The sequence below is a fragment of the Desulfovibrio desulfuricans DSM 642 genome, assembly GCF_000420465.1.
GTDB classification, from domain to species: Bacteria; Desulfobacterota; Desulfovibrionia; order Desulfovibrionales; family Desulfovibrionaceae; genus Desulfovibrio; species Desulfovibrio desulfuricans.
In genome coordinates this window covers 115,344-340,453 of record NZ_ATUZ01000011.1, presented here as the reverse complement: position 1 = coordinate 340,453, position 225,110 = coordinate 115,344, and the positions used below count along the sequence as shown (strand labels likewise).

At 58.9% G+C, this 225,110-nt stretch carries 221 protein-coding genes, 3 tRNA genes and 1 pseudogene (2 of these 225 cut by a window edge); 126 read left to right on the top strand and 99 right to left on the bottom strand.

What is annotated here, in order from left to right; translation table 11 throughout:
- The 3 genes from G449_RS0103200 to G449_RS17665 form a co-directional block, all read left to right on the top strand.
- A protein-coding gene (locus tag G449_RS0103200) for an RICIN domain-containing protein (protein WP_022657865.1) crosses the window boundary here: on the top strand, window positions 1–196 show its end. 419 nt of this gene lie to the left of the window's left edge; only the last 196 of its 615 coding nucleotides appear in the window; its start codon lies beyond the left edge, outside the window; it ends in the stop codon at window positions 194–196.
- A gap of 79 nt (window positions 197–275) precedes the next feature.
- Window positions 276–1,220 carry an SPL family radical SAM protein gene (locus G449_RS0103195; RefSeq protein WP_245170824.1) on the top strand — a complete coding sequence of 315 codons (945 nt, stop codon included), beginning with the start codon at window positions 276–278 and terminating at the stop codon, window positions 1,218–1,220.
- 548 nt (window positions 1,221–1,768) lie between these two features.
- Window positions 1,769–2,698 (top strand): class I SAM-dependent methyltransferase, encoded by a 930-nt coding sequence (locus G449_RS17665; RefSeq protein ID WP_051135364.1) that lies wholly within the window; start codon window positions 1,769–1,771, stop codon window positions 2,696–2,698.
- Window positions 2,699–3,192: 494 nt separating this feature from the next.
- On the opposite strand, the gene G449_RS15765 is transcribed toward G449_RS17665, so the two are convergent.
- From G449_RS15765 to G449_RS0103180, 3 genes are all read right to left on the bottom strand, one after another.
- Window positions 3,193–4,317 (bottom strand): tyrosine-type recombinase/integrase, encoded by a 1,125-nt coding sequence (locus G449_RS15765; RefSeq protein ID WP_081640468.1) that lies wholly within the window; start codon window positions 4,315–4,317, stop codon window positions 3,193–3,195.
- Window positions 4,314–4,556, bottom strand: coding sequence for a helix-turn-helix domain-containing protein (locus G449_RS18365; protein ID WP_159060421.1), 243 nt, complete (start codon window positions 4,554–4,556; stop codon window positions 4,314–4,316). The genes G449_RS15765 and G449_RS18365 overlap by 4 nt, the downstream gene beginning before the upstream one ends.
- 62 nt (window positions 4,557–4,618) lie before the next feature.
- Window positions 4,619–4,882 carry a hypothetical protein gene (locus G449_RS0103180; RefSeq protein ID WP_022657862.1) on the bottom strand — a complete coding sequence of 88 codons (264 nt, stop codon included), beginning with the start codon at window positions 4,880–4,882 and terminating at the stop codon, window positions 4,619–4,621.
- A gap of 86 nt (window positions 4,883–4,968) precedes the next feature.
- On the opposite strand from G449_RS0103180, the gene G449_RS0103175 reads away from it, so the two are divergent.
- From G449_RS0103175 to G449_RS0103105, 16 genes are all read left to right on the top strand, one after another.
- Entirely contained in the window at window positions 4,969–5,238 is a 270-nt protein-coding gene (locus G449_RS0103175; RefSeq protein ID WP_159060420.1) for a hypothetical protein, read from the top strand.
- A 51-nt stretch (window positions 5,239–5,289) separates the two neighbouring features.
- Window positions 5,290–5,751, top strand: a complete 462-nt coding sequence (locus tag G449_RS0103170; RefSeq protein WP_022657860.1) for a phage regulatory CII family protein — start codon at window positions 5,290–5,292, stop codon at window positions 5,749–5,751.
- Complete coding sequence (locus tag G449_RS0103165; protein ID WP_022657859.1) at window positions 5,744–8,527, top strand: toprim domain-containing protein; 2,784 nt, start codon at window positions 5,744–5,746, stop codon at window positions 8,525–8,527. Before G449_RS0103170 ends, G449_RS0103165 begins: the two co-directional genes overlap by 8 nt.
- On the top strand, window positions 8,524–8,946 hold the full coding sequence (locus G449_RS17660) for a hypothetical protein (RefSeq protein WP_022657858.1): 423 nt from the start codon (window positions 8,524–8,526) through the stop codon (window positions 8,944–8,946). The genes G449_RS0103165 and G449_RS17660 overlap by 4 nt, the downstream gene beginning before the upstream one ends.
- Window positions 8,947–9,136: 190 nt before the next feature.
- Window positions 9,137–9,676 carry a hypothetical protein gene (locus G449_RS0103155; protein ID WP_022657857.1) on the top strand — a complete coding sequence of 180 codons (540 nt, stop codon included), beginning with the start codon at window positions 9,137–9,139 and terminating at the stop codon, window positions 9,674–9,676.
- 404 nt (window positions 9,677–10,080) lie between these two features.
- On the top strand, window positions 10,081–11,085 hold the full coding sequence (locus tag G449_RS17655) for a hypothetical protein (protein WP_022657856.1): 1,005 nt from the start codon (window positions 10,081–10,083) through the stop codon (window positions 11,083–11,085).
- A gap of 125 nt (window positions 11,086–11,210) precedes the next feature.
- Window positions 11,211–11,390, top strand: coding sequence for a hypothetical protein (locus G449_RS0103145; protein ID WP_022657855.1), 180 nt, complete (start codon window positions 11,211–11,213; stop codon window positions 11,388–11,390).
- A gap of 2 nt (window positions 11,391–11,392) precedes the next feature.
- Entirely contained in the window at window positions 11,393–11,989 is a 597-nt protein-coding gene (locus tag G449_RS17650) for a hypothetical protein (RefSeq protein WP_022657854.1), read from the top strand.
- A 252-nt stretch (window positions 11,990–12,241) separates the two neighbouring features.
- The gene (locus G449_RS0103135; RefSeq protein ID WP_022657853.1) at window positions 12,242–12,625 is read left to right on the top strand and encodes a hypothetical protein; all 384 of its coding nucleotides are present in this window, start codon (window positions 12,242–12,244) and stop codon (window positions 12,623–12,625) included.
- 77 nt (window positions 12,626–12,702) lie between these two features.
- A complete protein-coding gene (locus G449_RS0103130) occupies window positions 12,703–13,608 on the top strand; it encodes a DUF2971 domain-containing protein (protein ID WP_022657852.1) in 906 nt (301 codons plus the stop codon).
- 10 nt (window positions 13,609–13,618) lie between these two features.
- The gene (locus G449_RS0103125) at window positions 13,619–14,248 is read left to right on the top strand and encodes a hypothetical protein (protein ID WP_159060419.1); all 630 of its coding nucleotides are present in this window, start codon (window positions 13,619–13,621) and stop codon (window positions 14,246–14,248) included.
- 223 nt (window positions 14,249–14,471) lie between these two features.
- Window positions 14,472–14,690, top strand: a complete 219-nt coding sequence (locus tag G449_RS0103120; protein ID WP_022657850.1) for a hypothetical protein — start codon at window positions 14,472–14,474, stop codon at window positions 14,688–14,690.
- Window positions 14,687–15,160 (top strand): hypothetical protein, encoded by a 474-nt coding sequence (locus G449_RS0103115; protein WP_022657849.1) that lies wholly within the window; start codon window positions 14,687–14,689, stop codon window positions 15,158–15,160. Before G449_RS0103120 ends, G449_RS0103115 begins: the two co-directional genes overlap by 4 nt.
- Window positions 15,157–15,618 carry a hypothetical protein gene (locus G449_RS0103110; protein ID WP_022657848.1) on the top strand — a complete coding sequence of 154 codons (462 nt, stop codon included), beginning with the start codon at window positions 15,157–15,159 and terminating at the stop codon, window positions 15,616–15,618. Before G449_RS0103115 ends, G449_RS0103110 begins: the two co-directional genes overlap by 4 nt.
- Before the next feature lie 92 nt (window positions 15,619–15,710).
- Complete coding sequence (locus G449_RS18035) at window positions 15,711–15,893, top strand: type II toxin-antitoxin system HicA family toxin (RefSeq protein ID WP_081640441.1); 183 nt, start codon at window positions 15,711–15,713, stop codon at window positions 15,891–15,893.
- A 149-nt stretch (window positions 15,894–16,042) separates the two neighbouring features.
- On the top strand, window positions 16,043–16,474 hold the full coding sequence (locus tag G449_RS0103105; RefSeq protein WP_022657847.1) for a type II toxin-antitoxin system HicB family antitoxin: 432 nt from the start codon (window positions 16,043–16,045) through the stop codon (window positions 16,472–16,474).
- Between the two features lie 59 nt (window positions 16,475–16,533).
- Here the strand turns inward: G449_RS0103105 and G449_RS18360 are convergent, their stop codons facing one another.
- The 4 genes from G449_RS18360 to G449_RS0103090 are packed head-to-tail and all read right to left on the bottom strand — an operon-like array spanning window position 16,534 to window position 19,923.
- Window positions 16,534–16,722, bottom strand: a complete 189-nt coding sequence (locus tag G449_RS18360; RefSeq protein WP_159060418.1) for a hypothetical protein — start codon at window positions 16,720–16,722, stop codon at window positions 16,534–16,536.
- A gap of 10 nt (window positions 16,723–16,732) precedes the next feature.
- Entirely contained in the window at window positions 16,733–16,975 is a 243-nt protein-coding gene (locus tag G449_RS0103100) for an Ogr/Delta-like zinc finger protein (RefSeq protein ID WP_022657846.1), read from the bottom strand.
- Between the two features lie 45 nt (window positions 16,976–17,020).
- The gene (locus G449_RS0103095) at window positions 17,021–18,058 is read right to left on the bottom strand and encodes a phage portal protein (RefSeq protein WP_022657845.1); all 1,038 of its coding nucleotides are present in this window, start codon (window positions 18,056–18,058) and stop codon (window positions 17,021–17,023) included.
- 14 nt (window positions 18,059–18,072) lie between these two features.
- Window positions 18,073–19,923, bottom strand: a complete 1,851-nt coding sequence (locus tag G449_RS0103090) for a terminase large subunit domain-containing protein (protein ID WP_022657844.1) — start codon at window positions 19,921–19,923, stop codon at window positions 18,073–18,075.
- Between the two features lie 112 nt (window positions 19,924–20,035).
- Here G449_RS0103090 and G449_RS15745 point away from each other — a divergent pair, with 112 nt between their 5' ends.
- The 26 genes and pseudogenes from G449_RS15745 to G449_RS17635 all read left to right on the top strand — a co-directional run bounded on the left by G449_RS15745 (window position 20,036) and on the right by G449_RS17635 (window position 38,831).
- The gene (locus G449_RS15745; RefSeq protein ID WP_022657843.1) at window positions 20,036–20,866 is read left to right on the top strand and encodes a GPO family capsid scaffolding protein; all 831 of its coding nucleotides are present in this window, start codon (window positions 20,036–20,038) and stop codon (window positions 20,864–20,866) included.
- A gap of 33 nt (window positions 20,867–20,899) precedes the next feature.
- Window positions 20,900–21,934 (top strand): phage major capsid protein, P2 family, encoded by a 1,035-nt coding sequence (locus G449_RS0103080; RefSeq protein ID WP_022657842.1) that lies wholly within the window; start codon window positions 20,900–20,902, stop codon window positions 21,932–21,934.
- The gene (gpM, locus tag G449_RS15740; RefSeq protein WP_022657841.1) at window positions 21,931–22,686 is read left to right on the top strand and encodes a phage terminase small subunit; all 756 of its coding nucleotides are present in this window, start codon (window positions 21,931–21,933) and stop codon (window positions 22,684–22,686) included. Before G449_RS0103080 ends, gpM begins: the two co-directional genes overlap by 4 nt.
- Before the next feature lie 129 nt (window positions 22,687–22,815).
- Window positions 22,816–23,283 carry a head completion/stabilization protein gene (locus G449_RS0103070; protein ID WP_022657840.1) on the top strand — a complete coding sequence of 156 codons (468 nt, stop codon included), beginning with the start codon at window positions 22,816–22,818 and terminating at the stop codon, window positions 23,281–23,283.
- Window positions 23,283–23,789, top strand: coding sequence for a phage tail protein (locus G449_RS0103065; protein WP_022657839.1), 507 nt, complete (start codon window positions 23,283–23,285; stop codon window positions 23,787–23,789). The genes G449_RS0103070 and G449_RS0103065 overlap by 1 nt, the downstream gene beginning before the upstream one ends.
- Window positions 23,782–24,558 (top strand): phage virion morphogenesis family protein, encoded by a 777-nt coding sequence (locus G449_RS0103060; RefSeq protein WP_022657838.1) that lies wholly within the window; start codon window positions 23,782–23,784, stop codon window positions 24,556–24,558. The genes G449_RS0103065 and G449_RS0103060 overlap by 8 nt, the downstream gene beginning before the upstream one ends.
- 8 nt (window positions 24,559–24,566) lie before the next feature.
- Window positions 24,567–25,676 carry a DUF2586 domain-containing protein gene (locus G449_RS0103055; protein ID WP_022657837.1) on the top strand — a complete coding sequence of 370 codons (1,110 nt, stop codon included), beginning with the start codon at window positions 24,567–24,569 and terminating at the stop codon, window positions 25,674–25,676.
- A gap of 19 nt (window positions 25,677–25,695) precedes the next feature.
- The gene (locus G449_RS0103050) at window positions 25,696–26,166 is read left to right on the top strand and encodes a phage protein (protein WP_022657836.1); all 471 of its coding nucleotides are present in this window, start codon (window positions 25,696–25,698) and stop codon (window positions 26,164–26,166) included.
- Window positions 26,167–26,184: 18 nt separating this feature from the next.
- A complete protein-coding gene (locus tag G449_RS0103045) occupies window positions 26,185–26,622 on the top strand; it encodes an N-acetylmuramoyl-L-alanine amidase (protein WP_022657835.1) in 438 nt (145 codons plus the stop codon).
- The gene (locus G449_RS0103040) at window positions 26,615–26,956 is read left to right on the top strand and encodes a hypothetical protein (RefSeq protein WP_159060417.1); all 342 of its coding nucleotides are present in this window, start codon (window positions 26,615–26,617) and stop codon (window positions 26,954–26,956) included. Before G449_RS0103045 ends, G449_RS0103040 begins: the two co-directional genes overlap by 8 nt.
- Complete coding sequence (lysC, locus tag G449_RS18355) at window positions 26,871–27,134, top strand: Rz1-like lysis system protein LysC (protein ID WP_342662194.1); 264 nt, start codon at window positions 26,871–26,873, stop codon at window positions 27,132–27,134. Before G449_RS0103040 ends, lysC begins: the two co-directional genes overlap by 86 nt.
- A complete protein-coding gene (locus G449_RS0103030; protein WP_022657832.1) occupies window positions 27,134–27,475 on the top strand; it encodes a hypothetical protein in 342 nt (113 codons plus the stop codon). Before lysC ends, G449_RS0103030 begins: the two co-directional genes overlap by 1 nt.
- The gene (locus tag G449_RS0103025) at window positions 27,468–27,728 is read left to right on the top strand and encodes a putative phage tail assembly chaperone (protein ID WP_022657831.1); all 261 of its coding nucleotides are present in this window, start codon (window positions 27,468–27,470) and stop codon (window positions 27,726–27,728) included. Before G449_RS0103030 ends, G449_RS0103025 begins: the two co-directional genes overlap by 8 nt.
- A 62-nt stretch (window positions 27,729–27,790) precedes the next feature.
- Window positions 27,791–27,913 (top strand): annotated as a pseudogene (locus G449_RS18755) (DUF6890 family protein); the annotation flags it as partial.
- A 12-nt stretch (window positions 27,914–27,925) separates the two neighbouring features.
- Window positions 27,926–29,782 (top strand): phage tail tape measure protein, encoded by a 1,857-nt coding sequence (locus G449_RS15730; protein ID WP_022657829.1) that lies wholly within the window; start codon window positions 27,926–27,928, stop codon window positions 29,780–29,782.
- A gap of 5 nt (window positions 29,783–29,787) precedes the next feature.
- Complete coding sequence (locus tag G449_RS0103010; RefSeq protein ID WP_022657828.1) at window positions 29,788–30,147, top strand: DUF2590 family protein; 360 nt, start codon at window positions 29,788–29,790, stop codon at window positions 30,145–30,147.
- Window positions 30,147–31,343 carry a baseplate J/gp47 family protein gene (locus G449_RS0103005; RefSeq protein ID WP_022657827.1) on the top strand — a complete coding sequence of 399 codons (1,197 nt, stop codon included), beginning with the start codon at window positions 30,147–30,149 and terminating at the stop codon, window positions 31,341–31,343. The genes G449_RS0103010 and G449_RS0103005 overlap by 1 nt, the downstream gene beginning before the upstream one ends.
- Window positions 31,340–31,951 carry a phage tail protein gene (locus tag G449_RS0103000; protein WP_022657826.1) on the top strand — a complete coding sequence of 204 codons (612 nt, stop codon included), beginning with the start codon at window positions 31,340–31,342 and terminating at the stop codon, window positions 31,949–31,951. The genes G449_RS0103005 and G449_RS0103000 overlap by 4 nt, the downstream gene beginning before the upstream one ends.
- Window positions 31,948–33,774 carry a phage tail protein gene (locus G449_RS17645; protein ID WP_022657825.1) on the top strand — a complete coding sequence of 609 codons (1,827 nt, stop codon included), beginning with the start codon at window positions 31,948–31,950 and terminating at the stop codon, window positions 33,772–33,774. Before G449_RS0103000 ends, G449_RS17645 begins: the two co-directional genes overlap by 4 nt.
- A 74-nt stretch (window positions 33,775–33,848) precedes the next feature.
- The gene (locus G449_RS17640; RefSeq protein WP_022657824.1) at window positions 33,849–34,430 is read left to right on the top strand and encodes a tail assembly protein; all 582 of its coding nucleotides are present in this window, start codon (window positions 33,849–33,851) and stop codon (window positions 34,428–34,430) included.
- A 9-nt stretch (window positions 34,431–34,439) separates the two neighbouring features.
- Window positions 34,440–35,408 carry a hypothetical protein gene (locus G449_RS15715; protein ID WP_022657823.1) on the top strand — a complete coding sequence of 323 codons (969 nt, stop codon included), beginning with the start codon at window positions 34,440–34,442 and terminating at the stop codon, window positions 35,406–35,408.
- The gene (locus tag G449_RS0102980; protein WP_022657822.1) at window positions 35,396–35,932 is read left to right on the top strand and encodes a baseplate complex protein; all 537 of its coding nucleotides are present in this window, start codon (window positions 35,396–35,398) and stop codon (window positions 35,930–35,932) included. Before G449_RS15715 ends, G449_RS0102980 begins: the two co-directional genes overlap by 13 nt.
- Window positions 35,929–36,630 (top strand): hypothetical protein, encoded by a 702-nt coding sequence (locus G449_RS0102975; protein ID WP_022657821.1) that lies wholly within the window; start codon window positions 35,929–35,931, stop codon window positions 36,628–36,630. The genes G449_RS0102980 and G449_RS0102975 overlap by 4 nt, the downstream gene beginning before the upstream one ends.
- Window positions 36,615–37,721 carry a hypothetical protein gene (locus G449_RS0102970; RefSeq protein ID WP_022657820.1) on the top strand — a complete coding sequence of 369 codons (1,107 nt, stop codon included), beginning with the start codon at window positions 36,615–36,617 and terminating at the stop codon, window positions 37,719–37,721. Before G449_RS0102975 ends, G449_RS0102970 begins: the two co-directional genes overlap by 16 nt.
- A gap of 67 nt (window positions 37,722–37,788) precedes the next feature.
- Window positions 37,789–37,986, top strand: a complete 198-nt coding sequence (locus tag G449_RS18030) for a Com family DNA-binding transcriptional regulator (RefSeq protein ID WP_081640440.1) — start codon at window positions 37,789–37,791, stop codon at window positions 37,984–37,986.
- A complete protein-coding gene (locus tag G449_RS17635; RefSeq protein WP_022657819.1) occupies window positions 37,974–38,831 on the top strand; it encodes a DNA cytosine methyltransferase in 858 nt (285 codons plus the stop codon). The genes G449_RS18030 and G449_RS17635 overlap by 13 nt, the downstream gene beginning before the upstream one ends.
- A 486-nt stretch (window positions 38,832–39,317) precedes the next feature.
- Here G449_RS17635 and G449_RS0102960 read toward each other — a convergent pair.
- Both G449_RS0102960 and G449_RS0102955 read right to left on the bottom strand, forming a co-directional pair.
- Window positions 39,318–39,394 (bottom strand) — tRNA-Pro (locus tag G449_RS0102960).
- A gap of 36 nt (window positions 39,395–39,430) precedes the next feature.
- Window positions 39,431–39,506: transfer RNA gene (locus G449_RS0102955), tRNA-His, on the bottom strand.
- A 230-nt stretch (window positions 39,507–39,736) separates the two neighbouring features.
- On the opposite strand from G449_RS0102955, the gene murA reads away from it, so the two are divergent.
- Window positions 39,737–40,987, top strand: coding sequence for a UDP-N-acetylglucosamine 1-carboxyvinyltransferase (murA, locus tag G449_RS0102950; RefSeq protein ID WP_022657818.1), 1,251 nt, complete (start codon window positions 39,737–39,739; stop codon window positions 40,985–40,987).
- A gap of 106 nt (window positions 40,988–41,093) precedes the next feature.
- Window positions 41,094–41,786, top strand: a complete 693-nt coding sequence (locus tag G449_RS0102945) for a BON domain-containing protein (protein WP_022657817.1) — start codon at window positions 41,094–41,096, stop codon at window positions 41,784–41,786.
- A gap of 132 nt (window positions 41,787–41,918) precedes the next feature.
- On the opposite strand, the gene G449_RS0102940 is transcribed toward G449_RS0102945, so the two are convergent.
- Genes G449_RS0102940 through G449_RS0102925 form a run of 4 tightly spaced genes read right to left on the bottom strand, consistent with a single transcriptional unit; the run spans window position 41,919 to window position 44,806 of the window.
- Entirely contained in the window at window positions 41,919–42,434 is a 516-nt protein-coding gene (locus tag G449_RS0102940; RefSeq protein WP_022657816.1) for a hypothetical protein, read from the bottom strand.
- Between the two features lie 58 nt (window positions 42,435–42,492).
- On the bottom strand, window positions 42,493–42,996 hold the full coding sequence (locus tag G449_RS0102935) for a cob(I)yrinic acid a,c-diamide adenosyltransferase (protein WP_022657815.1): 504 nt from the start codon (window positions 42,994–42,996) through the stop codon (window positions 42,493–42,495).
- The gene (amrS, locus tag G449_RS0102930) at window positions 42,996–44,000 is read right to left on the bottom strand and encodes an AmmeMemoRadiSam system radical SAM enzyme (protein ID WP_022657814.1); all 1,005 of its coding nucleotides are present in this window, start codon (window positions 43,998–44,000) and stop codon (window positions 42,996–42,998) included. The genes G449_RS0102935 and amrS overlap by 1 nt, the downstream gene beginning before the upstream one ends.
- Before the next feature lie 2 nt (window positions 44,001–44,002).
- On the bottom strand, window positions 44,003–44,806 hold the full coding sequence (locus G449_RS0102925) for a hypothetical protein (protein WP_022657813.1): 804 nt from the start codon (window positions 44,804–44,806) through the stop codon (window positions 44,003–44,005).
- 449 nt (window positions 44,807–45,255) lie between these two features.
- Here G449_RS0102925 and purM point away from each other — a divergent pair, with 449 nt between their 5' ends.
- Together purM and G449_RS0102915 are read left to right on the top strand one after the other, a co-directional pair.
- A complete protein-coding gene (gene purM / locus G449_RS0102920; protein ID WP_022657812.1) occupies window positions 45,256–46,314 on the top strand; it encodes a phosphoribosylformylglycinamidine cyclo-ligase in 1,059 nt (352 codons plus the stop codon).
- A gap of 163 nt (window positions 46,315–46,477) precedes the next feature.
- The gene (locus G449_RS0102915) at window positions 46,478–46,945 is read left to right on the top strand and encodes a YccF domain-containing protein (RefSeq protein WP_022657811.1); all 468 of its coding nucleotides are present in this window, start codon (window positions 46,478–46,480) and stop codon (window positions 46,943–46,945) included.
- Window positions 46,946–46,998: 53 nt separating this feature from the next.
- On the opposite strand, the gene G449_RS17630 is transcribed toward G449_RS0102915, so the two are convergent.
- Window positions 46,999–47,598 carry a TetR/AcrR family transcriptional regulator gene (locus tag G449_RS17630; RefSeq protein ID WP_022657810.1) on the bottom strand — a complete coding sequence of 200 codons (600 nt, stop codon included), beginning with the start codon at window positions 47,596–47,598 and terminating at the stop codon, window positions 46,999–47,001.
- A 120-nt stretch (window positions 47,599–47,718) separates the two neighbouring features.
- On the opposite strand from G449_RS17630, the gene G449_RS15700 reads away from it, so the two are divergent.
- Window positions 47,719–48,495 (top strand): MipA/OmpV family protein, encoded by a 777-nt coding sequence (locus tag G449_RS15700; RefSeq protein WP_022657809.1) that lies wholly within the window; start codon window positions 47,719–47,721, stop codon window positions 48,493–48,495.
- 101 nt (window positions 48,496–48,596) lie between these two features.
- Here G449_RS15700 and G449_RS17625 read toward each other — a convergent pair whose 3' ends face one another.
- The 8 genes from G449_RS17625 to G449_RS0102865 form a co-directional block, all read right to left on the bottom strand.
- The gene (locus tag G449_RS17625; RefSeq protein ID WP_022657808.1) at window positions 48,597–49,313 is read right to left on the bottom strand and encodes a DUF134 domain-containing protein; all 717 of its coding nucleotides are present in this window, start codon (window positions 49,311–49,313) and stop codon (window positions 48,597–48,599) included.
- Between the two features lie 271 nt (window positions 49,314–49,584).
- Window positions 49,585–49,950 carry a response regulator gene (locus G449_RS0102895; protein WP_022657807.1) on the bottom strand — a complete coding sequence of 122 codons (366 nt, stop codon included), beginning with the start codon at window positions 49,948–49,950 and terminating at the stop codon, window positions 49,585–49,587.
- A 6-nt stretch (window positions 49,951–49,956) separates the two neighbouring features.
- The gene (locus G449_RS0102890; RefSeq protein WP_022657806.1) at window positions 49,957–50,334 is read right to left on the bottom strand and encodes a NifB/NifX family molybdenum-iron cluster-binding protein; all 378 of its coding nucleotides are present in this window, start codon (window positions 50,332–50,334) and stop codon (window positions 49,957–49,959) included.
- 12 nt (window positions 50,335–50,346) lie between these two features.
- Entirely contained in the window at window positions 50,347–51,270 is a 924-nt protein-coding gene (locus G449_RS0102885; RefSeq protein ID WP_022657805.1) for an ATP-binding protein, read from the bottom strand.
- Window positions 51,263–52,168, bottom strand: a complete 906-nt coding sequence (locus G449_RS0102880; RefSeq protein WP_022657804.1) for a nucleotide-binding protein — start codon at window positions 52,166–52,168, stop codon at window positions 51,263–51,265. The genes G449_RS0102885 and G449_RS0102880 overlap by 8 nt, the downstream gene beginning before the upstream one ends.
- A gap of 6 nt (window positions 52,169–52,174) precedes the next feature.
- Window positions 52,175–52,525 (bottom strand): NifB/NifX family molybdenum-iron cluster-binding protein, encoded by a 351-nt coding sequence (locus G449_RS0102875; protein WP_022657802.1) that lies wholly within the window; start codon window positions 52,523–52,525, stop codon window positions 52,175–52,177.
- A gap of 142 nt (window positions 52,526–52,667) precedes the next feature.
- Window positions 52,668–53,744, bottom strand: a complete 1,077-nt coding sequence (locus tag G449_RS0102870; RefSeq protein ID WP_022657801.1) for an NAD(P)H-dependent amine dehydrogenase family protein — start codon at window positions 53,742–53,744, stop codon at window positions 52,668–52,670.
- Between the two features lie 101 nt (window positions 53,745–53,845).
- The gene (locus G449_RS0102865) at window positions 53,846–54,799 is read right to left on the bottom strand and encodes a DMT family transporter (protein ID WP_022657800.1); all 954 of its coding nucleotides are present in this window, start codon (window positions 54,797–54,799) and stop codon (window positions 53,846–53,848) included.
- A gap of 122 nt (window positions 54,800–54,921) precedes the next feature.
- On the opposite strand from G449_RS0102865, the gene G449_RS15690 reads away from it, so the two are divergent.
- Window positions 54,922–55,827: a LysR family transcriptional regulator gene (locus G449_RS15690; RefSeq protein ID WP_022657799.1), complete on the top strand. Its 906-nt coding sequence runs from the start codon at window positions 54,922–54,924 to the stop codon at window positions 55,825–55,827.
- Window positions 55,828–56,057: 230 nt separating this feature from the next.
- Here G449_RS15690 and G449_RS0102855 read toward each other — a convergent pair whose 3' ends face one another.
- The 14 genes from G449_RS0102855 to G449_RS0102785 all read right to left on the bottom strand — a co-directional run bounded on the left by G449_RS0102855 (window position 56,058) and on the right by G449_RS0102785 (window position 70,492).
- Entirely contained in the window at window positions 56,058–57,227 is a 1,170-nt protein-coding gene (locus G449_RS0102855) for a phosphoglycerate kinase (RefSeq protein ID WP_022657798.1), read from the bottom strand.
- 44 nt (window positions 57,228–57,271) lie between these two features.
- Entirely contained in the window at window positions 57,272–59,278 is a 2,007-nt protein-coding gene (gene tkt, locus G449_RS0102850) for a transketolase (protein WP_022657797.1), read from the bottom strand.
- Window positions 59,279–59,289: 11 nt separating this feature from the next.
- Window positions 59,290–60,009: a ribulose-phosphate 3-epimerase gene (gene rpe / locus G449_RS0102845; protein WP_027180651.1), complete on the bottom strand. Its 720-nt coding sequence runs from the start codon at window positions 60,007–60,009 to the stop codon at window positions 59,290–59,292.
- A gap of 106 nt (window positions 60,010–60,115) precedes the next feature.
- Window positions 60,116–60,469: a MerR family transcriptional regulator gene (locus G449_RS0102840; protein WP_022657795.1), complete on the bottom strand. Its 354-nt coding sequence runs from the start codon at window positions 60,467–60,469 to the stop codon at window positions 60,116–60,118.
- Window positions 60,470–60,547: 78 nt separating this feature from the next.
- Window positions 60,548–62,956, bottom strand: a complete 2,409-nt coding sequence (gene pheT / locus G449_RS0102835) for a phenylalanine--tRNA ligase subunit beta (protein ID WP_022657794.1) — start codon at window positions 62,954–62,956, stop codon at window positions 60,548–60,550.
- 30 nt (window positions 62,957–62,986) lie between these two features.
- The gene (locus G449_RS15685) at window positions 62,987–63,412 is read right to left on the bottom strand and encodes a translation initiation factor IF-2 (protein WP_159060415.1); all 426 of its coding nucleotides are present in this window, start codon (window positions 63,410–63,412) and stop codon (window positions 62,987–62,989) included.
- A gap of 18 nt (window positions 63,413–63,430) precedes the next feature.
- Complete coding sequence (gene pheS, locus G449_RS0102825; protein ID WP_022657792.1) at window positions 63,431–64,468, bottom strand: phenylalanine--tRNA ligase subunit alpha; 1,038 nt, start codon at window positions 64,466–64,468, stop codon at window positions 63,431–63,433.
- Window positions 64,469–64,795: 327 nt separating this feature from the next.
- Window positions 64,796–65,149 (bottom strand): 50S ribosomal protein L20, encoded by a 354-nt coding sequence (rplT, locus tag G449_RS0102815; protein ID WP_022657790.1) that lies wholly within the window; start codon window positions 65,147–65,149, stop codon window positions 64,796–64,798.
- 317 nt (window positions 65,150–65,466) lie between these two features.
- Window positions 65,467–65,664, bottom strand: a complete 198-nt coding sequence (rpmI, locus tag G449_RS0102810; RefSeq protein WP_022657789.1) for a 50S ribosomal protein L35 — start codon at window positions 65,662–65,664, stop codon at window positions 65,467–65,469.
- A gap of 121 nt (window positions 65,665–65,785) precedes the next feature.
- Window positions 65,786–66,322, bottom strand: coding sequence for a translation initiation factor IF-3 (infC, locus tag G449_RS0102805; RefSeq protein WP_022657788.1), 537 nt, complete (start codon window positions 66,320–66,322; stop codon window positions 65,786–65,788).
- 1 nt (window position 66,323) lies between these two features.
- Window positions 66,324–68,255 (bottom strand): threonine--tRNA ligase, encoded by a 1,932-nt coding sequence (gene thrS, locus G449_RS0102800; RefSeq protein WP_022657787.1) that lies wholly within the window; start codon window positions 68,253–68,255, stop codon window positions 66,324–66,326.
- Window positions 68,256–68,416: 161 nt separating this feature from the next.
- Window positions 68,417–68,493: transfer RNA gene (locus G449_RS0102795), tRNA-Val, on the bottom strand.
- A gap of 185 nt (window positions 68,494–68,678) precedes the next feature.
- Window positions 68,679–70,046 (bottom strand): methylenetetrahydrofolate--tRNA-(uracil(54)-C(5))-methyltransferase (FADH(2)-oxidizing) TrmFO, encoded by a 1,368-nt coding sequence (gene trmFO, locus G449_RS0102790; RefSeq protein WP_022657786.1) that lies wholly within the window; start codon window positions 70,044–70,046, stop codon window positions 68,679–68,681.
- Window positions 70,047–70,225: 179 nt separating this feature from the next.
- Window positions 70,226–70,492 (bottom strand): CD3324 family protein, encoded by a 267-nt coding sequence (locus G449_RS0102785; RefSeq protein ID WP_022657785.1) that lies wholly within the window; start codon window positions 70,490–70,492, stop codon window positions 70,226–70,228.
- A 296-nt stretch (window positions 70,493–70,788) separates the two neighbouring features.
- Between G449_RS0102785 and dut the strand changes: the two genes are divergently transcribed.
- The 3 genes from dut (at window position 70,789) to G449_RS0102770 (ending at window position 72,885) form a co-directional block, all read left to right on the top strand.
- On the top strand, window positions 70,789–71,259 hold the full coding sequence (gene dut / locus G449_RS0102780) for a dUTP diphosphatase (RefSeq protein WP_027180649.1): 471 nt from the start codon (window positions 70,789–70,791) through the stop codon (window positions 71,257–71,259).
- Between the two features lie 74 nt (window positions 71,260–71,333).
- A complete protein-coding gene (locus G449_RS0102775) occupies window positions 71,334–72,533 on the top strand; it encodes an aspartate aminotransferase family protein (RefSeq protein WP_022657783.1) in 1,200 nt (399 codons plus the stop codon).
- A gap of 130 nt (window positions 72,534–72,663) precedes the next feature.
- A complete protein-coding gene (locus tag G449_RS0102770) occupies window positions 72,664–72,885 on the top strand; it encodes a TraR/DksA family transcriptional regulator (protein WP_022657782.1) in 222 nt (73 codons plus the stop codon).
- Between the two features lie 407 nt (window positions 72,886–73,292).
- On the opposite strand, the gene G449_RS0102765 is transcribed toward G449_RS0102770, so the two are convergent.
- The 12 genes from G449_RS0102765 to G449_RS0102715 all read right to left on the bottom strand — a co-directional run bounded on the left by G449_RS0102765 (window position 73,293) and on the right by G449_RS0102715 (window position 84,774).
- Complete coding sequence (locus G449_RS0102765; RefSeq protein WP_022657781.1) at window positions 73,293–74,297, bottom strand: inorganic phosphate transporter; 1,005 nt, start codon at window positions 74,295–74,297, stop codon at window positions 73,293–73,295.
- Complete coding sequence (locus G449_RS0102760) at window positions 74,290–74,919, bottom strand: DUF47 domain-containing protein (protein ID WP_022657780.1); 630 nt, start codon at window positions 74,917–74,919, stop codon at window positions 74,290–74,292. The genes G449_RS0102765 and G449_RS0102760 overlap by 8 nt, the downstream gene beginning before the upstream one ends.
- Window positions 74,920–75,296: 377 nt before the next feature.
- Window positions 75,297–76,403 carry a pseudouridine synthase gene (locus G449_RS0102755; RefSeq protein ID WP_022657779.1) on the bottom strand — a complete coding sequence of 369 codons (1,107 nt, stop codon included), beginning with the start codon at window positions 76,401–76,403 and terminating at the stop codon, window positions 75,297–75,299.
- Window positions 76,400–77,599, bottom strand: coding sequence for a GAK system CofD-like protein (locus G449_RS0102750; protein WP_022657778.1), 1,200 nt, complete (start codon window positions 77,597–77,599; stop codon window positions 76,400–76,402). Before G449_RS0102750 ends, G449_RS0102755 begins: the two co-directional genes overlap by 4 nt.
- Window positions 77,596–78,255 carry a 3'-5' exonuclease gene (locus G449_RS15680; RefSeq protein ID WP_022657777.1) on the bottom strand — a complete coding sequence of 220 codons (660 nt, stop codon included), beginning with the start codon at window positions 78,253–78,255 and terminating at the stop codon, window positions 77,596–77,598. Before G449_RS15680 ends, G449_RS0102750 begins: the two co-directional genes overlap by 4 nt.
- A gap of 3 nt (window positions 78,256–78,258) precedes the next feature.
- Complete coding sequence (gene mnmE / locus G449_RS0102740; RefSeq protein ID WP_027180648.1) at window positions 78,259–79,683, bottom strand: tRNA uridine-5-carboxymethylaminomethyl(34) synthesis GTPase MnmE; 1,425 nt, start codon at window positions 79,681–79,683, stop codon at window positions 78,259–78,261.
- 150 nt (window positions 79,684–79,833) lie between these two features.
- Entirely contained in the window at window positions 79,834–81,300 is a 1,467-nt protein-coding gene (locus tag G449_RS0102735; RefSeq protein WP_022657775.1) for a protein jag, read from the bottom strand.
- A gap of 40 nt (window positions 81,301–81,340) precedes the next feature.
- On the bottom strand, window positions 81,341–82,990 hold the full coding sequence (yidC, locus tag G449_RS0102730; RefSeq protein ID WP_022657774.1) for a membrane protein insertase YidC: 1,650 nt from the start codon (window positions 82,988–82,990) through the stop codon (window positions 81,341–81,343).
- Between the two features lie 8 nt (window positions 82,991–82,998).
- Window positions 82,999–83,262, bottom strand: a complete 264-nt coding sequence (gene yidD, locus G449_RS18025) for a membrane protein insertion efficiency factor YidD (RefSeq protein ID WP_022657773.1) — start codon at window positions 83,260–83,262, stop codon at window positions 82,999–83,001.
- Entirely contained in the window at window positions 83,259–83,651 is a 393-nt protein-coding gene (rnpA, locus tag G449_RS0102725) for a ribonuclease P protein component (RefSeq protein WP_022657772.1), read from the bottom strand. Before rnpA ends, yidD begins: the two co-directional genes overlap by 4 nt.
- Before the next feature lie 36 nt (window positions 83,652–83,687).
- Entirely contained in the window at window positions 83,688–83,822 is a 135-nt protein-coding gene (gene rpmH, locus G449_RS0102720; RefSeq protein WP_022657771.1) for a 50S ribosomal protein L34, read from the bottom strand.
- A 382-nt stretch (window positions 83,823–84,204) separates the two neighbouring features.
- Window positions 84,205–84,774 (bottom strand): hypothetical protein, encoded by a 570-nt coding sequence (locus G449_RS0102715; protein WP_159060414.1) that lies wholly within the window; start codon window positions 84,772–84,774, stop codon window positions 84,205–84,207.
- A 330-nt stretch (window positions 84,775–85,104) separates the two neighbouring features.
- On the opposite strand from G449_RS0102715, the gene thrB reads away from it, so the two are divergent.
- Window positions 85,105–85,668 carry a homoserine kinase gene (gene thrB / locus G449_RS0102710; RefSeq protein WP_022657769.1) on the top strand — a complete coding sequence of 188 codons (564 nt, stop codon included), beginning with the start codon at window positions 85,105–85,107 and terminating at the stop codon, window positions 85,666–85,668.
- A gap of 298 nt (window positions 85,669–85,966) precedes the next feature.
- On the opposite strand, the gene G449_RS0102705 is transcribed toward thrB, so the two are convergent.
- Window positions 85,967–86,548, bottom strand: a complete 582-nt coding sequence (locus tag G449_RS0102705) for a hypothetical protein (RefSeq protein WP_022657768.1) — start codon at window positions 86,546–86,548, stop codon at window positions 85,967–85,969.
- 83 nt (window positions 86,549–86,631) lie between these two features.
- Entirely contained in the window at window positions 86,632–87,627 is a 996-nt protein-coding gene (locus G449_RS0102700) for an OmpA family protein (protein WP_022657767.1), read from the bottom strand.
- 315 nt (window positions 87,628–87,942) lie between these two features.
- Between G449_RS0102700 and G449_RS15675 the strand changes: the two genes are divergently transcribed.
- From G449_RS15675 to G449_RS0102675, 5 genes are all read left to right on the top strand, one after another.
- Window positions 87,943–88,893 (top strand): histidine racemase CntK family protein, encoded by a 951-nt coding sequence (locus G449_RS15675; protein ID WP_022657766.1) that lies wholly within the window; start codon window positions 87,943–87,945, stop codon window positions 88,891–88,893.
- A gap of 3 nt (window positions 88,894–88,896) precedes the next feature.
- Window positions 88,897–90,216: a cobalt-precorrin-5B (C(1))-methyltransferase CbiD gene (gene cbiD / locus G449_RS0102690; RefSeq protein WP_022657765.1), complete on the top strand. Its 1,320-nt coding sequence runs from the start codon at window positions 88,897–88,899 to the stop codon at window positions 90,214–90,216.
- Window positions 90,213–92,282 (top strand): bifunctional cobalt-precorrin-7 (C(5))-methyltransferase/cobalt-precorrin-6B (C(15))-methyltransferase, encoded by a 2,070-nt coding sequence (locus G449_RS15670; protein ID WP_022657764.1) that lies wholly within the window; start codon window positions 90,213–90,215, stop codon window positions 92,280–92,282. The genes cbiD and G449_RS15670 overlap by 4 nt, the downstream gene beginning before the upstream one ends.
- Window positions 92,283–92,286: 4 nt before the next feature.
- Window positions 92,287–93,075: a precorrin-4 C(11)-methyltransferase gene (gene cobM, locus G449_RS0102680; RefSeq protein WP_022657763.1), complete on the top strand. Its 789-nt coding sequence runs from the start codon at window positions 92,287–92,289 to the stop codon at window positions 93,073–93,075.
- Window positions 93,076–93,414: 339 nt separating this feature from the next.
- On the top strand, window positions 93,415–94,896 hold the full coding sequence (locus G449_RS0102675; RefSeq protein ID WP_027180646.1) for an aldehyde dehydrogenase family protein: 1,482 nt from the start codon (window positions 93,415–93,417) through the stop codon (window positions 94,894–94,896).
- 356 nt (window positions 94,897–95,252) lie between these two features.
- Here the strand turns inward: G449_RS0102675 and G449_RS0102670 are convergent, their stop codons facing one another.
- Window positions 95,253–95,537 (bottom strand): hypothetical protein, encoded by a 285-nt coding sequence (locus G449_RS0102670; protein ID WP_022657762.1) that lies wholly within the window; start codon window positions 95,535–95,537, stop codon window positions 95,253–95,255.
- A gap of 298 nt (window positions 95,538–95,835) precedes the next feature.
- Between G449_RS0102670 and G449_RS0102665 the strand changes: the two genes are divergently transcribed.
- The 4 genes from G449_RS0102665 to G449_RS0102645 all read left to right on the top strand — a co-directional run bounded on the left by G449_RS0102665 (window position 95,836) and on the right by G449_RS0102645 (window position 100,712).
- Complete coding sequence (locus tag G449_RS0102665) at window positions 95,836–96,678, top strand: sulfide/dihydroorotate dehydrogenase-like FAD/NAD-binding protein (RefSeq protein ID WP_022657761.1); 843 nt, start codon at window positions 95,836–95,838, stop codon at window positions 96,676–96,678.
- Window positions 96,668–98,086, top strand: a complete 1,419-nt coding sequence (gene gltA, locus G449_RS0102660) for an NADPH-dependent glutamate synthase (RefSeq protein ID WP_022657760.1) — start codon at window positions 96,668–96,670, stop codon at window positions 98,084–98,086. Before G449_RS0102665 ends, gltA begins: the two co-directional genes overlap by 11 nt.
- A gap of 283 nt (window positions 98,087–98,369) precedes the next feature.
- Window positions 98,370–99,197, top strand: coding sequence for a histidinol-phosphatase (locus G449_RS0102650; RefSeq protein WP_022657758.1), 828 nt, complete (start codon window positions 98,370–98,372; stop codon window positions 99,195–99,197).
- Window positions 99,198–99,230: 33 nt separating this feature from the next.
- Window positions 99,231–100,712 (top strand): ATP-binding cassette domain-containing protein, encoded by a 1,482-nt coding sequence (locus G449_RS0102645; RefSeq protein ID WP_022657757.1) that lies wholly within the window; start codon window positions 99,231–99,233, stop codon window positions 100,710–100,712.
- A 3-nt stretch (window positions 100,713–100,715) separates the two neighbouring features.
- On the opposite strand, the gene G449_RS0102640 is transcribed toward G449_RS0102645, so the two are convergent.
- Window positions 100,716–101,360, bottom strand: a complete 645-nt coding sequence (locus G449_RS0102640; protein ID WP_022657756.1) for a DedA family protein — start codon at window positions 101,358–101,360, stop codon at window positions 100,716–100,718.
- An 84-nt stretch (window positions 101,361–101,444) separates the two neighbouring features.
- On the opposite strand from G449_RS0102640, the gene G449_RS0102635 reads away from it, so the two are divergent.
- The 3 genes from G449_RS0102635 (at window position 101,445) to G449_RS0102625 (ending at window position 103,907) form a co-directional block, all read left to right on the top strand.
- Complete coding sequence (locus G449_RS0102635) at window positions 101,445–102,569, top strand: alpha/beta hydrolase family protein (RefSeq protein WP_022657755.1); 1,125 nt, start codon at window positions 101,445–101,447, stop codon at window positions 102,567–102,569.
- Window positions 102,570–102,853: 284 nt separating this feature from the next.
- Window positions 102,854–103,264, top strand: a complete 411-nt coding sequence (locus G449_RS0102630; RefSeq protein WP_211215138.1) for a hypothetical protein — start codon at window positions 102,854–102,856, stop codon at window positions 103,262–103,264.
- Window positions 103,265–103,502: 238 nt separating this feature from the next.
- Window positions 103,503–103,907, top strand: a complete 405-nt coding sequence (locus G449_RS0102625; protein WP_022657753.1) for a hypothetical protein — start codon at window positions 103,503–103,505, stop codon at window positions 103,905–103,907.
- A 130-nt stretch (window positions 103,908–104,037) separates the two neighbouring features.
- Here the strand turns inward: G449_RS0102625 and G449_RS0102620 are convergent, their stop codons facing one another.
- The 15 genes from G449_RS0102620 to G449_RS0102550 all read right to left on the bottom strand — a co-directional run bounded on the left by G449_RS0102620 (window position 104,038) and on the right by G449_RS0102550 (window position 124,503).
- Window positions 104,038–105,726, bottom strand: coding sequence for an L-lactate permease (locus G449_RS0102620; protein WP_022657752.1), 1,689 nt, complete (start codon window positions 105,724–105,726; stop codon window positions 104,038–104,040).
- 265 nt (window positions 105,727–105,991) lie between these two features.
- Window positions 105,992–108,142: an L-lactate dehydrogenase (quinone) large subunit LdhH gene (ldhH, locus tag G449_RS0102615; protein WP_022657751.1), complete on the bottom strand. Its 2,151-nt coding sequence runs from the start codon at window positions 108,140–108,142 to the stop codon at window positions 105,992–105,994.
- A gap of 3 nt (window positions 108,143–108,145) precedes the next feature.
- Window positions 108,146–108,772 (bottom strand): LutC/YkgG family protein, encoded by a 627-nt coding sequence (locus tag G449_RS0102610; protein WP_022657750.1) that lies wholly within the window; start codon window positions 108,770–108,772, stop codon window positions 108,146–108,148.
- Between the two features lie 246 nt (window positions 108,773–109,018).
- A complete protein-coding gene (locus G449_RS0102605; RefSeq protein ID WP_022657749.1) occupies window positions 109,019–110,314 on the bottom strand; it encodes a (Fe-S)-binding protein in 1,296 nt (431 codons plus the stop codon).
- A gap of 120 nt (window positions 110,315–110,434) precedes the next feature.
- Window positions 110,435–111,820 (bottom strand): FAD-binding oxidoreductase, encoded by a 1,386-nt coding sequence (locus G449_RS0102600; protein WP_022657748.1) that lies wholly within the window; start codon window positions 111,818–111,820, stop codon window positions 110,435–110,437.
- Between the two features lie 596 nt (window positions 111,821–112,416).
- Window positions 112,417–112,977: a cytochrome b/b6 domain-containing protein gene (locus G449_RS0102595; RefSeq protein WP_022657747.1), complete on the bottom strand. Its 561-nt coding sequence runs from the start codon at window positions 112,975–112,977 to the stop codon at window positions 112,417–112,419.
- Window positions 112,978–113,086: 109 nt separating this feature from the next.
- Window positions 113,087–114,301, bottom strand: a complete 1,215-nt coding sequence (locus G449_RS0102590; protein ID WP_022657746.1) for a bifunctional 3,4-dihydroxy-2-butanone-4-phosphate synthase/GTP cyclohydrolase II — start codon at window positions 114,299–114,301, stop codon at window positions 113,087–113,089.
- 167 nt (window positions 114,302–114,468) lie between these two features.
- Window positions 114,469–115,260, bottom strand: coding sequence for a YkgJ family cysteine cluster protein (locus tag G449_RS0102585; RefSeq protein WP_022657745.1), 792 nt, complete (start codon window positions 115,258–115,260; stop codon window positions 114,469–114,471).
- Window positions 115,261–115,278: 18 nt separating this feature from the next.
- On the bottom strand, window positions 115,279–118,437 hold the full coding sequence (locus G449_RS15665; RefSeq protein WP_022657744.1) for an efflux RND transporter permease subunit: 3,159 nt from the start codon (window positions 118,435–118,437) through the stop codon (window positions 115,279–115,281).
- Between the two features lie 157 nt (window positions 118,438–118,594).
- Window positions 118,595–119,341 carry a sulfite exporter TauE/SafE family protein gene (locus tag G449_RS0102575; protein WP_022657743.1) on the bottom strand — a complete coding sequence of 249 codons (747 nt, stop codon included), beginning with the start codon at window positions 119,339–119,341 and terminating at the stop codon, window positions 118,595–118,597.
- A 7-nt stretch (window positions 119,342–119,348) separates the two neighbouring features.
- Window positions 119,349–120,419, bottom strand: a complete 1,071-nt coding sequence (locus G449_RS0102570; protein WP_245559805.1) for a CobD/CbiB family cobalamin biosynthesis protein — start codon at window positions 120,417–120,419, stop codon at window positions 119,349–119,351.
- A complete protein-coding gene (locus tag G449_RS0102565; RefSeq protein WP_022657741.1) occupies window positions 120,416–120,889 on the bottom strand; it encodes a tRNA (cytidine(34)-2'-O)-methyltransferase in 474 nt (157 codons plus the stop codon). Before G449_RS0102565 ends, G449_RS0102570 begins: the two co-directional genes overlap by 4 nt.
- 75 nt (window positions 120,890–120,964) lie before the next feature.
- A complete protein-coding gene (locus tag G449_RS0102560) occupies window positions 120,965–121,495 on the bottom strand; it encodes a GNAT family N-acetyltransferase (protein ID WP_022657740.1) in 531 nt (176 codons plus the stop codon).
- Between the two features lie 18 nt (window positions 121,496–121,513).
- Complete coding sequence (locus G449_RS0102555; RefSeq protein ID WP_022657739.1) at window positions 121,514–122,359, bottom strand: class I SAM-dependent methyltransferase; 846 nt, start codon at window positions 122,357–122,359, stop codon at window positions 121,514–121,516.
- Window positions 122,360–122,679: 320 nt separating this feature from the next.
- Window positions 122,680–124,503, bottom strand: a complete 1,824-nt coding sequence (locus G449_RS0102550; protein WP_022657738.1) for a hydantoinase/oxoprolinase family protein — start codon at window positions 124,501–124,503, stop codon at window positions 122,680–122,682.
- Between the two features lie 287 nt (window positions 124,504–124,790).
- Here G449_RS0102550 and G449_RS0102545 point away from each other — a divergent pair, with 287 nt between their 5' ends.
- The 5 genes from G449_RS0102545 to G449_RS0102525 all read left to right on the top strand — a co-directional run bounded on the left by G449_RS0102545 (window position 124,791) and on the right by G449_RS0102525 (window position 130,975).
- Window positions 124,791–125,711 (top strand): branched-chain amino acid transaminase, encoded by a 921-nt coding sequence (locus tag G449_RS0102545; protein ID WP_022657737.1) that lies wholly within the window; start codon window positions 124,791–124,793, stop codon window positions 125,709–125,711.
- Between the two features lie 224 nt (window positions 125,712–125,935).
- The gene (gene dnaX, locus G449_RS0102540) at window positions 125,936–128,011 is read left to right on the top strand and encodes a DNA polymerase III subunit gamma/tau (protein ID WP_022657736.1); all 2,076 of its coding nucleotides are present in this window, start codon (window positions 125,936–125,938) and stop codon (window positions 128,009–128,011) included.
- A gap of 87 nt (window positions 128,012–128,098) precedes the next feature.
- The gene (locus G449_RS0102535; RefSeq protein ID WP_022657735.1) at window positions 128,099–128,410 is read left to right on the top strand and encodes a YbaB/EbfC family nucleoid-associated protein; all 312 of its coding nucleotides are present in this window, start codon (window positions 128,099–128,101) and stop codon (window positions 128,408–128,410) included.
- Between the two features lie 4 nt (window positions 128,411–128,414).
- On the top strand, window positions 128,415–129,026 hold the full coding sequence (gene recR, locus G449_RS0102530) for a recombination mediator RecR (protein WP_022657734.1): 612 nt from the start codon (window positions 128,415–128,417) through the stop codon (window positions 129,024–129,026).
- A gap of 353 nt (window positions 129,027–129,379) precedes the next feature.
- Complete coding sequence (locus G449_RS0102525) at window positions 129,380–130,975, top strand: methyl-accepting chemotaxis protein (protein WP_022657733.1); 1,596 nt, start codon at window positions 129,380–129,382, stop codon at window positions 130,973–130,975.
- Between the two features lie 131 nt (window positions 130,976–131,106).
- On the opposite strand, the gene G449_RS0102520 is transcribed toward G449_RS0102525, so the two are convergent.
- Window positions 131,107–131,940: a split-Soret cytochrome c gene (locus G449_RS0102520; RefSeq protein WP_022657732.1), complete on the bottom strand. Its 834-nt coding sequence runs from the start codon at window positions 131,938–131,940 to the stop codon at window positions 131,107–131,109.
- Window positions 131,941–132,225: 285 nt separating this feature from the next.
- On the opposite strand from G449_RS0102520, the gene dnaK reads away from it, so the two are divergent.
- The 4 genes from dnaK to gatA all read left to right on the top strand — a co-directional run bounded on the left by dnaK (window position 132,226) and on the right by gatA (window position 137,601).
- Window positions 132,226–134,142, top strand: a complete 1,917-nt coding sequence (gene dnaK, locus G449_RS0102515) for a molecular chaperone DnaK (RefSeq protein ID WP_022657731.1) — start codon at window positions 132,226–132,228, stop codon at window positions 134,140–134,142.
- A gap of 141 nt (window positions 134,143–134,283) precedes the next feature.
- On the top strand, window positions 134,284–135,678 hold the full coding sequence (locus G449_RS15660) for a type 1 periplasmic-binding domain-containing protein (protein WP_022657730.1): 1,395 nt from the start codon (window positions 134,284–134,286) through the stop codon (window positions 135,676–135,678).
- Window positions 135,679–135,713: 35 nt separating this feature from the next.
- Window positions 135,714–136,010: an Asp-tRNA(Asn)/Glu-tRNA(Gln) amidotransferase subunit GatC gene (gene gatC / locus G449_RS0102505; protein WP_022657729.1), complete on the top strand. Its 297-nt coding sequence runs from the start codon at window positions 135,714–135,716 to the stop codon at window positions 136,008–136,010.
- Window positions 136,011–136,140: 130 nt separating this feature from the next.
- Complete coding sequence (gene gatA, locus G449_RS0102500; RefSeq protein WP_027180643.1) at window positions 136,141–137,601, top strand: Asp-tRNA(Asn)/Glu-tRNA(Gln) amidotransferase subunit GatA; 1,461 nt, start codon at window positions 136,141–136,143, stop codon at window positions 137,599–137,601.
- 864 nt (window positions 137,602–138,465) lie between these two features.
- Here gatA and G449_RS0102490 read toward each other — a convergent pair.
- The 4 genes from G449_RS0102490 to G449_RS15655 form a co-directional block, all read right to left on the bottom strand.
- Window positions 138,466–139,236, bottom strand: coding sequence for a 4Fe-4S binding protein (locus G449_RS0102490; protein WP_022657726.1), 771 nt, complete (start codon window positions 139,234–139,236; stop codon window positions 138,466–138,468).
- On the bottom strand, window positions 139,226–140,080 hold the full coding sequence (locus G449_RS0102485; RefSeq protein WP_022657725.1) for a substrate-binding domain-containing protein: 855 nt from the start codon (window positions 140,078–140,080) through the stop codon (window positions 139,226–139,228). Before G449_RS0102485 ends, G449_RS0102490 begins: the two co-directional genes overlap by 11 nt.
- 486 nt (window positions 140,081–140,566) lie before the next feature.
- Complete coding sequence (locus tag G449_RS0102475; protein WP_022657723.1) at window positions 140,567–141,466, bottom strand: M23 family metallopeptidase; 900 nt, start codon at window positions 141,464–141,466, stop codon at window positions 140,567–140,569.
- Window positions 141,467–141,501: 35 nt separating this feature from the next.
- Window positions 141,502–142,305 carry a tRNA lysidine(34) synthetase gene (locus G449_RS15655; protein ID WP_022657722.1) on the bottom strand — a complete coding sequence of 268 codons (804 nt, stop codon included), beginning with the start codon at window positions 142,303–142,305 and terminating at the stop codon, window positions 141,502–141,504.
- A gap of 258 nt (window positions 142,306–142,563) precedes the next feature.
- On the opposite strand from G449_RS15655, the gene rpoZ reads away from it, so the two are divergent.
- From rpoZ to G449_RS0102450, 4 genes are all read left to right on the top strand, one after another.
- Complete coding sequence (rpoZ, locus tag G449_RS0102465; RefSeq protein ID WP_022657721.1) at window positions 142,564–142,800, top strand: DNA-directed RNA polymerase subunit omega; 237 nt, start codon at window positions 142,564–142,566, stop codon at window positions 142,798–142,800.
- A 106-nt stretch (window positions 142,801–142,906) separates the two neighbouring features.
- Window positions 142,907–144,013 (top strand): molecular chaperone DnaJ, encoded by a 1,107-nt coding sequence (dnaJ, locus tag G449_RS0102460; protein WP_022657720.1) that lies wholly within the window; start codon window positions 142,907–142,909, stop codon window positions 144,011–144,013.
- A 326-nt stretch (window positions 144,014–144,339) separates the two neighbouring features.
- Entirely contained in the window at window positions 144,340–145,716 is a 1,377-nt protein-coding gene (locus tag G449_RS0102455; RefSeq protein ID WP_022657719.1) for an ammonium transporter, read from the top strand.
- Between the two features lie 33 nt (window positions 145,717–145,749).
- Complete coding sequence (locus G449_RS0102450; RefSeq protein ID WP_022657718.1) at window positions 145,750–146,076, top strand: P-II family nitrogen regulator; 327 nt, start codon at window positions 145,750–145,752, stop codon at window positions 146,074–146,076.
- A gap of 137 nt (window positions 146,077–146,213) precedes the next feature.
- On the opposite strand, the gene G449_RS0102445 is transcribed toward G449_RS0102450, so the two are convergent.
- The 12 genes from G449_RS0102445 to G449_RS0102390 all read right to left on the bottom strand — a co-directional run bounded on the left by G449_RS0102445 (window position 146,214) and on the right by G449_RS0102390 (window position 158,810).
- Entirely contained in the window at window positions 146,214–146,543 is a 330-nt protein-coding gene (locus G449_RS0102445) for a YnfA family protein (protein WP_022657717.1), read from the bottom strand.
- A 733-nt stretch (window positions 146,544–147,276) separates the two neighbouring features.
- Complete coding sequence (fliW, locus tag G449_RS15650; protein ID WP_022657716.1) at window positions 147,277–147,813, bottom strand: flagellar assembly protein FliW; 537 nt, start codon at window positions 147,811–147,813, stop codon at window positions 147,277–147,279.
- Complete coding sequence (gene csrA, locus G449_RS0102435; protein WP_022657715.1) at window positions 147,792–148,028, bottom strand: carbon storage regulator CsrA; 237 nt, start codon at window positions 148,026–148,028, stop codon at window positions 147,792–147,794. The genes fliW and csrA overlap by 22 nt, the downstream gene beginning before the upstream one ends.
- Window positions 148,029–148,123: 95 nt before the next feature.
- Window positions 148,124–149,653 (bottom strand): flagellar hook-associated protein FlgL, encoded by a 1,530-nt coding sequence (flgL, locus tag G449_RS0102430; RefSeq protein ID WP_022657714.1) that lies wholly within the window; start codon window positions 149,651–149,653, stop codon window positions 148,124–148,126.
- 9 nt (window positions 149,654–149,662) lie between these two features.
- The gene (gene flgK / locus G449_RS0102425; RefSeq protein WP_022657713.1) at window positions 149,663–151,777 is read right to left on the bottom strand and encodes a flagellar hook-associated protein FlgK; all 2,115 of its coding nucleotides are present in this window, start codon (window positions 151,775–151,777) and stop codon (window positions 149,663–149,665) included.
- A gap of 2 nt (window positions 151,778–151,779) precedes the next feature.
- A complete protein-coding gene (locus tag G449_RS0102420) occupies window positions 151,780–152,247 on the bottom strand; it encodes a flagellar protein FlgN (RefSeq protein ID WP_022657712.1) in 468 nt (155 codons plus the stop codon).
- A 235-nt stretch (window positions 152,248–152,482) separates the two neighbouring features.
- Window positions 152,483–154,060 (bottom strand): rod-binding protein, encoded by a 1,578-nt coding sequence (locus tag G449_RS17620; protein WP_022657711.1) that lies wholly within the window; start codon window positions 154,058–154,060, stop codon window positions 152,483–152,485.
- Complete coding sequence (locus tag G449_RS0102410; protein WP_027180641.1) at window positions 154,061–155,173, bottom strand: flagellar basal body P-ring protein FlgI; 1,113 nt, start codon at window positions 155,171–155,173, stop codon at window positions 154,061–154,063.
- 317 nt (window positions 155,174–155,490) lie between these two features.
- Complete coding sequence (gene flgM, locus G449_RS0102405) at window positions 155,491–155,805, bottom strand: flagellar biosynthesis anti-sigma factor FlgM (protein WP_022657709.1); 315 nt, start codon at window positions 155,803–155,805, stop codon at window positions 155,491–155,493.
- A gap of 32 nt (window positions 155,806–155,837) precedes the next feature.
- Window positions 155,838–156,272: a DVU0524 family FlgM-associated protein gene (locus G449_RS0102400; RefSeq protein ID WP_022657708.1), complete on the bottom strand. Its 435-nt coding sequence runs from the start codon at window positions 156,270–156,272 to the stop codon at window positions 155,838–155,840.
- Between the two features lie 158 nt (window positions 156,273–156,430).
- A complete protein-coding gene (locus G449_RS0102395) occupies window positions 156,431–157,810 on the bottom strand; it encodes an MFS transporter (protein WP_022657707.1) in 1,380 nt (459 codons plus the stop codon).
- A gap of 127 nt (window positions 157,811–157,937) precedes the next feature.
- Window positions 157,938–158,810, bottom strand: coding sequence for a methylenetetrahydrofolate reductase (locus G449_RS0102390; RefSeq protein ID WP_022657706.1), 873 nt, complete (start codon window positions 158,808–158,810; stop codon window positions 157,938–157,940).
- A 172-nt stretch (window positions 158,811–158,982) separates the two neighbouring features.
- Here G449_RS0102390 and G449_RS15640 point away from each other — a divergent pair, with 172 nt between their 5' ends.
- The 4 genes from G449_RS15640 (at window position 158,983) to G449_RS0102370 (ending at window position 162,539) form a co-directional block, all read left to right on the top strand.
- Complete coding sequence (locus tag G449_RS15640; RefSeq protein ID WP_022657705.1) at window positions 158,983–160,413, top strand: phosphodiester glycosidase family protein; 1,431 nt, start codon at window positions 158,983–158,985, stop codon at window positions 160,411–160,413.
- A 222-nt stretch (window positions 160,414–160,635) separates the two neighbouring features.
- The gene (locus G449_RS0102380; protein ID WP_022657704.1) at window positions 160,636–161,016 is read left to right on the top strand and encodes a desulfoferrodoxin; all 381 of its coding nucleotides are present in this window, start codon (window positions 160,636–160,638) and stop codon (window positions 161,014–161,016) included.
- A gap of 81 nt (window positions 161,017–161,097) precedes the next feature.
- Window positions 161,098–161,235 carry a rubredoxin gene (locus G449_RS0102375; RefSeq protein WP_022657703.1) on the top strand — a complete coding sequence of 46 codons (138 nt, stop codon included), beginning with the start codon at window positions 161,098–161,100 and terminating at the stop codon, window positions 161,233–161,235.
- A gap of 98 nt (window positions 161,236–161,333) precedes the next feature.
- Entirely contained in the window at window positions 161,334–162,539 is a 1,206-nt protein-coding gene (locus tag G449_RS0102370; protein ID WP_022657702.1) for an FprA family A-type flavoprotein, read from the top strand.
- 141 nt (window positions 162,540–162,680) lie between these two features.
- On the opposite strand, the gene G449_RS0102365 is transcribed toward G449_RS0102370, so the two are convergent.
- From G449_RS0102365 to larC, 3 genes are all read right to left on the bottom strand, one after another.
- Window positions 162,681–163,487 (bottom strand): DJ-1/PfpI family protein, encoded by an 807-nt coding sequence (locus G449_RS0102365; protein ID WP_211215137.1) that lies wholly within the window; start codon window positions 163,485–163,487, stop codon window positions 162,681–162,683.
- Window positions 163,488–163,760: 273 nt separating this feature from the next.
- Window positions 163,761–164,189, bottom strand: a complete 429-nt coding sequence (locus tag G449_RS0102360; protein ID WP_022657700.1) for a hypothetical protein — start codon at window positions 164,187–164,189, stop codon at window positions 163,761–163,763.
- A gap of 159 nt (window positions 164,190–164,348) precedes the next feature.
- Entirely contained in the window at window positions 164,349–165,509 is a 1,161-nt protein-coding gene (gene larC, locus G449_RS0102355) for a nickel pincer cofactor biosynthesis protein LarC (protein WP_027180639.1), read from the bottom strand.
- Between the two features lie 142 nt (window positions 165,510–165,651).
- On the opposite strand from larC, the gene G449_RS0102350 reads away from it, so the two are divergent.
- The 5 genes from G449_RS0102350 to G449_RS0102330 all read left to right on the top strand — a co-directional run bounded on the left by G449_RS0102350 (window position 165,652) and on the right by G449_RS0102330 (window position 172,371).
- Window positions 165,652–166,302 carry a CBS and ACT domain-containing protein gene (locus tag G449_RS0102350; protein WP_022657698.1) on the top strand — a complete coding sequence of 217 codons (651 nt, stop codon included), beginning with the start codon at window positions 165,652–165,654 and terminating at the stop codon, window positions 166,300–166,302.
- Between the two features lie 257 nt (window positions 166,303–166,559).
- On the top strand, window positions 166,560–166,877 hold the full coding sequence (locus G449_RS0102345; protein WP_022657697.1) for a TusE/DsrC/DsvC family sulfur relay protein: 318 nt from the start codon (window positions 166,560–166,562) through the stop codon (window positions 166,875–166,877).
- Window positions 166,878–167,081: 204 nt separating this feature from the next.
- On the top strand, window positions 167,082–169,520 hold the full coding sequence (locus G449_RS0102340) for a penicillin-binding protein 1A (RefSeq protein WP_081640465.1): 2,439 nt from the start codon (window positions 167,082–167,084) through the stop codon (window positions 169,518–169,520).
- A gap of 176 nt (window positions 169,521–169,696) precedes the next feature.
- Window positions 169,697–171,418: an adenine deaminase gene (gene ade / locus G449_RS0102335; protein ID WP_022657695.1), complete on the top strand. Its 1,722-nt coding sequence runs from the start codon at window positions 169,697–169,699 to the stop codon at window positions 171,416–171,418.
- 68 nt (window positions 171,419–171,486) lie between these two features.
- Window positions 171,487–172,371: a tRNA (adenine-N1)-methyltransferase gene (locus tag G449_RS0102330; protein ID WP_022657694.1), complete on the top strand. Its 885-nt coding sequence runs from the start codon at window positions 171,487–171,489 to the stop codon at window positions 172,369–172,371.
- A 148-nt stretch (window positions 172,372–172,519) separates the two neighbouring features.
- Here G449_RS0102330 and G449_RS0102325 read toward each other — a convergent pair whose 3' ends face one another.
- The gene (locus G449_RS0102325; protein WP_022657693.1) at window positions 172,520–174,853 is read right to left on the bottom strand and encodes a heavy metal translocating P-type ATPase; all 2,334 of its coding nucleotides are present in this window, start codon (window positions 174,851–174,853) and stop codon (window positions 172,520–172,522) included.
- Window positions 174,854–174,933: 80 nt separating this feature from the next.
- Here G449_RS0102325 and G449_RS0102320 point away from each other — a divergent pair, with 80 nt between their 5' ends.
- The 27 genes from G449_RS0102320 to G449_RS0102160 all read left to right on the top strand — a co-directional run bounded on the left by G449_RS0102320 (window position 174,934) and on the right by G449_RS0102160 (window position 201,274).
- Complete coding sequence (locus G449_RS0102320) at window positions 174,934–175,131, top strand: heavy-metal-associated domain-containing protein (protein ID WP_022657692.1); 198 nt, start codon at window positions 174,934–174,936, stop codon at window positions 175,129–175,131.
- Window positions 175,132–175,430: 299 nt separating this feature from the next.
- Window positions 175,431–176,996, top strand: coding sequence for a M99 family carboxypeptidase catalytic domain-containing protein (locus G449_RS0102310; protein ID WP_022657690.1), 1,566 nt, complete (start codon window positions 175,431–175,433; stop codon window positions 176,994–176,996).
- A gap of 7 nt (window positions 176,997–177,003) precedes the next feature.
- Window positions 177,004–177,999, top strand: a complete 996-nt coding sequence (locus G449_RS0102305) for an NAD(P)H-dependent glycerol-3-phosphate dehydrogenase (RefSeq protein WP_022657689.1) — start codon at window positions 177,004–177,006, stop codon at window positions 177,997–177,999.
- 769 nt (window positions 178,000–178,768) lie between these two features.
- A complete protein-coding gene (locus G449_RS0102295) occupies window positions 178,769–182,482 on the top strand; it encodes a complex I subunit 5 family protein (protein ID WP_022657687.1) in 3,714 nt (1,237 codons plus the stop codon).
- The gene (locus G449_RS0102290) at window positions 182,482–183,438 is read left to right on the top strand and encodes a respiratory chain complex I subunit 1 family protein (RefSeq protein WP_022657686.1); all 957 of its coding nucleotides are present in this window, start codon (window positions 182,482–182,484) and stop codon (window positions 183,436–183,438) included. Before G449_RS0102295 ends, G449_RS0102290 begins: the two co-directional genes overlap by 1 nt.
- A gap of 25 nt (window positions 183,439–183,463) precedes the next feature.
- A complete protein-coding gene (locus G449_RS0102285; protein ID WP_034604940.1) occupies window positions 183,464–183,898 on the top strand; it encodes an NADH-quinone oxidoreductase subunit B family protein in 435 nt (144 codons plus the stop codon).
- A 1-nt stretch (window position 183,899) separates the two neighbouring features.
- A complete protein-coding gene (locus G449_RS0102280) occupies window positions 183,900–184,478 on the top strand; it encodes a 4Fe-4S binding protein (RefSeq protein WP_022657684.1) in 579 nt (192 codons plus the stop codon).
- 23 nt (window positions 184,479–184,501) lie between these two features.
- Complete coding sequence (locus G449_RS0102275) at window positions 184,502–185,041, top strand: NADH-quinone oxidoreductase subunit C (protein ID WP_022657683.1); 540 nt, start codon at window positions 184,502–184,504, stop codon at window positions 185,039–185,041.
- Window positions 185,034–186,116 carry a hydrogenase large subunit gene (locus G449_RS0102270; RefSeq protein ID WP_022657682.1) on the top strand — a complete coding sequence of 361 codons (1,083 nt, stop codon included), beginning with the start codon at window positions 185,034–185,036 and terminating at the stop codon, window positions 186,114–186,116. Before G449_RS0102275 ends, G449_RS0102270 begins: the two co-directional genes overlap by 8 nt.
- A 26-nt stretch (window positions 186,117–186,142) precedes the next feature.
- Window positions 186,143–186,526: a hydrogenase maturation nickel metallochaperone HypA/HybF gene (locus tag G449_RS0102265; protein WP_022657681.1), complete on the top strand. Its 384-nt coding sequence runs from the start codon at window positions 186,143–186,145 to the stop codon at window positions 186,524–186,526.
- Window positions 186,519–187,487, top strand: a complete 969-nt coding sequence (locus G449_RS18600; RefSeq protein ID WP_245170817.1) for a 4Fe-4S dicluster domain-containing protein — start codon at window positions 186,519–186,521, stop codon at window positions 187,485–187,487. The genes G449_RS0102265 and G449_RS18600 overlap by 8 nt, the downstream gene beginning before the upstream one ends.
- Before the next feature lie 475 nt (window positions 187,488–187,962).
- On the top strand, window positions 187,963–188,649 hold the full coding sequence (locus tag G449_RS0102250) for a Crp/Fnr family transcriptional regulator (RefSeq protein WP_022657680.1): 687 nt from the start codon (window positions 187,963–187,965) through the stop codon (window positions 188,647–188,649).
- A gap of 166 nt (window positions 188,650–188,815) precedes the next feature.
- Window positions 188,816–189,397 carry a flavodoxin family protein gene (locus tag G449_RS15630; RefSeq protein WP_022657678.1) on the top strand — a complete coding sequence of 194 codons (582 nt, stop codon included), beginning with the start codon at window positions 188,816–188,818 and terminating at the stop codon, window positions 189,395–189,397.
- A 31-nt stretch (window positions 189,398–189,428) separates the two neighbouring features.
- On the top strand, window positions 189,429–189,881 hold the full coding sequence (locus tag G449_RS0102235; RefSeq protein ID WP_022657677.1) for a pyridoxamine 5'-phosphate oxidase family protein: 453 nt from the start codon (window positions 189,429–189,431) through the stop codon (window positions 189,879–189,881).
- A gap of 67 nt (window positions 189,882–189,948) precedes the next feature.
- Window positions 189,949–191,337 carry a 4Fe-4S binding protein gene (locus G449_RS0102230; protein WP_022657676.1) on the top strand — a complete coding sequence of 463 codons (1,389 nt, stop codon included), beginning with the start codon at window positions 189,949–189,951 and terminating at the stop codon, window positions 191,335–191,337.
- Window positions 191,338–191,568: 231 nt separating this feature from the next.
- Complete coding sequence (locus tag G449_RS0102225) at window positions 191,569–192,108, top strand: HPP family protein (RefSeq protein ID WP_022657675.1); 540 nt, start codon at window positions 191,569–191,571, stop codon at window positions 192,106–192,108.
- A 307-nt stretch (window positions 192,109–192,415) separates the two neighbouring features.
- Window positions 192,416–193,216 carry an AzlC family ABC transporter permease gene (locus G449_RS15625; RefSeq protein WP_022657674.1) on the top strand — a complete coding sequence of 267 codons (801 nt, stop codon included), beginning with the start codon at window positions 192,416–192,418 and terminating at the stop codon, window positions 193,214–193,216.
- Entirely contained in the window at window positions 193,213–193,563 is a 351-nt protein-coding gene (locus tag G449_RS0102215; RefSeq protein WP_022657673.1) for an AzlD domain-containing protein, read from the top strand. The genes G449_RS15625 and G449_RS0102215 overlap by 4 nt, the downstream gene beginning before the upstream one ends.
- Window positions 193,563–193,865, top strand: a complete 303-nt coding sequence (locus tag G449_RS0102210) for a DUF4911 domain-containing protein (RefSeq protein WP_051135363.1) — start codon at window positions 193,563–193,565, stop codon at window positions 193,863–193,865. The genes G449_RS0102215 and G449_RS0102210 overlap by 1 nt, the downstream gene beginning before the upstream one ends.
- A 201-nt stretch (window positions 193,866–194,066) precedes the next feature.
- Window positions 194,067–194,780, top strand: a complete 714-nt coding sequence (pyrH, locus tag G449_RS0102205) for a UMP kinase (RefSeq protein WP_022657672.1) — start codon at window positions 194,067–194,069, stop codon at window positions 194,778–194,780.
- Window positions 194,781–194,800: 20 nt separating this feature from the next.
- Window positions 194,801–195,361, top strand: a complete 561-nt coding sequence (gene frr / locus G449_RS0102200; RefSeq protein ID WP_022657671.1) for a ribosome recycling factor — start codon at window positions 194,801–194,803, stop codon at window positions 195,359–195,361.
- Window positions 195,362–195,477: 116 nt separating this feature from the next.
- Window positions 195,478–196,200 carry an undecaprenyl pyrophosphate synthase gene (locus G449_RS0102190; RefSeq protein WP_022657669.1) on the top strand — a complete coding sequence of 241 codons (723 nt, stop codon included), beginning with the start codon at window positions 195,478–195,480 and terminating at the stop codon, window positions 196,198–196,200.
- Window positions 196,190–197,005, top strand: coding sequence for a phosphatidate cytidylyltransferase (locus G449_RS0102185; RefSeq protein ID WP_022657668.1), 816 nt, complete (start codon window positions 196,190–196,192; stop codon window positions 197,003–197,005). Before G449_RS0102190 ends, G449_RS0102185 begins: the two co-directional genes overlap by 11 nt.
- 205 nt (window positions 197,006–197,210) lie before the next feature.
- Window positions 197,211–198,539 (top strand): 1-deoxy-D-xylulose-5-phosphate reductoisomerase, encoded by a 1,329-nt coding sequence (gene dxr / locus G449_RS0102175; protein WP_022657666.1) that lies wholly within the window; start codon window positions 197,211–197,213, stop codon window positions 198,537–198,539.
- A complete protein-coding gene (gene rseP / locus G449_RS0102170) occupies window positions 198,533–199,687 on the top strand; it encodes an RIP metalloprotease RseP (RefSeq protein WP_022657665.1) in 1,155 nt (384 codons plus the stop codon). The genes dxr and rseP overlap by 7 nt, the downstream gene beginning before the upstream one ends.
- Complete coding sequence (tsaB, locus tag G449_RS0102165; RefSeq protein ID WP_022657664.1) at window positions 199,687–200,544, top strand: tRNA (adenosine(37)-N6)-threonylcarbamoyltransferase complex dimerization subunit type 1 TsaB; 858 nt, start codon at window positions 199,687–199,689, stop codon at window positions 200,542–200,544. Before rseP ends, tsaB begins: the two co-directional genes overlap by 1 nt.
- Before the next feature lie 112 nt (window positions 200,545–200,656).
- On the top strand, window positions 200,657–201,274 hold the full coding sequence (locus tag G449_RS0102160; RefSeq protein WP_022657663.1) for a nitroreductase family protein: 618 nt from the start codon (window positions 200,657–200,659) through the stop codon (window positions 201,272–201,274).
- A gap of 117 nt (window positions 201,275–201,391) precedes the next feature.
- On the opposite strand, the gene G449_RS0102155 is transcribed toward G449_RS0102160, so the two are convergent.
- The 4 genes from G449_RS0102155 to G449_RS15620 are packed head-to-tail and all read right to left on the bottom strand — an operon-like array spanning window position 201,392 to window position 205,493.
- Window positions 201,392–202,234 (bottom strand): histidinol-phosphatase, encoded by an 843-nt coding sequence (locus G449_RS0102155; RefSeq protein ID WP_022657662.1) that lies wholly within the window; start codon window positions 202,232–202,234, stop codon window positions 201,392–201,394.
- 26 nt (window positions 202,235–202,260) lie between these two features.
- Complete coding sequence (locus G449_RS0102150) at window positions 202,261–203,187, bottom strand: bifunctional riboflavin kinase/FAD synthetase (protein WP_022657661.1); 927 nt, start codon at window positions 203,185–203,187, stop codon at window positions 202,261–202,263.
- A 41-nt stretch (window positions 203,188–203,228) separates the two neighbouring features.
- Complete coding sequence (locus G449_RS0102145; protein WP_022657660.1) at window positions 203,229–203,726, bottom strand: hypothetical protein; 498 nt, start codon at window positions 203,724–203,726, stop codon at window positions 203,229–203,231.
- A 42-nt stretch (window positions 203,727–203,768) separates the two neighbouring features.
- Window positions 203,769–205,493, bottom strand: a complete 1,725-nt coding sequence (locus G449_RS15620; RefSeq protein ID WP_245559820.1) for a DEAD/DEAH box helicase — start codon at window positions 205,491–205,493, stop codon at window positions 203,769–203,771.
- A gap of 276 nt (window positions 205,494–205,769) precedes the next feature.
- Between G449_RS15620 and hisI the strand changes: the two genes are divergently transcribed.
- From hisI to tyrS, 8 genes are all read left to right on the top strand, one after another.
- Window positions 205,770–206,186: a phosphoribosyl-AMP cyclohydrolase gene (hisI, locus tag G449_RS0102135; protein WP_022657658.1), complete on the top strand. Its 417-nt coding sequence runs from the start codon at window positions 205,770–205,772 to the stop codon at window positions 206,184–206,186.
- 12 nt (window positions 206,187–206,198) lie between these two features.
- The gene (hisG, locus tag G449_RS0102130; protein ID WP_022657657.1) at window positions 206,199–207,092 is read left to right on the top strand and encodes an ATP phosphoribosyltransferase; all 894 of its coding nucleotides are present in this window, start codon (window positions 206,199–206,201) and stop codon (window positions 207,090–207,092) included.
- 141 nt (window positions 207,093–207,233) lie between these two features.
- On the top strand, window positions 207,234–208,007 hold the full coding sequence (locus tag G449_RS0102125; RefSeq protein ID WP_022657656.1) for a YkgJ family cysteine cluster protein: 774 nt from the start codon (window positions 207,234–207,236) through the stop codon (window positions 208,005–208,007).
- A 380-nt stretch (window positions 208,008–208,387) separates the two neighbouring features.
- Window positions 208,388–209,650, top strand: a complete 1,263-nt coding sequence (locus tag G449_RS0102120; protein WP_022657655.1) for a sulfite exporter TauE/SafE family protein — start codon at window positions 208,388–208,390, stop codon at window positions 209,648–209,650.
- Window positions 209,651–209,652: 2 nt separating this feature from the next.
- Window positions 209,653–210,384 carry a hypothetical protein gene (locus tag G449_RS0102115; RefSeq protein ID WP_022657654.1) on the top strand — a complete coding sequence of 244 codons (732 nt, stop codon included), beginning with the start codon at window positions 209,653–209,655 and terminating at the stop codon, window positions 210,382–210,384.
- A 350-nt stretch (window positions 210,385–210,734) separates the two neighbouring features.
- Window positions 210,735–211,604: a hypothetical protein gene (locus G449_RS0102110; RefSeq protein ID WP_022657653.1), complete on the top strand. Its 870-nt coding sequence runs from the start codon at window positions 210,735–210,737 to the stop codon at window positions 211,602–211,604.
- Between the two features lie 158 nt (window positions 211,605–211,762).
- Window positions 211,763–212,011: a hypothetical protein gene (locus tag G449_RS0102105; protein ID WP_027180627.1), complete on the top strand. Its 249-nt coding sequence runs from the start codon at window positions 211,763–211,765 to the stop codon at window positions 212,009–212,011.
- Window positions 212,012–212,140: 129 nt separating this feature from the next.
- Window positions 212,141–213,337: a tyrosine--tRNA ligase gene (gene tyrS / locus G449_RS0102100; protein ID WP_022657651.1), complete on the top strand. Its 1,197-nt coding sequence runs from the start codon at window positions 212,141–212,143 to the stop codon at window positions 213,335–213,337.
- Window positions 213,338–213,412: 75 nt separating this feature from the next.
- Here the strand turns inward: tyrS and G449_RS17615 are convergent, their stop codons facing one another.
- A complete protein-coding gene (locus G449_RS17615) occupies window positions 213,413–215,230 on the bottom strand; it encodes a GGDEF domain-containing protein (RefSeq protein ID WP_022657650.1) in 1,818 nt (605 codons plus the stop codon).
- Between the two features lie 136 nt (window positions 215,231–215,366).
- On the opposite strand from G449_RS17615, the gene G449_RS0102090 reads away from it, so the two are divergent.
- Window positions 215,367–216,602 (top strand): bifunctional nucleoside/nucleotide kinase/histidine phosphatase family protein, encoded by a 1,236-nt coding sequence (locus G449_RS0102090; RefSeq protein ID WP_022657649.1) that lies wholly within the window; start codon window positions 215,367–215,369, stop codon window positions 216,600–216,602.
- Between the two features lie 124 nt (window positions 216,603–216,726).
- Here the strand turns inward: G449_RS0102090 and ilvN are convergent, their stop codons facing one another.
- The 6 genes from ilvN to G449_RS0102060 form a co-directional block, all read right to left on the bottom strand.
- A complete protein-coding gene (gene ilvN / locus G449_RS0102085) occupies window positions 216,727–217,023 on the bottom strand; it encodes an acetolactate synthase small subunit (protein WP_022657648.1) in 297 nt (98 codons plus the stop codon).
- A complete protein-coding gene (gene ilvB / locus G449_RS0102080; RefSeq protein WP_022657647.1) occupies window positions 217,020–218,696 on the bottom strand; it encodes a biosynthetic-type acetolactate synthase large subunit in 1,677 nt (558 codons plus the stop codon). The genes ilvN and ilvB overlap by 4 nt, the downstream gene beginning before the upstream one ends.
- Before the next feature lie 272 nt (window positions 218,697–218,968).
- Entirely contained in the window at window positions 218,969–220,558 is a 1,590-nt protein-coding gene (locus G449_RS0102075) for a TerC family protein (RefSeq protein WP_027180626.1), read from the bottom strand.
- 248 nt (window positions 220,559–220,806) lie between these two features.
- The gene (gene tsf, locus G449_RS0102070) at window positions 220,807–221,664 is read right to left on the bottom strand and encodes a translation elongation factor Ts (protein ID WP_022657645.1); all 858 of its coding nucleotides are present in this window, start codon (window positions 221,662–221,664) and stop codon (window positions 220,807–220,809) included.
- 162 nt (window positions 221,665–221,826) lie between these two features.
- Entirely contained in the window at window positions 221,827–222,603 is a 777-nt protein-coding gene (gene rpsB / locus G449_RS0102065; protein WP_022657644.1) for a 30S ribosomal protein S2, read from the bottom strand.
- Window positions 222,604–222,844: 241 nt separating this feature from the next.
- Window positions 222,845–224,368, bottom strand: a complete 1,524-nt coding sequence (locus G449_RS0102060; RefSeq protein ID WP_022657643.1) for a DUF2079 domain-containing protein — start codon at window positions 224,366–224,368, stop codon at window positions 222,845–222,847.
- Window positions 224,369–224,566: 198 nt separating this feature from the next.
- Between G449_RS0102060 and G449_RS0102055 the strand changes: the two genes are divergently transcribed.
- A protein-coding gene (locus G449_RS0102055) for an insulinase family protein (protein WP_022657642.1) crosses the window boundary here: on the top strand, window positions 224,567–225,110 show its beginning. Its footprint extends 2,369 nt past the window's final position; 544 of the gene's 2,913 nt are visible here — the first part of the coding sequence; its start codon is at window positions 224,567–224,569; its stop codon lies beyond the right edge, outside the window.

Genomic DNA, 225,110 nt, shown 5'->3' with positions numbered 1-225,110 from the left:
CGGCCTCGCCCTTGACCTTAAAGGCAATGTGCAACGCGTGGGAACGGTTTTTCAGGGATACACGGAGAACGCATCACGCGGACAGTTCTTCCGCCTGACGCCCATGGGCAGACAAAGCCCGCCAGCAAAGGTGCGCGACGGTCAAAAAAAGGAACCGCTTGTTAAATCATTCAGCAACGGCCCTGCGGGACAGTAGATTCCCCAGGGTTCCCCTGCCGCCGCTCGCCTGCGCCAACCAGCTAAGGGAACGCCTGACAGGAGGATAGCTGGCGCTCGTGGTAAGAACGGCGCGGCTCGGCAAGCCAAGACAACAGGCCATTGCACAACATTCAGGCGGGAACGGACAGATGCATTTTGTGAAGGCGAAGGGAATTTTATCCGCTAAAAATGGCATGAACATCTATCGCGGATGCTCGCATGGATGCATCTATTGCGACTCGCGCAGCGCCTGCTATGGCATGGAGCATGAATTTGAAGATATCGAAGTAAAAGAAAACGCCATAGAACTTCTTGAGAGCGCCCTTCAACGCAAACGCAAAAAATGCATGATTGGCACAGGCTCCATGACGGACCCATATATCCCGGCTGAAATGGAAATCGGAATTGTCAGAAAGGCCTTGTCGCTGATACATGAGTATGGCTTCGGCTTTACAGTGATCACAAAGTCGGATCGAATATTGCGCGATCTCGATCTGTTGCAAAAGATTCATGAAAAAGCCAAGTGCGTTGTTCAGATAACCCTGACCACACACAATGAAGAGCTGTGCAAAAAGCTGGAACCCAACGTAAGCACCACAAGGGAGCGCTTTAATGTGCTGCTTCGCTTACGCGATGCCGGAATCCCGACTGTGGTATGGCTTTGCCCCATTCTACCGTTCATCAATGATACAAAAGAGAATATTGCAGGGATCTTGGAGTATTGCGCCGAGGCAAGGGTGCACGGCATCATCAACTTTGGCATGGGAATGACGCTTCGCCATGGAAACCGACAATACTTCTATAGCCAGCTTGATCGTCACTTTCCTGGAATGAAGGAAAAATACATTCGCACCTACGGCACGCAATACATATTGGGCAGTCCAAACAACAAATACCTGATGGACTTTTTCCGCCACTATTGCTTGCAGCATGGCATCATGCATGAGCCTGAGCAGATTTTTCAATACCTGAGTACGCTAGAAGAAAAGCAGGCCCACAGGCAACTGAGCCTCTTCGGGTGACGTGCTGCATTCTGTGATTACGCAGAAATAAAGGCCATAATTTGCGTTTGCGGGATCGGGTGCTGGAACTGGCAGAAAAACAACGGAGTTTCGGTTCACCGCACCTGCATGAACTATTGCGTCGTGAAGTGTTCGTGCAGACCCACAAGCTGGCAGAGCAGGATTACAACACCGAACGGGTGGACAGCAGTCTGGACACTACATCCCCAACGAAGTATATAAGGACATCCACATTTTGGATGAACCCGATCTCCCAAAAGGGGAAAGCCAAAAGCCGCTGCAAAGCACAAGCACTTCTATCTTAAGCTTGTCGCGAAACTGTTCAATATCTCAGGGGCACCTTACGGTGCTGTCGGCTGAAGTTCTTGCACCGGCAGAGTACAAAACAATCGGCGATTTTCAGCCTGATGCAGAATGCATCAATCGGGGCTTGCCCCCCCATAGCACCTATGATTCCATTCGCCTGCGCTGCGGACGTAAAAGATCACGACATTTTGCCACTAACAAGCACTGGAGTGCGGTGGCCAGCACTTACGGAGCATCTACACATGACCATGCCAACACCCCTGCCGCTTGGTTGCGAAGAACTGCCAATTTACCCCATGCCCACTGCAAATCAATTGCGCATGGTGGAAGAGAGCGGCCTGTTTGACGAAACATGGTACCGCCGCTGCTATCTGATGGGCAGAACCGCCACCATGCCCCCGCTTGTGCATTATATGCAGTTTGGGCCGCGCAAGGGCTATCAGCCAAACAGACACTTCATGCCGCTGAACTATCTGAGATTTCACCCGGAAGCGCTGACGCAAAACATCAATCCACTGCTGCACTACATACAAAACTTCAGGCAGGCGACAGCACTGCCATCTCAAACCGATATTGATTTTCACCAGATTTACCATTGCGGCGGTTTTGGCGGGGATGAAAGCTGCTCTGGCACAGGATCATCACTACAACAGACCGAGAAACTGCGCATAGAACTGCAAAAATCTTTTCTCAAATACAGCATAAAAAGTGTACTGGACGTTCCATGTGGTGACTGCCACTGGATTTCATCAATGGATTTTACTGACATTACATATACAGGAGGAGATATTGTTCCAGATTTAATAGAAAAAAATAAAGTTAAATTTGGCCGACGGTTTTCATTCCTGCTGCTTGATTTGTGCCGTGGACCGCTGCCAGCAGCGGACATGCTGCTGACACGAGACTGCTTTGTACATTTGAGCTTTGAGGAGATTGTCAAGGCTCTGACCACGATAAGGAACAGCGATATTCATTATTTTGCCGCAACAACGTTTACAAATTGCACAAAAAATTACGATCTGGACCAGAACACCCGCTGGCGCCCCTTGAACCTGTGCCTGCCCCCCTTCAACCTTCCCGCCCCTTCTGACCTAATCAACGAAAATTGCACGGAAAATGCCGGCCAGTACCAGGACAAATGCCTGGCAATATGGGAAACAGCACGACTGTAGGATATGCAACAAATTACCGGTGATCGTTACGCACAATGCCCGTAGCGCAGAACCATTCAATCCAGCACTCAAAAAAAGCCTTACCACGCTCAATTGCTCTGCATTATTCCACATAAACCCCAGAATACACCTTTGATTAAATTTTACTATAACATTTAAATACTACATATTCCATATATTGCATTGATATTTTTGTCTGCACATCCCACAAAAGTGTACATTTAAAAAAATATCAATGAAGCAGATCATCCAATAGCCAGTCAATCACCAAATCGCACGCCGATCGTCTACACTTTCTTAACTTTGCGCAACAATTGTGAAATTCTGCAAATCGCATCTTTGCGATCCCCGTCAAACGCAAGAAAGGGATAGTTAAACTTTCGTCTAACTATCCCTTTCTTTGGATAAATGGTCGGAGCGAAAGGATTCGAACCTTCGACCCCCTGCTCCCAAAGCGGATCAGCTTACACGTAACACACTAAAATATTTATAATTCATTCTTTTGGAGCTTTAGGCGGAGCAACGGGATTACGGCGTTTCACGGTCGACTGAGGTGGCCTGTGTATCCTTTTGTGTATCCTCGCGCCATCGGCCACTCTGGAGCCCAAAGGCGCAGGCTTGAAGGCCATGGCGTCACGCATGGCGCCGGGCAAAAGATGATAATACCATTCCTGAGTTGTCGCGATCCGGCTATGGCCAATCATGCGGGAAACTGCCGCCAAGCCTGCCCCGCCGTCCAGCAGCAGAGTAACGAAGAGGTGGCGGATATCGTACATGCGCACATGGTACGGCAGCTTTGCGCGTTCTTGCGCACGCTTGAAGGCCGTCCGCATGGTTTTGACCCCACGCCCGCGAAATTCGATCACGTACTCGGATTGAGCCTCTTCGCGCTTTTTTTGCAGCTCCAGGCAAAAGGCTGGCGTGATCGGGATAAGCCTGTTTGCCAGCACCGTCTTTGTACCCGGTATCCGAATCAGGCAGCGCTTGAAGTCCACATGGAGCCACTTAATGGCGTATAATTCTGAGGGGCCTGGGCGCGCCCCCACTTCCCACTCAACGGCAATGGCCCACTGTAGATGCGGCGCGGCGCACTGATACAGTTTTTCCAGATCCTCAACCGTCAGCAAAAGCTCGGTGCGCGGTTCGGGCTGCTTCTTCCATGTTGAGAGCGGATTGCCCGCCGTAAGCTCGTGTCGGGTTCCGTAGTTGAAGCAGGCATACAGATACCCAAGGTAGCGCTGCCGCGTGGCCAGCTTGACCTCGGTCAGATGCTTCTCGACCATGTTCATGACGTCCGAATACGTCAGCCCGTCAACGGGCGCATGGCATAGCTCTGGCAGAAACCTCTTGTTGAACAGGGTTTCCATTTCCACAAGCCAATCCGGCGACTTGCCCGCGAGCTTGCGATCGCACAAATAGGCCTGCGCAAGCTGATCCAGATAGAGCTTGTCACTGGGGCGCTTGCCCGATGCCTTCTGCTCCTTGATCTCCCTGTCCCGCACCCTGGCGAGTTTTTCGGCGTCAGGCCCAACCCCGATATACTCGCTCCTTGCGTTTTTCTCTCCCGGCACGCGATAGCGAACAAACCACGTTCCATTGGATTTTTTATGAACGCTCATACTTTCACGGGCGTAAAGCGTACTGATCTCGACCGGAATCCTCCCCGGCCTTTCAGAAAGCAATGAGGGTTTTCCATAAAAGCCCGCAAGTCCTCTTCGGCATACTGATTACGGGCTGGCCCGTACTTGGGGATGCTGTATTTCTTCACATATTCGCGGAACGTTCTTTCCGAGCGGTTAACGAACTGCGCGGCCTGTTCCTGCGACAAATACGGCGATTGAACAATGCGTCCAGACATAGGCACCTCCTAAAGGCACCCATACTAGGTTCATTCCGCCTATATTTCAATAATTAAAACGGTCAATCCAGCCTATCTTTAACTTCCTGCATGACCTCCCACACCAAGGCGGGGAATTCCATCCCCAACGCTTCAGCCATCATATAGGCCTCGCCTATGCCCAGCCCACGCTTGCGGTCTTTTTCCCGCGTAGCCCGCCAAGCCCTAGAGCCAGAGCCCTCCCCAAAAACACGGCGGCCAAACTCGGAATGCGACATCCCCGCAGCCTCAACGCGCCTCACCATTGCCTCGACAAACAATTTTTCAAACCGTTCTGATTTTTTCATATACCCACTATAGAGGGCATTTCGCCCTATACAAAGAGGCGAAATTCGTCTTGACACTATAGGTCAAGTCCACCTATTTAGAAATCATGAAAACACGACTCCACACCCACATTGAACGGCTAAGGCTCTTCCACGGTTCCTACTCGCAGGCAGCGCGGGCCATCGGCATGGATGTTCGCAGCTTTCGCAGGGGCCGCAATTGCAGCATGTCCAAATCCGCCGGGCTGCACATTATCGCAGAGGGCAAACTGCTCACCCTGCGCATGGTGCTGCGCACGCTGATAAACGATGGCACGGTAAGCCCCCTGGCGATCCATCAGGCGCTGCGCAAGGCGCTGGGCTCACGGTCACAGTAGCCTACGTGGAATTTCCCGCAATCAAACGGACTTTTCCACAAAGGAGCTACCATGGAAGAACTGGCCCACCTTGCCCCGGAGGATGTTTTCCGGCTTGCCATTACGCGCAGCCAGTACCCTCTTTCCGTTCTGGCCAAACGCCTGAATGTCAGCCCGGCATTTCTGCGCCGCGTTACCTCCACAGAAAAATACTTCCCCAGCTTTGTGGATATCCCGGGCTTTTGCGTTGCCGCGGGCAATACGCTGGTCATTGAATGGCTGCGGGCCCGCGTCACCGCCGGCAACACCGTGCTGCCGGCAATCACGCCCACGTTCCTGCATAATCAGGTTCTCAGCCTCACCAGCGACCTTGGCCACGTAGCTGACCGCATTATCCGCGCCACGGAAGACAACCGCATCACCAAGGCCGAGAACCGCGGCATTCTCAAAGAAGTGCTGGATCTGGTGGAGGTCGCCACCGCCCTTGCCGCTGCCCTGCGCGACCACGACAAAAAAGTGGGCCGCCATGCCTAGGCAGAATTATTACCCCGAGATTGTGGCGGCCCTGCTGGCCTCGCCCTATTTTCAGTTCAAAGACTCCGGCGAATACCTCACCAAGGGCCTTTGCCCCCAGTGCGGCGAAAAATCGCTCTACATCAAAAAAGACCGCCCCCTGGTGATCGACTGCAACCGCAAAAACAAATGCGGATTCAGCGAGACCGTGCGCGAGGCCCTGCCGGAGCTGTTTGACGATTTCGCCCAAAAGCACCCGGCCACGCCGGAGCACCGTGACGCCACGGCAGATGCCTACCTTGGGCTGAACCGTGGCTTCGACCTGGCCAAGATCCGTGGCTGGTACGAGCAAAGCAGCTATCCGCTCGGCAACGGGCAGGATGTGCCCACCGTGCGCTTTTATCTGGACGCGGCAAAAACCCGCTTTTGGGAGCGCATCATCGGCAAGGGGAGGGATGGGCAAAAAGCCCACTTTGGCGGCAAACGCAAAGAAGACCACACCCTCTACAAGGGCGACGTGTGGGCGCCCCCCGGCTTCACGCTGGAGCGCCTGGAGGAATGCTTTATTGTTGAGGGCATCTTCCACGCCATTGCCCTTTTTCATGTGGGCGTCAAAGCCGTGGCCGCATTCTCGTGCAACAATTTTCCGCAGAATTTCTTTGAGCAGCACGCGCAAAAAGGCGTCCGGTGGATATGGGCGCTAGATCCTGACGCCGCCGGAAAAAGCGGCATGCGCAAGCACCACAAGCAGCTCAAAAACATGGGCGAACTTTCCACCGTTTGCCTTGCGCCCTCGGGCAACGACTGGGACGACCTGTACCGCGCCGGGCGCATCACCCCGGCCCTTCTGCGCGCGGGCAAGCACAACGGGCGGCTGTTTCTGGCAGAATCCGTAGAAGAAAAGGCCTACTACACCTACCTGAAAAAGCAGCGGGATTCCTTCATTCTGGATTACCGCAACGGCCTCTACGATATAAAGCTGGAAGGCGCGTTTGCAGAACTGCTGGAGCCTCTGGTGGAAGAAACCCGCCAGCATATCTGCGAGGCCCAGCAGGCCCAAAAGAAGCGCGAGGAAGAGGCCGCAGCCACAGAGCCAGCGTCACCCGCCACGCCACCCACTTCATCAGCCGCCACGCCGCCAGAGATCAACCCATCCCAGGACGCCCGCGAAACCGCCCTGCTCTCAACCGAGGGCCGCGCACTGTTTATGCAGCATGTGCGCGTAGCGCAGATCTCAAACGTGTGGCCGCAGTTCCTCTACATGAGCCGCAACGAGATTCTGGACGAGCAGCGCTACGTGTTTTCCATCGACTACGCCAATGGCCAGGCGCAAGACGTCATTGAGCTGGAAGGCACGGCCATCACCTCGCCAGACAGCTTTCACAAGGCCCTGCTCAACCGATCGCGCGGCGGCACCTTTGACGGCGATGTGCGCCACCTCAAGACCCTGCGCTCGTGGTGGCTCGATAACCGCATGCTCACCGTCACCGCCGTGCCTTACATCGGCTACGACAAAACCCTTGAGACCTACATCTTTCAGGATCACGCCTGGCACAAGGGGCGGCGCATCGATGTAAACCCGCAAGGCTACTTCACCATCCGCAGCCGCGGAGTAAAATCCAGCCTTTCTGGCTTGCAGATCAATACCAGCGGCAAGTTCAACCCCGGCTGGATAGAAAACTACTCCAAGGCCTTTGGCATGCAGGGCATGTGCCTGCTGGCCTTTTGGCTTGGCTCGCTGTTTGTGCAGCAAATACGGGGCATGCACAAAAGTTTTCCCTTTCTGGAATACACGGGCGAACCGGGCGCGGGCAAATCCACCGCGCTGGAGTTTTGCTGGAAGCTGGTGGGCCGGGATGATTACGAGGGCTTTGACCTGCTCAAGTCTTCTGTGGCAGGGCGCAGGCGCGCCTTTTCGCAGGTATCCAACCTGCCTGTGGTCATTATTGAATCTGACCGCGACTCTGGCGAAAAAGACGCCCGGCAAAAGCAGTTTGGCTTTGACGAGGTCAAACCATTCTGGAACGGGCGCGGCACAGGCACCCTGGGCGTGGCCAAGCGCGGCAACGATACGGACGAAAGCCTGTTTCAGGCCAGCCTGATTATTTCGCAAAATGCGGAAGTGGACGGCAGCGAGGCCCTGCTGCAACGCATTGTGCACTGCCACGCCGACAAAAAGCACCACAGGCCCGGCACGCGGGAGATTGCCCGCTGGTTTGAGCGCCAGACAAGCGAAAGCGTTGGCGGATTCTTGGGTGCCGCCCTGTGCCAGGAGCGCCGCATTCTGGAGGCCTACGAACAGGCCTTTGACAGCATGGAGCGCGACTTTACCGCCTGCGGCATCAAGAACGAGCGCATTGTAAAAAACCACGCGCAAATTGCCGCCTGCGGCTCTGCCCTGCGCCTGCTCTTTCCCGGCGTGACGGCGCGCACGGTGGAGGGCATAGCCCAATACCTGAAAGACCGCGCCCACGTGCGCGAGCGCCGCGTGGGTGCGGATCACCCCATGCTTGAGGCCTTTTGGGAGGCCTACGACTACGTCAACTCGCGCGGGCCGATCAGCGAGCAGCTCAACCACGCCAAGGATACCGAGGGCATCATCGCCCTCAACCTCAATCACTTTCGTGAAAAATGTCAGGATTACGGGCAGGCCTACCCGGATGTGGGCATGCTCAAAAAGCTGCTGCCGCACACCCGGCGGCATAAATTTGTGGAGAGCAGCAAGTCTGTTCGCTCGCGCCATGAACAGACCCGCATCATCAAATGCTGGATTTTTGAAAAGGGAGACCGCGCATGAACATGTTTTCGGGCAGCACGGCCCGCAGGCTCTACATCTGCACATCCACGCGCAACCTGGCGGCTTACCGCCGGCTGCGTCAGGCCCTGGAACTTTCCCGCTATGAGGTGCTGGACTGGACGCGCTTTTTACCCGCGCCGGGGCCGGGCTTTGACCAGCGCAAAAACGAGGATCCGCACGGCGCGGCCTTTGCCTTTTGCAGCCGCGCCCTGGGCAGTGCGGATTTGATCGCATACATCGGCCCCGGCGGCTGCGATGCCTCGGCGGAACTGGGCATGGCCTTTGCCTCTGGCGTGCCTGTGTGGGGCGTGCCGGGGCCCAATGAACAGCCCGGCGTGATGATTAAGGGCTGCGTGACAAGATGGTTCCCCACACTGGACGCGCTGGTGGAAGAACTCACCCGCTGGCGCGGCTGGTGAACAACCTCATAATGACCATGCCCCAAGGCTGAAAGGGTCTTAAACCGATTAAGACCCTTCATCTTTGTCTTACCGTCTGCCCCGCGCTGGATCTCCCTCCCGGCGCGGGGCTTTTTACTGAAGATCAGACCATTGATAGACATGCAAACAACTACTACTATGGCTTAAACGTTAGCCTGGAGGCTTCCTCATGTTGTATGACAATGAAATATTGAAGGCTATGGTGTTCGAATTCCAAAACTTATTGAAAGATATCCCTGACCGCCTAACAACCCAGATCGTCGCGAACCCTATCGAGCCGCAAAGCCTTGAAAAAATTTGCGAGAAAAGGATAGAGACATACGTTTTTCCGACTATTCACATCGACTTTTCGCAAACCAAAGTCACGGCTAGTGATGATGAGCCAGCCTCTGTAGCTATAAGAATTCCGCTCAATTCAGAAAAAAATTTTGACAAAAGCATACTAACTGATAATAAAATCATAGTACTACCTGGCGGAAGAACAATTCTTATTAATACCACTGGTATTACATATGAAGATGCTGTTGACAAAGCCAAACCAGAGTATCGATTGCTCCAAGCATTCCAAAATAAAGTTGACGAGATCATTTTAGAGCAAAAAAAGAATTTGCCCAATATATTGTACAAAAAGGCAAGCGAGATTCTACAAAAGAGAATTGACAGGGAGAATTATAACAGAGAGCTAACAAAGCGACTTATGAGTGATTAGACATAACAGCCCCGCGAGGGGCTTTTTTATTACCCTCTATCCCCTCACACGCACGCGCATACACGCGCGAGAAAGGGCGGCATTTACCCGCCAAGGGGGGTCTCGGAAAGAGGTTACAACTGGCACAAATTTTCAGAATCACCATTATGATTTGTAATTACAGATAGATATATGATTTCATAAACTTCTACATTCTGGTTACAAAAGGTAACATTGTAACCCTTTTTCGTGCCCCTCGCTGGTTACACCAACACGCTTAATTTATTGAATGTTACCTTTCATGTAACCTTTTGTTACTATTTTTGGTTACAAGAATACGTCATATATTTCAGCACATTGAATACTAAAAAATATACTTGTGCCAGTTGTTACCCCTTTCCGAGACCCCACCCCCAGGTGGCCTGATGCTTGCCAAAAAATATCATGTGCCTCAAACTCATAAAAAAAAAAATGAGGATTTAGTTATGCAAGATTTTCCTGAACAAAATAATGCAGACAGCGCACCAACGCCTCCTCTCAAGGATATAAATGCAGAACGGAGGTTAGCGTTGTCGCAAGTAATAACCCCAGTAATTATTCCAGGTATTGCATTTTTCTTCGGCGGAATTTTTTTGCTTTATATTTCAACACGATCAGATGCAAAAGACTTTTTATTGCAGTTCATCAGTAGCGGGAATGCTATTATTGCAATATTTGGCATATCAATGATAGTTGCACCCGTAATTTCAATCACATCGCTATATAAAAAGCGCTTTGAAAACAAACCTGTTGAATTTATTGATATTGACAAAAACAATAACATCAGAAAAATTCAAAAGAATGATTATGACAATACATTAAATACAATCAAATCATTTAATATCCATCTGATGGAACAAAAAAAATTTGATTCATTTCAGGAATATTTTACAGATATGCGTATTTTCCTTGACGCACAGATTGACAATGCAGACCAAAAAGCATCGCTCCTCCTAGATAATGGCAAAAATTACTCTAACTATGGAATATATTTCTATATATTTTCAGTAGCATGCTGGCAAATAGTAATGTTTTTTTCAGGTTTTCAGCCACAGCACCTTTATGGGATAGCCTGCTGTTCCTTAATATTTATTTTCATAGAATTTTTAAGCGCATGGTTTTTAAAACAATATAGGCATTATGTAGACACTTCAACACATCTTATAAAAATAAAATCAATTCTTGAACGTTATTTCCTTGCTTACCTGGCCATAAAAGAGTCCAATGATAATAGTTACAGTAGTGCAGAATTGATTGCCATGCTCAAAGAAGATATAAAATGGCCGGAAACATATCTCACAAAAACCCCAGACGTCAGCTTTGCCAAAGAGTGCATGGAAACGGCAACACAGCTCATACGGTCAATCAAGCCCGAAACTAAAAAAGACTGACTCACCGAGCCAGACAAGCGCAGCCCCTCTCCTGCAAGCCTTGAAACAAGTAGGGGCATTGACAAAAACTTGGAGATTGCCAATTTTTAATGTGTCGGGTACAAAGCATATCACGGAGTACTACCATGGAAAATAAAATTGTCACTGAAGCAGACGTCCGTCGAATCAATGACAGAATTATAAAAAAAGATTCTCGGACACTTTCCGCTAACGACGAAAGTTTCTTTAAGCGCATCAAGCGCACTGTTCGCCCATTTAATAAAACGACCCTTGTCGTGGAAGCCTATAAAAAGGCTGCCGTCTAAAAATGGGCACCAGACAATACAACTACATATTTTCGCGTCTAGTTGGAGAAATCCCGACAGACCCCAGTCAGCCCCAGAACGTTCTGGGGCTGCTTGCGTATGGCATCTATAAGCAAGAAAAAATTGCATATATTGAGGCGTTTAAACGCAAGCATGAGGGAAATGATCCAGAAGAACACGAACTGGACGAGTTTCATACGCAGAGCGAAGGACGCATAGCCCAATACTTGCGGGACGCGGAGCGTCAACTTTCAGATTTCACAGATGATATCATCAAAGAAAACCTTGAAGACTTTAAAAAGGCTGCAAAAGACGGCCAGAAGCAGGCCTTGACGGAATTAACTCAAGGGCAGAAGCAGGGCTTTGCCGACACAATACACCAATTGAAACCCGGCGGATGGCGGATATTTTGGAACTGGTGCGCTTCTGGTGTGATAGGTAACATCGCCTTCCTGTCACTCATTGCTTTGATTTTAGCTGCCACCTCTATTTTTGTTTCCGACCCTGTCGGCAGACTGATCAAAGGGGCTACCATAGAGCAACCGTCTCAACCAAGCACAGCACAGCCGCCCGTAACCGTCTCACCAACAAACAAATAAAGCACACGGACGGTGCAAGGTGCATTACCCAAAGTACCCGCCGCCACAAGAAGTGTTCACCAACAGCCGGATATTCCGGCTTTTTTATTGCCCACAATCAATCCGGGCAACATGACCTATATAAATTTGCCTAATCCACTGATGATCTATTGCAAAACTGCCAATCAGTAGGAGTTACCTTCCTACTCGTCCATTCTGGAAATTGAAGCCCATTTTGCGCTATGCTGTTCCAACTCAAAAGGAAGGACAGCCATGACAAAAAAACGGACTGATCCATTTTGCCCACCAGACAAAGAAGCGCTCTATGGCTGGAGCTTGAACGTATCGGGCTTTGCCATCTCAAAAACGCTCTTTAGTAATCCACAAGTTTTTTCCACGCGGCGGGAGAACTGTCTGGCACTTCTTGCCAAGCATGATGTGGTTGCCCTGCGCGATGTGAGTGAAAGATTTAGAGCTTTGCTGACCAACTACGACTGCGCAACGGGAACCCCGCAAAAGCAAAAGGCTATCCTTGCCTCTTGGCAGGAACTGCGCAGCGAGTTTGAAGAATATGCCGACGCCATTGAGCGTAAATACCCATTGTTGACGCGCACTTTTAGCATTAGCTACATCAAGCAGACGGACTATGATTGTTGAATCCAGGGGCTAGCCTTGAGTGCCATGCTTTTGTGAAGGCGATGATTATTTGAGCAGTGAAAGAATAGGGGGAGGTCATGACGCAACCCGTGCCGCCAATTTTGTATAAGTACATGTCCACTGACCGGGAAAGCTTCTTTGAAAAGCCGCAGTTGCGATTCACGCCATCAGACAAATTCAAAGCTCTATACGAATGCGCACCAAAAACAAAAGCTGTTATCAATCCCCTTGGTACAAAGCAAAAGATCATAGAGCAAAGCACAAGGTTATCTTCGTGGATTACCGAAGATGCTCCCTTTTTCCAAAGTGGCTTCGGTAAGGCCTTCATTTCCCGGGCCATCGATGCCCTACAAGAACTACCTGCGAAGTTAATAGAAGATAACACACCACTGGTTGAAACACAGGAAGGTCAATCTGCAGCAAACAGCATCTTAGGATCTCACCTTTACAAAATCCCTCATGGCGTTCTTTGCCTCACAAGCGACCCTGCAAACGCCATCATGTGGGAACAGTACGCTAAGGGTTTTTGGGGAGGACATTGTGGCTTTGTAGCAGGATTTGACACCACCCATTCTTTTTTCCACCGACAGACAGATCACGATAAAATGCTTGGGGTGTTAGCTCCTGTCTGCTACCCGCAGTACGAGGAGCTCCCTTGCTTTAATGATCTTTTTTTTGGTGATGAGGACAATACAACAAAAAACATTTTCTTTACCAAGGATCCACACCTTGCGTATGAAAAAGAATGGCGTATTGTAACACGATTGAAAAAAACTGAAGAACAGCCCAGATCAGACATAGAAGATATTCCGCCCGCCGCAATCAAAGAAATCTACCTTGGCGTGAAGGCGTGTGAATCATTGCTAAATACAGCAAACATTTTCTGCAACAAATTTGAAATTGATTTATTTCGAATGGTTAAATCATCCTCGGGGAGACTTGTACCCGAACAGATTGTTGATGTTAAAGGATGCCAGCAATGAGATGCCCGAAATGAAAAAATATAATTTTGCTATATTCTGCATGTGCTTGGCCTTGTTTGGTCTTTTTTATCTGCTAAAGGACAGCGTTGCCCCACAAAACCAAGATTTTTTAAAAGGGGTTTTATCCGCTTCAATTGGTGGTCTGATTGGTGCCATTGGTAATTTTATTGTGTCTTTATTGAACAATGACAAAGCAGAACAACGCCAGCGGGTTGATTTTGAGCTTCAAATGAAAAAACTACGGTACGAACAACGGAAAGAACTCTGTGCGGATTTTTTATCCGCGATCAATCCCCACCTATTGGGAATAGGTAAATTTGATGTCACACGATGTGTACATTTTTATACGTTGATATGCCTTGAATGCCCCCATGGTTTTGCTATGTGGGCAAAAAATATGCAGGATATACTATTAAAGGACAGCACTATTCAAGAATCCCTTGGAAAAAGTATTAAAGTTGATTCTGACGAGTTCAATGAATTAATGAAAAAATTGGCTGCATTTTTAAATTTTTACAACATATTCATAAAAATCACCCAAAAAATGCTCAACGAAGAAGAGATCCTCCCGCCCGGTGAATGGAACCTCGACGACTTTGAAGGTTCCATCCCGCTTGACTACAGGAAGCTCATTTTCTAATCTCTCCACACGGTGCTTCAAAACACCTCTGCGAGCGGATGCCTGACCCCGAAAGAAAGGCTTTTTTTGCGCCCTTTTGGTGGCGCTTCTTCGGCTATTATGGTCGGGAGTAGGCTAATAAAATACCCTTCGGGGGAATATGCCTGCCGCCTCGCAGCGGTTTTGAGCTCCCGGCCTTTTGCTTTTTTGCAAAGGCCAATCAAAAACTCTGCGAGGTTTCCCCATGTCTACCTCTTCCTTTCTCTCCCAACGGCTTTCCCTTGTTCAGGAGCAGCAGCTTGAGCTGACCATGCTTGCCCAGCACGCCAAGCGCGGCACAGGCCAGCAGCGCCGCCTTGCCCTGCAATGCCTCTCACACCGCCAGGCCGAGCTTGCGGCAGATATGGCCGCAGTCGCCCGCATGGCCGCCCCTGCGGCAAACACGCGGAGGGCAGCGGCATGAACAGCAAGCTGAATATCCTCCTCACCTGCGAAGACACGCTCATGGCCTCGCAAGGCAAGTTGCGAAAGGAACTGAATTCGCTGATCTTTATCACGCAAGACATGCTGTCGTGCTTTCCCCGGCAGCAAAAAACAAAAAAGCACCTCATGCGGTGCAATGCCCTCGCCAAGCAGGCTAGGCAAACGCTCCTGACCATTCGCTGCATTGATGATTTTTCAGATTTGCAGCGCGTGTCTCAGGATGTTTCCTTATGGACAACCGACCTGTTGGATCCATGCCGGCAACTGCCCCTGGCCCGTTGGCAGCACAAGCGGCATTCCAAGCCCAAGTATTACGCCTTGCGCTTTCTTGAATGCGCCCTCTGGACTCTGCATCTGCGCGCAATGGCAGTTTGTTCCGCCGTTGGGGATGTTACGGATGCGCAAAATGCCTATGAGGCTGCCAAGCAGCAAAGCGAGGCAGCGGCATGAACAGCACCAACCTTGCCCACTCCGCCCGCCAGGGCATCAGCTATGCAGATGCGCCCGCCGTTCTGGCAGGGCTTGCCCGCATGCGGGAAGATCTGGCCGACCTAGCCGCCGAGCTGGATCCGGCCATGCAAGCCGTAACCCACGCCACCCAATCGCCGGAAGACAAGGCCCGGGCGCTCCGGGCGCTTCAGACTCAACAGGCGCAACTTGTCTGGCTGGCTGCGGATACCGGGGCCATGCTCGCCGCCCTCGCCCCAACGGAGGAAAAAGCCATGCCCATACCCCACTCGCAGCACCGCAAGCCATCCCCTATCCTGCAACTGTACAGGCTGGCGGCCTCGCTCAATCACCTTGGCGCCACCCTGCCAGAAGAACAGGGAGGTCTGGCCCTGCTGCTGAGTATGATCGGCGCGGAGATATCCCACTGCGCAGAGAGCCTTGACGAGGCGGAGAATTAATTTTTACGTAAAAAAATACCTCCACACCTCTTGACAGTACGTAAAATTTTACGTACTGTGCATTTAACGCCAAGTGGAAGGGAGGGCATTTATTGACCGCGCGTGAAGTATTGAAACGGCTTAAAGAATTGGGCTGCACCATTGAGGAAGGTGCCAAGCACACCAAGGTCACAGCCCCGGATGGAAGATTTTCTTGGGTACCTCGACATGCCAAAGACATCTCAGTTGGCACGCTGGCAAACATTGAAAGAAACACTGGGATAAAGCTTCGTTAAACGAGGTGGGGGGAGGCTCCCCTCCCCCATTAAATATAGAAAGTAGAAAGGAGAACTATGAACATGAAAAACAAAGATTTCAGATTTTAGGCAATAGATTCTAGTTCATCAGTACGTTTTTAAAAAAATCTATTGCTCAGGAGTTTAAAATGAAAACCTACTATATCGGAGTATTTGTAAAGGAAGAGGCCGGTAACTACTCCGTGTACTTTCCAGATATTCCAAATGCCGTCACTGGTGGGTATTCTGTTGAAGAATGCATGGAGTATGGCGAAGATATTCTGGAGGTGGTTCTTCAGGATATGGCTTCAGAAAAAAAACCTATTCCCGCACCTTCTTCCCTTGAAGACGTGAAAAAAATGGTGCGAAAAATACGGGAAGAAGATGAACTTCCCATGCCCGAAGAGGTAATATATCAACTTTTCCCCGCCCCCAGCCTCGATATGGTTCCGGTAAAGGTAACCATCTCGCTGCCCAAGGCGATTCTGGAAGAGGCAGACAAAAAGGCGAAAGCCTGCGGCTATACCCGCTCCGGCTTTTTGGCCCATGCAGCGCAGGTTTATCAACCGGGCTGCTGCTAACCCTCTAGTGGAATAAATAAAAAATGAAGCCCCGGTTCTTCCGAACCGGGGCTTCTACTTTAGTTAATGTCAATCTGATGCCCGCAGTCAGGACAACGCCAAATTTTTTTCAAGTTTTGGTCAGGGCGACCAGTAGCGCCCAATTTCAGCGGTACCATCAAAACTTCCTTGCCCTCTTTTTTACATTCTTCGCAAGAAGGTGTTTCGCCTGAATTGTTAAATGCTGTGCCCGCTACGAATATAGCCATAACGTTCCCCCTACCCCAGCACCGCAAACAGGCTCAAAATCTGGCCAGGGCTTTGCTGTTGCAGCCCGGCGCGCACCTTCTCCGGCAAATCCAGCGCGCTGGGCGAGATGGTGTGGGAAAAGCTCAAATCCATCACAAAACTGTGCCCGCACTCCGGGTCGCCGCACAGGCAATACAGTTTACGCGTGCTGCCTAGCTGTTTGCTTGTGCGTATGATGGCCCTGTGCCCGCAACGTGTGCAATAAATGCGCATGAATCCCCCACAATGCGGCCATTGTTGCCGCAATAACAGGCAACGTCAAGGCATGGGCGGCAAGGCCGCAGGCGCAAAATGCACCCGCAGGTGCTCCGGCAGTTCATGGTTCACCACGCCCAGGTCTTCCCGCAGCGGTTCAATCTCATTTTGCACATACACTGCATCGGCCTTTTCAATATCGCCCAAGCCTCCGGCCACGCTGGGTATAATGTTCGCCAGCGCGGGCGGTATGCGGTGCGCGGCGATAATGTCGTCGCGGCTGATGTTCTTGATCTTTTCCAGCTCGTCCCGGGTGGAAAAATCCCCCACGGGCAAGATCTGTATGTCCTTCTCCTTGCCATTGGGTATGTGCAAAAACAGGTTGCGAAAATTGCCCACGCCCTTGCTTTGCTTCATGGCCTCGCGCAGGGCGTTTTCATCGTCCACATCCAGATAGGCGGACGAACTGTAAAAAATATAGCCCATGTGCGCGCCGTTGCGGTAATAGCGCCGCCGAAACAGCGTGGCGTCCTCCTGCAACAGCATGCTCTGTATGGCCCCCAGATACGAGGGCAGGCCGTATACCTCCTGCGCTACATCGTAGGTCTTTACGTGCAGCACCTCGCCGGGGGCAAATGTTGTCAGGCTGCCGTCCACGCCCAGCATTATGTACTGGTCGTCCTCCTTGGCGCGCCGCATGTTTATGGCCGCAAGGTGCGCATAGCCCACCACCTGCCCAAACAAATTGTACAGCCGCTGCAAATAGGCGTTGGCAAACACCATGTAATCCGTGGCAACCTTGCGCATGGTTATGCGGTCAAGGGCCGGGCTGCCCGTAAATCCCCGCAGCAGCTTGTTCACCTTGAATTCCAGCATGGGCCAGTGGTAGGCGTTGGCCCGCAGCAGGCGGGCAAGGCCCGTCAGGGGTATGGGCGTCTGGTAATACTGGCCGTTATCCAGCAAATACACGCCAAGATACTGCGATAGCTCGCCCTGCATCACGCTTTCCGGCTCGCCAAAGCTAAAGGCTATGGCCCGGCCCCCGCCGCCTGCGCCCTGGGCGTCATTTTGCCCTGCGGGGCGCTTTTTGTGCTTTTTCATATGCTTCCTTTCCACTATTGGCTAAAGGCCAGCGAGCTTGATTTGCCGCCCGCCCGTAGCTGCCGGGCCAGCGGTTCCGCCGCCAGGGCATGCATGATGGCCCAGGCCACGTCCGCATGGCCTGTGCTGTCTGTTCTGTGGGCGGCATAGGTCACCTGCCCGCTGGGCGTGGCCACCTGCCGGATGGTCATAAAGGCGTGGGCAATGTCTGTTTGCGCGGCATCCCAGGCAAGCCGCCGCTGCTCCATCACTTCCAGCGCCTTGAGCACAAGCGCCGCCTTGCTCATAAGGCTGTAAGTAATGGGCATGGCCACGGGGCAAAACTGCCGCACGTTTTCCAGCACGGCCTGGCCCGGGCCGGTCACGTCCACGCCCATGTGCATAAAGCGGTATTTCTGGCACAGGTCGCGTATGCGCCCCACCTGCCACAGGTAGCTTTTGCCCTTCCAGGTGTGGCGCTCCAAAAGGCGTATCTTTTCCCCTTCTTTCTGCGGCGGCAGCAGCACCACAAAGCTGGCGTCGTCCCGCGTGCGCGAGGGGTCGTAGCCGCCCCACACCCCGGCATCGTCCACCGGGCGGGCGCGCTTGAGGTCAAGGCCCCAGCCGTCCGGGTCTTCCATGCAGCCTTCAAGCAGGGTCAAAACAAATACGGCCAGCGTGTCGTCAATAAACTCGCAGCCAAATAGCTGGCGGAACTCCTCCGGGCTGTATTCCTGCTCCAGATCCTGCCTGTTAAACAGGTTACAGCCCCCGGCCTCGGCATCGTCCAGGGTCACAATGCGGCGATAGGTGTTGTCCGGGCACACAAGGCCCTGACGCAGGGCGGCCTTGTCCGGCCAGGGCGCGGGATTTTTGAAACGCGAGAGGTATTCCTTGCCGCTCCAGCGCGGATAGGCCTCATGCGTGATGATGGAAGGCGTGGAAAACATGGTGCGCCGCCACTTGGCATGCGCGGCCATGCCGCTGGCCACTTTCCAGAATTCCTTGAACTTGGGCATCCAGAAAAATTCATCGCCGTACACATGCCCGTGATAGCCCTGGGCCGATCGGGAAGACGTGGCCAAAAAATACAGGGTGGCAGGCCCCTTTGCCGTGTGCAGCACAAGGGGATTGCCCTTCAGCTCAATGTCAAAAGCCTCGCCGCAAATATCGCGGATGTACTGCAAAAATATTTCGCTCTGCGCCCGCGTGGCAGAAAGGAATATCTGGTTGTCGCCCGTGAGGGTGGCGTTTTCAAAACCCTCCTGCGCAAAAAACCAGGTAAAGCCCAACTGGCGGGCCTTCAAAAACATGCGGTTGCGCTGCCCCAGGGTGGAGCGCACTTCATGCTGATAGGCAAAAAAACGGCTGTGCAGCCGTTCCTTGAAGTCCTCGGCGGTCAGGTGCGAAACGTCATTCTTTTTCTTGCCCTTTTTGCCGCCCTTGTTGGGCGTTGTCGTTCCGGCAAAAGGGTTTTGCCGCTCTTGCCCGCCTGCCGCCGCTTCCCCTGCCTGCCCCGTGGCGGCAGCCTGGGCCAGCTCGCGCTCGCGCATGCGCAGGCGGCGCTCCTGGCTCTGAATCAGCAGGTCAATCTCGCGCAATTCGGCCTGCGTTTTGTTGTCGCGGCCCACCAGCAGCTCAAGACGGCGGTTGATGGCTTCGTCCGGGCCTTCATGGCTCAGCATGTCCAGCCACGCGCCCTTTATTGACCAGTCATAGATGGTGCGTTCCGGCACGGAGAGGGTTTCTGCAATTTCCGCCACCTTCCAGTGACGCAAAAACAGGCTCCGGGCGGCGTTTTTGACTTCCTCCGGGTAGCGGCGGCGACCTGCTGGCGCTTTCTGGTCAATATGACCTATATCATTGTTCTTGTCCGCTTCTGGCATACTGGCTGAATATCATTATAAACAGCCATTTTCCCCATTTTTTTGTTGTATTATCGCCTTTTACAACTGACATCTTTTGACCTAGCAAGGCAAAGTGTGTCTATCTGTCTGCATGGCAAAGCTCACCACAGACTTTATCAAAGTGGCCCAGGTCGGCCCCGCCGCGGACGGTAGAACCATTCATGAAGAATGGCTGCGTGAAATGGCGGAAACATACAATCCCGCCACCTATACCGCCATGCTCTGGCCCGAGCACTGCCGATGGTTCGGCAATATGGGCGAGGTGCTGGAGCTGCGCGCCGGGCCGGATGATGCGGGCGTGTTCTCGCTCTTTGCCCGCTTTGCGCCCAATGCCGCCATGCTGGATTACAACGCGGCTGGTCAGGGCCTGTTCTATTCCATTGAAGTATCAGAAAACTTTGCCGATTCCGGCAAAACCTACCTCTCCGGGCTTGGCGTGACCGACAGCCCGGCATCCCTGGGCATGCCCAGCACCCGCTTTACAGCCTTAAAGGGCGCCAACTGCTTCAGCAACGTGCCCTTTGCTCCCATGAAGCCCGAGGACAAGGAAGAAGCCCCCGGGTGGTTCAAACGTATTTTCCCCCATTTTTTCACCAAAACAGAAGAGGCCGCACCCGAAAATACGGACGGCCCCGAAAAGGAAAACAACATGGAAGAACTGGAAGCCCGCCTCTCTGCCCTTGAAGAAACCGTTGGCTCGCTCAGTGAGCAGGTTGCCGGATTTGAAGGCCGCCTTGCCGCGCTTGAAGTGGACGTGGCCGCTGGTGGCTCTGGCGATGCTTCTGGCGGCGATTTTGCCGTCAAGGCTCTTGCCCGCCAGATCGGCGCGCTGCGCAACGAATTCCGTCAGGTTGCGTCCTCTGCCCGCCCCGGCACCCAGGCCCCAAAAAACCTTGGCGCGGCCCGCAAGCCCCTTTTGTAAGACATCCCCAGCGCCCCAACACCAAGGAACACCATGAAACAGAAAACTTCTGAACGCTTTGCCCGAGAGGTGCTGTCGGCGCTGGCCCAGGGCTACAACGTGCCCAGCGTGGGCGCGCATTTTGCCATTGAGCCCAGCGTGGCCCAGCGCCTCAACGACAAAATTGTGGAACAGTCCACCTTTCTGCCCAAGGTCAACGTTGTGCCTGTGGACGAGCTGGTGGGCGAAAACCTGCTTGGCTACGCCAAGGAACCCGTCACCAGCCGCACAGACACCAGCGGCGATGGAGAGCGCAGGCCCAAGGACGTTCTGGGCCTCGGCAAGTACGCCTACCAGCTCCACAAGACAGATTCCGATGTGGCCATCCGCTACAATACCATCGACACCTGGGCCAAGTTTCCTGATCTGGCCGACCGCTACGCCCGCTACGTGCAGGAACGCATTGCCGCCGACCGCGAAATCATTGGCTGGTATGGCATAAACGCCGCCGCAAACACCAGCATTGCGGCAAATCCCCTGTTGCAGGATGTGAACAAGGGCTGGCTGCAATACATGCGCGACAACCTGCCCGGCAACATTCTGGCCGAGGGCGAACACGCGGGCGAAATCCGCATCGGCAAGGGCGGCGACTACTCCTGCCTGGATGTGGCCATCAACGACATGGTCGAGGGCATCCCCTACTATCTTCAGAAAGACCTTGTGGCCCTTATCGGGCGCGACCTGATCGTGCGCGAACGCGCCATGCTTTTTGAAGCCGTGCAGGGAATCCCCAGGGAAAAGGAGGCCATGGACAGCTTTTCGCAGCGCTACGGCGGCCTGCCGTGGGAAACGCCGAGCTTCTTCCCCGCGCGCGGCCTTGTCATTACCCCGCTGGCAAACCTCTCCCTCTACCATCAGGACACCTCCTGGCGGCGCAAGATCGAGGACAACGCCAAGAAGGATCAATACGAGGACTACATGAGCCGCAACGAAGGCTATGTGGTTGAAACCCCTGAGCAGCTCGTGGCCTGGGAATTTGCCAACGTCAAACTGCCTTTTGAAGAAGGCGGCGCAACGGTGTGGCGATGAAGTTCGGCATCATGAAGGCGCATCAGGAGCGCGTGCGCAACGAGGGGCAGGTCATCGCCAGCATGCCCCAGCGCAAGGCTGCTCCCGCCGAATCCCACGGCAAGGGCCTGCTGGCGGGCAAAAAGCTTGAGGACTTCCTCAGCGCCTCGCTGGCCGAAGACCTGGCAACGCTCAAAAGCCTTGCCTCTGTTATGGCCAAGGTCGCCCACAAACGCGATGTGCTGCTGCCCAAATACGCCTCCTACGTGGCCCGCCTGCGCGAACAGGGCGCAAAGCACGAACTGCTGGGCTACTGGCTTGTGTGGCAGTTTGACGCGGGCCGCATGGACGAAGCCATGGAATACGCGGAATGGTGCATGACTGCGGGCATAACCCTGCCGCAGCGCTTTCAGTCCACCATCCCCTTCTTTGTGGCCTCGCAGGTGGCGGACTGGGCAGAAGCGGAATTCAACGGCAACCGCTCTGTCGAGCCGTACTTTACCAACTGCGCCCAGGGCATTGCCGAAAATCCGGCGGTCTGGAACCTGCCGGACGACCTGACCGCCCGCTATCACCGTTTGCTGGGCCTTGCCGCAGAGCGCGCAGGCAACCTGGCAGAAGCTGAAACCCAGTTGCAAAAGGCCCTGACACTGGGGGCCAAGGTCAACACGGCCCTTGGCAGGGTGCGCAAAAAGATTGAACGCGGGGGCGCTGCCCCCGAGGGGGAAACCGCCGCCGAAGATGACAGCCTGGCGGCCCCCCAGGAAAGTTAGGCCCCTGGCCAAACATACTCATCCCCAAACCGGACGGCGCAGGCGGCGCACCTTGGCGGACAGGCCGCTGCAACAGGAGCGCAAGCCGCGCGCCGTCCAACTTTTCCATGCGGCTGAAGGAGCGGCACTATGGCAAGCCCCAAAGGGTTCGGCGTCACCACCGGAAAAACCGCCACCATCGTACTGAGCGGCGATGGCTGGTACCCGGATTTACCCGTGGCCGATTTTATGGATCTGTATCGGCTGCCCGCCGAATATGCAGAACAGCTTGTGGCTGACCATCTGGATCTTGCGCGCATATGGGCCGCAGGCGCGCTTACGCGCTGGCGCGCAGAGCAGGAAAACAAGGGCCATGCCTCCATTGACGGCATTCCGGTTCACGGCATCGAGGGCGGGGCCTTGCGTCTGTACAGGCGGGCGGTGTTTTGCAGGGCAAAGGGCTTGCTGCTGCAACAGTTCGTCACCATTGAGCGGCGCGAGGCCGCGCGCAACGATGCCAAGGAAACCCCGGAAACCGCGCAGACCTTCCTTGCTCAGGCCGATGCGGCCCTTGCCGCCCTTACAGGGCGCACCTTCATTACGGTGGAGGCCGTCTGATGCGCAAGCTCTCCGCCCTGGTGCAGCACATCCTTGAAGTCACCGGCCTGCCGCCGGAGCAGCTCACAGCCTTTGCCGACAACGGGGCATTGCACCCCATCGGGCGCGACCGCGGCCCCCTGCGGCCAGAACCGGGAACGGAAGGCCCAGTTTTGCAACAGGTGGAGCTGGGCCTGTTCAAATATGACGGCGTCATCCAGATCGAGCGCTACCCCGGCGATGGGCTGGCCTTTGCCGCGCTGGTGGCCTCATGGCTCATGGCCAACGACCTTGACCGCGACGGGCTGGCGGATCCGACCATGAACATCGACCTGAACTTCAAGGACGGAGATGCGGATCTGGATATTTCTGTGGAATTTGAGGAAAGGCTGGCAGCCATTGAAGACCCGCAGGGCGACATACCCTTCAACGGCAAACGCTGGCGCGTGGAAGCGCCAGTAATCACCCCGGTGGAAAAGCTGGCTGGCATGAAGGGGGCCGCAAGCGCTGGGGGCAGCCGTGGCTGACATTACCGTGCACGTGCAGGTGAACGAACAGGCCCGGAAAAAACTTTTCCGCCAGCTTGAGGCGCTCAGGCCGCAGCCCGAAAAACGCTTTCGCCTTGCCCGCGAGGCCGCGCGCGAGGTCAAAAAATACAGCGCCAGGCGTGTGAGCAAGCAGCAAAGCCTTGAAGGCGGCGGCTTTGCCCCGCGCAGCAAGCGCACCCGTTGGCAGCAGAACGACAGGGGCCAGTGGCGCAAAAAACGCCGCATGCTGGCCGCGATCGGCATGGCCAAGAACATGGGCGAATACCGGGAAGGCGATTCCGTGCAGGTGACCTGGAAGCAAAAGGGCAAGACCCACTGGTTCAGCGAGGTTGCCTGGAAGCACCAGCATGGCATGAGCCAGCAGCTTGGCGTCACGCCGGAAATGAAAAAGGGCCTTGCCAAGTGGCACGTCATGCTCCGCGGGCGCAGGGCTACCCGCAAAATGGCTCAGGCGCTGCTGCGCAACGGTTACAAGTTCCCGGCAAGGGGCAGGCACGGCAAGGTGCGCCTGCGGCGCGTATCCGCCAAGTGGATCATGGAAAACATGTCGCAAATGCAGGCCGCGTGGATTTTGCGGTTGCTGGTGCGCGAGGATGTTTCCGGCAGCCAGCCCAAAAAACAGAAAGCCCAAACGTGGGAAGTGCGCCTCCCTGCCCGTCCTTTCCTGGGCGTTACAGAGGATGAAAGCGCCAGCCTGCTCTCTGTGGTCAGCCAAAAAATTGTCCGTCAAATGAAGGATAAAAAATAGGAGTTTCCATGCTCGGATCCGTGCAAGTCAACAACCTCAATCTGTTGCAGGGCGCGCTGGACGCCGTGGAAAACTTTGTGCTTTTCACGGGCCGGGGCGCTGGCGTCAACGAAGGCAAGCTTGTTTCCATCAACGCGCAGAGCGACCTGGACGCAGTGCTTGGCCTTGAACCCTCAACCCTGAAAACACAGGTGACGGCTGCGCAGCTCAATGCCGGGCAAAACTGGAATGCCGCCGTGCTGCCCCTGCGCGAGGGCGACACATGGCAGGATGCCGTGGATCTGGCCGTGGAGGAAATGCGCTTTGAGGGCATTTGCCTTACCGATCCCATTTCCAGCCAGGTTGAGGTGGAGCGCATGCAGGCCAAGGCGGAAAGCGTCATGGCAAAATTCATGGCTCCCATGTTCATGGCCGCAGCCCCGCGCGCGCCCCTGCCCACTGAAACGTGGGCTGACTACCGCTCTGCCATAGCCCCCATAACCAGCGGCGTGGCCGCAGATCAGGTAACCCTTGCGCCCTATCTTTGGGGGCATGACCTGGGAACATACATGGGCCGGCTGTGCAACAAGTCCGTCACCGTGGCCGACAGCCCCATGCGGGTTAAAACCGGCCCCTTGCTTGGTGAATGGAGCGTTAAACCCAAGGACAAGGACGGCCGCAACATTGATTCGGCCACCCTGTACGCCCTGGACGCAGCGCGTTTTTCCGTGCCGCAGACCTACCCCGGCTACCAGGGCATGTACTGGGGCGATGGCAACGTGCTTGATGTCAACGGCGGGGATTATCGCGTCATTGAGAACCTGCGCGTCATTCAAAAATGCATGCGCCGCGTGTATCCCCTGGCCGTTTACCGCATAGCAGACCGCAGCCTCAACGAAACGCCCGAAAGCATCGCCGCCGCGCAAAACTACTTTGCGCGCCCCCTGCGCGAAATGTCCAAGAGCCGCAAGGTGCTGGGGGTTCCCTTTCCCGGCGAAATCCATCCCCCGGCAAGGGACGCCATAACCCTGGTGTGGCAAAGCAAGTACGAGCTGGAAGTCTGGATAACCGCCCGGCCCTATAATTGCCCCAAGGCCATCACCTGCAACCTGCTGCTTGACCTGACCAACTACGCCTGACGCGCAAAGGAGCTGACCAATGAGCCGCCAAAGAATAGGGGCAAAGGATTTTTCCATAACCGTGGGGGATCTCTCCCTCACCGTAAGCCAGGCCACGCTGGGCATTACCGACAACGTGGAAGTAGCCAAAGACAGGGGCGTTCCCAACGGTTGGGTGGCGGGCGATGTGAGCGGCGAGGGCGACATGGATCTGGACGCGCAGGCCTTGTCCATCCTCTCCGAGGCTGCGGCCTCCGCAGGTTCTTGGCGCGAACTGCCGGAATTCGACATGCTGTTTTACGCCAAGGCCGCCAGCGGCGAGGAAATGAAGGTCGAGGCCTTCGGCTGCAAGCTCAAGGTGGAAAGCCTGCTGAACATCAACCAGAACGAAGGCGCTTCCAAGCACACCAGCAAGGTGAAGTTTATCGTCACCAGCCCGGACTTTGTACACATCAACGGCGTGCCATACCTGGGCGCATCGGAAACCGAGGGCATTGTTACCCCTGGCTAAACCCATTTGAGGAAGTTCATGCGCAAAATTGACGACATCATCATTCACTGCGCGGCAACCTATCCAGCAATGGATATTGGCGCTGCGGAAATACGGCAGTGGCACGTACGCGACAACGGCTGGAGCGACATTGGCTACCATTTTGTAATCCGCCGCAACGGCGCGGTCGAACAGGGCCGCCCGCTGGATACTCCGGGGGCGCACTGCAAAGACCACAACGCCCGTTCCATCGGCATTTGCCTTGTGGGTGGACTGGAAAAAACACCCAGTGGAAAAAGCGTTTCCGCCGCCAATTACACGCCGGAACAATGGGCGGCCCTGCGCGAGCTGGTCACGGATCTGCGCGGCCGCTTTCCTTCAGCCGGGCTGCACGGACACCAGGACTACGCCAACAAGGCCTGCCCCTGCTTTGACGTTGCCGCATGGTGGCGGGATGGGGCGCAGCCCCATGTTTAAAACTGCAGGCGCTATCCTTTGCGCTGTGGCGCTGGTGGCGGCCCTGTTCTGGCTGGTGCGGCAGGGGCAGCAGCAGGCGGCAAAAATAGCGGAGCTTGAAACAACCGCAGCCGCCAACGCCAAGGCAGTACAGGAACAGAAAAACTGGGCGGACACGGTGGATACGGCACTGGCCGACTGGCGTTCCCAAAGGGATCAGCGGGCCAAAAACCAGACGGCACTACGTCAGCAAAAGGAAAAGGCGCGCCATGATAAAACTTATTCTGTCTGGGCTGACAGCCCTTTGCCTGATGCTGCTGTGCGGCTGCTCCAGGCCAGCGCCCCAGCGCATTGACTTTGTGTGGTCAAAGCCCCCGCCCATGCTGCTGGCCCCGGTGCCGGAGCCTGTGCCACCAAGCCTGGGAGCGACCAATGGCGAGTTGCTGGATTACGCACTGGAACTGCAAGCGGCCCTGAGTGACGCCAACGATGACAAAACGGCCCTGCGCGGCCTCTACAGCAAGGATGAATAATGCAGGATCCCGAATCCCTGAACTACCTTGAGCGCCTCCTGCAATTTTTCCTGCTGCCGGCCAGCCTGTACGGCGCTGGCGGCGCGCTCATGCATTCCACCCGCAAAGGGAGGACCCTGGGGCAAGCCCTTATTGAGGTGGTGGGCGGCGTGGCCACGGCCAACATGGTTTGCCCGCTCATCCAGGCCGAGACGCCGGAAAAATGGCACTACACCCTTTTTTTTCTGGTGGGCTGGGGTGGGCTGGAGCTTGTGGGCAGGCTTTATGAGGCGGGCGTCTGCGCCCTTGAACGATACATCCAACGCAAAATCAATCCCGGAGAGGAAACTCCACATGAATAAAACCGTTACCCTGACCATCAATGGCAAGATCCTGCGCTTCAACGTGACGCCCGAAGTTTACAACAAGTACATTGACGAAATCCAGAGCACCAAAAAGGTCGGGCCCACGCGCAATGCCCTCATGCGCACCGTGCATGCCGAGGACAAGGAAACCCTCAAGGGCCTTATCGATCTGCCCGGCGCTGCCATGCAGATATGGTCGCAGGTGGTGGAGGAATACGCGCCTGACCTCACCATTACGGTGGGGGAGTAGAACGCCTCGCCGCTCACCTTGCGCAGCCAGGGCTTTCCCAGCTTTTTGTACTCTGCCGCAAGTGGTTTCCTGGGCGCAAAATAGACGTTCCCTGCATGGCCGAGGCCATGTTTCTGGAAAATGACCACTGGGAAAAAATGAGCATCGCCATAGCCAACGGCATCGCCAAGGCACTGAACCCCTAACCCCGATACAGCATGGCAACAAAACTGGAAAAGCTCTTCTTTGCCATCGGCGTGCAGGATGCAGGCGCCATCAGCAAAATATCCCGGCTTCAGGCCAGCATTACCGGGCTGACCGACAAAGCCAAGGGAGCCTTTGTGGGCGTGGGTGCCGGGGCCATGGGCATCGCTGGTGCGGCCCTATCAATCCGGGCGCTGGTATCGCCAGCCACAGAGCTGAACAATGCCCTGGGGCAGGTGGAGGCCCTGGGCGTGGATTCAAAGGGGCTTAAAACACTGCAAAACGCCGCTGGGCGCTTTGCCATGCAATACGGCAAATGTGCTGTGGACGTTATCAAATCGTCCACAGCCATACAGGAAAAAATCGACAACCTCACTGCCGGGGAGCTGGCAACCTTTACCACCGCCAGCAATGTTCTGGCCCTGGCCAGCCGGTCCAGCGTGGACAGCATGACCGGCTACATGGCCAATATGCACGGCATTTTTGAAACACAGGCGGCTGGCATGGGCAAAAGCCGCTGGGCTGAACAAATGGCTGGGCAAACTGCCTTTGTGGCCAAGGCGTTCAAAAGCAAAGGCGAGGAAATCGCCGCCGGCTTTGACGCGCTGGGCAACCGCGCCGCAAGGGCTGGCATTGACGCGGGGGAACAAATGGCCGTCATTGCCGCCGCCCAGGCGGACATGGGCGGTACAGCCGCAGGCGAAAAGTACAAGCTGCTGGTGGATAACGCGCGCGCAGCCGGACGCGCCGTGGGGGTATCCTTTACCGACCAGCAGGGGCGCATGCTTTCAATGGTGGACATTCTGGAACGCCTGCGCGCCAAGTATGGCGACACGCTCACAACAGCCCAGCAAGCGCGCCTTGGCAAGGCGCTGAACGACGATCAGGCCGGGGCATTCCTCAACACCCTGCTATCCAAACAGGGGGAACTCACCCGCGTTATCAAAGACGTCAAGGGCGTTACGGACATGACCGGCGCCAGGGCTTCCGCCCGGCAAACCACGGATGCCTTTCAACGCTTTGGCGCGGCTGTGGATTATGTGCGGGCAAATTTTCTGCAAAAGCTCACGCCAACTCTGGAGCGGTGGACAAACAGGGCCAGCGCCCACCTTGAGACCCTGAACCGATGGATAACCAAGTACCCCAACGTGGCCAGGGTTATCGGCTTCGGCATGCTGGCAATAGTTTCCCTTGCCGGAGCCGTGGCCGTCGGCACTGTGGCCTTTCATCTGTTCACCCTGGCGGCAATGCCCGTTACCGGGGCCATCAAGGCTGTTACGGTTGTATTCAACCTTCTCTCCGGGGCTATTCGCGCCAATCCGCTGGGTTTTCTTGTCTGGTCGCTGATCCTGTGCATCATGTACTGGGAGCAGATACAGTCCGCCATCGGCGCAACGTGGACGCTTTTGCGCAGTTTCTTTGAAAGTCTGGGGTCATTCGGCCAGCCTTTTTTGCTGCTCATGTCCACGCTGGAAGAACGCTGGCGTCTGTTTACCGACATCTTTACCGATTTTTCGTGGACAAAGGTACTACGGTTCGCCGTTGCAACTGCGCTGACGCCTCTTGAATATTTTGTGAACTACATTGGCAGGATGCTCTCCTTTATCCCCGGCATGGGAGAACACGCGGAAAAGCTCATGAGCTGGAAGGCCGCAAACTTTGTGCCTGATACAGCCGCAATGGAAGGCCCGGAACTGGAAGGGCTCAAGCAGTCCAAAACCCTACAGGTGCAGCAGGGCGGAGTGCTGGCCTCCAGCAGTTCTTCCACCGTGAACAACAGCGGCCGCAGCGTTTCCATTGGCGAACAGCACCTGCACTTTGAAACACCGCCCACCAGCATGGATGACGTGCTGGCCATGACCTACGGGTAGAGCCCATGCCTGCAACATACTGCGACCTGCTTATCATCGATGACGATCTTGCGCTGGATGCCGGGGGCTATCCCGTACTGGTGCCCGACCGCGCCTGCATTGCCCAGGACATTCAGCACATGATCCGCGAAAGCGGGCTGCTGGTGGACATTGTGGGCGAGCGCGACGTGCGCAAGCGCAAAACCAATCTCGTCAAGCTCTCGCTCATGGTGGATCAGGATACACGCATAAAACCCGGAACAACCCGCATTGAGGAAATCTGGACAAGCCGGGAACGTGTCGAGTTCTGGCTTACTGCCGAAACACGGAAATTCGGACGCATCTCTTTTTTGGCCTATGCGGATGAAGCCAAGGAGGCAAAATAATGGCTGGCCTGACAACCTATGCCAAGGAACTGTTTACAGGCATGCTGCGCGATTCCGGCATGCCCGTGACGGAATCCGAAATGCAGGCCCGCTGGGAGGCCTGCAACGCCAATGAGGATTCGCTGATCCGCAACGACTCGTCCTTCTCCCCTTTCTGGCGGCTTATTTCGACAATTGTCACCCAGCCCGCGCAATGGCTCGTTGCACTGCTGGTAGAAAGCGTGTTGCCCAATTCCTTTTTACGGTTCGCGTCTGGCGTGTATCTGGACGTGTACGCCTGGGGGCTTGACCTCTCGCGCAAGGGTTCTGCCGCTGCCAGAGGCCGCGTTGTTTTTACCAGGGCTTCCGCCACTGGCGACCTGACCATTCCCGCAGGCTCGCTTGTTGAAACGCCTCCAGTGGGTGGCGTGGTGTATCGTGTGAAAACCTTGCAGGAATCCATCATTCCCAACGGCGCGCAATCGCTTGAGGTTGCGGTGGAGGCCGAGCAGCACGGCGAGGCCTGGAACCTTGGGGCGGGCTATTATTCCATTCTTTCGCAGCCCATCAACGGCATTGTGGACGTGACCAATCCGGCGGACTGGCTGGATTCGCCCGGCGCTGATACGGAAACGGATGATGCCCTGCGCCTGCGCTGCCGCAACCAGTTTGCCGCTGTGGGGCAGCTACACCACGATGCAGCTTACAAGGCGCTGATCGCGGCATTCACAGGCATACGCATTGACTACCTCTTTTTTGAGGCCCGTCAGGCTGTGCGCGGCCCGGGAACAGCCAATTGCTATGTGATGGTTGAGAGCGGCCCGGCCCCGCAATCGCTGTGCGAAGCTATCAACAGCTATATCATGGGCATGGGCAACCATGGCCACGGCGATGACCTGCTGTGCATGCCCATACCCGAGCAGCCGGAAGCGCTTACGGTCACCGTGCATGCTGTGGACGAAGCCGGGAAGGAACGCCGCGCCGCCCTGACCGTGGAGGTGGAAAACCGCATACGTTGCGCATTCCGCCAAAATACGGCCTATGAAATGACCAAGACCTTGCCGCAGTCCCGCTTTTCCTTTTCCCGTCTGGGCGATGAGCTGCATGCGGCTCTGCCTGATCTTAAAAGCGTGGAATTTCACCGCACGGAAGACATTGTTTCCCTGCTGGCCCTGCCTGTGCTTGAAGACCTCCAAATCCTGCCGGGTGAAGCATGAACTGGCTTGCCCTGTTTTCCCTGTCCTTCTGGATGAACGGCGCGGAAAGCACCAAGCTTGGCAAGGCTGCCCACGCGTGGTTTTCCATGCTGGGAAAGGCCGCAGCCTGGAGCCTGGACAATCGCGATCCCATGACCTGCGATGAGCGCACCCTGAACCTCCTGGCCTGGGAGCGTTGCGTCCGGCGCTACCCCGGCGAGCCGGAACGCCTCTACCGCCTGCGCGTCACCCATGCCTACGCCAATGCGCGAGATTCGGGGCAAACGGCAGGCTGGGGCCGCATTTTCGAGCGCCTGGAGCTTGGGGGCCTCTCCCTGGCCGAGCGCGTACCCGGGCAAGACTGGGATCGCGTGGGCATCATTGCCGATGATTCGCAGTTTCCCGACCAGCAAAACGTGCTGGAAATCATCATTGACGACTACGGGCGCACCTGCCGCCGCTATTACTTTGACAGCCGCATTCCCATTCCGGCCCTGGCCCACGTGGGCCGCTTTTCCTGGCATCAGGAAACCGTAGAAGCCGCCATGAGCACCCGCGCCATTGCCGATGCCGGCGCGCGTCTGGCCGTGTTTGACCACCATGCCGCCACACTGGAGGCCCACGCATGAGCACTATACTTACCGCCGCGGGCGTGAGCCTTATTGCCCGCCTTCAGGCCGAGGGCAAGGCCCTCATCATCGACACCATGATTCTGGCCAACGTGCCAGGGCAGGATCACACCCAGGCCATTGCGCCCGGCGTCACTGTGCCGGCAGAGGATCAGATCGCCCTGCGCTACGCCATACCCCCGCAGTACCGCGCCTACGTCAACCCCAACCAGGTTGTCTACAGCGCCATGCTGGGCAGCGACATGGGCGACTTCACCTTCAACTGGCAGGGCCTCTGGTGCAGCGAACACAACACACTGGTGGCTGTGGCCACGTTCCCGGCGCTGGAAAAACGCCGCTACGACGAGGCCAACGGCAAGACGGGCAATAACCTGACCCGCAACTTTCTGCTGACCTTCACGGGCGCGCGCGAACTCACGGGCCTGACCATCAGCGCCGACGTGTGGCAGCTTGATTTTACCGTGCGCCTCAACGGCATTGATGAACGCCAGCGCCTCGCCAATTTCGATATCTACGGCCAGGCCTTCTTTGATGGCAAGGGCTGGTTGCTGCAAAAAACGGCAGAGGCCTACGCCTTTGCACCGGGCCTTGGCTATGTGGGCGGCATCCGTGCGGCACTGGCCGAGAGTCTGCCACTGGCAGCGCCGGAAAGCGCCAACCTGCCGCAAAACGTCTGGCTTGACGTCTGCCTCAAACATACAGGCAGCGACCGCGTGGCCGAGGCCTCGCCCATGCTCGCGCCGCCTGCTGCCCCTCTGGCGGACAGCGCCGCTGACGAAACAGGCCTCATGCACTACCGCGCCCTGGTGGCCCGCATCGAGGCGGACGGCACGGTAACGGATCTGCGACCGCGCAAAACATCCGGCGCGTTGCCCATACCGGACGTGGCAACGCCGGAAGTACCCGGCACCATGCGGCCCGATGGCGTCACCTGCTACATGCAGGAGGATCTGCTCAAGGTCAGCGGACGCTACGCCATTTGCCCCACAGCGGCGGCTACGGCGGCCAAAACCGCAAGCCTTGACCACTTTGCGCTTATCCCGGGCGTGGTTCTTCAGGTGGCATTTGCCACGGTAAACACCGCAGCAAACCCCACCTTGAACATCAATGACACCGGGGCCAAACCGCTCACGTACTGCGGCGTACCTGTTGAGGTTGGCGCGCTGGCGCAGGGGCAGGTCTACACCCTGATTTTTTCCGGCAACGCCTGGCAGATCATCGGCGGCATGGCTCCCTACCCCATCGGGCAATATACCTGGTTTGAAGACGAACTTGTCCGCCCGGGCTTCAAGCCTTGCAATGCCAACGTCATTTCAGCATTCGCCGCCACATACCCGCAAATGGCCGCCTATCTGTCCACAACGCACGGCGCAAAGCGGCTCTTTGCCTCGCTTGCAGAGTACGAGGCGGCCCATAACGCCGCGTGGGCAACGCTTGCCGATGGCTCCCAGGTCAGGTGGAACAACATCGGCGGCGCAGCCAAGTTCTGGTGGAACAAAGCCGCGGACACGCTCCTCATGCCTGACCTCACGGGCATGCTCCGCGAAATGGCGGGATATGACGGCCTGGGATTGAATGGCAGCCGTGGCGACCAGGGGCGGCGAATCATGGGACGAGCAAAAGCGATTTGGGGATCAAACTTAGAGCCAATCTCCGGGGCATTCAGGAGAGAGACATCCACAGCAATTTCGGGGTACGGCTCCGGTGTTGGATACTCTGACTTGATTCTTGACACTGCGCTCGTTGAGCCCACGGGTGCCGCTAACGCTCCCCGACGCTGGGGGTCGTTGGCATGCTGTTATATGGGGCAGCCAGCCTTATGACGCTGGAGTGTTTAGGTGGGGGCAAGCCGACACGCCCAACGCCGAGAGCGACAATAAATTTCAAGGAGTAACCAATGGCAATTGCCCATAGATATACGCGCCCTGACCAGTATTATATCAGCTCAGATGAAGACTACGGCTACCCGCCGTACAACTCCACGCCCGATGCTCTGCCCCCAAGGCCATGGAAAAACCAGTGGCCGCAGTACGTGGACAACAAAGGCTGGGTGCTGGTTGAGGATCACCGACAGCGCGAGGAACCGCACTTTGCAGCCGAGGACGTGCAATCCGGCACCGAGTACTGGCTGCCGGGCGATACGCACCTTAGCCCGGCGCGCCGCATGCACACACCTGGCCCCCTGCCTGAAGACGCGCTGACCAAACGGCCGGAGCAACCGCTGGCAGAAATCAAAGCCGCAAAGGTTGCAGATATCATTGCCGGGCATGAGGCAGCTCTGGCCGGAGCCGTGGCCCTGTCTGACCCCACGCCGTCCACGGTTGCGGTAGAGGCAGGACTGCTGGCCGCTTCTGATCCCGAAGGTCTGGAGTTCGTGCGCAATGCTCTGGCAGCCCGCCGCAACGAGTTGCTGGCAGCCGTGGAAGCCGCCAAAACGGCTGAAGCCGTACAGGCCATTGTCGTCAGCTACGCTGTGTAGGGAGTGAGCATGGGCTTTCAGCGTGTTGCTTTTGCGCCGCCTTCCGTAACGGCAAATCTGGCGGAAGGATTGTCGCCCGCGCTGGCCAGCATGCAGCAAGGCTTTTCTGAGGGGGCAAAGTCTCTGCAAGGTCTCGGCTTGCCTCCGTCTGGATCCGGCGAACTTGCCGCGCAAATGGCCGCGGCCCGCCAGGGGGCAACCGCCGCTGTGGGAAGCCCTGTGTCATTCATGGCCATAACTCCCTTTCAGTACGGCATCGGCACCCGTAAAGGGGAATACGCCTACCTGACGCCGGAGCAAGCCCTTGCCGCGCTTGCTGGTCGCATGGCCGATGCTCCGCAGGAAGACCAGGGCGATGAATTGGCCTTGGTGGTGCTGCTCGTGGGCACCGTCAACCATGCAGCCATGGCTCAGGCGTTGTCGGCCTTTAACGCGGTGTTTCCCATCCCCCAGTTAGAGCAAGTCTGCCGCCGCGCGCAGGCGCTGGCCACGCTGGAGACGGACAAGTTCGTTATTCCCAAAGGGCCGGGCTATCCGGCATGGGGGCAGAAGGCACCGCAGCAGAACTCCAAGGGGCAAATGGTGGCCAAAGCCCTGGGCAGCATGCTGGCAACAGGGGAAGGCGCGGCACTGGCGGCGACCTCCCCCGCCGAAAGGCTGGCGGCATTCGCGCAAAAACAGGCACGGAAGATCGAGGAAAAGGCCGCAACCTTGCAGCATCTGGCCCAAAGCATGATCGGCGGCAACGATGCCTGGACGGGGTTCAGCATCCATGCGCCAGGCGCGGCGCTGTTCCGCTATCTGGGCAAACTGTCCCTTCCCTTTGACTCTGCCAGCAAATGCACGTCCTTGCTGTGCTGGTTTGGCAAGCCGGATCAAGTGGCCTTTTACCGTGAAAGTTTCGGCCTGTGCCGGCGCACCCTTACCAACAGCGCATGCCTGACCTGCCCTGGGGAGAATGCCGCATGTCCTTTCTAATTCTTGACGACTATACGGTTCCCGGCTTCGGCCTGAACATGAGCATTGGCGCGCAGTTTAAAGACGAAGACGCCAGCGGCGAAACGTCATCCACCGCCAAGGCCGACAAAGGCAAAAAGGGCAAAAAGCTGGAAGTGCGGCTTTCTTTGCGCTTCAAGGATGCCAACGATCTGAGCGAACTCATGCGGATTGCCGAGGCTACCGAAAACGGGGATGGCAAAATTTACACCATCACCAACGACACCGCCAATGCCGCAGGCATGCGGCAGGGGCGTTTTACGGGCAACTTCAAGGTGGACGAAGACGAAAAACTGCGCATGTGGTCTATCAGCTTTACCCTGGCCGAGCATGTGTCTGTTCCTGAAATGGAAGAGGCCCGGCAAGGGGCGCGGGCGGCGTCCACGCAAACCAACACTGGCACCTCTGTTGGCAGCGAGGAAGAAGAAAAAGAGGAAGAGCTGAGTTCCATCGAAAAAGTGCTCAAGTATCTTAACGAAAAAATCGGGCCGGAGAATGAGGAATGAAGCTGCTCAAGCGCCTTGTGGTGAACGGCGCGGAATACCCCCTTGTGTCTGACGAGGTGCGCCTGGACATCAGCCGCCCGGGCGCGGCCATTTTTCAGGTACGCGCGGATCAGCGCCTTGAAGGCCGGGTGGAGTTCTCGCTGGGCTGGCATTTTCAAAGCGCGCTCACCCGTTTTTTTTGCGGCGAGGTGATCACCTCAACCACTGTGGACGCCAAGCAGCAACGCCTTTTTTGCCGCGAACTTTCGGCGCGCATGGATAATGCCGCCCCCCTGAGCCTGCGCCACCCCACCCTCCGGGATGTGCTGGCCACCTACGCGGAGCTGACCGGGCTGGAGTTCATTGTGCCGGAGCGGCCTTATGCGTCCGCAAAAGTTCCGGCTTTTTACGGCTTCGGCAGTGCCATGCATGCCATGCAGACCCTGGGCGAGGTGTTCCACATTGATGATTATGTGTGGCTCTCTCAGGGGGATGGTAAAATTTTTGTTGGCTCCTGGGCGGATTCGCGCTGGAAAGGCCGCGAGGTGGAAATTCCGCAAAACGTGTTCAAGCAGGTTTCTGCGGGCGGGCAATGCACAATGGCTGCCGTTCCAGATATTCGCCCGGGTTGCGTGGTCAATGCCGCTACTGACGGCGGGCGCGTGGAAACTGTGACCCTGTCTGGCGTAAACATGAGTTTCAAATGCAAGACTTTTTAAAAAAAGCCATTCTGCGCCTGTTTCCAGAGCTTTCTGGCGGGCTGCACCTGGACAGGTACGGGCGTGTGCTGGCCATTGCCGATGCCCCCAGCCAAGGGGCCAGCTCGGAACGCTTTCGACCCCGCTTTGCTGCGGACATTGAAATTCTCACCGCGGACATGGAGCCGGATCCGGCCTTTCCCCATTACACGGCTGTGCCCCTTCCCGTGCCGCTGGGCGCTGGCGGCGAGGCTGGTGTTTTTGCGCCGCCAAGGCCCGGGGCGCTTGTGGTTGTGGGCTTCGCCTATGGACGGCAGGATCACCCCATTATCCGGCAGATGTACGGCATGGGTGATTCGCTGCCGCAGGTGGGGCCGGAAGAAATGCTGCTGCAACAAAGCCCGACCACCTTTCAACGGGCCGACGCTGGCGGCAACTGGAGCCGCCAGACAGATGCGGAAATCGCGGACAAAAGCGTTACGCGCCGGATTGAGGCTATGGAAAGCACCACGGAGCTGGCGCGGGAGACGCGGCGCATTTCTGAGCATTCTACCTTGGAAGTGGACGGCACGCACACTTTGGAAGTGGGCACGGTGCTGACCATGCTGGCAGGCCTGCGCGCAGATGTGGGCAGCCTTGGCGCGCTCAACCTCACGGCAGGGGGTGACTCCACTCACTCCACCGCAGGCGCTGCGCAAGAGACGGTGGGCAAGGATCACGCAAGCAAGGTCACTGGCAACCGCCAGATCGACATTGCTGGCAACCGTGGGCTGACTGTAAAGGGCAGCAACACTGACGCGATAGTCCAAAACCAGGCCGTAAACGTGGGCGGGCGACATACGGACATTGCCAAAGGCGACAGAAATATTGAAGCCGCCAATATTACCCTGAGAGCCAGGGGACGCTTTACCATCATCGCTGAAGGCGAAGGCGGCAGCATTAACTTGTACAACGAGCTGCTGGATTGCCTGGCCGACATCCGCGCCGCCCTGGACGTGCTCGCCATGCACGACCATCCCAACGCCGGAACCATCAATCAGGGTGGTGCCGTGTCCAGCAATGCCGCTGGTGCTGAAGGGCACCGCCAAAAAATGAAGGGAATAACGGGCTAAACGCCCTCCCCACACCCCATGAGAGCCACGAGCCCCAACACAATGCCCAAGAGGCCACGGACTTCTCATGCACTATATTCCCCCATCTGCACAAAATACATTGCCAGAGCTGCGCTGCCAGCACTGCGGCAAAAAACTTGCCGAGGGCTACGTCGACCTGCTGGTCATCAAGTGCCCGCGCTGCCGAACATACAATACCTTGAGGACTGATTGTCCCAAACGCGAGGCCGCAGAGCCCACTGGAGACAACGCATGCTCACGGTAGGCAGTCTGTTTTCAGGCGCTGGCCTGTGCGACCTCGGTCTGCACTGGGCCGGATTCCAACACTGCTACTTCTGCGAGGTTGAAGGATTCTGTCAGTCTATCCTGCGCAGGCACTGGCCCGGCCTCCCCATTTTTGACGACGTGCGCACCCTGTCCGGGGTGCAGTTGCCCCATGTTGATGTCCTGTGCGGAGGCTTCCCCTGCCAGGACGTAAGCCTCGCCGGCCAGCGCGCCGGCATAACCTCAACCTCCAGAAGTGGGCTTTGGCATGAATACAAAAGAATCATTGACGAAACGCGCCCGCGCTACATCATCGCGGAAAACGTACCGGGCCTGCTCTCCCTCGGCATTGAGGGCGTCCTCAAAGATCTGGCCACGCTCGGGTATGATGCGGAGTGGGAAGTGCTGGGCGCGGGATCCTGCGGTGCGCCGCACCATCGGGAAAGGGTTTTCATTGTTGCCTACCCCCACAGTTCACGGTCTGCTGGCAGGGCACCTGTACTATCTGAGATCGGGAAGTACATGGGCGACCACAACCAATCTGGCAACATATTTGTTTGGGCTGGCCTACGGTTTGACCGATCGCGAAAAGATTCGGCTACCGAAGCATTTTCTCAACCCGTCATTTGTCGAGTGGATGATGGGAGCGCCCCAGGGCTGGACGCTGCCGATGGGCACAAGTCTGGCGCACGGCCCCACCTGCTCGGCAGAGTAGACACCACTACGGCAAAAGCATGGATCCCGCGCCTCAAGGCGCTGGGCAACGCCATCACCCCCCAACAGGCCTACGCCATCGGGGCTTGCATCCTTCAGGCAGAAGGCCTGCCCGTTGCTCCCATGCCCTAAAAAAACAGCAATCACACTATAAAAAACACAAAAAAGGCGGGAAAACCCGCCTTTTTTCATATCTCCGGCCTTCCTCTGGCCCTCTTTTCCTACCGCTAGGATCCACTGCCTACCTTTTGGTGATTCATCGCCATATTCTTCACCCAAGATTCCAGCAAAAAATTTTCTGCCGAAAAACGAACTCATCCGCGCCAAACCTTCGGCCTTTTCCGATCAAATTTTCGCAAAAAAGAGACCACCGCAAGGTGGCCCGGAGTAGTTGGCTGGCAAAGGGCAAAGGCAAAAACTGTCTTTTGCAAGGATTGCACTTAGTTGCAACACGCCGCATTTCTATTGCAGACTGCGACAAAGAGTAAATTCCACAACTAGCTAATTTAAATGACTTTATTTTTTATCGACCAACAAAATTTTATATCCTGTGTATCCTTGCGTGTACCCTAAACAAAAAAGGGTTTATGGCTATTCACCATAAACCCTTGATATATTTGGTCGGAGCGAAAGGATTCGAACCTTCGACCCCCTGCTCCCAAAGCAGGTGCGCTACCAGGCTGCGCCACGCTCCGAAAAAAAACCCGCGCCGTTGCGGCGCGGGAAAGTTGTGGGGCGAAAGATGGGACTTGAACCCACGGCCACCTGGGCCACAACCAGGTGCTCTACCTACTGAGCTACTTCCGCCACGGGAAAATTCTTATAAGCAGGTTATTTTAGTTTGGCAAGCATTTTTTCCACATAGCTTCATCTGGATTTTATCTAGAAAAGTAACTACACTTGCATCCGCTGCTTGGCTTGGCGGCAACATACCCGCCAGCCAGGCCATTTGCCCGCCTCGCAAGCCATGGATATCACATCTGTGATTCAGGCGCTTCCGGCACGTCAGGCGTCAAACATTTTTTCGGGGACACTCCATGGACAAACTGGTTATTGAAGGCGGCGTTCCGCTTACTGGCGGCATTGAGGTCAGCGGCTCCAAAAATGCGGCCTTGCCCATTCTTTTTGCCTGCATTCTGCTGTCAGAGCCGGTCACCATCACCAATGTGCCCAACCTGCGCGATATACATACCACCATCAAGCTCCTGAACATGTTGGGCTGCACCTGCGAATACAACGATCATCGGGTACAGGTGCAGCCCGGCAATTTACTGCCGGAAGCTCCATATGACCTGGTGCGTACCATGCGCGCTTCTGTTCTGTGCCTTGGGCCGCTGCTGGCCCGAATAGGTCAGGCGCGCGTGGCCCTGCCCGGCGGCTGCGCCATTGGCGCGCGCCCCGTAGACCAGCACCTCAAGGGTCTGGAGCAGATGGGCGCCAGCTTTCAGCTTGAGGAAGGTTATATCATTGGCCGCTGCCGCCAGCTCAAGGGCGCACACATTTCTTTTGACATGCCCACCGTGGGCGGCACGGAAAACCTGCTCATGGCCGCAGCTCTGGCAGATGGCGAAACCATGCTCGAAAACGCCGCCCGCGAGCCAGAAATTGTTGACCTGGCGAACTTTTTGCGGGCCTGCGGCGCAAAAATCGAAGGGCACGGCACGTCTGTCATCCGCATTCAGGGCGTTACCTCCTTGCACGATGGAGAATACCCCGTTATGCCCGACCGCATCGAGGCGGGAACCTTCCTCGTGGCTGCGGGCATTACCGGCGGCGAGCTGATGCTGCGCAACTGCCCTTTCAAAGACCTTGAAGCCGTCATTCTCAAGCTGCGCAGCATGGGCATGGAGATCACCAACACCCCCGAGGGAGTTCTGGCGCGTTGCGCTGGCCCCCTGCGCGGCACTGATGTGAAAACCCAGCCCTACCCCGGCTTTCCCACAGACATGCAAGCCCAGCTCATGGCGCTCATGTGCCTTGCCGAAGGGGCCAGCGTTGTGGAAGAAAGCATTTTTGAAAACCGCTTCATGCACGTGCTTGAACTCATGCGCATGGGCGCGCAGATCAAGGTTTCCGGCCACACGGCCATGGTGCGCGGCGTGCAGAAGCTCACCGGCGCGCCGGTGATGGCCTCCGACCTCCGTGCCAGCGCCTCGCTGGTTCTGGCAGGTCTTTCGGCCAAGGGCGTTACCGAAGTGCGGCGCATCTACCACCTCGACCGTGGCTATGAGAGCATCGAGCACAAGCTGAACGCCGTTGGCGCGCGTATCCGCCGCGAAAAAGAATAAAAAACTCCGCTCCTTTTGCAGGCAGCCTCCATGGCACGCCCGCAAAGGCGAGTTGATCGACTACGTTAAGACGCTTCGCCCGCAACGCGGGTTTCAGGAGGATTCCATGAAACGACTGGCGCTTCTACTGCTGCTGTTTTGCGTCACGCTGCTGAACGGCTGCGCATACACCGGCTACTCCATCTATGACGACCAGCGCCTGATGGGCACCATGTCGGACGACAAGGAACTCTCTGCCAAAATCAAGACGGCCCTGCTGGACGAAAGCTTCTCTGGCGGCTGGTCTGTTGCGGTATACAGTTTTTACGGGCATGTCTTCCTTGTGGGTGAAATACCCGACACCATGCAGGGCAAGGCTGTGACCATAGCCAACCGCTACAAACCCCGCTCGGTCACGACCCACTGGTTCACCCCCGCCACCAGCGACTCCAGCAACTTTGTGCTGGCCACCAAGCTGCGCAAAGACCTTATTTCCACCAAAGGGCTCTCTTCCACCCGCATAGATACGGAGGTGAACTCCGGGCGTGTGGTGCTGCTTGGCGTAGTGAGGGATGATACGGAAAAGCAGCTCGCCATCCAGGCCGCGCGAGGTGTTGGTGGAGTAACAGGCGTAACAAGCTACCTCATGTTGCCCCAAAAGGCGGGCCAGCTTGATAACATGCAGCCAGAACACGCCACAGGCGTGAGCCCGATGGACGGCAGCATGGAACCCTCTGGCAGCCCAAGCAGCACTCCGGTTTCCAGCGGCGCAAACAGCCCTGGTGGTTCAGGCGATGTGGAGTCGCGCGAGTTGCCGTAGCTAACGCAACATACCTAGCATAAATGAAAAAGCCGCCTCCACTGCAGGAATCTCTGCAGTGGAGGCGGCTTCATATTTGCACAAGGCGGGTTTCAGATGTGGGGAAGCCTTTACCAAAACCAGACTACAGCGTCAGGCAGAGAGCCAGTTCCCCCGCTCCCGCAGCTTCGCACCCATGCGGCGCAAAACCGGGTTCGGCTCGGCCTCAAAATTTTTCCAGTCGCCATCGGCGTAAGCCAGCAAGGCAACCACAACGTCCAGGGCTTCTTCCACGCTGTCAACCCAACCGCTGACAGCCCCGTGCAGCATCAGGCCCGGCCCTTCCAGCGGGCCGCGAATCCCCAGCACAGGAACTCCAGCCCCGGCGGCCAGCCCCACTTCCACCCCGGCATCCTGGCCTGACGCGCCGTAATAGATGACCATGTCCGCTGTCAGGCAGGCATTGTGGCAAAAGGCGTAGACCTCGCCGCCGTCACGGTCGGTGTCCATCCAGATGCGCCGTTCGGCGGGGGTCAGTCCTGACGGCGGCACGGCTTTGTCTGTCCAGTCCAGCATGCGGCAGCCCATATTCCGCAGTTCGCGCCCCAAAAGGCGCACTCCGTGCTTGTGTTTGAAAGACCCGGCCACATAGATGGTCAATACAGACATATACCCAAGTTCCTTTGCAAATACTGAACAATAACCGTTGAAGCGCTTGTCTCTGCGGCTAAAACTCTATGCCCGGCGCGGCCTTGACTCCCGTACGCCAGGGGTGCTTGATTTCGGTCATGGAGGTCACAAGGTCTGCCGCATCCACCAGCCACTCCGGCACGCTGCGGCCAGACAGCACAAGGTGACAATCTCTGGCGCGAGCCAGCGCCATAAGCTCTTCCAGTTCCTGCTGTTCAAGAATCCCGGCGCTCAGGGCATACAGGGTTTCATCCAGAACCAGCATGTCTGCCTGCTCGAGCTGCCCACGCGCCCAACCGAGCACCCTTAGGGCGGCCTCACGGTGCGCGGGGCGCTCTGCATCGGTACGCAAAAAGCCCAGCCCTCCGGCAAAAAAGCGCTCGCCCAACAGTTTGGCAAGCATGCACTGCTCGCCCGCCTGCCCATCGCGCTTCATAAACTGCCCAAAGGCCACAGCCATATTCTGCCCGAGCGCGCGCACGGTCTGCCCCACGCAGGCGCTGGTTTTTCCTTTGCCGTCACCTGTATACACAAGAATCATTATTTCCAGACTCCCGGGATCTGCACGCCGCACTTGGGGCACTTGCCTTCTGCACCCTGCACCCGCGTGTCGTATCCGTTCCGTTCAATAACCAGCGCATTGCACTCCGGGCAAAACGTATTGCTGCCCAGAGGGCTGCGCGTGTTTCCTATATAAACATAATTCAGACCGGCCTCGCGCCCGATGCGCCAACAGGCCTCAAGTGTTGCCAGCGATGTGTCCGGATGGTCGATCATCAGGTGCGCGCCGTGAAACCCCGTCACATGCCACGGCGTATCCGGCCCCAGCTCGTCACGAATAAAGGCTGCCAGCGCTTCCATCTCCGCCTGCCCGTCGTTAAGACCGGGAATAACCAGGGTTGTGACCTCAAGCCACCAGCCAAGCTTTTTGATGGCCTTCAGATTTTCCAGCACAGGCTGAAGATGCCCGCCGCAATATTTGCGGTAAAAGACCTCGCTGAACGACTTCAGATCCACATTGGCGGCGCAGATGCACCGGCTGAGGGCCGTCAGGCAATCCTTGGACATATAGCCGTTGGTCACAAGCACACTGCGCATACCCTTTTTGGCCGCCATGCCCGCTGTCTCGTACAGCAGCTCAAAAAAGACCGTAGGCTCGTTGTAGGTAAAGGCCAGGGTCTGGGCGCGGTTGGCCAGAGCGTGGGCCAACAGGTCTTCTGGCGCAGCGCGCTTGCCGGGCACAATGCCACTTTCCGGCACATGGGCTATGTTGTTGTTCTGGCAGAAATGGCAGGAAAAGTTGCACCCGGCGCTGCCGACAGAAAAAATCTTGCTTCCGGGCAAAAAATGGTAAAGAGGTTTTTTTTCAATGGGATCCATGGCAGCAGCGGTAACAACCCTGCTGACCAGAGAAACCAGTTCCCCCCGCATGTTGACGCGCACCCCGCAAATGCCCTTGGCCCCTTTCCGCAGGCGGCAACGGTGAGCGCACAGGCGACACACAACAGTGCCGTCAGGCTGAGAATCCCAAAGCGCGGCAAGCATGCTCAACGCCTCTCCCTTCCATCACGGCCCCTGTCGGCGCCGCGCGGGTCATACTGTGAATCGCCCTGACTGTCGGGGCGCGGGTTATACCTGTCGTCTCCCCGCTGGTCATGGCTGTTGTCGCGGGGCCTGCTGGGGCCGCTGTAGCCACCATCGCGCGGATCATGCTGCTCGCGGCGCGGGCCATCGTAACGGCCATCGTGCGGCCTGTCATCATACCGTCGGTTATCATACTGTCGGTCGTCGTAGCGCCGATCGTCATAACGCCTGTCATCATGCCGCCTGTCGTCATGGCGAGGCCTGTTATGGTCTGGCTGCGGCGCGGGCTGCCAGATGACCGAAGGCATGTTCTGCTGCCCCGGCCACACAGGGCCACCGGGTTTGGGCATGGGGCCATACGGATTGGGCCCCCAGTGGTTGCCATCGGGATAAATCTGCGGAGCCACAAAAAAGGTGCCGTAATTCTGCTGTTCCGGGGGAGCGGGCGGTACTACAGAGGTGATTATGTCGCCAGTTTGCGGATCGCGATACTGTGTCGCGATGCCCCTGTCGTTGAAATTTTCACCCTGGAGCTGCCCTGTGCCTGAAACAACGTTGCCGCCCTGTCCCTGCCAGCCAGGTGCGGGCGCAGGATAAGGCGCATAGCCAGGCCCATAACCTGGCGCATACTCGGGGGCAAAGCCGGGGACAGGCGCTGGTGGCGGCACGGCCGCAGGATTTGGCACAGAAGCCGCAGAGGGAGCAGGAGCGGGGGCAGGAGCCTCCGCTGGCCCCGGCAGGGAACCAAAAGAGGAATAGGGAGCCATGCCCCCTGCACTGGGCCAAGGGGTCGGCTGACCGGGAGCGGCAGACTGCAAAGCGGGTGACGGCCCAGCCGCTTGTTGGCCTGGCTGCGGGCCAGGCAGTTGTGCCGCAGCTGGTTTCTCTACAGAGGGCTGGTCTGGCGCAGCGGGCGGCTCAGCCTGAGCAGGCGGAATCGCCTGCACTGGACCAAGCTTCACACCTGAGACAGGCGCGCGGTATTCCGCAGCGCCATCCGCAGCAAGGGACGCGCCGGAACAAACGAACGTCAGTACGGCGCAGAAAACATACAATCCGGCATATCTACGCATGGCACGCTCCTTACCCCTCCGGCTTTATTCTAACAGTGGCGGGCGGGCCGGTCTATGAAAAAACTCGCGGGCAGGGCCTCAAAAAGTCGCTTGGGGTTTGGAAGAACCTGTGGTATGTAGCGCAGATTCAAAGGAGGCAACGGATGTCCAGCGACCGCGCAAAAGCCTACACTCAGGCAGGCGTTGATATTGAGGCGGGAAACGCTCTTGTTTCACGCATCAAAGGCATGGTTCAGAGCACGCAGACCAGAGGCGTCATTTCCGATATTGGCGGCTTCGGCGGCCTGTTCCGGCCTGACCTCAACGGCATGACCGAACCTGTGCTTGTTTCTTCCACCGATGGCGTGGGAACCAAGCTCAAACTGGCTTTTGCCTGCAACAGGCACGATACTGTGGGCATCGACCTTGTGGCCATGAGTGTCAACGACATTCTGGTTCAGGGTGCCAACCCTCTGTTTTTTCTTGATTACTTTGCCACGGGCAAGCTTGACGTAGAAACCGCCCAGACCGTCATTGGCGGCGTGGCCGAGGGCTGCCGTCAGTCAGGATGCGCCCTGCTTGGCGGTGAAACCGCTGAAATGCCCGACATGTACGCGCCAGGCGAGTATGACCTTGCCGGTTTTTGCGTGGGCATTGTGGATAATGCCAAGCTCATTGACGGCTCCGGCATTCAGGTGGGCGACAAGATCATCGGCATTGCCTCCTCGGGCCTGCACTCCAACGGCTTTTCCCTGGCCCGCAAGGTGCTTGACCAGAGCGGCCTTTCCCTCACCGATCCCTTCCCCGGCGGGGATGGAGCCAGCGTTGGCGATGTGCTGCTGACACCCACCACCATCTACGTGGAAGCGGTGCGCTCCCTGCTGCGCGATATGAACGTCAAGGGCATGGCCCACATCACCGGCGGCGGCTTTTACGACAATATTCCCCGCGTACTGCCCGCACAGGTGGAAGCGCGCATTCATTTTGGCAGCTGGCAGATGGCCCCCGTGTTCAACTGGCTCAAGGAAGCGGGCAACCTCAGCTGGCCGGAAATTCTGCAAATATTCAACGGCGGCATCGGCTATGTGCTGGTGGTGCCCGCCGATCAGGCCGAAGAAGCGATCAATCGCATTCAGGCCTTCAAGCTGCGGGCATGGTGCATCGGCGAGATAGCCCGCCGCTCCAAGGATGACGGCCAGGAACAGGTCATCATCAATTTCTAGAGCATGACCATTATTTATCTGCTCTAGCCCAGATTATAAAGGGCCGCCCGGCATCAACGGGCGGCCCTTTCGTTTCAAACTGCTTTTCTTTTTCGCATTGCGTTGACATAATCAGCCGTCAATGGTCGCAAGTATACCGCACGGCCCACTTCAGGAGGATATCATGACCAGCGCCATAAGTTGCCTTGGAAACGCCATCTGGTTTTTGTGCGGCGGCATTCTCATGGGCCTTGTGTGGTGGATATACGGAGTGCTCTGCTTTATTTCCATCGTGGGCATTCCCTGGGGCAGGGCATGCTTTGTCATGGGCAATTTCGCCTTTTTTCCCTTTGGCAAAATGCCCGTTGCGCGCGATGTGCTCACCGGCAGGCAGGATGTGGGCACCGGCCCGTGGGGCACGGTGGGCAACATCATATGGCTTTTGCTGGCTGGCGTGTGGATTGCCCTGGGGCATCTGGTTTCTGCCGTCATGTGCGCGGTGACCATAATCGGCATTCCTTTTGCGTGGCAGCACGTCAAACTGGCGGCGCTGGCCCTCTGCCCCATTGGCAAGGCCATTGTACCCGCACCCCTGGCCGATGCTGCCGAACGCGCCGCCGCAGAACGAGGCTTCCACGACGGGCGCTATTAAGCTTCAAGTTGCCGCATCACCGCCCGATCAAAAATCGCGGAGCTGGCGCAGCTTCAGTCAGCGGGTTCGCACGCGAACAGTTCCGCCAGTTGCTTTGCATAAAATTTATTCATGTACTCAATGTCGATCCTGGGCGAATCCGCTCCCCGCAGCAGATTAACGACCATTGACGCCCCCATGATCTGCGCCAGTATCAGTTCTGCCCGTGTTGCAGCCTGTTCACCGGGCAGCACCGCCATGATCTGCTGACGGATGTTGTCGTACGTTTTTGCCATCACGTCCGAAACATTGGGATCCAGTGCAGAAAGGGCCGTGATGCGAAAATCTGTGGCCCATGCACTCTGCGCTCCGCCAGAAAGAATGCTGCCCATGGCCATACTGGTTTTTTCCATGGGCGGCACATCAGGCAGGGCCTCAATGCCTTCTGAATTCAGAATGGACGCCACTTCAAGAAAAAGATTCCTTTTTGAGCCAAAATAGCGGCTGATGAGTGCCGGGTTTACCCCTGCCGCCGCGCCGATTTCCCGTATCCCGACGTTGCCGTAGTTGGCTTTGGCAAAGAGCCTTCGCGCCGCCTGCAAAAGACGGTTTCTGGTTTCTGCGGCATTGCGTTTGCGCTGCGGGCCCGTGGCCGTTTTACGTTCAGGAGCCATTGCTATCCCCTATGGTTGCTGCGACTTGACACAGTTGGTTTCATGAGGCTATTTTTGAGTAATCAATTGATTACAGATTTTCCATGAAAAGTGCAATGGCTTTATTGCGCGGGAGGGTTCATGAAAATACGGGGATTGTCGTATCTGGCGACATTAACCATTCTTCTTTTAACGGCTTTTTCTGCTATTGCGGAAGAAGGCAAGAGCGACAGCAACCGATGGGGATTCAACCTCGGCATTGGCGGCACTGTTTCCACCTCGGAATACAAGGGCGTGGAAAGGCTGGGCACGGCCCTGCCCTTGCTGGGATATGAAGGCGAGCATCTGTATTTGCGCGGATTGAGCGGCGGCGTGCACCTGTTCAAGAACGAATACCATGAAGTCAACGTGCAACTTTCGTATCTGCCGCAGCATTTTTATGCCTCATGGAGCGACAACTCGGGCATGAAAAAGCTTGATGACCGCTATGCATCGGCCATGGCCGGCATCAACTACCGCTTGCGCACCGAACTTGGCGTGCTGGCAGCCACCCTTTCCACCGATGCGCTGGGCGTGAACAAGGGCGTGATGGCCGATGCCTCCTATTCCTACCCCATCCGTTTTGCCAATATGTCGCTTATTCCCACGGCTGGTGTGCAGTGGACCGACGTGAATTACAACGACTATTATTACGGCGTGAGCAAGAGCGAGGCACGAGCCAGCGGGCTGAGCCACTACTCGCCGGAATCAGCACTCTCGCCTTATGCGGAACTGACGCTAAGGGTCGGCCTTACAGAAAGCTGGAGCGCTTTTGTGAGTGGAAAAAGCCAGTTTTTGGGACAGGAAATAACTGACAGCCCCATGGTTGAACGCAACAACAAATATTCGTTGAGCGGGGGCTTTCTTTACGCGTTTTAGAGCAGATTGACGTTGTTCCCGGCGGCTTTCCGCCGGGTTATCACCAAGGGCGCTTTCTGAACGGTCGGGAATTGCGGGCCTTTGCCGCGACCTGCTCTGCTCTACCGTTCAGAAGCGCAACCGCCTTGGCAAAGATGCCCAGGGCCGAAAGGAACAAGCCTTCCCGCAGCAAAGGCGTTAAGACAGTCGGCTACGGTGGGCAGATTGGCATTGTAATACACGGCTATACCCGCCTCCTGCAAAGCCCGCAGGGGCCGCATGCCCATGCCGCCCGCAAGCAGTGCGCCAACTCCAAGACGTAGAAGGGCCTGCACCGGCCCGGTGCAATCCCCACCCTGATGCATGGGATTGGGCTGAATGCTGACCTCCCCAATCTTGCCGTCCTCCACCCTGGCAAGGGTATAGAACTGACATCGGCCAAAATGCGCGTTGGGCGCAGCATCCGGCCCGCCGGGGGCAATGCTTGGCACAGCCACCACCAGCCCGCCCGGCATGGCATCCTCGCTTTCCGCCCCCTCGGCAGTTGCATCCACAGCGCACACCCCGCCCTCAATGCGCAGGGCCTGCCCCTGCACAAGAGCTTGAGCCACACTACGCCGCGCGCGCCGCAAAAGCCTGCCAAAGGTATGCCGCGAAACACCCATACGGGCTGCGGCGGCATCCATATTCAGGTCTTCAAAGTCGGCCAGCCGCAGGGCTTCCAGGCCATCCAGCGACAGCACAACCTCTTCAAGTTCGTGCAGGGGAATACCGTTGGGCTTGAAACATCTGTTTTTTGGCAGGGCGCTCACGCGCCTGCAATGGCAAGGTCTTGGCATAATTTCCCAGTAATATGGTTTTATTTGAGAATAAGCCAATGCCACGCCTCGCGCAAGTGGCGCAAGCCGTGGCCGTGCACATCTGCCGCTCTGCGCATGGCCGGGCCAATACCGGGAGGGGTAAACCCGGTTCAGGCCCGGCCATGCTTCCCGTGGGCCGGAGGCTGCTTGCGCGCAGGCAGCGCGCGCCCAAGGCGCCGTGCAAACCAAGGGTACGGACAATGGTTTGCGGGAACAGTAAAGCCTGCCGCGCATGGCGGCTATCATTCTATCAGGCCTGAAGCTCCGTCAGCAGGCGCGTCATACGGCGCGCATCGTCCGCTGTGGGCGTGGTCGGCAGCGAGGCAAGAATGCCCAGACCTTCCATGACGTCATGAAAGACATCCTCGGGCATTTCGCTGACAACCGCCGTATGCACCAGTGCATTCACGCGCATGATGTCGATGACATCCTGCTTCGCCTGATCCTGCGAAGCGGAATCCAGCACCACCAGCGCTGGGGCCTGCCCCTGGACGCTTTTTTTGCAGGCTTCTGCATCGGCAACTGTTGTTACGGCGCAGCCCTGACGCTCAAGCTCCTCCACAAAGGCGACAAAAACTGCGGGCCGCCCTGTCTGCAACAGAATGGAGCGTTTCATAACGGTTTAATGCCCGCCGCCGCAGGTATGCTCGGGGGTGAATTCCGTCAGTTTGCCCTGGCAAAATGCCTGCACGGCCATGCCCACGGTGGGCTGGTTGCCTGCAAAATACACGCTGATGCCCATCTGGTTGAAGCCCATGAGGGGGCGCATGCCCATGCCGCCAGCCAGAAGCGCATTGACGCCGTGGGAGGCCAGATACTGCACAGGAGCCATGCACCCGCCCTGCTGGTGCGGGACGGATTCAAGGGTGGACTGGGCGGCAACCTGACCGTTTTCCAGCTCTACGATGGTGTAAATGTCGCAATGTCCAAAATGCATACCCATGCCGGAATCCATGCCGCCGGGCATTTGAGAAGGAATTGCCAGAATAGTCTTGCTCATGATGCTTTCCTTTTACAGGTGTTTTATGTCGCCCTGCCGCCCCGGTTGCGATGCCAGAGAGCACACGCGCTCCCAGGCTGCTGCCAGAGTTTCGGCCAGGGGTTTGGTAAGGGTTGAAATTTCTTCGGTCAGGGCCTGCCGCCGCACCATGGCCTGCGTGACCAGCGGGCTGAAGGGCAGCTCGCCCACCACATGATGCCCACCCTCATCGGCCAGGGCGTGTATGCGGGCCACCTCATCCGCGTTCAGGTCGGCCTTGTTGATGAGCACCGCCACGGGAATACGGAAATGCGCGCACAGCTCCGCCACACGGGCAAAGTCATGCCGCCCTGAAGGCGTTGGCTCGACCACGGCCACGGCCAGCGCCGCACCGGAGAGGGAGCTGATCACAGGGCAGCCCACACCCGGCGAGCCATCGCACAGCACAAGGTCTGCGCCCATTTGGGTTGCCTTGTCCCGGGCCTGACGCTTGAGCAGGGCCACAAGACGACCCGAATTTTCCTGCCCAGGGTCAAGCTGCGCATGTACAAAGGGGCCAAAACGGGTGTTGCTGACATACCACACGCCACAGCGCCGTTCGGGAAATTCCACAGCGTGCGCCGGGCAAAGTTTGTGGCACACGCCGCAGCCCTCGCAGCCCAGTTCGTCTATGGAGTACAGGCCATTTTCAAGCCGCACCGCATCAAAGCGGCACAGCTCGGCGCAACGCCCGCAGGCGGTGCACAGATCAGGATTGATGCGGGCCGTATTGCCGGAAATAAAAACTTCCTCCTGCTGCACCTGCGGGTTCAGCAGAATGTGCATGTCCGGCACGTCCACATCCAGGTCGCAGAGTACGGCCTTTTGCCCCTGCGCGTGGGCCAGCGCGGCAAATGCGGCGCAGACGGTGGTTTTTCCCGTACCGCCCTTGCCGCTGATAACAACTATCTCACGCATGTCTGGCCCCCTTGGCAAACTCCCGCATGCTGCCAGCAAGTTTTGCAAAGCGCTGCCGCCATTCCTGCCCGGTCGCGCACTGCGCTTCCGTGGGCGGCAAGCCGTGGGCGTAGGCGTGAGCGGCCTCGCGCTGGAAGGGCAGTTCTGCCAGTATGGACAGTCTTGCGCCCGCGCACCATGCGCGCAGCTCATCCTCGCAATCGGCGTTGCCTTCCATGCCCACGCGGTTCATCACCACGGCAACGGGCCGCCCCAACTGCGCAAAGGCCGCGTGCGCCAGCTTGAAATCATAAAAGCCGAAGGGGGTTGGTTCCGCCACCAGCAACACGGCATCCGCGCCGCGCGCTGCCGTCATGGCCGGACAACTCACGCCGGGGGGGGCGTCCATGAGCACGTCAGCCGGATGCCCCGCAAGCAATTCTGCCAGCTTGCGTTCCTGCGCGCGCAGGAGCGGCGGAGTCATGGCCTCTCCCACGCGGGTGCGGCCCATGAGGAAGGGCATTGTTTTGCCGCCAGCGGATACAGAACCCAGCAACAAGGCACCAAGCTCCCGCTGCGCCACGCGCAGCGCCTGTTCCGGGCACACCTCAAAACAGCCGCCGCAGCCGTGGCACATATCCTGAAAATACATGGGTTTTGCGCCCATCATGGCAATGGCCCCGTAGGAACACATGGGGCGGCATGCGCCGCAGCCCGTGCATTTTTCCTCCACCAGTTCCGGCACTTCAAGATATACCGGTTCCGGCTCCGCGAGGTTCGGGTGCAGCAAAAGGTGCAGATTGGGCGCTTCCACGTCCGCATCCACGAGCAGCAGATCGCGCTCCCACAGTCCGGCAAGGCAGGCGGTCACGGTGGTCTTTCCCGCGCCGCCCTTGCCGCTGGCAATCACAATACGCATACGGGCCTACTTGTTGGGAGCCGTGGCCGGGCTGACCGAGCCATCGGCAAGGCAGCGCACGGCTTCGCCCACGCTGCGGTTGTCCATATCCTGATACACGTCCAGCCCCGCCGCCTTGAGGGCCGTAAAAGCCTTGGGGCCCACATAGCCGCTCATGACGGCCTTTACACCCATACCAGCCAGCCGCTCCGCAGTCTGGATGCCAGCGCCCTGAGCCGCCGCCTGCGATGCGCCGTTGTCCACATAATCTGCCTGCATGGTGTCCATATCCACGATCACAAATCCGCCAGCCCTGCCGAACCGCGGGTCAACCTGCGATTCCAGCCCCGGCCCTTCGCTTGAAACGGCTACTTTCATGGCTACTCCCTTACTCGTTATTTTTGCTCAAATGAGCATAATCCTGTACGCAAAAATGTCAACACCATAAAGAATCCGCCGCACCAACTTTTGCTGATACGGCGGACATGCCGCCACAAGGCGGCCAGGGGGGATGTAGAAACTACTTGTGCACGTAATGATCCAGCGGCTTTACCCTGTAGCTGTTGACCGGCATAAGGTCGGTGGTCACGTAGCCCGGCGCGGCGTTGATAAGGTCGGGTATGCGGTTGACAATGGTGGCGCAGGTCAGTTCCACCGTGGCGGGGCGGGTAATGACCACCTGCGTATCCGGCTCACCCATGAGCGTCCAGTCGTTGCGGTCAACCTCGCCGGGGGCGTAAACCTTGCCCACGCATTCGCTCTCGATGACGATGCCCTCCGCCGTTTCCGTGGTCACCACGGCAGACATGCCCGTGGCGTGCCCGGCAGGGATGGTCATGCCCAGCGTTTCAGAGCGCAACTCGGCGCTGTGGGTCTGGGGCACGCACTTCTGCACCTGGCTTTTGACGGTAAGGCCCAGACGCTCCGCCAGCCAGCCGTTGACGTTCCACATATAGGAGGGCAAAAACTCGCCGCGCTCGATCAACTGCTGGCGTTCGGCGGGCGAAATGGCGTCCGCCGAGGCTATTTCCTTTTCAAAGGAGGTCAGGTCAAGCCCCGCGCCGTGAACCTTGGCAAGGGCGATGCCGTAGTCTTCCACATTGTAGCTAGAGCTGCCCTTGATCTTGTTGATGGTATGCATGGCCCCGGCCAGAGTGGCGATCAGATTGCCCCAGAACACATCCTGATAGCCGGAACCGCAAACCGTGCAGCCCGTCTTTTTCGCCATGGCGTCCACCTCGCGTGTGATGGCGGGCGAAGAATTCATGGGGAAGATGGCTTCCTCATTGGTGGTGATGGCGTTGACGCCGTTTCTGGCGCAGACCATGAGGGCATCCACGATATCGCGCATGAGGCTCATGGTGGTGATGATGCAGGCATCGGGCTTGAGCGCGGCCAGCACCTTGTTGGCCTCGTCCGCGTGGTGCACCACAACGCCCCGCTCCGGCCCGCCAATGATGGCACTGATATCCCGGCCGATCACTGCGGGGTTCACGTCAAAGGCAGCTACGATTTCCGCGCCTTTTTCGTACACGTATCGCATGGAATACTTGGACATTTTTCCGCAACCATACTGGGCAATCCGCAATTTGCTCATGAGTTTCCTCCTGGTTTGGAATGCGCACAACCTGAAATACGCTTTCAGTTCTACCATACGCGCCGCTTGTGAAAAAACAAGCATGCCACGGATTGAAAAAACTAGCGCTTTGGCAGCCTCACGCCCAAAGCCACGACAAGGCCCGCCACAATGGCGGCAGCCCCCGCCACATCGGCGGGCAGGATGGGGACGCCCAGCAACAGTGCCGAAAGGGCCAGCCCGCTCAGGGGATTGAGCATGTTATACGCAGCCGCAGTGGATGCCCCTTGCGTGCGGATGAGCAGCAGCCACAGGGCCATGCCCAGCAAGCTCACCACAGCAAGCCAGCCAAGTGCCAGCAGGGCCGGAATGGAAACCGCAAGCGGCGTCACACTGCTCTGCATGGCCGCTGGGGCAAAACAGAGCATGGCGCAGACTGACATCCAGAAATTGACGGGCAGCAGCGGCATATTGCTGTATCTGCCGCGAAAGAGCACCGCACCTACGGAAAAAGCCACGGTTGCCCCGGCAGCCAGCAGCAGACCCTGAACGGCCCCGCCCTCAAGCTTGCCCACGCCCACCATGAGCACAATGCCAGCCAGCGACAGGCCAAAGCCCAGCAGCTTTGCCGCGCTAAACGATTCCAGCCCGCGCGCAACGCCAAGCATAAGGGTGGCAAAGGGCGAGCAGGACACAATGACCACAACCCAGGGCGGCGAGACCAGGTGCAGGGCGGAGAAACTCAGCCCCAGATAGGCCACGTTGTTCAGCAGGCCGAGCACAAATCCCGCCCGCAGCGCCCTGCCCGCCTGCGGCCCCCACAGGCTTTTGCCGCACAAAAGGCCAAGCACAAAAACGGTGCCCACAAACCGGTAAAACAGGCTTACGAATGGCCCCATTTCCGTCACCACAATCTTGCCCGCCACAAAGGCCGAGCTCCAGATAATGCTGAAGCACACGCCCACAGCCACGTGCCGCCAGTTCAGACGCTTTTGGGCCGAGTTTGCCGTGCTCCCGTGTCCCAATCCTGGCCCGTGCGCTTCCAACGGCCTTTCCACACTTGCTGTTTTTTCCATTTTTCACCCCTACCCCTTGCAGCAATATACTTGCGTCCACAGTAGGCGGGGGCTTGATAATTTGTAAAATTTATTTTTATCATGAACAAATCAGTTCATCTTATTTTAAGGCGGTCAGTGTTATGAAACTCCCGGCAGACACGCGCAGCATTACCCTTGAACATATGCGGGCTTTTATTGCCGTGGCCCACAGCCGCAGCTTTCAGAAAGCCGGGGAGCAGCTTTGCCGCAGCCAGTCGGCGGTGACGCAATCTGTCAAAAGGCTGGAGGCGCACCTCAACTGCACTTTGGTGGAGAGGGGCAACGGGCACACCTTTGGCCTCACCACGGTGGGGCAACGCCTGCTGCCGGAACTGGAAGATATTCTGCTGCGCTTTGACGCGGTGCTGCGCGCAGCCCGGCAACCTGAATTGCGGGGGCGCATTACGGTGGGGATTCCGCCAAGTTTCAGCACGGTGGAATTGCAGGCAGCCGTGGCCCGCCTGCTGGCCCTGAACCCTGACCTTCAGATCGGCGTTATTTCGGCCATGTCTGCGGACATTGACCGCATGCTGGCGGACGGCAGTCTGGATGTGGCCCTGATCAACCAATACCGCTTTGACAGCAGCCACGCGCCCGAGGGCATATTCGAGGTACTGGCGCAGCAGCCCCTGCACTGGGCCAGCGGCGGGCACATTGAGCTTGCGCCGACCATGCCGGTGCCTCTGGCCACCTACAGCGAAGGCAGCCCATGGCGCGCCGCCACGCTGGAAACCCTCAATGCCGCAGGCAGAAGCTACGATTTTGCCTATGTGAGCGCCTCGTACGAAAGCCTGTGCAGTTCGGTGCTGGCGGGTTTTGGCATAACCGCTCTGCCCGATTGGGATATGGACGGACGCTTTGTCATCCTTGACGGCACGTGCGCTCTGCCGCCCCTGCCGCAGGTGCGTACAGTACTTAAAACAGCCGCCTCCAGCCCGGTGCTGCGGCAGTTTTGCGACTTCATCATGCAATTGCCGTTTTTTAAAAATCTGCGCCCTCAGACCTGAGCGCCGCACGCAAAAAGCCCCCGAATCCTGAGATCCGGGGGCCTGAATCAGCTATGAACGCTGCCGCAAAGCGGCATGTTACAACAGCCTGTTAAAACTATGAAAAATTTTGTTCTCTGCCAAGGAAGGAAGTTTTTTTATGAAGGGAGTGTACTCCCTTCGGTACTCGACCGAAATAAAAAGGCTTCCTGACGCAGGCAGAGGGCAAAAGAGCCATAGTGCTAAAGGCCCTAGCCTCTGTCTTCCAGCGCTGCCACGGAGGGCAACACCTTGCCTTCCAGCAGTTCCAGCGATGCGCCGCCGCCGGTGGAGATATAGCCCATTTTTTCGGACAGGCCGTACTTTTCCACCGCAGCCACGGAATCACCGCCGCCCACCACCACAAAGGCCTTGGAATCAGCAAGATAGTGCGCCAGTGCCTTGGTGCCTTCGCCAAAGGGATCGGTTTCAAACGCGCCCACAGGGCCGTTCCACACCACAGTGGCAACCTTGGACAGCAGTTTTTTGTACTGCCCGATCGTGTCGCGGCCAACGTCCAGAATCATCTGGTCGGCGGGCACGTCGCCCACGGCGCGGGTTGTAGCCGCCTGACCGGGAGCCAGTTCCTCGGCGGTCACAACATCCACGGGCAGGGGCAGATCCCTGTTCAGGTTCTTGGCCTGCTCCATAATGCGCTTGGCCTCCGGCACCAGATCTTCCTCGTACAGCGACTTGCCGACCATGTATCCGGCAGCCGCAAGGAAGGTATTGGCAATGCCGCCGCCCACAATGAGCACATCCACTTTTTCCAGCAGATTTTCCAGCAGGGCCAGCTTGGTGGACACCTTGGAACCGCCGATGATGGCAGCAAGCGGGCGGGCGGGATTGTTCAGCACCTTGGCAAAGGCATCCAGCTCCGCCTGAAGCAACGGCCCGGCGCAGGCAACCTTGGCAACGCGCACCGTGCCCTCGGTGGAGGCATGCGCGCGATGGGCCGCCCCAAAGGCGTCCATCACATATACATCACCCAGGGCGGCAAGCTGCGCGGCCAGGGCGGGGTCATTCTTTTTCTCGCCCTTGAGAAAACGTACGTTCTCAAGCAGGGTCACCGCACCGGGAGCCGCCTTGGCTTCTTCCAGCGTGGCAACGAGGGCAACAGGCTTGCCCAGCAGCTCGGAGAGGCGGGCGGCCACGGGCTTAAGGGAGAACTGCTCTTCATACTGCCCTTCCGTGGGGCGGCCCAGATGCGAAAGCAGCACCACGCCTGCGCCTTTTTCAAGGGCCGTGGTAATGGTGGGCAGCGAAGCGCGGATGCGCTTGTCGTTGGATACCTGTCCGTCCTTCATGGGCACGTTCAGGTCTTCGCGAATCACAACGGTTTTGCCGGTCAGGTCCAGATCCTGCATTTTCTTGATGGGCATATGCGTTCTCCCTGTAAGAGGATTTGCTTCGTTCTGTCGACCAGTTACTTCCCAAGCTGCCGGAAAAGGCCTTCCGCCACTTCCAGCACATGCGCCACGGTAAAGCCCAGACGCTCAAAAACGATCTTGGCAGGGGCGGAAGCGCCAAAGCGCTCCATGCCGACCACCGCGCCGTCCAGACCCACATACTTGCGCCAGTAATCCGCAGCGGCGGCTTCAATGGCAATGCGGGCGCGCACGCCACGGGGCAGCACGCTTTCCTTGTAGGCCGCGTCCTGCGCGTCAAAAATCTCAGCGCAGGGCATGGAGACCACGCGGGCCTTGCGGCCATCGGCGGTCAGCTGGTCAGCGGCTTCAAGGGCAAGCGACACTTCCGAACCAGTGGCGATAAGGATGATCTCGGGTGTACCTTCGCAGTCGCGAAGCACATAGCCGCCGCGCGCAATGGCTTCCACCTGGGCGGCGTCGCGCTGGCAGAAAGGCAGGTTCTGGCGCGAGAGCGAAAGACCGGTGGGCGTATGGAGGCTTTCAAGGGCGCTGCGCCAGGCCACGGCGGTTTCCACCGTGTCGCAGGGACGCCACAGATTGAAATTGGGCATGAGGCGCAGCATGCCGAGCTGTTCCACAGGCTGATGCGTGGGGCCGTCTTCGCCCACGCCGATGGAGTCGTGCGTCAGCACCCACACGGCGCGGATGCCCATGATGGCAGCCAGTCGCAGGGCGTTCTTGGCCTGATCGGCAAAGGACATGAACGTGCCCGCGTAGGGGATGAACCCACCGTGCAGGGCAAAACCGTTCATGATGGCGCTCATGCCGAATTCACGCACGCCGTAGGAAACATAGTTGCCCTTGTGGGTCTGCACGTCCATGTGCTCGGAAGAGCTGGTCAGCGTGCCCACGGAGCCGGTGAGGTCGGCGGAGCCGCCCACAAGTTCTGGCAGGCGGGGCACAAGGCATTCAAGGGTTTTCTTGGAGGCCACGCGCGTTGCCGTGGTTTCGGCCTTGCTCACGGCTTCTTCAATCATGCCGCGCGCAATGGCGGCCCAGTCCTCGGGCAGCTCGCCGCGCATACGGCGGGTAAATTCTGCGGCAAGCTCGGGATTGGCCTTGGCGTAGGCGGCATAGGTATGCTCCCAGGCGGCCTCGGCAGCCTTGCCCTTTTCACGCGCGTCCCATGCGGAATACAGGTCCTGCGGCACTGTAAAGGGTTCTTCGGTCCAGCCCAGAGCCGCGCGGGTTGCGGCAATGCCATCATCGCCAAGGGGCGAACCGTGGCAGGATGCGGAATCGGCCTTGGGGGAACCAAAACCAATGTGGGTGCGGCAGATGATCAGGCTGGGACGGCTGTGATCGGCCTTGGCCTCGGCAATGGCGGCGTCCAGCGAGGCGGCGTCATGCCCGTTGATGGGGCCGATGACCTGCCAGTGGTAAGCGCGGAAGCGGGCCGCCACGTCTTCGTTGAACCAGCCGTCAATCTTGCCGTCAATGGAAATACCGTTGGAGTCGTAAAGGGCTATGAGCTTGCCGAGGCCCCAGGTGCCAGCCAGGGAGCAGGCCTCGTGCGAAACGCCTTCCATGAGGCAGCCGTCGCCCGTGAACACATAGGTGTGGTGATCCACAACCGTGTGCTCGGGAGTGTTGTAGCGGGCGGCCAGCATGCTTTCGGCCAGCGCCATGCCCACGGCGGAAGAAATACCCTGCCCCAGCGGGCCAGTGGTCATTTCAATACCCAGATCAGGCTCGTATTCGGGGTGCCCTGCGGTTTTGGCTCCCCACTGGCGGAAATTGCGCAGTTCCTCCATGGGCAGATCATAGCCCGTGAGGTGCAGCAAGGCGTAGAGCAGCATGGAGGCATGGCCGTTGGAAAGCACAAAGCGGTCGCGGTCAAACCAGCGGGGGTTGCTCGGATTGTGCTTGAAACCATGACGCCACAGGGCTTCGGCCATGTCGGCCATACCCAGAGGTGCGCCGGGGTGACCGGAGCGGGCTTTTTCAATGGCGTCCATGGCAAGGGCGCGGATGGCATTGGCGCACTGTCTGCGGGTGGGCATGACTCTTTCCTCTACTTTTGCGTGATATGGTTGGCGGCGCGGCGTCTCAGGGCATCTTCCGCATGGCGGGGCATTCTGCCCGCAAGCGGAGCCATAAAGGCGGCAAGCCGTTTGTCGTAAGGTTTGTGGCCAAAAAAGGCCGAGCCGGACACAAGGACTTCCGCCCCGGCGTCCACAAGCTGGGCCGTGTTTTCGGGGCATACGCCGCCGTCGATCTGGATGAGCGCCTCTGCCCCGCCGTTGGCGTCAAGCATCTGCCGGGCGGCGCGGATTTTGTCGAACGTGGCGGGGATGAATGCCTGACCCGAAAAACCGGGGTTCACGCTCATGAGCAGCAGCATGTCCATATCCGCCGCCAGCCAGCGGGCAGCATTCACATCCGTGCCGGGGTTGAGGGCAAGCCCCGCCTTGCAGCCCATGGCCCGGATGGCCGTGAGCGTGCGCTGCGGGTGTTTGTCGGCCTCGGCGTGGATGACCAGCATGTCTGCCCCGGCCTTGTGGAAGTCGGCAATATAGCGGGCCGGATCATTCACCATGAGGTGCACGTCAAAAAAAAGCCCGCTGACAGACCGTAGAGCCTTTATCAGCGGGGGACCAAAGGTGATGTTGGGCACAAAAGCCCCGTCCATCACGTCCAGATGCAGCCAGGTGACTCCGGCAGCCTCAAGGGCGCCAAGCTCTTCGGCCAGACGGGCAAAATCGGCAGACAGCAATGAGGGCGATAAGATCATGATTATATCGGGGTGAGCGTGTTTGCGGGGGAGGGCCACCAACAGAAAGGGTCGCCTCCCCCGCGTCCCTTCCCTGAAATATTTTGTTGCGCCAGCAGGCCGCAGCCTATTTTTCGCTGAGCAGGCGGCGCAGCGCGATCAGCTCCCGCTGGAGCATGCGCATAAAATCCGGGTCCGGCACCGCGGCCACGCGTTCGGGCAGGCTTTCATCCACCACGGCGCTGCCCGCAAGTACGCGGCGCGCGCCTTCAATGGTCATGCCCTGCTCGTGCAGCAACTGCCGGATACGCCGCAAGAGGGCCACGTTTTCTTCCGTGTACAGGCGCTGCCCCTTACCGGTGCGCAGCGGCGCCAACTGGGGAAACTCCGTTTCCCAGAAGCGCAACACATGGGTTTTGAGGTCGAGCAGTTCTGCGACCTCACCTATGCGGTAGGTATTGTCGGGCGTGTGGTCCGACATGTCATACCCCTCCTGACACTCTCTGAAAATGTGCCGGAATTGCGCAGGCCCGAAAAAGCCGGGCCTGCGCACACTGTGTTAAATTTTCACGCCCAGAGCGCTTACAAGCGACTGTGCCACCTTCTCCCGCTCCTTGTCCACTTCCGTATCCTTGAGAGTACGCTCCGCATGGCGGAAGGTGAGCCGGAAGGTCAGGTTGCGCACGGGCTCCCCGCCCTGCTCCGTCTTGGGTTCAAAGCAGTCCACCAGGGCCACGTCGTCCAGCAGGGCCAGTTTGAGCCCCTGCACGTGAGCAGTGATGTCGGCCACCTTGAGGCCCGGCCCGGTGGTCACGGTAATGTCGCGCCGCACCGGCGGATACACCGGCAGGGGCGCAAAGCGCACCGTAGCGGCATCGTGCAGTTCGCGCAGGATGTCGAGGTTCATTTCAGCCAGCCACACGTCCTTGCGGGCGTGATATTCGTCGGCCATGGCGGGCTTGACCCGACCCATGAAGCCCACGGCGCGGCCATTCACAAAGACGTTCACGCAGGGCAGCAAGAAGGCATGCTCCTGAGCCAGTTCATAGCTGGGCACCCCAAGATGCAGATAGTGCAGCAGGTTTTCCACCACGCCCTTGAGGTCGGCATAATCCATGTCGCCCTCAGCCTGAGGCCAGGCCGTGTCGTAGCGCGCGCCGTACAGGAGCACGCCCAGCATGCCCGTTTCGCGGGCGGTGGTTTCAGAAGCGGCGTCAGCTTCAAAAATATTGGCAAGTTCAAACAGCCGCAGACCCTGCGCTCCCTGGGCGAGGTTGTTGCGCAGATCATACATGAGGCCGGGGGCCAGGGCGGTGCGCAGGGCATCCTGCTCCGCCGAGAGCGGGTTCATGATGGAAATGCGGCCCTCGCGCGGCATGGCAAGGTGATCCATGTCCTTGTGGCCCACAAAGCTGTAGTTCACGGCTTCGTTGAGGCCAAGGCCAGCGCCCCAGTGCTTGAGGCGCGACCAGAATCCGTAGCGCGATTCCGGCTCGCCTGCGCGGTCGAGGTTGCGGGCAATGGCGGGCAGCACGGGGGCAATGGTATCCAGCCCGTGCACGCGGCCCACTTCTTCGATCAGATCAGCTTCACGGGTGAGGTCGGGCCGCCAGGAGGGCTGGCTGACGCGCCACACGGGGCTGCTTTCGCCCTTGTCCACATTGCAGCCCATGCCGGTGAGCACCTTTTCGTCAAAGTCCGCGCCAAGCTGCACACCCAGCAGGGAATCGGCCCGCGCCGGGCGGAATTCAATGCTGGCCGCCTTGAAGGGACGGGGTTCGTTGATGGAAAGGCCGCGCTGCACGCGCCCGCCGCTGACGGCGGCCATCATGGCGCAGGCGCGATCAAGCGCCCACACGGTGCGCTGCTGGTCGATGCCGCGCTCAAAGCGGTAGGACGCTTCGGACGAGAGGCCCAGACGGCGCGATGTTTTGCGGATGGTGGCGGGCTTGAAGACCGCGCTTTCCAGAAACACATTGGTGCTGGTATCGGAAATTTCGCTGTTCAGGCCGCCCATAACGCCAGCAAGAGCCACGGCGCGAGCGCCGTCGCGGATGCAGAGGTCGGCTGCGGTAAGCGCGCGTTCCTGCCCGTCAAGGGTAGTGAAGGTATCGCCTTCCTGCGCGCGGCGCACCACGATGCGGCCGCCTTCCAGCTTGTCCATGTCAAAGGAGTGCAAGGGCTGACCGTATTCAAACAGAATATAGTTGGTCACGTCCACGATATTGGAAATGGGGCGCACACCCACGGCATGCAGGCGGTGACGCAGGCGCATGGGCGAAGGCCCGATCTTGACGCCCGTGATGACGCGGCCGGAATACAGCCAGCAGAGCTCGGGATCGTCAATATCAATGGGCACCAGCACTTCTGCGCCGGAGTCCAGCTCCAGCGGCAGTTCGGGGATGGAGAGCGGCAGGTTGCAGGCCAGGGCGGTTTCGCGCGCAAGGCCAAGAACCGAAAGGCAGTCGGCACGGTTGGGCGTGATGGAAATATCCAGCACTTCGCGGTCAAGCTCGAGCTGCTCCACCAGAGGTTTGCCCACCACAAAGCTTCCGGGCAGCACCATAATGCCGGTGTGGTCTTCGGTCAGGCCCAGTTCGCGCTCGGAGCAGATCATGCCAAAAGAAGGCGCTCCGCGCAGCTTGGCCTTTTTGATCACCATGCCGTCGGGCATCTTGGTGCCCACCAGGGCCACAGGCACTTTCTGGCCTGCAGCAACGTTGGGTGCGCCGCAAACGATATCAAGCAGCTCGCCCTGCCCTGCGTCCACCTTGCAGACGTGCAGATGGTCGGATTCCGGATGATTGTCGCACGAAACCACATGCCCCACCACAATGGAGCTTATGGCATCGTAGGGCCGGCTGATGTCTTCCAGCTCAAGGCCGAGCATGGTCAGGCGGTCGCCCAGCGCCTCAGCCGTTCCTTCATACGGAGTAAATTCACGCAGCCATGAAAGTGAGAGCAGCATAGTTCGTCCTGTTTCCGCGCCTTGGCGTGGTTATTTGAAACTCCAGGCAGGAGTCTGATTTTGCGGATCGGGCAGTGGGCGCTCGTAGCGCTCGCTCTGGCCCGCGCCCACACCGTAGGCCCCGGGTCTGGGGCGCTTGGGAGCGGGTTTTTCTTCCGGCTGGCGGTCGTCAATGGTGTTGCCGTAAGCGTCCGTATAGCCCATGCCGCCCTCTGCCGTGCGCCCTGCGTTCTTGCTGGGCAAGGTCTCGATGCGCTTGGGTTCGCCCGGGGCATCCATGCCCGAATGGCGCGGGGTATAGGCTGAGGCGGCCTGAGCTTCATCCGCCGTCAGCCAGCACGGGCTGCCGGGCAACAGGGATGCCGCCGCCAACAGGCCCAGCAATACAAGACACACGGGCAGGGCCGTGAGGCGGCCTGCGCGCATGCGGGCATTGCTGCAATCTATAGGGCTCATGACGCTGGGCATAGTGTCCTACCGGGCAAACTGGCCAAGGAAGCGCACGTCGTTTTCAAAAAACATCCGCAGATCGCCAATGCCGTACTTGAGCATGGTCACGCGTTCCACGCCCATGCCAAAGGCAAAGCCGCTGACGTCCGCAGGATAGCCCACGGCTTCAAACACGGCAGGATCGACCATGCCGCAACCAAGGATTTCAACCCAGCCCGTGGTTTTGCACACGCGGCAGGGCGCATCGCCAATGTGGCCCTTGCCGCCGCACATGCAGCAGGAGATGTCCACTTCTGCCGAAGGCTCGGTAAAGGGGAAGAAGCTGGGGCGGAAACGCACCTGGGTTTCAGCGCCAAAAACAGCGCGCACAAAGGCTGTGAGCGTGCCGCGCAGATGGGCCATGCTGATGCCCTCGCCCACCATGAGGCCTTCGATCTGATGGAACATGGGGGTATGGGTGAGGTCGCTGTCGCGCCGGTACACCTTGCCGGGGGCAATGACGGCCAGAGGAGGCTTGCGCGCCAGCATGGTGCGGGCCTGCACGGGCGAGGTGTGCGTACGCATGAGCACCTTTTCGGTGACATACAGGGTATCCTGCATGTCGCGGGCCGGGTGCTCGGGCGGCATGTTCAGGGCTTCAAAATTGTAGTAGTCGATTTCCACTTCCGGACCGGAAGCCACGTCAAAGCCCAGCCCCTGAAAAATCTGGCAGATTTCTTCCGTCACCAAGGTGGTGGGATGCAGGCTGCCGCGCCAGGGCGCGCGACCAGGAACGGAAGGATCGAAACGGCGCAGGGCTTCGGCCTCGCGCCCGGCCTCAAGAACGGCCTTGCGGGCTTCAAACAGGGCGTTGCAGCGTTCTTTGACGCTGTTGGCAGTCTGGCCCACGGCGGGGCGCTCTGCCGGGGCCAACGAGGGCAACTGGGCCATGATCTGGGCTATGCGGCCCTTGCGGCCCAGAACATCCACGCGCAAAGCCTCAAGGGCATCCAACGAAGAAGCCTGGCCCAGACCTTTTTCAAGTTCGGGAACCAGGCTTTCCAGTGCAGAAATCAGATCCATAGCGGATATCCCAATGCCGCGCGGCGCGGCTTTTTGTTAAGGGAGACGCAGAAAAACGGGAATGACGGCAGCCGCTTGCGGCTTGGCCTGACGGCCCTGCCCTGCGGAACATCCTGCCATTTCTGCGATCTGCGCATCCTCACGGCATGAATTCGCCCTGCCCGCCGGGCAATCCCCGGCGATACAAAAAATCAAGGCGCAGACGGCGCTTGTGCACCGCCCGCGCCTTATACCATGCAAGGCCCCGCTCCCGCAAGCCGCGCTGCGCTTTAAAAGCCGCAGGCGTCGCTGCCAGGAGGTCTCCCTCCGGCGCGGGGAGCACCGCTCTTAATTCAGAGCGGCCTTGGCCAGATCGACAATCTTGGCGAAGTCGTCCTTGTGATACACGGCAAGGTCAGCCAGAACCTTGCGGTTCAGTTCAATGCCAGCCAGCTTGAGGCCGTGCATGAAACGGCTGTAGGAAAGACCGCTCAGACGCGCGCCGGCGTTGATGCGGAGAATCCACAGAGTGCGGAAATCGCGTTTCCTCAGCTTGCGGCCCACATAGGAATACTGCATCGAGCGTTCCACAGCCTCGCGCGCGGTGCGGTACAGACGGCTGCGACCACCACGAAAACCCTTGGCTGCGTTCAAATATTTTTTATGACGACGATGACTTGCAAGACCTCTCTTCACACGCATATGCGTTGCCTCCTTCTCCCAACTAGGCGGAGGAATGCCCGTTGGGGAGCGTAAAAAACTTCAGGCTCTCGAATGAGAGACGCGGATTGAACGTCAGTCGCGGCTCCGCATGCGCCGCCGATGCCGTAGCATCGCGCTGAATTACTTTTTCCCGTCAGAATTTGCCTTTTGCACTGCAGCTCACGCTGCAATTTGCGCAGGATTTTTACTTGCGGACAAGAAAGCCAAGCGGCGCGCCGAAGCGGAGCATAGCTGTCTATGTGACCGAGGCGCGCCCGCGTAGGCTGCCGCAGTCAGCAAGCAAAAAGACAAGCAAATTAGCCGTTGGGCAGCATCCGGCGCACAGCCTTTTCATTGGTCTGATCCACCAGGGTGGACTGACCCAAACGCATTTTGCGGCTGGCGGCCTTCTTGGTCAGGATGTGGCGCAAGTTCTGGCGGCGACGCTTGAACTTGCCGCTGCCGGTCTGCGAAAAACGCTTGGCGGCGGAACGCCGGGTTTTGATCTTGGGCATGGCGTACTCCTTAAAAACGTATACACTCGGACGCCGTTTTACGGGCGCACCGAGGGAAGGGCATAATGCCCCAAAGCACCGAACCACGCAAGGGGAAATTCACATCCCCCGCACAGACGGTCTACGACTGCTTTTTGGGCACCAGCATCATCTGCAAGGTGCGGCCTTCGGCGCGGGCTTCCTGATCAACCTTGGCGATATCGGCAAGGTCTTGCACAACCCGTTCAAGAATGGCCATGCCGCGATCTTTATGCACAATTTCGCGGCCCCTGAAAAACACCGTAATCTTACAGCGGTCACCCTCTTCAAGAAAACGGCGAATGTGGCGGACCTTGGTTTCGTAATCATGGTCATCGGTTTTGGGACGAACCTTGATTTCCTTAATCTGCACCACGGCCTGCCGCTTTTTGGCTTCCTGCTTCTTTTTCTGCTGTTCGTACTTGAACTTGCCGTAGTCCATTATGCGACAAACGGGCGGTTCAGAAGTGGAAGCCACTTCCACAAGATCCATGCCGGCTTCTTTGGCCCGGTCAATAGCATCGTTGCGTTGCAGAATTCCAAGCTGCTCGCCATCGGCGGCGATCACGCGCACTTCACGGGCGCGGATCATCTCGTTGCGACGCACGCCGTCCTGCGGCATGTCGCGACGGAATCTCATATTAGGCGAAGCTATAGCGCATCCCTCCTTGTTTGAAAGGCTCTTCGGCATCCGTCCGGATCAGCGCGGCGATTTCCGCTACGGATTTGAGCCCCATATTGTCCCCATTGCGCAGGCGCACATTGGCGCCGCCCGCCTGCACTTCTTTTTCCCCCACCACCAGAATATACGGAACCTTGGCCAGTTGCGCCTCGCGCACCTTGAAGCCCAGTTTCTCGTTGCGGGTATCGGCGGTGGCGCGAATGCCCATCGCCTTGAGTTCTTCGCACATTTTGAGGGTGGCTTCATCGCCCGCTTCCGTCACGGTAAGCAGACGGGCCTGCTCGGGCGCAAGCCATGTGGGCAGTGCACCGGCAAAGTTCTCAACGAGAATGCCGATGAACCGCTCAAGCGACCCCATGATAGCCCGGTGCACCATGACCGGGCGGTGCTTTTCGCCGTCCTGCCCCACATAGGTGAGGTCAAAACGCTCCGGCAGGGTAAAATCAACCTGTATCGTTGAGCATTGCCATTCACGGCCAATGCAGTCAAGCAGTCGCACGTCAATTTTGGGGCCGTAAAACGCGCCGTCGCCCTCATTGATCTCGTAGGGCAGTCCGGCCTTTTCCACAGCCTTGGTGAGCGCGTTGGTGGCAAGCTCCCACGCTTCATCGGTGCCGATGCTGCTCTCGGGCCGGGTGGAAACGGCAACCTTGTACTGGAAGCCGAAGAGATTCATGAGGTCGCGGATAAGATGGATGACCTCAAGAATTTCGCCCTCAAGCTGCTCGGGCGCGCACAGGATATGCGCATCGTCCTGCGTGAACTGGCGCACGCGCAACAGCCCGTGCAGCACGCCGCTCTTTTCGTGGCGGTGCACCACGCCCAGTTCAAAATAGCGCTGGGGCAGATCGCGGTAGCTGTGCAACTCGTTGCCGTAAATGAGCATATGCGAGATGCAGTTCATGGGCTTGACGCCGTAGGCGTCTTCCTCGATCTGCGTAAAATACATATTCTCACGGTAGTGGTCGTAGTGGCCGGATTTCTGCCACGTTTCCACGCGCAGCAACTGCGGCCCCTGCACGATTTCGTACCCGCGCTTGAGATGCTCGCGCCGCCAGAAGTCTTCAAGAATGGTACGCACCATCATGCCTCTGGGCAACCAGAAGACCATGCCGGGGGCCACATCTTCCTTGAAGGTGAAGAGTTTCAGATCGCGCCCAAGCTTGCGGTGGTCGCGGCGCTTGGCTTCTTCAAGCTGCTTCAGGTAGGCGTCCAAAGCCTTCTGGTCGGCAAAGGCAGTACCGTAAATGCGCGAAAGCATGCGGTTCTTTTCATCACCGCGCCAATAGGCCCCGGCCACGCTCATGAGTTTTGCCGCTTTGGCAAAACCCGTGTGCGGCACGTGGGGGCCACGGCACAGATCCGTAAAATCACCGCAGGTATAGAGCGACACAGTGTCGGCATCGATGCTTTCAATCAGCTCAACCTTGTAGGCTTCGCCCATATTGCGGAATACTTCAACAGCTTCCGCCTTGGGCAACACCTTGCAGGTGAAGGGTTCGCGCGCATCGGCAATACGCTGCATTTCCGCTTCGATAGCGGGGAAATCTTCGCTGGAAAAGGGCTTTTCCACGTCAAAGTCGTAGTAAAATCCGGTGTCGATGGAGGGGCCAATAGTGACCTTGGCAGTGGGGAAGAGACGCTTGACCGCCGCCGCCATGACGTGGGCGGTGGAATGGCGGATCATCTGCAGCCCCTCGGGCGAGTCGGCGTACACGGGCGTAAGCTCGGCGCAGCCGGCAGGCAGGGGTGCGGAAAGATCCAGCAGAGCGCCATTATCGGCGCGCGCGGCCACAGCCGCCTTGAACTTTTTGCCGCTCAAGGCTTTTTGCAGGACAGAAGCAACGGAGTCACCGGCTTCCACCATCTGCCCTTCCACACGGACTTCCATGAAAAGCTCCTTACAAAAAACCCGGAGGCACATAAAACAAAGTGGGGAGGTAAACCTCCCCACTGCGCCGAATCCGGTCTTCGGGTCGCATCAAGCGACCTGTGCTATGGGCGGGGCCAAGGCCTTCCGCCGTTTAGGGGAACTATCCCCGAAGAGTCATTTGGTAGGAACGAACAGACTTGAACTGTTGACCCCTTCCGTGTCAAGGAAGTGCTCTAGCCACCTGAGCTACGCTCCTACATGAGGCAAGCGGTTATATAGCTACTCCCCATGCCGCCGTCAACACTTTTTTGACACATTGCCGCAATTTATCTCTGAAACCCTGATAGATGCGCCATGTGCCTGCGTGTGTGCAGCCGGAGAAATCATTGCAACCACGTGCATCAAATATCATTACAAAAAACGCGAGCCTCTGCAAGCATCTTAAATAGCGCCTGCCTCGCGCTGCGCCGCAATCCATTCGCCGAATGTTTCCTGCGCGCGGGTGGAATACAGGGCTTTGCGATCTTTTTTGCGCGCCCTTTCGCCCAGTTCCGGCACAAGGCCGAAGTGCGCGTTGGAGGGCTGAAAATGCTTTACCGGCGTGCGCAGATGATTGAGCAGCCCGCCGAGGGCGCTTTCCACCGGCGGATGCGGCAGTTCCAGACCACGTGCGCGGGCATTGAGCAGCAGGGCCAGCCACAGGCCGCTGGCGGCTGATTCCACATAGCCCTCCACCCCTGTGATCTGCCCGGCCAAGTACACGCCGGGCCGCGCCCGCAGCGACAAATCCGGGGCCAGCACATCAGGCGCGTTCACATAGGTATTGCGGTGCATGCTGCCAAAGCGCGCAAACTCCGCATTTTCCATGCCCGGCACCAGCCGGAACACGCGCACCTGCTCGCCCTGGGTCAGTTTGGTCTGGCAGCCCACAAGGTTGCAGGTTTCGCTGTTGGCCTTTTCTGCCCGCAGTTGCAGAATGGCCCAGGGTCTGCGCCCTGTACGCGGGTCCACAAATCCTACAGGTTTGAGGGGGCCGAAGGTCAGGGTGCGGGGGCCGCGCTCGGCCAAAGCCTCCACAGGCATGCAGCCTTCAAAATGCTTTTCCTGCTCAAATTCGTGGGCAGAGACTTTTTGCGCTTCCAGCAGGGCCGCATAAAAAACATCGTATTCGTCGCGGCTCATGGGGCAGTTGAGATAGTCGCCCTCACCATCGGCCTCGCCGTTTTCCTGACCATAGCGGGAGGCGCGGAACACCACATCCATATTAAGGGAGTGCGTCCACACAATGGGCGCGATGGCATCATAAAAATAGCAGTGGGTTGCGCCCACTGCTTCTGCCAGTGAGGCGGAAAGGCCCTCGGAGGCCATGGGCCCGGCAGCCAGCACAACTGCCCTGCCCTCGCCCGTAAAGGGCGCGAGCACCGGGTCATCCAGCGATGCAGCCTGATGTTCCACAAGCGTAATATTGGCCTGCGCCGCCACTCGTTCGGTCATGGCGCGGGCAAAAGCCTCGCGGTCAACAGCCAGAGCCTTGCCAGCGGGCACGCGGTGGGCATCGGCCAGTTCCATAAAATCACTGCCCAGGGCGCGCATTTCGGCCTTGAGCAGGCCCACGCCGGATGTGAGTTCATCTGACCGCAGGGAGTTGGAGCATACAAGCTCGGCCAGATGCTCGCTGATATGGGCAGCCGACCTGTGGCCCGGCTTTTGTTCAAACAGGGTTACGGAGTGACCAGCGCGGGCCAGATGCAGGGCGCATTCGCACCCGGCGAGGCCGCCGCCCACTACGGCTATGGACATAATCTGCATATATTCTCCTTGCCGCGCAGCTTGAAAGAAATCCCGCCTGATGGCAAGCCCGCCCGCTTCTTACCCAACAAAAAGCGCCCCGACACGTCAGGGCGCTGAAGGCAAACAAATACATTCCTGCGAGCATGACCACAACAGCCGGAACAATCCTGTGCAGCTGCCGCCAGTCTCGGTTGACCTCAGTTCAAGGCCGCAAGAATTTTGTAAACCGCTTTTTCGGAAAGAAAATACCGTTCCGCCAGTTGCGCAACAGACCAGCCCGCCTTGCGCCGCGCAGCCATCTCGGTGTTTCTGGCAGCACGGAAGGCACGGTTGGGGGCGGTTTCTCCCCAGTGTTTTCTGTTTTCTTCCTTGCGGGGAATGTACAGGTATTCCCCGTCAACATATTCCTGTATGGCCCGCAACAGGTGTTGCGGCAGAACTTTAGTCGCTTTTTTATAGCCCATAATGCTTCCTCCCGATGAAATGTCAGGACGGAGCAAGGGCTATTGCCTAAACAATCAAGCTGTTATGCAATAGCCCCTGCTATGCATAACGGGCAGAATCCTGGTAAGTGTACATCCAATAATCCTGTTGAGTGTTGATAATAGATTTTCTGTATACACAGCAAAATGCCAAGTCAACAGGGTTGCGCCCCAATCAGGCTCTTGCCCCCAACGAAAAGCTGCGCTAGTAACAATCGATGCGCGATGACCACTCACAGCAGCACACCGCCGAAAAGGCAAACGACCTCCACGAGGGCATGGCCCCCGTGGACATTGCGTTTGTGCGCCCCGGCGCGCGTGAACTCTATGCCCAGGGGCAGGACGATTTTCTTGCTCCTGCCACCAGCCAGTCGGCAGGCATGGATCTGCGCGCCTGCCTTGATACGCCCGAAACGGTTATTCCCGCCGGGGGCAGGCTCAAGGTAAGCACGGGCATCAGTGTGCAGCCCCGCGCGGCTGGCATTGCCGGTTTTGTTTACTCGCGCAGCGGCCTTGGCGCGCGCGATGGCATCACCGTCGCCCAGGGCGTCGGCATCATCGACCCGGACTATACCGGGGAAATTCTGGTGTTCCTTCTGAACACCTCCGGCCAGGAGCGCCGCATCCAGAACGGCGAGCGCGTGGCCCAGCTCATCTTTCAGCCCTTTGTGCGACCGCGATGGCGTGAAGTTACGGAACTGTCTGCCACAGAGCGCGGTTCCGGCGGTTTCGGTCACACCGGGCGCTGATACTCTGCGCTGGCAACCGCCAGCGACTTTCATCCATTCCACCATTCATACGTTCACCGAGAAGGAGTTTGTCCATGTCACAAGCCTTTGCCGCCGTGAAAGCCGGGGAAGAGAGCCTGCTCTGCCGTTCCTACAGCCGTTACCCGCTGGCTATCGTGCGAGGCAAGGGCGCGCGACTCTGGGATGTGGACGGCAAGGAATATGTCGATCTGCTGGCGGGCATTGCCGTAACGGCCCTTGGCCACTGCAATGATGAAATCTGCGCCGCCCTTGAGGCCCAGTCGCACAAGCTCTGGCACGTGAGCAACCTGTTTTATCAGGAAGAACAGCTTGAACTGGCGAGGCTGCTGCTCTCAACGAGCCACCACAGCAAGGCCTTTTTCTGCAACTCCGGTGCAGAAGCCAACGAGGCCTGCATAAAGCTGGCGCGCCGCTACATGCGCAGCGTGAAAAAGCGCGATGCCTACGAAATCATCACCCTTGAGGGCTGCTTTCATGGCCGCACGCTTGGGTCACTGGCCGCCACTGGGCGCGAAAGCCTGAGCAATGGTTTTACCCCCCTGCCCGAGGGCTTCAAGCAGGTCCCGGCCAACGACCTTGCAGCGATGGAAGCCGCCATCACCCCCGCCACCGCCGCTGTGCTGGTTGAAGTGGTGCAGGGCGAAGGCGGCATTGTGCCCCTGCCCGCAGACTATCTGCACGGTGTTGAGGCCCTGTGCCGCAAGCACGACATTCTCTTTATGTGTGATGAAGTGCAGGCGGGCCTGTGCCGTACCGGCAAGTTCTGGGCCTTCCAGACCTGCGGTCTCACGCCCGACATCATCAGCATGGCCAAATCGCTCGCCAACGGCCTGCCCATGGGCGCCATGCTGGCAACGGACGAAGTTGCGCAGGGCTTTGAGGCGGGCAGCCACGCCACCACCTTTGGCGGCGGCGCGCTTGTTTCCGCTGTGGCGGCCAAGACGGTTGAAATCATGCTGCGCGACAAGCTGGCAGACCGCGCCAGCACGTTGGGCGAACACATGAAGGCCCAGCTGGCCGCACTCCAACAGCGCGTTCCCGGCAAAATCCGCGAAGTGCGCGGCATTGGCCTCATGCTGGGCATTGAGCTGACCGTTTCAGGCAAGGATGTGTGGGAAGAACTGCTGCGCCGGGGCTTCATATGCAATCTGAGCCACGGCATCACCCTGCGCCTCCTGCCGCCCCTGAACATTGAGCAGGCGGATCTGGACAGCTTTGTGACCACGCTTGAAGACATTTTGAAGGCTTTTTAAAAAAATCGACCTGTCCGGGTCTTTACAGAAGCACGATTGTACACTACATAGTGCTCCCTGAAAATATTCTGCAAAAATTACGGCAACCCCGCTCTGCGGGGTTGCCGCTTGCTTTACACAAGGAGTACTCATGGACGTTTTTGATCAGGCTACCGAGCTGGAGCGCCTTGACCGCGAATCAGCCCTCTTGCGGGCCCGTGCCGCTGTAGATCGCGGCGGCCCGGAATGGATCAACGGCGTAGCCTGTTGCCGTGAATGCGGCGACCCCATCCCCGCCAAGCGCCTTGAAGCCCTACCCGGTGTTGGCCTGTGCCGCGCCTGCCAGGAAGAACGCGAAGGCAGCCGCGACTAGCCCGCTCAGGGTTGCCCTTGCGGCCTGCCGCTGGCGTACCTTGTGCTGCAAGGACTGCGGCTCCGACATCCCCCGGCGATATCTGCATGTGCAGCGCGCCCGCACACAGGCGAGCGCGCACTGATTGCGCTCGGCTTTTGATCCTGCCAGCGTGACGGCACCATTTGCGCGCAATTTTCTCCCCCCCTGCAAGCCCTTCCATCTCCGCAATCATTGCGGCATGCCCCGGACATTCTTGTTCTGACCAGAACTTGATGCTCACTGGCTATCAGGCAGCCAAGTGGGTATGGCGCTGTGAATCCCCTGAAACGAAAAGCCCTGTCCCGGCAGATCGCGGGGACAGGGCTTTTGAATGGTCTCTCTCGCAAGGCGGGCCGCCAGGCCAGCGCAATGCGTGCCAAATCCGGTCAGTTCCAGATAAAATGCAGCAGCCAGTAGGAAACAAACCCCACGCCTGCCGCAGCGGGCAAGGTGAGCACCCATGCGGTCACCAGATTTGCGGCCACATTCCAGCGCACTGCTGAAAGCCTTTTGGAAGACCCCACACCAAAAATGCAGGCGGATATGGTGTGCGTGGTGCTGACCGGGGCACCCATGAGGGATGCACCGGTGATGACCAGGGCGGCGGAGCTTTCCGCAGCAAAGCCGTGCACCGGCTCCAGCTTGAAAATACGGTGCCCCATGGTTTTAACAATCTTCCAGCCGCCTACTGCGGTGCCAAGGGCCATGGCCCCGGCGCAGGAAAGCTTGACCCACAGGGGCACTTCCACGGTGTCGATCTTGCCAAAAATCATCAGGGCCAGGGTGACGATGCCCATGGTCTTCTGCGCATCGTTGAGGCCGTGGCTGGTGGCCATAAGCGCGGCTGACAGCAGTTGCAGACGCCGGAACGAGGCATTGACCTTACGACGGTGTATATTCCCGCATATCCAGTAAATGATCCACATGCAGCAAAAACCCATTGCGTAGCCAGCCAGGGGCGAGGCCACAAGGGGCACCAGCACCTTGTCCCAGATGCCCTTGGCGTTCAGTGCGCTGAAGCCCGCATCTGCCACAGCAGCGCCGATAAGCCCGCCAATCAGGGCGTGGGACGACGATGAAGGGATGCCGAAATACCAGGTTATGCAGTTCCAGGTGATGGCCCCCACCAGGGCGGCCAGCACGAGCACATGGCTGCCCTCCACCACCTGCGGCAAAACAATGCCGCTGCCCAGTGTTTTTGCCACTTCAGTACCAAGCAGCGCCCCGCCCAGATTGAGCAGGGCCGCAGCGCCCACCGCAAAACGCGGCGTCACCACCTTGGTGGAAACCACTGTGGCAATGGCGTTGGCGCAGTCGTGCGCGCCATTGGTGAAGTCGAACACCAGGGCCACCAGCACAATGAGCGCCAGCAGCACGGGGATATCAAACATTTTTCAGCACCGCTTCTTCAATGGTTTCCGCCAGAGCATTGACCTGCTCAAGCAGGATATTCATACGCTCGTAGGCCTGACTCCACTTGAGCACCCGCATGAGCGCCTTGCTAGTCAATTCCTGATGCTCGTCCATCAGTTCCGCCAGGCCCACGGCCAGCACCATATCGCATTCGCTGCGCAGGCCGCGAAAAGCACGGGTCTTGTGGCAGTCGCGCCGATTGGCGAGGCCAGCAAGCATCTCATAGGTCAACTCAAGCATGGCGCTGATGGTGCGCGCCATCTGCAAGGCGGGAAAACGGATTGAGGCAAATTCAAAAATATGCAGCCGCGTACTCAGGCTGTGCAGGCAGTCCATGCACTCTTCCTGTTCCTGATTGATGCGCAGGATATCTTCGCGGTCAATGGGCGTGATAAACGTCTGGGAAAGCGCCCGGATGATCTTGCTGTGCAGCAGGTCGGCCTCTTCTTCCAGAAAGGCGATTTCCTTGTGCACGTGATCCATGTTGGAAACGTCTTCCAGCATGTTTACCAGCAGGGCGGACATGCGGCGCAGCAGATCATTCTGCTCGTTGAGCATGGCAAAAAACGGAGCGGATTTGGGCAGTAGAGCAGGAAACATCCTTTCTCCTTGAACTGGTTGCAAGCGCTGAGCGCCACGAATGGTAGCTGTTTGCGCAGGTTTTGCCGGGGCATGCAGCTTCCGGGGGCGAGCAGTGCATCACTTCGCCAACCCGTTTGACCTCTTCCGTTTATACCGGGCAGAACTTTGTGCCAAGAGAAAACAGGGCGTCAAATTAAACTTTTCAATGAGCAAAAAAGAACTCAAATCATAGCGGTATGTTATGAGGTCATTCTTTTGCGCATTTCCGCGGCTGACGCGACTTTTCGCGGGAAAATTCCGCTCTAGATTGAGCGCACAATCTATAATACGGCGCTGTTTGGCGCGCAATACTTTGCTACGTGAACTTGAGGAAAAACAACCAGCCCGAGAAAAGCTCAGTCGACAGATGTCAGCCATTCCAAAACTTGCCGGGCAACAGCTTCCGGCAAAAAAGACCAGGGGGGCGGCATGACGCAGTTTGTCCCCGGCAGCAGCAGGCAGCCGTGGTGCAGATAGAACGTGCCGTGGGATGCTTGAGCTTCAGCTTTGGGATCTTTGTCTGCGTAGAGGGGGTCGTTCCACAGGGGGTGCCCCACAGCGGCGGCATGCGCACGGATTTGGTGGCGCGCGCCACGCCGGATGCGGCACCCGGCCAGGGTCAGCCCGGCACGGTGGAACTGTGGATCCATTGTGAGGGCGAGTTGCGGCAGGTCGTCCCCTTCAAAATAATGCAGGGGCGTAAAATTCGTCCAGCGTGTGCAGCCGGCATCGCGATCAAGCACACGGCTTTTGCTGCGCTTGTCCGTGCGCAGGGCAAAAGTCACGGTAAAATCTTCTTCCAGCCGCCCGGCCAAAAGCGCAACATAACGCTTTTCACAGCGTCCAGCCGCCTCGGCCAATCGGAAAGTCTTGGCCGCCTGCGGGGAAAGCGCCGCGCACACAATGCCAGAAGTGCCGTGATCAAGGCGCTGCATCAACTGAGGGGGCACAGCCTCCGCACTCATATCCGCACCATCTTGAGGGCCAGCCTCAGTGCAGCCCTGCCCTGCCAGCAACTGCGGCAGCATGCTCTCCAGGCTAGGCATGTTGCCGCCTGTTAATGCGGCAGTGTGCAAACCCACGGGCTTGTAAAAAAAGCAGAACTCGCCCTGCCGCTCCAAAAGCCTGGGCAAAGCTTCAAAATTCGCATCTGCGGGGCATGCGTCAGTATCGGCCGCGTCAACAACGGCGTTCTGGGTCTGCTGGTCATCGGTCGGCGCATCCGCCAGCGAAACTACATCGCCTTTACGCAAACGTTGCGCTGCCTTGCAGGAGCGCCCATTGACGAGCACCTGCCCACTTTCAATGCTGCGCTTGCGCCCCCGCAGGCCCATCTGCGGCAGCAGCAAGGTCAGGGCATAGTCCAGCCTCTGGCCGATCATGTCGGCACCGGAGGCTTCAAACTGTTTTGCAGTCGCTTGCTGCGCCTCGATGCAAGATACGGGGGGAGTTTCATTGCTCACAGGGTCACCGAACTGCCGGGAACAAGCTCCAGCAGGGCTTTGGCGGTTAATTCCGGCACATGGCGCTGCGGATCATTTTCGTAGACCATGTGTTTTTCTACCAGCCGCACACCCAGTTGGGCGAGGGCGTCACGTTCACCAGCATCAAGCCCGCCCTCGTAGCGGCCATTACGGGCATCAACCAGCACGGTCTGCAACAGGGCCTCGGCGGGGGCGTCGGGGGCGTCTTCACGCAGATGGCGCAAGATCATGGCTGTCTGCCCGGCCACGGTCAGGCCGTGCAGTTCTGCGTCTGTTCCGGTATTGGGAATAAAAATTTTCGGACACTCTACGGCAGCCACTGCACGGCCCACATTCTGCGGCAACAAGTTGGCAAGCACGCTGGTGTAAAAACTGCCCATGGGGTAGCAAATGGCCGCCGCCGAGCGCAGATAGGCCACCGAGGCTGGTGCAAGTGGCGGACGGCAAGGGGTTTGCAACTTTTCTACCTGCTCGGCTCCCCGGTCAGGCTCGTGCACGGTGAGGAACAACCGCCGCACTGCACCGCTAAGATTTTTAAAGCGATGCTGCCCCACTACAAGGGAGCCGTCTTCCAGCTCCGCCGCCAGATGCAGGCTTTCGCTCACAATGGGCAGTACCACGCCACGCGTTTGCAGCAAGCGGCTGAGAAAGGCCATGACCGGGCCAAACACCCGTTTGTGGTGCAGGTAGCCCCCTGCCAGAATCAGATTGCCCAGGCAGGCGCGGAAGGGGTCGAAATCTTCGGGCATGCGTTGCAGAAAAAAATTGAGATGCAGGCGCAAGGCATCTGCAAACAGCGGCGGCATAGCGGCCCATGCGGGATGCGCCTCGCTGCCCATGGTGCGCAACTGTTGGCGCAGTTCGTGCGGATCGTTGCATTCCGCCGACTGTTCCGGGAGCCTGCTGGCGCAAAATTCCATCACCGGGGCGGGCACAACCGCGCTGTCGGCCAGAGCCAGCAGACGATTACGGATGTCGCCCACGGCAGGCATGGCAAAGCTGCGGCGCAGGGCCGCAGAACTACCGCCGGAATCAAAGGGCGTGACGAGATGAACGGAGTTGTGGGTGTACTGGATCAGTTCACGGCTCAGATCGCGCAGAGCCGTGCCGCCCGTAAAAAAAACCAGTCTGGGGCCAAGCGGAGGAAAGCAGAACAGCGAAGCACTTTCGCTCACACGGCGCTCCCCGCTGCCAGGGCATCGCCGTCCGGCGCAACCTCACAGGCGCTGCGACAGGAGGGAATGAGCCCCATTTCGCACATGCGCAAAAAAATCAGCCGCCCGATCCAGGCATCGGTGGCGGCGTAGGCAATCTGACGCGGGGTCAGTTCCATGAGGCTCCAGTTTGAACACTGCGAGCCCTTGGAAATACGCCAGCCAAAAAAATTGGCCGCAAGGGTGCGCAAACCCTGACTGGGCAGTTTGTGCGCGCGTGCCACACCGCCAAGATCCACCAGCCCCGCTGGCTCAAAGTCGTGCAGGCGGCCAAGGTCACGCATATCATCGCGGATGCCCACACCAGCCTTGACCTGATCGGGGTTTGCCAGAATTTCGACCACATGGGGCCCGAACGGCAAAAAGGCCAACTGCACCAGATACACGGCATTGGCCGTGGCAAGCTGGATCAAAGCCGGAAAATTGCGGCGTCCCTTGCGAAAGGAAGGCCGTGTTTCCGTATCAAACCCTAGCAGGTCTTCAGATCGCAGATCCGGCAGCGCGTTTTTCCAGTCCTCCAGTGTGCGAATAACCTGCACAGGCCCCTCGTAATGAAAAAGGGGCATGGCGTTGATTTCCTCGCAACTCAACCTGCGGCGCAAAACGTCCATATCCATAGGTTACTTACCAATGCAGAATTGGGCAAATATGCTGTTAAGCACTTCAGCCGGGCTGGAAAGCCCGGTCACTTCCCCCAGATGAGCGGCGGCCATATCGAGTCTGACCGCGCAACAATCGTAAGGCTGCCCTGCAACAACATCAGCACGCAGCCCTTCAAGTTCTTTCAAAGCCTTTTCCAGCGCCATGGATTGCCTTGCGTTGGGCGCAAGGCCGTCTTCCGGCGCGGTATCCGAACCGCCCCCAAGCAGCACAGATCGCAACATGGTTGCAAGCTCTTCGACATATGTATCGGAAAGTGCGCTCACTGCGCAACAGGTTCGCGCACCAATCCAGCGGGGGGGGAACACTTTTGGCATGCAAATGTCACATTTGTTCCACACCACGAGCAGGGGCGTATCACCCACAGAGTCAAGAACCTCGCGGGCCGCAGGGTCCGGGCAGACCTCTGCCGCTGCACCTTCCTCGCCCAGCAGGCCGCCATCAAGCACAAGAACAACAAGGTCAGCCTGCGAAACTTTTTCGCGGCTGCGCGTTACGCCAAGCTGCTCAACGGTTTCTTCAGCCTGCCGCAGGCCTGCTGTGTCTGTCAGGCGTACGGGCAGACCGTCAAGATTGCATGTTTCTTCCAGAAAATCACGCGTTGTGCCGGGGATATCGGTCACAAGTGCGCGCTCGCGCCCTAGCAGCGCATTGAGAAGGCTGGACTTGCCAGCATTCACCGCGCCAGCCAGCACCACGACAGCGCCCTGTTGCACGATCTGGGCCCGTCTGCTCCCGGCCAGCAGCCGCCGCACAGCCAGCATGACCCTGTCGAGAACTTCACAGAGCGCGGCTGGCTCCATGCCTTCAACTTCTTCGTCAGGAAAATCCACGGCAAGGCACATCTGGGCACGCAGCATTTCCAGTTCTTCGCGCAGCTCGGCAGTGCGCCGACCAAGAACGCCTTCAAGACGGTTGAGTCCGTAGCGCAGGGCCTCGCGCGAGGGGGCGGCTATAAGCTCGGCCACGGCTTCGGCCTGGCTCAGATCCATACGCCCGTTGACAAAGGCGCGGCGCGAAAATTCGCCGCGCTCAGCCTGCCGCGCCCCGTGGCGCAGCGCGCTTTCAAGCACGGCCTGCACCAGAAAAGGGCCGCCATGACTGTGAATCTCGGCTACATCTTCGCCAGTAAAGGTACGCGGCCCAGGCATAAAAACAGCCAGGGCATCATCGAGCGCCTCGCCGTTCCAGTCCAGCACGCGGCCCCGGTGTAAAAGCCAGGGATGGAAATTTTCCACCTGCGCTGAAAGGGGCAGAAACATGCGGGCAAGAACTTCCTTGGCCCGAGGGCCAGAAAGGCGCACGATGCCAATCCCCCCGGCACCGGGAGGGGTTGCAATGGCGGCGATGGTGTCGCCACGTTCTGTCTGCACTGCTGTATCCATATCCTGCCCTGTGTTTGCGCGGCTTCGCCAACGCGTGTTGCCGGAGATCTGCGCCCAGTCGGGCTGTTTCTCCGGCAACGTAACAAGCACCTTCAAGACCCTGCTGGCCCCGCTTGCGGTATGAGCGCGCATCTGCCAGTGAGGCTGAAGCTAGGCGCGTTCTCCCTTTCTGCGCATGATGACCACGCGTTTCATGGGGCCATCGCCCGTGCTGCGGGTCTGCACGTCAACGGCCTCTTGCAGGCACACGTGCACAATACGCCGATGGTACGAAGAAAGCGGCCGTGTGGAGTAGGAGCGCCCGCTCTGGCGCACCTTGTCTGCAAGAGCCAACGCCATTTCGCGCAGTTTTTCATCCTGACGGCGGCGGTATTCTCCGGCGTCAAGCTGCACCCGCACGGCTGCGTTCATGCCGCGCGATACAATGCGCGATATCATGTATTGCAGGGCGGCAAGGGTCTGCCCCTCGCGGCCTATCAGAAGACCGGAGTCTTCATCGCAATCAATGCCCACATAAACTCTGCCACCGCCGATCTTGACGGTGATGCCCACGCCGTCCCCAGTGATGGGCCGGATGAGCTTGCGCACGGTTTCATCCACAAGGGCTTCAAGCTTTGCGGCGTCAAGCTGCTCCAGAGGAGTAACCGGCAAACCCTCGCCTGCGGCTTCAAAATCATCTTCCAGTCCATCAACCGGCGCGTCAGGGCGCGGTGCGCGCTCTGGGCGGTGATTCTCGCGCTGGGCGGGACGGGCCTCTGCCCTGCCGTTGCCCCTGCTGTCGGGGCGGTTGTCTGAACGATTGTCAGGCCGGTTGTCCGACCGGGAATCATTGCGCCGCCCTCTGGCTTCACGCGCAGGGGCCTCGGCGGGATTGACCGCCTCCGCGCCTTCGCCGCCTTCGGCATTTCTGCCTGTGCGGTCGCGGCCCCGGTCGTTTCTGGAATTTCTGCCGGAAGGCTTGGCGCCATTTCTGTCAGGCTTGCCGTTACGCTCGCCCCGGCGGTCAAAAGGCCGATCAGCGGGTTTATCCAGCACATTGCCATTAATGGCGGCGTCCAGATCTTCTTCACTCTCAAAGGCGTCCAGAGACTGCGGCTTGCGGTTGCGGCCACGGTTGCGCCTGTCATCCTGCTGGTTACGTCTGTCGTCTTGTTGATTGCGCTGAGGCCGGGCCTCCTGCTGGCGGTCACGCCCATCGGCCCGGTCCTTTTCGGCCTGAACCTCCGGAGCGTTGGGAGCAGCGGGAGCCTTGGGGGCTGCCGGGGCAGAAGATTCAGGAGCAGGCGTAGGCGCTTGCTCCTGCCGGTTGCCGCCGTTTTTGCGCTGCTCCGCAGACCCGGAATTCTCACTCGCTGATGCGGGCTGCCCGGCAGACGGCGCAGGGGCCGAAGCCCCCTCGCCGTTCTTTCTGCCCAGAATGCTTTCCATCGTTTCGCGCAGCTGCACGCGCCTGGCCCGAACCTTGGCCTTGCGCGCCCCCACGATGCCGAATATGCCGGACTTGGCGTCCTGCACTATTTCAATCTCGAGCTTTTCACGCGCTGTGTTGAAGTAGCCGCAGGCTTCCTCTATGGCGCTGTCGAGATCCTTTCCCTGGAATTCTTTAAACCCTTCCATACGAACCCCTTGCTGTGTCACGCGAACCCGCCGGGGCGGCCTACTTCGCTGCGGATGTAGAGAACTTCTTCGCCATCATCCTCTGCTGCGCAATGGACAGGATGTTGTTGACCAGCCAGTACACCACGAGGCCCGAGGGGAAGCTCAGGAACATGGCGGTGAAGATCAGCGGCAGGAACATCATGATCTTCTGCTGGGTGGGGTCAGTGGCCGGGGGGCTCATTTTCTGCTGGATGAACATGGTCAGGCCCATGACGATGGGCGTGATGTAGAACGGGTCTTTAGCCGAAAGGTCAGCCAGCCAGATGATGTCAGTGCCGGGCAGATAGGAGATAAAAGGCGCGTGACGCAACTCGATGGACGTGAGCAGAGCCTGATACAGGCCAAAGAACACGGGCATCTGGATGAGAATGGGCACACAGCCGCTGGCCGGGTTGACCCCGTAGGTCTTATAGAGCGCCATGACTTCCTTGTTCATGAGCTCCTTGTTGTCCTTGTGCTTCTCGCGGATAGCCACCATGTGCGGCTGAAGCTTCTTCATCTTTTCCATGGAGGCGTAGCTCTTGGCCGTAAGGGGCCAGAACAGGGCCTTGATAAGAACCGTCAGCAAAATGATGGCCACGCCCCAGTTGTTCACGTACTTCTGGAAAAATTCAAGCAGCCACAGCAAGCCCTTGGCGATCACATGGAACATGCCGAGGTCAATACTCTTGGCAAGCTGGTCAGAAACAGCGGCAAGCTTGGCGCGTTCCTTGGGGCCAACCCAGTAAGAAACCGTAAGTTCGCGCTCCTGGCCGGGGCCGAGCATCACTTCAGGTTCTTCAACGGCAGCGCGGAACACGTTCTGCTGCATGCGGCCCTTGACGGTCACGTTGCTCGTGTCGCCGGGCAGCACCGCAGCAAGAAAATAGGTGCTCATGGTGCCAGCCCAGTAAATCTTGCCAGCAACCTGCGCACCTGTAGTTTCAAGCGTTTTGGGCGAAGATTCTTCGCCAAGGCTTCCATCGTTGTCCCAGGCAAGGCGCATGGCATCATAACGGTCGCCTGCGGCATTGCTGGCATCGGCGGCCACAGTGTAGCTGACTCGAACGCTGCGGGCCTGATCCGTGGTGTTCACCACACGGATTTTTTCGCGGATAAGATAGGTATCGGAGCTGAAGGTCATTTCGCGGATAACGCGCAGGCTGTCCACCTCGCCGTCAAAGCGCAGCACGCCCTGCTGACCGGCACCGATATTCAGGCCATTTTCATTGCCTTCCACAGACCACTGGCCTGTGCTCCACGAGGGCTGGCTGTTCACCACAAGGCCCAGCGGGGCAACTGCGGCGGTCTTGGGGTCAACAAGGTTGACCAGCGGGGAATCCACCGCAAGACCGGTCTGATACTGCTTGAGCTTGAAGGAACGCAGCGCGCCGCCGCCAGTGTGGAAAACGGCTTCATAAAGGGGGGAGTTGACCGTGAGGTCGCGGCCCGGGGCGGGCGTGAATACGGGCATGGCCTGTTGCGCGGTTGCGGCGACCTGCTGGGCCTGTTGCTGCTGTGCAGCCTGCTGCTGCTCCTGCTGTTGCTGGGCAACAATGGCCGGATCAGGCTTGCGGACCCAGCCCATGTACTCGGACACGTAACTCCAGCCCACAATAACGACGAGGCACAAAAGTATGGCGATGATCAGATTTTTTCCGTCTTGCATGAGGGCGTTCACTCCTGGGACAGTGGCGGGACGTCACGGGGACGTCTTGGTGGTGGAACAGGATCATAGCCTGAACCGCCCCAGGGGTGGCAGCGGGCAAGACGCTTGAGCGCAAGCCAGCCGCCCCGGAATATGCCGTGGGTCAAGATGGCCTCTGCGGCATAGGCGGAACAGGTGGGATAAAACCGACAGGCGGGGGGAAGCACTGGCGAGATGCAAAGCTGGTAAACGCGTATGGGTAATATGCACAGATTACGCAGCAAATGACTCATGGCAGCCCATCCAATGCCGGACGGCCCGGCTCTCGCCGAACCACGCGCCGCATCAGCGGCAAAAGCTCGGCGGCTACGCTGGCCAAATCCAGCGCAGCCTCTCCGGCATGCTTTTTAGCAACGGTAACGATGTCAGCTTCCTTGGGCAAATCGCTGCGGTGCAGACGATAAAATTCCCTCAGCAGCCTTTTGACGCGATTGCGCACAACAGCATTGCCTACCTTGCGGGAAACAGCCATGCCAGTGCGCGCAGCTAGACCGGGACTATTGCCCGACAGCACAAAAACAAGGAAATGCTCGGTATGCAGACGCCTGCCCCGCTCATAGCACGCTACGAATTCCGCTCTTCGGCGTATCCGCAGGTGCTGCGGCAAACCATTCTGATTCATGGGAATACCCATGTAGAACGGGGCAAGCCCGCCCCGCTAGGCGCTCAGAACCTTACGGCCCTTGGCGCGGCGACGACGGATGATGGCGCGCCCGCTGGGGGTGGCCATGCGGGTACGGAACCCGTGAGTGCGGGCCCTTCTGATTTTGCTCGGCTGATATGTTCTTTTCATGGCAGACTCCTTAAAAAATTTCCGGCAGGGCCTTGGGCCGACCACCGGAGCGATGCGGCACGCCGGGCCTGAGCGGTTTTGGGGCTACCCCCCCGGCTTTTAAGCGCGGAAGGGCGGCATTGCCCTAGCGTTAAAATATATGGAACAAGCTACATACACGCCAGCAAGGTCTCCGTCAAGCGCCAGATTCCCCATACGATGCGCGACTACAATGCCCTTGTTGCAATCATGCCGCAAGAGTAAACGCACCACGCTCAAAAAAAATCTGCTCGCAGCGCGTTCGCACTTTTTTTAGGCGGATACTTCAAACCGGCGCGGGCGGCTCGCGCGGCAAGCGGCGCGCGCAGTCATCGCGAGCCAGGATACCTGAAATTTCAGGGCGCTAGGGCCGGGCATTGGCCCTCGGCAGCACATCATCGGCTGAAAATGCCGGCGGTGCCGGCACATCTGGCATAGCCCCACTGCCTCCGCCGCCAATACTGCCCACAGACGATGCCGCTGCAGACGAATATGGCATGGGCGCAGAGCTTGGCGCTGGCGAAGCCTTGGCCGATTTGGCCGGGCCTGTGGCAGAAGCGCCAGACTTGGCCTGCGTTGGAGCAGGGCTGTTCATGGGCGGGATGGCACTGCTGCTGACAGGCGCCTGAAGGGATGTTTTGCCCACGCCATTGGGTGCCGGGGATGTGGCGGACTGCGGGGCGGCCTTTGAAACCTTGACCTTGCGCTTTGTCTGGCGCACTGGCGTTTTTTTGTCCGCCTGAGGAGTCAGGGCCAACTCCGGCACAGCCGCAGGATCCACAAACCGCGCCCCTTCCAGAGCAATCTGCCGGGGCGTTACCAGTGTGTTCCAATACAGCCGCCCGCCACCGCTGTGCAGCCACACATCGGTAAGATTGGTGGCCCCGGAGGCCGTGTGAGCAGGAACCTGAGGCGGCAGGGGGACAGCCTCCACGGCGGCCGCAACGGGAGCGCGGCAAAGGGAAAACGCCAAACAAGCAAGCAATAGCATACCAACTGACTTGCGCATAAAACTCACCTCTACAGCGCTTATCGGCCTTGAAGCAAAAATACTTTAGTCTGCCGGAAAAAAGAAGACCCCTGCTTGAGGAAGGATGCAGAACGCCTGAGCATCACCAGCCACCGGCTGGCATAGCCCGGCGTTGACAGGCAGCGCTGGCTTGGGCACATTCCCACTAACCGATTTACGTCCAGAAATTCCGTATGCTCCGCGCATGACAGCATCGATGCCATGCGTTTCCATTCAAGCAATTCAGGAGTCCGCATGTCCAGCAAGCCGGATTTAACAGCAGCCCCCGCAATGCCAGCCCCCTGCATAACACTTATAGGCATGGCCGGAGCGGGTAAGTCCACTGTGGGTTCAGCCCTGGCGCAGGAGCTGGGCTGGGCTTTTGTTGACAGCGACCACCTGATCGAAGCCGCCTACGGCGCACGCCTGCAAGACATTACCGACACATTGGGCAAGGCAGCCTTTCTGGATACCGAAGGCAAGGTAATCTGCGCCATCAAGGCCAACCGAACGGTCATAGCCACTGGCGGCAGCGTCATCTACCGCGATGCGGCCATGCGGCATCTGGCGGCGCTTGGGCCTGTCGTCTATATTGATGTGCCCTTTCATCTGATTGAAGAACGCATCGCCCGCAATCCTGAACGCGGCATTGCCATGAATCCCGGCGAGAAGCTCGAGGATATTTTTAACGAACGCAAGGCCCTGTACACATATTATGCAACCCTGCGCTGTCCCGCCGAGGGTAAAAATCCGGCCCAGTGCGCGCGCTGGATTCGCGATCACCTGCCCGAGGGTTTTCTGAAAGGCGATGCAGCCTGATCTGGCTCTTGCCGCACCCACCACAGGCAAGGGCAATTCACCCATTTTGTTCTGACAGTACTGCCAGGGCCAAAGCCCGGTCCATTCCGCATCTCAGGGCCAGCCTGCGGCTGAAGTTCTGTCTGCACGTTGGCACCGCCGTTTACCAGACGCTCAAGCATCAAATCAAAAAAACAAAAGCGGGGCCGAAACCCCGCTGAAATCTCTTCACGAACGGCGAATCACCGAGCGTGGAACATCCGCTCCGGCAGAACGCAGCACCAGGCAACGCGCAACCAGAGCGGCGTTACTACTTTTGCTAATACTGCCAGGTCGAACCGTCAAAACGGATCAGCTCGTTAATGTTGCGTGCCTTGACCTGTTCGCACGAAGCAGTAGACATAGCTTCCTGGCGGGTCTTGCCACGGCAATCCATTACCCTTTCCTGATACCGGATAAAGCCGACGTACTGACCAGTGGGGCTGGGGCGCAATTCAGTGGTCACGTTGGAAGAGTCCACATCAATGTAGGTTCCCACGTAATCCTTGCCGTCCTGGCGCACTTCCCTGGAAGACTTGGAAGGCATCACCGTGCGGGCAGCCTGGGCAGCCAGCTTGTGGCCCACCATGGTGAGTTCGGCGGCGGCCTGAGCTTCAGTCTTCGCGCCTTTTTTGGTGGCAACGGGCTTAACTTCAGCCGCTTTTTCGGCCTTGGTTTTACCCTTCTTGCCCTTAGCGTCCTTGGCAGGAGCTACAGGGGCCGGGGCCGGTTCAGGGGCTGCAGTCTGTTCCTGCGGCTGAGCGGGCTTTATTTCTTCATCAGTGGAAGAAGAGCCGCCAAACCAGGCGCAACCGCCAGTGGTCAACCCCAACGTGAGAATGAGTGCCAGAATCTTACGCATGTGCCATGCACCTCATAAAAAGCCGGGCGGCATACACCACCCGGCTTTTGCTTTAATTCGACTGACTCGAAGACGCTCCGAGATTACTCGAAGGACACTTCGGTGCGCCGGTTCATGGCGCGACCTTCGTCGGTCTTGTTGTCATACTTGAAGGACTTGCCGCGGCCAATGGCGGTCATGCGGCTGGAGGGGATGCCCTGCTTCACGAGGTAGTTCTTCACGGAGCTGGCGCGTTCCTGCGAAAGCTTCATGTTGTAAGCATCGGAACCCACAAAGTCGGTCCAGCCGGAGAGAACAACGCGCTTGTTGGGGTTGTTCTTGATCAGGGTGGCGGCTTCGTTCAGGATGCCCATGGCCTTGCCGTCAAGAGCATAGGAATTGAAAGCGAAGTGCACGCCGCGCAGCACGATGACGTCTTCGTCCTTGCAGAACACGGAAAGCACAAAGCGTTCAACAGCGGCATCGCTGGTGGCCAGTTCTTCACCACGCACCACAACGGCGTTGGAGTTCAGGGCGCCGATCTTTTTGATGGTGGCTTCACCATTGGGGGTGTCGGCCAGGGAGATCACATGCACAACCAGGTTACGCTGGCTGGCGTACATCTGGCTCACAACCTGCACGAGGTCGGTACCGCGGTTGTTGTCGCCGTCGGTCACGAGGATCAGGGCGGCGTCGCGCTTCATGCTGGAGATGAAGGGTTCATACGCCTGCAGGCCGTTGCCCATGCTGGTCATGCGGCCAAAAATATCAAAGTTGCTGCGCAGCTTCTTGAGGCCAGCGGCCATGGCGGCGCGATCCCAGGGACCCTGGGCAATGATGGCGCCGTTGGGCGAAAGGGTGTGCAAGCCACCATTGTAGCTCAGAGCGGGGATAGCGGCGTTAATGCGCGTAAGCACATTTTTGGCCACAACAATCTTGTCCTGCTTCAGCTTGTCGTTCTTCATCATCATGGAACCAGAATAGTCCACTACGAAGTCGAAGCTCTCAATTTTCTTGTTACAAGCCGGAGCGGCCGCAGCGGCCACGGCGTAGCTCAGAACAAGAGCGGCCGCAAGAGCAAGAAGACGAAACGATTTCATACTGCCTCCCAAACGTTGTTAGTGTCGTCGATTACCGTCAACAACAGTAAATCGCGGTGTGCCCGCCACGTTACCGGCTCACTCACAGCCATAGGCCTTGGAGACGGCAACTGCCTTTCACATACCCGCGTTTAGGAAAAACCGCAAGTTGTAAATAGGAAACACTCTTTCGCTTTTTCATCACAGTCCAACTGCAACGTACATCCGATTATTTCCCTTTGTCAGCAAAAATCCGGCGGCTGACCCCGCTCTGCCGCCAGCGCTGGACAGCCCGCCGGGGCTGAGGCATACTTTGTCAAGAACCAAGGATTTTCCATGCCTGCACTGACTTTTTCCAAATGGAGCCCCGGGGGCAACACCACCCTGCTTTTTCCCGACACTGGCCAGCGCCCGGCAGAACAGGCGCGTCTGGCGTCTCTGGCGCTGGATTCTTCCATGCTTGGGGGCGAACAGGCGGGATTTGTGAACCTGCCCCAGCACAAGCTGCGTATGGCGGGCGGTGAATTTTGCGTCAATGCCAGCCGCGCCGTAGGGGCCTTGCTGGCATACACTGCCCAATATCCAGGCCCGGGACAGGGTGTGCTGGACGGAATTGCCCCTCGCAACGAGCGAGCGCCCGAAGCTGCGAACACCACAGAACAACCTGCCCGCCTTGATGAAATCCATGTTTCCGGCTGGCAGACGCCTGTACGCCTGCATACCCGCGGCTCCGCCCCGCTCTGGCAGGTGGAGGCACTGCTGCGCCTCCCTGAGTATTCCATTACTACTATAGAGAAAGGCGCACATCTGGTGCGCCTGCCGGGCATCTGCCATCTGCTGCTTGGCGGGGCAACGCATCCCCTGCCTGATGACTGCCATGCCGTGGCCGCCCAGTTGCGACAGCAGCACGGCCTTGAGGCCGAGCCTGCCGCGGGCGTCATCTGGTGGCGTGAATGTCAAGGCCTGCTGGACATGCTGCCCCTTGTGCATGTGCGCGATGCCGGAACAACATTTCTTGAGAATGCCTGCGGTTCTGGGGCCTTGGCCCTGACCCTGTGCCTTGCGCGCGCGGGTACGCGCCGCTCTTTTTCCATCATGCAGCCCGGCGGCTCGGCCCTGGACGTGCGGCTGTTTGCCGAAGGCGGTCTTGATATGGCTGGCATAGACGGCCCGGTGTCGCTTGTGGCCCGTGGCAAGGTCTGGCTGCCTGATCCTGACGCCCGCCCCGGCTTGACCCAAAAGCTGGCATCCAGCCTGACATCTGGTTTGTCCCCCAATCTGAGCTGACGCATGGCCGGAAAGCTTCGGAAAGGGTTCACCACCGGCAGCGCCGCAACGGGGGCAGCGCTGGCCGCACTGCAACTGTTGCGCACGGGCACAGCGCCGGCTGCAGTCCCGGTGCCCCTGCCCCCTTTTGGGGGTGGTCAGGACAAGCACAATCAGTGCAAGGACAGCAATGGCCTGCCTGAGCCTCGGGGCTGGCTGCGCCTGAACATTGAAAGCTGCGCCACAGGCCCTGCGCCGGAACTGGACGCCGCATGGGCTGCCGCCGAAGCTGGCGCCGCAAGCGGGCTGGCCGATCCACCTCCACCGGACATCATTGCCATTGCCCACGCCAGCATAATCAAGGACGGCGGCGATGACCCTGACGCCACGTCTGGCGCTCGCATAACGGCCACGGTGGTGGAGAGCGCGCGGCCCCCCAAGCATCGCCCAGCAAACCAGGTCGAGGATGCGGCACGGCATACGCCCGCCCATAACGCCGGGTGGACATCCCCCGACACGGCAGTTGCATACCCCGACCACATCATTATAAAGGGAGGGCCGGGGGTGGGGCGCGTCACCTTGCCCGGTCTGCCTGTAGCCATTGGTCAGGCTGCGGTCAACCCGGTGCCGCGCCAACAGATAACCTACGCACTGCAAGCGCAGGAGCAGGAATACGCCGCTGCCCTCCAGTGCCGCACATGGCTGACGGTATTTGTCAGCGTACCTGATGGCGCGCAGCTGGCGCACAAGACCTTCAACCCCAGATTGGGCATTGAAGGCGGCATTTCCATATTGGGAACCCAGGGCACGGTGCGTCCGTTCAGCCATGATGCGTGGAAGGCCACCATTGAGCAGGGGCTTGCCGTGGCCCGCGCCACAGGCTGCCAATGTGCGTGCCTGACCACGGGAAGGCGCTCGGAACGGCTGCTTATGGAGCGCTACCCCGAGCTGCCGGAGCGGTGCTTTGTACAGGTTGCGGATTTTGCGCAGTTCTCCCTGCAAGCTGTGGGGAGCATGCAGTTTGAGCGCATTATCTGGGGCTGTTTTTTTGGTAAACTGGTCAAGCTGGCCCAAGGGCATACATACACTCATGCCAAGGATTCCACGCTGGACATGCAGGCCCTTGCGCAGCTTGCCAGCGAGGCTGGCGCTGCCTGTGCGGATGCCATCACCCGGTGCGTAACAGCGGCTCACGCACTGGAACTGCTGCTGGCAGACAGCGCAGGAGCAAAGACTATCAGGCGGGTGGCGCAGCAGGCGGCACGCACCGCGCAACTTTTTGCAGGCCGCCCCGTGAGCTTGCACCTTTTTCACACTGACGGCAGGGAATTATTGGCGTTATGAAACATCAGGTCTCACTGCCCGGCTTTGCCGTGCCAACCCATACGCCCGACACCCAGACACGGGACGATGACGCAGCCAACGCCGTTCCGGCCGAGGCCCTTGCCGCTGGCCCACTGGAGACCCCCGGCGAGCATCCTGCAGGTCAGCCCCTTGCGCAGACCGCTGCCGAGACTGATGAGCAGGCTGCCGACTTGCCGGAATTTTCTGCTGACGGCTCGACAACTACCCAAAATATCTGCGCCTTTGCGGAGCCCGCCGCTACGTACAATGTCGCCGCCAACGCAGACACTGCACGCGTTGATGCCCCGATTACCGCTGATGAAGCACTGCCTTGCGATGACAATACGAATACCGGAACGGCAGATGCGGACGCATCAGACAGAGATGAACCCCTCCTTATGGATTCCGCACCCGCAAACGCCGATGACGCCCCAGCCACGCCCGCAGAGTTGCCAGCCGAATCCGCTGCAACAGCAGCTATAAACACCCTTGCCGCCAGTACCACACAGGCCGCACCTGAGGCCGAAAGCCCGCCTGCCATTACCGCACCCACCGCCGCTACGCCCGCCAGCCCCGCCGTTGCGGGCACATCCGAGCAGGATGACTGGCCGCCCATGTCGGAAATGTTGCAGTCATTCTTTGTTTTTGAACCAACGACTGTCGCGCCGGAACCCATCACGGTCATGGGCCTCGACTGCGCACGTCCGCGAGGTCTGGCAGGTCTGGCCGAAGCCCAGCGCCAGCTTGCGGAACAAGCCGATGCGATCTGCGCAGGACGCATGCTGCTGGAGGAATTTTCCGGCAGCAGTCTGGAATCCAGCAGCACCTCAACCTTGGCAGCAACGAGTGCCGCAGACGGGCATTCCACAGAAAGCCAGCCCGTACATGACCCGACAACCGGCAATCAGAGCGCTGCTCCCGCAGCAGGCCCCGCCCTCAAGGCACGGTTGCTGCCCCTGACCACGCCGCTGGAACCGCTGCTCACCCGACTCAGCCAGTTGCGGGCCGCAGGGGAGCGTGTGCTTGTGCTGGCAGACGGCGACCCACTGCTCTTTGGCATCGGCGCGACCCTTGTGCGCCGCATGGGGGCAGATGCCGTGCGCCTGCTGCCCGCTGTCAGTTCCCTGCAGCAGGCTTGCGCGCGCCTTTCCCTGCCGTGGCACAAGGTTATCTGCCTCTCCCTGCACGGGCGCGATGATTTGCGCCCCCTCAACGTGGCCTGCGGCAAGAACGCGCCGCTCTGCATCCTGACTGATGCACGCATGTCGCCCGATGTGCTCGCCCGCCACCTGCTCGACCGTGGGGTGGACTGGTTTGATGCCCATATTTTTGAGCGCATGGGCGCTGCCGATGAATGCGTCAGCCACCTGAGCATGGCCGATGCCGCCGGGCGCGAATTTGGCCCGGCCTGCACAATGGTGCTGATACCAATGGCTCCGGCCCGCCGCCCGCATCTTGGGCTTGACGCCGACCAACTTGCGGTTGACCGAGGCCTCATAAGCAAAAAGCCCGTGCGCGCCGCCGCTCTGGCGCTGCTGCGCATTGAAGCCGGGCATGTGGTGTGGGATCTCGGTTCCGGCTCGGGCGCTGTGGCTCTTGAAGCTTCCGTGCTGGCGCACGAGGGCCGCGTAATCGCGGTGGAACGCTCCGCCGGCCGCGCCATGGGCATTCAGGAAAACCGCCGCCGCTTTGGCGCGGCCAATGTGGAAGTACGCCTCGGGCAAGCCCCCGAATGCCTGCCCGGTCTGCCTGATCCGCAACGGGTATTCATCGGCGGCGGCCTCTCCGGCGATGACGGGGATGACATCTTGGGGCATGTATGCCTGCGCCTGCCTGTGGGGGGGCGCGTGGTGGTCAGTTGTGTGCTTCTGGACAGTTTCAGCCTGTGCCGCCGCTTTTTTGAAGACATGGGCTGGCCTGTGGAAATTCTGCAAATCAGCGCATCTGAAGGCAAAAGCCTTGGCGGCGATGTACACCTGGCGGCCATGAACCCCGTATTTTTACTTGCCGCCCAAAAACCCGCGCCTGCTCCCATTCAGTCCGGCGCACAGCCCGAAGGCAGGTAGCCGCATGGACAGCGCGCAGCAGACCGGGATTACGCCCGGCATCGTTACATTTGTGGGCGCAGGGCCGGGTGATCCAGACCTCATGACCATCAAGGGGCGCAAGGCCATTGAACAGGCCGCCCTCGTGCTCTATGCAGGTTCGCTGGTGCCGCGCGAGGTGGTGGCCTGTGCCGCGCCCAACGCCATGGTTGTGGATTCCGCCCCGCTGAATCTTGAGCAGTGCCATGCGCTGGTGCGGGCAACCGCACTGGCGGGCCGCTCCGTGGCCCGTGTGCATACGGGCGACCCATCCCTGTACGGTGCGTTGCGCGAGCAGGCCGCCTTGCTGGATGCGGACGGCATCCCCTGGCGTGTGGTGCCGGGCGTTACCGCCGCCTGTGCGGCTGCGGCTGCGGCGGGCATTACCTTTACCGTGCCGGAAGTAACCCAGAGCCTCATTATCAGCCGCCTTGAAGGCCGCACTCCGGTGCCGGCGCGTGAGCATCTGCACCTGCTGGCGCAGCATGGGGCCTCCATGGCCGTATACCTCTCCGCAGCGTCGGCTCAGGCTCTTCAGGACGAACTCTCGCGCAGCCTGCCGCCCGAAACACACATTTTTTGCGCCCACATGGTCAGCTGGCCCGAGGAACAACTGCACTGGACCACGCTGGGCGAACTGGCCCAGTGCATAACCCGCCACAACCTGACCCGGCAGACCGTTTTTCTTGTGCTGCCCGCAGAAAGCCGCGAGGGCGCGCCCTCCCGCCTTTACGCCGCCGACTTTTCGCACGGCTACCGCGCAGCCAAAAGCTGATTTCATTCCGACATACCACCATTAATATGGGATTCAGGCAGAGTGCTTTTACGCATCCCGCCTGAATCCCATATCTTTTTTGAACAAGCCATCCTGCTACGCAATAATAGCGTGACACGTTTGCAAAATAAGCCTGCATTGCTTTATTTACCACGCAACAAGCAGATTTTGTAGTGTTGAATGATTATATAAATATAATTTTAAATTGTATTTTTTTTCACAATGTGTATTAAATCATGTCAGCATGAACAAAAATCTACTATTCAATATGGATTTGCAATCCATATATCTATCTTATTGTCCTTCAGACAATCATGGTTTTAAAAAAAGGAGTGATTCATGAACAAACCGGACATTCAGGATTCGTACTCCCTATTCATCGACGGCCAGTGGAAGCAGGCCTCCGACGGCGGCACGTTTGAAACGTTCTGCCCCGCCAATGGCGAGCGCCTGGCAACCTGCGCCGAAGCCACCAAGGAAGACGTGGACGCAGCAGTGGCGGCTGCCAACAAGGCATGGGACAGCTGGAAAAAGATCGACCCCATTGAACGGGCCAATATGCTGCTGAAAATTGCAGACATTATTGATGCCAACAAAGAACACCTCGCCATGGTGGAAACCCTGGACAACGGCAAGCCCATCCGGGAAACCATGAATGTGGACGTTCCCTTTGCCGCCGACCACTTCCGCTACTTTGCCGGGGTGGTGCGCGCCGATGAAGGCACCGCCGTCATGCTGGACGAAAACACCATGTCCCTGGTGTTCCGCGAACCCATAGGCGTTGTGGGTCAGATTGTGCCGTGGAACTTCCCCTTCCTCATGGCTGCCTGGAAGCTGGCCCCCGTGCTTGCCGCCGGGTGCTGCACCGTGTTCAAGCCTTCCAATCACACTTCGCTTTCCGTGCTGGAGCTGGCGCGGCTTATTGCAGGCGTGCTGCCCAAGGGCGTGTTCAACGTCATCACCGGGCGCGGCTCCCGCTCCGGCCAGTTCATGCTCGAGCATCCAGGCTTCCGCAAGCTGGCCTTCACCGGTTCTACCGAAGTTGGCCGTCAGGTTGGCCTTGCAGCGGCAAAACGCCTCATCCCCTCCACCCTTGAGCTGGGAGGCAAATCGGCCAACATCTATTTTCCCGATTGTCAGTGGGATCTGGCCATGGACGGCCTGCAAATGGGCATTCTGTTCAACCAGGGGCAGGTATGCTGCGCCGGGTCGCGCGTGTTTGTGCATGAGGACATTTACGACCAGTTTGTGGCAGAAGCCGTGGAACGCTTCAACCGCGTCAAGGTCGGCCTGCCGTGGGATCCTGCAACCCAGATGGGCTCGCAGATTTACGAATCGCACCTCAAGGCCATTCAGCTTTGCATTGAGCAGGCCAAGACGGAGGGCGCCACCGTACTCTGCGGCGGCGAGCGCATCACGAATGGCGAGCTTGCCAAGGGCTGCTTCATGCGTCCGACCCTGCTCGGCAACGTCACCAACAGCATGCGTGTGGCTCAGGACGAAATCTTCGGCCCCGTGGCGGTCATCATCAAGTTCAGGACGGAAGAGGAAGTTGTGGCCATGGCCAACGACAGCCCCTACGGCCTGGGCGGCGCGGTCTGGACACGCGACATCAACAGGGCCATGCGCATAAGCCGCGCCATTGAAACAGGCCGCATGTGGGTGAATACCTACAACAGCATTCCGGCGGGCGCGCCCTTTGGCGGGCACAAGGAGTCGGGCATCGGGCGTGAAACGCACAAGATCATTCTTGAGCACTACACCCAGCAAAAAAACATCCTCATCAACCTCTCGGAAAAGCCCACGGGATTCTATCCCTAGCATCCGCACACATGCGGCGAACGCTCTGGGCGGTTGCCGATGTATCAGAACGGCCCCGGAAGGGGCCGTTTTCACTACGCAATGCGGAGGGTCAGCCGCTGCACGACAGCACGAGAGGCGGGCCATCGCTGACTGAAGATATTTCCGGCGCATAAAACGCGAGAGGCAGAGGCCCCACGCCCCCGCCTCTCTATGAGTGGAGAATTCGTCATGGATTGCGGACTGCCATGCCCCCTATCATGTCACGGAAAAGTGATGCTAGTGGTTTGTGTTCTGCAATGCCGCGTTAATGTTGCATTGAGAACGCATGGTCGTTCTGCATCCGGGCCGGAATTCAACGTAGAAGTCCGTCCGGTTTATTGTTCGGGCGCGTCAGGAACGCGCCGCACAAGAGCCAGGGCCAGCAAGGCCGGAGACATCCTGGGCAGCTGGGCAGGCCTGCGCAGCTGCCGCCGCACAAAACCCGCCATGTCCAAAGCCATATCCGCATCAGTCAAAGCCGAGCGGCATGCCTTTTTGTTTTCTTCCAGAACTGCAAGATACCGCTCAACCAGCCTCAGATCACGATTGTGTGATGGATCATCGGCCAATTCAGGCGGCGAGGCTCCCAAATGGAAAACGTCACCGATGTGTTGCGACATGACCATTCCTCCATGAATGGATCACTTGCTTCCTTGCAAAGGGGTTGGCCCTGTCCGCCTCCTTGTTTGGTTTTGTACCGTCTCCCCTTCCCCACTCGTCAAGGTTTTTATCGGAACATTAGGCCAGATCTTTAGGCTACGTCTAAAAAAAAGGCCCATTGCATGCCCGCAAACGCAAAGTAAAAACGGAGAACAAATTATATCAGTCATGTAAAAGAGATACGATAAAACTGTTACTTGCAAGTAATTTCGATCGCAGCTACCATGCAGCAACTCAGATGCCTGACGAGGAGAACCTATGCCAACACCTATATTGCACAAGGAAAGCCTGATCCCGGGCAAAACCAGCAAACTGGTGCTCCACGCGCCGCAAATCGCGCAAAAAGCGCGCCCCGGCCACTTCGTCATGCTGCGCATGAGCGAACAGGGCGAGCGCATTCCGCTGACCATTGCAGATACTGACCGGGAAAACGGCACCATTACCATAGTGTATCTGGTTATGGGCAAGAGTACCGCCATGCTTGAAGCACTCGGCGTTGGAGATGCCATTCTTGACGTCTGCGGCCCCCTGGGCCACCCCACCCATATTGAAAAACGCGGCACGGTCGTATGCGTGGGCGGCGGCACCGGTATTGCCGCCATGCACCACATCGCCAAGGGCCATGCCCGCATCGGCAACAAGGTCGTGGGCGTTATCGGCGCTCGCAGCAAAGACCTGCTGCTCTTTGAAAACGAGCTCAAATCATTTGTGGATGAACTGCTTGTTTCCACGGACGATGGCAGCTACGGGCACAAAGGCCTTGTTACCGAGCTTCTGCGCGACCGGCTTGAAAAAGACAAGGACGTGTTTGAAGTCGTGGCGGTCGGCCCCGTGCCCATGATGGCCGCCGTGGCGGAAACCACGCGCCCCTTTGGTGTCAAGACCACGGTCAGCCTCAACCCCATCATGGTTGACGGCATCGGCATGTGCGGCGCCTGCCGCGTCACCGTAGGCGGCAAAACCAAGTTCGCCTGTGTGGACGGCCCCGAATTTGACGGTCACGAAGTGGATTTTCCCGAACTGCGCCGCCGCCTGGCCGCTTACCGGGAGCAGGAAACCATTTCCATTGAAGAATACCGGAGAGTCAGCCATGGAGAATAGCAAACCCAAAAAGACCGTGGCTCCCCGTGTGGACATGCCCTGCCAGCCCGCAAAAGTGCGCCGAGCCAACTTTGAAGAAGTCGCCCTCGGCTACACCAAGGAAATGGCTCAGACCGAGGCCAGCCGCTGTCTCCAGTGCAAAAAACCCCTGTGCGTCTCGGGCTGCCCTGTTGAAGTGCCCATCCGCGACTTTATCCATCAGGTTGCCGAAGGCAACATGGACGCCGCCTACCGCATCATCAAGACCACCAACAGCCTCCCCGCCGTGTGCGGTCGCGTGTGCCCCCAGGAGCACCAGTGCGAAGGCAAGTGCGTACTCAAGGCCAAGGGTCAGCCCGTGGCCATTGGTCGCCTTGAACGCTTCGTGGCAGACACGTACATCGCCACCACAGCCTGTGAGCAGGTGACCGGCACCAATGCCTGCGCACTGCCCCTGGGAGCCAAAAAGGTGGCCTGCATCGGCTCCGGCCCTTCGTCCCTGACCTGTGCTGGCGTGTGCGCCACCGCAGGCATCAAGGTCGATGTGTTTGAAGCCCTGCACGAGCCCGGCGGCGTGCTTATTTACGGCATCCCCGCCTTCCGTCTGCCCAAGAATGTGGTGGCCACGGAAATCAACGGCCTGCGTCAGGCCGGTGTGGACTTCCACCTCAATTCCGTGGGTGGCCGTACCATTGATATTGACGACCTGCGCAAGGAATACGACGCCATTTTCATCGGCGTTGGCGCTGGTCTGCCCGTCTTTTTGGGCGTTCCCGGCGAAAATCTGGTGGGCGTGTTCTCCGCTAACGAATACCTCACCCGCGTCAACCTTGGCCGCGCCTACAACTTCCCCTCGCAGGACACTCCGGCCTACCCCGGCAAGCACGTTACCGTGTTCGGCGCGGGCAACGTGGCCATGGACGCGGCGCGCACAGCCCTGCGCATGGGCGCGGAAAGCGTGCATGTGGTCTATCGCCGCACAAGGGCTGAAATGCCCGCCCGTCTGGAAGAGCTGGAACATGCGGAGGAAGAAGGCGTGCAGTTTGCCATGCTTTCAGCCCCGCTGCGCTTCAACGGCGATGCGGAAATGCGCCTTCAGTCCGTAACCCTGCAGCGTATGGAACTGGGCGAACCCGATGCTTCTGGCCGCCGCAGGCCTGTGCCGGTGGAAGGCTCGGAATACGATCTGCCCACCGACCTTGCCATTGTGGCTCTGGGCACCCGTTCCAACCCCATCCTCCTCGAGGCTACCCCTGAGCTCAAACTGAACAAGTGGGGCTACATCGAGGCCGATGAGACCACTGGCGAAACCTCCATTCCCAACGTCTTTGCGGGCGGCGACATCGTCACCGGCGCGGCCACGGTCATTCTGGCCATGGGCGCAGGGCGCAAGGCCGGACAGGAAATAGTCAAAAGAATCGCAGGCTGATTGCAGCCCGGCATCTGATAAAAGGGGGGCCTCCGCTGGAGGCTCCCTTTTTTCGTAGCCCATCCATAAAAAAGACTGCAATTCCGCCTGCCCCTTGGCCCCGGCTTGCCAGACCTGCAGTTCGCGGTCATACTCACGTCAGAGTTCACACCAGCATCAGACCTGCCGCCCCCTGCGCCGCCATGGCAGGCCCTTTTATATCGGCAACATCCCCGTTCAGGGGCCGGAATGTCATTCTCCGGCGGGCCAAGGGCGCGGCCCAGGCATATTCAGGAAGATCAGCATGATTCTCGCAGACCTGCACACGCACACCAAGTATTCGCACGGCGGCAACACTCCGGCAGAAATGTACGCTGTCGCCCAGGCCAAAGGGCTTGAATACATGGGCTTTACCGAGCACTCGCCCCGGCCCGTGGGCTTTGACTACACACACGAATACCGCGAGCAACTGACCCGCCATCTGCCGGACTACGTGCGCGAGGTTTGCGCCCTCAAGGCCGCCAACCCCAATGGCCCCTGCCGCGTTTTGTTCGGCATGGAAATGGACTGGCTCGAAGGGCAGGAGGACTACACCCGCGCCTCCTGCGCCGCCTTTGACTTTGATTACCTGCTTGGGAGCGTGCATTTTATCGGCCACTGGGGCTTTGACGACGGCGCCGAGCCGTGGAAAGCCTTTTCGCAGGAAGAATGCGACAAGCAGTACCAGGCCTATTTTGAAGTCTGGGAGCGCATGATCCTCTCCGGCCTGTTCAACATTGCCGCGCACCCTGACCTCATCAAGATTTTCTCTGTAGAGCAGTTCCACATCTGGCTGGCAAAGCCGGAAAGCATGGCGCTGGTGCAACGCGGCCTTGCGACCCTGCAACGCATGGGTATGAGCATGGAGATATCCTCTGCGGGCCTGCGCAAGGCCTGCCGCGAGATTTACCCCGCGCCGCCCATCATGCTCATGGCCGCGCAAATGGGCCTGCCCGTGAGTTTCGCCTCAGATGCGCACGGCACCGATGACGTGGGCTACGGTTTTGCCCGGCTGGCCTCCTACGCGCGCGCCTTTGGCTTTGCCGAGTACACCATTTTTAATCGGGGCCAGCGGATTGTGCTGCCCCTGTAAAACGGCGCATGCCTTTGACACCACGGATCATGTATGTCCGAAATTATTGTATCCATCGATGACGTAAGTCTTTTCCTGCCCGGCGACGCCAGCCAGAAGCATGTGCTGCACAACATCAACTGGCATGTGCGGCGCGGAGCGCACTGCGCGCTCATTGGCCCCAACGGCTCGGGCAAGTCCACCCTGCTGCGGCTCATGCGCGGCGAGCTGTGGCCCGCCCACGGGCGCATCCAGTGGCACGGGCCTGACGGCCCGGAAGACTCCCCACTGGCGGGCAGGGGCATGACAAGCCTTGTTTCTCCTGCGCAGCAGGAAAACTATCAGCGGCAGGCCTGGGATCTCACGGGCCGCGACCTGCTGCTTACAGGCTTTGAAGATACTCCACTGGTCTATGCCGACAGCACAGCCTACAGACGCCAGGCAGTGGAAGACATGGCCGCGCGCCTTGATGCCGAAGGCCTGCTTGAGCGCACTGTGCCCACATTTTCGCAGGGGCAGCTGCGTTTGCTGCTGCTTGGCCGCGCCCTTCTGCGCGCGCCCACCCTGCTGCTGCTTGACGAGTGTGATGAAGGCCTTGACGAACGCTATCGCCAGATTTTTTTTGAGACCCTCGGTGAATACGCCAGCCGCTGCACGGTTGTGATGACGGCGCACCGCGCCGCCAATATTCCCGACTGGTGCGCAGGCCGCCGTTATGTGCGTCATGGCCGCCTGTTCACAGCGCCGCCTGCGTCTGAGGCCAGTGAAGAAGCGCCAAAGACAGTGCAGAACAACAATGCCTCTGGCGTCGCAGAGCACGTGCTCAACGGCGGTCACGCCATGCTTGATCTGGATAACGTTGCCGTATTCATTGATCGGCAGGAAGTGCTGCACGACATCAGCTGGTGCATGCATCAGGGCGAAAACTGGCGCATCACCGGGGCCAACGGCTCGGGCAAATCCACATTGCTGCGTTTGCTGGCAGGTGATGAATTTGTTGCCGCCGGGGGAAGATTTGACCGCTGGCTGCCCGGTCAGGGCGGGCAGGTAGATACCCTTGAAGCCCTGCGCAAGGGCGTGCGCCTTGTGTCAGATCTTTCGCAGGCTCTGTATGGCTATTCCCTCAATGCGCTTGATATGGTCTGCACGGGCTTTGACAACAGCATAGGCGTATACCGCCGTTTTTCTGATGCCGAACGGGCCGAGGCCGCAAGCCGCATGGCCCAGATGTTCCCCGATGAAAGCCCCGAGAGCCTGAAAAAGCTTGGGCGGCAATCCATCCGCCATCTGTCCACGGGTCAGTTGCGCCGCCTGTTTCTGGCGCGCGCCTTGGTGGGCGGGCCGGACATCCTGCTGCTGGATGAACCCTGTTCCGGCCTGGATGCGCCAAGCCGCGCCCAGTACCTGCATTTGCTGGATCAGCTTGCCTTGCAGGGCGTCCAGATGGTTTTTGTGTCCCACCATGATGAAGACGCCCCCCTGTGCATTAACAGGGAGGCGCATATGGAAGGCGGACGCCTGCGTGTCGTGCTGTAGGGCCTAATCCTTGCCCTTCCCAAGCTTGGAGCGCGCTACTTCAATAACAACGGGCAGCACGGAAACAATGATGATGCCGTAAACAATCAGGCTGAAGTTCTGCCGCGCCCATTCCAGATTGCCGAGAAAGTACCCGGCGGAAACCAGCCCGCCCACCCAGAGCACGCAGCCCGTGATGTTGAACAGAAAAAACGTGGGCGGATGCATCAGGGCAATGCCCGCCACAAAGGGCGCAAAGGTGCGCACAATGGGCACAAAGCGGGCCAGCACAATAGCCTTGCCGCCGTGCCGCTCGTAAAAATTGTGCGCCTTGAGCAGGTGGGACTTTTTGATAAGACGGTTCTCGCGCGAAAAAATGGCTGGCCCCACGTGCCGCCCGATAAAGTAATTCATCGCATCGCCCAGTATGCCTGCCGCCAGCAGTACGCCCATCACTTCGCCATAGCCCAAAAGCCCGGCCCCGGCCACCACGCCGGAGGCAAACAGCAGGGAATCACCCGGCAGGAAGGGGGTTACCACAAGGCCTGTTTCGCAAAAAACAATGACGAACAGTATGGCGTAAAGCCATAGCCCGTACTGATCGGCAAGCTCAAACAAATGCACGTCTATGTGCAGAATAAAACTGACAAAGCTGCTCAGTAGTTCCATAAAGGCTGATCTCCCTCATCGGGCGCGTTGGCGCGCCTTCGGTCTGCTCTTGTACCCCAAGGCCGCTTGTGGCACAACACAGCCATGCGCGTACTCACCACCATAGCTGTCCTAGCCCTGCTCCTGTTCGCTCCTGCCGCCAATGCTGCCGACACATATATGGTTGGTTTCAGGACGCTTGGCCAGTGGTCGCCGGAAACAGGCCTGCGCCTGGATGTGAATGTGTGGTATCCATCATCCCGCCCGCCGCGGGATCTCAACTATGCCCCATGGGAAATTTCCGCCTCCCGCGCTGGCAAGGCGGTGGACGGGCGTTTCCCTCTGCTTCTGCTCTCGCACGATACCGCGGGAACGCGTTTTTCGTACCATGATACCGCCGCGTGGCTGGCATCACTGGGTTTTGTGGTGGCTGCCCCCAATCACCCTGGCGACAACATGGACAACATGGACAACCTGCTGACCTGGCAGCAGCTTGAAAATCGTGCACATGAACTTTCTGGCAGCATTGACCTGCTCCTGCATGATCCGGAAGTGGAGCCCAGCATTGACGCCTCACGCATCGGCGTAATCGGCTTTGGCGTTGGCGGCGCGGCGGCTTTGCTGCTGGGCGGTGCGCTGCCCGACTGCGAGGGATGGGCCAGCTACTGCTCGCGCACTGCTCCAAGCGACATGTATTGCAATACATGGGCTCGCGGACGCATGGAATCGCTGTGCAAAAACCTGCCGCTCACACGCAGCCTCGCCGACACGCGCATCCGCGCCATAGCGGCAGTGGCGCCCGGTTTTGGCATGCTGTTTTCGCGCCAGTCATTCCACTGGTTCTACCCGCCTCTGCTGATCATGGCTGCACCCAATGACAGCCTGAACAACCCCGCCCTGCATGCGCGGCGCATATTTGAACTTATGGATAAAAAGCCTCGCTGGCTGAGCCTGCCGCAGGCCGACACGGGTGCGCTCATGGCGCCCTGCCCCGAATCGCTGGCCATGGAGTTGCCGGAACTGTGCCGCTCGGTCACGGAAGAAACACGGGGGGCAATCCACAGACGCATGACCGAATCCCTGGGCGATTTTTTTCTGCACTACCTTGGCAATGCCCAGAATCTGCCCCAGATTCCGCCGCCGCCCGACCTGACGCCGCAACAGCAAAAGGCAGCGCCAGAGCCAGCTACGCAGCCTGCGCAAAAATCCAAAAAGCGCCGCCCCGGCTAGGCTTGTAAAGGCATAGGACATGCGTCTTTTCAGCCGCCTTGACAATTGCCGCGCGGCTCACTAAATGGTGGGCATGGCGGTAGAATCATACCGTAACATGCAAATTTCCCTATCCGGAACAGGATAATATGCGGAACACAATTTATTTGTTCTGTTTTTTGCTGACTGCCCTAGTCCCCGCAACCGCCTGGAGCACAGACAGCCAGGGATTGCCAGAGCAGCAAGGCTGGGTGGTCATGCCAGCTGGCGCACGCCCTGCCTACTTTGGCATACACGGAGGCACCATGCCCGTCAGCCTGCTCGTATATGGCGACGGCTCTTCGCTTGTGACGTTTGTTGGCCGCACCGGCAACGACTTTATTGATATGCTGCGCAGGGCCGAAGTCTCCATGCCAAGTCTGCTCAACGCCACTTCCCATCGCTCAACGGCTGGAAAAAACGTCTCGCCTTCGGCCAATGCCACCGCAGTGCTCATGGCTGGTTCTTCTTCCAGCAGCCTTCCGGTATTCAATGTCAGCGGCGAAAGGCTTTCGCACATGGATGTTCCGCCTGGACAGCTTCAACCCTTTGGGCTTTCAGACAAGGCGCTGTCTATCGAAGGTGAAGTAACAGCCCCTCAGCGGCTGTCCACAGTGAAGCAGTATCGCCTGCTTTTTCAGCCGCAGTATCTGCAACCACGGCGCAACCAGCGCTAGTCTAATTGCAAAAAGCAACTTTTACTTTTAGCAAAAAATCAAAAAAACTTTTTTACTATTCAAACAGCGCATTGAGCAGACAGATTAAATAATTTTAGCTTCAAACGCCGCCTTTTAAAATTGTTTTTTACGAAAGCCCGCCCTGACAAGAGCGGGCTTTTTTTTCGCCTGCTTGATTTGAATATTTATAGAAGATAAACTATCTCCAAGCAGAACATTTTGTCTCAGGAGCCAAGCTATGCCGCTTTCAGATCATTTGGAACTTATGCAGCGCCTCTGTGCCAAAGCAGGACAGGGTCATGAGTGCCCCTTCGAAAAACACTTTCGTTCAGGCATCATGTCACTCAAGGAATTCAGCACGGATTATGATGCCATAGTTGATGAGCACAACCCCTTTTATCAGGAATTTACAAAATACCTGAACCAGGAGGCCCTGGAGACTGACGATCTGTTTTCGCTCTTTGAATGTCTGGTGATCTTTATCCGCATGCGCCAGATGGCACGCTCCGGGCTTGAGCTCAGCCTCAGGGAACAGAACGTGCTGGACTATTTTGAATCGTGCGGTGAGTGGGCGTCACGTGACGATACGCTCGTAAGCAACTGGTACTGGAAACAACTTCCAGATAAACAGCGTAGCCATTAGCGAAACAAGATTCCACAAAGAGTTATCCAGACATATCCACCAGACCGCCAGCCTGATCTATGAGTAAAGGCCGCCCAGCAATGCTGAGCGGCCTTTTCAACATATGTGCTGCGGCTATGCCGCCAGCATTCTAGAACACGCTAGGATTAAGCATCACCAGCACGGTGCAGATAATGCCCACGATGGTGCCGTAGAGCATGAAGGGCCAGAACGTGCGGCGCAGAACCTCGCCTTCGCGGCCCGACAGGCCCACAACCGCGCAGGCGGCCACGATATTGTGCACGCAGATCATGTTGCCCATGGCACCGCCAACGGCTTGAGCCGCCACGATGATCTGACGGGGCAGGTGCAGGGCCTGAGCCATGTTCCACTGGAATTCAGCAAACATAAGGTCAGAAACCGTGTTGGAGCCCGTGATAAAGGCACCAAGACCGCCCACAAAGGCAGCCAGAACAGGCCACACCGAACCAGCCACAGCGGCCACTGCCTGGGCCAAAGCCAAGGGCATGGAGGGCACATCAATGGGGTTTGTCGCTGAGCCACGGAAAATGGACACCAGCGCCACGGCAAAAATCAGGGCAATGGTTGGGGACTTCATCTTGCGCAGGCTTTCGCCCCAAGCTCGGGAAACCGCGGCCTTGGGCATCTTGTGCAAGGTGATGGTCATGAGCGACACCACGATAAAGAACGTGCCGGGCAGATACAGATAATCAATGGAAGCGTTTACGCCCTTGAATCCCAGGATATCAACAAAGTTCAGTTTGAAACTCAGCAGCCAAGCCTTGAGGCCAAGCGCAGGAATGCGCGAAAGCACCAGCAGGATGCAGATCAGCACGTAGGGCAACCATGCCTGGAGCTGGGTCATGCGCGCACGGAATTCTGTCTTGGTGCTGGGGGGCACGGAGCCTGTCCAGCTTTTGTCCCATTCTGTATGCGGGGCAAATTCCCACACCGTCTTGGGAACGCAAAATCCCTTTTTGGTACCCCACACCACAACGCCAAGGCCAAGCAGGCCCGCAAGCAGAGCGGGGAATTCAGGGCCAAGCAACCACGCACAGGCAAGGTACGGCACAAGGAAGCAAACACCCGCAAAAACGCAGTACTTCCACGCGGCAAAGCCAACAGACCAGGATTTTTCCTTGCCAAAAAAGCGGGTCATGAAGCCCAGCATGAAAATGGTGAGGATAATAGCCATGGGGGCATGCATAAAGGTTGCCCACTGGCCTACAGCCGCACCAAATCCGTCATAATTCTGGAAGGGCAAATTGGGGTTGGCGGCAACGGATTCCGCCACAAGATTTTTAAGAAAGCTGAAACCAACGATAACAGGCGTGCCCACTGCGCCAAAGGTAACTGGCACGGAGTTGAACACCAGGCAGACCACGGCTGCGGCCATGGCCGGAAAGCCCAGAGCAAGCAGCAGGGGCGCGGCAAGAGCGGCAGGAGTGCCAAAGCCGGCAGCGCCTTCAATAAAGGCTCCAAACATGAAGCCAATAATGATGGCTTGCAGACGGCGGTCACGGCTGACGCCCTGCATGCCGCACTGGATGGTTTCCATGCCGCCGCTTTCTTCAAGAGTATAAAGAATAAGAATTGCGCCAAATACAATAATCAGAACACCGATGGCAACGACAACGCCCTGGAGAGACAGAGCAAGCAGATAGGAGGGAGAAAGCTTCCAGCCCACAAGTCCGCAGATAACGCAGACCAGCCATGCCAGTGGCATGGCTCGGGTCGCTGGCCACCGCAGGCCAACCATAAAAATGAGTGCAACAAGGATGGGGATAATAGCTAAAAGAGCCAACATTCCAATAGACATAATGCCTCCGCATTTGTGAAGCAGTGAGCTGCTCCCATTCTCAGCACACACTGCCCAGTTTTACACCTCGCCGCCTGGCAGGATGATGTTAACGCAATGCTGCCGCATTGCTTTACGGGATTTCAGCCAGAGTTTTTCCGTCCCCAGACGCAAGAGGACAGACCAGGTTTCGGCCCTCCCCACAGAGGAGAACCGAAATCATCCCTCAACTTTCCTGCGGATGAAGAGCCTCAGCTCTCCACCCACAGGAAGATGTTTCGTTGGATTATTTTTTCAGATTTTCAGCCAGAAGTTCAGCAATATGGTCGACCTTTATCTTGAGGCCCTGCTTTTCAGCACCGCCACGGATCTGCATGACGCAGCCGGGGCAGTCCACCACCAGGCGGTCAGCGCCGGTGGCCTTCATGTTGGCGATTTTCTTGTCCAGCAGCTGGGCGGAGATTTCGGGGAACTTCACAGAGTAGCTGCCGCCAAAGCCGCAGCACACTTCTTCTTCCTCGCAGGGCACGTATTCAGCCGCATCGCCAATAAGCTCGCGGGGGGCCTTTTTGACGCCCAGGCCCCGGCACAGGTGGCACGAGGCATGGTAGGTGACCTTCTGCGCGGACTTGTTGAAGTCCTCGGCCTTGAGGCCCAGCACGTCATGCACGAAGGAGCTGAAGTCGATGATCTTGGCCGCAAAGGCCTGAGCTTCCACCGTGGAGAAATCCTGATCCAGGATTTCAGGGTAGTGGTGCTTGAGATGACCGGCGCAGCTGGCGCACAGCGTGATGATGTAGTCGTAGTTGCCGCCACGGAAGGCGGCGATGTTCTGCTTGGCCACATCCATGGAGGTTTTGCGCTGGCCCATCATTTCGAGGGGCAGGCCGCAGCAGGACTGTTCCATGGGGAAGTCCACGGCCACGTTCTTGGCGGCCAGAATCTTCACGCAGGCTTCCAGTTCTTCGGGGTAGATGAAGTCCTGGGCGCAACCGCTGAAGATAGCCACGCGGAAGGAGGGGTTCTGCACCTTGGGGGCCAATTCGGGCCAACGGTCGCGGAAGGACTTGTTGGCAATGGCGGGCAGAGCCTTGAAGTTGTGCTTGCCAAGGAAGACGGCAGGCAGATGGCGCTGGAACTGCGCCCCACGAGTGAAGGGCTTCTGGGCGAAGCTGGCGAACTTGAGCAGCTTGTGGAACAGCTTGCGGTTCTTCATCACAGCGGAAAGCAGGTTGGCTTCGATGGGCGCGCCCTGTTCCACGTTGAGGCGCGAGCGCACTTCGCGGATAAGACGCGGCAGGTCGATGCCGCCAGCGCACACATTGGCGCACGATTCGCAGCCCATGCAGTTCTGGCTGAGAATACGCGCACGATCCTTGCCGTGGAAGAAGTAGGTAAGGATCAGGCCGATGGCGCCAATGTAGATGTAGCCCATCTTGTGGCCACCCACGAGGCGGTACACGGGGCAGACGTTGGCGCAAGCGCCGCAGCGCACGCAGCGGAACACCTGCGAGAACAGGGGATCCTTGGCGATTTCGGTACGCCCATTATCAAGAAAGATAACGTGCAGAATCTTTTTGTCGTCGGCATTGGCCGCACAGGGGCCTGCGCCGCACATCCAGGTAACATAGGAGGTAAGGCGCTGGGCAGTGGCGTTGCGGGGCAGCACCTGAAGAGCAACCAGGGCGTCATCCAGCTTGGCAACGAGCTTGTCCAGACCGGCAATGGCAACATGCACGCGCGGCAGGGTCGTAACCATGCGGGCGTTGCCTTCGTTGGTCACGGTAGAGATCGCGCCGTTTTCGGCCACGGCAAAGTTACAGCCGCTCACGCCCATGTCGGCGGCGATGAACTTGCGGCGCAACTGGACGCGGGCCACCTTGACCAGACGCTGCACGTCAGAATCCTGCTTGACGCCGGTGGCCTTGGTGAAGTCGTCGGCCACCTGATAGCGCGAAAGGTGGATGGCGGGCATAACCATGTGCGAAGGACCTTCGTGGCGCAGCTGGATGATCCATTCGCCAAGGTCGGTTTCGTCCACGATCAGGCCGTTGCCTTCCAGCGCGGTGTTCAGGCCGATCTCTTCGGCGGTCATGGACTTGGACTTGACCACCTTCTTCACTTTGTTTTCTTTGGCGATACGGACGATCATGTCGTTGGCTTCGGCGGCGGTGGCGGCACGGTGCACGTGCACGCCGCGCTTTTCTGCTTCGGCCTTGAACTGAGCGTACAGTTCGTCCATGTGCTGACAGGCGTAGTCCTTGGCATCGGCGATCTGCTTGATCAGCGCTTTCTCGTCCACTTCCTTGAACACGGCTTCGCGGTTGGCGCGGTAGGCCACGGCAAAGGTATCAAGCGTGCGACGCAGAAATTCGTCGTTCAGGGCTTCGTCCAGTTCCTTATGATATCCCGATGAGCTCTTGAGGGCGTCATGCATGGGTTAGTCCTCCAGCAGAATGATATGCAGTTCCAGCGGCCCATGCACGCCCACGGCAGCCACGCGCTCAATGTCGGCGGTACGGCTGGGGCCAGTCACCAGGGTGGTGTACGTGGCAGTACCTTCGTTCATGCGCTCGCGCAGCAACTGGGCTATGGAGGGCAGATCGGGGTAGATGGTGGACTTGCGCAGCATCAGCACGGAAACTTCCGAGATCATGCCCGTAAGGCGCACGTCTTCGTTGTCGGTATTGAGCAGGCAGGTACCGCTGGCGGCAACGCCAAGCTCGGCGGTGGAGACGCCCACGTCAATACCGGCAAGATAGTTGCGCAGCCCTTCGCGGATGCACAGAAAACCTTTTTCTTCACAGGCAGCTGCCAGCGCGGCAAAGTCGGCGTCGCCAAGCTGCGGCGCTGCCACCACACGCTGTACGCGCGTGGGAACCTTATTGGGGCTAAGGGGGCCTTGTTCCGTGCCAGGTTCGTCAGCCAAAAGCTCTGCGGGAGCCTTGTTGGCGCAAACGTCCACAACATACTGCAAGGCGGCTGCCATGTTGGGCACTTCCTGCACTACGGCGTTAACAGCCGCAGCCTTGGCGGAAAAGGCTTCTACCAATTCCTGATGTGTCATAAACAACTCCTTTTTCAAAACACGCCGGGTTCTTGAACCATGCAGCTTCGCCGCGAAAAGTAGTGTGCAGAGGGCCGGATTCACCCGCTGCCATTGTTTGCGCTCATATTCCTGCGAACGGCGTAACACGCCCATAGCTTCCGAAACACCCCCCCGCGGATCTTCTTCAGATGGGCATTCTGGCAGAATAACCGCCGGGTTGATAAACGCGGCGGAGGAACCACAGTCCCCCGCCGCGCTCACATGTTACTTCAGGCTTTCAGCGTACAACTCCACAGTGTGCTTGACGCGCACGGAGTCATGGTTGTGCGAAAGCACGTCCTCAAGCTGCATCATGCAGGCAGGGCAACCGGCGGCCACAATCTTGGCTCCGGAAGCTACCACATTGTTGCGCTTGCGCTGGCCGATCTTGCGCGAATAGTCGTAGTGGAAGAGGTTGAACGATCCGCCGCAGCCGCAGCAGCGGTCAGCTTCGGCCATTTCCGTGATTTTGTAGGCCGGGTTGGCCGCAACAACGGAACGGGGCTGGCTGACAACGCCAAGCGACTTCTTGAGGTGGCAAGAATCGTGGTAGGTCACGCTGACGGCATTTTCCTGAGCCTGCTCGGCGGGCTGCACCTTGAGCACATCCACCAGGAAGGCATTGATGTCCATGGCCTTGGCGGCCAGTTCTTCAATCTTGTGCTTTTCGGCAGAACCCAGACGGTGCGCGTAGCGGGGCCACAGTTCCTTGACCGTGGAGGTGCAGGAACCGCAGGGGCTGAGGATATAGTCGAAGTCGCCGTTTTTGAGGGCTTCCACGTTCACGCGCATCTGCTCCACCATACCCTTGGCATCACCGGACGAAAGCGCCGGAATGCCACAGCAGGTGAAATTTTTGGGCATGAACACGGCCACGTTGTGATAACGCAGCACCTTCAGGCAGGCTTCTGCCATATCGGTGTACATCTTGTCGCCCACGCAGCCGGGGAAGAACGCCACCTTGAGCCCGCCAGCGCGGCGGGGTTCGTCAAGCGCGCCGTAGCGGGCGTGCAGAGGCGTTTTTGCCAGGGGGTGGATGTGGCGGTCGCCCAGCATGAAGTTGAGCAGAGGCGCGCACACGGTGCCCTGCGCGTCGTTGCTTGAGCCAAAGATAAGGCCCTGCATGGGCGCGCCAACGCGCATGGCGAAGTTGAAGAGGCCAGGCTTGGTCAGAAGCGAACGGAAGATCATCTTCTTGACCGGGTGCAGGCCGATGAACTCGTTTACGATTTCACGGGCTTCCATGAAGACGTCCATAATCTGGACGCCGGGCGGGCAGGACGCCTGACAGGAACCGCACAAAAGGCAGCGGCCCAGTTTTTCGGCCACAGCCGCAGGGTCATGAATCATCTCATGGGCCAGGTTGTCAATAAGGGCCAGCTTGCCGCGAGCCACGTCAGCTTCCATACCGGTGGCGCCGAACATGGGGCACACGGCCTGGCACATGCCGCATTTCATGCAGGCAGTGATCCTGTCGTCCAGGGCCATAAGGCGCTGGGCCAGTTCGTGCATAGTACTCATGAAACGCTCCTGGAGCGGTTGAATTTTTGCTCTTGCCCGGTAGCGCCCGCACAAGGCGGGCAGCCTCCGGAAAAGACGGGGGCCAAAAGACCCCGCCTCTGCAATGCCGGAGCGAACTGCCTAGATGCCCACCAGCTTGGTGGAGTTAAGCAGTCCCTTGGGGTCAAGAGCCCGGCGCAGCCGCTGCGAGAACAGAATGGTGCCGCGTGAGGTTTCCTTTTCCATCCACTTGGACTTGGCGGTGCCGATGCCGTGTTCGCCGGAGAGCGTACCCTTCAGCTTGATAGCCGTATCGAACATTTCGTCGATGGCTTCTTCCACGCGCTTGAATTCGTCGGCGTCGCGCTTGTCGCACAAGAAGGTGGGATGCAGGTTGCCATCGCCAGCGTGACCAAAGGTGCCCACTTCAAGGCGGTACTTGGCCGCAATGTCGTTGACGGCCTTGACCATGGCGGGGATCTGCGAACGCGGCACGGTGGCGTCTTCAAGCACGGTGGTGGGCCGGGCGCGGGCCAGCACAGGCAGGGCCATGCGGCGGGCTTCCCACAGCTTGAACTTTTCGGCGGCGTCCTTGGGCACGTGCACGGCAGTGGCATGGTTGGCCTTCAGCACCTTTTCAACGGCTTCGGCATCGTCAGCAACCTGAGCGGGGTGGCCGTCCACTTCGATGAGCAGGATGGCGCCCGCTTCGCGCGGCAGACCAGCCTTGGTGAAGTCGTCCACGCGCACGATGGTGTTGTTGTCGAGGAATTCGAGAGTACAGGGCACAACGTGGGCGGCAATGATGCCCGCCACAGCGTCAGCGGCGTCCTGCACGTCAGAGAACACGGCCATCAGGGCCTTGGAGGCCTTGGGCGGCGGCACGAGCTTGAGAATGGCTTCAGAAATAATGCCCAGCGTGCCTTCAGACTGCACCATCATGCCGGCGAGGTTGTAGCCGGTAACGCACTTGACCGTGCGCGAACCGGATTTGACCACTTCGCCCGTGGCGTCGAAAAATTCGATGCCCATGAGGTAATCCTTGGTAACGCCGTACTTGAGGCCGCGCAGGCCACCAGCGTTTTCAGCAATGTTGCCCGCGAGGGTGGACACTGCCTGGGAACCCGGATCGGGGGGGTAGAAAAGATTTTTCTTGGCAACGGTAGCCGCAAATTCAGCAGTAATGACGCCCGGTTCCACCACAGCGTAGAGGTCGTCAGAATTGATTTCAATGATGCGGTTAAGGCCGGTGGTCAGAATAACCACAGTTTCAGACTTGTCCGGGATGGTGCCGCCGGAAAGGTTGGTTCCCGCGCCACGCACGGTCATGGGGATACCATTGTCATACAGTTTTTTTACACACTGGCCGAGCTGCTCCTTGGTAGTGGGGCGCACCACCAAAGAAGGCATGACCGGCGGCAACACCGCAGAATCATACGAATAGCTCATGCGGTCGGCTTCGGAACTGAACACGTTTTCCTTGCCGATCATGTCTTCAAAATCCTTAATCAACGCCTGGCTTGCCATAAGGCCTCCTTAAAAGTCCGTCATGAACGTCTTTATGGTAAGGCACAGACCTCGCGCCCCTTGCGCGGGCCTGACTGATTTGGATTCCCATACGGTTGTTTGAACAGCCGGTCAACTTTTTTACGAGAATGAAGACGTATAGCGTTGTTTGACAAGTTTGCAAAGGGCACAAGCCAAAAAACTTTGGTATCACAGTCTGACATTATCGCCAAAAGTTTCCCCACTGTCGTTACCCCCATACCGGGACAATGCGATCTGCATCATTGCAATTCAAATCGTTTTAAACAGTTAAGCATTATTCACGGTATTGTGAAGACGCAGAGCCCACAATGTTCCCAGCCCTCTGGCTGGAAGGAACACATAAAAAAAAATCTGCGGCTGCCATGAAAAAAATATTCCATGTTCAGCAACGGCATCACAAAACTCTACCAGGGAGGAAAAATGAAAAGGACGGTCCATTGTCAGGCAGATGTGCTGGAATCAGGCGATTGTGAGGATGTGGCGGCGCAGAGCGCGCCGCCACAAAAAAATTAACGCTGCCAATAGCTGCCGTCAACCGCAGATATCAGCGGATAGGCCCGGTCGGGCCAACTCTGTTAGCTTGCCTGGGGCTTCTTTGCAGCGGCCTGCTTCCAGAAGAAAAAATGCCCCAGGGCCATGCCGCCATGCCCAACGGCATAGGCCATCAAAAGCCATACAAAGATGCTGTGCAGGCTTGCCGCGGTGTGCGACACATCACCCATCTGCCACGAGCGGAACCACCACAGGCCCGTGAGCAAGGCCATGCTCAAGGCGCCCATGCCGAGGCCCTGCACAACACAGGCAAGCCCCTTGGGGCGCGGCGCGATAATAAGCTTGCCGCTGCGTACGGCCGCAACGTCCCTGGCAAGTTGGTCCATGTCGCCCCACAGATAGGGAAAATAGTGACGCGGCCCACGCATGCCAAGCCCGCATGCCACAAGGCCAAATCCCAGCACGCACAGCACAAGGCCCAGAATCATGTGGACGGCGCCAAGGCCAAAAAGTTGCGTCAGCACCTGCACCATTATCAGGCAGACCACCATGGCGTGCAAAAAACGCAACACCGGAGGCTGGAAAAATCCGAGAAACTTCCACAGCAAACCCAACTGGGTTTTCAGCACTTCACCCAAGCCCATAGCGTCGCTCCCTGTTTTGCAACTTTTCAAGAACGGCGGCGCAACCGCGCGCCTGTGGCTTCAATCCCTGCAAAAAACAAGCGCCGCCCCAAGGGGCGGCGCAACAGGTCTAATGGAGGCACGAGCATGAAAGCATGTGCGCCATCTTTTCTTTCTTGGTACGCAGATAGTTTTCATTCTCCGGGCAGGCTTCCATTTCAATGGGCACCCGCTCCACAATCTCTATGCCGTAACCGGAAAGCCCCACAATCTTTTTGGGGTTATTGGTCAGCAAGCGGATCTTGTGGATGCCCAGATCAACCAGCATCTGCGCGCCGGTGCCGTAGTCGCGCAAATCCGGGGGGAAGCCCAGCTTGCGGTTGGCTTCGACCGTATCGTAGCCTTCATCCTGCAAGGCATAGGCCTTGATCTTGTTGGCAAGGCCGATGCCGCGCCCTTCCTGACGCATGTAGAGCAGCGCGCCGCGTCCTTCTTTTTCGATCTGGCGCAGGGCAGCGCCCAGCTGGCCGCCGCAGTCGCAGCGCAGCGATCCAAGGGCATCGCCCGTGAGGCATTCGCTGTGAATACGGGTCAGCACCGGTTCCGGCGTGGAAAGATCGCCCTTTACAAGGGCCAGATGCGTGCCGGGTTCATTTTCGCTTTCATAGGCGATGACAGAAAACTCGCCAAAACGCGTGGGCAGATGAGCCTGCGCCACACGGCGCACCGAAACCTGACCCCGGTCAAGGCGGTAACGGATGAGATCCTTGACCGCGGCAATCTTGAGGCCGTGTTCTTCGGCAAAAATCTCAAGGTCGGGCATGCGCGCCATGGTGCCGTCGTCGCGCATGATTTCGCAAATGACAGACGCAGGCTTGAGCCCGGCCAGACGGGAAAGGTCAACTCCGCCTTCGGTCTGCCCGGCGCGCGAAAGCACACCGCCAGCCTTGGCTCGCAGGGGGAAGATATGGCCGGGGGTGACGATGTCGTCAGGCCGCACATTGTCTGCCACGGCAGCCAGAATGGTCGTGGCGCGGTCGGCTGCGGAAATGCCCGTGGTCACGCCCTCGCGGGCTTCAATGGAGATGGTGAAGTTGGTGCCAAAGCGCGAGCCGTTGCGCTGGGTCATCAGGGGCAGTTGCAAGCGGTCAATGATTTCGGGAGCCATAGGCAGGCAGATGAGCCCCCTGCCGAACTTGGCCATAAAATTGATGGCTTCCGGAGTCACATGCTCGGCTGCCATGGTGAGGTCGCCTTCGTTTTCGCGGCCTTCGTCATCTACCAGAATAATCATTTTGCCCTGCCGGATGTCGGCAATGGCCTCTTCAATGCTGCACAATGGCATGTTGCTTCCTTCATTGCCCGCCGGGGGGCGTGATTTTTTTTACTTTCATCAAAGGTTAGGTACGGAGGCCTGTTCTGTCAACCGCAGGCGGGTCAAACACACAGCGCCTTTCTGCCCGCAAAATGTTTAGTGCCGCCCCCGCAGAGGCAAATCGCCCGCGCTTTGGGCTAACTGCCCGAAACAGGCTTGAGGCCCACTTCTGCCAGCAGGTCCTTGACCGACCTGCCGAACAAAAAGGGCAGCATGGCGCGAGGAACGCCAGCGCGCTCCACGCAAAGCTCGCGAAAAGCCGCATCCATGCGGGCGGATTCGCCCAGTTCCGCCACGGCGGCTTCCCGCTCGCTGCCCTCCAGCGGGTCGTGCTCCGCATAGCGCTCCACCGTCAGGCCTTGCCCCTGCTGCGGAAAAAATCCCAGCCTGTCGGCCAGCTCAAGCACCGCCCGCACAGAGACCTGTTCTTCATGCGCGCTCACAAGGTCAGGCAGCAATGCCCTGCTGGCCGCGCTCAGCGTGGAAAATCCGGGGATCCCGTCGGCCAGCGCGTTCAGAGCCGCATAACGCCCAAGGTGCGAGGCCTTGGCAAGCAGCATTTCCAGCGGCCCGGTGTCCATGCAGAAAAGGGCAGTGCATTGCGCAGGGCGCTGTTCATAGATGCCGCAGCCCGCGCCTTCACGATAATAGCGGCAGCGCCATGGGTGCACCCTGCCGCCGGGCCCGGCAATCTTGATACGTTCCCCTTCCAGTGGCCGCAATGCCTTGCGCGAGTCATCCCGCGCCCACTCCCCGGCGCGCAGGCACACCAGAGCTTCAAGGGTCAATGTGCCGGAAACCAGCAAGGCCGCGTCACTCAGCATCAGGGTCGGCCCGCCCAGCAGGCAGCAGGTGCCGCAGCGCCTGCACACAGGTGCACCGCCGGAATCCGCGGGCATGGATGAAAAGGGGGAATTCTGCATACTCATAGGTTCTCCAGGGCCGGATCAGTGCGAAGGAGGAAAGGCTTGCCCTTTCTCCGCATGTTCCTGCCGGTTCTGCTTGAAACGCCCGCCCCAGAGGCGTCCCAGCCTGCGGGAGAGTTTTTCCATATAATAGTAGTACACTGGCGTGATGTAGAGCGTGACCAGTTGCGAAAAGCACAGCCCGCCCACCACAGCCAGACCAAGCGCCCGGCGGGCATCTGCCCCCGCACCAATGCCCACGGCAATGGGCAGCGCGCCCATGAGCGCGGCCACGGTGGTCATCATGATAGGCCGAAAGCGCACATGACAGCCCTGGGTAATGGCCGCCAGAGGGTCAAGGGACGGATCCTTCTTCTGCGCTTCCAGTGCGAAATCGAGCATCATGATGGCGTTTTTCTTCACGATGCCAAGCAGCATGATGATGCCCACAAAACCGTACAGATCAAGCTCCATGCCGAACAGCCACAGGGTCGCCAGCGCGCCAAAGCCCGCCGACGGCAAGCCGGAAAGAATGGTGAACGGGTGGATGAAGCTCTCATACAAAATGCCCAGCACAAGATAAATGACCACAATGGCCAGCACAAGCAGCCAGCCCATACCCTTGAGCGAACTCTGAAAGGCCTGCGCAGTGCCCTGCGATTCGGCGGTCACCGTATCGGGCAGCAGCGGGCGCGCCGCAGCCTCCACCGCGCCCACTCCCTGACTGAGCGAAATACCGGGGCGCAGGTTGTACGAGATGGTCACGGAGGGGAACTGCCCGTTGTGGTTGACCGCGATGGGGCCAACCCCGGTGGAAAGCTTGGCCAGGGTATCCAGCGGCACAAGATCGCCGCCCTTGGAGCGCACATAGAGCCGCGAAAGGGCCGAGCGGTCTTTCTGGAAGGGCTTTTGCAATTCCACAAAGACTGAATAGTCGTCCGTAGGCGCGTAAATTGTCGAAACCTCGCGCGAACCGTAGGCCGATTGCAGGGCCAGTTCTATCTGCTGCGGGGTCACGCCTAGCGCTGCGGCGCGGTTGCGATCAATGGTCACGCGCAGTTCAGGATTCTTGAGTTGCAGATCGCTGTTGACGTCCTGCAATTCCGGCAACTTGCGCAGGGCATCCTCAATGCGTTGGGCGCTTTCAAAAAGCGAGCCCATATCCGGCCCAAACAGAGTGTATTGATACAGGGCCTTGGACGCGCGGCCGCCAATGCTGATGGTTGGCGGCACACGCACAAATACGCGCATGGAAGGCGAGGTATTGAGATCCTTGCGCAGCTTCTGGGCCACGGCCTCAATGCCGGGGCGTTTGTCGTGCTCCGCCAGCCGCATGAGCAGAATGCCGTTGTTCATGCTCTGGCTGCCGCCCACAATGCCCACAATCGAGTTGTAGGCCGCCACATGGGCGGAGGACTCCAGCATGGGGTCAAGGCTGTGCTGCGCCCGTACCATGCCCTCAAAGGACACGCCCTGCTCCGCCTCGGTGCTGGCCTGCAACAGGCCCATGTCTTCCGTGGGCAAAAAGCCCTTGGGAATAACCATGCCCAACCATACCGTCAGGCCCAGCAGGCCCATCGAAGCCAGCAGGGTAATGCGCCGATGGCGCAGCGCCACATCCAGCGAACGGGCGTACAGGTCGGCCAGTCTGTCAAAACATCGTTCGAGCGCGCCGTACATCCCGCTCACGGCAGGCTTGTGCCCGGCCATGTTCCGCCCCTGCGCCTTCAAAAAATAGGCGCAGAGCATGGGCGTGAGCGTGAGTGAAACCACGCCGGAACTCAGGATCGCGGCAATGATGACCACCGCGAATTCACGGAACAGCCGCCCCACAATCCCGCCCATGAACAGCACGGGAATGAACACCGCCGCCAGCGAGAGCGTCATGGAAACAATGGTGAAGCCGATCTCCGCCGAGCCGTCAAAGGCCGCAGCCTGCGGGTCTTTGCCCATTTCCTGATGGCGCACGATGTTTTCAAGCATGACGATGGCATCGTCCACCACAAAGCCCACGGCAAGGGTCAGGGCCATGAGCGAAAGGTTGTCCAGGCTGTAGCCCAGCACAGACATGACGGCAAAGGTCGAAATAACCGACATGGGCAGGGCAAGGCTGGGAATGATGGTGGCGGGCAGATTGCGCAAAAAGATAAAGATGACCAGCACCACCAGAAATACCGTGAGTACCAGTGTGAACTTTACGTCCGCCACCGATTCGCGGATGGATTCGGAGCGGTCGTAAAAAACCTCCACCTTGGCGGAGGGCGGCAACTGCTTTTCCAGCGCGGGCAGCAGGGCGCGGATGGAATTCACCACCTGCACGGTATTGGTGCCGGGCTGGCGCTCCACGGCCAGCATGATGCTGGGCGCGCCGCCGTTGCTCCAGGTGAGCTGCTTGTCCTGCTTGAAGCTGTCCACCACTTCGCCCAGATCGCGCAGGCGCACAGGCGCGCCGTTGCGGTAGGCCACCACCGCGTCGCTGAAGGCGCGGGCGTTCATAAGCTGGCCCGAAGATTTGATGGAATCAGCCCGGTGCGACCCTTCCAGCGAGCCTGTGGGCAGCATGCTGTTGGCTGCGGCAACAGCCTCTGCCACCTCGTCAATGCCCAGGCCGCGCGTAGCCAGTTCGTCCGGATTCAGCTGCACGCGCACGGCGTACTGCTTCTGCCCGTAAATGACCACCTGGGCCACGCCGTCCACCATGGAAAGGCGCTGGCCTATGAGGGTGTCCGCGTATTCATTGAGCACATAGAGCGGCAAGGTGGCAGACGATACGCGCAATTGCAGGATGGGCAGATCCGCGGGGTTCACCTTGCGGAAGCTCGGCGGCACGGTCATGTTGGAGGGCAAACGGCGCTGGGCAAGGCCGATGGCCGATTGCACGTCCAGAGCCGCGGCATCGATATTGCGGTCAAGGGCAAACTGGATGGTGATGCGTGTGCGGCCCGTGGAATTGACCGATGAAATGGAATCGATGCCCGCAATGGTGAAAAATTCTTTTTCCAGCGGCGTAGCCACGGAGGAGGCCATGGTTTCCGGATCGGCCCCGGCCAGCTCGGCCTGCACCTGAATGGTAGGAAAATCCACCGTGGGCAACTGGTTTACGGGCAGATTGCGATACCCCGACACGCCAAAAAACAGCATGCCCAGCATTATCAGCACTGTGGCCACAGGGCGGCGGATAAAAAGCGCGGCGATATTCATGCGGCCCCCTCGGGGAATGCAATGGACGGCACACTTGCCTTGCGGCAAAAGGGGCTGCCCGGATCAAGTCTGACCATATAAAACAATCAACGTCTGGGGCACTCGCCTTGTACCGGTCAAAACCCGCCCAAGCCTGCTTTGGACAAATCCATTCCGATCAATTCAAAAAATACTGCTCCAGTTCGCGCAGCAGCAGAAACAGGCCCAGCAAGCAGCATACGCCGCCAATGAGGGTGCGCAGCATGCCCGTTGGCGTGCGTTTTGCCAGAACCACGCCGCATGCAAAACCAGCGATTTCAAAAATGCATACTATCGGCAACAGGGCAAAATCCACATGCCCGTCAGCTATATTGCCCACGGTGCCAAACAGGGCTGTAACAACCTGATACGGCATGGCAAGGCCCACAGCCGTCATGGGGGCAACCCCGGCGGCTATCATCCAGGGTATGGTTAGCACCGGGCCGCCAGCGCCGGTCATGCCCGCCAGAAAGCCCGTGCTCGCCCCGATGAAAAAAAATCCCGCCCTGCTCTGCCAAAAAACGCTGCCGCCAGCCCTGGGGGGCCGCAATACGCAAAAGCCCGCAAACAGGATGATGCCCGCAAGCAAAATCACCAGCGGCTTTGCGTTGATGCTGGCGTTGAGCACGGCCCCCGGCAGGGCCGCGAGGCCGCCGATCATAAAGGGCGTGGCCCGCGACCAGTCCACATGGCCCAAACGGCGGTACATGACGGTTCCCACCAGTGCGATGGGCAAAAAGGACGCCAAGGCCGTCCCCATGGCCTCATGCGGCTCAAGCCCGCTCAGCAGGATCAGCCCCGGAGGAACAAGAATACCGCCTACGCCCGTAAGCCCAACCAGAATACCCACCAGCAGGCATACAGCACCCAGCACTATTAACAACATATCTTCCTCAAAAATTAGGCAGACTGACCACCATGAAGCACAGCCAGAGCGTCAGTCCCCCACACAAGGCGCTATAGCGCAAGAGTTCGCAAAGCGCCAGCAAGCGCTTGCGATCCCAGGGCGCGGCCTCGCCCTGTTCCGGCCCGAGCCAGGGTTTTGGCGTCAGCGTGCCAAAGTACACGGACGGCCCGCCCATGCGCGCGCCGCACAGCCATGCGCAGACTGTCATGGACCAGCCGGAATTGGGGCTTGGCATGCCCGTGGCCTGTCGGGCTACAACCCGGAAACCGGGCCAGCGGCCTTGCCAATGGCGTACAGGCCGCATCTTGCCGGGCAAAAAACGCAGATGATGCTCACAGATGGCCGCGCATCTGTCCGCAAGGCAGGCCGCGCAGACCGACAAACGGGCAGGAAGGCAGGCCAGCGCATCATCGCCGCGCGCCCCGGCCCAGCCCAGCCAGCGCCACTTTTCTGTCACGTAGCCCCACATGGAATCAGTGGTGCTCACGGCCTTGTAGCACCACATGGCCACGGGCCCGCCCACGAGCAGCCAGAAAAAAGGAGCCATAAAGGCGTCCGTGAGATTTTCAGACAGCGTATCGGCCAGGGTTTTGCGCATGAGGGGGCGATCCATGCTGGATGTATCCCTGCTGACCAGCCACGAAAGCGCTTCGCGCGCTTGCGGCTCGTCATACTGTTCGACCCGGCGCAGCACCTCCTGCCCGGTGCGCAGCAGGCTGCCCAGGGCAAGCCCGGCCCAGGCCAGATACAGGGCCAGCAGCGGCCCAAGCACCGGCAAGGAAACCAGCCCCCATGCCGCAACACCTGTCAGCCCCACAAGCACTGCCAGCGCAACAGCCCCGGCAAAACGCCCGCGCTGGCGTTCGACATCCGGCCCGTTCTTGCGCATAAAGCGCCGCGCCGGGGCTTCCAGCCAGTCCAGCAGCTTGCCCACCGCGCAAACAGGGTGCCGCCACGGCAGGTCAGGATCGCCCAGCCAGAGATCAAAAATCAGGGCCAGAGGGGCAAGCCACCAGCATTCCCACACGGAATAGGGGAATAGCTGCGCCAGACTCACGCCCAATCCTCCATGAGACCGGTACGGGCCAGGGCCATGTACAGCACAATGCCCGCCGATGTGGAAAGATTGAGGCTGCGCACGCGGCCCTCCAGCATGGGAATACGGATGCGGTGGGGCGAAAGAGCCAGGATTTCCTGCGGCAGACCGCGCGTTTCCGGCCCGAACACGAGGCAATCCTCCGGCTCAAAGGCAAACTGGTGCGCCGGGGCGCTGACCTGCCCTTTCTTGGCCGAGGTCAGCACAAGGCGCGCGCCCTGCTGCCCCTGCGCCGCAAAGGCGGCCCAATCGGGCCAGACGCGCAGCCGCACGTTGGGCCAGTAATCCAGCCCCGCGCGCTTGAGGTAGCGGTCTTCCAGCTTGAAGCCCAGAGGCTCAATGAGGTTCAGGGTGGTATCCGTGGCGGCGCACAGCCGGGCGATGTTGCCTGTATTGGGGGGAATTTCCGGCTCAAAAAGAACTATCTGCATGGTGTAGCTGACTGGTGGTAATAATGTGAATGGCACAGACTGGGAGTGCCAGCCATATTGCCAAGGTAAACAGACCTATGCCTCCTCCGCGAGGGGCAGGCGCATGCCAACGCGGCTGGTCAGGCCGCAGCGCTTTTCTTCTTCAAGAATATCCTTGAGGAACTGGGGCATGCCCGCATCATCCAGCGCCGTGAAGCCCAACCGGGCGTAAAATGGCGCGTTCCAGGGCACGTGGGTAAACGTTGTCAGATAGAGGGCGGGCGTTTTGCGCTGCCGCAAGTCCTCCGCAACCTGCCCGAGGAGCGCTGCACCTATGCCTTTGCGCATGTGGTCGGGGTGCACGTCAATCTGGGCCAGCAGGGCGGCATGCTCTATCAGCCGCACGTAGACATAACCCACAGGATTGCCCTCATGGTCAAGGGCCGCCCAGAGAAGACCGTTTTGAACAGCTTCATGCAGTTTGTCCACAGGCGTGAAGTCGGAACGGATGCGATCCGGTATGGAACCTGGAGGAAAAATCCCCGCAGCGGCAACTTCGATAGCCGCCAGCAGGGGCACATGACCTGCCGTGGCCGTCTCTATGGTGTATCCCTGAGGACTTTTCATATCAATCCGCCGTGATTTTCAGAGTGCTTTCCGGCAAGCGAAGGTTTGCAGTTTTTCTTGAAAATCTGCCCCCACAGGCCATTCTTCCGCATCAAGAACTGCTACTACAGGCAATTTCACCGAGCGCAGCATTTCTTGATATTCTTCGGGCCGGTAGGCCTGCATGAACGAGGCATACTGCTGCACCTGCGCAGTGGCGGCGTCCACAATGAAATATTTTGAAAGAGCGCTGGAATCATCCACATTCCACCTGTTCTCCTGCAAGCACAGGTGCGGTGTTTCGGAAAACAGCCCCCCTTGGTGGCGTTGCCATGTGGCGGGGGCGGAACCGACAGCATGGACGGCTTCAAAGGTATGCGCTTCCAGAACAAACAACCCATCATCACACAACATGCCAGCACAGTTGCGCAATATGGCAGCGGCTTCCTGACGGATAAACACGTTGAACTCGCCAAATGTCATGATAATGCAGTCAAATTTTTGCCCGGATGTATACGAACGGACGTCACACAGGGCGTATTCTAGTGCCAGCCCTGAATCCTCAGCCTGCTTTCGAGCATAGGCAATGGAGGCTGGAGAAAAATCCACGCCAGTGCAGTGATGCCCCAATGCCGCCAGATTTTGCGTGTAGAGGCCCGGCCCGCAACCCAAATCCAGAATGCGGGAGGTGCATTGCAATTGCCCGGCAATCCATGCTGTTTGCCTTGATACAATAGCATTCCGCCTGCTGGCCCAGTCGTGTTTCTGGTCCAGATGGTTTGCAAGCATTCTCTGGCTGAACCCCGGCTCGTTCCAGGGGATTTTAGCACCCCTCGGTGCTCCGGCATCTTGTTCGCTGTATACAACAAATTCAGTAAGATTCATAAGTCTTCTCAGGTAACAGGTCTAACTCAACCTGGCGATAAATCCCGTGTCGTTGCCTGCAAAGCGCGTGTTTCATGAGATTTTCGCTCTTCAGGACCGTCAGTTCTTCAGAGTCTGCCCGCCCGGAATGCCTTTAGTCTCCGCCAACATCTTGAATATCCTTGTGTCTTCGTGAGCGGGCGCGCCGTGCGATGGATTTTGTTCTCCGGCAAGGAAAAATATTGCCCGTGGAGGGAGTGTACATCGTGGTACTCGACCGACACCGGGCAATATCTTGACGCAGCCGGAGGGCAAAAGACGCGCACGGCGCGCACGCTCACCTAGCCTACCTTGGCGGAGAGGCCGGGAACTACTTGACACACAACCCGAATATCCTTGCTCCCAAAACCTGCGTCATCCAGCGTGGCAAATATGTCGGCCTCGGTCACTTCCACCCGCGCGCCGCTGATGCCAACCGCCTCCAGCCTTTCGCGCAGCAGGGCGCTGGCCCGCTGGCGGGCTTCGCTCAGGCTGTAGCCCTTGCCGATACGCTCGGTCAGCTCCAGCGCCGGGATTGTCAGAACGCAACGCCCGGTATCGGCGTAGAGTTCGAGCGCGTCTGTGGGCAGGGTCAGGGCCGCGCCCACGGCATTGGCAACATCCGCGTGTGGCGGCGTTTCCACGGGCATGTTCAGCGCTGTGGACATACGTCGGGCAACGCAGGCCGCAGGGCCGCCCACCAGCCACACATGCTGCGGGCGCGCCTCGCGCACAGCCTTGAGGGCCGCCAGAGTGTAAATGGGACGGGCATTGATGCCATCAGTCAGGGCACGGGCAGCGGCAGCCACCTGCGCAAGGGCATCGTCTGCGGCCATCTGGGCCAGAGATTCCGGGGACAGGCTGTGTTCTGCGGCCAGGGCGGCAATGCCCGCCATGGATGCGGCTACATCGCCCGCCACGGCATCCCCGCCATTGACACCCTCAGCACCAGCCCGGTCAGCAGCGGCGTTCAGCACGTTCAGGGCATCCAACAGGGTGGGCCGGGAACCGCCAAAGGCCATGGCCGGGCCTTCACGCAAGGGGCCGACCTGTACCGGACGCGCAGCGCCATGCGCGGCATCCACCGTAAGCAGCGAATCGCCGCCCACGCCGATGGAAACCGAAGCCAGAGCGCGCACAAGGGTGCGCCGCCCCTTGAGCAGCATGCCGTCCCTGTCCACCACTGGGGAGCCGTCCACAAAGAGCGCCATGTCTGTTGTTGTGCCGCCCATGTCGAGCAGCAGTGAGCAGCCCTGCCGCATGGCCTTGCTGCCGCCGCACAGGGCGAGCACGCCCATGACGCTGGCCGCAGGGCCGGAAAGTATGGACTGCACAGGCTCCCGGCGCGAAAGCGTCAGAGGCACCGCACCGCCGTCCGCCTTGAGCAGACGCACGGAGGCTGTAATGCCAGCTTCGGCAAGGGCAGCCTCCACGGCATCCAGAAATTCATTGTGCAGGCGCTGCACGGCGGCATTGAAATAGGCGGTTGCCATGCGCCGGGGAAAGTTGAGCCGCCCTGAAAGTCTGTGCCCCACAGTTATGGACATCTGCGGCGCAGCCGACCGCACGGCCTCGCTCATGGCCAGTTCGTGCGCGGCATTGCGCGGCGAGAATTTGCCCACGCAGGCCACGGCGGCAACCCCCGCCGCCTTCCATTCCCTGACAGCGGCAGGCAAGGAGGCAGTGCGCAGGGGGCTGACCTCCACGCCCCGGTGGTCCAGCCCGCCGGGGACTACGCAGACATGCACGCCCATTGCAAAACGATGCGGATCAAGCCCCGGCCCGGCGGAAAGGGCCAGCCCCACAGGGTCGACGCGATCCTGCACCAAGGCGTTGACGGCAAGGGTCGCCCCAAGAGTCACGCGTGAAATAGCGCCAAAATCGCAGCCAGGGGCCGCCTTTGCCAGGGCGGCAAGCACCTCTCGCACAGACGCGGGCAGATTGTCATGACGGGTGCGCGCCTTGGCGCTGGCCACCAGCCGGGCGGAGGGCAAAGCTTCGGCACCAAGCCCCTCTGCGCCAATTTCGCCCGGAGCCAGTTCTTCTGCGGCGGCATCGCAGGCAAGCAGCACGGCATCGGTGTGCGTGCCCCCGGCGTCAATGCCCAGCACATATGTTTCGCTCATAATTCCGGCCTCATAATACTTGTTTACTGGCCCTGAACATACGGCATCGCCATGCGCAGGGCCAGCCCTTATTATTGGGCAGTTTTCAGACGGCCTCACCCGCCCTGCCCCACCGCGCATCCCCCTTGCCTGTTCCATGCGCCCGCAATTGTGGATATTCTTTCTCCCACTGGCGCAATTGCTTGCCATATGCGGTCATTTTCAGTAGATTTTTGCTCTTGCGGCAACCGCCGGGACTGCCCCGGCGCGCCCGCGTCTTATACAGCAGGCTACTGCGGAGGAAAGCCATGCAGAACGCAAAGTTTATCTGGTTTGACGGAAAAATGCTCCCTTCTGAACAAGCACAGGTTCATGTGCTGACCCACGCCTTGCATTACGGCAGCGCCGTATTTGAAGGCATTCGCGCATACGCCTGCGCCGACGGCACTTCTGCCGTATTCCGTCTGGAAGACCACTGCAAGCGCCTAATTAACTCCGCTAAGATTATGCGCCTGGAAGTACCCTTCACGGCTGAACAGCTCGTAGCCGCCTGTATTGAGACCCTCAAGGCCAACAAACTGCCCGAAGGTTACGTGCGCCCCCTTTCTTTCGTGGGTCATGGCGAAATGGGCGTCTACCCCGGCAACAACCCGGTGCAGACCATCATCGCCGCCTGGGCGTGGGGCGCGTACCTTGGCGCAGAAGCTCTTGAAAAGGGCATCCGCGTCAAGACCAGCAGCTTTGCCCGCAGCCATGTGAATACCAGCATGTCCAAGGCCAAGGCCGCCGGCAACTACATCAACTCCATCCTTGCCAAGGTGGAAGCCAAGGAAGACGGCTATGACGAAGCCGTGATGCTCGACACCAACGGCTATGTTTCCGAAGCCACGGGCGAGAACATCTTTATCGTGCGCGACGGCGTGATCAAAACCACGCCCTGGACGTCGATTCTGGGCGGCCTTACGCGCGATTCCGTCATGAAGCTTGCCAGAGACCTCGGCTACACCGTGGAAGAACAGCAGTTCACCCGCGATGAATTCTACATCGCTGATGAAGCGTTCTTTACCGGCACCGCGGCAGAAATCACCCCCATCCGCGAGCTTGACCACCGCCAGATCGGCGTTGGGCACGCTGGCCCGGTGACCAAGCACCTGCAAAAAGAATACTTTGCCATCGTTAAGGGCGAAAATCCCAAGTACGAAGGCTGGCTGCACCGCTTTACCATTTAGTGCAGACAAACGGCGGGCCGCAATGCCGCCGCTTACAAGATATGCATCCGGCAGTTCCGCCCTCGCGGGGCTGCCGGATGCCAAAGAGTTAACAAGTCCGGCTCTCACCGTAATTCGGCGCAGCGCGGACACAACAGGTAACAGCCTTTCCTGCGGGTTCGCGCACAGCGCAATCCGGGACTGCCCGACAGCCCGTTGGTCATCTTTCAAAGGCAACGAGCGCCATGAAACATCTTTCCCTCGCCGCACGATACAGGCCGCAAAACTTCGCCCAGGTAGCAGGACAGGACATGGTCAAGGCCGTCCTTTCCCGTGCTGCGGCAGAAGACAGGCCCGCAGCCGCCTACCTTTTGAGCGGCACTCGCGGCGTGGGCAAAACCACCATTGCCCGTATTTTTGCCAAGGCGCTCAACTGCCAGCACGCTCCGGGGCCGGAACCCTGCAACCAGTGCGAGCAGTGCCGCAAGATCACCCAGGGCGTTCACGTTGACGTGACCGAAATCGACGGCGCTTCCAACAACAGTGTGGAAGACGCCCGCTCCCTGCGCGAAACCATCGGCTACGCGCCCATGGAAGGCCGCTACAAGATTTTCATCATTGACGAAGCCCACATGCTCACCCGCAACGCCTTCAACGCGTTGCTGAAAACGCTGGAGGAGCCGCCGGAGCGCGTGGTTTTTATCTTTGCCACCACCGAGGCGCACAAGTTCCCCATCACCATTGTGAGCCGCTGCCAGCATTTTGTGTTTCGCCACCTGAGCGAAGACGCGCTCTTTGCCCACCTCACCGCTGTGCTGCGCAAGGAAAACGCGGCATTTGAAGAGGGGGCCGTGCGGCTTATTGCTCGCAGGGCTGCGGGCAGCGTGCGCGACAGCATGTCGCTGCTCGATCAGACCCTCGCCCTTGGCGGCGAGGAACTCACCGTTGCAGCCACCCGGCAGGTGCTCGGCCTCGCAGGGCAGGAACTGTTTGCAGAGCTGTTTACCGCCCTGCAAGGGCAGGATTGCGCCGCCGTGGCAAACCTGTGCGGGCAGATATTGCAGCAAGGCGTGGATATTGGCTTTTTCATGCGTGAGCTTGCAGGCAATCTGCGCAACCTCTTTTTGCTGCGCCAGAGCGGTCAGGCCATTGTGCCGAGCCTGCGCCTCCCCGCAGACGAAGCCGCCCTCTGGCAGGGAATTGCCCCGCAATTTTCTGCCGCGCATCTGCACGCGGCATGGCAGATGGCCCTTGACGCGCAGCGCGGCATAGTGCAAAGCCCGGAACCAGCAGCAGCGCTTGAACTGCTTTTGCTCAACCTTGCCCTGCTGCCGCAGTTGCTGCCCGTTGGGCAGGCCACGCCCGGCCCCGGCGGTCAGGCTGGCGGAGCTGGTCAGTCATCAGTGCAGGCCCCAAGTCAGGCAGCCGCACAGGGAAGCCAACAGCAGGCTCAAGCCGTGCCCCCCTCTGCGCAACGAATGGAAAGCAGTGCGGGAATGCCGACCAGAAACGCGCAGGTGGCGCAATCCCGCCCCAGGGATGCCGCCACCGGGCAGCACGCCGCCAATGATGCGGACGATGCGGAACCAGACGAGCCTGACGCGGCCCAGAGCGTTGCTGCCCCTACGCACCGCCCCTGGCGGCCCGGTGCGGAAACAGGAGCAGCGCAACCAGACCGGAACAGACCTGCTCATGGCGGGCCTGACCAGGGTTGCTCAAGCCAGAGCAGCTCAAATCTGGGCAACTCAAGTCTGGGCAACTCTCTGGGTAGTCCAGGCCAGAAGGCCCCCCGTCAGGAAGATTCTTGCCCCCGAAATTTCGGGCAAGAGGATTCTGGACAAAATGGAGCTGGCCCCAGATATTCTGACCAGCCGGACTCCGGCGCAAGCGTTGCTGCCGGGCAAGGCTTCAACCAGGGCGGCGCGGGCACACCAGGCCAGGGCAAGCAGGAAGGTCAGGCTGCCTGCAACTGGACGGCATTTTGTGATTTTTGCTCTTCATGGCAAGGTGCCGGGCGCGACATGCCGCGCCAGCATTTGCTGCGCAGCGTGAGCGCCACATGGGCTGACGGAATTTTACGCCTCGCCCCCAAGGCTGAAACCCAGTTGTTCCAGCTTGAACGCGGACGCGAGGAGTTGACAGCAGCTCTGGCCGCCTACGGCGCAGGGCAGACGCAGCTGGAACTCGTGGCGCCCCGGCCCCATCGCCCCGAGGCGGAACTGATTGAAGAATTCAGCCAGAGGCCCGAGTTGCAGCCCTGCCTTGAAGTGCTGAACGCACGGGTCAAAGGGTGCCGCCCGGTGGATCAGGACAACCGCTGAGCCCGCTGACAACTGAAAAAACTTTCCGCGTCCGCCCGGCCCACGCCGCCGGAACCGGAAGCATGCAACAGACGCAAGGAGAAACACATGCGGAACATGAACGACATTCTGCGCCAGGCGCAGGTTATGCAGAGCAAGATCGCCAAGCTTCAGCAGGAACTGGGCGAGCACAGCTACGAAGCCAGCAGCGGCGGCGGCATGGTCAAGGCCGAAGTCTCCGGCAAGCAGGAGCTGCGCAAGCTGATCATTGACCCCAAGGCCCTTGAAGGCAACGATGTTGAAATGCTCCAGGATCTTATTCTGGCTGCTGTTAATGAAGCCGGTCGCATCGCCCGCGAAACCATGGAGCGCGAAATGAGCTCCATCTCCGGCGGCATCAAGCTGCCCGGTCTTTTCTAGAGCCATGCACGATCGGATTCCCGAACCGCTCAAGGCCCTGGTAGAGCAGCTTTCGCGTCTGCCGGGCCTTGGCCCCAAATCCGCCATGCGGGCCGCCATGGCCCTGCTCAAATGGCCGGAAGCCGAAACACGGCGTCTTGGGCGCGGCATCCACGACCTGCGCGACAATCTGCACCTCTGCTCGCGCTGCGGCGGGCTTTCTTCCACTGACCCCTGCGCGGTCTGTTCCGATACGGAGCGCGCCCGCGATACGCTCTGCCTTGTCACGGAATGGGACAGCATGCTCACACTGGACGAAGGCGGCTTTTATCACGGCCAGTATTTGATTCTGGGCGGCCTGCTTGCCCCCCTTGAACGCATGGATTCCGACAGCCTCGACATGGACAGGCTGGTGAAGCGTCTGGGCGAAGGCGAGGTGCATGAGCTTATTCTTGCTCTGGGTGCGACGCTTGAGGCAGAAAATACAGCTTCCTTCATTCGGCAGATGGTGCGCAGGCAGTTCCCTGCCGTGCGCGTTTCGCGTCTTGCACAGGGTATCCCCCTTGGGGCCGAAGTAAAATTCATGGACAAAGAAACCTTGCGACAATCCCTGCAATTCCGGCAGGATCTCTCCTGACATCCGCATATCCAACTCAGCGACTCGTCTTTTTTTTCACTCCGCTATAAATCTTTCGATGATTCTGCCGTAAGAAGGGCAACACGGAGATTGTCTGCGTTGCCCTGCAATGCGCTTGTGATTTGTGCACATTTGCACAATCTCCTTGTTTTTCTGCCTCCCGGCATATACTATTGAATACATAATATATGCTATATGTTTTGCCAAAGACATATGCATCGTAAAAACTTTCAGAAATCTCAGTGGGATGGTTTCTGTTTGCGCGTTGCATTGCTTTGCACTGGCCAACTGACAGCGCCCGGGCCAAATGGCGTTTGCCAGCAAATCAAAGGCGCAGGATGAGGTCCCATTCCATGAACATGACTTTGGCTTATCGCATTATTTTTGTTTTTGTTGCGGGTCTCGTACTGGCCTGTATGGCCATGCTCATCGGGTTTACCATGGTTCTGGGCGATGCCCTGTCCGGCGCTGCCACCCTGAAAGCCCTGCTGATTGGCGGCGGCCTTACACTCCTGCTAGCCGTTGCCGGCTCCTTATTTATCTGCAACCGGCTCTGCCCCATCCGCAAAATTGTGCTCTACGCCAAGGCCATTGCCGCTGGCGATGAAAAAGCAAAGCTGGACATAGACCGTTCCGACTGTCTGGGGCACATGGCCACGGCCCTGCAAGAAATGGTAGCCAAGCTCGAAGGCCAGGCTCACTGGTACGAGAGCATACTCAATACCCTACCCCTCTCCATTTCGGTAACAGATAACGACATGGTCTGGACCTTCTGCAACAAGGTCGCGCTTGAGAGCATGAATAAATCCTGTCAGGGCGATGTGGTGGGCAAACATTGCTCGGAAAAGCAGGGCAACATCTGCAACACGCCGCAGTGCGGCATTGAACAACTGCGCCTGGGCAACAAGCAGGTCATCAATGAGATGCCCAATGGCAAAACCATGCAGATCATGCTCGACTTTTTGCAGGACCGGCGCGGCAACGTGGTGGGCCATGTGGAAATTGGCGAGGACATCACCGCACGTATTGCCCTTGAGAAGAAGGCCGAACAAGCCGCGCACAAGGCCCGCATGGAGACTGTGAACCAGCTTGAGGGCGTTGTGGAAACATTGCAGCATGCCGCCAACACTCTCGACAAATCACTCAACGATGTGCGCGACAAGTCCGGCACGGTGGCCGACCGCATGGCCGAAACCGCCACTGCCATGGACGAGATGAACTCCACCGTGCTTGAAGTGGCCCACAATGCAGATGGCGCTGCCGATGCGGCCAATTCCGTACAGGGACACGCCCAGGAAGGCGCGGACATTGTGCTGCGCACCATCAAGAATATGCAGGAAGTGCAAGGCAAGGCCTCTGGTCTCAAGGGCGAGATGAGCACGCTGGACAAACAGGCAAGGGACATTGGCGCAGTGCTGACGCTTATCCGCGACATTGCCGACCAGACCAACCTGCTTGCCCTTAACGCCGCCATTGAAGCCGCCCGCGCTGGCGATGCAGGCCGCGGCTTTGCCGTGGTGGCGGACGAGGTGCGCAAACTGGCCGAAAAAACCATGAGCGCCACCAGCGAGGTGGAAAAAGCCATTGCCGCCATTCAGGAAGGCACCAGCAAAAGCGCCACCACGGTGGATACCACCGTCAATTCCATTGAAGAGGTGAGCCACATGGCGCAGGAATCGGGGCACTCGCTTGACCTTATCTCAAATCTTGCTGGCGATTCCAGCAGCCGGGTTTCCGCCATTGCCGCGGCAGCCACCCAGCAGTCGGCAGCTTCGGAAGAAATCAACCGCAATATTGCCGAGGTCAACACGCTGAGCGCCCGCATTGCAGAGGCCACCAATGCCGCCGCCGGTCAGGTACGCGACCTTGCCGCTCAGGTCAACATTGTGACTGGCATCCTTGACGACATCCGCAAAAGCGACGCCAGCCAGAGTAAACCCAATATATAAGGATGCGCTGCCTCATGGCGGCACAAGCAACAAACAGCGCCGAAACCCAGGTTTCGGCGCTGTTTCATTTTATGCTTGATGCCTGCCCCGCAAGGTTATCAGGCACAGCTGTCAGGTGTTAGACAAAAAGGCTAGGGATGATCCTTGAACTTGTTCATTGTTCCCTTTGCGCCGCTATGGCAGGGGGTGCAATCCATGGTTCCCTTGGCCCAGTTGGCCTCATTTCCCTTGGTTTGATGACATTCGCCGCAATATGACACTGACTTCTGCAAAGGGAATATCCCTTTGTAATCTTTGCCAGCATCAATTTTGGCGTTGAGAATTTCTGCAGTTTTTGCAGCCACATCAGCCGTCAGCCTGCCGCAACGCTCGCTGCGTTGCTTGCTTTCGGCTTCAATTTTATTGACGTAACACCACTTGGAAACAGAGATGTGACACAGAACCGAATCCGATTCACTCTGCGGCAGGCTCCCCTTGAAACCCAGTGCCTTTTCACCGGGATCAAACACGGGGAGCTTTGCGGTTTCGTACCAGCGGAACAGATCATTGGCCATCGGCCGCACTTCCTTTCTGCCCCAGAACAGGGAAAAGGTTGATACGCCGCCATAAAGAGCCCCGCAAATTGTGCCCCAATCCGAAATGCCGCCCTTGTTGGCCTCGAGCATTGCAAAGGGAAACTGGTTGTACGGCGCGCCGTATTTTTCTGCCATTAGGCCAATGATGGCATAAAACGCGCCATAACCACAGCCGTAGTCTTTGTGCCAGTAGCCAAGGTAGGCCACTTCTGCGCACTCCTTGGGATCAAGCTTGTGCGGTTTCCAGCCATGATCTCCACCGACCTGCTCAAAACGGCCACCCGGCTGCGTCTGCCCCGCAGCAAGGCTGTTGCCGACGACAGACGTCATCCCGCCCGCAAGCACAAGCCCGCCCAGCCCTGTCAATAGTGTTCTTCTGCCAAATTCCATAGGTCTCCTCCTGATGTTATTTGACATACCAGAGAAAGGGTATGTGAAAAAAAACGCCATAGCTCTTTTAACCCTCCCGTCAATGAGGGCGCAGGGCACAAAAGGAATTTTTTGTTTTTTTTCCACAACAAGACTAGACGATACCGGAGAAGGACTTACATATTGTTCGCGCCCAACCAATGGCGCTGATTTTCCCGCGCTCGCCGCCGTTTGCGCACTCCCTGAGGCCCCTCGGAGGTGGTAGCGCGAAGCGTACAGAGAAGTTTTCCTGAGGAGGATTCAGATATGTCCAAGATCATAGGCATCGACCTGGGTACCACTAACTCCTGCGTCTACGTCATGGAGGGCAAGGACCCCAAGTGCATCACCAATCCCGAAGGTGGCCGTACCACTCCTTCCGTGGTCGCCTTTACAGATAAGGAACGTCTGGTGGGCGATATTGCCAAGCGCCAGGCTGTTACCAACCCCAAGCGCACGGTTTTCGCCATCAAGCGCCTCATGGGCCGTAAATTTGAAAGCCCCGAAGTTGGCCGCTGGAAAGAGCATTCGCCCTACGCCATCGTCAAGGCCGCCAATGAAGATGCAGGCGTGGAAGTTGATGGTCGCACCTACAGCGCGCCTGAAGTTTCGGCCATGATTCTGGCCAAACTGAAGGCCGATGCGGAAGCCTACCTTGGCGAAACCGTTACAGAAGCGGTCATCACCGTGCCCGCCTACTTTAACGATGCCCAGCGCCAGGCCACCAAGGACGCAGGGCGCATCGCCGGTCTTGACGTCAAGCGTATCATCAACGAGCCCACTGCGGCCTCGCTGGCGTACGGAGCTGACAAAAAGGCCAACGAAAAGATCGCCGTGTTCGACCTCGGCGGCGGCACCTTTGATATTTCCATCCTTGAAGTTGGCGACAACGTCGTGGAAGTGCGCGCCACCAATGGCGACACCTTCCTCGGCGGCGAAGACTTTGACCAGCGCGTCATCAACTTCCTGGTGGAAGAGTTCAAGCGCGAAAACGGCATTGACCTTGCCAAGGACAGCATGGCCCTCCAGCGCCTGAAAGAAGCCGCTGAAAAGGCCAAGAAAGACCTTTCCACCTCCATGGAGGCCGAGGTCAATCTGCCCTTTATCACTGCCGACCAGAACGGCCCCAAGCACATGCTCATCAAGATTGGCCGCGCCAAGCTTGAATCGCTGGTCAGCGACCTTGTTGACCGCACCATTGAGCCCTGCAAAAAGGCCCTGGCCGATGCTGGCATGAGCGCCTCGCAGATTGACGAAGTCATTCTTGTGGGCGGCATGACCCGTATGCCTCTGGTGCAGAGCGTGGTGGGCAAGTTCTTTGGCAAGGAACCCAACCGCTCCGTGAACCCGGACGAAGTTGTGGCCATGGGCGCTGCCATTCAGGGCGGCATCCTCACCGGCGACGTCAAGGACGTGCTGCTGCTCGACGTGACCCCGCTTTCCCTTGGTATTGAAACCATGGGCGGCGTGTTCACCAAGCTGATCGACCGCAACACCACCATCCCGACGCGTAAAAGCCAGGTGTTCACCACGGCGTCCGACAACCAGCCCTCGGTGTCCATCCACGTGCTTCAGGGCGAGCGCCCCATGGCGCCCGACAACATGACCCTGGCCCGTTTTGACCTGGCTGGCATTCCCCCGGCGCCCCGTGGCGTGCCGCAGATCGAGGTGTCTTTTGACATCGACGCCAACGGCATCGTGAACGTGTCCGCCAAGGATATGGGCACTGGCAAGGAACAGTCCATCAAGATCACGGCTTCTTCCGGCCTGTCGGAAGACGACATCCAGCGTCTGGTGCGCGAGGCTGAAACCCACGCCACGGACGACAAGAAGAAGCAGGAACTGATTGAAGCGCGCAACCACGCCGACAGCCTGATCTATGGCACGGAGAAATCCCTGACCGATCTTGGCGACAAGGCCGATGCCGCGCTCAAGAGCGATATTGACGGCAAAATCGCCGCCCTGCGCAAGCTTATGGAAGGCGAAGACGCCGCAGCCATCAAGGCTGCCACCGACGACCTCGCCAAGACCTCGCACAAGCTTGCCGAACAGCTCTATCAGCAGCAGGCCCAGCAGACTGGCGGCCAGCCCGGCGCAGAGGCCGGAGCCGCAGGCGCAGGCCAGCAGCATGGCAATGCTGGCGAGGATGTTGTGGACGCAGACTACACTGAAGTGAAGAAATAAGGGCAAGGGCAGCTCGGCGGCACACGCCCCGAACTTGCAACCACGCCTACCCTGTACTAAAAAGGTCTGGTTCCCTGAACCAGACCTTTTTTTGCGGCCCGCGTACGATGGGCCTGCCGGTACTACAACCAGGATACCGTCATGAATTTTTGCCGCTCTTTCGCCGCGCTGGCCCGCAACGTTTCGCTGCTGGCGCTTCTTGGCTGTCTTGCCGCGTGTCAGATGCCCTTTGGCCTTGGTCAAAGAGCGCCCCAGCCCAAACCCCAACCGGTTGCCCCCGCGGCCGTTACCGGCCCCTGCGTGGTGCTGGCCCTGCCGTCTTCCGGCACGTATGCCCCCATTGCGAGCAAGGTGCGCCACGGCGCGCAGATGGCCCAGAGCGAGCTTGCCGCCAGCGGCGTCAAGATGCGCCTTGAAACGGTCAATACCGAAGCCGCCGACTGGTTGCAGCGCCTGGACGCTCTGCCCCCGGCCTGCGCTGTTGTGGGCGGCCCCCTGCAGGCGCGCAACTACGCTCAGGCCCGCGGGCACGGTCAGCTCGAAAAAAGAGCCTTCTTCACCTTTGTGCCTTCGCTTGAGCAGGGCGATGAAGGAGCGCGCGCATGGCGCTTTTTCCCCAGCCCGCAAGACCAGATCGACACGCTCATCAACTTTGCCAGCACTGGCCTGAACATCCGCACCTACGGAGCCTTCTATCCAACCGATGCCTACGGTGTGCGTATGACCGGCCTCATGGAACAGAGCCTTGCCAGCCACAACATGCTGCTGCAAAAGGCCTCGTATAACCCTGCCGACTCCACCTCGTGGAGCAATGCAGTGGCTCCGCTCATCAATGCCCAGACGCCGCAGGGCAGCAAAACCCCTGTGCCACAGACCTCCTTTGAAGCCCTGTTCCTGCCGGATTCGTGGAAGAGCATGGAAATGCTGACCACAAGCCTGCTCTATAACGGCGAGGACCGGCTGGTGCTTCTGGGAACCACGCTTTGGGAGCAAAGCCTCTCCGGCAAAACGGTTGCCAATGCCGACAAGTTCGCTCTGGCGGTCTTTCCCGGTGCATGGAACCAGCCGCAGGCCCCCCGTACCCTTCAGGCACCCGGCACGGACTTCTGGAACGCCTTGGGCTACGACTTTGTGCGCTTTGCCGTGTCCATGGGGCTTGATTCGCGCCTGACAACGCCGCAGGTTACGGCCCGCGCGCAGCGCGCCTCCAAGATGATCTGGGGCATGGCCCCCATTTCGTGGGACAACGCGGGCGTTGCCCACCAAAAGCTCTTCTTGTTCGGCGTTTCGCCCACTGGCATGACACCCGTGGATGTGGAAACCTTCCAGCAAACCCGCGCTCGCGTATTGCAGCAGGCGGCTCTGCGCATGCAGGGCCTGCCGCCCGTGGACGCCACCGGCGCACCCCTTGCGGCTCCTGCCGCAGGCGCAGAAGCCGCCCCGGCAGTACAGACTGGTCAGACGCCGCCGTCCGCGCCTATCATGAGCAACACGCCGCGCCCCTCGTATAAACTCAGCCTGCCCGCTGCGCGCTGATCGCGCCCGCAGGCATTGCCTTTAAAGGACTACACATGGCAGACAACAAAACCATCAGTCTGGAAGAAGTGGCCCACATGGCTACACTTTCCCGGTTGAGCGTCAGCGAGGAAGAACAGACCCTGTTTGCCCGCCAGATGGGCGATATTCTGGCCTATATGGACGTGCTCGCGCGCGTGGACACCAAGGATGTGGAGCCGCTGTACAGCCCGGCCCAGCATCCTGGCCCCCTGCGGGACGACGTGTCGGCCCGGCGGCGTGAACGCAGCGACGTGCTCGCCAACGCGCCCGAGGCCGATGGCGAATATTTCATCGTGCCCCGCATCGTATAGAGCAGTTTCAGAGTACTAGTGCTCTGACCCGGCCAGTGCAACAGCCCGGCGCAGTCACCCGCGCCGGAGCCCCCGCACACAAACGCACAGCATTGCGCAAACCGCAGTGCAGAACATATTTGAGAACGCCATGACCGAAATTTGTTCCCTCTCGCTCACACAAGCGGCTCAGGCCCTGCAAAAAAAGGAACTGAGCGCAGTTGACGCCGTTACGGCCTGCCTTGCGCGCATGGACGCCACAGAACCGCGCATAGCGGCCATGCTGACCGTGGACAGGGAAGGGGCGCTTGCCGCTGCCGCCGCCCTGGACAAGGAAGGCCCCAATCCGGCCAAGCCCCTGTGGGGTGTGCCGGTAACGGTCAAGGACGCCCTCTCCACCAAGGGGCTGCGCACAACTGCCGGTTCGCGCATTCTCGAAAATTACACTCCCTTTTATGACGCCTTTGCCGTGCAGCAACTGCGCGAGGCCGGGGCCGTTATTCTGGGCAAGAACAACATGGACGAGTTCGCCATGGGTTCCACCACGGAAAACTCCTCCTACCAGACCACCCGCAACCCGCGCGATGTAAACCGCGTTCCCGGCGGCTCCAGCGGCGGCTCGGCCGCTTCCGTCACTGCCGGGCAATGCTTTGCTTCTCTGGGTACGGATACCGGCGGCTCCATCCGTCAGCCCGCCTCCCTGTGCGGCTGCGTGGGCCTCAAGCCCACCTACGGCCGCGTGTCGCGCTACGGCGTCATCGCCTACGGCTCGTCACTGGATCAGGTTGGCCCGCTGACCCGCAGCGTGGAAGACTGCGCCCGCGTGCTCGGCGTTATCGCAGGGCATGACCAGCGTGACGGCACCTGCGCCCCGCGCCCGGTGGACGACTATGTGGCCGCACTGAACAGCAAGCCCCTCAAGGGCACACGGCTGGGCATACCCAAGGAATTTTTTGGTGAAGGTCTGGCCCCTGAAGTGCGCGCCGTATGCCAGAACGCCATGAGCATTGCTCAGGCCCAGGGTGCGGAACTGGTGGAAGTGAGCCTGCCGCATACCGATGCGGCCATCGCCACCTACTATATCATCGCCATGGCCGAGGCCAGTTCCAACCTGGCCCGCTTTGACGGCGTTCGCTATGGCCGCCGCGCTGCGGATATAAAGAATCTTGAAGACCTGTACGTGCGCTCGCGCACCGAGGGCTTCGGGCAGGAAGTCAAGCGCCGCATCATGCTGGGAGCCTATGTGCTTTCCTCCGGCTATTACGATGCGTATTACCGCAAGGCCGCGCAGGTGCGCCGCCTCATCCGCGATGAATACCTCGCAGCCCTTGATAAATGCGACGCCCTGTGGGCTCCGGTTTCGCCCGTTCCTGCGTGGAATGTGGGCAGTCTGACCGCCGATCCGCTCCAGATGTACCTCATGGATGCCTACACTCTTTCGCTCAATCTGGCGGGTTTGCCGGGGCTTTCCATGCCCGTGGGTGTTGGCGCCGAGAGCGGGTTGCCCGTGGGCATGCAGCTGTTTGGCAAGGCCTTTGCCGAGGGCGAGTTGCTTTCTCTTGGGCATGCCCTGGAGCAGGTATTGCCGGGGGTTGGAACGGCGAAGTTGTAGATTTGGGTTGCAGTTTCTTTCTGAATAAAGCAGGGGGCAGGCCGAGAGGCTTGCTCCCTTTTTGTTGGTTTTGAGTGCGGCGCGCGGTGCGATTTGGCCTGCACAACGAAAGTGATTGGTTTCTTCTGCCCTGCGGGCACGGCGTTTCGCCCTCCGGCGAAGTTGGGACGCCTACGCGGCGCGCGGCAAGGCGGGGCCGGTTATGGGGCTACGCCCCCTTCTCGGCCCCCCTTGCATCCCCCCCGAAGCACCCCTAAGAAGGGTTTTCCCAACTCCTTGGCGTGGCGAGGGCAACGCGGCTATAGCTGCGGGAGCTTCCTTCCCTCGCTGCGCTCGCTCAGGTGATCTCCCTCCGCGCCGCGTTAATGCCAGAGTCCGCTTTCACTTTGAATGTGAATCCATTTCAGCCAACTACCATTGGTTTAGCTGCTCGTTTCGGGAATAGCTTCGTACTCTTTTCCCGTAGCTTCTGGGTTTTCAGTCACCACAAAACCAGAACTAATCATGATATCAAGCGAAAACATGCTCCATATCACCAAGTTACTTATAACTGTGCCAACTACCGCTTAGCCATGACCAGACCTTGACATTGCGAGTCAGGGAAGTATGTCCTCCATCAGAAGCAGGTCGTGGAGTCGCCTTCCTTAAACTCGCCGGAGCGAACGCGGAGGCGATGGCTGGTGTTGAGTGAATTTGCAAAATGCGCATTTTTCTGGACTGACAAGGAAAAATCCTGTTTTTGAGCGCAGCGTACTCATGTACGTGAGCATCAAAAACAGGATTTTAACGCAGTCAGGCCAAAAAAGTCGGGTTTGCGTAAATACGCTTGACAGGCTCACCCAAACCCCAATCAAAAATTCTTCTCTACTTTCGGCCCTTCACACCAAAACGGATGCAATCCGTGGGGCAACTCCCCGCGCAATCGCCGCAATTGGTGCAATTCTCCTCGCCCGGCCTCGTCCGCATAACGCAAACCCGCCTGCACTTGTCGCAATCATTGCACTGCTCCGTTCTATAAAAACGGAACGGAGCAAACTTGCGCGCAACCTCCAGCGCCGCGCCAAAAGGGCAGACAAACCGGCACCAGCACATCAGCACAACCAGCCCCAACGCCAGCCCGCCCAAGGTGACAAGCAGACGCAAATCCCACATGGGGAAAGCATGCTTCCACGTAAGCCATGCAGAAGGCCAAAATTCCCCCACACGGATGGGCACGTCCACGCGCGGCTGCCCCAGAACAAACCAGGCTGTCAGCCCCGCCGCCAGCACCAGATATCGCGCCCAGCGAAAATTCGCCACGCCCGCAGGGTTGGGGCCAAAACGAAAAGGATTGAGCGCAAGCGCCCGGCTCACAAGCTGCCCAGGGCACAGCCAGCCGCAAAAAGCCTTGCCAAACAGGACCGCCACCGCCAGCCATATGCCCCAGAATCCCCAGAACATGCGTGCGGCCTGACCGGGACAGGTAATGACCGGGCAATTCTGGCAACTCACAAAGGGCACAACAAAGGGGCAGCGAAACACGCCAAACAAGGCCCACTCGCCCAAAAACAGCGTGGAGGCAAACAGTACCGCGCGGTTACACCACTGGAGCGCCCTCAAGCGCAGGCAGGGGCGGGCGACAATTTCATGCAACATCCTTTACCCCCAGCTTTTCCACAAGTTCCATGCCCTTGGGCGAAATGGCAGGGATGAAGCCCGCAGTTTCAAAAAAAGCCTGCCCCTGCGCACTGGTAATCCAGTCCATATAGGCTGAGGCCTTTGCCGGATCAGTCGCGTTTGCCATCATGCCCACGGTAAAGGTCAACGGCCCGGCGGGGAAAAACCGTTCGGGAATTTCCACCAGATCCAGCCGATCGGCAAAACGCGCCATGCGGGTGATGCGCCGCTCCACAATCATGGCATCAGCCTTGCCATCGGCAACGCTTTCCACAGAACGCTGCACACAGCTGCCCTGTTCGGGCACGTTGGCAAGCACCTTGGGGGTTATGTCCGCAGCCTTGAGAATGCCCATAACCGCCTGCCCGCCGGGGGCAGAGGCATCCCGCGCCATGGAAACCCGCACGCCGGGACGGGTCAGGTCTTCAATATCGTTGATTTTTGCGGGATTGCCCTTGGGGACTGCAATGACGTAGCTGGTAAAACACAAAGGCCTAAAATTGAGCATCTTGCCAGCCTTGCGCAGATTCTGGGCCAGAGCCAGGACACGCCCGGCAAAGACCTCCGTCTGCCCGCCGCCAGTCAGCAGGGATTTGCCCAAGGCCGCGGCAAAGGCCCCGGTGTAGATAATCTTGACGCCCGATTGCTGCTGATAGGCCTCATGCGCAGGCATCATGGCCTCGGCAAGCCCGCCGCACGACCACACCTGCACGGTGCCGCCCTCCGCCGCATTGGCGGTTTGCGGCGTCAGCATGGCAGCGCCCGCTGCCCCCAGCGCCAGCGATTTGAGAAAATCACGCCGTCCTTTTCCGGTAGTTTCCATATGCCTCTCCACAAAGAATAGTGATCTCGCAAAAGCGCAAAGCGCGCCATCAAACGCTCAAAAATAAAAAACGGTTCCGCATTCTGGATGCGAAACCTGGATTGTGAGGGGGAGCGCCTGAGCTTAATTGATCGGGAGAGGGGGAATCAGCGGAAAGCCCGACCAGCGGCACGTAGCGAGACAACCTGCCCCACAGAGTCCGCACGTCAGGTCATGCCCGCGCCCATGACTGCAAACATGCCGACAGTCAACATCGGCAGCCGCAAAAATGCCGCGAAAATTTCAGACAGATTACGGCAAAAAACGCCGCGCACGCCAGCACGCCGGGGCATGTGGTGCGCGAAGCTAGAAGGCCTGCCAGAAATTTTGTGCTGCTTGCGCATGGTGCCGCATTTTCCCCATTGCTTGCGCCCGCCAACGCAAACCGTTTATGGATGTGCGCGCCGAAACGATGCTGCAAAAACGAACAATCGGAAATGGTCGGGCCTACTCCAGAATATAGCGCATGGGGTCAACCGGCACACCGTTAAGGCGCACTTCGTAGTGCAGGTGCGGCCCGGTGGTGCGGCCACTCATGCCCACATAGCCCACGATTTCGCCGCGCTTGACCCACTGCCCTTCCTGCACGGCGCAACGCTGCATGTGCCCGTATTTGGTGACAATACCGCTGCCATGGTTGATTTCAACACTGAAGCCATACGCGCCATCGCGCCCCGAGAGCGTCACCATACCCTGAGCTGGAGCCATGATGGGCGTGCCTATGCGGTTGGTGATGTCCAGGCCCTTGTGGAACTGCCCCCGCCCGCCAAAGGGTGCCGAGCGCCAGCCAAAACTGGAAGAAACAAAACCCACCACAGGCCAGATGGTCGGCATGGAAGAAAGGGCATCGCGGTTTTCACGCAGGGCCAGCAGCAAGTCCTGCTGGCGCACTTCTTCAAGCCGCACGGATTCAGAGAGTCGGGTAAGGAACTCGAGCATCTTGCGGGCGGCAAGTTCCTGTCGGTGCAAGGGCAGATATGTACGCGAAAAATCCCCCGGCCTGTCGCCGATGGAACCGGCCTCCGTGGGATCTTTCTCCATATTCATCATGATGCGCAGCTTGGAGTCAAAGCTCTGCACCCGCTCCAGATCACGCCCCACAACTGAGATGCGCTCAACCAGATTCACAAGCTGGCGGCGCTGTTCTTCAATGGTTTTGTCTGCATTTCGCAGGTCGTCGCCCAGATGCCGGGTTTCAAGCCAACTGCGCAGCAGCCAGACATTGCAGGCCACAAGGGCCAGCACCAGCACGCAGGCAATAAAGCCAAACCAGCCGCGCATACGCAGGTTGCGGCTGCCGCTACGACCTTCAGTGAAGATGACTATGTGATATTTGCCGAACAGCATTGGGCTAACACTCTAGAGCCGGGATACGGCCCGTGTCAATCCGCAACGCCGTCACGCTCGTCCGCGTCCGGCAGGGACTGCTCATCGCCCAAGGCCTCAGCCGCACTGTTCTTTTCGAGCTGCCAGCGGGTCAGACCATTAAAAATGCACCGGCGCGAATCTTTGGATACCCTATACAGGTGTTCCAGCGTTTCCCCCATTGAGCTGCGGGCGGTATTACCCGCCGAGGGGCAGGCATTGGCCCAGATGGGCAGCTCCCACTGCTTGGCGGCCTTGAGGATAAACTTTTTCTCCACAAGCAGCAGCGGGCGTATCAATTGCAGCCCGCCTCCAAAAAAGGACTCATTCATGCTCATGCCGTCCACGCGCCCATTGCGGCTCAGATTCATGAAGAACGTCTGCACCAGGTCGTCCGCATTGTGCCCAAGCGCGAGGTGGGTCACGCCATACTGGGCGCACAGCTCAAACAGGCGCTTGCGCCGCAGCCACGAGCAGCGGAAACAGGCCGACCTGCGCAGATTTTTTTCTGAATGCGCGTCCGGGCCGTAGGTTGTCATTTCAATGTGGCCGGGTATGCCCCGCTTGGCCAGCCAGGGCAAAAGAGCCGCGTGGCTCTGCTCGTCAAAGCCGGGGTTGAGGTGGATAGCCATGATTTCAAAGTGAAAAGGTACGATTCCTTGACGAATTTTAAGGCTTTGCAGCAGCACAAAGCTGTCCACGCCGCCAGAAACGGCAACAGCCACCCTGCATCCAGGCCACAGCATGCCTGTTTTCTGCATGGCCTTGCCCGCGCTTTTAACACAGGTTTCCTGCGCGAATGATCTTTTTTCTCTGCTCATAATTTTCCCGTAAACGTGTTGCCGACAAACCCGTCAAATTTCTGTATGTCTGTTGTTCCGCTCTGGCTGCCGCTTCAGCAGCCCTATTGACAGCACAGCGGACGACATATATCAATTCTTATTTCAGCAGGGGAATCCTGCGCCAAGGCGTTTGCACACGCCCGGCCTTTACAAATGGTCGGGCGGTATTATTTATCAACCGGGGTGCCCGTGGCGGCCCGGAATGCGGCGTTTCAGCCGCGCACTTACGGAGGCAGCATGGCCCGAATTACCGTGGAAGATTGTCAGCAGCGCGTGGACAACCGTTTTCTGCTGGTGCAGATGGCTATCAAGCGTGTGCATCAGTACCGCGAAGGCTATGAACCGCTGGTAGAATCTCGCAACAAAGAGGCCGTAACCGCCCTGCGCGAAATTGCCGCTGGAAAGGTTCTGCCTGATGACGACAGCCTTTACAACCCCCTGCCCGGCCATAACGCGGCCGCCGCAGAGGAATAGCCCTTTGGGGACAAATTGTCCGCGCGGCGGCTTCCCCAGGGGAGCCGCCGCGTTTATGTACAACCTTTAGCACAGGCGCACAAGCCGCACAGTGACCGGAACTACGATGGAGCTCGATTACTACGAAGTGCTGGGCGTAAGCCGCAGCGCCGAAGATGACGAAATAAAACGGGCCTACCGTAAGCTGGCCTTGAAGTATCACCCGGACCACAACCCCGACAATGCCGAGGCCGAACAAAAGTTCAAGGAAGCCGCCGAAGCGTATGACGTGCTGCGCGACCCTGAAAAACGCGCGCGCTATGATCGTTTTGGGCGCGCTGGCGTTCAGGGCGGCACGGGTGGTTTTGGCAGCAACGATGATATTTTTGCGCATTTCAGCGATATCTTCGGCGATCTTTTTGGCTTTTCTACCGCTGCGCGCGGCCCCAGGCCCATGGCCGGGGCTGATTTGCGCTACAACCTGACCATCTCCTTTGCCCAGGCCGCCAAGGGCGACGAAATCAGCATCTCCCTGCCCAAGCACGTTACCTGCTCCGAATGCAATGGCAGCGGCGCGGCCCCCGGCAGCAAGGCGGAAACATGCCGCCAGTGCGGCGGCAGCGGTCAGGTGCGCCGCTCGCAAGGATTTTTCCAGATATCCATGCCCTGCCCCTCCTGTCAGGGTACGGGACGCGTCATCACCAAACCCTGCCCCAAGTGCAAGGGCGAGGGCATCACCACAGACACCCGCGAACTTGTGGTGCGTGTGCCTGCCGGTGTGGACAGCGGCACCCGCCTGCGCGTTCGCGGCGAAGGTGAACCCGGTGTCCACGGCGGCCCGGCTGGTGATCTCTATGTTGTGCTCACCGTTGAGCAGGACAAGCGCTGGCAGCGTCAGGGACAAGACCTTATTTACGCCCTCGAGATCAGCTTTGTGCAGGCGGCCCTGGGCCATCGGGCGGAAGTTCCCGGCCTTGACGGCAATCTGCCGCTGGAAATCCCCAAGGGTATTCAGAGCGGCACCCTGCTGCGCGTTTCCGGAGAGGGCATGCCCTACCCCGGACGCCGCTCGCGCGGCGATCTGCTGGTAGAGGTGAAAGTGCTTACGCCCACCCGCCTTTCTGCCAAGCAGGAAGAACTGCTGCGCGAATTTGAGGCAGCGGCGGAAAAAAGCCCGCTGGAAAAGGTCAAAAAGGCCGCAAAAAAAATCAGCAAGGCCATGGGCATCGACTAAACGTTCCACTCAGTAGCATGAGCGTAAAAAAGCCGGGTTTAACACCCGGCTTTTTGCGTTTTCAGCCATGGAGGCACCAATAAGGCTTCCAGTTGCTTTTTTTTGCTGACGGGAGCCTGTCAGGCACCTATGAGTACAAGTCAAACACACAAACATTGATACATATTTAACCTGAAAACTTCCGCATGATACATTTTTGTACCAATAGAGTTTCAATTAAAAAATAACTAGCTGAAATTAAACATATTTTTATTAAAATTCCCTGGCACGCTCCCTGCAATCTTCTTATGCAAACAAGCCATACTTATTTCTTCGGGAGGATTGCTATGAAGGGTTCGCGCGACATTGGGCGGCTATTGGCGCTTTGCAGCATGGCCGGACTGTGCTTCATGCTGCCGGAATCGGCGCATGCAGCTGAGGAAGCAGCGGTCGAGTACATGCCTCAGGCGTATGGAAATACCCTGTGGACACTGCTGGGGGGCATTCTGGTCATGTTCATGCAGGCTGGCTTTGCGCTGGTCGAATGCGGACTCACCAGAGCCAAGAATGCTGGCAACATCATTATGAAGAATGTGCTGGACTTTGCCATGGGGGCGCCGCTGTTTTTTGCGGTAGGTTTTGGGCTCATGTTTGGCAGCTCCAGCGGCGGCCTGATCGGCAGTTCTCTGTTTTTTCTTGGCAGTGGCGATGCATCAACCCCTGACGGCATGTGGAATCTGACATTCTGGTTCTTTCAGGCCATGTTTTGCGCCACTTCTGCCACAATTGTATCCGGTTCCATTGCGGAACGCACAAAATTCAGCTCGTATCTGTTGTGCAGCGCCCTTGTATCGGCGGTTATCTATCCCATCAGCGGGCACTGGGCCTGGAATTCCCTGTTGAGCGGCAATGCCGGGGGCTGGCTGGGCAATATGGGTTTTATTGATTTTGCAGGTTCTTCTGTTGTTCACTCTGTGGGCGGCTGGATCGCCCTTGCCGGAGCCATCGTGGTTGGCCCGCGCCTTGGTAAGTACGACAAAAATGGAGTGGCCCGCGCCATACCCGGCCACAACCTGCCGATGGCAGCCACGGGCGTGTTCATTTTGTGGTTCGCTTGGTTTGGTTTCAACTGCGGCTCCACCACTATTGCTGACGGCACCATTGGCTATATCGCGGTAAATACCTGCCTTGCGGCCTGCACCGGCACACTGGGCGCCATGTTTACCATCTGGGCCAAAACAGGCAAGCCTGATCCTTCCATGACGCTTAACGGCTGCCTTGGCGGACTTGTGGCCATCACGGCAGGCTGCTTTGAGGTGTCCCCCGTTGGTTCGCTTATCATAGGCTTTCTGGCTGGCATCCTCGTGGTTTGCTCTGTGCTGTTTATCGACCAGAAGCTCAAGATTGACGATCCTGTCGGCGCTGTGTCCGTACACGGTGTGTGCGGTGCGTTCGGCACGCTCATGGTCGGTTTGTTTGCCGCGCCCGGCTACGGCACAACAACGGGCCTGCTTTATGGCGGTGACGTGAGCGTGCTCCTGGTGCAGGCCCTTGGCGTCGCGGTATTCTTCGCCTGGGCTTTTGGCATGGGATTCATCATGTTCAAGCTCATTTCGGTTGTCTTCGGTATGCGCGTCAGCCCCGAAGAAGAGATGAAAGGACTTGATATCACCGAACATAAGGCCGACGCCTATAGCGGCTTCCAGATTTTTTCCAACGAATAGCTCTAGCAAGCCCGCAAGCGGAGGATACCTATCATGAAGCTGATTATCGCATATACCCGCCCTGAAAGCCTCCAGCAGGTAAAACAGGAGCTGTATCAACGTAATATCTACGCCATGTCCATCACCAACATTCTTGGTGCAGGGCGGCAGAAAGGTTATGTAGAGATGTACCGAGGCATTGCTACCGAGGTAAATTTGCTCAAAAAAATTCGACTGGAGCTTGCTGTTCCTGATGAAACAGTAAAAACGGCAATTGAAGCCATTATGACCGGAGCCCGCACTGGCAAAGAAGGTGATGGCGTGGTTTTTGTTCTTGATGTTGCTGAAAATTACCGCATCAGGACAGGAGAAAGCATGTAGGCGTGCATGCGGACACATGGGGGCATCTTCCTGGTTGGAAGGTGCCTCCATGCTTCCAAAACAAAACTGCCGCCACAAATGCAAAAAGCCGGGTTTTACACCCGGCTTTTTGCATTTGTGGCGGCTAGCCCGATCCTCTAAGCAGCGGTTCCCCAGCCGGAAACAATAATGCCCATACCCACCAGAGCCACCGCACCGCCCAAGATATCTGTGCTGGCCAGCGGTACACCGTCTACCATGCGCAGCCACAAAAGGGCTGTAACCACATATACGCAGCCATAGGCGGCGTATACTCTGCCACTGGCTGCGGGGTGCAGGGTCAGCAACCATGCAAACACCGCAAGGCTCAGGCAGGCGGGCACCAGCAGCCAGGCAGAACCGCCTTTGCGCAGCCACAACCAGGGAAGGTAGCACCCCGTTATCTCCGCCAGAGCCGTTGCCACAAAAAGCGCGAACGTCTTGATCATCAGTGTACTATCCCTGTAGTGGTCGCGCAGCGGAATGCACCGCAGTGCGATTTTGAACACTTCGTTTAATACCAATATTCCGGCAGTCACCGTACATCTGGCAAGTACCTTCTGCAACGCAAAATAGCAAATACCTGCGACCGATGTTTGCACAACACACAACAGTCAGGGCTGCCCCGCACGCTCATGCAAGGCTGGGGCTTTTGGGGAGAAGGGGATAACCTTGTTTTTTGCGAAAAGAAAATATTTTGGCCCGGCGGCATCTGTGGTATGCCGCCGGGCCAACATTGTCCTGTTTACCGCTCCGCCAGGCGAGGAGAAAACGGCACGGACGCAGAGGCAGGCAAAATTGTTCCGTTAAGGGGTACGGGTTCGCAGAAGGGGTCTGCGGATTTTGCCGAGGGTTGCCATCTGTAATTTTTACAGCCTGTTATGAGGCCGATCAATTAACGTTTTCAAAACAAACTGGGTATTTCCTAGACTGTTTGTGCGCTCAATCTAGCACCTTGTCTAACAGCATGCAAGTTATTAATTTCACCACCGCTGTTTTTTCCACTAACAATTTCAGCGCAGCAGTGCAACACCAAACTCTTTAAATACAAAATGTTACAATTTATTTCGCATGGCAGCAGGCAAAACCTGTGAACAAAGCACCAGCGCGCCCAGCCGAGTTCCACAAAAAAACCCGGCTGTTTCACAACAGCCGGGTCAACGTGGCATAAAAAAGAACGCGTTATTCCGTGGGTGTGGCCTTGGCGCAGCAACATTCCTGAGGGTTGGCACCATCAGCAGGCGTAGTTTCTGCATCCTGTGCTTCTTCCACAGGTTTGAGCGAGTGCAGGTTCACCTGCTGCAATCCTTCGCCGCACTGCGGCACCTGCAAACCCACGCGGGCCTCGTAGTTGATGACAATGGGGCCGGTGAGATTAAGCGCGGCCTGCTCGGGCGCGCCCGCAGGAATGGAAACCGTCACCAGCACGGCTGCCTGCTCAAGGCCCTCGATATGGAGCAATTGCCTTTCGGCATCTCCCACCTGGGGTGCGTAGGATTTGTCAAAAAAACTGTATGGATCGGCCACCAGCAGGCCCACTACCGGGGTATTCACGCTCTGCAAAATAAGCAAGGGCGCTTCAGGCCGGATCTGAAGCAGGATAAAATCCCGTTCGTTTTCAAACCCGGCCAGCCCACGGGGAAAGTGCACAACCTTATCCGTATCGATACAACGGCGTCCAAGACGGGTGTCGATTTCTATTTCTTTGTTTCGTGCCATAGTTCAGCAGCCACCATGAGGTCGTTATTACTGGTTTCAAGGGCGCGCCGGTTTTCCTCAACAACCCGCTTGTACACTTCTTCACGGTATATCGTGGTGTCATCGGGTACTTCCAGGCCCAGTTTGACCTGTTTACCCTGCATGCCCAGGATAGTTATGCGTATATTCTCGCCCAGATATAGGCTTTCTCCTGGGCGTCGCGTCAATATGAGCATAGGTGCTTCCGTTAATTATATCGTTGCATGAACCGCTCCCGGGCAGCGTTTATGTCTGCCCGGCATCGGGCGGCAAAATCCGCCGCTACTCGGCATCAGAGATAACTGGCCAGGCTCATCTGCATTATCTTTGAAGAAGACTGAAGCACTGTCTGATACGTCAACTGTTGCCGGGTCAGCTTTGTCAGCAACTCGGTCAGGTCTATATCTTCAGTATAGCTCAATCGTTCCTGCTGGTCTAGCTTTTGAAAGCTGAGCATATCGCTGGCAGTTGACACCCGGTTTTCAAGCCCGCCAATGCGGGCTGTCTGGGTGAGCACATTCTGCTGCACAGTGGCAATTTTTGCGAGCGTCTGCTGGCAGCCTTCCTGATTGTTATTTTCGCAATAGCTGACGAATTCTCCCACCATGTCAAACAGGTTTGTCGAACCCGGCAGGGCTGGCTTGCCTTCGTAGTATCCGCCAAAGATATCCTTGCCGACGTTGTTTACCGAAATATACGAACCCTTCATTATTTCAAGGTTCAGATCGGCGCGGTCAGGGTGCACAAGAATCTGCGTGCCGGCGTTTACGGTGTTGCCAGCTACCGTTGTGGCATCCATATCCACATATCCGCTTGGCACGAGCAGTCGAAGCTTGTTTGAACCATCAGTGGTGGCCGTTGCCGCTACCCAGGTTGATCCGCTGTCTGTGCTGTACGAATAGTTGACCGTGCTGCCCGTCAAGGAAAGGTTGGCGTTGTTGTCCATACGCAACAGCACGTTGCCGCCAAAAGATCCGGAGGCGGATGTCGTCAGATTGGCGGGCCCGCCCATAACAGTCATTGTCGGCGGCGGATCATTGTCGTCACCCTGATAGACGGCCGTAGGACGGATGTACACCAGCGTGCCGTTTTTTGATCCTGCCCCGGCGCTTATATCAGCTGCGGTAACTGCCATATCATTCTTCATGGTGACGGTTACACCGTTGGCAGTCAGTGTTCTGCCAGCCGTAGTGCCAGTGCTCCAGGTTGTGCCGCCATCATTTGACCAGCGAAAAGTCTGCGCCCCGCCATCAAGCGTCCCGGTGCTGGTAAACTGGATCATCATGGATTTGCTGGACGCGCCCTGAATCGTGTAGCCTCCGGCCTGAATGGCCGTGTCCCAGTTGGTATCGGCGCTGGTCAGGGCCAAGCCTTCCTCAAAGGCGTTGCGGTCATAGCGCTGACCGGCAAAAATGCTGTTGCCCTCATACTGGGTGTTGGAAAGGTTGAGCATCTGGCCAAATATCTGCCGGGCCTGATCCGCGATCTGTTTGCGGTTCTCTGCCGAATAGGTACCGGTAGCGGCTTGTTCAGCCAGGGCCTTAAGGCTTGTCAGAGAGTTGCTGAGCTGAGTGCCGAGCACGTTGTCGGCCAGCGACAGCCAGCCCTTGGCCGTATCCACATTGCTCTGATACTGCGTGGTGGCGCTGATGTCGTTGCGGGTCACCAGCACGCGGTATGTGCCAGCAGGATCATCCGATGGCCTGTTGATCTTTTTTTGCGAAGAGCCTTGCTCGTTGCTTTCCATGTAGGCAGCCAGGCTTTTCTGCATCTGGCTCGTCATTTTGTCATACATGGTGTTTTGCGTAACGCGTATAGCCATGTCAGGCTCCTATTGCTTAAGCCCAAGGAGGGTTTGCAGCATCTGGTCGGCGGTGGTTATCAATTTTGCCGCTGCCGTGTAGGAGTGCTGGTATTTGATCAGGTTGGCCATTTCTTCGTCAAGGTTGACGCCAGAAGCAGAGCTTACCTGCTCGGAAAGGTCGCTGGTGAGGGCCTTGTGGTATTCCGAATTTGTTTTGGCAAAGCGGGTATCCGCACCCACTGTCGTAACCAGGCTAGCATAGTACTGACCGATGGTCTGGTTACTGGTGGTCTTCCACGCGGTTGAAATGGTCACGTTGGTGCTGGCCAGTTTGCCGATAGCTGTGGCCGTGGCATTATCGCCCTTGTTGATCTGCTGCTGGCCGTTGACCTGCCCGGCGGCAATGTAGTTCTCATTGTCGTGCAACTGTTTGCTTGTGGCTATGTTGCTGGCAGTGGTGCCGGTAAAAAACGTATTCACGCCAAGGGCGGCCATCATGCCCGTGCTGTCGGTGCCCAGCGCGAATTGCAGGTTACTGCCCGCTGCAGTGTTGAGTACAAGCTTGCCGTCCTGGATGGTGGCCGTAAGCTCGCCGGGGAATGAAGAATTAATGGCGGAAACAACATCATTCAGCGAGTGCTTGCTGGGATCAAAGTTCGGCGTTCCGGGTGTAATGGCGCTGAAGTCAAGCTGACCCGACGAAACATAGTCGCCCGAAGTTTTGTTGTAAAAATAAAAATTGACGTTGCCGGCCTGGAGCCTGCTGGACTCCGGCAGCACGGCCTGAGCCGATCCCAGAGGTACCGTTGTGTTGGAAACGCCCTGTTGCCCCTGTGCAAAATCGAACTGAGAGGTGCCAGCACCCTGGCTGTGGATGCGGTTCACTTCCCAGATAAGCGACTTGGCGGTGGCATCCAGTTCATCCATATACCGGCCGCAGTTGTCATCACGAATATTGAAGTAGGTGGTCAGCTTGCCGCCAGACACACGACCGGCGGTGTCCGTTCCGTCAAAGCCCACCTGGGGCGTCACGTTTTGCGGGCCGCGCGTGGGTTCAATCCAGTAAAGCCCGGTCTTGGGTATTATGTCGAACTTGTCGCCAACGGTAAAATTACTGGTAGAATCGAAGGATATCTTCAGATTCTTCACCTGAACGGGATCGGTGGATGCGCCTGTGGAGCTTATTTCGTAGTGCTGTTCATTGCCGTTCTCATCACGCAGCCAGGTTTTACCGCCGTCCAGCGAAACGCGGAACGTGGGGTTGCCAGCAGTACCCGCAGGGCCAGCATTACCCCCGGAAACGATATCTATCGTATATTCGTGGCTGTCGGAGCCGTCATACTGGATACTGCCAGTATAAGGCGAACCAACGGAAAGCCGATTTTCCGCGCGCGGTTCACGAATCTCTAAATCATTGGTGTTGACACCCTGCACCAGAGGCTGCCCGGTGGTGAGCGCCACCGTAAAATTGCCGCCCCCAGAATCCATGGTCTTCACATCGACATAGGTTGCCATTTCACGCACCAGCTGGTCGCGCTGGTCAAGCAGATCATTGGGATTGCTTACCCCATCGACGGTCGTGGCATTGATCTGCTTGTTAAGAGAAGCAATGCTCTTGGCAAGCTCGTTGACGCGGCTAACACTCTGATTGATGGAAACGTCCATCTGGCTTTGCAGCGCCTTGACCGATGCAGAAGTATTGCCAAGCATGTCGCAAAGGTTGTCGGCATATGAAAGCAGATCTTCGCGCGAGGCGGTGTCGCCAGGGCGCTGCGCAAGCTTCTGCCATGCCGTAAAAAATGCGTTCATGGAAGAGCTTATGCCCGCCCGATTGGATTCGTTGAAAAGACTTTCCAACGTCCCCATGATGTTTTCCTGCTCTCCCCAGCGGGCAGAATTGGTGGACTGACGCACGTAGGAGCTTTCAAGAAACGAGTTGAAATATCGCAATACCTGCTGCGCATTGACCCCAAGCCCTTCGCCGCCAGGCTTGGCGACAAGGGTGCCCGCGTCGCGCTGATCCACATAGCGCCGGGTGTAGCCTTCGGTGTCGGCATTGGCGATATTGCCGCCAGTAACCGATATCCAGGCTTGCGCGGCGTTGAGGGCGGTTTTGCCCACATTCATAAGACCGCTGAGCATGACTACAGCCTCCCGGAGATCAACGCGGCCTGCGTCTGCCGCTGGGCATTCATGCCCCCACGGCGACCATAGGTTTCCGCCTTTGGCGGCATGGCCTGACTTGTGAGCGCCTGAAGCGTGCGGCTGCTCTGATCAAGCAGAGCCAGAGAAAGGTTGGTATTACGCGAGGCCTGGCGAGCAACAGACTGCTCAGTCGTATCTATCCGTTGCAGGATTTCCCGCAGCGCAACACCCATGTCGTCTGGCAGCGCAGCGGCGTATTCCATGGCCCGTATGCCGCCCAGACCTCTGATGACAGAAGTTTTTTCCACGGCCAGCTGACGGATCAGCTCCTGTATGGAGAACTCAAGAGACACCACGGCATCAGTATCGCGATCGAGAAGGCACGTGTATTCTTCTTCAAGAAGGTCGCGCAGCAGACAAAGAGCCTTGTCCTGACGCGAAAGCGATTCGTAAATGGCGTTGTGCATGTGAACCTCCCGAGGGCCATTGATTTCAGCCGTAGTCAGGATATTGCCCGACAGTAAAAGGCAGAAACTGCCGCCCCGGCACAATTAAAGCAAAATTCGTGCCTGAAAATACTTCCGGCGCAGGCTTGCAGAGCGGTTGAACAAGAGATTGATCATGGGGATCTGCCAAGCGCCGCAGAAGCGTGCGGCAGCGTCAGCTCAGCCCCCGCCGGAGCAATCTAGCAATAAATAGTAGTTAGGGTTTGCCGTACACGTCCGTAGCTGTCAGCGGCGGAATACCCGAGGCTGCCGCCCCCTTTGCTACTCCGCCCTGGCCGCCCTGACGCACGAATATCTGCCCGCCCGTCAGCGGCACAGGGCTGGTCACGCCTTGCGCAGATGCGGGCGAAGCCACCGGGGCAACACCGGGGTTCACAGGCTGATTGGGGGCCTGGACGCCGGGGCTTGCAGGCTGGCTTGCTGCCAGAACTGCGGGCTGACCCGCCGGGCCCATGGGCAGGGTGCTTACCTGAGCTGCGGGCTGTGCGCCTTGGGCAGGAGCCTGTTGCTGCATGCCTGCGCCCTGCGCCTGCTGGGCATGGTAGGCGGCAATACCGGCACCCGCATTGCTGTTGGGGCCTGCGCCGTCAACATTGAGCGTACGGATCAATCCCTGCTTGCCGCCTCGCCCTGACGGCGGGATATTGGTGGTATAGCGAACTTTTTGCGGCTGCGGAGGCTGCACCTGACCAGGTTGAGCGTTTGAGCCTGGCTGCATATTCTGCCCTTGCATGGCCTGTCCCTGCATAGCCTGCTGGTGCATGGCCGCCTGCATGGCTGACTGCATGCCTCCAGCGGAATTCAGGGACTGGGCATCCAGCACATTTCCCGTAAGCGGCGGAATACTCATGCCGGACATATCCATCTGCACACCGCCCTGACCCCAATTCTGCCCGTCCGCCTGGCTGCTCACGGGGCCGCCAGCCTGCGCGGCTCTGCTCTGCGGCTGGGCAAGGCCCAACATCTGCTGCATGGGCGGGCGCACCGCATTGGGCCCCAGCTTGCTGCCCGCTTCAAACTGCGCCTTGCGGGCAAGGTTGAGGCCGGAATTCATGTTGCCGACAACATTGGTGGAATGCACCACCCTGTGCCGTTCCGGCTGGGCCGAGGCCTGCATGGCCTGCTGGGCGAGACGCGCTGCTTCTTCTGGATCCTGCCCTTCGGACACGGCGTGAGCCCCGGTAAGCGTACGTGCCGCGGCGGATCCGTTTTCCGCATGTCCGGCGTCCTGCATGGGGGCAACACCGCCGTACACGGATGCAGCCGCGCCTGATGTTCCAGCCTTGTCCTTTGCAGCGTCCCTGTCGCTCTCGTTGTGCGGGCTATCCGCATCCGGCGCAGGTGGAAGCATGGGTGCCGCCGCAGGCGTAAAAGGCCGCTGAATGGCGGAAGCATCCGTTGCCGTGGCGCGGCTTGCGGATGTCAGACTGCGCGAAAGCTGGGCGTACATCATGTCGGCCAGACCAATGCCGCCAGCCGATGTCATTTTTTTGGCCAGTTCCTGATCGTACATGCCCTGCCAGAACTGTTCTTCCTTGCCGTGCAGCAAGGTGGACTTGGGCAGGGTTTTGCGCATTTCTTCCCACATTTTCTGGATAAAGATGGACTCGAAGCCCTCGCAGGATTCGCGCAGCTTCTTTTCCTTTTGCGCAGGATCAATATTTTTCCCGCCCAGGTTGCCAATGCCCGCCAGGCGCGACTGAACTTCCTTGCGGGCAACTTCGCCCGCTCCGGCATCAGGAGGAATGAGAGCGGTTGACATGGGCGTGGTCATTTAAATTACCTCCAGATCCGCATGCAAGGAGCCCGAGGCCTGCATTGTCCGTAAAATGGATATGAGGTCGCGGGGGGTTGCGCCAATGGCATTGAGGCCGTCCACCAGTTCCTGAAGGGTCGCGCCTTCCACCATCATAAGATGTCGGTTTTCTTCGCGCACGTTGGTTTCCGTCTGCGGCGTTACCACTGTCTGCCCTTGCGAGAAGGGGCCGGGCTGCGAAACCTGTTCGCTTTCCTGCACAGTGATTTGCAGGTTGCCGTGGGCTACGGCAGCGCGGGAAATGCGCACATCGCGCCCAAGCACTACCGTGCCTGTCTTTTCGTCCACCACCACCTTGGCGGAGGTGTCGGGGCTGACATCCAGATTTTCCACCGAGGCCATAAGCGGCACAAGGTTGTTGCGGTACTGGGGCGGCACGTCCATGGTCACGCTGGTGGCGTCCACAGCACGGGCATAACGCCCGCCCATGGCCCCATTGAGGCGTTCCGCAATCTGCTGCGCTGTAGAGAAATCGCCCACGCGCAGATTGAGCGTGAGCTTGTCCTGCTGGTTGAACTCAAAGGGAATGCCCCGCTCCACAATGCCGCCGCCGGGGATGATACCCACGGTGGCGATATTCTTTGTGGTGCTGGCGGCTTTGCCCGAGGCCGAAAAGCCGCCCACGGTCAACGCGCCCTGAGCCAGGGTGTATATCTTGCCGTCCACGCCCTTGAGGGCCGTTTGCAGCAGCACCCCGCCCATGAGGGAGGAAGCGTCGCCCACGGAGGACACCGTCACGTCCAGCTTGGTGCCGGGCTTGGCGGACACCGGCATGCGCGCCGTTACCATGACCGAGGCCACGTTTTTGATTTTAAGTGCGGAGGCGTCCACGCCCACGCCCATTCTGTCCATCATGTTTTTCATGGAACTGAGCGTAAAGACGGAGTCCTTCTTGTCGCCGGTTCCGGCCAGACCTACCACCAGCCCGTAACCGATGAGCTGGTTGTCGCGCACGCCCGAAAACGTGGCTATGTCCTTGATGCGCACGGCATGCGCTGGCAAGGCCCAGCACACAAGCAGGGCAGCGGTGGTTATCCAGAAGGCAGGATGGCGCAGTATTGTCAATTTCATGGCGCAGACTCCTTGCCGGAATACCGGCACACAGGGAATTGCAGAAACCATGCCGAACATGCTGACGCACTGCTGACCGCACCGGGCGGCCTGCCCCTGAGCGCCAGCCCACACGTTTTCCACCCCATACCCTGCCATGAAACAGTTTTCCGCCTGCCCCTCCGCCCAACAAAAAAGAGCGGTCAGGGGTTCTGCTCCCTGACCGCTCTTTTCGAGTATTTATTGGGCGATTACTTGCGACTGCTGCCCAGGCAGGTCAACATTGAAAAGGGTTGTCTGCTCTGCGCGGATTCAAAAAATCCGCGTCATGGGCATGCCTACCTGAACAGACCCGGCTCCTCACGCACAAGATTGGCGGCAATAAGCTTGCTGTCAGGCTTGTAGGTGCCGTTGGAGACCTGAGTACGCAATGCTTCCACCTTTTCGGCGCGCACATCGGGCGTATTCTGGGCTGTACGCCGGGCTTCCGTCAGCAGCTGGGCTTCCTGCGATACGCTGACGGTATCCCCTTGCGAGCCTTCAGAAGGCGTGCCGCTGGCTCTGCCCTTCAGTCTGGCCTCGCCGCTCTTTTCAAGGTTGGCCGTGTTGCTGTAGGGATCGAGAAACGTATTGATCTTTCCCTGAATTTCCATAGTTCTCTCCGCTTGCTCAACCTGCTGCCGACCTAAATGGCAGGCGGTTCGTCAAGCATGCTTTCGTCAACTTTTTTTCGTGTGACGCGCCACAGGGCGTTACGGGTCGCACGCAGTTTTTCATCCGATAAAGGTTCCAGGCCTTCCGGCCCCTGCCCCACTATTCGTAGTCTACCGCCTGGCGGATAGGTAAACTGCACTTCCTGCCCCACTTCACGGCCAAGTTCCTGGCGGATTTCCTCCACCACAGGGTTGTCGCTTCCGGTATAGAGCAGGGTTTCGTAGAGTTCGCGGGCGACCTTCTCAACCATCAGGCGACGGCTGGCAGAAGGATCAGGGTCGCTGGGGTCATCGCCTTCGGCAACTCTGCGCCTCATTCTGAGCCTTGCAAGACGCCGGGCTGCCAGCAGCTGCTGTTCATACCCCTGTAGCATCATGCGCAGTTGCGCGGAGGTTGCGTCGGCCATGGCGTTATCCGTCCTTCAACCTTTTTCGGCAGAAGCGATAAAAACTTTAGACTTGCCCCGAGGCATTTTTCTCTGCGGGCCTGCCGCATTTTTTGCCAAAAGGCGCGGCATGGCAGCCCGCGAAGTCTCAGGCGATCAGTGGGTGATATAAAGGGCGATCAACGGCGGTTGCGGGCCAGTGCGCAGCCCACAGCCAACAGGTTGAGCACGCCAAAGATTATCAGGTCAACGCGCATGGCTCCCATGAAGGCATCAATATTATGCGTTCCAGCTGGCTCGCTGCCAAGAAAAAGCCCAAGGGTCAGCGTTATGAGCGCCATATTGAATAACTGGCCGCCCGTACGCACAGCACCCGTGAGTCCTGCGGCCTGCCCCACCCGGTCGCGCCCCGCACTCTCAAGAATAATGGTGGTATTGGGCAGCGCAAACAGGCTGATGCCAACGCCAAGCAGGCATTGGGCCAGAACCAGCACGTACATGGGTGAATCCACCCGCAAAAGCCCGCACACAACAAGGCCCAGCCCGCACAGGGCAATACCTGCCGCGCTGACCTTGCCCGGTTCAAACCTGCCGCACAACCGCGCGGCAACAGGGGTGGTCATGACCTGCATTACAGACTGGAGCGCAAGAAAAAGCCCGGCCTGCTGCACGGTCATACCGCGCCCGAACTGGAGATACAGACTGAAAAAAAACACGATGCCGAAAAACGAACTGTAGTTGATGAAGGCAGCCAATGACGACAGGGCAAAGACCCTGTTGCGGGCAAGCAACCGCAGATCAAGCAAGGGATAGTCGCTCCGGAGTTCCTTGATGCAGAAAGCAGCCATCAGCCCCACAAAGGCCACCAGCAGGCCGCCAGCCAGAGCCGGAGCATCGGCCAGCTCGGACGAGCCAAAAGTCAGGGCCGTCATGGCTCCCGCATAAATGCAGCAGCCCTTCCAGTCAAAGGGCTTGCCCTTGGCCATGCGCCATTCAAGTTTGACGCGGTATTTCATCAGCAGCAGCACACCCACGGACGCCAGAGCGCTGCCCCAGAACAGCCATTGCCAGCCAAGCCACCCGGCCACAAAGCCCGCAACAGGCGGCCCGCAGGCAATGCCTGCGTATACTGACGACCCGCTGTAGCCAAGATAGGAGGCGCGCCGCCCCTCAGGAGCCGCCGAGGCCAGCAGGGCCAGACCGCAGGCGTTGAACATGGCCCCGCCCACACCCTGCACAAAACGCAGCAGCAGAAACAGCGGCACCGAATTGACAAACCCCAGCAAGGCACCGGCCAGAGCAAACAGGGCGATGCCCCACAAAAATATGCGCCGGTAACCCCATATGTCGCCCATGCTGCCGCTGGCCAGCTGAAACACAGCCAGCCCCATGGAATAAAAGGCCCCCATGAGGCCCAGTTCGCGCGCGCTGGCATGGAGGCTTTGCCCCAGCGGCGGCAGCACGGCGTTCACACCGGCCATCATGAACGGCATAAAAAACAGGGAGGTACACACGGCCACAAGCAGCCAGCCGTGTCCTTTTTCAATGGATGAACTCATGGCGGCAGAGTAGCCTCGAGCATGCGGGGTGGTCAATATGCCCCGCATGCCCGGTCAATTTGCGCTGTTCATACCCAGAGCGCGCGTTCTGAATCTTTGAAAACGCACACCCTCAAAGGCAACAGGTCTAGAGCGTGCCCACGGCCTCGGCCAGCCGCAGGCACATATCGGCCTTGTTCAATGTATACAGGTGGATACCCGGTGCACCGGCATCAAGCAGACTGCGTATCTGCCGCACGGCGTAATCAAGGCCCACCTGCCGCACGGCTTCCGCCCCGCCTTCATTATTGGCCTTCTCAAGGGCAAGGTAGAGCTTGCCCGGAATATTGGCCCCGCACAGAGAGAGCACCCGCCGTAGCGAGTCAAAACTCTGAATGGGCAGGATACCGGGGATGACCGGCGTGGTAATACCCTGCCCGCGCAAATGGCTCACCAGGTCTTCATATTCGCGGGCGTCAAAAAACAGCTGGGTCAGGGCAAAATCCGCCCCGGCGCGCATTTTTTCAGCCGTGCAGCGCCTGTCGTCCGCAAAGGTGGGCGATTCGGGATGCGGGGCAGGATAGGCAGCTACACCTATGCCCAGGTCAGGCTGCTGCTCGCGTGCAAAGGCCACCAGGTCAGAGGCGTGGCGAAAGTGGGCTTTGTTCCAGTCCCACGGCTTGTCGGCGGGCGCGTCGCCGCGTAGAGCCAGCACATTGTTGACGCCAGACGCCTGCAAATCGTGCAAAAATGCGGCGATGGACTGAGGCTCCGCGCCCACGCATGTGAGATGTGCCATGGCAGTAATGCCCCGCCGCGCCAACTCTGCCGTGACGGCAAGGGTATTCTGCTGCCGCGCGCCACCCGCACCGTAGGTTACTGACGCAAACAGGGGGTTGAGTGCGCGCAGGCGATCCACCGTGGCATAAAAATCAGGCAACTGGGCCATGTCAGAGGGAGGAAAAAACTCCAAAGAGTAAAAAGGGGCCGAAAGTTCCCTGATCATTTTGCCGATATGCATGGAAAGACTCCTTGGCGCGATATGCCCGCAGCCCGATAAATTACTGCGGCGTGATTGTTTATGTTTATATCAAGATAAATTGATATGTCAATAAAAATGTGCCATCGCACCTTGCCAAATGGTAAAAGCGGTCGTAATGCAGGTTACGGACAATAAAAATAGACGGCAAGACATGAATACCCGGCAGTTTTTCTTTATAGCAACGGACGCAATCCGGCCCGCATGGCGGGTAATCCGCAGTCTGCCGACAACATGGCTGGCTGCCCTGATTGTCTGTTGCACCATAGCCATGCCCCGGCCCGGCCTTGCCGCGCCAGACCAGCAGGGCAATCAGCCCCCCGGCGCGGTATTGCTCGCCGAGGGCCACACTTCTGCGCTGCCTGCCGCCCCGGCATTGCCTGCCGCCCCCCCCCACGCCATGCAGCCCGCTGACGCCGCTGCCGCCAAAGCCGGCGTGGACGCCCAGGGCCGGGCCGACTGGCGGGAGCTTGAACCGGGCCTCCTGTTTGGCGAATTTCAGCTCAACGAGGGCGATGCCCGCCTCACCGTCCTGCGCATTGACCCTGCATCATTTGACTTTACGCTCTGCTCCCGTTCTCAGGATGGCGGCCCCTCCCGCCAGCTGAACCAGTGGGGCGAACAGTACAACCTTGTTGCGGCCATCAATGCCAGCATGTACCTGCCCGACGCTTCCACCAGCACAGGATACATGCGCCAGGGTTCGCATGTGAACAACGGGCGCGTGGTGCAGCGGTTTGGCGCTTTTTTTGTGGCCGGGCCGGATGAACCGACCCTGCCCAAGGCAGCCATTCTTGACCGCGATAACCCCCTGTGGCGGCAACAGATGGATCATTATGATCTTGTGATTCAAAACTACCGCATGATCAATGCCGACAGGCGCATCCTCTGGTCGCCCGGCGGCCCGCACTACTCCATTTCAGCAGTGGCGCAGGACGGAGACGGACAGATTCTCTTCATGCACTGCCGCCAGCCCGTGGAAGCCTATTCCTTTGCGCAGCAGGTCTTGCATCTGCCCCTCAACGTGCGCACCGTCATGTATGTGGAAGGCGGGGGCCAGGCTGGCCTGCTGGTTCGTTCCGCAGCGCTTACCCGCGAACTTGTGGGCCTGAGCCCCAGCGGCCTGCTGGTGACTGGCGACCTACGGGCAGTGCTGCCCAATGTGCTTGGCGCGCGCCGCAAAAATGTTGAAGGAGATTCCGGCGGCAACGCTGGCGGCACTCCCGGCGGCGTGGACGCAAGGCCCGCAGCAAATGCGGATCAAACCCAGCCCGCAACCGACACGCCTGCGCAACCGGCACAGACGAGTCCTCCCGGGCAAGCTCCCTCGGGCGCTGCGCCCGACATGGCCGTACCCGCCACGCCAGAAGCCGCCCCTGACGCTGAGGCTGCTCCGGCAAACGCAACTCCGCCTGCGCAAGCCCAGGGCGCAGCAACAAGCGCCCCGGCCGCGCCTGAAACACCCAAGGCCTCCCCGGCAGAAACGGCTCCCGCTGCCGCGCCGCTCACAGAACCGGGAACGTCCCTCGCTCTTCCTGCAACCAGCTCGGAGGGCGCAAGCTTGCCCAAGGGCGCAAGCAAGTAGTTTTTTGGCTAGCTTCGGCTCCTGAAAATTGGCTTTTCATGCGCTTCCCGCAGGTCCACACCTTTTGTTTATTTGTTGATAATAATTATCAATGCTAAAAAAAAGACTTTACATCAGAGGCCACTTCTTTCACAATATTTCTTGGTAAGGAGCTGAACGCGCCGATTGCGGCATGCTCAGCCGCCTCCCCCAAGGTAACCTGTCAAAACAAGTGAGGGACTCATGCCCACGCAACTCGAAGTGTATAAGTGTACCCACTGCGGCAATATCGTTGAAGTTCTCCACGGCGGCGGCGCAGACATCGTCTGCTGTGGCGATCCCATGAAGCTGATGGTCGAAGGCGCAACCGACGGCGCGCTTGAAAAGCACGTGCCTGTTATCGAAAAAGTTGATGGCGGCTACATGGTCAAGGTCGGCAGCGTTGCCCACCCCATGGAAGAAAAGCACTACATTGAATGGATCGAGCTGCTGGCCGACGGCAGGAGCTACACCAAGTTCCTGAAGCCCGGCGATGCGCCCGAAGCCTTCTTTGCCATTGACGCTGCCAAGGTTACCGCCCGCGAATACTGCAATCTGCACGGTCACTGGAAGGCGGAAAACTAGTTTTTTTCTGATGCAGGAACCGAGCGGTTCCCATTTGTTACACTGGCATCAAGCCACAATTATATATTCAGGAGACATGCCATGCAAAAGTATGTTTGCGGCGTTTGCGGCTACGAATACGACCCCGCTGAAAACGACAACGTGCCTTTTGAAGATTTGCCCGATGACTGGACCTGCCCCGTTTGCGGCGTGGGTAAAGACCAGTTCACCCCTGCCTAATTTTTTCCTTTCCCCGTTCTTTCCCCCGCTTTGCCTTGCCCTAAGGCAGGGCGGGGATTTTTATAGAAGGGGATTCCCCAACACTGCGGAGACACATCATGCAGCCAGTAGAAATAAAAAAAGATATTTTCTGGGTCGGCTTTGTCGACTACGACCACAGGGATTTTCACGGTTATTCCCGCTCGCCTGACGGTTCCACCTACAACGCATACCTGATCAAGGACGAAAAAAACGTCCTGCTTGATACCGTTGCCTCGGGCTGCGAGGGCACCCTGTTATGCCGCATGGCCCAGGTGCTTGAGCCGGAAAAGATCGACTACATCATCTGCAACCACATGGAACTGGATCACGCTGGCGCGCTGGAAGCCATCATTGAGCGCTGCAAGCCGGAAAAGATCTTTGTGTCGCAGACCGGCCTCAAGTCGATGGCTGGCTATTTTGACTGCAAAGACTGGCCCGTGCAGGCCGTGAAAAGTGGCGACAGCATCAACATCGGCAAGCGCACCATAGTGTTTCAGGAAACCCGCATGCTGCATTGGCCCGACAGCATGGTTTCTTACATTCCCGAAGACAAGCTGCTGGTCAGCAACGACATTTTTGGTCAGAACATCGCCAGTTCCGCACGCTTTGTTGACGAATTCGGTGATGACGGCGAATACACGCGCCGCGTCAAGGAATACTACTTCAACATTGTGTTGCCCTACTCCCCCATGGTTCTCAAGACCCTGCCCGTGGTTGAAAAGCTCGATATTGACATGATCGCCCCTGACCACGGCCTCATTCTGAGGGGTGAAAAGGCCGTGCGCGGCATCATCGACATGTACCGCGCCATGGCCGAGCAGAAGCCCCAGCAGCGCGCACTCATTTTTTACGACACCATGTGGGAATCTACGGAAACAATGGCCTACGCCATTTGCAGCGGCCTGGAAGAAAACAACGTTCCTACGCGCATCATGAGCGTGAAGCAGAACCACCACAGCGCCGTTATGACCGAACTGGCAGACTGCGGCGCGGTCATTGCCGGTTCGCCCACCCACAACAATACCGTGCTGCCCCTCATGGCCGCCCAGCTTACCTATATGAAGGGTCTGCGCCCCCTGAACCGCATTGGCGCCGCGTTTGGCTCCTACGGCTGGTCGGGCGAAGGTCCCAAGTTCCTGCACGAGCAGCTTGCCTCCATGAATATGGAAATGCCCGCTGAACCAGTGAAGTGCACCTGGCGGCCTGATCACGAGGCCCTCAAGGCCTGCCACCAGATGGGCGTCACCATTGCCGAGGCTCTCAAAAAGAAATGCCGGGGCTAAGCCCAGACTGCCCCTGACTGAAAACAGCAGCGCCCGCATATGCGGGCGCTGCTGTTTTTTATGATGTGCACACCTGTAGCGGCGTGTTGTGCAATCAGGCGGCCACAAGCCCTGCCTGCGGCACGCTCCAATCAGGCCATACTACTCCGCTAGCCCAGCCTTTGCGGCAAAAGGATCCCATGAAGGGTCGCGGTGGGGTTCGTATTCCGTCACGAGAGCAAGCCAGTCACTCATGGTCTGTCCGTACTGGCGGGCTATAACTGCCAGGGTCATATCCATACCGGCAGAAACTCCCGATGATGTCACAACCGAACCGTCATCCACCCAGCGGGCCTTGGGCACCCAGTTAACCTTCGGGCCGGGGGCGATGGATGCCTTAAAGGCCATCTTGTTTGTGGTGGCGGGCCTGCCGTCCAGAATGCCCGCAGCGGCAAGCAGTGACGCGCCGTTGCACACAGACATGACAAGATTGGCGCTCTTGGCTTTTTCCCGCAGCCAGCCCAGAGTTGCCGTATTCTGAAGTTGCTGCGCAACATTGCCGCCTGGCACAAGCAGGTAATCCAGCTCTGGGGCATCTGCGTAGCTATAATCAGCCATGGTTTTGGGCCCCTGGTTGGACGGCACGGCTCCCTTCACAGCTGCAACGGTAACCAGCCTCACATCCACACGCTTTGACGCATCCTCCCAAAAACGGGCCGGGGCGTGCCTGATGCTGCCCCACATTTCCATGGGGCCGTAGGCATCCAGCATTTCAAATCCGGGGAACAGCAACACGCCCAACGTTATCTGCCGGGCCCCTGGCGCGGGGTTTACATCGTACATGTTGTCAGTCTCCACCTGTGCGGATGTTTGCCCGGCTTGCGCCTGTACACCAATGGGCCAGACCGCCGCAAGCAGCGCCAGCAAAAGAGCCAGGGGTTGCAGACTGCGCTGAATATTCTGGTGCATACACGTCTCCTTGTTTGCCGGGTAATGAAACACCCCGGCGTTGAAGTTATGCACCCATCCTAGGGCATGGCAGAGACTGGCAACAATGACAATAAATCTGATCTTTCTGCCAATGCTGGCAGCATGCATGCCCATGCGGAAAAGGAGGATATAACGCGCACCAAAAGACGGGAGCGCAGACAAAACAAAAAGCCCTCCGAAGCGGAAGGCTTTTATCATAACCGGGCGGCGTGCAGAGCGCACGCCCATTGTCAGCGGGGGAGTACCCCGCGGCTAATTGCGCACATCGTCATCATTGTCGGCAGGACGCGCAGCAGGCCGCTGTCCCTTCTGGGAGTCGCGCTGCTGCATGTCGCGCGGGGGACGGCGGTCATCGCGCTGGCGGCCCATCTCGTCGCCGCGGGGGCTGCGGCGGTCGCCCTTGTCGCTGTCGTAGCGGGGCTTGCCCATTTTTTCGCCCTGTTCGCTGCGGTTGTCGTGGCGTCCGTCCAAGCGCCCATTGGGGTGGTTCTTGCTGTCCTTGCGGTCAGAATGACGCCCGCCACGATCAGCGTCCTGACGCCCGTCACGGTCGCCCTTCTGTTTGTACCCTTGCGGGGCATCTCCATTCTGGGCCGCCTGCACTGCAGGGGTGCCCACAAGGAGCAGGCCCACGGCAAGGGCGCTCAGCGCCAACGGTTTCAACACATATTTCATACGCATAAAGTTCCTCCTTGGGTGGGCATTTCGCCCATTGCCTCCTTACGCCAGCTCGAGCCTGTGCGCAAGATGGCAGCCATGCTATGGAACTTTATGTTAAAAAGCCGTTAGTGCGCCAACCAGCAGGATACAGGAAGCAGACCGTGTGCCCCAAAGGACCCATCAGTTTTTGGCGCGCGCATTGCGCAGGGCCGGGACGCCCACGCCGGTTTGCCGGGCTGCGGCCTTGAGCGCGTCTGCCTCGGGGCGCACATACGTTTGCCCTTCAATAGAATACTCCTTGGCGGCAAGAGATTGCCCCGCCATGTCCACTGAAACAGCGCAACGCGGCGCAACCACGCGATCAAGCGTCTGTTCGCGCAGGCCCAGCGTATGGGTGTGGCGCAGCACGGCATTTTCCACACAATCTCTCTGCCCGGGCAGGCACAGCACACGCAGCAATCCGGCCGGGCGGTTCTTCTTGCCCACACCCGGCAGCCACAGCACGTCAAGAACCTCCGCCATGGAGGAGAGCGCTTCCAGCGTCATACCCAGGTCTTCGCCGTTAAGGTGATCAATATGGCTCTCGAACTGCATGACCTTTTCACGCCCGCCAAGCACATGGTCAGCGCTGCCTGCGCCGTCTTCCACAAGCCACGCCCGCAGGCCCGTGGGCGCGGGGCGGGAGCCGTAGCCAGTGCCAAGCGCAACGGCAACACCCTCCGGGCCGGAAACGAACTGGTCTACCAGCGCATGCACCAGGGCTGCGCCCGTGGGCGTAACAAGCTCCTCGCGCGCATCTGTGGCAAAAACCGGCTTACCGCGCATAAGGTAAGCCGTTGCGGGCGCTGGCAGCGGGATGCGCCCGTGGGCGCACTCCACACTGCCGGTAAACCACGGCAGCGGCGAGGCGCATATCCGGCTCACGCCCAAGGCCTCCACGGCATATGCCGCGCCCAGAATATCCACGAGGGTATCGATGGCCCCCACCTCGTGAAAGTGCACCTCAGCCGGGGCAATCTGGTGCGCGTGCGCTTCGGCTTCAGTCAGGGCGTTCAGGGCTGCCAGCGCGCGGCTGCGCACGCCGGGCGAGACTTCAACCCTTTCAAATATGGCGGCGATATCCGCCGGATGCCGCAGGGGCTGCCCCTCGGCATTCCAGCTCACGGCAACCATCTGACCCGGCCCGCCGGGCCGTGTTTCGCCTCTGGCGTCAATGCGGCAATCCACCCCAGCGCGGGCCAGCGCAGCTGCCAGCGGGACATAATCCACCCCAAGGTGCGCAAGGGCCGCAAGGGTCATATCCCCGCTGATGCCGCCAGAGCAATCAAGATATAAAAACATATCGGCCCCTTCCAATTTTGTCTGCGCGCGCAAACTGAGCACGCGCACTTGTGCAGCCTCGGCACATTGGTGTATAAAAGGATCGTGCGGGTCGCTGCGACCACGCCGTTATAACCTGAAACATATCCCCCCGGAGGGAAGCATGCCTGTACAGAATTGGATGACCACCGATGTTGTCAGCGTTGGCCCCGATACATCGCTGCTCAAAGTGGGCAAGCTCATGAAGGATCACCACATCCGCCGCATCCCGGTTGTTGATGATAACGGTCAGGTCGTTGGCATTATCTCTGACCGCGACGTGCGCGACGCCTCCCCCTCCAAGGCCACCACGCTCGACATGTACGAAATGCACTATCTGCTGGCCGAGCTGAAGGCCAAAAACATTATGACGGCCAAGCCCATCACCGTCAAACCGACCGACACTGTCGAGCAGGCAGCCCTGATCATGCTGGACAACAAGGTTGGCGGCCTGCCTGTAGTGGACGACAGCGGCAAGCTTGTGGGCATCATTTCTGACCATGATGTTTTCAAGGCTCTGGTCGACATCACCGGCGCACGCCTGGGCGGCTTGCAGTTTGCCATAGAATTGCCCGATCAGCCCGGCACGGCGCGCCCCCTGTTTGACATGCTGCGCGCGCATAATGCCCGTTTGCTCTCGGTGCTGACCGTCTCTAATGACGATGGCAACCGCCACCTGTTCATCCGTGTGCGCGACCTTGAAAATGCCAAGGCCGAGCAGGAGCTTATGGACGGAGTAGGCAAGCTCGGGAAAGTGCTCTATTGCCAGCACTAAATCCCTACAATTAAATCATATTTATCCTATCGCATCTGAATTACTCAACAAAAGCCGCAACAAAAAATGTGGGGCAAGAGCAAAAAAGATGCACAGGACTTGCCATCAAAAATTATTTGTGTCATAAGGACTCTCGTTGTGATTGCGGTATGCTTTCGCGCCCAACGGAGGAATTCGGCCGGAAATATCCGGTTGTGCAACGCCTGGGCGTCCGCCCCGGCGAGGTTGAGCAATAGCTGTCCAAGGAGGACACACGCATGGCTGAGATCACCTATAAAGGTAAAAGCTTTGAAGTTGACGAAGACGGTTTCCTTCTGCGTTTTGACGACTGGTGCCCCGAATGGATGGACTATGTGAAGGAATCCGAAGGCATCTCTGAGATCAACGCTGATCACCAGAAGATCCTTGACTTCCTGCAGGACTACTACAAGAAGAACGGCATTGCCCCCATGGTCCGTATTCTTTCCAAGAACACCGGCTACAAGCTGAAGGAAGTGTACGAACTCTTCCCCTCCGGCCCCGGCAAAGGCGCCTGCAAGATGGCCGGCCTGCCCAAGCCCACTGGCTGCGTGTAGTCCAGCCGCAACATTTTGGAAAAAAGCGGAAGGGAAACCTTCCGCTTTTTTTTGCCCATACCGCCCTGCACGGGCATGCGCCGCCCATACCGTGCGGCGCGCCCGCCGGGGCTTGCCTTTCTGGCAACATTTCATATCTTCTCATCAGCCCGCGCTACGCTTCCCTCCCTTTACGCCGGGCCAAAAAAACGGTATCGCCCTGCCATGAAAATTCGTCTGTCCCTGAAAAAATGCGCCCTCTGGTTTATGGGCATCGTTGTAGTCTGCGGCCTTCTGGGCAGCGGCGCGGTGGTCATGCTTTTTTACTGGGCCTCGCGCGACCTGCCCGACCTGAACCGTATCGCCGAATACAAGCAGCCGCAGGCTACTGTCATTCTGGCGCGCGACGGCTCAACCCTTGGCACCCTCTATCACGAAAAACGCTTTGTCATTGGCCTCAAGGACATGTCGCGCTATCTGCCCATGGCCTTTCTGGCTGCGGAAGACGACGCGTTCTACAGGCACATGGGCATTGACCCCGTGGCCATCGCGCGCGCCGCCATCAACAACTTCCGCAAGGGACGCCAGGGCGAGGGCGGCAGCACCATTACCCAACAGCTCATCAAGCAATTGCTGCTCACATCCGAGCGCAGCTATACCCGCAAGATGAAAGAGGCCATTCTGGCCTATCAGCTTGAAAGAAACTTCACCAAGGATCAGATCCTTACCATATATCTGAACCAGATATATCTGGGTGAACACGCCTTTGGCGTGGAATCGGCAGCCCGCACCTATTTTGGCAAGCACGCCGCTGATATCACCCTGGCCGAAAGCGCCGTCATTGCGGGCCTGCCAAAGGCCCCCAGTTCTTACAATCCCTTCCGCAGGCCGGAGGAAGCCAAGAACCGGCAGATGTACGTGCTTGGCCGCCTGCGCGACCTCAAGTGGATCACCCAGGCCGAGTATGATCAGGCCGTGGCCGAACCGCTTGTCTACTGGAGCATGCCCGAAGGCATGGGCGGTGCGGCGCAGTGGTATCTTGAAGAAGCCCGCCGACTGCTGGTGGAATTTTTTACGGAATCCAACCTCCGCGCTCTGGGCGTGGAAACTACCAAGTACGGCGCGGATTACGTGTATGAAGCAGGCCTGACCGTGCAAACCGCCATGGACCCTGCACACCAGACTGCGGCTGGCGCAGCCCTGCGCCGCGGGCTGGAAGACCTGGACAAGCGCCAGGGCTGGCGCGGCCCTGTGGAACAGCTTGACCCTGCAAAGCAGAAGGAATTTCTGGCGAAAAACCAGTTTTCTCCTCTTGATCTGGCAGGCGGCGACTGGGTGAAAGCCCTTGTGACCGCCGTGGACACCAAGGAAGTCAAAGTGGCGATGGGCCAGGGCTATACGGGCATTGTGCCTGTTTCTGCCATGTCCTGGGCGCGCAAACCCAACCCCAAGGTTGCGGCTGCCAACGCGCCAGCCATCAAAGACCCTCGCCAGGTGGTGGCGGTTGGCGATGTGATCTGGGTTTCCGCCGAAGAAATCACGGTTACAGAAACCAACGCCAAGGGCCGCAAAGAACAGAAAACCATTCCTTTTGATCCCTCTGCGGTCAAAAAGAATACTCCCATCCATCTGCGCTTGCAGCAGGATCCGCTGGTGCAGGGGGCCATTGCCTCCGTGGAACCGCAGAGCGGCGATGTTGTGGCCCTTATCGGCGGCTACCAGTTTGGCGACAGCCACTTTAACCGCGCAACGCAGGCCCGCCGTCAGCCCGGCTCCAGCTTCAAGCCAGTGGTCTATTCCACGGCCATGGACTTTGGCTTTACGCCCGCCTCCACGGTGCTGGACGCGCCCTTTGTGTATGTGAACCCCTACACCAATGAAGTGTGGCGGCCCTCAAACTACGAACACAACTACAAGGGAGAACTGCCCCTGCACACGGCTCTGGCCCTTTCGCGCAATACCTGCACCGTGCGCGTGGCGCAGCAGGTGGGTATAGCCAATGTGGTGCAGCGCGCCAAGGCTCTGGGGCTTGAACCGCACTTTCCGCAGGAGCTGGCTATCAGCCTCGGCGCTGTGGCCGTGTCTCCGCTTAATCTTACGCAGGCCTACGCTGCCTTTGCCAATCAGGGGCTTGGGGTGCGCCCGCGCATCATCACCTCCATCAGCGACCCGCAGGGCCGGGTGCTCTACAGGCAGGAAGTGGAGCACTGGCAGGCTGTCAGCCCCCAGAACGCCTATATTATGGACACCCTGCTCAAGGAAGTTGTCAATTCCGGCACTGGCGGGCGGGCCAGGATTGATGGGCGCATCATAGCGGGTAAAACCGGCACCACCAATGATGAACGCGACGCGTGGTTCATGGGCTTTTCGCCCTACCTCGTGACCGGCGTCTACGTGGGCTACGATCAGGTGCAGAGCCTTGGCCGCCTTGAACAGGGTGGGCGTACTGCCGCCCCCATCTTCCGCTACTACCGCAGTGAAGTGGAAGACCGCTACCCCAAGGACGACTTTGTGATGCCCGAGGGCATTGTGATGGCCGATGGCCTGGCCTTCAAGGCCGACCAGCCCATGCAGGGCGCATCAGCCACCGCCCCAACCACAGCCGATGGAACGGCAGTGGATACCTCGGAAGGCGGCGAAGACCTGATGCGCCAGATGTTCTAAACGCAGACCCCAGAAGCCAGACGTTTAAGCCACCGTCACGCACGGAATTGCACCAGCAGACCGGCAGGCAATTCCGTGCGTGACGCGGCGCAGACAAGCCATCCGGCAAAAGCCGAAATTTCCATCCTGCAAACGCCCCGGCGTCGTGCAGCCTGCCCTGCGGGGCGGAGACCGCCATGAAACACCGCATCAACATGGCCGCCGGAAGCGAACCGGCGGATATACTCATCACAAACGCCAGAGTTGTTGATGTTTTTTCCGGTCTGGTTCGGCAGGATTCCGTGGCTATCGGCGATGGCGTTTTTCTGGGTTTCGGCCAGCGCGAGGCCCGCGAAGTGGTGGACGCACAAGGGGCCTATCTGCTGCCCGGCTTCATTGATGCCCACATCCATCTGGAATCCAGCATGGTCACTCCGGCGCGCTTTGCCGAGATGGCCCTGCCCCACGGCACCACATCCGTTGTGGCAGACCCGCACGAGCTGGCTAACGTATGCGGCACTGCTGCCTTGCGATTCTTGCTTGCCAGCGCCCAAACCCTGCCCTTGAGCATATTTCTGGCCCTGCCCTCATGCGTTCCGGCCACGCCCTTTGAAGACAGCGGCGCGGTGCTGCAAGCCAAAGATCTGGCTCCCTTCATGGACGACCCGCACGTGGCCTCGCTGGGCGAAATGATGAACTACCCCGGCGTACTCAGCGGCGATCCTGAAGTGCTGGAAAAGCTTGCCCTGAGCCGTTCGCGGCACAAGCCCGTTGACGGTCACGCCCCGGCCCTGCTGGGCAGGGAACTTGACGCCTACCTGTGCACGGGCATTGCCAATACGCACGAGTGCACCACGGCTGAAGAATTTCACCAGAACCTCATGCGCGGCTGCCGCATCTTTTTGCGTGACGGCTCCGCAGCGCGCAACCTGCCCGCGCTGGCCCCCCTGGTCACGCCCGGCAACTGCCACCGCTGCGCCTTCTGCTGCGATGACCGCCACGCCTCCGAGCTGCTGACGGCGGGCCATATGGATGAAGTGCTGCGCAAGGCCGTCGCCCTGGGCATGGATCCAGTCACCGCGGTACGTCTGTGCACCCTCAACGCCGCCGAGGCCGAGGGACTGCCAGGCAAGGGGGCCATTGCCCCCGGCTATGACGCCGACTGCGTGCTGGTTGATGATCTGGCGTCCTTCAACGTGCGGATGACCTTTGCGGGCGGGAGGCAGATCTCGGCGGAGGGCCGCATGCTCGCCCTGCTGGCGGATCCGCCACTGAACGACCTGACCAATACGGTGCGGCTTGCGCCCCTGCCGGATGATGTGTTTGCACTGCCCCTGCCATCGGGCCGTGCGCGGGTTATCCGCCTGCACCCCGGTTCGCTGGTGACGGATGCCGAAGAGCACGACGTCGCCTGCACCAATGGACTTTTTGACGCCCACCAGAACGATGGTCTGTGCAAACTGGCTGTTGTGGAACGCCACAAGGCCACCGGCAAGGTGGGCGTGGGCATTCTGGCCGGATACAGCCTGTGCAACGCGGCTGTGGCAACCTCTGTCAGCCACGACTCGCACAATATTGTGGTCTGCGGCGATAACGATGCAGACATGCTGGCCGCTGTGCTCCGCGTGGCTGCCATGGGCGGCGGCATAGCCGTTGCGAGTGAGGGCCGGATTCTGGAGGAACTGCCTCTGCCCGTGGCCGGGCTGATGACCCATGAAGCCCCGGAAACCGTGGTGCGCGCTCTGGATGCCATCCACGCTCTGCTGCACGCGCACGGCGTTCCGGCCAATGTGGCTCCGCTCATGGCCCTGAGTTTCATGGCCCTGCCCGTGATTCCCTCGCTCAAGCTGACCGCGCGCGGTCTTTTTTCCGTTGCCGACTGGCGCTTTGTTTCGGTAGACGCGACAGCGCGGCACTGAGGCATTTTTTCTGACACCTGAGGGAAGCGCCCCTTGCGCAGCCCTGAAGCAGCAAATAAAGGAACCTCATGATTCCCTTCGGTACGCTTGTCGTCTATGTAACCCCCAAGGGCCGCCGCTATGTCAAACGCCTCGTTGAAGGCCAGGACTGGCACAGCAATGATGGCACCCTTGTTTCCACCGAGGTGGCGCAGGCCGACCTTGGCGCTGTGGTCTACACCAACCAGAATGTGCCCATTCAGGTGATGGAAGCCACCCTGTATGACCGCCTCAAGGGCCTCAAGCGTCAGACGCAGATCATCTACCCCAAGGATATCGCCTATATCTGCCTGCGCCTCGGCGCCGGGCCTGGCCGCACCATCATTGAGGCGGGCTGCGGTTCCGGCGGTCTGACCACTGGCCTTTCGTGGTTCTGCGGCCCCACCGGGCGCGTGGTGAGCCACGAGGCCCGTGAGGAATTCATGAAGCTGGCGCGCCGCAACCTTGAGTGGGCTGGCGTAGGCGAAAATGTGGAACTGCACAACCGCGACGTGGCCGAAGGCTTTGCCGTGACCGGTGCGGACGCGCTTTTCCTTGACGTGCGCACCCCCTGGGAATACCTCGACCATGCCCTGGCCGCAGTGCGCCCCGGTGCGAGCTTCGGCTTTTTGCTGCCCACTGTTGATCAGGTGAGCAAGCTCCTGCTTGGCCTTGAGCGCGGCCCCTTTGCCGATGTGGAAGTGTGCGAGATTCTCATCCGCCGCTGGAAACCCGTGGCTGACCGCCTGCGCCCTGAAGACCGCATGACAGCCCACACGGGCTTTCTGGTCTTTGCCCGCCAGCAGAATCGCAGCGCGGATTTTGATTCGCGCAAACCCATGGGCACGCGTGAACGCAAGCAGGAAGCCGCCCGTCAGGCTCGCCTTGGCCTGACAGACGAAGCCCCTGAAGCTCCCGAAGGCGATTTGGAATGAACCCCTGAATAGCCTCAATGGGTAGTGTGCGAAAAAGGTGGCGCAAACAGCGCCCGCCCATATGCACAGATAGCAAAGAAGGCCCGCCTATTGGCGGGCCTTCTTTTTATATAAACGCTGATCCGCAATGCCTGAAACAGGGCCTTGTCTAACGCGTGATCTTGAAGAAGCGCAGCCGCAGAGCGTTTGTGACTACGGAAACGGAAGAAAGCGCCATGGCCGTGCCCGCCAGCATGGGCGACAGCATGGGGCCGCCAAAAGCGTGCAGCAGCCCCGCCGCCACAGGCAGGCCGAGCACGTTGTAGCCAAAGGCCCAAAAAAGATTCTGGCGGATGTTGCGCATGGTCGCTCGCGAGAGCGCCAAAGCCGTGAGTACGGCCTCCATGCCGTCCCGCATGAGCACGATATCTCCCGCCTCGGCGCTCACGTCCACGCCCGTGCCCACTGCCATGCCCACATTGGCGGCAGCCAGAGCCGGGGCATCGTTGATGCCATCGCCCACCATGCCCACCACGTGGCCTTCATCCTGCATTCGCCGCACATAGGCGGCCTTGTCTGCGGGCAGCAGCCCGGCGGCGATTTCCTCCACGCCTGCCAGCGCTGCCACGGCTTTTGCCGTGCGCTCGTTATCGCCCGTCAGCATGACCACGCGCACGCCCATGCCGCGCAGGGCCGCTACCACAGAGGCGGATTCGGGGCGCAGGGCGTCCGCAAGGGCCAGAATACCCGCAAGGCTTGTGCTGCCATTGTTTTCAAGAGCCAGCAGCAGGGGCGTCTGCCCGGCCTCTGCCAGTTGGGCCAGCTTTTGCTGCGCCTCTTCCGGCACGGAAAGCCCGCGCTCAGTCATGAACGTTCTGTTGCCCACGGCAAGGCCGTAGTCCACGCCATCCAGCTTCACCCTGCCCGAAATACCCATGCCGGGTGCTACCTGCACATCATCCACGGGCAGGGATGCGAGGTTGCGCTCCCTGGCCGCGCCCACAAGGGCCAGTGCCAGCGGATGCTCGGAACGCGCCTCCAGCGAGGCGGCCATGCCCAGCAGCGTATTTTCGTCCATACCCTCCGGAGCATCCAGCAGGGTCACGCCGGTCAGCACGGGTTTGCCCGTGGTGAGGGTGCCTGTTTTGTCCACGGCCAGCACGCTGATATGCCCGGCCTGCTCCAGAGCAGCGCCGTTCTTGATCAGCACGCCAAGCTGCGCGCCCCGCCCCGTGCCCACCATGATGGACATGGGCGTGGCAAGACCCATGGCGCAGGGGCAGGCCATGACCAGCACAGCCACAAAAATCGTCAGCGGCGTTGTAATGGGTTCAGAGCTGAACACAAGCCATGCAAGGGCCGCCACAAGGGCAATGAGCATGACGGCAGGCACAAAATAATAGCTTACCCTGTCGGCCAGGCGAGCGATGGGGGCCTTGCTGCCCTGAGCCTCGCGCACCAGTCGTATGATGCGGGCAAGGCGGGTATTGCCGCCCACGGCGTCAGCCACAAAGGTCAGCGAACCTTCGCCGTTTACGCTGCCCGCCGCCAGTTTGTCCCCCGGCCCGATAGGCACGGGGATGGATTCGCCCGTAAGCAGCGACAGATCAACAGCGCTTTTGCCGGTCAGCACTGTGCCGTCAACGGGTACGCGCCCGCCAGGACGCAGCAGCAGATGATCACCCACGCGCACCTGAGCCAGAGGGGTCTCTTCCGGTGCGGCGGCTGCATCGTCAGGATTGAGCCGTAGGGCCGTTTCCGGCGTCAGGCTCATGAGCGCGCCCATGGCATCACCGGCGCGCCGCTTGGCAACTGCCTCCAGATACTGCCCGAATTCAATCATGGTCAGCAGCACCGCGCAGGATTCATAATACAGGTTCATGGCGCGGATCATGGGTTCGCTGCCAGCAAGCCCAAGCAGGGTGTTGCCAAGGCTGAACAAAAAGGCCGCGCCCGTGCCCACGGCCACAAGGCTGTCCATGGCGGGAGCCTTGCGCAGGAGGGCTTTGATGCCGTCCACATAGAAATGGCGGCCAAGCCACACCACGGGCAAGGTGAGTACAAGCTGCGCCAGCATGAAGGCGCGCGGCGAAAGGTGCGGATCAAGCGCCTGCGGCAATGGCATGCCGAGCATGTGCCCCATGGAGATAACCAGCAGGGGCGCGGCAAAGGCAACCATGGGCAGCAGACGGCGCAAACGGACCCGAATGTCTGCCGCAGCCCTGGCCTTGCCTTCTTCAAACTGGCGGGCGGCATCATCGTCCACAGCGGGGGCCGCGCTGAACCCAAGGGCGGCCACGCGCTCCATTATCCTTTGCTGCAAGTCGCTTTCCTGCCCATCGCCGGGCCACACTTCCGCACTGGCGGCAGCAAGGTTCACGCTGATTTTTTCCACACCTTCCATGCGGCCCACTACCCGTTCAATGCGCGAGGAGCAGGCGGCGCAGTGCATGCCACTGATGTCAAAACGCAAAGGGCAGGCTTTATCCGTAGTTGTGCTCATGGGTTCTCCACTTGTCATTCCGTATGGCGGCGAGTAAGCTGTAGATGAAAATGAAAACTCATTCCTGTATGGAGGATATGATGAAAACCCTGAAAGTCAATGGCATGCGTTGCGGCCACTGCAAGGCCGCTGTAGAAGAAGCTGCGGCAAAGATATCTGGCGTTGCCAATCCCCAGGTCAGCCTTGAAGACAAAGAGCTGCGCTTTGAAGAGAGCGGGCCGGTAGATTTACAGGCCTTGAAGACAGCCATCAGCAACATTGGTTTTGACCCGGAATAAACTCATGAATCTGTGACAACCATCACAGTACTGCACCTTCATGGCGCGCTGCCTGATTGCTGGTTTTCAGACCATGCACGGCAGCGCGCCTTTGCATGCTTGCTGCCGCCTGTAGTGTTTTTTGCAGACGCCGTGCGGGCAAGGGCGCACAAAATTTCTCATGACATCACGCTGCCAGTTGACCCTGCCTTACGCGTTCAGAGTCCGTTCATCTTGCCGTTTTCTGCCGAATAGCGTAGTTCTTGGCAGTCAAATACGGTCACTGATCCACTGCACCTTCAGCGCGAAACACCACAGGCATGCAAATACAAACCACTCGCATCATCAGCATATTTTGCGCGGTCAAGGGCTGTTTTCAAGCCCTTCTGTTCTTTTTCCTGTGCTGTTTTTTGGCGGCTGCTCCCGCAGCGGCGTCACCCGGCAACTTTACGCTGGACTTTACAACTATCCGGCTGGGCGATGACGCGCCGGAACTGACGCAGGCCATACCCGCAATTGTGCGCGCTGACGGCAGTGATACTGCAACCGCCAGTGCGGATGCCGCCACTCGGATGGCTGCTCCTGCTGCGCCAGTGGTGCTGGTGGTGGGCGGCATTCAGGGCGACGAACCTGGCGGATTTTCTGCCGCGACCCTGCTGACCACGCATTACACCATCCGCAAGGGCGTGTTGTGGGTGGTGCCGAACCTCAATTTTCCCAGTATTATCAAAAGGTCACGCGGGCTACACGGCGACATGAACCGCAAATTCGCCAAGCTCGACAACCGCGACCCTGAGTTCGACACCGTGCGCCGCATTCAGGAACTCATAAGCCACCCCCGCGTGGGGCTGGTGCTCAACCTGCACGATGGCAGCGGGTATTACCGCCCCACCTTTGAGGACAAGCTGCGCAACCCCAACCGCTGGGGGCAGTCAGTCATCATTGATCAGGAAGCGCTTGACGGCGTGTTCATGGGGTCACTGGGGAATGAAGCCCGGGAGGCCGCAGAATCGGCCAACAGCAAGCTGCTCTCCCCGCAACATGCCCTGCATGTGCATAATACCAGAACTGCCGAGGGCGATCACGAGATGGACAGAAGCCTCTCGTACTACGCCGTACGGCAGGGAAAGGCAGCCTTTGGGCTTGAAGCAAGCAAGGAATTTCCTGTTGAAGTGCGGGCATATTATCATCTGCTGATGGTGGAATCGTTTCTTGCGCAGGCTGGGGTGGAATTTACACGCGGCTTTGCGCTTACACCCGAGGGAGTGCGCGAAGCCCTGCTGGACAAGCTGGGCGTTACCTTTGCCGACAACAAGGTCTTTTTGCCGCTGGAAGATGTGCGCCCGGCCATCAATCTGCTGCCGCTTTCCAAGGATGCCCCCGCACAGGCGGTCACATCCAAGCCCATCATGGCAGTGCTGCCCTGCGCCAAGGGCGAGGAAGGCCAGTACTGCGTGCACTATGGCAACCGCATGATCACGCTTATCCGCCCCGACTGGCGCGAAATGGACCATAGCATCACGGGCATGCGGGTACTGGCGGACGGGCACGAAACCGAGGCCCCCTTCGGGCAGGTGCTGGAAGTATCCAAAAGCCTGCTCGTGCAGCCAGCGGAAGGCTACCGCGTCAACGCCATCGGTCATGACAGCGGTCGCAAGGACGAAAGCGGCGAGGTCATGACCCTCAAGGATTTTCAGTCCCGCTTTTCCGTTGACCGGCAGGGCAGGCTGTATCGCGTTGAAGTTTACAAAGACCAGCGCTTCAGCGGCATGTTTCTGGTACGTTTTGGTTCAGGCAGCAACCGCCTGACAAGCAAGGAAACTCCGTCCATTCCCAAGGACAGACTGCCCGACAAACCGGGGCAGGAATCAAATCTGGGGTTCTGAGCCTACCATGTCCAATCCTGAAATCTGCGTTGCTGGCGGCGGGAGCTGGGGCACGGCCCTGGCGCACCTGCTGGCGGGAAACGGCTACAAGACCTGCCTCTGGCTACGCGATGCCGCAGTGGCCGAGGCTGTGCGCAACGGGCACGAAAACCCGCGCTATCTGCCGGGCTTTGCCCTGCATCCCAGCCTTGACGCTACCACTGACCCTGCCGCCATGGGGCGGGAAATAGTTGTGCTGGCGGTTCCCTGCCAGCAGTTGCGGGGCTGGCTTGCCGCCAACGCCTCCTTCTTTCGCAAAAACGTGGTGCTGGTAAATGCCGCCAAGGGCATTGAGACCACAAACCTCGCCACGTGCGCTGAGGTGACGGAGCAGAGCCTTGGGCATCTTGCACCCCGCTACGCGGCACTTTCCGGGCCATCTTTTGCAGCGGACGTTCTGCGCGGTCTGCCCACGGCCGTGGTTCTGGCTACGGCGGACGAAGCTCTGGGGCACCTGCTGCAACAGATATTTTCCGGCAGCGCTTTTCGCTGCTATTCCAGCACCGATGTGATGGGCGTTGAAATGGGCGGCGCGGTCAAAAACGTCATGGCCATAGCTGCTGGCGTTTGCGACGGCCTCGGCCTTGGGCACAACAGCCGCGCGGCGCTCATTACCCGTGGCCTTGCTGAAATGAGCCGTCTGGGTGTTGCCCGAGGGGCACAGCCGCATACCTTCATGGGGCTTTCAGGCCTTGGCGACCTCACCCTCACCTGCACGGGCGACCTTTCACGAAACCGCCAGGTAGGCCTGCGGCTGGGGCGCGGTGAAAAGCTTGAACATATCACGACCAGCCTTGGCATGGTGGCCGAAGGTGTTAAAACCACAGCCGCCATTCACGAGCTTGCCCGCAGGCTTGAAGTTGACGCGCCTCTTACAGACGCTGTGTACAGCATCCTGTATGAAGACTGTGACCCTCAGGAGGTGCTGCACAATCTTATGTCCCGCCGCTTGCGTGACGAATAGCGCAGTACACTCCACATCAGCATTGCACCATTCCATATAACATGCATTTTGCAGTGCAAAATGCTGTTTTCCTTTTCTCTGATGCAGCAAGTTCTGGAGCTTTTCGGCAGCCGCAAGCCCGGCCCGAAGAGCGCTGCTTTTGCCCGCTCTACCCCCTCTTTTTTCCTCTTCAGAAAATTTTTTTCTTTTTTTTCACGGGTTCAAAATTTTATTTCACATTTCTTGTGCTGCGCACACACTGGTAAAATAAATCACAAAAAAGGTGACTGCGCGCAATGGAATTGTTATCAATTTCGGCGCAATTTTAACACGTTTTTTAAATTTGTATTACTCCATTTTTTGCGCGATCACCCCCTTTTAAAGATAGTTCAAAAAATCACATTTTAACGTGGCGTTGTCATTGAATTTCACAACGTTGCACAATGCATTAGCGCTTTTTTGCACAATTTGTTTGTGTAACCAGTTAAATCAAGACTAACATACCGATTTCACAGCCTCTCAAAATCGCGCAAATAGCAAACCGTTTATTGCTCCCACCCTCACATTACCCATTTTGATACCATTTTTTGCAATCTACCTGTTCTTCTTGGAAGAGTTGTTGCTTGCAACGGTTTGCAAAGTGGGCTAAGCCAAAAAAACTTTTTAAGATCATTTTTTCACGACATGGTATTGTGGTGATACCACGATGCCATTTGGGAAGTGCGGCCCGGACTTGACCGGGTTGATCCGCCGGGTACATCCGAGAGACCCGCAAACCACGGGGCAAACTATGACGGAATCACTGTTTTCGGCAGGCGGCTTTCTTGTGCCGCTTCTCGTGGGCATGGCCCTTATGCTGTATGGCGCGGCGCAGTCCGTGCGACAGCGCAACAATCCCCGCAGCCTGATCCTATGGGGTTCGCTGCATGATGCAGGCATTTTCTGCCTGGGTCTTGGAGCAAGCGGTGGCATCAACAGCACGGGCCTGTGGCTTTTTGTGCTGTTCCAGGCAGCCGCACGGCTGCTGGCCTGGACCGCCCTTTCACGGCTGACCCCCCCGGCGCTCAATGCACCGGTGCAGCTGCAGGATTTGCGCGCCACTGGCAAACGTCAACCCTGGACAGCAGCCTGCTTTGGCCTTGGCATGCTGGCTGCGGTGGGCGGCTCGCCCTTCCTGGTGCCTGAAGCCCGCATGTTCATCAGTTCGGGCATTCTGGGCAGCATGCCCGGCGCCATGGCGGCGCTCCTGTGCATGGCTCTTGCCACCACAGTTCTTGTCTGGCTGCATGTGGAAGCAGTGCGCATTGCCGTGCTGGACACCACAGGCGAAGAAACCCCGTCTTCATGGGCGACGCCTTCCGGCAATGTCGTTGTGATGCTGGGTCTTGCGGTAGTTGTGGCGCTGATGGGCCTGTTCAGAGGCCCCATCACCGAGCTCTTTGCTTCTTCCTACAATGTGGCTGTTCCGCATTCGGCAACGCACCCGGCATACTGGTGTTATTACGCCGGTGCGTTCCTGACCGGCATCGCATTCCTGGCAAAGTTTGACCGCGCGCCCCTGGTGGGCGTGGCTTTCTCCGCCCTGGCGCTGGCGACCACCATCGCCACCCCGGCGGGCCCCACGGCCAAACTCTTTCTGGTTATGATCGCCGTTGTGGGTCTGGTCGTCAGTATTTACTCGCTGAGCTACATCCACGAACGTCAGGGCCGCTACTGGTTCTTCCTGCTGCTGACATTCGCATCGCTGGCGGGCATTGTTTCCGCCGCCGACTCGGCGACCATGTATGGCTACTGGGAACTCATGACCTTCGCCTCCTACTTTCTGGTGGTGCATGAGAACAACCGTAGCGCCTACGATGCTGGCCTCAAATATTATGTAATGTGCGCGGGCGGCGCGCTGTTCATGCTGCCCGGCCTTCTGCTGCTGGGCGATCCTTCGCTTTCGTTCGGGCTGATGCAGGGCGCGTTTGTGCTCTGCCTGGCTGGCTTTGGCGTGAAGATGGGTCTTGTGCCCCTGCACTCATGGCTGCCTGACGCCCACCCCGCCGCGCCTTCCTCGGTGTCTGGTCCCCTTTCGGGTATCATCACCAAGATGGGCGTGTTCGGCATAGTGGCAGTGCTGCTCATGCGGCCCATGATCATGGGCATGCCAGGCCTGTTCGGCCTTTCCTGGCTGGGCACCGGCCTTGTGGCCATGGGCGCGGCAACCCTGATCTTTGGCGAGATCATGGCTCTGCGCCAGGACGACATAAAACGCATGCTGGCCTATTCGACCCTCGGGCAGATTGGTGAAATCGCTCTGGTGCTCGGCGTAGGCACGTGGCTTTCGACCACAGGCGCGCTTTGGCACATGCTCAACCACGCCATCATGAAAGACCTGCTCTTCCTTGGAGCCGGCGCTCTCATCATGCGCGCGGGCAGCCGCAAGCTTGCAGACCTGCGCGGCCTTGGCCGCCAGATGCCCGTGACCGTTGCCTGCATGGGCATCGGCCTTGTGAGCATCATGGGCCTGCCGCCTTTTGGCGCTTTCTACAGCAAGTTCCTGATGATTCAGGCGGCCACCACCGCCGGGCACATCTGGCTGGCGGCCCTGATTCTGGGCGGCTCGCTGGTGGGTCTGATCTACTATACGCGCATTCTGAAAACCCTTGTGTTCGAAGAACGCCCCGCCGACCTGCCCGCCGTGACCGAAGCGCCGCGCAGCATGCAGATCGGTCTGGCGATTCTGGCAGGCATTTGCGTTATCATGGGCCTTGCCCCGCAGCTTGCCATGAACCTTGTGGTGCCAGTGGCATCCATGTGCTTTACGCCCAACCTCAACGACCCCGATGTGCTCCTGGCCATGAATGTATCCTGGCCCATCTTCGTGGTTGTTCCTGTGTTTGGCGCAGTGCTGCCCGCCCTGTTCTACCGTGACCGCAAAAAGGCCGGATGGGCCAGCGTGGGCGTGCTGCTGTTCACCGCGCTGCTGGTCATCCTGTTTGGCCGCGATCTGGATACGCTGTCGTTCTGCTTTGCCCTGGTGGTTCCTGTGCTTGGCGCGGTCAACATGGCCTACGCCCTTGGCTACATGGAACACAGCCACCGCCAGTGGCGCTTCTACTGCGCCTTTACCGCCATGTGCGGCGGTCTGGTGGGCATGGCCGCCAGCCAGTACATGCTGAGCTTCTTCCTGTTCTGGGAAATCATGAGCTCGTGGACGCTGTATCTGGCCATTGCCCATGAGGGCGACAAGGACTCGCTGCGCGAGGCCTTCAAATACTTTATCTTCAACGTGTTCGGCGCGGGTTTCATCTTCCTGGGCCTGTGCGTTGTGGGGCCGTTCACGCCTTTCAACGCCACCCTGCTCACGGGTGCCGCACCTTACATTCCCCACGGCGCGGCGTGGCTCGGCATGGCCCTGCTGGCTGCCGGTTTCCTGATGAAGGCGGCCCAGCTGCCCTTCCGCATTGACTGGCAGATGCACCCGGCCCTGGCCCCCACGCCTGTTTCCGGCTACATATCGTCCGTGCTGCTTAAGAGCGCCATCCTCGGCCTCATCAAGCTGTTCATGCTGCTTGGCGGCGGCTTTATGCTGTCCGGCGTGCTGGGCGGCATGGAGCAGAACATCATCAGCACCGTTGCCATGTGGATCGGCGGCATCACCATCATCATGGCTGCCGTGCAGGCCCTGCGCACCAACGTCATCAAGCTTGTGTTCATCTATTCCACGGTGAGCCAGCTTGGCTACATGGTGCTGGCGGTTGCCGCTGGCGGCGCTCTGGGCTACGCGGGCGGCATGCTGCATGTGATCAACCACGTATTCTTCAAGGATCTGCTGTTCCTTGTGTGCGGCGCAGTCATGTTTGCCACCCACAGGGAAACGCTGGAAGACCTTGGCGGCATTGGCCGCCACATGCCCTTTACCCTTGCCATGTTCGCCATTGCCGGACTTTCGGTTGTGGGCGTGCCGCCCACCAGCGGATTCTCGTCCAAATGGCTTATCTACCATGCCCTCATGGAAGCGGGCCAGCCCTTCCTGGCGCTGATCTCCCTGATCGGCAGCGTGCTGACCATGGCCTACATCGCCAAGTTCATGCATGCGGCCTTCCTGGGCCAGCCCTCGCCCAACCTGCACGATGTGCATGAGGCCCCGCTGATCATGCGCGTGCCCATGGGCATTCTGGCTGCCAGTTGCGTGATCACGGGCGTATTTCCCGGCCTGGCCCTTGGGCCCATCAACAACGTATTGGCTGAATACGGCTTTATGCCGCTCAACGTGGGTCTGTCCGGCGTACTTTCCGGCCCCGGCGCATGGAACGCCACAGGCATGTTCGTCATGATGGCCCTTGCTTTTGCTGGCGGACGCTGGTTCGTGCTGCGCTTTACCCGCCTGCGCGAAATTGACGTCCACACCTGCGGTTTGCCGGTCGAAACGTCCACCAGCCGCATGAAGCCCTCCAGCATTTTCGGGGAAATCCTCGGCCTTATGGGCGGCAATAAGCCCGCCAAGGAGAACCGCTGATGAGCGACACCCTGCTTGCCATACTGCACATGTGCATCTTCCCCGGCGGGGCCTTTGCCCTGCTGGTGGCCATGTTCTTCAAAGGACTTGACCGCCGGGTCGAAGCGCGGCTGCAGCGCCGCGTCGGCCCCCCGCTGATCCAGCCCTGGCTCGACATAGCCAAGCTGCTGACCAAGGAAACCCTTATCCCCAAAACCGCCTGCCGCTCGGCCTTTTTGATGGCCCCGGTGTTCGGTTTCACGGGTATGGCCGTGTGCGCGGCCTTTATCCCGATCCCCGGCGTGTTCAACGGCCTGTTCAACATGGGCGACCTGCTGGTGATCTTCTACCTGCTGCCCATCCCGGCCATGGCCATCATGCTGGGTGGCTCGGCCTCCAGTTCGCCCTACGGCGCTGTGGGCTTCTCGCGCGAAATGATGCTGATGCTGGCCTATGAAACGCCGCTGCTCATGATTCTGCTCTCTGTCGCCATGCTCACGGGCAAGGTGCTGAGCGGCGGTGCCTGGGGCGCGGAATTCTCGCTGCTCAAGATCGTCGCCATGCAGCAGCAGGTGGGTTCCTTCGGGTTCAACCCGACCATGATTCCCGCTCTGCTGGCCTATCTGATCTTCCTGCCCGGCACCATGGGCGTTGTGCCCTTTGATATCCCCGAGGCGGAAACTGAACTGATTGAAGGCCCCCTGCTGGAATACGGCGGCCCACTGCTGGCCCTGTTCCAGATCACGTCCGCTCTCAAGACCTTTGTAGTTTTGGGCCTGGGGGTTGCGCTTTTCTTCCCCGGCACCATATCTGACATATGGCTGGTAAATCTGGTCTGGTTCCTGCTCAAGTGCCTTGGGCTCACGCTGGTCAAATCGGCCACCGGGCGCTTCCGCATTGACCAGGCCTTCCGTTTTTACATAACTGTGCCCACGGCGCTTGCGCTGTGCAGCCTTATACTGGTCTGGGTGATGTAAGGAGGCCGACGTGTCGCTGGATAACATGCTTAAAAAACTCTCCGTGCGGTCGCCGTGGCTTTTCCGCATCAACGCTGGCTCGTGCAACGGTTGCGACGTGGAACTGGCAACCACGGCCTGTATTCCGCGCTATGACGTGGAACGCCTGGGTTGCCGCTATTGCGGCAGCCCCCGCCATGCCGACATTGTGCTTGTAACAGGCCCGCTGACCACCAGGGTGCGCGACCGCGTGCTTAAAGTGTGGAACGAAATTCCCGAACCCAAGGTCACTGTGGCGGTGGGCATCTGCCCCATCTCGGGTGGCGTGTTCCGCGAAGGCTATTCCATTGAAGGCCCGCTTGACCGCTACATCCCGGTAGACGTCAACGTGCCCGGTTGCCCGCCTCGTCCACAGGCCATTCTTGAGGCTGTGGTGCTGGCGCGTTCCATCTGGCTGAAAAAACTGGGCGTGGAGGAGTGATATGGCGGGCTTTCTGAAAGTTCTGTTCCGCAATTTGCTGGAAGGTCCAAGTACCGACCCCTTCCCCTTGGGCGAAACCTTCACCCCCGAAAGGCTTCGCGGCAAGGCTGTTGTGGATCCCGATCTGTGCATGGGCTGCGGCATCTGCCGTCACTCGTGCGCGGCAGGGGCCATCAACATCTCGCCGCTGCCCGACCGCAAGGGTTTTACCATCACCATATGGCAAAACTCCTGCTGCCTGTGCGCCTCATGCCGCCATTACTGCCCCACCGGGGCCATGAGCATCACGACCGACTGGCACACCGCGCATCCGGAATCGGAAAAATTCAACCGCATCGAACAGCAGACGATTCGCTACGAACCCTGCGCCGGTTGCGGCGAGCTTATGCGCCCCCTGCCCAAAAAGCTGGCCGAAAAGCTCTATGCCTATAATGATGAAATCGACAGGGATCTGACGCGCAGGCTCTGCCCCAAATGCCGCCAGCTTGAGGACGCCAAACGCAATGCCTGCGTACTGCCCGCCGCAAGCGGCGAGGCAGCGGCGACCAGCGTCACTTCTGCCGCTCCCACCAAGGATTAGCGGTTCATACCCGCGGAGAACATATGCAAGAGACAATTAACGGCAACGCCAAAGTCATCGAGGGGCTTTCAGCCCTGTGTACCGAAGACGACGCCGTACACCACAGCACGGACAGCTTCGGCAACGCTTTTCACTGGTTCAGGCTGGGTACGCCCCGCATGTTGCAGGATGCCGCCGCCATCATGAGCGAAGCCAAGGCGCGCCTGTGCATGACCACCGCTTACAACCGCCGCCAGCTCAGCGAACCCATGCAGGAAGTTTGCTACCACTTTGAGCTGGACGGCGTGGTTTACAACATGACTGTGACCCTTAACGGCGAGTGGCCCACCGTGCCCTCCATCACCCCCCTGTTTGCCAATGCCGACTGGCACGAACGGGAAATGATGGAACTCTACGGCATTCAGGTTACAGGCCACCCCAATCCAACGCGCCTGTTTCTGGATGAAGAGCTTGACGCAGGCATTCTCAACGAGGCCGTGCCCCTGTCCATCATGATGAACGGGGCCTGCACCACCGACCTCTGGGAACGCATTCTCAATGACAAGGAGCGCAACCATGAGTAACACCTTCACCATGCCTCTGGGCCCCGTACACGTGGCCCTTGAGGAACCGGTATATTTCCACCTCACGGTGGAGGGTGAAACGGTTCGCCACGTGGAGCTGACCTCCGGTCACGTGCACCGCGGCATGGAAGCCATGGCTACCCAGCGCAACCTCGTCAAGAACGTCACCCTTACCGAACGCGTGTGCTCGCTGTGCTCCAACAGCCACTCCTTCACCTACAGCATGGTGGTGGAAAACGTGCTCGGCATCACCATTCCCGAGCGCGCCTGCTACCTGCGCGTGGTGGCTGAAGAAATCAAGCGCATTGCCTCGCACCTGTTCAACACGGCCATTCAGGCGCATATCATCGGCTTCAAGTCGCTGTTCATGCACGTGATGGAAGTGCGTGAAATGATGCAGGATCTCAAGGAAACCGTCTACGGCAACCGCATGAATCTGGCGGCCAACTGCATCGGCGGCGTTAAGTACAACGTCACCCCCGAGCTTTTGGACTACATGCTCAAGACCCTTGCCAAGGTTGAACCGCAGGTGGATGAAATCCGCGAGATCTACGCCACCAACGGCATGGTTCTTGGCCGCACCAAGGGCCTTGGCCTGCTGCCCAAGGAAGACGCAGTGCATCTTGGCATTGTTGGCCCCGTGGCCCGCGGTTCCGGCGTTGCCATCGACGTGCGCAAGGATTCGCCTTACGCCGCCTACGGCAAGCTGAACTTCAACTCGGTTCTTGAGCACGGCTGCTGCGTGAACTCACGCACCATGGTGCGGCTGCATGAGATATTTGAATCGTTCAGCCTCATCCGCCAGTGCATCGAAAGGATGCCCGAGGGCGAGATCACGGCACCCATGCGCCAGATCCGCACGGCAGAGGCCTGCGCCCGCACCGAAGCCCCGCGCGGCGAAGTGTTTTACTACATTCGCACCAACGGCACGGATATGCCCTCGCGCCTCAAATGGCGTGTGCCTTCCTACATGAACTGGAAGGCCCTGGGCGTCATGATGCGTGACTGCAAGGTGGCCGATGTGGCGCTGATAACCAACAGCATCGACCCATGCGTTTCCTGCACCGAACGCTAGGCATAAAGGGTTGGAGAGTTTGATCCATGCATGAGGCAACGCTGGTTCAGGGACTACTGAACATGGCCATCAAGGCTGTGGAAGACCACAATAAGGCGCATCCGGAATCTCCGGTCAGCCGTATTGCGGAATTCCAGTGCGAACTGGGCCTGCTTGCCTGCGTGGAAGCGCAAACGCTCACCGCCTGCTTTGAACTGCTGGCGGAAGGGACCCTTGCCGAGGGCGCAAAGCTTACGCTTGCCTGCGCGCCCCTGGCCTGTACCTGCAATCAGTGCGGACATGAATTCAGCCTGACGCAACGGCATTTCGTCTGCCCCAGTTGCGGCGGCGAAAACATCCACTTCAACGGGGGTCATGGGATGACGCTTATGGCCCTGCACGTTGCATCCGAGGAAACGGACCATGACTGAACATATCCAGGTCGTACCCGACAAATGCCGCGCCTGCCGCCGCTGTGAAGTGGCCTGCATTGCCGCCCACCACGGCATGAGCTTTAAAGAGGCCATGAAACACCGCGACGAACTGGTTTCGCGCGTACAGGTGGTCAAGGCCGAAGGCTTCAAGACCACCGTGCGTTGCCACCAGTGCGACCACGCGCCCTGCGCCAACGTGTGCCCCACCGGCGCACTGCAGCAGGATGCCGATGGCCGCATCATCATGCGTGTACAATACTGTGTTGCCTGTAAGATGTGCATCGCTGCATGCCCTTACGGCACCATCACCCTTGACACCATCGGCATGCCCTCCGTGGATGGCGACGATGGTGAAACCCTGGCCCAGCGCGCCCGCCGCGAAGTGGCCGTGCGCTGCGACATGTGCCGCGCATGGCGCATGGAAAACGGCAAGCGCATCACCGCCTGCATGGAAGCCTGCCCGGCCCACGCCCTTTCGCTGGTGCTGGCAGACGGTTCTGTGGTGGAAGCCCCCGCGCCGGAAAAGAAGCCCGCCATTGAAGGCGCGCCGGAAAAACCCGCCGCTCCCGTGGCCGAACCCGGGCCCCGTGCATCCGTGACCGCTGCTGGCCGCACCCCTGAAGAAGCCAAGGCTGAAGCCCCTGCCGCCCCTGTGGCGGAAGCAGCGGCTCCGGCACCTGTTGTGGAATCTCCCGTAGCGCCCAAGGCCGAGGAACCCAAGGTCGAGGCTCCTGTGGAAGCCCCTGCCGAAGCCAATACCGCTCCGGTAGTGGAAGAAGCCCCAGCGCCCGCGCCTGAAGTCAAGACGGAGCCTGCGGCTGAAGCCCCGGCAACGGAACTCGCTGCGGCGACACCGGTTGAAACCAAGCCCGAGGCTGCCCCGGCAGCGCCCAAGGCTGCGGCCTCCAAGCCTGCCAAGAGCAACAAAAAGGCAACCAGGAAGGGCGGCAAGAAGTAAGCGCTTCTGCCCACTCTGCACACTCAGGCCTCGGCGCGGCAGTCGGATTATCCCGACTTCTGCGCCGAGGCTTTGCGCTTTATGAAAATGCCGCGCATACCCGCAGATTGCTGCCTGTAAAGCCGTTGCTACTTGTAATGCCGGCTACGGCAGGCAACATTCTGCCTGCTCGCATTTCATGGCAAGGATTTTCGGGAACATCCTTGCAGAACAGTTAATTCATTTCACTTGCACCCTGTTCTAAAATCACCTTAATATACACCATGTTGCTTTGCTTTAGCCTGAAATGCAGCTTTGAATTGCAAGTTTTTGTGATCTTGGTCACAGAACATCCCGGTCATTTCTGGTGTATTGCCAGTGTTGCTGACAACAGGCCTTGCAGTCAGCCGATGGCACTGAGGCGTTCCGTACAGACGTAAACGAAACTGCAATACCAGACCGCCCGCGTACATGCTGCGGTCTGAGGGGAGACGAGATGGAAAACAGCGACCTGCAAACCATCCATGCTGCCTTGCAAACCGGCCCTTTTGCGGCCATGTCGGATACTGAACGCCAAAAGCTGGCCCTGCACGCCCGTGTGCAGCCATTCAGCCAGGGCGCGACACTTTTTCGCGAGGGTGAAGCCACTGCCGATGCCATGCTGCTGCTCTCGGGCATGGTCAAGTTGTGCCGCCATTCGGCTCAGGGCAAGGAATGTGTGCTGCACCTTGTGCGTTGCGGCAGAATGCTGGACGCAGGGGTGCTTTTTTATGAAGAAGGCCTGCCTGTAACGGCTATCGGGGTGCAGAACGGCGTAGTTTTACGGCTGGAACGCAAGGCCCTGCTTGAAGCCCTGCGCAACGACGCGGCCCTGGGAGTCGCCATGCTGGCGGCCATGAGCCTGCGCCAACGCCTGTTCATCAACAAGATTGCGGGGTCGCAGGGTCGCATTTCCGTTTCGGGCCGGGTAGCGGCATGGCTGCTGCACAGGGCAAAAATGGAAAAAAGCGCCACCCTGAGCATGGGCGTCACCCAGGAAACCCTGGCCCGCCAGATGGGCATAAGCCGCGAGAGCCTGAGCCGGGAACTCAGCGCCCTGGCATCAGCCGGTCTCATTGACCGCGACCGCCGCCGCATCATTCTGCTTGATGCCAACGCCCTGCGCGAAAGGGCCGAAGCATAGATTCATTCATTTGATACCGCGCTGTTGGCTGTAAGCGCAGCTTTGACATCTATGTAGTGATGAAGCCGCCGACCAGGCCGCACCGCCATTATGAGTGCGCGTTCGCCAAAGAGCGCATCATACGCGTTGAGAATGAAAATTCTCAAAACAAATTTCCAGGATCAGCATGAACGCTTGCATTGTTTATTCTTCCTGCACGGGCAATACCCGCAAAGTGGCTGAAGCTCTGGCCGACACCTCGGGTCTTCCCTGCTTCCCCGTGTGCAACGCTCCAGAGCCGGACGACTTTGATGTTCTGGCCCTGGGGTTCTGGGTGCGCAAAGGTCTGCCTGATGCCCGCGCCCTGCGCTACATGGATCGCGTGCGCGGCAAGCACGTGTTTTTTTTCGGCACGCTGGGCGCATGGCCCCATTCAGACCACGCCCGCCGCTGCATGGCAGCAACGCACGAAATTTTACAGGCTGGCGGCAATACGGTAGTTGATGGATTCTTGTGTCAGGGCCGCGTCAATCCACAGGTGGTTGCAGCGTCGCAGCGCAAGGGCGGTCATCCCCTGAACCCAGAGCGTCTGGCCCGCCTGCGCGAGGCTGAGCGTCACCCGGACGCGGCAGATCTGACGGCGGCGCGCCTGCACTGGCAACGCAGCCTGCAAAAATTCACTGCCAATGTCCCTGTGCGGCAAACCCCTTGCATTGCCGCAGACATTTTATCCATGCCGGAACCCATCGGCAGCAATACCTCGCTGTAACCAGCCAGCAGACCAGCATCAGGAGCCGCAAATGCGCAAACAGAACCGCGAATGCCTTGACCCGGCATTTTTTGACGAAGTTTTTTCCACTGCTGAAGACCTCTGCCTTGCCATGCACGATGGGGAATTTCCCTATGTCATTCCGCTCAACTTTGTGCGCCAGGACAACTGCATCTATATCCACTGCGCCCTTGAAGGTCACAAGCTGGACTGTATCCGCCGCAACCCCAATGTGGCTTTTACCTTGTGTGCGGATGTGACCATCCACAGGGAAAAATCCACGACCTATTACAAATCGCTGTGCGGCACAGGCCGCGCCGTGATTGTGGATGACCCGGCGGAAAAGGGCCTCGCCCTTGACGCCCTGGCAGTGCGCTACGCCGCCCTTTGCCCCACGCCCACGCCGGATGCGGCCCTTGCCCGCACAGGCGTGGTACGCATTGACATTGTGGAGCTGGTGGGCAAGCGCAAACTGCCCAAGTAAACGCCTCACCCCATGCACGGCGGCGCGTAGCAGCGCCATAACATGCCAAATATAAAGGAAGTCTGACATGCGCGGAGCTTCCCGCCTTATCCCCTTGCCTTCTTTTCTGGCCCTGCTGCCTGCCGGAGCGCACTTCTGGCGCAGCGGTCAGCCAGGCCTCGCCGCCGCCTGCCTTGCTCTGGCCCTGCTGGCCTGGGGCCGCGCCGCATGGGTGCGCCTGCTGCTCCTGCTGGTGCTGCCCCTGCTGGCCGCCCGCTGGATATGGGCTGCGGCCCAGTTTGTACAAATGCGCATGTTCATGGGCGAACCTTGGCACAGGCTGGCTGTTATTCTGCTGAGCGTGGCCCTGCTGACGGCGCTTGCCGCCCTGCCCCTGCTGCGCGAATCCGCACGACAACGCTACCATGAAGGCGACTCCAGCGCGCGCACCCAACTGGCCGCGCTGTTCCTTTGCCTTGGCCTGTTGCTGCCAGTCTGGTTTATGAAGCCGCAACTGCTGGTTATTGAACGGTTTTCCCCTCAATGGGGATCACTGCAGCTTGCGCTGGCGGGCATTTGGGCGGCCTGCGCAGCCGGATGGCTGAGCGGCAAAAAGGTTCCGCAGGTTAGAATGCATTTGTGGCGGCTCTTTTCACTGGTCTTTTTTGCCCAGCTTGTTCTCGGGCTGGCACTGGAAAGCCGTTTTCTGCTCAGCGGGCAACTGCATCTGCCTGTACCGGGGCTGATCGCCGCCGCGCCCATCTATCGTGGCGGCGGCTGGTTCATGCTGGGGCTGTTCGGTTTTTCCACACTGGTTGCGGGCGCGGCCTGGTGCAGCCATCTTTGCTACTTTGGCGTGTGGGATGCCAGCGCCGCAAAATCCTGCGCCGGAGGCCCGCGTGGACTGACTGCGATAAAAAATTCCGGCTCCGCAAAGACAGGTTCCGGTAATGCTGCTCTGCCCATTCCCCGCCGCGCGCCCAGGTGGCTGCCATATCTGCGGCTTGCCATGCTGGGCCTGACCCTTGCCGTTCCCCTGCTCTTGCGTCTTTCGGGCGCACCGCTGGAGGCGGCTCTTGCCTGCGGCCTGTTACTGGGCCTGCTGGCTGTACCGGCATCACTGCTGGTCAGCCGCAAGGCTGGATACGCCGCCTACTGCCGGGGCCTATGCCCCTTGGGGCTGCTGGCAAAGTGGATTGGCCGCATTGCCCCCTGGCGCGTGCGCCGCACAGGATCCTGCCGCCGCTGCATGGCCTGCGTGCGGGTATGCCGTCAGGACGCCATGGGCGATCCCATGACCACATCAGGCCCCAATGCAGACTGCAATCTGTGCCGCGACTGCGTAGCCGTATGCCCGCAAAAGGCGCTTTCCATAACCTGCTACGGCATGCGCGGCACGCAAGCCTGGGCGGGACCAACACTCATTGCCCTGCTTGCTGCCCTGCACGCGGCCTTTCTTGCCATGGCCCGCATCTAGACCAGATTAACTTTGAAATGCTTCACATTTCAAAGTTGTCATTCTGCCGAAAAATGCGATTCTTGGCAGAACCCACGCCAAGTTGTGGCGCGCTGCACTCTGGTGCAGCGTTAGAGTATTTAACCTTTTTCAAAGTTGAAATGCTCCAGCGCCGCCACAAAGAGTTCATTCAACCAGGGAAGCACGGCTTCACAACCGCGACTCTCGCAACATCTAGTAACGAGGATGCCAATGATGCGTGTTTTGCGCCGCCTGCGTGCGGGCACAATGGCCCCGCCCAGGGCCGACTGGAATGAAATATTCTGGGCGTGGGCAGGCAGTTGCCTGTCCATAATCAGTCTTGCGCTGCTTGAAAAACTCTGCTCGCAAGAGTGGAATCTGCCCCTGCTCATCGGCTCGTTCGGCGCGTCCGCCGTGCTGGCCTTTGGCGCGCCCCACAGCCCGCTGGCCCAGCCCCGAAATCTTGTGGGCGGGCACGTGCTCTCCGCGCTTGTGGGCGTGAGCTGCCAGCTCCTGTTCAGCGATAATCCGGTGCTGGCCTCGGGCCTTGCCGTCTCCACGGCCATTGCCCTCATGCACGCAACGCAGACCCTGCATCCTCCGGGCGGCGCAACGGCTCTTATCGCCGTTATCGGCGGTCCAGGCATCCACAGTCTCGGCTACTGGTATGTGCTCCTGCCCTGCGCAGCGGGGGCCATCTGCATGCTGGCCCTGGCCTATGCCGCCAATAATCTCGCCGCCCGCAAAAGGTATCCACTGTTCTGGTGGTAAAGGCCTCACAAAAAACGTGGTGCTGACGATCCATATTTGCAGCACAGAGTCATAACAGTTTACCTGCCTTCGTGGAGTCTGCCCCATCGGCCCTCAACGGAGGCAGGTAAACTTCGCTGCGGGGATGGATGGCAGTAACCGAAACGCCCTGCCTTGCATTCTCCTTTGCTTCATCTTGTCTCATGCCAGAAGGGGCACCCGCCTTACTCCCTCCACCACTGTCGCCTGGAACCAATACCCGGCTCCGGCTTGCCAGCCAGGGGCAAAGGGAGTAGCCTCATCGTCTTACTTTTATCGAGGTTATGACATGTCCGGCATATCTTCCGCTTCCCCCCTGGCGGAGGGCCTGCGGCGCGCACTGCCCATTGTGCTGGGCTACCTGCCCGTAGGCTTCGCTTTTGGGGTTCTTGCAGTCAAGAACAACATCCCCCCCTCTCTGGCTGTCGCCATGTCCGTGCTCATGTTTTCCGGCTCCGGCCAGTTCGTGTTCGCGGGCATGTGGGGCGCTGGCGCAAGCGCGCTCTCCATCATGGCGGCAGTGTTTATTGTAAACCTGCGCTATCTGCTGCAATCCGCCGCCGAATCCCCCTGGCTGGCTGGCCTGCCACGCGGGCAACGCTTTCTGCTGGGCCTCGGCCTTACGGACGAGACCTTTGCCGTCCATGTCACGGCCTTTCAGAACGGCTGGCAGCGCAGCCTCACCACACTCTTTGTCTGCAACCAGACCGCGCAGCTGGGCTGGGTTTCCGGTGCGGCTATCGGCGCGTTTTGCGGCGAGCTGGTGAGCGATGTCAAGCCGCTGGGCCTTGATTATGCGCTCACCGCCATGTTTCTGGCCCTGCTGGTGCCGCAGTGCGTCAGCCGCTTGCACGTGCTGGTGGCGCTCTTTACCACCACGCTTTCCATCAGCCTCAAGGCTGCGGGCATGACCCAGTGGAATATTGCCGTTGCCACGGTGCTTGGCGCAAGCCTTGGCACATGGCTCTTGGTGCGCAAGGCGCGGCACGAGGGCGCACCCCTTGACCTTGCCGACCGGCAAAACAAGGCTGCAGACAGCCCCGATATCAGCAACATGGCGACACCGCGTACAGAGGAGGCCGAATCATGAACGAAAACGGATGGTTCAGCACCAATGCGGCCCTGATGCTCTGCCTGCTTGGCAGTGTTCTGGTTACGGTTCTGCCAAAGATCCTGCCTGTCACCTTTTTGAAGGGCGACAGCCTGCCCCCGCTGCTGCGGCACTGGCTGTCCTTTGTGCCCGTCGCCGTCATGGCGGCCCTGGTGGGGCCGGACGTGTTCTTTTACGAAGGGCACTTCAACGCCGGGCCTTCCAACCTGTTTCTGATGGTGGCCCTGCCCTCGCTGCTGGTCGCGTGGTGGTCAAAGAACTATTTTCTCACCATCGCCTTCGGCATCGGCCTTGTTATTCTGGCCCGCTGGGCCGGGTTGTACTGATGCCGCGCGCACGGGGTTCCGCTTCCGGGCCGCCCTCACTGCGCGAGAGGCGCAAACCGGCTCCCGCACTGCCGCCGCCAACGCGCAGCGGCAGCCTTTTGGTGCGCATTGCGCCGGAGCATACGGGGCTGTTCCGCTTTTTGCTCGAAGCCTATGAGCACATTGCCTATTTTACCGTACTTGAAAACAAGACCGCCCTGCTGCGAGTTATCTTTTCACCTCACAGAGAGCGAGAGGCGCGCGAGGCTCTGACCCAGATGGCCCAAAGCCTGCCATTTACCGTTGAGGAATGGCCCAAATAGGCGTAATCGCCGTTTCCAGACTGCGCCAGCGGCATCTGCTCAGGGCAGTTCAACCCTGCCGGGACTGCAGATGCAAAAACGCTTTGAGCTGCGCGCAAGTTCTGTTACAATTCTTTCGTTTTGGGGCGGGGCCAAAAGCCCAGCCCTTTTCCTGCGTCCGGCGAAAGCCCGCAACACCTCAGCCTTTACCAAGGCGGACTCATGCCCACACTGAAATACAAGCGCGTGCTGCTCAAGCTGAGCGGCGAGGCCCTGGCCGGAGAAAACAAGACCGGCATTGACCCCGAAACCGTAGCCACCATCTGCCGTGAAATCGGCACCGTGCTCGAAATGGGCGTGGAAATGGCCCTTGTGATTGGCGGGGGCAACATTTTTCGCGGGCTTTCCGGCTCGGCCAAGGGCATGGAACGTTCGTCCGCCGACTACATGGGCATGCTGGCCACAGTGCTCAACGCGCTGGCCGTGCAGGATATGCTGGAAAAGCTGGGCTACCCCACGCGCGTGCTTTCGGCCATCACTATGCAGGAAGTGTGCGAACCCTTCATCCGCCGCCGCGCCCTGCGCCATATGGAAAAGGGCCGCGTGGTCATCTGCGCCGCAGGCACCGGCAACCCCTACTTCACCACTGACACCACCGCCGCCCTGCGCGGCATGGAACTGAAGTGCGACGCCATCATCAAGGCCACCAAGGTTGACGGCATCTACGACAAAGACCCCAACAAATATTCAGATGCCGTCAAGTACGACAGCATCACCTATGACGAAACACTGGCGCGCCATCTGGGCGTCATGGACGCCACGGCCTTTGCCCTTGTGCGCGACAACAACGTGCCCATCATCGTATGCCGCATGTTTGGCGGCGACATCTGCCGCGCCGTCACCGGCGAGTCCGTAGGCACCATCGTTCAGAACTGAGCCCCCCAAGGAGAATACTGATGGATATAGACAGCATCCTTCTGGACGCCGAAGACCGTATGGAAAAGGCCCTTGCCGCGCAGGAACGCGATTTTTCCAAGCTGCGCACGGGCCGCGCCTCCACCGCTCTGGTGGACGGCATCAAGGGCGACTATTACGGCACCCCCACGCCCATCAGCCAGATGGCCTCCGTTGCCGTGCCCGACAGCCGCACCGTGACAATCCAGCCATGGGACAAGGGCGGCATTTCGGTGATTGAAAAGGCCATTCTGAAGTCTGACCTGGGCCTTACGCCCATCAATGACGGCAAGGTCATCCGCATCATGATACCGCCGTTGACCGAAGAACGCCGCAAGGATCTGGTCAAGGTGGCCCGCAAATACACCGAGGACGCCAAGGTGGCGGTGCGCAACGTGCGCCGCGACGCCAACGACAGCCTGAAAAAGCTGGAAAAAGACAAGGCCATCAGCGAAGACGAACAGAAGAAGGCTTCTGAAGACGTACAAAAGCTGACGGACAAGTTTGTGGCTGATGCCGACAAAAAGTGCACGGCCAAAGAAAAGGAAATCATGGAAATCTAGCCCGTGGCGGATTTTCCGCCCGGGTTGCGCGCGCCCCGCAAGCACATTGCGGGGCGCGGCTTTGCCGCCGCAGACAAGGCCGCAGACCCGCAGGACTTTTCACCACAGGCTTTTGCATGACGGATCATCCAGACAAACTGCCCACACACCTCGCCATCATCATGGACGGCAATGGCCGCTGGGCTCAGGCGCGCGGGTTGCCCCGCGAAGCAGGCCACCGCGCTGGCGCGGAAACCGTGCGCAACATTGTGACCGAATGCCGGTCTCTGGGCATACGCCACCTCACGCTCTACACCTTTTCCAGCGAAAACTGGAACCGCCCCAAGACAGAAATCAGCGCTCTTTTCAGTCTGCTGATGGAATTTTTGAGCCGCGAGGTGCCGCGCATGGTCGAACAAGGCATTTCCATGCGCGTTCTGGGCGATCTTGACTCCATGCCCCTTGCCCAGCGCACGGCCCTGCGCCATGCCATCAAACGCACAGAGGGCGGCAGGGACATGGTTCTGAACCTCGCCCTCAACTATGGCGGCAGGGGCGAAATTGTACGCGCCGTGCAAACCATGCTGCGCGAAGGCCTGCGCCCTGAAGACGTGACTGAACAGGCCGTTGCCGACCATCTTTATACTGCCGGACAACCGGACCCTGACCTGCTTATCCGCACCAGCGGCGAGCAAAGGCTGAGCAATTATCTGCTCTACCAGTGCGCCTACAGCGAACTGTATTTCACGCCCGTGCCATGGCCGGACTTCGACGCTGCGCAGCTCCGCATGGCACTTGACGCCTATGCCGCCCGTTCGCGCCGCTTCGGCAAAACACAGGAGCAAATTGATGCCCATTGATCCTTCAACGCAATCCATCGATATCCGTCGTATTTTCACAGGCCTTGCCCTTGCCGCGGTCTTGCTGCTGGCACTCTGGTTCAGAGGCCTGCCCTTGCTGTTCGTTATTTTGCTGGTATGCGCCCTTGGACTGTGGGAGTTCTACTCCCTGTTCTGGGGTTCCAGCCGTGTACCCAGCCGCATTTGCGCCATCGTGCTTGGCTGGTGCATGATCTGCCTCACGTGGCTGCACAGGCCGCAAGATGCTCTGGTCTGCCTTGGCGCTGGCTTTGTGCTGGCCTCCATGAGTTTTCTTTTCCGGTGGGATGTTGTTGAAGACGATAATGCCTTTGCCTCCAGCGGCATCTTTATGGCGGGGCTGGCATATGTGCCCCTGCTGCTGCTCCCGGCGACCTACCTCTCCACCACCAAGCTCATCTTTGTTATTGCAGCGGTGGCCATTTCCGACACCACCGCCTACTTTGTGGGTACGCGATTCGGCCACCACAAACTGTGGCCCCGCGTCAGCCCCAAAAAAAGCTCGGAAGGCGCGGTGGGCAGCCTTGTTGGCTGCGTGATCTTTTGCGCCATTTACGGCGAAATTTACGGCAAGACCGGCTGGTTCTCCTTTGCACTGCTGGGTATTGCGATCAATGCCTTCGCCCAGTTGGGCGACCTCTTTGAATCCGCCCTCAAGCGCTCGGTAAACATCAAGGATTCCGGCAATCTGCTGCCTGGACACGGCGGCATCCTCGACAGGGCCGACAGCCTGCTGTTTGCCATGCCCATGGTGGCCGTTGTTGACCAGTGGTTTTTCTTCTTTTAGGGCCTGTTAGCACTATGACTCCTTTGCCCCCTGCTTGCGGCTGGGGGCAAAACTTCTCATAGTGTTAATGGCCCTTAAGAGCATTTTTATTTTGAAATCCTCGGTTATCCCCCACCGGGGAGCTTGAATTTTTTGCCGCAGTATCAATCTTATGCGCACAAGCGCCGCGAACACCTGCGCGCGCCCATTAAAGGACAACGTCACCATGGCGCAACTCTGGCCCGGCCTGGGCGGCCCTTCCATCAACTACCTTTCTGACGCCCCCGGTGAAAGCTGGCAGCAAACATGGCCGCGCAGTCTGGTGCTGCTGGGTTCCACAGGCTCCATAGGCCGCAGTACGCTGGAAGTAGCCGCGGCGCATCCGCAGGCATTCCGCATGGTGGGTTTTGCCTGCGCCCGCAACGTGCAGCGCCTTGCGGAACAGGCCCTCACATGGAGGCCGCCGCATCTGGCTGTGCTGGACGATGAATCCGCAGCCAAACTGCGCGCGCTTCTGCCTGCGGACTACAGCCCCCGCATTCTTGTGGGGAGCGAGGGTTACGCGGAGCTGGCCTCCCTGCCCGAGGCTTCCACCGTGCTTTCCGCACAGGTGGGCGCTGCGGGCCTTGCCGGAACGCTGGCGGCGGCTCTGGCAGGCAAGGTCATCTGCCTTGCCAACAAGGAATCACTGGTGCTGGCTGGCGACCTTGTGCGCCGCGTTTGCGCCCGCACAGGGGCCGTTGTTCTGCCTGTGGATTCCGAACACAATGCCATTTTTCAGTGTCTTGCCGGACGCGGGCAGGAAGTGGAAAGGCTCATTCTCACAGCCTCTGGCGGGCCGTTTCGCGGCTGGACGCGCGAGGCCCTGAACGCCGTCACGCCCGAGCAGGCGCTCAAGCATCCCAACTGGAGCATGGGGGCCAAGATCACTATTGATTCGGCCACGCTCATGAACAAGGGGCTGGAGGTCATTGAGGCTTTTCACCTCTACGGCGTGCCCGTCGAGCGCATCAAGGTGCTGGTGCATCCCCAGTCCGTGGTGCATTCACTTGTGGAGTTTCACGATGGCAGCCAGCTTGCCCAGCTCGGCACGCCAGACATGCGCATGGCCATTGCGGCCTGTCTGCTCTGGCCGCGCTGCGTGCCGGTAAACGTACCGCCGCTTGACCTTACGGCAAAGGCGCTTACCTTTCATGAACCGGACGAAACCGCTTTTCCCTGTCTTGGGCTGGCCAGGCAGGGGCTGGAAAACCGTGGTGGACGTTGCGTAGTGCTCAACGCCGCCAATGAGGCCGCAGTGGATCTTTTCCTTACTGGCCGCTGCGCGTTTATGGACATTCCCCGGCTGATAGCCGCCGCACTGGAGGCGCACGGCGCTTCCAACCCCGGCCACCAGCCTTTATGCGCGCCCCTTGAAGATGCCGCTTCCGCAACCGACAGCGAAGCCGCACTGACAATCGAGGCGTATACACTGGCGGAGCGCATGCAGCGTCTTGACTGCCAGAGCCGCGAGCTGGTCTACGGGCTGGCCCGTGACGGAGGTTTCTTGTGCTGACAACAATTATTGCAGTAGTGGTCGTTCTTGGCGGCCTGATCTTTTTCCACGAACTGGGGCACTTTGCCGTGGCGCGTGGTCTTGGCATGGGCGTTTCCACGTTCTCGCTGGGCTTTGGCCCCAAGATTCTCAAATACCGCAAGGGTAAGACGGAATACGCCCTGTCGCTGGTGCCGCTCGGCGGCTATGTGGCCCTGGTGGGCGAAAGCGACCCCAAGGACATTCCCGAAGGCTTTACTGAAAAAGAAAGCTTTGCCTTGCGCCCCGCATGGCAGCGTCTGCTTGTGGTTGCCGCCGGGCCTGCCGCCAATATCATTCTGGCGTGGCTGCTCTGCTGGACCCTGGCCCTTGGCTGGGGCACCCCCGTGCTGCTGCCGCAGGTTGGCGGCGTTGTGCAGAATGGCCCTGCGGACAAAGCGGGCATTCAGCCCGGCGACACCATTGTGAGCATCAACGGCGCTGCCGTTGCCAACTGGCAGGCCATGGCCGACGCCATCACGCAGAGCAACGGCAAAACGCTTGCCGTCACGCTTTCGCGCCCGGACATGGCCCCCCAGGCTGACGATCAAACCCGCGCCGATGAAGCCGCGCAGCCCGAGCAGGGCATGATCATCAGCGTGGAACTCACGCCTGAACGTTCTATCCGCAAAACCATCTTTGGCGAAGAAGAAAGCGCATGGCTTATCGGCATCCGTAATTCCGGCGCAGTGCGGCTTGTGCAGCACGGCTTTGCCGATGCGGCCATTGCCGGAGCGGGCCAGACCGCAGACATGGTTTCACTCACGTGGCAGAGTTTTGTAAAACTGGCCGAGCGCGTGGTGCCGCTGGATCAGGTGGGCGGCCCCATCATGATCATGCAGATGGTGGGCAAGCAGGCCCACGAAGGCCTTGCCGGGCTGCTTGCACTGGCGGCGCTCATCAGCATCAACCTTGGCATTCTGAACCTGCTGCCCATCCCCGTGCTGGATGGCGGGCAGATTGTTTTTTGCCTGTGGGAAATAATTTTCCGCCGTCCGCTCAACGCCCGGTTGCAGGATTACGCCATGCGCGCGGGCATTGCCCTGCTGGTGGCTCTCATGCTGCTTGCCACCTATAACGACCTGTGGCGCATCCTCAAGAATACCGGCTGGTTCGGGAGCGGCTCATAATGCAGAACGGCACCGGGCTTGAGCTTATCCTCAATGCCGCAGAGGGGGCGCTCCAGATCATTGTCACCGAAGACGAGCGGCTGATCTGCGTGCAGGAATGGCACAAGGCCGACAGAGCGACTGAAATTCTGGCTCCGGCTCTGGCAGAGATTTGCAGCAGTCTTGGCATCAAGCCCGCCGACTTTCGGCGCATTGCCTGCGTGCGCGGGCCGGGTTCCTTTACGGGCATACGGCTGGTGCTTACCACCGCCGCGGCCCTGCGCCGCGTGGGGAAGGCCCGTCTGGCGGGCCTGGACTACATGCAGGCTCTTGCCACCAGCGCCGTGCTCCAGCACAACCTGTTTTACGGCACCCCAGTATGGGTGCTCACGCACGCACGCCGCAATCTTGTGCATTGCCAGCCCTTCATGTCGTATGGGCCGCAGATTCCGGCCCAGCCCACGCAGGCTGTTGACCTCTGCGCACCGCAGGAGGCCATGCGCCGTATTGAGGCCGCACAGGGAGCGCCCCTGCCGGATGGCACCGACAGGCACCGCCGTACGCACATCTGCGGCAGCGGCCTTGCCCGCAATGCCGATGCATTTGCGGCTCTGGAAGGCATGCGTATGGTTCCCGTAGAAGAGGAGACCGACTCTCCATTCACCATGCCCCGGCTGGTCTGTCCGGATACGGCCTCGCTGTGTTTGCTGGCCCGTCACGGTGATTATTTTGATGCAGATGTGGAGCCGCTCTACGTGCGGCCCTGCGATGCGGTTGAAAATCTCCCCCAACTGGCCCCCCGCCTGGGCTTGACCGGCGAACACGCGGTCGCCGCGCTGGGTACCATGCTGGAGCGCTCCCCCAAAAGCGAAATCTGAACGTTCTGCTGTAACGGCCTGCTCGACCTTACGCGTTTGCGGAACACGAATCTTGCCTGTAATTCATAGCGAACCGCTACTGGAACAAACCAACCAGCACACGGAGAACACCATGATCCGTACCGTCAGACACTCACTTTCCCTGCTGCTATCGCTGGCGGCTCTTGCCCTTATCCCCGCCGCTCCCAAGGCTGTGAGCGCTGCGGACAGCACCGCCCGCATGGAGCTGCCCGCACCCAACAAAACCGGCGGAATGCCGCTGATGCAGGCCCTGGCCCAGCGCCACACTACCAGAAAGGGCTACAGCGGCGCGGCACTTTCGCCCCAGCAGTTGAGCGATCTTTTGTGGGCGACTTGGGGCATCAACCGCGAGGATGGGCGCAGAACCGCCCCCACGGCCATGAACCGTCAGGATGTGCGTCTGTACGTGGCCCTTGAAAGCGGCGTATGGCTCTATGAACCCGCCCACGCCCTCGTCAAGGTGCTGGATGGCGACTGGCGCACCCAGATGGGCGGCGGCTCGCTCACCCTGCTCTACGCCATACCGCAGGGCAACGAATGGGGCGGGGCGCACGTGGGGTCCCTCTACCAGAACGCCGGACTTTTCTGCGCCTCGGCAGGCCTTGGCAACTATGTGCACGTTTCCGGCCTGCACGCTCTTGACGGCAAGCTCCCGCTGACCGAGGGCTGGAAGATATTTATTGTCCAGACTGTGGGCCTGCTGCAGTAAGCGGCGGAACAAACGACAAAAAGCAAGTCCCCGTTCTTCATATGAAGAGCGGGGACTTTTCTATATTTCTGCACCCTGCATCAGCAGGGATGTGCGCCAAAAAACTCATCAAACGTGCTAGAACGTCAGTTCCCTGCGCTCACGGCTTACGCAAATGCGGCTGCGCGAAAAACCAAAGGACGCGGCATAGGCCGCCAATTCCATGAAGTGCGAGCCAGTGTCTTCCATATTGTGCGCATCGGAACCAAAGCTGATGCGCAGACCCAGATCCGCCGCCAAGCGCATGATGACCGGGCCGGGGTAGGGTTCGTGGAAGGGCTTGCGCAAGCCAGCCGAAGAAACTTCCATGGCTGTATCTGTAGCGCGCATGGCCTCAAGCACGGCTGCTATGCGGTCGGTGCTGCCCGGCAGGGCCAGCCATGCCTGAAAATCATCAAAGCAGCACACCTTGATGAAATCCGGGTGGGCCACCACATCCACCATCCCGCTGGCAGCCAGCTCACGCATGGCATCATAATAGGCATCGTAACGCGCAAAACGCTCTTGGCGCTCAACCTCCGGCCCCCAACTGCGGGGAGAGCCTACAGGCACATCGTCCACAAAATGCAGCCCGCCGATGATGTAGTCAAAAGCATAGCGGCTGACCATATCGCGCATCCAGGGTGTGTTGACCGGCAGCCAGTCAAGCTCCATGCCCAGCAGTACACGCGGTTGGGCCTGCGCGCCAGATTTTGGGCTGGCGGTCTGCTCTCTCAAGGCCAGTACTTCGTCGGCATAGGCAGGGAAGGTCACGGAGAGGTCGCCCTTGTACAAGGGGCAGGAATAACCGGGCGGCAGGGGGGAATGTTCTGAAAAACCGTACCAGACCAGATTGCGCGCCAGTGCGGCAGCAAACATTTCGCCCACTGTGGCAAGGCCGTGCGAAGCAACGGTATGGTTATGAATGTCGGCGCAGATCATGGTTTCTCCAGCCGCCCCCGACCCTCCTAAAATGCAGCTTGCGCAAGCAGGGAGCGGGCGTCCTTCACATCCTGGGCAATGCGCTGTTTGAGCGCGTCCACGGAGGCAAAGCGTTCTTCACCCCGCACACGGCCCACAAACTCCAGGCGCATCATCTGACCATAAAGGTTTTTGCCGTCTTCCAGCAAAAAAGTTTCAACACCAAGTTCGTTGTCGCCAAAGGTGGGTTTGCGGCCCACACAGGTCACTGCGGGCCATGCGTGCCCGTCCAGAGTTGCGCGGGTGGCGTACACGCCTTCCACAGGAAGCACCACTTCGGGCTTGCGCTGGTTGGCGGTGGGGAAGCCCAGGCCAGCCCCGCGCCCATCGCCGTGCACAACTTCGCCGCTGAAACCGTGGAATCGCCCAAGCAGGCGCGCGGCCCTCGCCACATCTCCCTGGCCGATAAGTCCGCGCAGAGATGTGGAGCTGACCACCGTGCCATCTACCAGCACGGGTTCAAGCTGTTCAACGGTAAAGCCGGTCAGTGCGCCAAGCTCGCGCAGTACGGTGACCTGCCCCCCACGGTTGCGGCCCAGCGTAAAATCGTAGCCCACCACAAGGCGGCGCAGATGCATGGGTTCAAGAATGGTCTGCACGAATGTTCCGGCATCCAGCGAGGCCAGTTCGCGCGTAAAGGGCAGCTCAAGCACAAAGGGAACGCCCAGCGTTTCAAGCAGGGCGAACCTGTCTTCGCGCGTGGTGAGGGGCATGTGCCCGCGCTCGGGAAAGAGCACCTGGCGGGGATGCGGCCAGAAGGTCATGACCACCGGGGTCAGGCCTTCCAGCGTAGCAACCTCGAGGGTGCGGCGGATAAGAGCCTGATGCCCAAGATGGACGCCGTCGAAATTGCCGATGGTGACGGCCGCACCCGCGAGGGTGCCCAGCGCGTCAACTGAATGGACGATTTTCATTATATATGTCGGTTCCCGAACAGATAGCGCACGCCCGGCGGCTAGATGAGCCGGTCGAAAACGAGTTTGTAAATCTTGCGGATATGCAGCACCAGTTTGAGATTGATGCTCTTGGCCTGACCGGGATCCTGCGTGGAAAAGGAACTCAGGTGCCGGGCAACTTCGCTGAAGTCGCCATCGCCCCGTGGCTCAAGCATGGCCCAGTATTCATTGGCCCGCTGCACAATATGGCTGCTGTGCTTGTCCTTGTACGCCCGCACGTATTCCTGCTGAAAAAGCTCAAACATGCGTGGCGCATCAACAGGAAAAGACCGCGCCAGCGCCAGTCGCCACAGGGCCATGTAGAGCCCCATGAGTTCCGACTGCATCTGGCGGCGGCGCATAAACTGCATGCGCTTGATGCCCAGCAGTTCAAGCTCAAGGGTAAAGTCGGCATCGGCCAGCAATGCCTTGAAATTCTCCAAAGCCGCGCGCGCGGCTTCAGACGGGGCACCGTCTGTCGATGCCTCCTGCGTGGTGAGATCGTCACTGTTCTGCATGGCTGTCACACTTAACTGTTTGCTCGTAAGATCCCCAAATGCCTAGTCTCCGCCCTCGCGGGGCGAACCCTGGCCCTGCCCGTCGGCAGATTGCCCTGCAGTACCCTCGGTTGCATTGCCGCCACGGCGTCGCGAGGAACGGCGGCGACGATTGCCGGAATGCGAAGATTTGCCCTCGCCAGCGCCGGAATCAGAACCGGAATCCTGGGCTGATCCCCCGCTCTGCCCTTCAGAGGCAGCGGGGCTGGCTTCCACTGCGTCCGCGCTGCGGCCACCGGACGGCTTTGGCCGGGCACCGCGTGAACGGCCCAGCTTTGCCTGACGCGACTGACGCTGCTGGCCCTCGGCGGCGCGAGGCCGCCCATCGGGAAAGCGCGTTTCGCACAGGCTTTCCTGATGGCAGGCATCCAGCAGCATGGCCAGAAGCAGTACGTTGTCTTCTTCATCGCTCTGCGTGGCCAGATCGCGCGCAAGCTGGGCATAGCGCCCGACGCGCATGCGTTCAAGCCCGGTCAGATTGCGGAACCGCCCTTCAAGAATGGCGGTCAGTCTGGCTCCGGCTACCCGCGCCACGTCTTCGTCCGAAGGCAGAGGCAGGGGCATTATGCCGATCTTGTAGTGCTTGGCGATACGGTCAAGCTCCATGCGCTGCATCACGTCCACCAGCGAAATGACCGTACCGGCAGCACCCGCGCGGCCTGTGCGGCCTGCGCGATGGATGTAGCTTTCGTGATCTTCCGGCGGCTCGTACAGAAAGACGTGTGAGAGCTGCGCAATGTCAATGCCGCGCGCCGCAACATCCGTAGCTACAAGATATTGCAGCTTGCCCTCGCGGATTTTTTCAAGCACGGCCTCGCGGCGCGACTGCGAAAGATCCGCGGAAAGCTCGTCGGCGCTGTAGCCAAAGCCCTGCAAAACGCCCGTCACATAATGAACGTTGGACTTGGTATTGCAAAAAATAATGGCGGAGGCGGGGTTTTCCGTTTCCAGCAGGCGCACGAGCGCGCGGTCTTTATCCATAGGCTTCACCTCGCAAAAGAGGTGCTGCACTTCGGCCACGTGCACTTCTTTTTGCGAAAGGGAAAGCATGGCCGGTTCCGCCATGAATTCAAGCGCCAGCTTGAGTACATGGGGCGGATACGTGGCGGAAAACAGGCATGTATGGATGCGCTTTTGCGGCAGATAGCTCTGGATTTCCTTCATGTCGGGATAAAACCCGATGGAAAGCATACGGTCGGCCTCGTCAAAAACCAGAACGCGCAGGTCGCGCAGTTCCATGGTGCGGCGCAGCAAGTGGTCAAGCACGCGCCCAGGCGTGCCCACAATAACCTGCGCGCCGTCGCGCAGGGCATCCATCTGCTTTTTATAGCCCACGCCGCCATAAACAGCGACAGTGCGGATGCCTGTTTCTGCAAAAATTACAGCGGCCTCTCGCTCAACCTGAACGGCGAGCTCGCGCGTGGGGGCCAGCACCAGAGCCTGCGGGGCCTTGAGGTCGGCGGAAATATGGGGAAGCATGGGCAAGAGGTAGCAGCCAGTCTTGCCGCTGCCAGTGCGGGACTGCACCATGATGTCGCGCCCGGCCAGCAGATAGGGCAAGGCCAGCGACTGCACGGGCATAAGGCTTTGCCAGCCAGCCCGGCGGCAGGCCGCACTCACGGCCTCGGGCAATTCGTCAAGGGTAACCCTGGGCAGGGCGTCATCGGGTTCGCTGACGGAAATGCCGTGCAACGCGGCATCAGAAGCGGAATCCGCACAATCATTCATAGTGGAATCGTAATCGGCCATGTATTTTCCCGGCGGCACACCCGCCATAACTAAGAGTTTTGCTAACGTGCCAGCATGCCACACCCGGCATGGATTCGCAAGTTGCGCCTTTTGCGGCAGACCATGCCGCCTCAGGAACGCCGCGCTTGCGTCCTGCGGCTCTTGCAGGTAGATTTAACTGTTTGCGCGGAACAAACCACACTATTAGACACCGCATTTTGTCGGCACAACGCAAGCGCGCACAGCCCTGCCAGCCGACACAACAAAGGAGGCCCCATGTCCGCTACCCCTGACGGCAGCGCGGCTCTGGAAGGCAACCCCGGGTTTCAGCCCGACTTCAGCAAGGGGCTTTTGCCCGCCATCGCGCAGGATTGCGACAGCGGCGAAGTGCTTATGCTGGCCTATATGAACGAAGACGCATGGCGCAAAACCCTTGAAACCGGCGAGGCCCATTACTGGAGCCGCAGCCGCAAGGAACTTTGGCACAAGGGCGGCACATCGGGCAATGTACAAAAAGTGCGTTCCCTGCGGCTTGATTGTGACAATGACACAATACTGCTGCTCATTGAGCAGATCGGCGGGGCCGCCTGTCATACCGGACGGCGCTCCTGCTTTTACAGGGAATTGAAGCAAGGTTCGGTGCGGGAATGCTCCCCGCAGGTTTTTGACCCAAAAAAAGTCTACGGTCGATAGAAGGAAACTGTCATGAGCGCGGATACCATGCCCATCATCAAGCTTGGCGTGCCCAAGGGCTCGCTGGAAGAAGCCACCATCAACCTTTTTGAACGCGCGGGCTGGAAAATCCGCAAACATACGCGCAACTATTTTCCCGACATCAACGACCCGCAGATCACAGCCTCGCTCTGCCGCGTACAGGAAATCGGCGAATACATCGAAGCTGGCGTGCTGGACGTGGGCATCACCGGCCTTGACTGGCTGACCGAGCGCAACCACGAAGACAAAGTGGTACGCGTTTCTGACCTCGTATATTCCAAGACCTCCAACCGCCCCTGCCGCTGGGTGCTGGCCGTGGCGGGCGATTCGCCCTACCAGAAGGCCGCCGACCTCGCGGGCAAGCGCATCGCCACAGAGCTTCAAGGCCTGACGCAGCGCTATTTTGACCGCGAAGGCGTTAAGGTTGACGTGTTCTATTCGTGGGGCGCGACCGAAGCCAAGGTAGTGGAAGGCCTGGCTGACGGCATCGTGGAAGTGACCGAAACCGGCACCACCATCCGCGCTCACGGCCTGCACATTATTGACGAGGTCATGATTTCCTACCCAGTGCTCATTGCTAATAAAGAAGCGTGGAAAGACCCCGCCAAGCGCGCCAAAATCGAACAGCTCGATCTGCTGCTCCAGGGCGCGCTCAAGGCAGAAAATCTGGTGGCCCTCAAGATGAACGCGCCAGCGGACAATCTGGCCGCCATCCTTGAAATGCTGCCCTCGCTCAATTCGCCCACGGTTTCGCCCCTGCGCGACACCCACTGGCTTTCGGTGGAATCCGTGGTGCAGATTGATGTGGTGCGCGATCTGATTCCCCGCCTGCGCCTCGCTGGCGCGGAAGGTATCATTGAATACGCGCTGAACAAGGTCATTTAGCATTAGCCGTCCACACAGGCGGCAGCACAACATAACGGCAAGGCGGCCTGCGCAAGCGGGCCGCTTTCTGCCCGCGCGGCGGGCATTTATTGTTTCCCCGCCCCGCGCCGCCGCGCCACGGGCACGCAACCAGGAGCGCCCATGTCCTCTGATGCCAGCCGTGAACTTCTCGACAGCCTGCCCGAACTGAAACCAGATGAAACCTTCTGCTTTGACTGCAACCCCGATGTTCCCTGCTTTAACCGTTGCTGTGCGGAGCTCACCCTGCCCCTGACCCCCTATGATGTGCTGCGTCTGCGGCGCAATCTGGGCCTTGACAGCGAGGGCTTTCTTGGCACCTTTACCACCTTGCGTTCCTTTCCCGACACGGGCTTTCCCCTGCCAATGCTGCGCATGCTTGACGGCCCGGACGAACCCTGTCCCTTTGTGACCCCTGCGGGCTGCTCCGTGTACGAAGACAGGCCCGGCGCATGCCGCTACTACCCCTTGGGGCGCGGCACAAAAATGGCGACTGACGGCGTTTCGGAACGCTTTTTTGTGGTGCGCGAGCCACACTGCCTTGGCTTTGACAAAGGCACCGTGCGCACCCCTCATCAGTGGCTGGAAAATGAGGAGCTAAGGCCCTTCAACACTTCCAACGACCGCTATATGCGCCTCATGGCCATGGTACGGGCAACGGGTCAACCACTTGAACCCCGACTGGTAACTATGATAGTGCTGTGTCTGTTTCAGATCGACAAGTTCCGTGAACTTATCACAAACATGCGTGTATTCTCGCATGTGGACATAAGCGACCAGCGCAAGGCCGCCATCATGGAAGACAGCCAGCAGGGCGATGAAGCCGCTCTTGATTTCGGGCTGGACTGGATGGAACTTGTTATTTTTGGCCAGAGCCAGGGCCTGGCCAAAAAATAGATTGTTTTGAATTTCACAAATACGGCGAAAAGGCGCCCCCCACAGCAATGCGAGGGAGCGCTTTTTCATATCTTGCCGAGGTTATTGAGCATTCAAGCATAGGGAAAAACTGGCGAATACCGGGACTATTTTTTGTAAGCTTGCAGACCGAGCAGCCTTGCTCGTGATAAATTTCTTTTACAAATTCCGGCTAATATGTCAGAGTGACTGGGTACAGGATATTTTGAGCTGGAGATTGATAAAAAACCAAAGAATTCAAGCATATCTACTGACAGAACCCAGCTGTGTGTGACGCGACGCACGGCATTGCCTTAGACGGTTTGTTTGTATTGGGGCCACGACCTCGGCCATTGGCCGGAACAATCGTATTGGAGGAGAGTATGAGTTTTGGCAGACAGGTGTATGAGTTTCTGCTGAGCAGCTCCCAGGCTTATGCCAAATGGGATTTGGAGGTATCCACTTCCATTCTCAAAAGCAGGAAAAAGCTGCTCATCTTGTTGGCTCTTGCAGTTCCCATTCTGGCGGGCTGCTTTGCCGAAGCCTATGAGTATCACGAAATGCTGGGCGGCAAAACCGCCTATGCCCCGGCTTTTTACACCAACACCATCTTTTTGGCATCCATTGCCGTGGGCCTTGCAGCTGGTCTGATCACCGGGTGTATCGGTGCTGGCGGCGGCTTCATCATTACTCCTGCCCTTATGGCGGCGGGCGTGAAAGGCATTTTGGCGGTGGGTACTGACCTGTTCCACATTTTCGCCAAAGCCATCATGGGCACCACGGTGCACAAAAAACTGGGCAACGTTTCCACCAAGCTGGCCATCGCCTTTCTTGTAGGCTCCGGCGCGGGAACAGTTATTGGCGGCGCGATCAACAAAGGGTTGTACAACGCTGACCCGCTGCTTTCCGAACTGTTCATCAGCACCATTTACGCCGTGCTGCTGGGTTTTCTTGGCTTTTATGCCCTGTTTGACTTTTTGAAGAGCTCCCGCGGCGCCGCCGCGGCGAATCAGGACGCGCACGGCGGCAGCGCCGGTATGACAGGCGTTGCCCTGAAGCTTCAGGCTCTGGCCGTGCCGCCCATGATCACCTTTGACGAAGACCTCATTCCCGGCGGCCGCCGGATCTCCGGCTGGATCGTTGCCGCGGGCGGCGTCATCGTGGGCATGCTGGCCGCCATCATGGGCGTGGGTGGCGGTTTCGTCACCTTCCCCATGTTCGTGTACATCTTCGGCGTGTCGTCCATGACCACCGTTGGTACAGACATTCTGCAGATTATCTTTACCGCTGGTTTTGCCTCCATCGGCCAGTACGCCATTTACGGTTACGTGTTCTACACGCTGGCTGTCGGCATGCTGCTTGGTTCGCTGCTGGGCATCCAGGTGGGCGCTCTGACCACCAAGGTAGTCAAAGGCATCCACATTCGCGGTTTTTACGCCATCTCCATCATTGCCGGCTTCATCAACCGTGCGGCCACCCTGCCCAAGAAGCTCGTTGAGCTTGAAGTGCTGAACTGGTCGCCCAGTGTGGTGGGCATTATTGAAGATGTGGGCAACGTGGTTTTCTGGGTTGTCGTTGCTTTCTTCGGCATCTGGGTGTTCAGCAAGTTCTTCTTCAACCTCGGCAAGCTTAGAGGGGAGGCCTGATCATGCTTATTCATGCCAAAGCCCCGTTCTTCCGGGGCAGCTTGATGCTTGTTTCGTTTCTGGTTCTGTTTGCCACCCTGCTCATGCCCATCCTGCGTGACGAAAACGGCAAGCACGTTACCGGCCTTGAATACGCCGATAACGTCTTCAACGAGCTCTCCAAGGGTTCGTCCTACTTTATTCCCGGCGTTCGTGAAAACCTGAAAAAAGTTGACGGCAAGGTAGTGACGATTACGGTCAAGCTCAAGAAGGCCGCCCTTGCCCCCGTTGCCGCCATGGCCCTGCAAACTGCGGGTGCCACGGATGTGAGCGCTACTGACGGCAAGGTTACCTTTACCGGCGACTTGGGCAAGATTCTCACCTCCGCCACTGACGATTCCGATTCCCTGTATCACAACGATACGGACAAGGTTTCGCAGAAATACGGTGGAGAAAATGCCCTTAAAGTGGCTTCCGCATGGTGGTACCTGCTTTCGCCCAGCATCAAGGAACTGCAGAAGCAGCGCCTGATCGCCGAGTCGCAGGTGGTGGACCATGTACTGCGCCGCGCCATTGAGCCGGGCAACAACTTCTACAGCGTGACCGCCGCCAAGGTGTCCGAGCACGTTATGTTGATGGTTGCCATGCTGGTTTTCTATGTGCTTTACACCCTGTGGTACGGCTTTGCCATCTTCGAACTGTTCGAAGGCATTGGCCTTGCCATGACCAAGTCCAAAGTCAAAAAAGAAGGCTAAGGCATAGAACCGGAGACGCACACATCCCCATAGCTCGCGTCTGCTAAAAAATGGGGATATGCCGGCTTTGCCTGGTTGGATATTGAAGAAGCTCGCCTTCCTGAGGAAGGCGAGCTTCTGAGCGTTGATGCCATCAACGCGACCAGCAATCTGGAGCAGGCTGCGGCTTGCCCGCGCTCACCACCAAACACAACATATGCAATCTGATACATTTCACAAAAAGTCTGTCACAAGTAACAGCTTAGGCACAATCGGACTGTATATTATACAAGCAAATATCACTAACACATTGACATAATAACAGTATTAATATATTTACACAGCTTTACAAACTCATTCAAGGCTGTCCCATGAATTCAGACGCTTCATTCTGCCTCTGGAACTCAAGCTGCCATGAGGCGCTGGCCGATGCACAAAACACCGGGGCCAATGTACACCTTGAATGCTGCCTTATCTGGTGCGGCGAAACCTCCTGCATATCTGTGGAGGGCATTGTCTGCGATGTCAACGGCAGGGAAGCCCGGCTTGTTGTGCGTTCCATGAACATGCAGACCCAGAACCCCAGGGCGATGGTAAACCAGGGCAAATTTTACTTCAGCGTCAAGCGGCACATCGCGCAGGATATGGCGGCGCGCCTTGGCGTATACGGTACCGCGCAGATTCTCGAAACAGCTGTCGGCCCCAGTGGCGAAATGCTGTATTTGGGCCTGCGCTTTTCACGCCATGTGACTGTACGGCAGTTGCGCAGCAGCAAGCGGATACCCTGGCGCGCTGAATACAGCCGCATGTCGAGCGTACTGCTCACGCCGGAGCGCCCCGACACCACCAACGATTTACGCATCATGCTTGGGGCATACAGTCAGGTGGCCCCGCCAGCCACCCGCATTCTGGATGTTTCAGAAGGCGGGGCATGCGTCTGCATGCCAGAAGAACTGGCGATGCCTTCCTTCACCTCCGATGCAACCTACCTGTTTTTTCTCCAGCCCAGCGTGGTGCCTGTTACTGCGCCTCCCTACGTTTTTCTTGCCAAGCGGGCGGGTTTTGGCAAGGCCCCTGACGCACGGGGCGTTGCCGTGCGCCTGCGCTTTCAGGAAGAACTGGACTGGAGCGCCCGCCGTGCCCGGCTGCGCTGGCTCAACGTCAAGGGCGGCTCCCCCCGTTTGCGTCAGTGCCTCACCAAATACACCGATGCGTCAAAAGATCAGCAAGACTCCGCCTAGACACACGTACTCGTATCATCCCTGCTTTTACCACGGCCTCACCCCTTGCGCTTTCTCCCAATCCGGGTTTATGGCCCCAAAATTGCATCCTTTATGGCAGAATTGCCGCCATGCGGAAAATTTGACCCATGCAGGTCATCAACATAAAGGACACCGTCATGAAAATTTCCGGACTCAATCCCACTCCGGCCTTTGCCTTCCCTGCCATGGAAAAGGATGAAAACACCGCTGCCAGCGCGCCCTCACGCGATGTTGTCAGCCTGAGCGCCCCCAACCTGCTGGCAGATGACGAAGTGGACGGCGTGCTTGACGACACCATGAGCATGATCTCGCAAAATCCCATGGACGCGCTTTCCGTTCACAGCGGCCTGAGCGCCAGCCGCGTTGCCTCGCTGCTGAGCCTGTAGGCTGGCTGATTCTCTGCGGCATGGTTTGACACTATCGCCGCCTTGGGGGTATCACTTTCCGTCTACGTCGGCGCATATTCTTTTTTTGGTCCGGCGTTTTTTACCGAAGCCAGCACAGAGGTAAGGGTGATGACGGATATTGACCGCCAAATGGCCACCATCAAGCGCGGCATGGCCGAGCTGATTGACGAGAATGAACTGCGCAAAAAGATTGCGCGCGGCAAGCCGCTGCGCATCAAGGTGGGCTTTGACCCCACCGCTCCTGACCTGCACCTCGGGCATACGGTTGTTATGCACAAGATGCGTCATTTTCAGGAACTGGGGCACCATGTCATCTTTCTTATCGGCGACTTCACGGGTCGCATAGGCGACCCTTCCGGCCGCTCGGAAACCCGCCCCCCCCTCACTGAAGAGCAGGTTCTTGCCAACGCGGAAACCTACAAAAAGCAGGTTTTCAAAATTCTTGATCCGCAGAAAACCGAGGTTGCCTTCAACTCGGCCTGGCTGGGCAAGATGGACGCCACGGGCTTTATCAAACTGGCTTCCAGCTATACAGTTGCCCGCATGATGGAACGCGATGATTTTGAAAAGCGTTTCCGCGAGCAGCGTCCCATATCAATCCACGAATTCCTGTATCCGCTGTGTCAGGGTTATGACTCTGTCGCCCTCAAGAGCGATGTGGAAATGGGCGGCACTGACCAGAAGTTCAACCTGCTGGTGGGCCGCACCCTCCAGGCGCACTACGGCATAGAAAGCCAGTGCATCCTGACCCTGCCTCTGCTCGAAGGCACCGATGGCGTGCGCAAGATGTCAAAATCTTACGGCAACTACATTGGTATTGACGAAGCCCCTTCCCAGATTTTCGGCAAGGTCATGGCCATCTCTGATGAGCTTATGTGGCGCTACTATGAGCTGCTCTCGGCCAAAAGCCTTGAAGACATTGCAGCCCTCAAGGCTTCCGTGACCAGCGGTGAGCTGCACCCCAAGGCCGCCAAGGAAAATCTTGCCCACGAGATGGTGGCCCGCTACCACAGCGAAAAAGATGCCGATGAAGCAAAGCAGGGCTTCAATGCCGTTTTTGCTGGCGGCGGCGTGCCGGACGACATGCCCGAGCACCAGTGCGACAGCGGCGAAGACAGCACACCCCCGGTATTTCTTGAGGCCGCAGGCCTTGTTAAAAGCCGGGGCGAAGCCAAACGCCTGATGAAGGAAGGTGCGCTCTCCATCGACGGAGAACGCTGCGAAGACGCCGTCACCCCGCTTGTAGCCGGGGAATACGTGGTCAAGCTCGGCAAAAAACGCTTTCTCAAGCTGAAGGTGCGCTAAGGCGCAATCATCCTGAATACTTGAAGAAACGCCCTTGTGCAGTAGGTGCAGACCTGCCGCGCAAGGGCGTTCTTTTTATGCGCCAAAACCCTGACCCTCCGAATTATCCTCGGCGGGCGGCAATAAATTGTCCGCGAGGCATACGCGGTTACGCCCACTGTTCTTGGCCCGATAGAGGGCAAGGTCTGCCCGCTTCATCATATCTTCCAGAGGGTTTTCCACGTCTGCCTGCAAATCCGCCAAACCAATGCTGACTGTAAAGCGAATGTCCCTTTCGTTGTGCCATACGACCATTTCTTCCACGCGCCTTCGCAACCGCTCTGCAATGACCTCCGCCTGCTGCGGCACAACACTTGCCAGCAAAATGCCAAATTCCTCGCCGCCAAGGCGTCCCACATGGTCAGAGGTACGCATGGTGTCATGCAGCAGTGCGCCAAGCCCCTTCAGCACGGCATCGCCCGTATCATGCCCGTAAGTGTCGTTGATCTTTTTGAAATGGTCGATATCAAGCATAAAGAAAACCATGTTCAGGCCGTAGCGCTTGGCTCTTTCAATCTCGAACTGAATTTTTTCCAGCAGATTCCTGCGGTTGTTCAAGCCCGTAAGCGCGTCTGTGGTCGCCAGCGAGTACAGGTCTTCAATGCGTTTTTCCAGGCTTTGCTGTGTCTGCTTGAGTTCTGTAATGTCAGAGGCAATAACAAAAAAACCCCGCACCTCCCACCCATCCATATCCGGTATGTAGCGGGACAGCACATAGCCTGTTGAACCGTCGGCCCTGGCCCTTTCCTGCTCAAAGTCCTGTGGTTCGCCGCGCAGGGTCGCATCAATGAGGGGGGCGCATTTGGCAAGCAGTTCCTCGCCCAGCAGGGATCGCAAGTCCATGCCGATGATCTCTTCCTCACCCTTGCCAAACCATGCCCTGTACATTTTATTGGCGTAATGGCACCGCCGCCCCGCATCCCAGTAGGATACCATGATGGGTGCGTGGTCCATCAGGATACGGATGAACTTGTCGCGCGAGCGCATGGCGCTTTGCAGTTTTTCTGTGGAAAGTTCAGAACGGCGGAGTCTGCGCGCTTCCACCATCAGGAGGGAGGTTGAAAGCAGTGCTGCTGCCAGCCATATCAGCACCTGAATGAGCAGGTCGCTATGCCAGTGAGCATAGCTGCTTTCGGTGCTGATGATTGTTCCCACCACCATAGGGCCGCCCGCCAGAAAAGGCGCTGCCGCCTGCTGCAAGGCAAGCATGGACCGCGCCCCATCAGCCCGCATGGGCTGGGTGTGCAACGCTGCCGCATCAGGTGCCATGTTTGCAATACTCTCCGCCAGAAATGCATTTTCAGCGTTGTCCAGGTCGGCAAAGGGCAGCAAAGGACGGCCAGAGGCTGTATAGACGGCGACTTTAGCATCTGCGCGGCTGAACGCATGCGCCAGTTTGTATCCCCAGAATTCTGGTTTCAGGGCAATGATTACAGAAACGGAGGGAAGCCCGCCCCTTGCGGTGGAGCGGGAAAAAACGGCTGTGGACGCAGAAGAAATAGCGCCAGTGGAGGCCAGGGGTACCCCGTTGAGCTCGACAGCAATGGCGGCGACAAAGGGATTATCCCGCACCAGACCTTGCAGCCTGTCGGCAAGCTGGTCTTCGTCCCTGGTGGTAATGGCGGCGCTTTCCACCGTGTCTAGCAGATGGGTGATGCCGCCCACTTCCATTTTGACAATATTGACGGCAATGCTGCTTTTAGAGAGCAACAGACGCAGCTCATTTTCCTGGAGCTGAAAATAACCATCCACCACGTTGGCGCACAGGACGCCAGCAAGCACGACCAGCCAGACACTGTGGATGGCCCAGTGTGACCGGGAAGCCAGCGTTCTGAAAAAGGCCGTGATGCTCATGGCAAGACTCGGCAGGTAAATATGTTTATTGCATGATACTACCGCTATCGCGGGCAGGCAAGGAGCGACCCGCCCCATCCCGCAGAGTTCTTTTATTTTTTTCTCTTTTCTCCTACCATGCAGCAACGGAGGTCGTATGCAGAAACTTTATGTCGCCATGGTCGGTCTGCCCGCAAGGGGAAAATCCACTCTGGCAAAGCGCATCCGCGATGGGCTTGTGACCGAGGGCATTGCCGCAAAGCTGTTCAATAACGGCGACATGCGCCGCGCGCTCATTGGTGCGGAATCCACCGACCCCAATTTTTACGATCCCAACAACAAACTGGGACGAGATGCGCGCGAAATGATCTGCATGCGCAACATGGAGATTGCCCGCGAATGGCTGACCAAGGACGGCGAGGTGGCCATTCTTGACGCCACCAACGTTAGCCGCGCGCGCAGGCACCTCATAGAAACCACGCTCACCGACTACCCGGTGCTCTTTGTGGAATGCGTCAATGAAGACCAGCTGTTGCTCAATGCCTGCATACGCCGCAAGACCACCCTGCCGGAATACGCCTCCTATACGGAAGAAGAAGCCCTTGCCAGCTTCATGAAGCGCATCAGCTACTATGACACCATCTACGAGCCATTGCAGGACGAAAAATACTGGCTGCGCGTTGATTCCACAGCCAACCGCATTCTGGACGAGCGCCCCTGCGAAAGCTCCCCCTACTACCCCGCTATCCGCGAAATGGTTGTCAGCGTGTGGATTCAGTGCCTGTATCTGGCGCGCCACGGGCAGACGGAATTCAACCTGCGGGGCCGCATTGGCGGCGACCCGCCGCTCACAGCCACGGGCCGCGCCCAGGCGCTTGCCCTTGCCGCCCACCTGCGCGACAAGCCCATTGAGTGGGTGTTTACCTCCACGCGCATACGCTCGCACGAAACGGCAACACCGTTGCTGACCGAACGGCCAGAGGCGCATGCCATGGCCTTTAAGGAATTTGACGAAATCTGGGCGGGCGATTGCGAGGGCATGCTCTACAGCGAAATCCGCGAGCGCATGCCCGAGGTCACCCAAGGCCGCAACGCCAGCAAATACACCTACACCTACCCCAATGGCGAAAGCTACGCACTGCTGCGCGAGCGGGTACAACGCGGTTTGCGGCGGGCGCTTTTTCTGGCTGGGGATGCGCCCCTGATCATTGTGGGGCATCAGGCCATCAACCGGGTGCTGCTTTCGCTCTTTCTGAGGCAGCGCAATGAAGACGTGCCCTTTATCTACATTCCGCAAAACCAGTACTACCACATCAGCCTGACCCCGCGCCGCAAGGTCTTTGAACGCGTGCCCTATGACGGCGGGCCGGGGGCCAGCCTGCTGGCTGAATAAAAAATGGCTGCGCCTCCATTTGCCCACGCGTCCATCAAACGCAGGCAGATAGGGGCACAGCCCGTGGACAGCCTGTTACGCAGGGCGCGGTGTTATGTTGGTACGCACCGCGCCCTGCTTTTATTCAGCATTCAAGGCAACCGGCCAGGCGGTTGAAAACCGTCGGCTCCGCATGCCCCACCTGCACATCCAGCACATCGTGCAGCTTGCGCACCTGCTTGACAATCTGCTCCATGCGCCCGTCGTCCTTGACCACCAGCCACATGCGGCATGTATCGCCGTCGGCTTCCGGCGTAACAAGCACGCCCTCAAGGTTGTAGGCACGGCCAGCAAAGAGGCCGCACACGTGCGAAAGCACACCAGGATGATTGTTGACGCTCAAGTGCAAAGTTGTAAGCGCGCTCGTCACGGAACCGTTCATGCGTTAACCCCCTCTATCATCTGACTGTTTGCCGCTCCTGGCGGCACCATGGGAAAAACCTTTTCTTCTGCGCTCATGCGCACTTCAAGCAGGCATGGGCCGGGCGTGCCCAAGGCCTTTTCCAGCACGGCCCTGGGGTCGCGCTCGTTGTTTAGGCAGATGGCCGGCATGCCAAAGCCCTGGGCAATGCGCACAAAGTCCGTGCCCGCCGTAAAGGTCGAGCCGAACAGCCGCCCTCCAAAGAACAGATCCTGCTGTTGCTGCACCAGCCCCAGTCCATCGTTGTTGCACAGGATAATCTTGACGTTGGCCTGATTTTCAACAGCCGTGGCCATTTCCTGAATATTCATGAGCAGGCTGCCATCGCCGGAAAAACAGACCACGGTTTCCTCCGGCTTTGCCAGCGCAGCGCCTATGGCGGCAGGCAGGCCAAAACCCATTGTTCCCAGCCCGCCGGATGTGAGCCACTGCCGGGGCTGCATCATGGGGTAGGCCTGAGCCACGCGCATCTGGTGCTGGCCCACGTCCGTGCTCACAATGCCCTTGCCGTGCAGGGCGTCCGCCACGTGCCTGATGATGCCGTAAGGCGAACAGACCTCATCCGTGCGGTCAAAACGCAGGCCGTGCTCCGCCTTGCATGCTGCCACGCGCTCAAGCCACGGTTCATGGTCTGTCTTGCGCAACAGGGGCAGCAGGGCCGTAAGAGCCTCTGCCGCGTCCGCCGTAATACCTACCTGAGGGATACGCAGCTTGCCCACCTCGCAGGCATCAATATCAATGTGGACAAGGCCCGTCTTGGGGCAAAAACCGTCCAGCCTGCCCGTGGCGCGGTCGCCAAGGCGAGCACCCACAACCATGAGCAAATCGCATTCGTCCACCAGCATGTTGGAGGCGCGCGCTCCGTGCATGCCAAGCATGCCCACGGCCAGTTCATGTCCATGCGGCACCGTGCCCAGCCCGCGCAGGGACATGACGGCGGGGATACGGCGGGCCTCCATAAAGGAAACCACTGCCGCCGAAGCATCGGGAGAAGACGTGCCGCCGCCCAGCAACAACAGGGGGCGCTTTGCGGCGTTCATCATTTCCGCGGCGCGGGCAAGGGCCTGCGGGTCTGGCTGCGGCATGGACGCGGGAGTTCCGGCGGCGGGCAGATCCTGCAATTCAGCCACCGCCACCTGCACGTCACGCGGAATATCCACCAGCACAGGGCCGGGGCGGTCGCCAGCGGCAATGGCAAAGGCCTCGGGAATCACGCGCAGCAGTTCGTCAATGGAGCGCACAATGAAGTTGTGCTTGGTGGCTGGAATGGACATGCCGTAGATGTCCACTTCCTGAAAGGCATCGGTGCCGATCATGTTCAGGGGCACCTGCCCGGTAATGCAGACCAGAGGCACGGAATCCATGCGCGCATCGGCGAGCGCCGTGAGCGTATTGGTGGCGCCGGGGCCGGAAGTGGCAAAGATAACGCCGGGGCGGCCCGTGACTCTTGCCATGCCCTGAGCGATGAAGCCTGCGCCCTGTTCATGACGGGCAAGGATGTGCCGGATGGTTCCACTGCGCCCGAGGGCATCGTAGAGAGGAAGATTGAAACCGCCCGGGATGCCGGCAATGTGCGTGACACCCTGGTTTTCCAGCAGGCGGATGGTGAGTTCTGCTCCCGAAAGACGTAACATCGCCGCAAGACTCCTTTTCGATGGTGAGGCTTGTCGGCGGCGGTGCGGACTAAAAAAAACCCCGCCGACTCGCGCCGGCGGGGTTTGCAATACTACCTTGGATCTTCCCTGCTCAGAACGCGCGCAAAGTGTGACACCGTACTACTACGGCGCACATAATAGATAGCAGCGCTACGTGGCGGAAAGAAAATTGTTTGTTCATGCTCATGTAGCCAACCCTACGCTGGCACCCGGCAAGATGTCAACATGTCAGACCAGTTCAGCCCAACAATTTATTTTTTACGTTTTTTGCCCTCGATATGCGGCAGCAGCAACTTGACCGCGCGCACTTCGTCAATACGGCGGCGATCCATGCGTGTTATCTCCAGATCCCAGCCCTGATAGCGCAGGTGCGCGCCTTTTTCAGGTATGCGGCCCAGGCGCTCCATAATGAGCCCCCCGAGGGTGGCGCTGAACAGACGGCGCGGCAGGCTCACCCCAAGCCAGCTTGCAAAAAGGTCAACAGCCAGACGTCCGGGCAGAACCCAACTGCCGTCAGGCCTGCGGCAAACCTCTGGCCCGGCGGGCATGTCGCCCATCTGGCCCGCAAGCACGCTCAGCAGTTCTGCGGGGGTGATGATGCCCACAACACTGCCGTATTCATTCCGAACAAAGGCCAGGGGCGCAGGATTGGTGCGAAAGTCTTCCAGCAGGGTCGTCAGCGGCGTGTGCTCAAATATGGTGGGCGCAGGGCGCACGTAGGTTTTCAGTTCCCATTCGCGGCTGCCTATGCCCTGCTGCTCCTGTTGCAGAATTTCACCGGGATGCACCACGCCCAGCACTTCATCCGTGTCGCGCCGCAGCACTGGCAGCCAGACAAGACGCGAGGCCGCCGCAAAACGTGTGACAGTGGCGCGGTCGGCATTGCTGTCCAGCCAGTCCACGCGCTGGCGCGGAATCATGATAAACCGCGCCGTGCGCCCGCCAAGACGGATCACACGGGCCACCATGTCCCGCTCCATGGGAGCAAAGAGCTGGCCCCCGGCATCGCCAGCCAGCGCCGCTGCCTCCAGTTGCGCCTCGCCGCCGCTGGGTACGCCCCCGCCGAGCAGGTTCAGAATGACCCGCGCCGTGGATTCGCGCATATCCCGCATGCTGTAGCGCCTGCGCCTACTTCGCAAGGCCCACTGGTTGCAGGCCTCAACCAGCACCGAGAACCCAATGGCCGCGTACATATAGCCCTTGGGAATATGGTAGCCAAGGCCATCGGCCAGCAGGCTCAGACCGATCATCAGCAAAAATCCAAGACACAGCACAATGACCGTGGGGTGGCGCTCCACAAATTCCAGAAGGGGGGCTGCGGCAAGCACCATGATGACCATGGCAGCCAGCACCGCCAGCATCATGATGAACACATGGTCCACCATGCCCACGGAGGTGATGATGGAATCCAGCGAAAACACGGCATCCAGAATGATGATCTGAAAAATTACCTGCCAGTAGCCGGCCTGCGGCCCGCTGGTATCGAACCTGCCCGCGTGGCCTTCAAGCCTGTCGTGCAGTTCCATGGTGCCCTTGAGCAGCAAAAACACGCCACCCGCCATAAGGATAAGATCGCGCGCAGAATAGCCGTGCCCCCCCAGGGTAAACAGGGGGTCAGTAAGGGCAACCAGCCGCGCCATGAAGGCCAGCAGCACCATACGCATGAGCAGGGCAAGCCCAAGGCCGGTCATGAAGGCCTGACGCTTCTTTTCCTGCGGCAGCTTGTTCACAAGTATGGAAATAAAAACCAGGTTGTCTACGCCCAGCACCACTTCCAGCAGCACCAGCGTACCCAGGCCAGCCCAGGCTGCGGGGTCAGTTACCCATGCCAGATCCCACATATTTTCTCCGGCGGCCATGCCGCGTTTCCGTAATAAAAAAGGGGCCAGAGGCCCCAGCAGACAGCAATTCCCGCCTGGCGGGATTTGAGAAACCATTCGCGCCCGACAACACCGCAAGGCGCTGTCAGTTCATGATTTCTGGTTGCGTTGACTTTGTCAAACGCAATGGGGGGCCAAAGGCCCCCCATAAAACCGTGCTTGGCCAGAAGGCGTACACTTATGTGCCGGAATCCGGCGCAGTGTTGTGCCTATTCGGCAGCAAGCTGGATGCGTTCGAAACCGGTAACCGTGATTTCGTCGCCGATGGTCTTGCCCGTTTCGCGCACGATGTCGGAAATGGTTTTCTTGTCGTCGCGGATGTAGGGCTGTTCCATGAGGCACACTTCCTTCTGGAACTTCTTCACCGCGCCGTCGGCAATCTTGTCCACGATCTGGGCGGGCTTGCCTTCTTCGATGGCCTTCTGGCGGTAAACTTCGCGTTCACGCTCCACAGCGGCCTGATCAAGGCTGGCGGCGTCAAGGGCCAGGGGGCTGGCGGCGGCAACCTGCATGGCGAGGTTCTTGGCCAGTTCCAGCACTTCGGGCTTGGCGGCGCTTTCGGCCTTGCCGCAGGTCAGGTACACAAGAACGCCAATCTTGCTGTTGGCGTGGACATACTGACCCACCACATCGTTGGCGCTCTTTTTGCTGAAGCGGGCAAACTTGCCAAGCTGCATGTTTTCGCCCACGGAGGCGATGAGCTGGGTCACTTCTTCGCCCAGGATGGCTTCAAGGGCTGCGGCATCGGCAGGAGCCTTTTCAAGGATAACCTGGGTCACGCGGGTGGCCATGGCCTGGAATTGTTCGCCGCGCGCCACGAAGTCGGTTTCGCAAAGCAGCGAACCCATGGCGATGTGCATGTTGTCGGCAGTGGCGGCCACGGTCACGAGGCCTTCGCTGGTGGCGCGGCCAGACTTTTTGGCAGCCTTGGCCATACCCTTCTGGCGCAGCCAGTCAACGGCCTTTTCCAGGTCGCCTTCCACTTCCACCAGGGCTTTCTTGCAGTCCATCATGCCTGCGGCGGTCATGTCGCGCAGTTCTTTAACCAATTGTGCAGTGATAGCCATAGTATACTCCACACGCTGTCCGGCCCCAAGCCGGAGTTTTGTAAATGCCTGATCGGTTGCGCGGCCTCCGCGAAGCGCGGCGCGCAATCTTTCATCCAGACGGGGGCAGCGCAGCCCTTACAGGTTGCGCCGCCCCCAGGATACGGAATATGGAAAGGCCTGCTATTCGGCGGGAGCGGCTTCCTGAGCGGGAGCGGCGGCTTCGGCCTTCTGCATGGCTTCTTCGGCGTTGACGGCTTCGCCCTTGTGATCCTTGTTCATGGCTTCACCTTCCATGCAGGCTTCGGCGAAAGCAGCCACAAACAGCTTGATGGCGCGGATGGCGTCGTCGTTGCCGGGAATGATGTAGTCAATGACATCGGGATCGCAGTTGGTGTCGGTCACGGCCACGATCGGGATACCGAGCTTGCGGCATTCCTTCACGGCGATGTCTTCACGGTGCGGGTCGATGATAAAGGCAAGCTGGGGAATGCGGTCCATGTTCTTGATACCGCCCAGGGTTTCCTCGAGCTTTTTCATTTCGCGTTCCAGAAGCAGGATTTCCTTCTTCTGGTAGCGATTGATGGTGCCGTCGCCAAACATGGCTTCCAGCTTCTTCAGACGGTCCACGCTCTTCTGGATGGTGACAAAGTTGGTGAGCGTGCCGCCCATCCAACGGTTGGTCACGTGGAACTGACTGGCGCGGCCAGCTTCAGCGGCCACTGCTTCCTGAGCCTGACGCTTGGTACCGATGAACAGCACCTTGCCGCCCTTGGCAACAGTGTCGACCACTTTGTCGTAGGCAACGCGGAACAGCTTGACGGTCTGCTGCAGGTCGATGATATGGATGCCGTTGCGGGCGCCAAAGATGTAAGGACGCATCTTGGGATTCCAGCGGCGGGTCTGGTGACCGAAATGCACGCCGGTTTCCAGCATTTGCTTCATGCTGACATAAGCCATTGGGATTCCTCCAAAGGGTTAACTTCTTCCACCCATGCCCTGACCCTGCAACCCAATGTCCACACCCAGGAGGGACAAGCCGTCCTTGGGCGCAAAAAATGGACGACGCCACACGCGCCGTCCCACCGGGCACCCCGGGCCGCTGCCTTTGGGTGTGCTTGATGGAAAGGGAGTCAATACACTATCACCTTGCGAATAGCAAGCATTGATGCGGAAATTTCCGCGCAAACAGCATATCTGCCTACCGACTCAGCCCCTGCACAAGCTCAGGCTGGGTTTCGCGCAGCCCCTTTCCTGCATAAATTACCAGAACATCACTGTTCTTTACGCGGACAAGATCGGGATGCGCGTCAAAAAACGCTGCCGCCCGCTCAAATTCCCCGCGTGATACCCCGCCCCCGCCGCCCACAAGGTAGGCCGTGCCCGCATAGGGTGAAATCATCACCACGCTGTCGTTCAACGGCCCGTCCATGTGTGCGATGTCGGCGGTATAACGCTGATAGGGATAAAATACGTGCGGCCCAAGGCCGGACTGCGCCCACACGCGCACATTCGGGGGAAAATCAGGCAACTGCCCCAGAGCTTCGCGCAGGCGCGCATGGGCCTGGGCATCGGGGTGTTGCAGCAGCCGCGCCACTGTCACAGCCGGATTGTACCAACCCGTCTGCGTAGAGAGCATTATAACGGCCATCGCCACACCGGCGGCGGGCAGAAGCTTTTCCCACAACGCGGGGCGCAGTTTGCCCTGCACCCACATGCAGGCGTGGCAGATGGCGAGCATCAGGAACACGCCGGGCAAATCCTCATACTGCCCGGCCATGGCCCACATATGACCGTAGCCGGAAACAGCCACCATGGCGAGATAGGGCAACGTACACAACAGGCAGAGCAAGGCCTTGCGCCCAAGCAGGGGCAAAAACCACGAGTACGCCAGCAGATGCAGATAGTAGCGCAGCTTGAAATTCCACTGTCCGCCCACATCTACAAAATTGCTGAAGGCATAGCCCGTTCCCGCGCCCGCAAGCTGGCGCATGTAGGGCAGCCATACCTTTGTGACCGTGACAAACCACAGGCCGGAACACAGGCATAAAACCGCGCCGACACGCCGCTGCCCCAGCAGCAAAAAGGCATACATACCCAGGCAGAAAATACTGGGCGCGGCGCGTTCCTGCGCCAAAAAAACCACAAGGCAGCATCCGGCAAGCGCCCACCAGCGGCGCTTGTGCAGCATGAGCACGGCCAGCATGAGCATGGGCGTAACGAGCGTTGTGTAGTGAACCTGCCGCGACCACGGCGTGAGCACCGGGCGGAAAAAGAAGAAAAGGAGCAGCGCAAAACCTGCCGTCCACACCCAGTTGCCGGAAGGCGTATCGCCTTCTGCTTCTTCATGCAGGGCACGCACCAGCCGGGGCAGAATAAAGGCCATTGCCCCCACCGCCACGCCTTGCAGAACGCTGAGGGGGTACGGGCTTTTCCACGGCCCCACAAGGGGGGCCAGCAGGGCCGTCAGGGGGGTGCAATGGTGGGCGTAAAAGGGCTTGCCCTCATAGACGTTGGAAAAAGGGGCCTGCCAGTCCCAGCCGTTCCAGACCCGCCAGATCTGCGTGATAAAGTAGCCAAAATCCGCATCATTGATGGCAAAGCTGCGCATCTGCAACACGCTGCCCCATATGAACAAGGCGGCAAAAGCCAGAGGAATGTACCAGAGCACCAGCTTTTCTGCCAGTGCAGACCCGCCTGTACAGGACTTGCAGTTCATGTTCATATCATCTCGCTCAATCAAAAATTTGCGGCCCCGTGCAAGGGCACGGGCTGATTTCAGTACCACGCCGGGGGCCGGGTCACAAGCCGGGCATGACGCGCCCGCTGACTGCGCCCCTTTTCAAACGGCGCATCTACACTTATAGTTAGAGTTCACGCTGCGCCTCAAGCGGCGCTGCACATCAACACTCCAGGATTCATCATGAACAAGCACGGATTCACTCTTCTTACAGAACAGCATCTGCACGAAGTGGACGGCACCGCCCGTTTGTGGCGGCACGAGGCCACAGGGGCGCAACTGCTTTCCATTAATAACTCTGACGAAAACAAGTGCTTTGGCGTCAACTTTCGCACGCCGCCAGCCGACTCCACAGGCGTTGCCCACATTCTGGAGCACTCCGTTCTTTGCGGGTCGGACAAATATCCCGTCAAGGAACCCTTTGTGGAACTGATGAAGGGATCGCTGCAAACCTTTCTCAACGCCTTCACCTTTCCCGACAAGACCTGCTACCCCATCGCAAGCTGCAATCTGCGCGATTTTTACAATCTCATTGACGTCTACATAGACGCAGTGTTCCACCCGCGCATCGATGAGGATATCTTCCGGCAGGAAGGCTGGCACGTGGAGGCCGAAACGCCCGATGGCCCTTGGTCATACAAGGGCGTGGTCTACAACGAGATGAAGGGCGTCTACTCCTCGCCCGATTCCGTCCTCGCGGAGCAGAGCCAGCAGGCGCTCTTCCCGG

Excerpts from the sequence above, each read along its gene's own strand:
- ade (WP_022657695.1), top strand. The coding sequence starts at position 169,697 with ATGAAACACCGCATCAACATGGCCGCCGGAAGCGAACCGGCGGATATA.
- G449_RS0102855 (WP_022657798.1), bottom strand. The coding sequence starts at position 57,227 with ATGCCCATCAAGAAAATGCAGGATCTGGACCTGACCGGCAAAACCGTT.
- G449_RS0102160 (WP_022657663.1), top strand. The coding sequence starts at position 200,657 with ATGATCCGTACCGTCAGACACTCACTTTCCCTGCTGCTATCGCTGGCG.
- mnmE (WP_027180648.1), bottom strand. The coding sequence starts at position 79,683 with ATGGATACAGCAGTGCAGACAGAACGTGGCGACACCATCGCCGCCATT.
- G449_RS0102490 (WP_022657726.1), bottom strand. The coding sequence starts at position 139,236 with ATGTTGCATGAAATTGTCGCCCGCCCCTGCCTGCGCTTGAGGGCGCTC.
- tkt (WP_022657797.1), bottom strand. The coding sequence starts at position 59,278 with ATGCCCACCCGCAGACAGTGCGCCAATGCCATCCGCGCCCTTGCCATG.
- G449_RS0102640 (WP_022657756.1), bottom strand. The coding sequence starts at position 101,360 with ATGGAACTACTGAGCAGCTTTGTCAGTTTTATTCTGCACATAGACGTG.
- G449_RS0102590 (WP_022657746.1), bottom strand. The coding sequence starts at position 114,301 with ATGCCATTGTGCAGCATTGAAGAGGCCATTGCCGACATCCGGCAGGGC.
- G449_RS0102675 (WP_027180646.1), top strand. The coding sequence starts at position 93,415 with ATGAACAAACCGGACATTCAGGATTCGTACTCCCTATTCATCGACGGC.
- G449_RS0102380 (WP_022657704.1), top strand. The coding sequence starts at position 160,636 with ATGCCCACGCAACTCGAAGTGTATAAGTGTACCCACTGCGGCAATATC.
- G449_RS0102340 (WP_081640465.1), top strand. The coding sequence starts at position 167,082 with ATGAAAATTCGTCTGTCCCTGAAAAAATGCGCCCTCTGGTTTATGGGC.
- flgK (WP_022657713.1), bottom strand. The coding sequence starts at position 151,777 with ATGCTCAGCGGTCTTATGAATGTGGGCAAAACCGCCCTCAACGCCGCG.
- G449_RS0102925 (WP_022657813.1), bottom strand. The coding sequence starts at position 44,806 with ATGGCTCCCTATTCCTCTTTTGGTTCCCTGCCGGGGCCAGCGGAGGCT.
- G449_RS0102765 (WP_022657781.1), bottom strand. The coding sequence starts at position 74,297 with ATGTTTGATATCCCCGTGCTGCTGGCGCTCATTGTGCTGGTGGCCCTG.
- G449_RS0102325 (WP_022657693.1), bottom strand. The coding sequence starts at position 174,853 with ATGAGCACAACTACGGATAAAGCCTGCCCTTTGCGTTTTGACATCAGT.
- G449_RS0102890 (WP_022657806.1), bottom strand. The coding sequence starts at position 50,334 with ATGAGCAAGACTATTCTGGCAATTCCTTCTCAAATGCCCGGCGGCATG.
- G449_RS17640 (WP_022657824.1), top strand. The coding sequence starts at position 33,849 with ATGGCAATTGCCCATAGATATACGCGCCCTGACCAGTATTATATCAGC.
- G449_RS0102370 (WP_022657702.1), top strand. The coding sequence starts at position 161,334 with ATGCAGCCAGTAGAAATAAAAAAAGATATTTTCTGGGTCGGCTTTGTC.
- G449_RS0102395 (WP_022657707.1), bottom strand. The coding sequence starts at position 157,810 with ATGAGTTCATCCATTGAAAAAGGACACGGCTGGCTGCTTGTGGCCGTG.
- G449_RS0102600 (WP_022657748.1), bottom strand. The coding sequence starts at position 111,820 with ATGGCAAGCCAGGCGTTGATTAAGGATTTTGAAGACATGATCGGCAAG.
- G449_RS17625 (WP_022657808.1), bottom strand. The coding sequence starts at position 49,313 with ATGCCAAGACCTTGCCATTGCAGGCGCGTGAGCGCCCTGCCAAAAAAC.
- G449_RS0102360 (WP_022657700.1), bottom strand. The coding sequence starts at position 164,189 with ATGCGTATGAAATATGTGTTGAAACCGTTGGCGCTGAGCGCCCTTGCC.
- G449_RS0102620 (WP_022657752.1), bottom strand. The coding sequence starts at position 105,726 with ATGTCTATTGGAATGTTGGCTCTTTTAGCTATTATCCCCATCCTTGTT.
- G449_RS0102210 (WP_051135363.1), top strand. The coding sequence starts at position 193,563 with ATGCCGCGCGCACGGGGTTCCGCTTCCGGGCCGCCCTCACTGCGCGAG.
- dnaX (WP_022657736.1), top strand. The coding sequence starts at position 125,936 with ATGAAACATCTTTCCCTCGCCGCACGATACAGGCCGCAAAACTTCGCC.
- G449_RS15660 (WP_022657730.1), top strand. The coding sequence starts at position 134,284 with ATGAATTTTTGCCGCTCTTTCGCCGCGCTGGCCCGCAACGTTTCGCTG.
- G449_RS0102230 (WP_022657676.1), top strand. The coding sequence starts at position 189,949 with ATGCGCGGAGCTTCCCGCCTTATCCCCTTGCCTTCTTTTCTGGCCCTG.
- G449_RS15685 (WP_159060415.1), bottom strand. The coding sequence starts at position 63,412 with ATGAGCCCTATAGATTGCAGCAATGCCCGCATGCGCGCAGGCCGCCTC.
- G449_RS0102060 (WP_022657643.1), bottom strand. The coding sequence starts at position 224,368 with ATGAACATGAACTGCAAGTCCTGTACAGGCGGGTCTGCACTGGCAGAA.
- G449_RS15765 (WP_081640468.1), bottom strand. The coding sequence starts at position 4,317 with ATGAGCGTTCATAAAAAATCCAATGGAACGTGGTTTGTTCGCTATCGC.
- G449_RS0102475 (WP_022657723.1), bottom strand. The coding sequence starts at position 141,466 with ATGCTGTTCGGCAAATATCACATAGTCATCTTCACTGAAGGTCGTAGC.
- tyrS (WP_022657651.1), top strand. The coding sequence starts at position 212,141 with ATGACGGATATTGACCGCCAAATGGCCACCATCAAGCGCGGCATGGCC.
- G449_RS0102760 (WP_022657780.1), bottom strand. The coding sequence starts at position 74,919 with ATGTTTCCTGCTCTACTGCCCAAATCCGCTCCGTTTTTTGCCATGCTC.
- G449_RS15670 (WP_022657764.1), top strand. The coding sequence starts at position 90,213 with ATGAAACATCAGGTCTCACTGCCCGGCTTTGCCGTGCCAACCCATACG.
- G449_RS0102645 (WP_022657757.1), top strand. The coding sequence starts at position 99,231 with ATGTCCGAAATTATTGTATCCATCGATGACGTAAGTCTTTTCCTGCCC.
- G449_RS0103055 (WP_022657837.1), top strand. The coding sequence starts at position 24,567 with ATGCTCGGATCCGTGCAAGTCAACAACCTCAATCTGTTGCAGGGCGCG.
- pheT (WP_022657794.1), bottom strand. The coding sequence starts at position 62,956 with ATGCTGCTCTCACTTTCATGGCTGCGTGAATTTACTCCGTATGAAGGA.
- G449_RS0103155 (WP_022657857.1), top strand. The coding sequence starts at position 9,137 with ATGTTGTATGACAATGAAATATTGAAGGCTATGGTGTTCGAATTCCAA.
- G449_RS17630 (WP_022657810.1), bottom strand. The coding sequence starts at position 47,598 with ATGGCTCCTGAACGTAAAACGGCCACGGGCCCGCAGCGCAAACGCAAT.
- purM (WP_022657812.1), top strand. The coding sequence starts at position 45,256 with ATGTCCAGCGACCGCGCAAAAGCCTACACTCAGGCAGGCGTTGATATT.
- G449_RS0102445 (WP_022657717.1), bottom strand. The coding sequence starts at position 146,543 with ATGATCAAGACGTTCGCGCTTTTTGTGGCAACGGCTCTGGCGGAGATA.
- rpmH (WP_022657771.1), bottom strand. The coding sequence starts at position 83,822 with ATGAAAAGAACATATCAGCCGAGCAAAATCAGAAGGGCCCGCACTCAC.
- G449_RS0102150 (WP_022657661.1), bottom strand. The coding sequence starts at position 203,187 with ATGAAAATCGTCCATTCAGTTGACGCGCTGGGCACCCTCGCGGGTGCG.
- gatC (WP_022657729.1), top strand. The coding sequence starts at position 135,714 with ATGGCAGACAACAAAACCATCAGTCTGGAAGAAGTGGCCCACATGGCT.
- csrA (WP_022657715.1), bottom strand. The coding sequence starts at position 148,028 with ATGCTCATATTGACGCGACGCCCAGGAGAAAGCCTATATCTGGGCGAG.
- G449_RS0102290 (WP_022657686.1), top strand. The coding sequence starts at position 182,482 with ATGAGCGACACCCTGCTTGCCATACTGCACATGTGCATCTTCCCCGGC.
- G449_RS17660 (WP_022657858.1), top strand. The coding sequence starts at position 8,524 with ATGAACATGTTTTCGGGCAGCACGGCCCGCAGGCTCTACATCTGCACA.
- G449_RS15745 (WP_022657843.1), top strand. The coding sequence starts at position 20,036 with ATGGCAAAGCTCACCACAGACTTTATCAAAGTGGCCCAGGTCGGCCCC.
- tsaB (WP_022657664.1), top strand. The coding sequence starts at position 199,687 with ATGCAGAACGGCACCGGGCTTGAGCTTATCCTCAATGCCGCAGAGGGG.
- ilvN (WP_022657648.1), bottom strand. The coding sequence starts at position 217,023 with ATGAACGGTTCCGTGACGAGCGCGCTTACAACTTTGCACTTGAGCGTC.
- G449_RS0102225 (WP_022657675.1), top strand. The coding sequence starts at position 191,569 with ATGATGCGTGTTTTGCGCCGCCTGCGTGCGGGCACAATGGCCCCGCCC.
- G449_RS0103090 (WP_022657844.1), bottom strand. The coding sequence starts at position 19,923 with ATGCCAGAAGCGGACAAGAACAATGATATAGGTCATATTGACCAGAAA.
- G449_RS0102650 (WP_022657758.1), top strand. The coding sequence starts at position 98,370 with ATGATTCTCGCAGACCTGCACACGCACACCAAGTATTCGCACGGCGGC.
- G449_RS15625 (WP_022657674.1), top strand. The coding sequence starts at position 192,416 with ATGTCCGGCATATCTTCCGCTTCCCCCCTGGCGGAGGGCCTGCGGCGC.
- G449_RS0102120 (WP_022657655.1), top strand. The coding sequence starts at position 208,388 with ATGAGTTTTGGCAGACAGGTGTATGAGTTTCTGCTGAGCAGCTCCCAG.
- G449_RS15730 (WP_022657829.1), top strand. The coding sequence starts at position 27,926 with ATGGCAACAAAACTGGAAAAGCTCTTCTTTGCCATCGGCGTGCAGGAT.
- G449_RS0103170 (WP_022657860.1), top strand. The coding sequence starts at position 5,290 with ATGGAAGAACTGGCCCACCTTGCCCCGGAGGATGTTTTCCGGCTTGCC.
- G449_RS15640 (WP_022657705.1), top strand. The coding sequence starts at position 158,983 with ATGAATACCCGGCAGTTTTTCTTTATAGCAACGGACGCAATCCGGCCC.
- tsf (WP_022657645.1), bottom strand. The coding sequence starts at position 221,664 with ATGGCTATCACTGCACAATTGGTTAAAGAACTGCGCGACATGACCGCC.
- G449_RS0102670 (WP_022657762.1), bottom strand. The coding sequence starts at position 95,537 with ATGTCGCAACACATCGGTGACGTTTTCCATTTGGGAGCCTCGCCGCCT.
- G449_RS15715 (WP_022657823.1), top strand. The coding sequence starts at position 34,440 with ATGGGCTTTCAGCGTGTTGCTTTTGCGCCGCCTTCCGTAACGGCAAAT.
- larC (WP_027180639.1), bottom strand. The coding sequence starts at position 165,509 with ATGTTTTTATATCTTGATTGCTCTGGCGGCATCAGCGGGGATATGACC.
- G449_RS15690 (WP_022657799.1), top strand. The coding sequence starts at position 54,922 with ATGAAACTCCCGGCAGACACGCGCAGCATTACCCTTGAACATATGCGG.
- dnaK (WP_022657731.1), top strand. The coding sequence starts at position 132,226 with ATGTCCAAGATCATAGGCATCGACCTGGGTACCACTAACTCCTGCGTC.
- G449_RS0103040 (WP_159060417.1), top strand. The coding sequence starts at position 26,615 with ATGTTTAAAACTGCAGGCGCTATCCTTTGCGCTGTGGCGCTGGTGGCG.
- hisG (WP_022657657.1), top strand. The coding sequence starts at position 206,199 with ATGAGCGCGGATACCATGCCCATCATCAAGCTTGGCGTGCCCAAGGGC.
- G449_RS0103145 (WP_022657855.1), top strand. The coding sequence starts at position 11,211 with ATGGAAAATAAAATTGTCACTGAAGCAGACGTCCGTCGAATCAATGAC.
- G449_RS0103045 (WP_022657835.1), top strand. The coding sequence starts at position 26,185 with ATGCGCAAAATTGACGACATCATCATTCACTGCGCGGCAACCTATCCA.
- G449_RS0103125 (WP_159060419.1), top strand. The coding sequence starts at position 13,619 with ATGAAAAAATATAATTTTGCTATATTCTGCATGTGCTTGGCCTTGTTT.
- G449_RS15655 (WP_022657722.1), bottom strand. The coding sequence starts at position 142,305 with ATGAGCAGAGAAAAAAGATCATTCGCGCAGGAAACCTGTGTTAAAAGC.
- G449_RS0102940 (WP_022657816.1), bottom strand. The coding sequence starts at position 42,434 with ATGTCTGTATTGACCATCTATGTGGCCGGGTCTTTCAAACACAAGCAC.
- G449_RS0102125 (WP_022657656.1), top strand. The coding sequence starts at position 207,234 with ATGTCCTCTGATGCCAGCCGTGAACTTCTCGACAGCCTGCCCGAACTG.
- G449_RS0102550 (WP_022657738.1), bottom strand. The coding sequence starts at position 124,503 with ATGAGCGAAACATATGTGCTGGGCATTGACGCCGGGGGCACGCACACC.
- G449_RS0102565 (WP_022657741.1), bottom strand. The coding sequence starts at position 120,889 with ATGCAGATAGTTCTTTTTGAGCCGGAAATTCCCCCCAATACAGGCAAC.
- G449_RS0102520 (WP_022657732.1), bottom strand. The coding sequence starts at position 131,940 with ATGGAATTTGGCAGAAGAACACTATTGACAGGGCTGGGCGGGCTTGTG.
- flgM (WP_022657709.1), bottom strand. The coding sequence starts at position 155,805 with ATGGAAATTCAGGGAAAGATCAATACGTTTCTCGATCCCTACAGCAAC.
- G449_RS0103175 (WP_159060420.1), top strand. The coding sequence starts at position 4,969 with ATGAAAACACGACTCCACACCCACATTGAACGGCTAAGGCTCTTCCAC.
- rpsB (WP_022657644.1), bottom strand. The coding sequence starts at position 222,603 with ATGGCTTATGTCAGCATGAAGCAAATGCTGGAAACCGGCGTGCATTTC.
- flgL (WP_022657714.1), bottom strand. The coding sequence starts at position 149,653 with ATGGCTATACGCGTTACGCAAAACACCATGTATGACAAAATGACGAGC.
- G449_RS0102635 (WP_022657755.1), top strand. The coding sequence starts at position 101,445 with ATGCGCGTACTCACCACCATAGCTGTCCTAGCCCTGCTCCTGTTCGCT.
- G449_RS0102410 (WP_027180641.1), bottom strand. The coding sequence starts at position 155,173 with ATGAAATTGACAATACTGCGCCATCCTGCCTTCTGGATAACCACCGCT.
- pheS (WP_022657792.1), bottom strand. The coding sequence starts at position 64,468 with ATGGATCTGATTTCTGCACTGGAAAGCCTGGTTCCCGAACTTGAAAAA.
- G449_RS0102295 (WP_022657687.1), top strand. The coding sequence starts at position 178,769 with ATGACGGAATCACTGTTTTCGGCAGGCGGCTTTCTTGTGCCGCTTCTC.
- G449_RS0102770 (WP_022657782.1), top strand. The coding sequence starts at position 72,664 with ATGGACGTTTTTGATCAGGCTACCGAGCTGGAGCGCCTTGACCGCGAA.
- G449_RS0103130 (WP_022657852.1), top strand. The coding sequence starts at position 12,703 with ATGACGCAACCCGTGCCGCCAATTTTGTATAAGTACATGTCCACTGAC.
- G449_RS0102485 (WP_022657725.1), bottom strand. The coding sequence starts at position 140,080 with ATGGAAACTACCGGAAAAGGACGGCGTGATTTTCTCAAATCGCTGGCG.
- G449_RS0102945 (WP_022657817.1), top strand. The coding sequence starts at position 41,094 with ATGAAACGACTGGCGCTTCTACTGCTGCTGTTTTGCGTCACGCTGCTG.
- G449_RS0102585 (WP_022657745.1), bottom strand. The coding sequence starts at position 115,260 with ATGAGTATGCAGAATTCCCCCTTTTCATCCATGCCCGCGGATTCCGGC.
- G449_RS0102345 (WP_022657697.1), top strand. The coding sequence starts at position 166,560 with ATGGCTGAGATCACCTATAAAGGTAAAAGCTTTGAAGTTGACGAAGAC.
- G449_RS0102875 (WP_022657802.1), bottom strand. The coding sequence starts at position 52,525 with ATGAAAGTAGCCGTTTCAAGCGAAGGGCCGGGGCTGGAATCGCAGGTT.
- G449_RS17635 (WP_022657819.1), top strand. The coding sequence starts at position 37,974 with ATGCTCACGGTAGGCAGTCTGTTTTCAGGCGCTGGCCTGTGCGACCTC.
- G449_RS0102595 (WP_022657747.1), bottom strand. The coding sequence starts at position 112,977 with ATGGGCTTGGGTGAAGTGCTGAAAACCCAGTTGGGTTTGCTGTGGAAG.
- G449_RS18360 (WP_159060418.1), bottom strand. The coding sequence starts at position 16,722 with ATGGCTATATTCGTAGCGGGCACAGCATTTAACAATTCAGGCGAAACA.
- G449_RS0102190 (WP_022657669.1), top strand. The coding sequence starts at position 195,478 with ATGACGGATCATCCAGACAAACTGCCCACACACCTCGCCATCATCATG.
- G449_RS0102665 (WP_022657761.1), top strand. The coding sequence starts at position 95,836 with ATGCCAACACCTATATTGCACAAGGAAAGCCTGATCCCGGGCAAAACC.
- G449_RS0102450 (WP_022657718.1), top strand. The coding sequence starts at position 145,750 with ATGAAGCTGATTATCGCATATACCCGCCCTGAAAGCCTCCAGCAGGTA.
- G449_RS0102185 (WP_022657668.1), top strand. The coding sequence starts at position 196,190 with ATGCCCATTGATCCTTCAACGCAATCCATCGATATCCGTCGTATTTTC.
- G449_RS0102375 (WP_022657703.1), top strand. The coding sequence starts at position 161,098 with ATGCAAAAGTATGTTTGCGGCGTTTGCGGCTACGAATACGACCCCGCT.
- G449_RS17655 (WP_022657856.1), top strand. The coding sequence starts at position 10,081 with ATGCTTGCCAAAAAATATCATGTGCCTCAAACTCATAAAAAAAAAAAT.
- G449_RS0102840 (WP_022657795.1), bottom strand. The coding sequence starts at position 60,469 with ATGTCGGACCACACGCCCGACAATACCTACCGCATAGGTGAGGTCGCA.
- G449_RS0102115 (WP_022657654.1), top strand. The coding sequence starts at position 209,653 with ATGCTTATTCATGCCAAAGCCCCGTTCTTCCGGGGCAGCTTGATGCTT.
- G449_RS17650 (WP_022657854.1), top strand. The coding sequence starts at position 11,393 with ATGGGCACCAGACAATACAACTACATATTTTCGCGTCTAGTTGGAGAA.
- G449_RS0102775 (WP_022657783.1), top strand. The coding sequence starts at position 71,334 with ATGTCACAAGCCTTTGCCGCCGTGAAAGCCGGGGAAGAGAGCCTGCTC.
- G449_RS18030 (WP_081640440.1), top strand. The coding sequence starts at position 37,789 with ATGCACTATATTCCCCCATCTGCACAAAATACATTGCCAGAGCTGCGC.
- G449_RS15630 (WP_022657678.1), top strand. The coding sequence starts at position 188,816 with ATGAACGCTTGCATTGTTTATTCTTCCTGCACGGGCAATACCCGCAAA.
- G449_RS0102305 (WP_022657689.1), top strand. The coding sequence starts at position 177,004 with ATGTCCAATCCTGAAATCTGCGTTGCTGGCGGCGGGAGCTGGGGCACG.
- G449_RS0102330 (WP_022657694.1), top strand. The coding sequence starts at position 171,487 with ATGATTCCCTTCGGTACGCTTGTCGTCTATGTAACCCCCAAGGGCCGC.
- G449_RS0103100 (WP_022657846.1), bottom strand. The coding sequence starts at position 16,975 with ATGCGCATTTATTGCACACGTTGCGGGCACAGGGCCATCATACGCACA.
- G449_RS0102975 (WP_022657821.1), top strand. The coding sequence starts at position 35,929 with ATGAAGCTGCTCAAGCGCCTTGTGGTGAACGGCGCGGAATACCCCCTT.
- G449_RS0102880 (WP_022657804.1), bottom strand. The coding sequence starts at position 52,168 with ATGCGTATTGTGATTGCCAGCGGCAAGGGCGGCGCGGGAAAGACCACC.
- G449_RS0102885 (WP_022657805.1), bottom strand. The coding sequence starts at position 51,270 with ATGCGTGAGATAGTTGTTATCAGCGGCAAGGGCGGTACGGGAAAAACC.
- G449_RS0102560 (WP_022657740.1), bottom strand. The coding sequence starts at position 121,495 with ATGAAAAGTCCTCAGGGATACACCATAGAGACGGCCACGGCAGGTCAT.
- ldhH (WP_022657751.1), bottom strand. The coding sequence starts at position 108,142 with ATGCATGACGCCCTCAAGAGCTCATCGGGATATCATAAGGAACTGGAC.
- rnpA (WP_022657772.1), bottom strand. The coding sequence starts at position 83,651 with ATGAATCAGAATGGTTTGCCGCAGCACCTGCGGATACGCCGAAGAGCG.
- G449_RS0102155 (WP_022657662.1), bottom strand. The coding sequence starts at position 202,234 with ATGATCTGCGCCGACATTCATAACCATACCGTTGCTTCGCACGGCCTT.
- G449_RS0102075 (WP_027180626.1), bottom strand. The coding sequence starts at position 220,558 with ATGTGGGATCTGGCATGGGTAACTGACCCCGCAGCCTGGGCTGGCCTG.
- G449_RS15700 (WP_022657809.1), top strand. The coding sequence starts at position 47,719 with ATGAAAATACGGGGATTGTCGTATCTGGCGACATTAACCATTCTTCTT.
- G449_RS0103050 (WP_022657836.1), top strand. The coding sequence starts at position 25,696 with ATGAGCCGCCAAAGAATAGGGGCAAAGGATTTTTCCATAACCGTGGGG.
- gatA (WP_027180643.1), top strand. The coding sequence starts at position 136,141 with ATGACCGAAATTTGTTCCCTCTCGCTCACACAAGCGGCTCAGGCCCTG.
- G449_RS0103070 (WP_022657840.1), top strand. The coding sequence starts at position 22,816 with ATGGCAAGCCCCAAAGGGTTCGGCGTCACCACCGGAAAAACCGCCACC.
- dut (WP_027180649.1), top strand. The coding sequence starts at position 70,789 with ATGGCCCCCGTGGACATTGCGTTTGTGCGCCCCGGCGCGCGTGAACTC.
- ilvB (WP_022657647.1), bottom strand. The coding sequence starts at position 218,696 with ATGTTACGTCTTTCGGGAGCAGAACTCACCATCCGCCTGCTGGAAAAC.
- G449_RS0102865 (WP_022657800.1), bottom strand. The coding sequence starts at position 54,799 with ATGGAAAAAACAGCAAGTGTGGAAAGGCCGTTGGAAGCGCACGGGCCA.
- lysC (WP_342662194.1), top strand. The coding sequence starts at position 26,871 with ATGATAAAACTTATTCTGTCTGGGCTGACAGCCCTTTGCCTGATGCTG.
- G449_RS0103180 (WP_022657862.1), bottom strand. The coding sequence starts at position 4,882 with ATGAAAAAATCAGAACGGTTTGAAAAATTGTTTGTCGAGGCAATGGTG.
- G449_RS0103165 (WP_022657859.1), top strand. The coding sequence starts at position 5,744 with ATGCCTAGGCAGAATTATTACCCCGAGATTGTGGCGGCCCTGCTGGCC.
- G449_RS0102610 (WP_022657750.1), bottom strand. The coding sequence starts at position 108,772 with ATGACACATCAGGAATTGGTAGAAGCCTTTTCCGCCAAGGCTGCGGCT.
- G449_RS0102265 (WP_022657681.1), top strand. The coding sequence starts at position 186,143 with ATGCATGAGGCAACGCTGGTTCAGGGACTACTGAACATGGCCATCAAG.
- G449_RS0102785 (WP_022657785.1), bottom strand. The coding sequence starts at position 70,492 with ATGGGCTATAAAAAAGCGACTAAAGTTCTGCCGCAACACCTGTTGCGG.
- G449_RS0102705 (WP_022657768.1), bottom strand. The coding sequence starts at position 86,548 with ATGCGTAAGATTCTGGCACTCATTCTCACGTTGGGGTTGACCACTGGC.
- trmFO (WP_022657786.1), bottom strand. The coding sequence starts at position 70,046 with ATGCAGATTATGTCCATAGCCGTAGTGGGCGGCGGCCTCGCCGGGTGC.
- dnaJ (WP_022657720.1), top strand. The coding sequence starts at position 142,907 with ATGGAGCTCGATTACTACGAAGTGCTGGGCGTAAGCCGCAGCGCCGAA.
- G449_RS0102555 (WP_022657739.1), bottom strand. The coding sequence starts at position 122,359 with ATGAATCTTACTGAATTTGTTGTATACAGCGAACAAGATGCCGGAGCA.
- G449_RS0102275 (WP_022657683.1), top strand. The coding sequence starts at position 184,502 with ATGCAAGAGACAATTAACGGCAACGCCAAAGTCATCGAGGGGCTTTCA.
- G449_RS0102935 (WP_022657815.1), bottom strand. The coding sequence starts at position 42,996 with ATGATTCTTGTGTATACAGGTGACGGCAAAGGAAAAACCAGCGCCTGC.
- G449_RS0102400 (WP_022657708.1), bottom strand. The coding sequence starts at position 156,272 with ATGGCCGACGCAACCTCCGCGCAACTGCGCATGATGCTACAGGGGTAT.
- G449_RS0102970 (WP_022657820.1), top strand. The coding sequence starts at position 36,615 with ATGCAAGACTTTTTAAAAAAAGCCATTCTGCGCCTGTTTCCAGAGCTT.
- dxr (WP_022657666.1), top strand. The coding sequence starts at position 197,211 with ATGGCGCAACTCTGGCCCGGCCTGGGCGGCCCTTCCATCAACTACCTT.
- G449_RS17645 (WP_022657825.1), top strand. The coding sequence starts at position 31,948 with ATGAGCACTATACTTACCGCCGCGGGCGTGAGCCTTATTGCCCGCCTT.
- G449_RS0102310 (WP_022657690.1), top strand. The coding sequence starts at position 175,431 with ATGCAAATACAAACCACTCGCATCATCAGCATATTTTGCGCGGTCAAG.
- rplT (WP_022657790.1), bottom strand. The coding sequence starts at position 65,149 with ATGCGTGTGAAGAGAGGTCTTGCAAGTCATCGTCGTCATAAAAAATAT.
- G449_RS15675 (WP_022657766.1), top strand. The coding sequence starts at position 87,943 with ATGCCTGCACTGACTTTTTCCAAATGGAGCCCCGGGGGCAACACCACC.
- G449_RS0102630 (WP_211215138.1), top strand. The coding sequence starts at position 102,854 with ATGCCCGTCAGCCTGCTCGTATATGGCGACGGCTCTTCGCTTGTGACG.
- G449_RS0102420 (WP_022657712.1), bottom strand. The coding sequence starts at position 152,247 with ATGCACAACGCCATTTACGAATCGCTTTCGCGTCAGGACAAGGCTCTT.
- G449_RS17615 (WP_022657650.1), bottom strand. The coding sequence starts at position 215,230 with ATGAGCATCACGGCCTTTTTCAGAACGCTGGCTTCCCGGTCACACTGG.
- G449_RS0102090 (WP_022657649.1), top strand. The coding sequence starts at position 215,367 with ATGCAGAAACTTTATGTCGCCATGGTCGGTCTGCCCGCAAGGGGAAAA.
- G449_RS0102525 (WP_022657733.1), top strand. The coding sequence starts at position 129,380 with ATGAACATGACTTTGGCTTATCGCATTATTTTTGTTTTTGTTGCGGGT.
- G449_RS0103010 (WP_022657828.1), top strand. The coding sequence starts at position 29,788 with ATGCCTGCAACATACTGCGACCTGCTTATCATCGATGACGATCTTGCG.
- G449_RS0103000 (WP_022657826.1), top strand. The coding sequence starts at position 31,340 with ATGAACTGGCTTGCCCTGTTTTCCCTGTCCTTCTGGATGAACGGCGCG.
- cbiD (WP_022657765.1), top strand. The coding sequence starts at position 88,897 with ATGGCCGGAAAGCTTCGGAAAGGGTTCACCACCGGCAGCGCCGCAACG.
- amrS (WP_022657814.1), bottom strand. The coding sequence starts at position 44,000 with ATGCTTGCCGCGCTTTGGGATTCTCAGCCTGACGGCACTGTTGTGTGT.
- G449_RS0102215 (WP_022657673.1), top strand. The coding sequence starts at position 193,213 with ATGAACGAAAACGGATGGTTCAGCACCAATGCGGCCCTGATGCTCTGC.
- G449_RS0102250 (WP_022657680.1), top strand. The coding sequence starts at position 187,963 with ATGGAAAACAGCGACCTGCAAACCATCCATGCTGCCTTGCAAACCGGC.
- G449_RS0103120 (WP_022657850.1), top strand. The coding sequence starts at position 14,472 with ATGTCTACCTCTTCCTTTCTCTCCCAACGGCTTTCCCTTGTTCAGGAG.
- G449_RS0102915 (WP_022657811.1), top strand. The coding sequence starts at position 46,478 with ATGACCAGCGCCATAAGTTGCCTTGGAAACGCCATCTGGTTTTTGTGC.
- G449_RS15680 (WP_022657777.1), bottom strand. The coding sequence starts at position 78,255 with ATGGATATGGACGTTTTGCGCCGCAGGTTGAGTTGCGAGGAAATCAAC.
- G449_RS0102270 (WP_022657682.1), top strand. The coding sequence starts at position 185,034 with ATGAGTAACACCTTCACCATGCCTCTGGGCCCCGTACACGTGGCCCTT.
- G449_RS0102980 (WP_022657822.1), top strand. The coding sequence starts at position 35,396 with ATGTCCTTTCTAATTCTTGACGACTATACGGTTCCCGGCTTCGGCCTG.
- G449_RS0102320 (WP_022657692.1), top strand. The coding sequence starts at position 174,934 with ATGAAAACCCTGAAAGTCAATGGCATGCGTTGCGGCCACTGCAAGGCC.
- hisI (WP_022657658.1), top strand. The coding sequence starts at position 205,770 with ATGTCCGCTACCCCTGACGGCAGCGCGGCTCTGGAAGGCAACCCCGGG.
- G449_RS0103105 (WP_022657847.1), top strand. The coding sequence starts at position 16,043 with ATGAAAACCTACTATATCGGAGTATTTGTAAAGGAAGAGGCCGGTAAC.
- G449_RS0102110 (WP_022657653.1), top strand. The coding sequence starts at position 210,735 with ATGAATTCAGACGCTTCATTCTGCCTCTGGAACTCAAGCTGCCATGAG.
- G449_RS0102895 (WP_022657807.1), bottom strand. The coding sequence starts at position 49,950 with ATGAAACGCTCCATTCTGTTGCAGACAGGGCGGCCCGCAGTTTTTGTC.
- G449_RS0102700 (WP_022657767.1), bottom strand. The coding sequence starts at position 87,627 with ATGAAATCGTTTCGTCTTCTTGCTCTTGCGGCCGCTCTTGTTCTGAGC.
- G449_RS0102535 (WP_022657735.1), top strand. The coding sequence starts at position 128,099 with ATGCGGAACATGAACGACATTCTGCGCCAGGCGCAGGTTATGCAGAGC.
- G449_RS0102735 (WP_022657775.1), bottom strand. The coding sequence starts at position 81,300 with ATGGAAGGGTTTAAAGAATTCCAGGGAAAGGATCTCGACAGCGCCATA.
- G449_RS0102605 (WP_022657749.1), bottom strand. The coding sequence starts at position 110,314 with ATGAGTACTATGCACGAACTGGCCCAGCGCCTTATGGCCCTGGACGAC.
- murA (WP_022657818.1), top strand. The coding sequence starts at position 39,737 with ATGGACAAACTGGTTATTGAAGGCGGCGTTCCGCTTACTGGCGGCATT.
- rpmI (WP_022657789.1), bottom strand. The coding sequence starts at position 65,664 with ATGCCCAAGATCAAAACCCGGCGTTCCGCCGCCAAGCGTTTTTCGCAG.
- G449_RS0102390 (WP_022657706.1), bottom strand. The coding sequence starts at position 158,810 with ATGCATATCGGCAAAATGATCAGGGAACTTTCGGCCCCTTTTTACTCT.
- rpoZ (WP_022657721.1), top strand. The coding sequence starts at position 142,564 with ATGGCCCGAATTACCGTGGAAGATTGTCAGCAGCGCGTGGACAACCGT.
- G449_RS15665 (WP_022657744.1), bottom strand. The coding sequence starts at position 118,437 with ATGAATATCGCCGCGCTTTTTATCCGCCGCCCTGTGGCCACAGTGCTG.
- thrS (WP_022657787.1), bottom strand. The coding sequence starts at position 68,255 with ATGGAAGTCCGTGTGGAAGGGCAGATGGTGGAAGCCGGTGACTCCGTT.
- thrB (WP_022657769.1), top strand. The coding sequence starts at position 85,105 with ATGTCCAGCAAGCCGGATTTAACAGCAGCCCCCGCAATGCCAGCCCCC.
- G449_RS0103095 (WP_022657845.1), bottom strand. The coding sequence starts at position 18,058 with ATGAAAAAGCACAAAAAGCGCCCCGCAGGGCAAAATGACGCCCAGGGC.
- G449_RS0103065 (WP_022657839.1), top strand. The coding sequence starts at position 23,283 with ATGCGCAAGCTCTCCGCCCTGGTGCAGCACATCCTTGAAGTCACCGGC.
- rpe (WP_027180651.1), bottom strand. The coding sequence starts at position 60,009 with ATGATCTTATCGCCCTCATTGCTGTCTGCCGATTTTGCCCGTCTGGCC.
- frr (WP_022657671.1), top strand. The coding sequence starts at position 194,801 with ATGGATATAGACAGCATCCTTCTGGACGCCGAAGACCGTATGGAAAAG.
- G449_RS18365 (WP_159060421.1), bottom strand. The coding sequence starts at position 4,556 with ATGTCTGGACGCATTGTTCAATCGCCGTATTTGTCGCAGGAACAGGCC.
- recR (WP_022657734.1), top strand. The coding sequence starts at position 128,415 with ATGCACGATCGGATTCCCGAACCGCTCAAGGCCCTGGTAGAGCAGCTT.
- G449_RS0103025 (WP_022657831.1), top strand. The coding sequence starts at position 27,468 with ATGAATAAAACCGTTACCCTGACCATCAATGGCAAGATCCTGCGCTTC.
- G449_RS0102350 (WP_022657698.1), top strand. The coding sequence starts at position 165,652 with ATGCCTGTACAGAATTGGATGACCACCGATGTTGTCAGCGTTGGCCCC.
- G449_RS0102285 (WP_034604940.1), top strand. The coding sequence starts at position 183,464 with ATGCTTAAAAAACTCTCCGTGCGGTCGCCGTGGCTTTTCCGCATCAAC.
- gpM (WP_022657841.1), top strand. The coding sequence starts at position 21,931 with ATGAAGTTCGGCATCATGAAGGCGCATCAGGAGCGCGTGCGCAACGAG.
- G449_RS0102455 (WP_022657719.1), top strand. The coding sequence starts at position 144,340 with ATGAAGGGTTCGCGCGACATTGGGCGGCTATTGGCGCTTTGCAGCATG.
- G449_RS0103005 (WP_022657827.1), top strand. The coding sequence starts at position 30,147 with ATGGCTGGCCTGACAACCTATGCCAAGGAACTGTTTACAGGCATGCTG.
- gltA (WP_022657760.1), top strand. The coding sequence starts at position 96,668 with ATGGAGAATAGCAAACCCAAAAAGACCGTGGCTCCCCGTGTGGACATG.
- G449_RS15620 (WP_245559820.1), bottom strand. The coding sequence starts at position 205,493 with ATGAATGATTGTGCGGATTCCGCTTCTGATGCCGCGTTGCACGGCATT.
- G449_RS17620 (WP_022657711.1), bottom strand. The coding sequence starts at position 154,060 with ATGACCACGCCCATGTCAACCGCTCTCATTCCTCCTGATGCCGGAGCG.
- G449_RS0103080 (WP_022657842.1), top strand. The coding sequence starts at position 20,900 with ATGAAACAGAAAACTTCTGAACGCTTTGCCCGAGAGGTGCTGTCGGCG.
- G449_RS0102625 (WP_022657753.1), top strand. The coding sequence starts at position 103,503 with ATGCCGCTTTCAGATCATTTGGAACTTATGCAGCGCCTCTGTGCCAAA.
- G449_RS0102575 (WP_022657743.1), bottom strand. The coding sequence starts at position 119,341 with ATGTTGTTAATAGTGCTGGGTGCTGTATGCCTGCTGGTGGGTATTCTG.
- yidD (WP_022657773.1), bottom strand. The coding sequence starts at position 83,262 with ATGAGTCATTTGCTGCGTAATCTGTGCATATTACCCATACGCGTTTAC.
- cobM (WP_022657763.1), top strand. The coding sequence starts at position 92,287 with ATGGACAGCGCGCAGCAGACCGGGATTACGCCCGGCATCGTTACATTT.
- G449_RS17665 (WP_051135364.1), top strand. The coding sequence starts at position 1,769 with ATGACCATGCCAACACCCCTGCCGCTTGGTTGCGAAGAACTGCCAATT.
- G449_RS0102545 (WP_022657737.1), top strand. The coding sequence starts at position 124,791 with ATGCAGAACGCAAAGTTTATCTGGTTTGACGGAAAAATGCTCCCTTCT.
- G449_RS0102235 (WP_022657677.1), top strand. The coding sequence starts at position 189,429 with ATGCGCAAACAGAACCGCGAATGCCTTGACCCGGCATTTTTTGACGAA.
- G449_RS0103030 (WP_022657832.1), top strand. The coding sequence starts at position 27,134 with ATGCAGGATCCCGAATCCCTGAACTACCTTGAGCGCCTCCTGCAATTT.
- G449_RS0102105 (WP_027180627.1), top strand. The coding sequence starts at position 211,763 with ATGAAAATTTCCGGACTCAATCCCACTCCGGCCTTTGCCTTCCCTGCC.
- fliW (WP_022657716.1), bottom strand. The coding sequence starts at position 147,813 with ATGGCACGAAACAAAGAAATAGAAATCGACACCCGTCTTGGACGCCGT.
- infC (WP_022657788.1), bottom strand. The coding sequence starts at position 66,322 with ATGAGATTCCGTCGCGACATGCCGCAGGACGGCGTGCGTCGCAACGAG.
- G449_RS0102365 (WP_211215137.1), bottom strand. The coding sequence starts at position 163,487 with ATGCACCAGAATATTCAGCGCAGTCTGCAACCCCTGGCTCTTTTGCTG.
- G449_RS18600 (WP_245170817.1), top strand. The coding sequence starts at position 186,519 with ATGACTGAACATATCCAGGTCGTACCCGACAAATGCCGCGCCTGCCGC.
- G449_RS0102870 (WP_022657801.1), bottom strand. The coding sequence starts at position 53,744 with ATGAGCAAATTGCGGATTGCCCAGTATGGTTGCGGAAAAATGTCCAAG.
- G449_RS0103110 (WP_022657848.1), top strand. The coding sequence starts at position 15,157 with ATGAACAGCACCAACCTTGCCCACTCCGCCCGCCAGGGCATCAGCTAT.
- G449_RS0103135 (WP_022657853.1), top strand. The coding sequence starts at position 12,242 with ATGACAAAAAAACGGACTGATCCATTTTGCCCACCAGACAAAGAAGCG.
- G449_RS0103115 (WP_022657849.1), top strand. The coding sequence starts at position 14,687 with ATGAACAGCAAGCTGAATATCCTCCTCACCTGCGAAGACACGCTCATG.
- pyrH (WP_022657672.1), top strand. The coding sequence starts at position 194,067 with ATGCCCACACTGAAATACAAGCGCGTGCTGCTCAAGCTGAGCGGCGAG.
- yidC (WP_022657774.1), bottom strand. The coding sequence starts at position 82,990 with ATGCAAGACGGAAAAAATCTGATCATCGCCATACTTTTGTGCCTCGTC.
- G449_RS0102280 (WP_022657684.1), top strand. The coding sequence starts at position 183,900 with ATGGCGGGCTTTCTGAAAGTTCTGTTCCGCAATTTGCTGGAAGGTCCA.
- G449_RS0102145 (WP_022657660.1), bottom strand. The coding sequence starts at position 203,726 with ATGCAGAACAGTGACGATCTCACCACGCAGGAGGCATCGACAGACGGT.